This is a genomic window from Streptomyces viridosporus T7A, from assembly GCF_008704515.1.
GTDB lineage: Bacteria > Actinomycetota > Actinomycetes > Streptomycetales > Streptomycetaceae > Streptomyces > Streptomyces viridosporus.
Window position 1 is genome coordinate 2507468 of the sequence record NZ_CP023700.1, and the last position, 229325, is coordinate 2736792.

Consider the following 229325-nt stretch of genomic DNA (forward strand, 5'->3'; position numbering starts at 1 on the left):
CTCACGTGCGGTGATATCCGGTTGACGCTACGTTGCGTGAATACCCCGTCAATTCGGGCAATCGGCGGTTACGTTGCGCTTGGGGCTTACGTGCCGGTCGGGACGTACGGCCCTTTACGCCTATGCCCGGGAGAAGCGCTTCAGGAGCACCGCCGACGCGACCGGGCGGGCGCCCGCCCGGGCCACTCCGTCGGCCACCTCGCGGTCGGTGGAGACGACGATGACGGGCCGGCCCGGCGGCTCGGCGCGCACCAGTTGGCGGATCAGCTCGTCGGCGGTGACGCCCGGCTTGGAGAACAGCACCCGCACCCCGCGCGGCGGCGCCAGCAGCACCGGCGCGGCCAGTTCGGCGCCGTCGAAGACGCACGTCACCTCCGCACCGCTCTGGGCGGCGAGCCGGGCGAGCTGGCCCAGGAGCCTGAGCCGCTGCTTCTCCAGGGGCATCTGGGGATAGCCGGTCTTGGTGACGTTGTAGCCGTCGACGACGAGGTGCGCCTGCGGCAGCGCCAGCAGCTGGTCGAGGACGGCGGGGTCGTCCTCGGACAGCGCGCGGGCGGCGATGTCCTTCGGGGTCATGCGGCCGGGCTCGACGGCGTCCACGGTCTCGGCGGGCCGCACGGACACCGGAGGCAGCGCGAGCTCGCGCCGCAGCCCCTGGGCGGCGTCCAGCACGGTGTCCAGCAGCAGCCGCACCCGCATGTCCTCGACGCTGCGGCCCTCCCGGGCCGCCCGGCGGGCGGCCTCCAGCGCGGCCTCGGTCTCCCCCAGCCGCGCCCTGAGGCGCCGGCTCTCGCTCTCGGCGGCCGACACCTGGGCGCTCCCCTCGGCGCGGACCGCCTCCATCTCGCCCCGCAGCTTGCGCAGGGCCGCCTCACCGCGCTTGACGTCGCTGAGCGCGGAGCGCAGCCTGCGGTGCAGCGACTCGGATTCCTTCTTCGCCGCTTCCAGCTCGGCGCGCAGCCGCTCGGTCTCGGACCTGGTGCGCTCGCGGGTCCGGGCGAGTTCGGCGCGCAGCCGCTCCAGCTCGGCCCGGCTCTCCTCGTCGGCGCGCTCGGCGTCGGCGCGCTGCGCCTCCTCGCCGGCGGCGGCCACCAGCTTCACCCAGCCCGGCGGGCGGAGCACATAGGCCGCGGCCGCCACGTCGAGCGGGTCCGCGGCCGGGGGCGGGGAGCCGGAGTCGAGGGCGCCGGTCAGTTCCGGCTGGACCTCTCTGAGCCGTTCCCCGATGCGCTGCCGGAACAGCGGATCGCTCTCCAGCGCCGAGGCCAGGGCGTTGCCCGCGAACTTGGCGCGGCGGCTGGGGGTGAACCGGGCGTACTGCCGCAACTGGGCGGGCAGCTCGGTGACCGTCAGCCCGCCGAAGCCGTCGGCGGCGATCTGGACGACCCGGCGGCGCACCCCGTCGGGCAGTGGGCGGTCGAGCACCTCGGCGGCGCCGTCCTGCGGCCCCCCGCCCGTGGTCTCCACCATCCGTCACACCCCAATGCCTGTGCGCGACCCCGCGTACGGGGCCGCCGTCAGCGGGGCCCGCCCCCGGTCAGGAGCCGGCACCCGGCCTGTCCACGAGTTCCACCTGGTCCACGGCGTTGCACCAGCGGCACCGCACCGATTCGATCGTCTCGTCGAGCACCTCGCGCTCCTCGACCCTGGGCTCTCCCGCCAGGTCGAGGTGGACGTACTCGACGACCTTCGACGAGCGGGTCACGTCGAACCGCGTGAGGTTGCCGCAGAGGGTGCAGCGCCACCGCGTCGAGGCGGTCGGCAGGGGAACCGTCATCGTGGCTGTCCGCCTTCCTTCCAGTGTCCTTGACGCACCGGACCGCCCGGTGCGTATGGCTCGTAACCCTACGGCCTGGCGGGTGCCGGCCGCCCCGCCCGTCCACGGCGGCGAGGCGGTCCGGGCGGTTGCGTCCGGTTACGTCATGCTCTGTGTCCATGAGCCGCAACTGGAGCGCCTCGGCCGTCGGGGCGATGCGGGGCTCGCCGGCCCCGGTGACCCACACCCTCATCGTCCTGTGCTGCCTGGTCTTCCTGCTCGGGCCCGCCTCGGGCCTGAATCCGGCCCACGGTTCCGGGGAGGAGCTGCTCGCGGCGCAGCGGGCCTATTTCCGGCGCTGGGGGGTGATCCCCGCAGACCTGTTCGACGGGTCCCCCGGGGCCGCCCTCACCCCGGCCACGGCGCTGTTCGTCCACGGCGGCTGGGTGCACCTGCTCGGCAACATGCTCTTCCTCCACGTCTTCGGAGCGATGACCGAGGCGCGGATGGGCCGCGTGCGGTTCACCGTGTGCTACGCGGGCTGCGGCTACCTCGCCCTGCTGGGGTACGCCGCCGCCCACACGGACTCCGGGCAGCCCCTGGTCGGGGCCTCCGGAGCGATCTCGGCGGTCCTCGGCGCGTTCCTCTTCCTGTTCCCCCGGGCCCGGGTGACCAGTCTCCTGCCGTTCCTGTTCTTCCTGCCGGTGCGCTTCCCGGCGTGGGTGGCGCTGCCGTTCTGGGCGGCGCTGCAGTGGGCGGCGGCGGGGCAGGCGGCCGACGGGCCGGAGGTGGCGTACCTGGCGCACCTGGTGGGGTTCGCACTGGGCTTCGGCTACGCGTGGCTGCGCTTCGGACGAGCGGCCGACGTGTCCCGCCGGGGGACGGCCCCCGGTCCCCCGGCGGCACGGACGCCCCCGGCGGACCGCGAGTAGGGTGAGAGCCCCAGCAGCGGCCCCCGAGGGAGAGAACCAACCGTGATCACCGCGATCGTCCTCATCAAGACCAGCGTGGACCGGATCCCCGAGATCGCGGAGCAGATCGCCGCGCTGGACAGCGTCAGCGAGGTCTTCTCCGTCACCGGCTCCCACGACCTGATCGCCATGGTCCGGGTCAGGCAGCACGAGGACCTGGCGGAGGTCATCCCGGGCCGGATCAGCAAGATCCCCGGCGTGGAGGGCACCGACACGCACGTGGCGTTCCGCACGTACTCCCAGCACGACCTGGAGGCGGCGTTCGCCATCGGCCTGGACAGCTGAGGCGGCACCCGCCGCCGGCCCGGACAGCCGACCCGCGGGGCGGGACGGCCGGGTCCCGGGGGGCGCGGCGTTCATGAAGAGTTCTTCATCTCCGGCTCATCCGCGCCCTCCGGTTCCCCCCGCAGGATCGGGGCCATGGTCTTCACTCGCCGGATGGCGGCCCTGGCCGCCGTCGTACTGATCCCCCTGGGCGTGGCCGCCACGAGCTTCGCCCTCGCCGACAGTCCCGAGCCGCCCGAGGTCCCGCCGCAGGTGGAGCTGGACAGCGCCTCCCCCACCCCGACGGCCACGGCCCCGTCCACGCGGCCCGAGCCGAGCGACGAGGTCGTCTCCGGGCCTCCGGTGACCGACAGCCCAGCGGATGACGACGATGACGACGACGGTGACCGGGACTCCACGGACGACGGATCCGACGACGACGGACCGGGCGACGACGGCTGACCCCGCGCGCCGGCGGATCTCCGCCCGGGTCCGCATCCTGCTCTGGCTGCTGTTCGTCATGGCCGTCGCGCTCGCCTCGGTGGCCACGACCACCCGCACCTTCCTGCTGCGGGACGTCGACGACCGGATCAACGGGCTGCTCGCCCAGGAGGCCGGCGAGTTCGCCAACTTCAAGGAGCGCGGCTTCGACCCGGAGACCGGCCGGTCCTTCACCGATCCGGACCGGCTGCTGCGGGTCTTCCTGGAACGGCAGTACGCCGACCCCGACGAGGAGCTGATCGGCCTGGTGGCCCGCCCCGGCGACGGGCCGGCACAGATCATCCAGCCGCGCGACCTGCCCGTCCCCCTGCCCCTGCACCAGGACGCCGACGCCCGGCGCCGCATCTTCGGCTCGCCCGACGCCTTCGGGGTGCTGAGCCGGCCGGAGGGCGAGATCCGCTGGGCCAAGGTGTCCGTGGTCCGGCCCGGCGGCGCGCCCGAGGCCGCGTTCGTCGTCGCCTTCCACCCCGAGCACGAGGTGGCACGCGTGAACGAGGTGTTCCGCGTGCTGCTCGCCATCTCCGGGGTCGCCCTGCTGCTGATCACCGGTATCGGCTGGGTGGTCGCCGGGCGGATCCTGCAGCCCGTGCGCCTGGTGCGCACCGCCGCCGCGCAACTCACCGAGCAGGACCTCACCCGCCGCCTCCCGGTGCGCGGACGCGACGACATCGCCGCCCTCACCGAGACGTTCAACGCGATGCTCGACCGCCTCGAGCGGGCCTTCGCCACCCAGCGCCGGTTCGTCGACGACGCCGGGCACGAACTGCGCACCCCGATCACGATCGTGCGCGGCCATCTGGAGCTGATGGGCGAGGAGCCCGCCGAACGCGAGGAGACCGTCCGCCTGGTCACCGACGAACTGGACCGGATGAGCCGCATCGTGGAGGACCTGCTGCTGCTCGCCAGGGCCGAACGCCCCGACTTCGTCACCCCGGAGCCGGTGCAGCTCGCCGAACTCACCGCCGACGTCTTCGTCAAGGCCCGCACCCTGGGCGCACGCGACTGGCAGCTCGCCGGGACGGCCGACCGGGAGGTGGTGCTGGACCCCCAGCGGATCACCCAGGCGATGGTGCAGCTGGCGCAGAACGCGGTGCAGCACACCACCACCGGCCAGACCATCCGCATCGGGTCCCGCGCCGAGGGCTCGCGGATCGAGCTGTACGTCGCCGACTCCGGCTCCGGTGTCCGGCCGCAGGACCGGGAGCTGATCTTCGAACGCTTCCGGCGCGGCACCTCCCGGCGCGGCGCGCACGGCTCGGGCGCCGGGCTCGGCCTGTCGATCGTCAAGGCGATCGCCGAGGGCCACGGCGGCCGGGTCCGCCTGGACGACACCGAGGGCGGCGGCGCCACCTTCGTCCTGACGCTGGATCCCCCGTGAACACCGTGAACACCGTGAACACCGTGGAAGAGGCACAAGCGTGAACCGGATTCTGATCGTCGAGGACGAGGAGCGCATCGCCTCCTTCGTGGAGAAGGGCCTGCGCGCCAACGGCTTCACCACCACCGTCGTCCCCGACGGCGAGGCCGGCTACGAGTACGCCCTGACCGGCGGTTTCGACCTGGTCGTCCTGGACATCGGGCTGCCCGACCGGGACGGCTTCACCGTGCTGCGCGAGCTGCGCGAGTCCCGGGTGACCACCCCGGTGATCGTGCTGACCGCGCGGGACTCGGTCCGGGACACGGTGGCCGGCCTGGAGGGCGGCGCCGACGACTGGATGACCAAGCCGTTCCGCTTCGAGGAACTGCTCGCCCGGGTGCGGCTGCGGCTGCGCACGGCGGCCCGCGCGCCGGAGGTGACGGTGCTGAAGTCGGGCGACCTCTCCCTGGACCTGCGCACCCGCCGGGCACGGGCCGCGGACCGCACCGTCGACCTGACGGCCCGTGAGTTCGTGCTGCTGGAACTGTTCCTGAGGCACCCGGGGCAGGTACTCTCCCGCGAGCAGATCCTGTCCCACGTCTGGGGCTACGACTTCGACCCCGGCTCCAACATCGTGGACGTCTACGTGCGGGCGCTGCGCAAGAAGCTCGGCGCGGAGAAGGTGCAGACGGTCCGCGGGATGGGGTACCGGCTCCCCGCGTGAGGCTCCCCGGCGGCCGGTGAAGTTTCCTTCATCTTCGGCTCATCGACGGCTCACGGCCCGGACGGACCCTGGACGGCGTGACCCTGACTCCCCGACTGACCGCCGCCCTGTGCGTGGCCCTGTCGCTGTGCGCGCTGCTCGCGGTGCCCGGCACCTTCCCCGGCCTGAGCGGTGACGCACGGCTCACCCTCGCCGTGTTCGCGCTGGCGACCTGCGCCTGGGTCGGTACGCCGATCGACGACACGTACATCGCGCTGGGCGCCGGACTCGCGCTGACCGTGACCGGGGTGATCAGCAGCGACACCCTCTTCGGCACCCTGGGCGACTCGACGGTGTGGCTGCTGATCTGCGCGTTCGTGCTGGCGGCCGCGGTGACCCGGACCGGGCTCGCGGGACGGGCGGCGGCGTTCCTGGTCGGCGGGGCGCGCACGGTGCGGCAGTTGACGCACCTGACCACGACCGCCCTGGTCGTCACGGCGTTCGCGGTGCCCGCCACCTCGGGCCGGGCCGCGCTCGCCCTGCCGGTGTTCCTCGCCCTCGCGAGGGCCCTCGCCGGCCGCGGGCGGCTGGTCGTGATGCTGGCGCTGCTGTTCCCGACCGTGATCCTGCTGTCGGCGGTGGCGACCCTGATCGGCGCGGGCGCGCACCTGATCACCGTGTCGGTGCTGTGGGAGGCCACCGGGGAGCGGGTCGGCTTCACCGAGTGGCTGCTGCTCGGACTGCCGCTGGCCGTGGCCTCCTCGCACCTCGCCGCCGAGGCCGTCCTGCTGACCACCACCCGGCGCGCGGACCGCGAGGGGCCGGTGCTCATCACGGCCGAGGAGATCCAGCGGCACAGCGACCGCCCCGTCACCGGCCCGTGGACGCAGGCCGAGAAGCGCTGCGCGCTGCTGCTCGGCACGGTCGTCGCCCTGTGGTGCAGCGAGCCGCTGCACCGGGTGCCGCCGGCCGTGGTCGCGCTGATCGGCGCGGTCGTCGCCGCCTCGCCGGCCCTGGGCACCGTACGGCTGAAGGACGCCCTGAAGACGGTGCCCTGGTCGCTGCTGCTGTTCATGGCGGCGACGATGGCGATGGGGGTGGCGCTGGCCGAGTCGGGGGCGGCGCAGTGGCTGACCGGCGGGCTGCCCTCGGGGATCACCCCTGTGATGTTCCTGGCCGTCGTGATCGCGGTCAGCACGGCCGCCCACCTGGTCCTGCAGTCCCGCTCCGCCCGTTCCTCGGTGCTGGTGCCGCTGGTGGTCGCGGCGGCCGCGGGCGCCGGGGTGAACCCGGTCGCGGCGGCGCTGGCCTCCACCGCCGCCGCGGGCTTCTGCCACACGCTGCCGGCCTCCGCGAAGCCGGTGACGCTCTTCGCCGAGATACCGGGCACCCCCACCTACACCCCGCGCGACCTGCTCCGGCTGTCCGCCGTGCTGGCCCCGCTGACCGCCGCTCTGGTCCTGCTGTTCGCCGTCGTGGTGTGGCCGCTGCTCGGCGTCCCCGTGACCCGCTAGCCCCTCCGGCCCCTTCCGGCCGCCAGGTTTCCGAACCACCGAGGCCCCGGCCCGTCGGGGTTCCCGTCCCGCTAGGAGTGATCCCATGCTCACCCGTGTCGTCGTAGCCCCCAGCGGCTTCAAGGAGTCGCTGTCCGCCGAGGCCGCCGCCGACGCCATCACGGCGGGGGTCCGCCGGGTCCTGCCGGACGCGGAGGTCGACCGGATCCCGCTGGTGGACGGCGGCGAGGGCACGGCCTCGGCGCTGGCCGCCGCGACCGGCGGGCGGCTGGTCTCCCTGGCCGCCACCGGCCCGGTCGGCGAGCCGGTCGGCACGCACTTCGCGCTCCTCGGCCCCCGGGACACGGCGGTGGTGGAGATGGCGGCGGTCGCGGGCCTCTCCCTGGTCCCGCGCACCCGGCGCGACCCCGGTGCCACGACCACGTACGGCGTCGGGGAGCTGATCCGCGCGGCGCTCGACCAGGGGGTGCGGCGCGTCCTGGTCGGCTGCGGCGACTCGGGCACCTCCGACGGCGGCGCGGGCGCGCTGCAGGCCCTCGGCGCCCGGTTGCTGGACGCGGACGGGTTCGAGCTGCCGCACGGCGGTCGCGAGCTGATCCGGCTGGCGCGCATCGATCCGGCCGGTCTCGACCCCCGCCTGGACGACGTGGAACTCCTCGTCGCCTGCAACCCCTTCAACGTGCTGTGCGGCGAGCGGGGCGTGGCCCGGGTGTTCGGTCCGCAGAAGGGGGCGACCCCGGCGCAGGTCGAGGAGTTGTCGGCGGGGCTGGAGAACTGGGCGCGCGTCCTGACCCGCGACCTCCCCGCCGTGGGCACCGATCTGCGCCACGGTCCCGGCACGGGCGCCTCCGGCGGGCTCGGCGCCGGTCTCGCCGCCCTCGGCGCGCGTCTCCTGCCCCGCTTCGACGTCCTGCTGGACCACCTCGACCTGGACGCCCGGCTGGCCCGCGCCGACCTGGTCGTCACCGCCGAGGGCGCCCTGGACCACCAGACCCCGCGCGGCAAGGTGCCCGCGGAGGTGGCCCGGCGCGCCAAGCTGTACGGGCGGCCGGTGCTCGCGCTGGCGGGAACCCTGGGCGAGGGCGCCCACCAGGTACCGGGCGTGGACGCCTGCCACGGCATCCTGCCCGCCCCGATGGCCCTGGCGGAGGCCCTGGTCCGCGGCGCCGAACTGCTCACCGACGCCACCGAGCGCGCCCTGCGGATGATCGTGCTCGGGACCCGGCTGCCGGCGCCCGCGGCGGCTCAGCGGGAGGCGTCGGGGACGCACCGCCCGTCCACCGTGCGGTAGCTCCACCGCGCGCCGTCCCGCACGAGTTCCCGGACCGCCCGCACGAACCGCTCCACGTGCTCGTCCGGCGTACCCACCCCGAAGCTGACCCGGACGGCGCCGAGGGCCTTCTCCCCCGGCACCGCCCCCGGGGCGCCGCACTCGCCCCGGTCCCGCGGGTCGCCGCCGAGCAGCCTGCGCACCAGCGGGTGGGCGCAGAACAGCCCGTCGCGCACGCCGATGCCGTACTCGGCGGACAGCGCGGCGGCGAAGTGGGAGCTGTTCCAGCCCTCGACGACGAAGGAGAGCACCCCGACGCGCGGGGCGTCGTCCCCGAACAGGGACAGGAACCGCACCTCGGGCAGGTCCGCGAGCCCGTCGCGCACCGTGCGGATCAGTTGCTCCTCGCGGGCCGCGAGGGTGTCGAACCCGGCCTCGGTGAGGGCCTTGCAGGCCGAGGCGAGGGCGTGGACACCGATGACGTTGGGCGAGCCGGCCTCGTGCCGGGCGGCGCCGTCGTGCCACTCCACGTCCACGGTCCCGTCCTCGCGCCGGGTGACCCTGCGGCTGGCGCCGCCGCCCGCGAGGTAGGGCTCGGCCTGCCGCAGCCAGTCGGCGCGGCCGGCCAGGACACCGGAGCCGAAGGGCGCGTACAGCTTGTGTCCGGAGAAGGCGACCCAGTCGACGTCCAGCTCGCGCACGCTCACCGGGCGGTGCGGGGCCAGCTGGGCGGCGTCCAGGACGATCCGGGCGCCGTGCGCGTGGGCGGCGGCGGCCAGCTCGCGCACCGGCCACAGCTCGCCGGTGACGTTGGAGGCGCCGGTGACGCAGACCAGGGCGGGGCCGTGGGGGTGGCGGTCGGCGAGGGCGCGCTCCAGGGTCTCGACGGCCTGCCGCGGGCTGCTCGGGGCGTCGAGGCAGGTGACGCGCGCGTTCCTCCAGGGCAGCAGGGCGGCGTGGTGCTCGGTCTCGAAGACGAAGACCTCGCAGCCGTCGGGGAGCGCGGCGGCGAGCAGGTTGAGGGAGTCGGTGGTGGAGCGGGTGAAGACGACCTGGTCCCCCTCCCGCCGCCCACCGCCGCCCTCGCCGGGCCGGGCTTCGCCCGGGCCGCCTTCGAGGCGGCAGCCGAGGAACTCGGCGACGGTCCGGCGGGCGTCCTCGAACAGGTCGGTGGAGAGCTGGGAGAGGTGCCCGGCACCTCGGTGGACGCTGCCGTAGTGGGGCGCGTACGCGGCGACGTCGTCCCAGACGCGCTGGAGCGCCGGGGCGCTGGCGGCGTAGTCGAGCGCGGCGTGGACGACCTCCCCGCCGGTGACGAGCGGGACGGTGACGTCCCGCCCCAGAACGGGCAGGGGCGCGCGGACGGGCCGGTCGGCGGCAACGGTGGACACGGTGGACACGGACATGGCGGGGCTCCCGTGGAGGCAGGGCCGGCTCACCGCGCGAGCGGGCACGGCCCGGGCGCGGGGTGAAGGTGACGGAGGTGTGCGGAGGCGGGGCTCGCGGCCCTAGCGCATTCGCTTGCTCACGGAAGGCTCCCTCGAACGACCAGGACCCCTGGTCCCACCCTTCCCAAGGGTGCGAGGGGTCCGCGCTTGCCGTGAGCCCTGCTGCTCACGGCCCGGTCCTCACCCGGGGCACCCCGCCACGGACGGAGGGTTGCCGGACAGCCGGCCGGGGCCTCATGGCTGTCGCTCATGACCTGGAGGGGAAAGTACGGGAAACGGCGGACGTCCCGCAACCCGTTTCCGGATCGCGGGACATCTTCTGGGGGGAGTCAGGCGTTGCTGGCGGCGACCCAGCGTTCCAGGACCCGCTTGGCGGCCCCCGAGTCGAGGGACTCGGCGGCCCGGTCCATGCCGGCCCGGATCTGCTCCGTGAGGGTGCCGCCGCCCGGCTCCAGCGCCACCAGCGCCGCCGCGGAGTTCAGCAGCACCGCGTCCCGCACCGGGCCCTCCTCGCCGTCCAGCACCCTCCGGGCGACCTCGGCGTTGTACGAGGCGTCGGCGCCCCGCAGCGCCTCGACCGGCACCAGCTCGATCCCCACGTCCCGCGGGTCGAAGGTCTCCTCGGTCACCTCGCCACCCCGCACCACCCACACCCGGGAGGTGGCGGTGGTGGTCAGCTCGTCCAGGCCGTCGTCGCCGCGGAACACCAGCGAGGAGTGGCCGCGTCCGGCGAAGACGCCCGCCATGATCGGCGCCATCCGGGGGTCGGCGACCCCGATCGCCTGGGCCTTGACCCGCGCCGGGTTGGCCAGCGGGCCGAGGAAGTTGAACACCGTGCGGATGCCGAGCTGCCCGCGGGCGGCGGCCACGTGGCGCAGCGCCGGGTGGAACTTCACCGCGAAGCAGAAGGTGATCCCGGCCTCCTCGGCGACCTCGGCCACCCGCTGCGGGGACAGCTCCAGATTGACGCCCAGCTTCTCCAGGACGTCGGAGGCACCGGACGCAGAGGAGGCCGCCCGGTTGCCGTGCTTGACGACCTTCGCGCCGGTGCCGGCCACGACGATCGAGGACATCGTGGAGATGTTCACCGTCTTGGCGCCGTCCCCGCCGGTGCCGACGATGTCGACCGTCGCCCCGGGCACCTCGATCACCTTGGCGTGGTCGTACATCGCCCGCACGCAGCCGGTGATCTCCTCCACCGTCTCGCCCTTGGCCCGCAGGGACACCGCGAAGCCGGCGATCTGCGCGTCGGTCGCCTCGCCGCGCATGATGAGGTCCATCGCCCAGGCGGTGTCGTCGGCGGACAGGTCCCGGCCGTCCAGCAGACCGTTCAGCAGGGCGGGCCAGGAACGGCCCGCCGCGGTGTCGCCTCCAGCGGGGGTCACAGCGCTCATCAGCCGCTCCTGATCGTCGTAGAAGAATCCTTCGCAACCACCCTATCCAGCCCCGGACAGGGCGAAGGGCCCCGTCCGAACACCGGACGGGGCCCTTCGACCGTGGCGTGGCGAGCGCAGCGATCAGTGGTGGCCGTGGCCGCTCGTGATCTCCTTGTACTCCTCGACGGTGGGCTTCGGAATCTGGGACTCCTCGCCGTAGTACGCCTTGCTGAGCTTGGCGCGCAGCTTCTCGGTGCCCTTCACCTTGCGCTTGACGCCGTTCTCGTCGACCTCCGGGCCGATCTCGACCGGCTTGTACTGCTCGTGCGCCGTGAGGGTGTACATCTGCTCCTGGCTGAGCGGCTCGTGCACCTCGATGAACTCACCGTGCGGCAGGCGCTTGATGATGCCGGCCTCGCGGCCGTGCAGCACCTTCTCCTTGTCCCGGCGCTGCAGGCCGAGGCAGATCCGCTTGGTGATGATGAACGCGACGACCGGTCCGGCGAAGAAGCCGATGCGGACGAACCAGGTGACCGCGTTGATCGAGAGGTTGAAGTGCGTGGCGACGATGTCGTTGCCACCGCCGATCAGCATGATCAGGTACGCCGTGACCCAGGCGACGCCGAAGCCCGTACGGGTCGGGGCGTTGCGCGGCCGGTCCAGGATGTGGTGCTCGCGCTTGTCCCCGGTGATCCAGGACTCGATGAACGGGTAGAGCGCGATGACCGCGAGGAAGAGGCCGAACAGCACCAGCGGGATGAAGACGCCCAGGACCAGGGTGTGGCCCCAGAAGTTGATCTCCCAGCCGGGCATGGCGCGGACCAGGCCCTCGGCGAAGCCCATGTACCAGTCGGGCTGGGCGCCCGTGGAGACCCAGTCCGGGCGGTACGGGCCCAGGTTCCAGATCGGGTTGATGGTCACCAGGCCGGCGATCAGCGCGGTGAAGCCGAAGACCAGGAAGAAGAAGCCTCCCGCCTTGGCCATGTAGACCGGCAGCAGCGGCATGCCGACGACGTTCTTGTTGGTCCGTCCGGCACCCGCGAACTGCGTGTGCTTGTGGTAGAAGACCAGGATCAGGTGGGCGACCACCAGACCCAGCATGATGCCCGGCAGCAGCAGGATGTGGATCGAGTAGAACCGCGCCACGAAGTCGGTGCCGGGGAACTCCCCGCCGAACAGGAACATCGAGATGTACGTGCCGACGATCGGCACGGACAGGATCGCGCCCTGGGTGAAGCGGACACCGGTTCCGGAGAGCAGGTCGTCCGGCAGCGAGTAACCGGTGAAACCGGTGAACATGCCGAGCACGAACAGCAGGAAGCCGAACAGCCAGTTGATCTCGCGTGGCTTGCGGAACGCGCCGGTGAAGAAGACGCGCATCATGTGCACGAACATGCCGGCCAGGAAGATGACCGCCGCCCAGTGGTGGATCTGCCGGATGAGCAGACCGCCGCGCACGTCGAAGCTGATGTCCAGGGTGGAGGCGTACGCCTGCGACATCAGCTGCCCCTGCATCGGGACGTAGCTGCCGTGGTACACCACCTCGTTCATCGAGGGGTGGAAGAACAGCGTCAGGTACACACCCGTGAGGATGATGATGATGAAGCTGTAGAGGCAGATCTCACCCAGCATGAAGGACCAGTGGTCCGGGAAGATCTTCCGCATGTTGGCCTTGGCCAGGGAGTAGATCCCGAGCCGGCCGTCGGCCCAGTCGGCGATGCGTTCGCCGGCCGGGGCCTTCCCGCGAGAGCGGGAGTCGGTGCTGGTGTTGGTACTCATCCGCGCTCCCAGAAAGCAGGACCGACGGGCTCGTCGAAGTCACCGAGCGCTTCGAGGTAGCCCTCGTCGTTCACGCCGATGCGCAGCTGCGGCAGGGCGTGGCCGGCGGGACCGAAGATGACCTTGGCCCCGTCGGAAAGGTCGAAGGTGGACTGGTGGCAAGGGCACAGGGCGTGGTGCGTCTGCTGCTCGTACAGGGAGATCGGGCAACCGACGTGGGTGCAGATCTTCGAGTACGCGAGGATGCCCTCGTGCGACCACTCGAGCGAGCGCTTGTCCTTGATGTCGTCCGGCTGGATGCGGACGATCATCAGAGCGGCCTTGGCGATCTCGTTGTTGAAACCGTGGTCGTGCGGGTCCAGCCCCTCGGGCTGCGCGAACGTGAGCGAGCCGGTGATGATGTCGGAGGGACGCATCGGCTCGTTGGTGTTCTGGTTGATGAGCAGCTTGCCCCTCGACCAGGCGGTGTGGCGCAGCTTGTCCTCGGGCAGCGGGCCGAGGTCGCGCAGCAGCACGACGCCGGACAGCGGCACCAGGGTGAGCGCGCCGAACATGGTGTTGCGGATCAGCTTGCGACGGCCGATCGCCGACTCCTTGGCGCCCTGCCGGAAGTCGTCCATGACCTTGGTCCGGACCTCCGGCGGCGCCTCGATCGGGTGCCGCTCGTCGGTCAGTTCCTCGTCGGACATCAGGGTGCGGGCCCAGTGGACCGCGCCCGCGCCGATGGCGAACAGCGCGATGCCGAGCGTCACGCCGAGCGCGAGGTTCAGCGCGCCGATGTGACCCAGCGGGAAGATGTAGACGATCTTGTCGACCGGGATCGCCACGAACGAGGCGATGAAGCCGATGGTGGCCAGCATCGACACCGTGAACAGCAGGGCGACCGTGCGCTCGGAGCGCTTGGCGGCCCGCTCGTCGATGTCCTGGACCCGGTGCTCGTGGGGCGGCAGCCCCGGGTCGGCGAACGGGTTCTTCTCGTCCGCGACGCCCAGCGCACCGTGGGCGGTGTCCTGCACTGCGGGCAGGTTCTCTTCGGGAATGTCTTGGCTACTCATGACTTCTTGGCCTTTGCGGTCCGAGCGGCGACCCACACAGCGACGAGGATCATCCCGCCGAGACCGAAGATCCAACCGAACAGGCCTTCACTGACCGGACCCAGCCCGCCCAGCGACAGGCCACCCGGGCTCTCGGTCTGATCGCTGTTGACCTCGCCCAGGTACGCGATGATGTCCTTCTTGTTCTGCTCCGACAGCACGCTGTCGGGGAAGGAGGGCATGTTCTGCGGGCCGGTGAGCATGGCCTCGTAGATGTGCTTCGGGTCGACGTCCTCGAGGTTCGGCGCGTACTTGCCGTGCGTCAGCGCGCCACCCTTACCGGTGAAGTTGTGGCACTGGGCGCAGTTGTTGCGGAAGAGCTCACCGCCCTTGGCGATGTCGGCGCCCTCGGGACCGTACTGCTCCTCGGTCGGGATCGCCGGACCGGCACCCAGCGAGGCGACGTAGGCCGCCAGCTGGTCGATCTCGGCCTGGGTGTAGACGGCCCTCTTGTCCGGGAGCTGGGCGGCCTGCGAGGTGGCGGCCGGCATACGGCCGGTGCCCACCTGGAAGTCCACGGCTGCGGCGCCCACGCCCACCAGGCTCGGACCGTCGGAGGTGCCCTGACCACCGGTGCCGTGGCAGCTGGCGCAGCCGACGGTGTAGAGCTTCTTGCCCTCCTCGATGGTGAGGGACTGGGCGGTGGCGTCGGCCTGCGCCTTGTCCGCGGGTGCGAACACGGCGTACAGCCCCCCGGTGCATGCCAGCGCGAGGAGTAGGACGACGAGCGCCGCCAGCGGGTGGCGTCGTCGTGCGGAGAGCTTTTTCACGGATTACCCCGGTGTCAGGATCTTCTGCGTCGATGCTTCTGGTTGGTGCGGCGCTTCGGCGCGCGCGGATGTGGGCCCGGCTACTTGATCATGTAGATCGTGGCGAAGAGGCCGATCCAGACGACGTCGACGAAGTGCCAGTAATAGGACACGACGATGGCCGCGGTCGCCTGTTCGTGGGTGAACCTCCGGGCTGCGTAGGTCCGGCCCAGGACCAGCAGGAAGGCGATGAGACCGCCCAGCACATGCAGGCCGTGGAAGCCGGTGGTCAGGTAGAACACCGAGCCGTACGGGTCGGAGGAGATGGACAGGCCGTAGTGCTTGACCAACTCGGTGTATTCGAGGACCTGGCCGCCGATGAAGACCGAACCCATGATGAAGGTGACGATGAACCACATCCGGAGCTTCTTCACGTCACCGCGCTCGGCGGCGAAGACGCCGAGCTGGCAGGTGAGGGAGGAGAGCACCAGGATCGTGGTGTTCGTCGCCGAGAACGGGAAGTTCAGGGAGTCGGCCTTCTCCGACCAGAAGTCGGGTCCGGTCACCGATCGCAGGGTGAAGTACATCGCGAAGAGGGCCGCGAAGAACATCAGCTCGGAACTCAGCCAGATGATGGTTCCGACGCTGGTGAGGTTCGGTCGGTTGACCGACGGGTGCGCGTGCCCGGTATCTACTGTCGTTGCTGTCGCCACGCCGACATTATGTCGGTCGCTTATCCCGCCCTCACCCCGGGGGGTGCCGTTCGGTGTGTTCGCCCCTCCTGTACTGCCCGGATGGCCCATCGGGCGACGGGCCGAAGGCGTGTCCGAACCAGTGTTGACAGGCGCCCGGAAGGGGTAGCATCCGCGCCATCGGGGCCCGAAGCCCCGACGATGCCGTGCCCTCTCTCGACGCGTGGAGGAACAATGCAGGCGACCGCCACGGTGCTGGTCTACAGCGACAACGCAGGCACCCGGGAGCAGGTGCGGCTCGCCACCGGCCGGCGGCCGGCCCCGGACGTCCCCGTCGTGGAGTTCGTGGAGTGCGCGACCGTCCCCGCCGTCCTCAAGGAGCTGGACAGGGGCGGCATCGACGTCTGCGTCCTGGACGGCGAGGCCGTGCCCATGGGCGGCATGGGGGTGTGCCGCCAGATCAAGGACGAGATCTTCGACTGCCCGCCGGTGCTGCTGCTGATCGGGCGTCCCCAGGACGCCTGGCTGGCCACCTGGAGCCGTGCGGAGGCGGCGGTGACCCTGCCGGTGGAGCCGGTGGAGTTCGCCTCGGCCCTCGCCTCCCTGCTGCGGCGCAAGAGCGTCCTGAACGCCTGAGGCACCGCCCTGCGGGGAACGGGCCGGGACACGCCCCGGGCCGCCCTCACACCGGCTGGGGACGCAGCCGCGCCCTCTCCTCGGTGCGGGGGTCGTCCTGGGCGCCGTCCGCCAGCGCGCTGCCCTCGCGCCACTTCTGCCAGGTGAGGTTCCAGTCGCCGAAGCCGTTGCCGAAGGGCTCCATGGTGCCGCCGTCCGAGTTCACCGTCTCTATGAGGTCGCCCTCGCGGACGGTCCCGAAGAACCACTCGGCGTTCTCGGTGCTCATGCCGACGCAGCCGTGGCTGACGTTGGCGTAGCCCTGGGAGCCGACGGACCACGGGGCGGCGTGCACGTACTCGCCGCTCCAGGTCACCCGGGTGGCGAACTCGACGTTCAGGTCGTACGACTCGGCCGATCCCTCCGCTATCCCGACGGTGCTGCTGCGCATGCGTACGAAGCGTTCCTTGCCGAGCACGACCTTGACGCCGTTGCGGGTCTCGAAGCCGGGTTTGCCGGTGGTGACGGGTATCTGCTTGATCTCCTCCCCGTTCTTGTGGACCGTCAGCCGATGCGCGGCGGCATCGGCGACGGCTATGAGCCGGTCGCCGATGCTGAGCGTCAGGGGGTCGGACGGGGCACCCCGGAGCCGCTCGTTGACCTTGACGCCCTCCAGGGTGCTGCGCACCCGGACGGTGGCGTGGGCCGGCCAGTAGTCCTTCGGGCGGTAGTGCAGCTTCTGGTCGTCCACCCAGTGCCAGGAGCCGGTCACCGCGGGCGTGGAGTCCACCTTCAGGGCGCGTTCCACCACGGCGCGCTGGGCCCGGTCCTCGATCGGCGCGCTCAGCTCGGCGGTGACGGGCTGCCCGACGCCGTAGGTGCCGGCCGCCGGCCCGAAGGCGACGGTCAGGCCCTGGGTGGTGGGCTTCCCGGTGGTGAAGGCGAGGACCTTGCGGCCCGGCCGGCCGTCCCCGTCCTCGGTGCTCACCCGGATCGTGTACCGGGCGTCGGCCGCGAGCGGCGAGGTGCTGTGCCAGCGGCTGCCGTCGGCGGCCAGCTCGCCGGTCACGTGGCGGCCCGAGGCGTCCACGGTGGTGACGTCCGTGATGCGCCCGTCGGAGCCTTCGGCGACGACCTCCAGGGGCTGGTCGGGGTCGACCGTCTTCCCCTCTCCGACGGATCCGTCGAAGGAGATCTGCTGCCCCGCGTCGTACGGTTCGGCGGACAGCGGGTTGTCGTCGCCGCAGCTCGTGAGGCTCGCGCCGAGGGCGAGCGCCAGCAGTGTGCAGCCTGCGACGGTGCGGCTCCGGCCGGTTCCCCCGCCGTGGAAGGACTCTGTCTGTCTCATGTCCTCACGCTAGGAAACCGCGTCGGCTCCGGCGCACCGAGCGGCCCGAACGGGTGATTTCCGGTGAAGCGGAAGAGGGCCCGGACGCTCCTGACGGAGTGTCCGGGCCCTCACATGCCGTGCCTCGTGCTACTGGGTGCGGTTCTCACCGCGGTAGTACTCGAAGACCCAGCCCCAGATGCTGGCCAGGATCACCGGCAGCGCGAAGTACACCAGCCACCAGCCGACGGCGACGCCCAGGAAGACGAAGGCACCGCCGATGCCCAGGAAGAGCGGCTGCCAGCTGTGCGGGCTGAAGAACCCGACCTCGCCGGCGTCGTCCGCGACGTCCGCCTCCTTGTTGTCCTGCGCTCCGACGTCCACCCGCTTGGCCGTGAAGCCCAGGTAGAAGCCGATCATGATCGCCAGGCCGAAGGCCAGGAAGAGAGCGGTGGTGCCGACCGGCTCCTTCGACCACACGCCGTAGACCACGGCGACGATGAGGAGGAAGAGGCTCAGCCACATGAACATCTTGCCCTGGATCTTCACTTGCCCGCCTCCTTTCCACCGGCGAGGGCCTTCTCACCGTGACCGGCGTTCTCGAGCTGGTCGAGCGCGGCGATCTCCGGGTGGTGCAGGTCGAACGCCGGGGATTCACTGCGGATCCGCGGCAGGCTGAGGAAGTTGTGCCGCGGGGGCGGGCAGGAGGTCGCCCACTCCAGCGAACGGCCGTAGCCCCAGGGGTCGTCGACCTCGACCTTCTTGCCGTACTTGGCCGTCTTCCAGACGTTGTAGAAGAACGGCAGGAGCGACAGGCCGAGCAGGAACGAGGCGATCGTGGAGACCGTGTTCAGCGCGGTGAAGCCGTCGGCGGCCAGGTAGTCCGAGTACCGGCGCGGCATGCCCTCGGCGCCCAGCCAGTGCTGGACCAGGAACGTGCCGTGGAAGCCGATGAAGAGCGTCCAGAAGGTGATCTTGCCCAGGCGCTCGTCGAGCATCTTGCCGGTGAACTTCGGCCACCAGAAGTGGAAGCCGGCGAACATCGCGAAGACGACGGTGCCGAACACCACGTAGTGGAAGTGCGCCACCACGAAGTACGAGTCGGTGACGTGGAAGTCCAGCGGCGGCGAGGCCAGGATGACACCGGTCAGACCACCGAAGGTGAAGGTGATCAGGAAGCCCAGCGCCCACAGCATCGGCGTCTCGAAGGACAGCGAGCCCTTCCACATGGTGCCGATCCAGTTGAAGAACTTCACCCCGGTCGGGACCGCGATCAGGAAGGTCATGAAGGAGAAGAACGGCAGCAGCACGCCGCCGGTGGCGTACATGTGGTGCGCCCACACCGTCACCGAGAGGCCGGCGATCGCGATGGTCGCGGCGATCAGACCCGTGTAGCCGAACATCGGCTTGCGGGAGAAGACCGGGATGACCTCGCTGATGATGCCGAAGAACGGCAGGGCGATGACGTACACCTCGGGGTGACCGAAGAACCAGAACAGGTGCTGCCACAGCAGCGCCCCGCCGTTGGTGGGGTCGAAGATGTGACCCCCGAACTTGCGGTCGTACTCGAGCGCGAGCAGCGCGGCGGCCAGCACCGGGAAGGCCAGCAGGACCAGCACACCGGTCAGCAGCACGTTCCAGGTGAAGATCGGCATCCGGAACATCGTCATGCCGGGAGCGCGCATGCAGATGATCGTGGTGATGAAGTTGACCGAGCCGAGGATGGTGCCGAAGCCCTGGAAGGCCAGGCCCATGATCCACAGGTCGGAACCCGAGCCCGGCGAACGGATCGCGTCCGACAGCGGGGCGTAGCCGGTCCAGCCGAAGCTGGCCGCGCCGTCCGGGGTGAGGAACCCGGCGAGCGCGATCAGCGAGCCGAAGAGGTACAGCCAGTAGGCGAACATGTTCAGCCGCGGGAAGGCCACGTCGGGCGCGCCGATCTGCAGCGGCATGAGCCAGTTCGCGAAGCCGGCGAACAGCGGCGTCGCGAACATCAGCAGCATCACGGTGCCGTGCATCGTGAACGCCTGGTTGAACTGCTCGTTCGACATGATCTGCAGGCCCGGACGGGCCAGCTCGGCGCGCATGACGAGCGCCATCACGCCACCGATGCAGAAGAACAGGAACGACGACACGAGGTAGAGCGTGCCGATCGTCTTGTGGTCCGTGGTCGTCAGCCACTTGACCACGACGCTGCCGCGATTGCGGCGCCGGACCGGCAGTTCGTCCGCGTAGTGGGACCCTGCCGCGGCACCCTGGGATTGGTTGAGGATGCTCACAGGATGTTCGACTCCCGGTTCTTCTCGTGCTCGGTCTGCGAGATACCCGCAGGCACGTAACCGGTCTGCCCCTTCTTCACGAGGTCCTTCAGGTGCTGCTCGTAACGCTCGGGGGAGACGACCTTGACGTTGAACAGCATCCGGGAGTGGTCCACGCCGCAGAGCTCGGCGCACTTGCCGAGGAAGGTGCCCTCCCTGCTGGGAGTGACCTCGAAGGCGTTGGTGTGACCCGGGATGACGTCCTGCTTCATCAGGAACGGCACCACCCAGAAGGAGTGGATGACATCGCGCGAGGTCAGCACGAAGCGGACCCGCTTGCCCTCGGGCAGCCACAGGGTGGGGCCCGGGTTGTTGGTCTGCGGGTTCCGGGTGCCGGGGACACCGCAGTCGTAGACACCGCCGGCGTCGGCCGGGAAGGCGTCCTTGTAACGGGCCGGAATCGCGTCGAGCTCCTTGGACGTCTTGGCGTCGCCCGTGGAACCGTCGACGTTCTCGACGTAGTTGAAGCACCAGCTCCACTGGAACCCGACCACGTTGACCGTGACATCGGGCTTCTCGAGCTTCATCAGCTCGGATTCGTCGCGGGCGGTGAAGTAGAAGAGCACCGAGACGATGAGGAGGGGGACGATCGTGTACAGCGCCTCGATGGGCATGTTGTACCGGGTCTGCGGAGGGACCTCCACCTTGGTGCGGCTGCGCCGGTGGAAGAAAGCACTCCACAGGATCAGGCCCCACACCAGCACGCCGACGGCGAGCGCGGCAGCCCAGGACCCCTGCCACAGGGAGAGGATCCGCGGAGCCTCTTCCGTGGTGGGGGTGGGCATGCCAAGGCGGGGGAAGTCCTCCCATGTGCAACCGGTGGCGGTCGCCAGGACCAGGCCCGCGGTCAGTGCCTGCAGCAGCTTCCGCCGCATCGGGCGCCGCGGCGAGCGGTCGGAGCCGTTGGGACTCACGTAGCGCCTTCCCGAGAGTCTCGCCCGCGCTGTACGGCTGCGGCCTGGCCTTCTCGCTGGTCGGTCGCCGCCCTGCGTCGGGCAGGGGTTTGGATGTTTATGCGGACCAAACCCTAGCCGACGCCCTTCGGGGGGTCGCGGGGAGGGTGGCATACGCGCCGCGGGTCACTCTTGCGAGAGGGGACGGGGCGTCCAATGGCCCGGGGATGTCCGTCGTGTGGCGAATGTGGACGGTTTGGGAGCTGTCGCGCGGTTCCCGCGCTCCCGGCCGACCGGGGCACGCCTTAACGTTGCCGTATGGCCTACTTCGACGCCGCCTCCGCCGCTCCCCTTCATCCCGTCGCCCGCCAGGCCCTGTTGGCTTCGTTGGACGAGGGGTGGGCCGATCCCGCGCGGCTGTACCGGGAGGGGCGGCGCGCCCGGATGCTGCTGGACGCGGCGCGCGAGGCGGCGGCGGAGGCGGTGGGGTGCCGTCCGGACGAGTTGGTGTTCGCCCCGTCCGGCACCCGGGCGGTGCACTCCGGGATCGCGGGGGCGCTGGCCGGGCGGCGGCGCGTCGGACGCCACCTGATCGTGTCAGCGGTCGAACACTCTTCGGTGCTCCACTCGGCGGAAGTTCACCGGGCCGACGGCGGGCCGGTCACCGAGGTGGCGGTGGACCGCGCGGGAGCCGTGTCCCCCTCCTCCTACGCCGAGGCCCTGCGGCCGGACACCGCGCTCGCCTGCCTGCAGTCGGCCAACCACGAGGTGGGGACCGCGCAGCCGGTGGCCGAGGTGGCCGGGATCTGCCGGGCGGCGGGGGTGCCGCTGCTGGTGGACGCGGCCCAGTCGCTGGCCTGGGCACCGGTGGAGGGCGACTGGTCGCTGCTGACGGCGAGCGCCCACAAGTGGGGCGGGCCGTCGGGGGTCGGGCTGCTCGTCGTGCGCAAGGGGGTGCGGTTCGCGCCCCAGGGTCCGGCGGACGAACGGGAGTCGGGGCGGGCGGCCGGGTTCGAGAACCTTCCGGCGATCGTGGCCGCGGCGGCGTCGCTGCGGGCGGTGCGGGCCCGGGCGGCCGAGGACGCGGCGCGGCTGCGGGAACTGACGGAGCGGATCCGGGCGCGGGTGCCCCGGCTGGTGCCGGAGGTGGAGGTGGTCGGCGATCCGGAGCGGCGGCTTCCGGGCATCGTCACCTTCTCCTGTCTCTATGTCGACGGGGAGACCCTGCTGCACGAGCTGGACCGTGCCGGCTTCTCGGTCTCCTCCGGGTCGTCCTGCACCAGCAGCACGCTGACGCCCAGCCACGTGCTGCGGGCGATGGGAGTGCTGAGCGAGGGCAACATCCGCGTCTCGCTGCCGCCGGAGACGGCCGAGGAGGACGTCGAGCGGTTCCTGTCCGTCCTGCCCGGTGTGGTGGCGGGGGTGCGGGAGAAGCTGGGCGCGCCGGTGTCCGCCGCCGGGGCGGCCGCGGTGGAGGACCGGGGCGACGCCCTGGTCGTGGACGCGGTGGGGCGGCGCTGCCCGATCCCGGTGATCGAGCTGGCCAAGGTGATCGGGGACGTGCCGGTGGGCGGCACGGTGCGGGTGCTCGCGGACGACGAGGCGGCCCGGCTGGACATCCCGGCGTGGTGCGAGATGCGCGGGCAGGAGTACGTGGGTGAGGAGCCGGCGGACCGCGGCTCGGCCTACGTGGTCCGCCGGGTCTCCTGAACCCTCCGGTCAGGCCAGGTGCTTCTGCACCTCGGCCGCGGCCTCGTCGCCGTAGGCCTTGGTGAAGCGCTCCATGAAGTGGGCGCGGCGCAGCTGGTACTCCTGGGTGCCGACGGTCTCGATGACCAGCGTGGCGAGCATGCAGCCGACCTGCGCGGCGCGCTCCAGGCAGACGCCCCAGGCGAGGCCCGACAGGAAGCCGGCGCGGAAGGCGTCGCCGACGCCGGTCGGGTCGGCCTTGATCTCCTCCTCGGGGCAGCCGACCTCGATCGGGTCCTGGCCGGCGCGTTCGATGCGCACGCCGCGCGAGCCGAGGGTGGTGACGCGGTGGCCGACCCGGTCGAGGATCTCGGCGTCGGTCCAGCCGGTCTTGGTCTCGATGAGCCCCTTCTCGTACTCGTTGGAGAAGAGGTAGGTCGCCCCGTCCAGCAGTATCCGGATCTCCTCGCCGCTCATCCGGGCGATCTGCTGGGAGAAGTCGGCGGCGAACGGGATGTCCCGGGAGCGGCACTCCTCGGTGTGCCGGAGCATCGCCTCCGGGTCGTCGGCGCCGATGGAGACCAGGTCGAGGCCGCCCACGCGGTCGGCGACGGTCTTCAGCTCGATCAGCCGGGCCTCGCTCATCGCGCCCGTGTAGAAGGAGCCGATCTGGTTGTGGTCGGCGTCCGTGGTGCACACGAAGCGGGCGGTGTGCAGGGTCTCGGAGATGCGGACGGATTCGGTGTCGACGCCGTGCCGGTCCAGCCAGGCCCGGTACTCGTCGAAGTCGGCTCCGGCGGCGCCGACCAGGATCGGCCGGGTGCCGAGCTGGCCCATCCCGAAGGCGATGTTCGCGCCGACCCCTCCCCGGCGCACGTCGAGGTTGTCGACCAGGAAGGACAGCGAGACCGTGTGCAGCTGGTCCGCGACGAACTGGTCGGCGAAGCGCCCGGGGAAGGTCATGAGGTGGTCGGTGGCGATGGAGCCGGTGACTGCGATGCGCACGGCGTGGACTCTCCTGGGGGAGGCGGATTGACACTTCACGCTACCGGGTGGGGACCACCCGCAGAAGCGGGGGAAACTACCCGATAGTAGATCTTTCTTCGCGACCTTCGGCGTGCGTACGGTGCCCACATGACGAACCCCAAGGTCCACGCCCCCTCCCCGGCCGACCTCGAAGGCGACCTGGCGTCGCTGCGCGGCGACTGCGCCCGGATGGCTCCCCACTGGACGGCTCCGGACCGGGCCGCCGCCCGGCCCGTCCCCCCGTCCCTGATCCACGGCGTGAGTGTGCCGCCGGCGTCGGCCCGGCTCCTGGACGCGATGTCGGAGTACGGCGACTGAGCATACGGGGCCGAGCCGCAGGAGCCGGCGCCGACCGGATCGGCGCTCCCGGGGAACCGTGCGCTCCCCCGCTGCGTCCCATCGCTGTCCCCCATGAGGGGGATGCGGGATACGACCCACCAGCGGTCCCGGTACGACCGGGCAGGGTCTTCCGGGACAGCTGTGCAGCCGAAGGAGCGATGCGGTGAACACCGAGCGACCCGACCACGACGGCGCCGAGGCGCGGACCTCCCCCGGCAGCGCGCGCGACACCGGGAGCGCTCCGGGCGGCGACGGGGAGACGAGCGCCCCGGAGCGGCGACCCCACCGGGAACGGCAGGCCCCCGCATCCCCTGACGCCGGCACCACGGAGCCCCCGGAGGCAGCGGAGGTCGCGGCCGGAGAGGTCCCGGAGGCGGAGACCACGGCCGGCGAGACCCCGGCCGACGAGACCCCGGACACGAAGACCACGACCGGCGAGGCCCCGAAGACGAAGACCACGACCGGCGAGGCCCCGGAGGCGGAGACCGGCGGTGACCCCACCGGCGCCCGGAGCGTCGAGGCGGACACCGGTGTCGCGGGAGCCCCGGACGGCGAGGCGGACACCGGGGCCGACGGAGCGGCCCGGGGCGCCGGGGCCGACGGCGCCGGGGACCGGTCCGCCGAGGGGCCCGGCGGTCCCGGGGCGCCCGAGGCGGCGGCCCCCGCCGGCGCGGAGGGGCGCGCCGGCGGAGGGCCGGTGCGCGGTGCGGGCGAGCCCGCGGCCGGCGCCCGGGCCGCCGCGGACGACCCGGCACCGCCCCGGCGGAGGTCGCCCGCGCTGATCGCCGCCGTCGCCGCCGTCCTGCTCGTCGGCGGGGGCGGGGCCTACCTCGCCTCGGGCGCCTCCGGCGGTTCCGGCGGCGGTACGGCGCCGGGGACCAACGGGGACGCCACTCCCCCGCCCCTCGCGCTCGACGGTTTCTCCGAGGGCTCCGGCCCCGGGATCGCCCCCGGCGAGCCCAACCCCTACGGCGCCACCTACCGCGCCGACGGCGCGCTCCCGGACGGCCCCGACTCGGCGCCGGTGTACCGCACCCGCGGTGAGGTCACCCGGGAACAGGTCACCGGACTGGCCAAGGCGCTCGGGATCGAAGGGAAGCCGGTGGCGGAGGGGGAGGGCTGGCGGATCGGCGGAAAGGACGGTTCCGGGCCCACCCTGCGGGTGGACCGGGCCGCGCCCGGCGCCTGGAGCTTCCACCGGTACGCCCCGGGCCCCGACACCTGCAAGGGAAAGGTGTGCGAGGCGCCTTCCACCGGCGGTCCGGTGGTGAGCGAGGAGGTCGCGCGGAAGGCCGTCGCGCCGGTGCTGAAGGCGGTGGGCCAGGACGACGCGAAGCTCGACGCGAGCCAGGTCATGGGCGGCTCCCGGGTGGTCAACGCCGACCCCGAGATCGGCGGGCTGCCGACGTACGGCTGGACGACCGGGGTGGTCGTCGGCGCCCGGGGCGAGGTCGTCGGCGGCAGCGGACGGCTCGCGGCGCCGGTGAAGGGCGACACGTACCCGGTGGTGGGCGCCGAGGAGGCGCTGCAGTCGTTGAACGCGGCGCCGGGTGCCGGTCGGCACCCGGGCATCGGCGGCTGCGCCAGTCCCGTCCCGCTGGAGGAGGAGGGACGGCAGGAGCCGTGCGGTGACGCGACCACCCTGCCGAAGAAGGACACGCTGACCGTGGAAGGGGCGGTGTTCGGACTGGCCGCGCACTCCGTGGACGGACGGCAGGGCCTCGTGCCGTCCTGGCTGTTCGAGGTGCGGTCGGCGGGCGCGGAGGACGCCCTGACCGTGACCTACCCGGCGGTGGACCCGGAGTACCTGGTCCCGCGGTCCGGGGAGGCCAGTCCGCGGCCGACCGGGCCGGGGGACGAGCCGACGTCGGCGCCGTCCGCCCGGGACGTCGAGGTGCAGGGCTACACCGCCGAGGGCAGTGAGCTGACCGTGCGCTTCACGGGCGGGGTGTGCGCCGACTACGAGGCGAAGGCGGGCGAGAGCGGCGACCGGGTGACGGTCACCGTGACGGAGACGCCCTGGCCGGACAAGGTGTGCATCCTGATCGCCAAGGAGTACCAGCTGACGGTGCAACTCGACCGACCGCTCGGTGACCGCCGGGTCGTCGGCACGGACGGCGAGCCGGTCCCGCTGCAGAAGGACGGCGCCCGGCTGCCGGCGCCGCCGTCGCGCTAGGTCCCCTGCCCGGTGGACCGCGCCGGGGACGCGGGACCCGGCACCCGCCGGTTTCCTCCGGCTCCGTCCGCCGAACAGGTCCCGGAGCCCGGGAACGTCCGAAGGCGGCGACCCCCCGGAAGGGGGCCGCCGCCTTCGTCGTGCGCCGTCGGGCAGGGCCGGGAAGGAGCTCCGGCTCAGCTGAAGGAGTCGCCGCAGGCGCAGGAGCCGGTGGCGTTCGGGTTGTCGATCGTGAAGCCCTGCTTCTCGATGGTGTCGACGAAGTCGACGGTCGCGCCGCCCAGGTACGGGGCGCTCATGCGGTCGGTGACGACCTTCACGCCGCCGAAGTCCTTCACCACGTCGCCGTCGAGGGAGCGCTCGTCGAAGAAGAGCTGGTAGCGCAGGCCGGAGCAGCCGCCGGGCTGGACGGCGACACGCAGCGAGAGGTCGTCACGGCCTTCCTGGTCGAGCAGGGCCTTGACCTTGGCCGCGGCGGCGTCGGTCAGGATGATGCCGTCGGTGACGGTGGTGGTCTCGTCCGATACGGACATCTACATCTCTCCCGGGTTGTACGGAGACTGCTTGCCGACGGTTGCAACCGACGGGGCCGCGGATTCATTCCGGGCCGGGCGCCCGTTCCCTTCGGCCTCTCCTCATGCTCGCACACACGGCACGGAGCGGAAACGGCATCAGTGGGCCCTTCCGGGAATGAAGGGCCGCCCATCGGGATTCACGTCACATGGACGCTATGACCCGTCGTCAAAGTGACGCGAACCGGTTATGATAGATAGCGTCAATTCGACGAAAAGTCGAAACGGTGTCCCGCATGTCCCGCCGGGCCGGTCCAGCCGGACCCGGCGAGCCGCAGAACAGAAAGGGTGCGTGTCGTGACCACCGCCCAGACCCAGGAGCTCGACGTACAGCCGACGCCCCTCGCCCTGCTGCTTCTCGGCCGAGAGGCCGACCCCAGGAGCGAGCGCGGTGTGGAGTGTCCCGGCGACCTGCCCTCGCCGTCCGACCCGGACCTGGTCGAACGCGCACGCGCGGCCAAGGAGAAGCTCGGGGACAAGGTCTTCGTGCTCGGTCATCACTACCAGCGCGACGAGGTCATCCAGTTCGCCGACGTCACGGGAGACTCCTTCAAGCTGGCCCGGGAGGCCGCCGCGCGGCCGGAGGCCGAGTACATCGTGTTCTGCGGCGTCCACTTCATGGCGGAGTCCGCGGACATCCTGACCTCCGACGACCAGAAGGTGGTCCTGCCGGACCTCGCGGCCGGCTGCTCCATGGCCGACATGGCCACCGCCGAGCAGGTCGCCGAGTGCTGGGACGTGCTGACCGAGGCCGGGGTGGCCGAGCAGGTCGTGCCGGTGTCGTACATGAACTCCTCCGCCGACATCAAGGCCTTCACCGGCAAGCACGGCGGCACCATCTGCACCTCCTCCAACGCCAAGCGCGCCCTCGACTGGGCCTTCGAGCAGGGCGAGAAGGTCCTCTTCCTCCCCGACCAGCACCTGGGCCGCAACACGGCGGTGCGGGACATGGGGATGTCGCTGGAGGACTGCGTCGTCTACAACCCGCACAGGCCGAACGGCGGGCTGACCGCGGACGAGCTGCGGGCCGCGAAGATGATCCTGTGGCGGGGCCACTGCTCGGTGCACGGCCGCTTCAGCCTGGACTCGGTCAACGACGTGCGCGAGCGGATCCCGGGCGTGAACGTCCTGGTCCACCCCGAGTGCAAGCACGAGGTCGTGGCCGCCGCGGACTACGTCGGGTCGACCGAGTACATCATCAAGGCGCTGGAGGCGGCCCCGGCCGGCTCCAAGTGGGCCATCGGCACGGAGCTGAACCTGGTGCGCCGACTGGCGAACCGTTTCGCCCCCGAGGGCAAGGAGGTCGTCTTCCTCGACAAGACGGTCTGCTTCTGCTCCACCATGAACCGCATCGACCTCCCCCACCTGGTCTGGGCACTGGAGTCGCTCGCCGAGGGCAAGCTGGTCAACCGCATCGAGGTCGACCGGGAGACCGAGGCGTTCGCGAAGCTGGCGCTGGAGCGGATGCTGGCGCTGCCCTGACCGGCCCGCTGCCGTGACCGTCCGGTTTCCCGGCCGCCCATGACGAAGGCCCACCCGCAACCCTCGTTGCGGGTGGGCCTTCGCCCGTGTGCGGGACCGGTCAGACCCGCGCCGGTTCCGGGCCGTCCGAGGTGGTCTCCGGAGCGGCCTCCCCCTTCTTCAGCGCCTTCTTGCGCGCGCGCCGTTCCTTGCGCAGCTCCAGCATCGTGTAGAGCGTCGGGACCAGGAGCAGGGTGAGCAGGGTCGACGTGATCAGGCCGCCGATCACCACCACCGCGAGCGGCTGGGCGATGAAGCCGCCCTCGCCGGTGACGCCGAGCGCCATCGGGAGCAGGGCGAAGATCGTCGCCAGGGCCGTCATCAGGATCGGCCGCAGACGGTGGCGGCCGCCCTCCAGTACGGCCTCGACGACGCCGTAGCCCCGGTCGCGGTACTGGTTGATCAGGTCGATCAGCACGATCGCGTTGGTCACCACGATGCCGATCAGCATCAGCATGCCGATCATCGCCGGGACGCCCATCGGGGTGCCGGTGACGAGCAGCAGGCCGAGCGCGCCCGTCGCCGCGAACGGGATGGACACCAGCAGGATCAGCGGCTGGGCGAGCGAGCGGAAGGTGCCGACCAGCAGCATGAAGACGATCGCGATCGCGGCCAGCATGGCCAGGATCAGGTTGCCGAAGGCCTCGTCCTGGTCGGCGGTCACGCCGCCGATCTCGGCCGTCGCGCCCGCCGGGAGCGTCAGCGCGTTGATCTCGGTCTGCAGTTCCGCGCTGACCGCGCCGGTGTTGTCGCCGATCGGCCGGGCGGTGACGGTGGCCGAGCGCTGGCCGTCGATCCGGGTCATGGACACCGGGCCGTCCACCAGCTCGACGGTGGCGATGTCCCCCAGCTTCACCGGGCCGAGCGGCAGCTTCTTCAACTCGGCCAGGGTCGTGGCCGTCCGCTCCGAGCGGACGACGACGTCCCGTTCGGTGTCGTCCAGCACGACCTTGGCGACCGGGGTGCCCCGTACCGCCTGGGCGACGGCCGCGCCGAGCGTCTGGTCGTCGAAACCGGCCGCGGCGGCACGGGAGTCGGCCTTGACCGAGATGCGCGGCACGCTCTGCGCCAGGTCGCTGGTGACGTCGGTGACGTCGTCCAGGGAGGCCACGGCCTTCTGCACCTGGTCGGCCGCCTCGCGCAGCACCTGCGGGTCGGCCGCCTTGACGACGACGCTCAGGTCCTGGTTGCCGAAGCCGTCGCCGGCCGCGACGGTGGTGGTGCCGATGCCGTCGAGGGCGGCGAGGCCCTTCTCGAGGCTGTCCCGCACCTCCTCGTGGGAGGCGGAGTCCTCCAGCATCACCTGGTACGTCGCCTGGTTGGTGTCCGTACCGCCGCCGAAGGCCGCCATGAAGCCGGACGAGCCGATCGTGACCTGGTGGTCCTTGACGCCCTCGGTCCCGGCGAGCAGCTTCTCGACCTTCTTGGCCTGGGCGTCGGTCGCCGCGAGGCTGGTGCCCGGCTCCAGCTCCTGGCGGAGGGTGAGGACCTTCTGCTCGCCCTGGTCGAAGAAGTTGGTCTTGAGCAGCGGTGCCATGGCGAACGTGGCGATCAGGACGACGACCGCGATGGCCACGCTGGCCAGCCTGCGCCGGGTGGCGAAGCGCAGCACGGAGAGGTAGCCACGCTGAAGGCGGCTCTTCGCCTCCTTCTCCTCGGCCAGTCGGCGGGCCTCCTCGGCGTCCTCGGGGGTGCCCTTCGGGGGCCGCAGGAACCAGTACGACAGGACCGGGACGACCGTCAGCGACACCAGCAGGGACGCCAGCAGCGCGGCGGTGACGGTGAGGCTGAAGGAGCCGAACAGCTCGCCCACCATGCCGCCGACCAGGCCGATCGGCAGGAAGACGGCGACCGTGGTGAGCGTCGCGGAGGTCACCGCGCCGGCCACCTCGCGCACCGCCTTCATGATCGCCTCGTGGCGCTCCTCGCCGTAGCCGAGGTGCCGCTTGATGTTCTCCAGGACGACGATGGAGTCGTCCACGACCCGGCCGATCGCGATGGTCAGCGCGCCCAGGGTCAGCATGTTCAGCGACAGGTCGCGCGTCCACAGCACGATCAGGGCGAGGACCACGGAGAGCGGGATGGAGACCGCCGTGACCAGCGTCGAGCGGATCGACGTGAGGAAGACCAGGATCACCAGGACCGCGAAGACGAGGCCGAGCGCGCCCTCGGTGGTCAGGCCCTCGATGGCCTGGGACACCGCCGGGCCCTGGTCGCTGACGACGGTGAGCTCGGCGCCCGAGCCGAGGTCCTCGCGCAGGTCGGGCAGCAGGTCGGCGACGGCGTTCGAGATCGTGACCGCGCTGCCGTCGTGGTCCATGGTGACCACCACGGCGAGGCTGGGGCTGCCGTTGGTGCGGGTGAGGGAGTCGGCCGTGGCCTCCCGCTGTTCCACGTCGGCCACCGAGCCGAGGCGGACCGGCTTGCCCTTGCCGGGCCCGCCGGTGACCATCAGGTCCTCGATCTGCCGGATCGAGGTGTAGCCGCCGCCCACCTGGACGGTGCGGTTGGCGCCGCCCTCGTCGAAGGAGCCGGCCGGGACGGTCGCACCGCCCGCCTGCAGGGCCTGGGTCAGCGCCTGCGGCGTGAGACCGGCCTCGGCCAGCTTCGCGTCGTCGGGGGTGACGGTGACCTGGAGCTCCCGTACGCCGTCCACCATGACCTGGCCGACGCCGTCGATGTCCTTCAGCGCGGGCACCACGGTCCGGTCGAGCTGGTCGGCGAGGGCCTGCTGGTCCTTGTCGGAGGTGACGGCGAGGACCACGGTCGGGATGTCGTCGGTGGAACCGGCGACGACCTGCGGGTCCACGGCGTCGGGCAGCATCGCGCGGGCCCGGTTGACGGCCTGCTGGACGTCGGCGACGAGCTGCTCGGTGTCGTTGCCGAAGTCGAAGGACGCCATGATCACGGCGTTGCCCTCGCCGGCCTTCGAGGTGATGCCGGAGATGCCGTCGACGGCCTCCAGGTTGGCCTCGATGGGCTCGACGACCTGCTTCTCCACCACGTCGGGGGACGCGCCCTGGTACGGGGCGATCACGGAGACCATGGGCAGTTCGATGGTGGGCAGCAACTGCTGCTTGAGCTGAGGTATCGCGATCGCCCCGAACACGAGCGCGATGATCGACATCAGTCCGATCAGCGCCCGTTGCGCGAGGCTGAATCTGGCCAGCCAGGACATGGGTGACGGGTCTCTCTTCCGTGAGCGGTCGGGGTACGGGACGTACCTGGAGGGACAGGGGCGGGCGCGCAGGGGCGTCCGTTGTCCACACTGGGGCATCGGTGAGGGCCGATCCGTAGGCCCGAGGTCCTGTTCGTCGGGCGGCGCCTACTCCCTGCGCAGTACGCCCGCCGGTGCTCAGTCCGCCCTCGGACGGACCAGCCCCGATTCGTAGGCGGTCACCACCAGCTGGGCCCTGTCCCGGGCGCCCAGCTTGGCCATGGCCCGGTTGACGTGCGTCTTCACCGTCAGCGGGCTGACCTCGAGGCGTTCGGCGATCTCGTCGTTGGAGTGCCCGCCGGCCACCTGGACCAGCACCTCGCGCTCGCGGACGGTGAGCGACTCCAGGCGTTCGGCGCGGGCGGGGTCGCGGTCGGCCTCGCCGGCCGCGACCTCCTGGGCGAGGAAGCGGGCGATCAGGCCCTTGGTGGCGGCCGGGGAGAGCAGGGCCTCGCCCTCGGCGGCGATCCGGATGGCGTTCAGCAGCTCGTCCGGTTCGGAGCCCTTGCCGAGGAAGCCGGAGGCGCCGGCGCGCAGCGACTGCACCACGTAGTCGTCGACCTCGAAGGTGGTCAGGATCACCACCCGGACCGCGGCGAGCGCGGGGTCCGCGCTGATCATGCGGGTGGCGGCGAGACCGTCGGTGCCGGGCATCCGGATGTCCATCAGGACGACGTCGGCCCGCTGCTCGCGGGTCAGCCGGACCGCCTCCGCGCCGTCGGACGCCTCGCCCACCACCTCCATGTCCGGCTCGGAGTCGACCAGCACCCTGAAGGCACTGCGCAGCAGTGCCTGGTCGTCGGCGAGCAGGACGCGGATCGTCATACGGGCTCCCCCGGTGCGCTGGTCACAGGCCGTCCTGGGCGGACGTGCGGGTCTCGACGGGCAGGATCGCATGGACGCGGAAACCGCCGCCGTAGCGGGGACCGGTGGTGAGGGTGCCGCGCAGGGCGGCGACGCGTTCGCGCATGCCGAGCAGTCCGTGTCCGCCGCCGGGGGCGCCGTCCTGGTCGTCGCCGGTGCCGTCGTCGAGGACGGTGATCTCGATGTGGGGTCCCACCCGGACGACGCTGACCTCGGCCTTCGCCGCGTCGCCGGCGTGCTTGCGCACGTTGGTGAGGGCCTCCTGGACGATCCGGTAGGCGGCCAGGTCGACGGCGGCGGGAAGGACGGTGCCTTGGTCGGCCCGGGCGACCTCGACCCGCAGTCCGGCGCTGCGGAAGGTGCCGGCGAGTTCGTCGAGGCGGTCCAGGCCGGGTGCCGGTTCGGTGGGCGCCTCGGGGTCGCCGGACTGGCGCAGCAGGCCGACGGTGGCCCGCAGTTCGCCCAGCGCGGAGCGGCTGGCCTCGCGGACGTGGGCCAGCGCCTCCTTGGCCTGGTCGGGCCGTCTGTCCATGACGTGGGCGGCGACCCCGGCCTGGACGTTGATCAGGGCGATGTGGTGGGCGACCACGTCGTGCAGGTCGCGGGCGATGCGCAGCCGCTCCTCGGCGACGCGGCGGCGGGCCTCCTCCTCCCGGGTGCGTTCGGCCCGTTCGGCGCGTTCGCGGATGGCCCGGACGAAGGCGCGGCGGCTGCGGACGGCGTCCCCGGCGGTGGCGCCGATGCCGGTCCAGGCGAAGATCGCCAGGTTCTCCTGGGCGTACCAGGGCAGCGGTCCGGCGATCATGGCGGTGCCGGTGAGCACCGTCGTGGTGAGCAGGCCGATGCGCCAGGTGGTGGGCCGGTCGGTGGTGGAGGCGACGGTGTAGAGCGCGACCACGGCGCACATGGCGACGGGGGCGCGGGGATCGCCGGTGACGGACTCCACCACGCAGGCGCCGCCGGCCAGGGCGAGGACCCGGCGCGGGGCACGCCGGCGGAAGGCGAGCGCGGCGGCGCCCAGGGTCATGAGGACCAGGCTGAGCGGGTCGGGGGCGCGCAGCTCCCAGGTGATGCCGTCCGGGCCGTGCGGGTCCACGAAGGATCCGGCCAGCATGCACACCAGGACCCCCGCGGCCAGGGCCGCGTCCAGGGCGAAGGGGTGGGCCCGCAGCCGGCACCGGGCGCGCGTCAGGGTGCTCACGGCTGTTCACCGTAGCCGGGGCGGGCGTCCCCGCGTACGGCAGCGGTGTCCGGACGTGCGGGAGACGTAGGGGACCGGTGTCCGGGCGGCCCGTCCCGGGGGCCGCGCCCCGGCCCCCGCCCGGACGCCCTCGCCCTGGACCGCCGGACGGGCCGGCGGTCTGCGGGCACCCGTCAGGGGCCCGGGATGAGGCCGTCGTCGCTGAGCAGTTCCCGGACCTCCTCCAGGGTGGCGTCCGGGGACGGGAGGATGAGGTCGGAGGGCTCCAGGGAGTCGTCCGGCAGCGGCTCGCCGAGGTCGTGCACCTTGGCCAGCAGCGCGTGGAGGGTGGCGCGGAAGCCCGGCCCGTCGCCGTTCTCCATCTCGGCGAGCAGCTCCTCGTCCAGCTTGTTCAGCTCGGCGAGCCGGCTCTCCGCCAGCATCACCTGTCCCTCCCCCATGATCCGTACGATCATGTCACCCTCCTAGGCGTGGGCCCGTGCCCCGTCGGTGGTGCCGGTGACTACTGCTTGTCGAAGCGCGGGGTGTCCTGCGGTTGCTGCTGGGACTGCGCCTGGTCCTGGGTCCGGTCGGTGCCGCCCTCGATGGCCTGCTGCCCGCCGGTGGTGCCCCCGGCCAGCTCGGCCTTCATGCGCTGCAGTTCCAGCTCTACATCCGTACCACCGGAGAGCCGGTCCAGCTCGGCCTGGATGTCGTCCTTGTGCATGCCGGAGGGGTCGTCCAGGGCGCCGGAGGCGAGCAGTTCGTCGATCGCGCCGGCCCGCGCCTGGAGCTGGGCCGTCTTGTCCTCGGCCCGCTGGATCGCCAGCCCGACGTCGCCCATCTCCTCGGAGATGCCGGAGAAGGCCTCCCCGATCCGGGTCTGCGCCTGCGCGGCGGTGTACGTGGCCTTGATGGTCTCCTTCTTCGTCCGGAAGGCGTCCACCTTGGCCTGGAGCCGCTGGGCCGCGAGGGTGAGCTTCTCCTCCTCGCCCTGGAGCGTCGCGTGCTGCGTCTCCAGGTCGGTCACCTGCTGCTGGAGGGCGGCGCGGCGGGAGAGCGCCTCGCGGGCCAGGTCCTCGCGGCCCAGCGCGAGCGCCTTGCGCCCCTGGTCCTCCAGCTTGGAGGACTGCGACTGGAGCTGGTTGAGCTGGAGTTCCAGGCGCTTGCGGCTGGTCGCCACGTCGGCGACACCGCGGCGGACCTTCTGGAGCAGCTCCAACTGCTTCTGGTACGAGTAATCGAGGGTCTCGCGCGGGTCCTCGGCCCGGTCAAGGGCCTTGTTCGCCTTCGCGCGGAAGATCATCCCCATACGCTTCATGACACCGCTCATGGGCTTCGCGCGCCCCCTTCTGACGGACTCCGGCTCACAGATCTGCGACAGAACCCACAGTACGGGCCCTGCTTCCATTACCGCACTGTTCGGGGACGGATGCGCTCATCCCCAAGAACGAATGACCGCCCTCCCGATCCGGCGTAAGGAGTAGGTGATCCCCGGGGGCGGGGCGGCCGACCGCCCCGGGATCGCCGTGTCCCCTCCGCGTCTTCCTGTCCTTCTGGAGACGAGTGGTGTTGCCGGATCGTTCCCCCCGGGGCTGGGGTCCAACCCCGGTCACCCCGTACCCTTGGGTTTTGTGTTCCGTAGCCGTGCCAAGGAAGAGAAGGCATCGGTCGCCGCCAAGGCGACGGTGACCGACTCCAAGCAGCCCCGTCATCCGGAGGCCCCCAAGGGCCGCCCCACGCCCAAGCGCAGCGTGGCCCAGTCCCAGCGTCGCAGCGTGGCCAACACGTCCATGACGCGCAAGGAGGCCGCCAAGCGGCAGCGCGAGGAGCGCCGTGCCGCGCTGGAACGTCAGCGCCAGGCCCTGGCCAGCGGCGACGAGCGCTACCTGCCCGCCCGCGACAAGGGCCCGGTGCGCCGGTTCGCCCGTGACTTCGTCGACTCGCGGTTCAACATCGCCGAGTACTTCCTGCCGATGGCCGTGGTCATCCTCGTGATGAGCATGATCCAGGTGCCCGCCCTGCAGAACGCCTCGCTGCTGCTGTGGCTCGTGGTGATCGTGATGATCGTGCTCGACTCGATCGTCACCGGCTTCCGGCTCAGGAAGCAGCTCACCGAGCGCTTCCCCGACGACAACCGTCGCGGCGCGGTCGCCTACGCGCTGATGCGTTCGCTCCAGATGCGCCGGCTGCGCCTGCCCAAGCCCCAGGTCAAGCGCGGGGAGCGGCCCTGAGCGCCACCCCGTTCGCCGGCGGCGCGGCGCGGGCCTGGCTGGACAAGCTCGGTGGCCTGCGCGACGTCGTCCGGCAGGAGCTGGTGGCCCGCCAGCTGGAGGAGCAGATAGTCGGGCGCTTCCCGGTCGGCCGGCGGCTGCGCGTGCTCGACGTGGGCATGGGCCAGGGCACGCAGGCGCTGCGGCTGGCCCGGGCCGGTCACGAGGTGACCGGCCTGGAACGGGAGGCGACGATGATCGCCGCCGCGCGGAAGGCCCTGGCCGGGGAACCGGAGGGCATCCGGGAGCGGATGCGGATCATCGAGGGCGACGGCCGGGACACCGGGGTGCACTTCCTGCCGGGCAGCTTCGACGTGGTGCTGTGCCACGGCGTGCTGATGTACGTCGAGGAGCCGGACGCGCTGCTCGCGGGCCTGGCCCGGATGCTCGCGCCCGGCGGACTGCTGTCGCTGCTGGTGCGCAACGGTGACGCGCTGGCGATGCGGCCGGGGCTGTCCGGCGACTGGGCCGGGGCGCTGGCCGGCTTCGACTCGGTGACGTACCGGAACCGGCTGGGACTGGACGCCCGCGCCGACCGGCTGAAGACGCTGACGGCGACGCTCGCGGGGATCGGAGCGCCCCTGCACACCTGGTACGGCGTGCGGGTCTTCACGGACACCGCGGCCGACGGCGCGCAGGTCCCGGACGACCTGGAGGCCCTCCTCGCGGTCGAGGAACGGGCCGGCCGCACGGACCCCTACCGCGCGGTGGCGGCGCTGCTGCACCTGTGCGGGGTACGGGGCTGAGTCCTCCGGACCGCGGTGGGCGAGGGCCCGGCCGGCCCCCGCCCGGGGCTCACGCCTCCTCGGCCTGCAGGCTCATCGGCCCGTAGATCTCCGTGGTGTCCTCCAGCAGCCGCACCTGGTCGGCGCCGCCCTCCAGCAGGGCCTTCCAGTTCTCCCCGATCCAGGACTCGGCGTCCCCCTGCGTGGGGAACTCCTCCGGCGGCACCGCGGGCTCGACCTGCGTCCCGTCGGCCTTCTCGAACCGCCACGTCCATGCCGCCATGTACGCCTCCCATGGGTGTGAGCACACTGCACAGCGGGAGCCGGATCCCGGTCCGGCTCCCGTCCAAGAGCCTAGGCCCTTTCGCCGATCTTCCGCCTGCCCCGTGACGAAAGGGTCCACTCGGGCGCGCAGCGGCCGCGGGGACGGGCGAAAATCGAGCCCGTGGAACTGACTCTGCTCGGCACCGGTGCCCCCGCGGGACTGCCCCGCCCCGACTGTCCCTGCGCCGCGTGCGCGTCCGCGCTCGGCCCCCACGCGCGGGCGGCGACCTCGCTGCTCGTGGACGGGGAACTGCTGCTGGACCTCACGCCCGGCGTGGCGTTCGCGGCGGCCCGCGCGGGGCATGCGCTGGGCGGCGTGCGCCAGGTGCTGCTGTCGCACCCGCACGACGGCCCCGCGGTCGAGGTGCCGGCCGGGCTGCCGCAGCCCGGCCGGGTGCCGGACGGGCGGGAGTTGGCGCTGCTGACGGGGCATCGGGTGCGCGCGGTGGCGCTGGACGCGCCCGGCACCGGGTACGCGGTGACCGGTCCGGACGGGCAGCGGCTGCTGTACCTCCCGCCGGGCGGCGCGCCGGCCGGTCTGGAGGAGCCGGCCGAGTCGTACGCCATGGTGCTGCTGGACGTCCTGGGGCGCCCGGACGCGCTGGCGCGGCTGCGGGCGGTCGGCTCGGTGGGACCGACCACGGACGTCGTCGCGGTCCATCTGGACCACGACGTGCCGCCGGGCGCGGAGCTGCGGCGGCGGCTCGCGGCGGCCGGGGCGCGCGCCGTGCCGGACGGGACCACGCTGGTGGTGGGCGCCTACGAGGACGTGCCCGACGTGCCGCGGCGGACCCTGGTGCTGGGCGGGGCCCGCTCGGGCAAGTCGGTGGAGGCCGAGCGGCGGCTGGAGTCCTTCCCCCGGGTGCTGTACGTGGCGACCGGCGGGTCGCGGGGCGGCGACACCGAGTGGGCGGCGCGGGTGTCGGCGCACCGGGAGCGGCGGCCGGGGTCGTGGCGGACCGTGGAGACCTGCGACCTGGTGCCGCTGCTGAAGGACGACGGGCCGCCGCTGCTCGTGGACTGCCTGTCGCTGTGGCTGACGGACGCGATGGACGCGGTGGGGGCCTGGGACGACGCGGAGTGGGCGGACGGCGGGGAACGGGCCCTGCGGGAGCGGGTGCGGGAGCTGACCGACGCGGTGCGCGCGACCCGGCGGACGGTGGTCGCCGTCTCCAACGAGGTGGGCTCGGGCATCGTGCCCGCCACCGCGTCCGGCCGCCGGTACCGGGACGAACTCGGGCGGCTGAACGCGGCGTTCGCGCAGGAGTGCGAGCAGGTGCTGCTGGTGGTGGCGGGACAGGCGGTCGTCCTGCGGGGATGAGACGCGGGGGCCGGCCGGGCCGGGTCAGCGTCTCGCCGGCTTCGGCTTGCGCGCGATGATCCGGTGGGCGTTGGCGAACGGGGTGTGGCGCGCCACGGGCGCGAGGGCGAGGTCCGCCAGCGCCGCGGCGACCACCAGCGGGGTGCCCGCGCGCAGCAGGACCGTGCGCAGGTACCGCCGGAACGGGGTCGACGGGACGGCCCGCCAGGGGGCGTCCGGGGCGGGCAGGGCGTGGGAGAGGGCCAGCGCGGTCGCGCCGGCGAGGTCGTACGGGACGTGCGCGGCGCGGTGTCCCGCGGCGACGATCTCGCAGCCGTGGGCCCGGAGTTCCGCGTGGAGGTTGCGCGGGGGCAGCAGGTGCAGCCGGCGGGGCTGGTCGTAGGGCAGCCACCAGCGGCCGAACAGGGTGGCGAACGCGCAGCGCGGGTCCAGGGTCTCGACGAGCAGATGACCGCCGGGGCGCAGGGCGTCGAGGGCCGCGTGGAGCTCCGCGCGGGGGTCGGTGGTGTGCTCCAGGTGGTGCAGCAGGCTGACCACGTCGTAGCGGGCGGCCACCCGGGCCGCGACCCACGGGTCCGTCAGCGCCCCGACGTGGGCCTCCTCGACGCGGCCGAGCGTGCGGGCCCGCTCGACGCGCGCGGTGAGGTCGGTGCCGTCGAAGGAGGTGTACGGGAAGAACTCCCGCGCGGCCTGCGGGAAGCGGGCGAGTCCGGTGCCGACGTCCAGCCAGCTCTCCGGTTCGCCGAAGCGCAGCATCGCGCGGGCGGTGCCGCGGTGGCGCTGCGGGGTGGTGCGCAGGGCGAGGACGCGCTCGGTGGCGGGGTCCCGGGGGGCTCCGCGCACGGCCTGCCGGTGGAAGGCGAGGCCCTCGGCGGTGAGGCGGGGGTTCTGGAAGGTGTGGCCGCAGTCCCGGCACGCGTCGACGGTGAACAGGCCCGGCCGGTGCCGGCGCAGATCGCCGGTGCGCAACCGGTTGCGCAGCCGCGTGGAGCCGCACCAGGGGCAGTCCTCGCGACGCGGCTCGTGCACCCGGGCGGAGCCGTGGGGGGCGGGGCCCGCCGCGGCCGAGGCGTGCGCGGTGGGTGGGGTGGGCGCGGACATGGGCGGCTCCCGGCAAGAGGGCGTACGGCACGGCAATCCACTGCAAAACGTTACGTAGGGGACGACTCCTCGGGCCGCATCGACGCGGTGCGGGCGTGGTGCGGACGGGGCCCTCGGCGCGGTGGTGACCGGTGCTCCGTCGTGTTCGACCGGGGCCGGTACTGTTCGGCGAATGAGCTCGCTTAATCTCGACGACTTCACCGATCTGATCGAGCGCCCGGACGGTGGGGTGCGCCGCGACGCGGAGGCGCGCCGGGAGCGCCTGGCCGTGCCGCCCGGATCGCTGGGCCGTCTCGACGACCTGGGTGAGTGGCTGGCCGCGGCGCAGGCCGCGGTGCCGGTGCGGCCGATCGAACGGCCCCGGGTGGTGCTCTTCGCCGGGGATCACAAGATCGCCGAGCTGGGTGTCTCGGCGCGGGCCGCGGGCAGCGCCGTGGAGCTGGTGCGGGAGGTGCTGGAGGGCGGCCGTCCGGTGTCCGTGCTGGCCCGGCGGCTCGGGGTGCCGGTGCGGGTGGTCGACATGGCCCTGGACTGCGACCCCGCGTCGCTGCCCGAGGGCGTCGTACGGCACCGGGTGCGGCGCGGCAGCGGGCGCATCGACGTCGAGGACGCGCTGAGCCCCGAGGAGGCCGAGGCGGCGTTCCGGGCCGGGACGGCCGTGGCCGACGAGGAGGCCGACTCCGGTACGGACCTGGTGGTGCTCGGCGATCTGAGCGTGGGCGGGACCACCGCGGCGGGCGTGCTGGTGGCCGCCCTGTGCGGGACGGACGCGTCAGTGGTGACCGGGCGCGGCGGGCTGGCGATCGACGACCTGGCGTGGATGCGCAAGTGCGCGGCGATCCGTGACGCGCTGCGCCGGGCGCGGCCCGTGCTGGGCGACCAGTTGCAGTTGCTGGCGACGGTGGGCGGCGCCGATCTCACCGCGATGACGGGCTTCCTGCTCCAGGCCGCGGTGCGCAAGCTGCCGGTCGTGCTCGACGGGGTGGTGGCGTCGGCGTGCGCGCTGGTGGGCCAGCGGGTCGCCTTCCGGGCACCGGACTGGTGGCTGGCCGCGCACGACAGCGGTGAGCCGGCCCAGGCGAAGGCACTGGACCGGATGGCCCTCGAACCCCTCCTCGCCCACGGCGTCACCGTGGGCGAGGGCACCGGCGGCCTGCTGGCCCTGCCCCTGGTCCAGGCGGCCGCCGCCCTGGCGGCGGAACTCCCGGAGCGCCCGGAGCGCCCGGAGAGCGCGGAGGACGCTGAGGACGCTGAGGACGCGGAGCGACAGCCGGAGACCGGACCGGGAACGGAACCGGAGCAGGAAGCAGCGCAGGAGCGGTAGGGGCCGCGGCCCGGTTCAGCGGCCCGGTTCAGCGGTGTTCGAGGGGGCGCGGCGGGGTCGGGTCCGGTTTGCCGCCGATCCAGTCCTGGACGGCGCGGCGGGGACCGGACCAGCGGCGGTCGTGGTGGTAGGCGCGCAGGACGGCCTTGGCCCGCGCCCGGGGCCGGTTCCGGTAGAAGCGCCTGGCCCACAGGGAGTCGGGACGGGCCAGGCGCAGGGCGCCGATGAGGGCGACGGCGGGCACGATCACGCCGAACAGCGCGATCCGCGCCTTGCCCTTGCTCAGCGCGATCAGCGCGAAGAGGAAGTTCACGCCGACGCTCCCCGCGACGCCCGCGCGGTTGTGGAGCTCCTCCGGGGAGAGGTCGTTGACGCCGAACGGCACGAAGCCGGCCAGCAGCAGGCCGACCAGGGCCGCGGTGAGGACGACCATCTCGACGCTCTTGCGGCCGGCCTCGGTCCAGTAGACGTCGTCGAGGTGCAGGATCAGGGCGAACTCGTCCAGGACGAGGCCCGCGCCCACGCCGAAGACGACCGCGCTGAGCGCCGCGCCGAGGCCGCGCCCCTCGCCCGCCAGCGCGCCGAAGCCCCCGGCCACCACGAGGATGACGCCGGGCACCACGTGGTGGACGTGCACGTCGCCGGCCTTGATGTTGCCGAAGGGCCCCTTGCCGGCCCGGATCAGGCGGGTGATGACCCGGGTGACCACGAAGGTGAGGACGAAGGCGGCGAGGGCGAGGAGCAGCGGCAGCTTGCCCGGCTCGACGATGTTCCGCTCCAGCCAATGTCCCATATGGGCACTTTATCCGCGGTCGCCGGAGGTACCCCGGTGACCGCCGGGTAATCTGCGCCGGTGTCCGCACCCTCCCCGACCTCCCCGACCTCCCCGGCCGACGGCCTCCGCTTCGCCTTCGGCACCCTCACCGTGCTCCCGGTCCGGGTGACCCGCTGGGACCGCCCGGCCGCGCGCGCCGGGATGCTGTGCGCCCCGCTGGCCGGGCTGGTGGTCGGGGGCACGGCCGCCGCCGTCGGACTGCTGCTGCTGTTCCTCGGCGCGGGCGCGCCGCTCGCCGCCGTCGCCACGGTCGCCGTACCGGCCGCCCTGACCCGGGGGCTGCACCTCGACGGCCTCGCCGACACCGCGGACGGGCTCGGCAGCGCCAAGCCCGCCGAGGACGCGCTGCGGATCATGAAGCAGTCGGACATCGGGCCGTTCGGGGTGCTCACGCTCGTCCTGGTGCTGCTGGCCCAGGTGGCCGCGCTGGCGCAGGCGTACGGCGGGTCCTGGGCCCGGGGCGCGCTCGCCGCCGTCGTCTCGGCGGTCGCGGCCCGGCTGGCCCTCACGCTGGCCGCCCGCACGGGGGTGCCGCCCGCCCGTCCGGAGGGGCTGGGCGCGGCGGTCGCGGGCGCGGTGCCGGGGGCGGGCGCGCTGGCGGTCGCCCTCGCGGTGACCGGGGCGGCCGCGGCCGGGGGCGCGTTCCTCGGGGCGTACGACGCGGTGCGCACCGTCCTCGCGGTGGTGCTGGCCGTCGTCGCCGCCGAACTGCTGCTGCGGCGCTGCGTCCGCCGCTTCGGCGGGATCACCGGTGATGTGTTCGGCGGGCTCGCGGAGACGGCGGCGACGACCGCGCTGGTCGTCGTGTCACTGGGCTGAAACGCCCCCCTCCCCTCACCCCCGCGGGCCGCGCCCCGCCCCGCCGAACGCACCGGGGGCCGGGGGACGTTGCTCTCGAAGTTCCGCCGGGCCGCGGCCCGGTCCGGACGGCGCGGGGGCGACGGCCGGCACGGCGGTGGCGGGCGACGCGCTCAGCAGGCCCGGCGCCACGCCCCCAGTTCGTACTTCTTGAGCAGCGAACTCAGCCCCAGTCGCCGGGACTCGGCGCAGAAACGGTCGGTGGGCAGCTCGTACTCGGCGTGGAAGACGGCCTTGCCCGCCTCGACGAACGGCGTCAGCCGCGCGCACTCGCCGTACTGGGCGCACTGTTCGTTGACCGCGAAGTCGAAGTCGCCGACCAGCTGCGGGATCTGGTCGAGGTCGTTCTTCAGGCCGACCGCCAGTCCGCGCTCGTGGGCGAGCCGGGCGACGAGGCGGTTGTAGCGGAGCTGGTCGCGCGCGGTGAGCGGGAAGCCGGTGCGGTTGCGGTAGCCGTCCATGTTGTCCGGCTCGACCGCGTCGAAGCCCTTGTCGCGGCACATGTCGAGGCGTTCCGCCATGATCGGCTCCAGGACGTCGGTGCGGCGGATGTCGAGCCACCGCTCGCCCTCCCAGCCGTTGCCGCGGCCGATCACCGCCTCGGGGAAGGCGTCCGCGTCCGGCCGGAAGTCCTCCCAGGCACCGGTGGAGAGGTAGCAGATGACCCTGCGGCCGTCGCGGTGCAGCTTCGCGACCGTCTCCCGGGAGTGCTCGAAGCCGTCGATGTCGTAGACCGGCACGTCGACGGAGGTGTCGAGCCGCCCGCTGAGCTGCCACTGCCAGTCGGTGCCGGGACCGGGCCGCCAGCGGGAGCCGTCCGTCCCCGGGTCGGGCGCGGTCGTGCAGGCCGCGAGCAGCAGGGCGAGCAACAGGGCGAGCGGGAGCGGTCTTCTCACCGGCGGTCTCCGAACGGGCGGCAGGGGGCCTCCAGGATGCCCCCCGTGGTAGCGCGGCCCAACAGCGGGCACCCGGCACGCGGCCGCCGCATCGCCGAAAGGTGAACGCCCGCAGGAATGAGCGCGCGCACATACGCGCGTAGTCTCGTCCCGAGTGTTCGCCGCACCGGGGATGGACCCGCCGAAACCGCACCCTTGCGTCGCCATTAGGGTCGGCTGCCGGGCCCGGTCGACCCACACCGCTCGGCCACAGCAACTTCACATCGGAAGCGAGAATCCACCACCGTGACTGCTCTCACTCTCAGCACCGCCGCGGTGCCCGGCCTGCGGGCCGACGCGATCGTGATCGGTGTCGCCAAGGGCGCCGCGTCCAGGTCCGGGAGCCTGGTCGTCGCACCGGGTGCCGAAGACCTGGACAAGGCGTACGACGGCAGGCTCGCCGGCGTCCTGGAGACCCTCGGCGCGTCCGGCGCCGAGGGCGAGGTGACGAAGCTCCCCGCGCCGGCCGGCTTCAAGGCACCGCTCGTGGTGGCGGTGGGCCTGGGCGACCGGCCCGAGAAGGACGCCGCCTACGACACCGAGGCGCTGCGCGCGGCCGCCGGCGTGGCCGCCCGCGCCCTCGCCGGGTCGAAGAAGGCCGCCTTCGCCCTGCCGCTGGCGGACGCCGACGCCGTCGGCGCGGTCGCCGAGGGCGTGCTGCTCGGCGCCTACTCCTTCGACGCCTACAAGGGCAACGGCAACGGCTCCGAGGCCCGGAAGAACGGCAAGGCGCCGCTGGCCGAGGCCGCGCTGCTCGGCGGCAAGCCCCGCGACAAGGCGTACAAGGCCGCCGTCGAGCGGGCCGTCGCCGTCTCCGAGGAGCTCAACCGCGCCCGCGACCTGATCAACACCCCGCCGAACGACCTCAACCCCGAGGCGTTCGCGGCCATCGCCCAGGCGGCGGCCAAGGAGCACGGCATCAAGGTGCAGGTGCTCGACGAGAAGGCCCTGGCCAAGGGCGGCTACGGCGGCATCCTCGGCGTCGGTGCCGGCTCGGCGTCGGGCCCGCGCCTGGTGAAGCTGTCGTACACCTCCTCCAAGGCGAAGCGGCACCTCGCCTTCGTCGGCAAGGGCATCACCTACGACTCGGGCGGCATCTCGCTGAAGCCGGCCGGGCACAACGAGACGATGAAGTGCGACATGAGCGGTGCCGCCGCCGTGTTCGCCGCGGTCGTCGCCGCCGCCCGCCTCGGCCTGGAGGTCAACGTCACCGGCTGGCTGGCACTGGCCGAGAACATGCCCTCCGGCTCCGCCACCCGTCCGGGTGACGTGCTGCGCATGTACAGCGGCAAGACCGTGGAGGTGCTCAACACCGACGCCGAGGGCCGTCTCGTCCTCGCCGACGCGCTGTGGGCCGCCTCCCAGGAGAAGCCGGACGCGATCGTGGACGTCGCGACCCTGACCGGCGCGATGATGCTGGCGCTGGGCAACCGCACCTTCGGGATCATGGCGAACGACGACGCGTTCCGCTCCGCGGTGCACGAGGCCGCCGAGCAGGTCGGCGAGCCGGCGTGGCCGATGCCGCTGCCGGACCACCTGCGCAAGGGGATGGATTCGGCCACGGCCGACATCGCCAACATGGGCGAGCGGATGGGCGGCGGACTCGTCGCCGGCCTGTTCCTGCGCGAGTTCGTCGGCGAGGGCATCACCTGGGCGCACCTGGACATCGCCGGCCCGGCCTTCAACGAGGGCGGCCCCTTCGGTTACACGCCCAAGGGCGGCACGGGGTCGGCGGTACGGACGCTGGTCCGCCTCGCCGAGCTGGCCTCGGACGGCGAGCTGGGCTGAGTCCCCGGTGACGGGGCCTCGCACGCGGGCAGGGCGAGGCCCCGCCGCCCCCCCCACGGCCGCGTTCCCGACCGGACGTGGGGTGTCTCACACCCCGGCCCCGCGTCTCGTACGGAGCCGACAAGTGCGAAGATGGGGCTCGGCAGGACAGGGCCCCCACCGAAGGGCCGAAGGCAACAAGCGGCCGCACACCAGCCGCCGACCGGTCACTGGAGACCGGCGTGGCGCACATGCATGGAGGACGTGACGTGGCGAACGACGCCAGCACCGTTTTCGACCTAGTGATCCTCGGCGGTGGCAGCGGTGGTTACGCCGCGGCCCTGCGCGGGGCGCAGCTGGGCCTGGACGTCGCCCTGATCGAGAAGGACAAGGTCGGCGGCACCTGCCTGCACCGGGGATGCATCCCCACCAAGGCCCTGCTGCACGCGGGCGAGATCGCCGACCAGGCCCGCGAGAGCGAGCAGTTCGGTGTGAAGGCCAGCTTCGAGGGCATCGACGTCCCCGCCGTCCACAAGTACAAGGACGACGTCGTCTCCGGTCTCTACAAGGGCCTGCAGGGGCTCATCGCCTCCCGCAAGGTGACCTACGTCGAGGGCGCGGGCCGGCTGTCCTCCCCCACCTCCGTCGACGTGAACGGTCAGCGGATCCAGGGCCGTCACGTCCTGCTGGCGACCGGCTCCGTGCCGAAGTCGCTGCCGGGCCTGGAGATCGACGGCGACCGCATCATCTCCTCCGACCACGCCCTCGTCCTGGACCGCGTGCCGAAGTCCGCGATCGTCCTGGGCGGCGGTGTCATCGGCGTCGAGTTCGCCTCCGCCTGGAAGTCCTTCGGCACCGACGTCACGATCATCGAGGGCATGAAGCACCTCGTCCCGGTCGAGGACGAGAACTCCTCCAAGCTGCTGGAGCGCGCCTTCCGCAAGCGCGGCATCAAGTTCAACCTGGGCACCTTCTTCCAGAAGGCCGAGTACACCCAGGACGGCGTGAAGGTCACCCTGGCGGACGGCAAGGAGTTCGAGGCCGAGGTCCTGCTGGTCGCCGTCGGCCGCGGCCCGGTCTCCCAGGGCCTGGGCTACGAGGAGGCCGGGGTCGCCATGGACCGCGGCTACGTCCTCGTCGACGAGTACATGCGCACCAACGTCCCGACCATCTCCGCCGTCGGTGACCTGGTCCCGACCCTCCAGCTCGCGCACGTCGGCTTCGCCGAGGGCATCCTGGTGGCGGAGCGCCTGGCGGGTCTGAAGACCGTCCCGATCGACTACGACGGTGTCCCGCGGGTGACCTACTGCCACCCGGAGGTCGCCTCCGTCGGCATCACCGAGGCCAAGGCCAAGGAGATCTACGGCGCGGACAAGGTCGTCGCTCTGAAGTACAACCTCGCGGGCAACGGCAGGAGCAAGATCCTCAAGACCGCGGGCGAGATCAAGCTCGTCCAGGTCAAGGACGGTGCCGTGGTCGGCGTCCACATGGTCGGCGACCGCATGGGCGAGCAGGTCGGCGAGGCCCAGCTGATCTACAACTGGGAGGCGCTGCCGGCCGAGGTGGCCCAGCTCATCCACGCCCACCCGACGCAGAACGAGGCGCTCGGCGAGGCCCACCTGGCCCTGGCCGGCAAGCCCCTCCACGCCCACGACTGACGCCCTCGGTCACCGGGCGCGACGACACAGACTTCCGCACTTCCAAAGGAGCAACCGAAACCATGGCGGTTTCCGTAACCCTTCCGGCGCTCGGCGAGAGCGTCACCGAGGGCACTGTCACCCGCTGGCTGAAGGCCGAGGGCGAGCGCGTCGAGGCCGACGAGCCGCTGCTCGAGGTCTCCACCGACAAGGTCGACACCGAGATCCCCGCACCCGCCTCCGGCGTGCTGTCCTCCATCAAGGTCGCCGAGGACGAGACGGTCGAGGTCGGCGCCGAGCTGGCCCTGATCGACGACGGCAGCGGCGCCCCGGCCGCCGAGCAGGCCCCGGCCGCCGAGCAGGCCGCCCCGCCGGCTCCCGAGCCGCAGCCGCAGGCCCAGCCGTCCACCGAGCAGCCCGCCCCGGCTCCGGCGCCCACCGCCGAGGCCGCGGCCGGCGCCGGCTCCGCCCAGGGCACGGACGTGGTCCTGCCCGCGCTCGGCGAGTCCGTCACCGAGGGCACCGTCACCCGCTGGCTGAAGTCGGTCGGTGACACCGTCGAGGCCGACGAGCCGCTGCTGGAGGTGTCGACGGACAAGGTCGACACCGAGATCCCCGCCCCCGCCTCCGGCACGCTGCTGGAGATCGTGGTCGGCGAGGACGAGACCGCCGAGGTCGGCGCCAAGCTCGCCGTCATCGGCGAGGCCGGTGCCGCTCCGGCCGCCGCCCCGGCCCCGGCCGCCCCCGAGGCCCCGGCGCAGCCCGCGCCCGCCCCGGCCGCCGAGCAGGCCGCTCCGGCTCCCGCTCCGGCCGCCCCGGCCCCGGCCCCGGCGCCCACCCCGGCTCCGGCTCCGGCGCCCACCCCGGCTCCGGCTCCGCAGGCGCCGTCGGCCCCGGCCCCGCAGCAGCAGGTCACCCCGGCTCCCGAGCCGGCTCCGGCCGCTCCGGCGCCCGCCCCGGCTGCCGCCCCGGCCGTCCCGGCCGCCGCCCAGCCGAAGGACGAGGGCGCCTACGTGACCCCGCTGGTGCGCAAGCTCGCCGCCGAGAACGGCGTCGACCTGTCCACCGTCAAGGGCACCGGCGTCGGCGGCCGCATCCGCAAGCAGGACGTCCTCGCCGCCGCCGAGGCCGCGAAGGCCGCCGCCCCGGCCCCGGCTCCGGCCGCCGCCGCGCCCGCCGCGCGGAAGACCCCCGTCCTGGAGGCCTCCCCGCTGCGCGGCCAGACCGTGAAGATGCCGCGGATCCGCAAGGTCATCGGCGACAACATGGTCAAGGCCCTGCACGAGCAGGCCCAGCTGTCCTCGGTCGTCGAGGTCGACGTCACCCGCCTGATGAAGCTGCGCGCCCAGGCGAAGGACTCGTTCGCGGCGCGCGAGGGCGTCAAGCTCTCCCCGATGCCGTTCTTCGTCAAGGCCGCGGCCCAGGCGCTGAAGGCCCACCCGGTCATCAACGCCAAGATCAACGAGGCCGAGGGGACCATCACCTACTTCGACACCGAGAACATCGGTATCGCGGTGGACTCCGAGAAGGGCCTGATGACCCCGGTCATCAAGAACGCCGGTGACCTCAACATCGCTGGCATCGCCAAGGCCACGGCCGAGCTGGCGGGCAAGGTCCGGGGCAACAAGATCACTCCGGACGAGCTGTCCGGCGCGACCTTCACCATCAGCAACACCGGTTCGCGCGGCGCGCTGTTCGACACGATCATCGTGCCTCCGGGCCAGGTCGCGATCCTCGGCATCGGTGCCACGGTGAAGCGTCCGGCCGTCATCGAGACGGAGGAGGGCACGGTCATCGGCGTCCGCGACATGACCTACCTGACCCTCTCCTACGACCACCGCCTGGTGGACGGTGCCGACGCGGCCCGTTACCTGACGGCGGTCAAGGCGATCCTGGAGGCGGGCGAGTTCGAGGTCGAGCTCGGCCTGTGACCCTCGGTCGCTGAACGGCCCCCGTGCCCCCGTCCGGAAACTTCCGGACGGGGGCACCGTCGTATGACGGCCGGCTTCGACCGTGGCGGGCCATCTCCGGTCGCGTCCGGTCGTGTTCGGTCACACGGCGCGTGTAAGTCTCGTCTCACCTGGGCGCGAGCGCCCCTGTGCGCCCCTCCCGCGCGGCGCGGCGGCCGTATTGTTTCTCAACGTCAAACGCCCTCAGGGGTCCCGTGGGTCCCCGTCTAAGGAGCCCTCATGACCGCGCCCGTCGTCCACTCGCTGCGCGAGCAGATCCGCGAGCACATCCTGGAGGGGATCATCAGCGGACGCTGGCAGCCGGGCGAGCGGATCGTGGAGCGGCGGATCGCGACCGAGCTGGAGGTCAGCCAGACGCCGGTGCGGGAGGCGCTGCGCGAGCTGGAGTCGCTGCGGCTGATCGAGTCGGCGCCGAACAAGGGCGTGCGGGTGCGGAACCTGACGGCCGCCGACCTGGAGGAGAGCTACCCGGTCCGGGCCGGCCTGGAGGCGATCGCCGCGGAACTGGCGGCGGAGCGGCTGGCACGGGACTGCTCGGCGCTGGAACCGCACGTCGCCGCCCTGTACGAGGCCGACCGCCTGTCCGACGGCACGGGACAGGTGCGGCACACCGTCGCCTTCCACCGCGAACTGGTCCGCGCGGCCGGCAACTCGGTGCTGCTGCACACCTGGGAGGGCCTGGGCATCGAGGTCTTCACCGCGCTGTCCATCCGCTGGCTGGGCACGGTCCAGCAGTCGTACGCCGAGGAGCACGAGGAACTGGTCGCCGCGTTCCGCCGGCGCGATCCCCGTATCGCGGAGCTCGTGAAGGCGCACGTCCTCGGATGTGCGCCCCGAGCGTAGCACCCGAGCAAAGGTCCGCTCATACGCGGTTTCACCTGCGAAAACATGGCAGAAACCCGTCACTCGGTGCCACTTTCGCAGGCACCGCGTGCCTACTTTCTTGTTATCGAGAGGTTTTACCCTTCAACCCTTTGATCGATCATCGATCAGGGGGTTACAGTCGCCAGCGGGCTTCCACCCGAGCCCCGCGCCCTGTCCTGCCAAAGACCAAGGGCACCCCCGAACCCTTACCGATGAGGGAACCCCCTTCGACTGAGGAAGGCGGCGACATGACCGACCCCAACGCCATCCGGCCGAGCGAGCTCGACCAGCTCCCGGACCGCGACCCCGAGGAGACCGCCGAGTGGCAGGCCTCCCTGGACGCCGTCACCGAGGCGGCCGGGCCGCACCGTGCCGCGTACCTGATGCGCCGCACGCTGGAGCACGCCGAGGGTGCCGGCATCGCGCTGCCGAAGCTTCTCGAGACCGACTACATCAACACCATCCCCACCGCCGCCGAGCCCACCGTGGACGGCGACGAGGAGATGGAGGCCCGCATCACCGCGTGGAACCGCTGGAACGCGGCCGCCATGGTGACCCGCGGCAGCAAGTACGGCGTCGGCGGCCACATCGCCACCTTCGCCTCCGCCGCCTGGCTGTACGAGACCGGCTTCAACCACTTCTTCCGGGGCAAGGAGGGTGACGGCTCCGGCGACCAGCTCTACATCCAGGGCCACGCCTCCCCCGGCATCTACGCCCGCGCCTTCCTCGACGGCCGGATCGGCGAGCAGCACCTGGACAACTTCCGCCGCGAGGCCGGCGGCAACGGCCTGCCGTCGTACCCGCACCCGCGCCGCCTGCCCTGGCTGTGGGAGTTCCCGACGGTGTCGATGGGCCTCGGCCCGATCTCCGCGATCTACCAGGCGCGCTTCAACCGCTACCTGACCAACCGCGGCATCAAGGACGTCTCCGACTCCCACGTCTGGGCGTTCCTCGGCGACGGCGAGATGGACGAGCCCGAGTCGACGACCGCGCTCACCCTGGCCGCCCGCGAGCAGCTGGACAACCTCACCTTCGTCGTCAACTGCAACCTGCAGCGCCTGGACGGCCCGGTCCGCGCCAACTTCAAGATCGTGCAGGAGCTGGAGGCCCAGTTCCGCGGCGCCGGCTGGAACGTGGTCAAGACGCTGTGGGGCACCGCCTGGGACGAGCTGTTCCGGCTCGACACCACGGGCGCGCTGGTCCGCCGGCTGCGCGAGGTGCCGGACGCGCAGGTGCAGACGTACCAGACGCGCGACGCCGCCTACATCCGCGAGGACTTCTTCGGCAAGGACCCGGCGCTCGTCGAGATGGCGAAGCTGCTGAGCGACGACAAGATCCTCGAGTGCTTCCACTTCTCCCGCGGCGGCCACGAGCCCCGCAAGGTCTACGCCGCCTACAAGGCCGCGCTCGCCCACAAGGGCGCGCCGACCGTGATCCTGGCGCAGACGGTCAAGGGCCACACCCTCGGTGAGGGCTTCGCCTCGAAGAACGCCAACCACCAGATGAAGAAGCTGTCGGTGGACGAGTTCAAGGCGATGCGCGACCGCCTCGGCCTGCCGATCAGCGACAGCGCCTTCGCCGACGGCGAGGTCCCCTACGCCCACCCGGGCGCCGACTCCCCCGAGGTCCGCTACCTCCAGGAGCGCCGCGCCGCCCTCGGCGGCCCGGCCCCGGCCCGCCGCGTCCACCCGGTCGCGCCGCTGCCCCAGCCGGCCGACAAGGCGTTCACCGCCTTCGACAAGGGCTCCGGCTCGCAGAACGTGGCCACCACCATGGCCTTCGTCCGCCTGGTCAAGGACCTGGTCCGCGACAAGGAGACCGGCAGGCGCTGGGTGCCGATCGTCCCCGACGAGGCGCGCACCTTCGGCATGGAGAGCCTCTTCCCCTCCCTCGGCATCTACTCGCCGATGGGCCAGACGTACGAGCCGGTCGACCGCGACCAGCTGATGTACTACAAGGAGGCGAAGAACGGGCAGATCTTCAACGAGGGGATCACCGAGGCCGGTGCCATGGCCGAGTTCATCGCCGCCTCGACGTCGTACTCGACGCACGGCGAGACGATGATCCCGTTCTACATCTACTACTCGATGTTCGGCTGGCAGCGCACCGGCGACCAGATGTGGCAGCTCGGCGACCAGCTCGGCCGCGGCTTCCTGGTCGGCGCCACGGCCGGCCGCACCACGCTGACGGGCGAGGGCCTGCAGCACGCCGACGGCCACTCGCCGGTCATCGCGGCGACCAACCCGGCGGCGCTGACGTACGACCCGGCGTTCGCGTACGAGATCGCGGTCATCGTCAAGGAGGGCCTGCGCCGGATGTTCGGCGAGGCCCGGCCCGGCGAGGACCAGGACGTCTTCTACTACCTGACGGTCTACAACGAGCCGCTGCCGCAGCCCGCCAAGCCGGCCGCCCCCGGCGTCGACGAGGGCATCGTCAAGGGCCTGTACCGCTTCAACACGGCGGAGACGGCGGGTCTGACCCCGGCCGCGAACGCCCCGCGGATCCAGCTCCTGGGCTCCGGTACGGCGATCCACTGGGCGCTGCGGGCGCAGCGGCTGCTCGCCGAGGAGTGGGGCGTGGCCGCCGACGTCTGGTCCGCCACCTCCTGGACCGAGCTGCGCCGGGACGCCATGGAGGCGGACGAGGCGCTGCTGCGCGGCGAGGAGCGGGTGCCGTTCGTCCGGCAGGCGCTCCAGGGCGCCGAGGGCCCGGTGCTGGCGGTCTCCGACTACATGCGCCAGGTCCCGGACCAGATCGCGCAGTGGGTCGAGCAGGACTACACCTCGCTGGGCGCCGACGGCTTCGGCCTCTCGGACACCCGTGAGGCGGCCCGCCGCCACTTCGGCGTCGACGCCGAGTCCATCGTCGTCGCGGCCCTGGCCCAGCTCGCCCGGCGCGGCGAGGTGCAGGCGACGGCCGTGAAGGAGGCGCGCGAGCGCTACGGCCTGTAGGAACCGGCCGGTCCTTCGGGAGGCCCCCCGCCACGGCGGGGGGCCTCCTGCATGATGGGGCCCATGCGTGCTGCCCGGCTGATCAAGATGGTGCTGCTGCTGCAGTCCCGGCCCTCCATGACCGCCGCCGAGCTGGCCCGGGAGCTGGAGGTGTCGGAGCGGACGGTCACCCGGGACGCGCAGGCGCTGTCGGAGGCCGGGGTGCCGGTGTACGCGGACCGGGGCCGCATCGGGGGGTACCGGCTGGTCGGCGGGTACCGCACGCGGCTGACGGGGCTGGCGCGCAGCGAGGCGGAGGCGCTGTTCCTGTCCGGGGTGCCGGGGGCGCTGCGCGAGATGGGGCTCGAGGACGCCGCCTCGGCGGCCCGGCTGAAGGTGTCGGCGGCGCTGCTGCCGTCCCTGCGGGACGCGTCGCGGACGGCGGCGCAGCGGTTCCACCTGGACGCGCCGAACTGGTTCCGCGAGCCGCAGACCCCCGAGCTGCTGCCGGCGGTCGCGGACGCGGTGTGGGACGACCGGCGGATCACCGCGCGCTACCGGCGCGGCGCGGGCGAACACCGGCGGGAGGTCGCGCGGGAGCTGGAGCCCTACGGGCTCGTGCTCAAGGCGGGCGTCTGGTACCTGTGCGCGCGGGTGGCCGGGCACGGGGCCTTCCGGGTCTACCGGATCGACCGGTTCACGGCGGTGGACGCGGGCGAGGAGCGCTTCGAGCGCGAGGAGGAGTTCGACCTGCCCGCGTTCTGGGAGGAGCGGGCCGAGCAGTTCGCGCGCTCGCTCCTGCGCGACCGGGTCGTGGTGCGGCTGTCGCCCGAGGGCGCACGCCGGCTGCCGCACGCCGTGGATCCGCTGTCCGCCCGGGAGGCGCTGGCCGGGGCGGGCGAGCCGGACGGCGACGGGTGGGTGACGCTGACCCTGCCGGTGGAGTCCGAGGAGGTCGCGCACACGCAGCTGACGGCGCTGGGGCCGGAGGTGGAGGTGCTGGAGCCCGGGACTCTGCGGGAGCGGTTCGCCGCTCAGGCGGCCCGCGCGGCGGAGCTGTACCGGCCGCGGCGGACCGCGCCCACTCCGGGTGCGCCCCCGGACCCCAGGGCCGATGCTTGACGCGTGATGGACGAGACGGAGTTCTGGGAGCTGGTGGACACCGCCCGGGAGGAAGCCGGGGGCGATCCGGAGGAGCAGGCCGACCTGCTCGTGGAGCAGCTCGTGCGCAGGGACCCGGAGGCGGTCCTGGACTTCGCCCGTCACTTCGAGTCCCGCTACCACCGCGCCTACCGCTGGGACCTGTGGGGCGCCGCCTGGGTGCTGCTGGACGGGGCGAGCGACGACGCCTTCGACTTCTTCCGGTGCTGGCTGATCGGCCAGGGCCGCGAGGTCTTCGAGGGCGCCCTGCACGACCCGGACGCGCTCGCCGGCCTGCTGGGCGAGTTCGACGAGGAGATCGACGGCGACGGCGAGGACCTCGGCTACGCGGCGGACGAGGCGTACGAGCGGCTCACCGGCACGGTGGCCCCCGACCTGGACCTGCCCCCGGCGCCCGCGGAGCCCGAGGGCACCCCGCTCGACTTCGAGCAGGAGAGCCTGCTCGCCGCGCGCTACCCCCGGCTCTGGGAACGCTTCCGGGGCTGATCCCGCCGGCCGGGCCGCTCAGCGGACCGGGCCGCGGTCCCGGTCCGGCGCGTGGCGCAGCGGTGCCGCGTTCGCCTGGACGAGGGTGGAGGCGGTGTGGGTCGCCGGGCCCAGGACGACGGCCGCGGCGGCGCACAGGGCCGTCCAGGAGCCGCGCAGGGCGTTCATCCAGGCGGGTCTCGGACGGTGGATGTCACGGTCGGTGCTCATCGGACCCCCTCCGGTCGGCCGTGGTGCGGTACGGCGGGGCGGCGGGCCCCGGGTCGGCGGCCCCGCCGTCCTCCCGCGGCGCGCCCCGCCCCTGGAGGCGGGCCGCGCGCTCCCGGATCTCCGGGAGGCGGGCGTGCAGGGCGGCGCCCGGGCAACTGGTCATGTAGCCGTCGCTGTGGCCCGCCACGGCGGGCAGCACGGCGACGGTGCCCGCCGCGTACCGGCTGCCGCCGTTGCTGGAGACCAGCCGGACGTCGGCGCGCGGATCGGTTCCGGACGTGCCGAGCTTCCAGGCGGCCAGCGCGGCGATCGCGTGCAGCATCTCGGGTGACACGGAGACGCCCTCGGTGAAGGTGCCGAGCGCGGCGATGCCCGTGGTGCGGTGGTTGAAGCCCTGGGTGTGGGCGCCGGTGACGGGGCGGTCGACGCCGCCCGCGCGGCCCTCGTAGACGGTGCCGCAGCGGTCGACGACGAAGTTGTAGCCGAGGTCGTCCCAGTCGCGGCCGCGGGTCTGGCCCTCGTACAGGTGCCGGATGATGCCGGGCGCGTCGGCGCAGTCGTAGCCGTTGGGCGAGTCGGTGTGGTGGACGAAGACGGCGACGACCTCGTCGTCGTAGCGCGAGGGCGGCTGCTCGCGGGCGGCGTCGCCGAGCCAGGCCGAGCGCGGCACGACCGGCGGCCGGGGTGCGGTGTGGGCGGGCGGCGTGGTGCGCGCGACGGTGCCGGCGGTGGACTCGGCGGCGTGCTCGACACCATGGGCGCACAGCACCAGGGCGACGGCCGCGGCGAGGCCCGGCAGACAGCCGAGCGGCACCGCGACGGCCCTGGGCAGTCCCGGAGTGCGGGACCCGCCTCCGGGTAGCCGGGAGGGACGGCGCACCCGCGCCCCCCTCGGTCTTCTGGGGACACGCATGGTCCCACTGTGTGCGCGCACCGCCCCGTCCGCGATATGTGGTGTGCCACCCGGTGGAACCATCGTCCGGGTGCGCCGCGTTTTCCCTGGTGCACGCGCGCGTGGCCGTTCTCCGGCGGCCGTCCGCGCGCGTGGCTGATCACCGGGCCCCCTCCCCCACGTATGAGGGGGCCCGAGAGAAAGGCGGCGTGCGTGGACCTGCTCGACATCCTGCTGTTGCTGGTCGTCCTGGCCTACGCGGCGTCCGGTTACCGGCGCGGACTGCTGGCGGGCTGTGTGTCGCTGGCCGGTTTCGTGGGCGGCGCGGTCGTCGGCGTGTGGCTCCTGCCCTGGGTGATGGACCTGGTGACGCCGGGGACGACCCGGGCGACGGTGGCGGCCGTGTTCACGGTGCTGCTGCCGGCGGTGGTGGGCCACGAGCTGGCGGGGAGGCTGGCGCTCAGGCTGCGGCGCGAGCTGGACCGGGGGCCGCTGCGGGTGGCGGACGGGATCGGCGGGGCGCTGGCCAACTCGGTGGCCGTGCTGATCGTGGCGTGGGTGGCCGCGAGCGTGCTGGGCGCCTCCTCCTCCCCGCTGGTCACCTCGGCGATCCGGGACTCGCGGCTGCTCGGCGCGGTGCAGGACGTGATGCCGCAGACCACTCCGCAATGGTTCTCGCGGGCCACCTCGGCGCTGACGGAGGCGGGTTTCCCGCAGGTCTTCAACCCGTTCGAGAACGAGTCGACCGCCGAGGTCGCCGAGCCCTCCGGCGACAGCGTCACGGCGGCCGCGACCCGGGCCGCCCAGCGCAGCACGGTGAAGGTGGAGGGCGTCGCGGGCCTCCAGGGCCGCGAGGGCAGCGGCTTCGTGTACGCACGCGAGCGCGTGATGACCAACGCCCACGTGGTGGCCGGGATCGACGAGCCGACGGTGCGGGTCGGCGGGGTCGGGCGGGCGTACGAGGCGCGGGTGGTGCTGTTCGACCCGCAGAAGGACGTGGCCGTGCTGTACGTGCCCGACCTGCGGGCGCCGGTGCTGCGGTTCGACGACGAGGCCGGGCGCGGCGACTCGGCGGTCGTCGCGGGCTATCCGCAGGACGGCGACCTGAACCTGCAGGCGGCCACGGTGGCGAGCCGGGTGCAGGCCCGGGGGCAGAACATCTACAACGACCGGACGGTCGTCCGGGAGATCTACTCGATCCGCTCGACCGTCCGCCCCGGCAACTCCGGCGGGCCGCTGCTGACCACCGACGGCCGGGTGTACGGCGTGGTGTTCGCCCGTTCCACCTCGGACGCCGAGACCGGCTACGTGCTGACGGCGGACGAGGTGGCGGCCGACGCCGCGCGCGCGGCGAACGCGACGGCGCCGGTGGACACCGGGGACCTGGTCACCTCGTAGGGCGGTCGTCCCGTGGGGCGCCGCCGGGGTCGGCCCCGAGCAGGGAACGCCCCATCAGGACGTCGTCGACGTACGCCCCGTCGAGGTGGAACTCCTCCGGCTGCACGCCCTCCACGACGAAGCCCTCGGACGCGTACAGCGCGCGGGCGGGGGTGTTGTGGCCGAGGACGCGCAGGGTGAGGCGGCGGGCGCCCCGTCGGCGGGCCTCCGCCACGGCGGCCCGCACCAGGGCCCGGCCGACGCCCCTGCCGCGCGCCTCCTCGGCGACGGCGAGGCCGTGGATCTGCCGGACGTGCGCGTTGGAGGCGAGCCGTGTGGGGAAGCCGAGCCGGACGTAGCCGACGGGGCGGCCCTCGTGCTCGGCGACGAGGTGGTCGTCCGGCCCGCAGTGCTCGCGGAAGAAGGGGTCGTGCGGCCCCGGCGGCGGTGTGACCGCGTGCAGGGGGGACCAGGTCGCGCGGTCGAGGCGGGCCAGTTCCGCCTCGTCGTCGGGGCGGGCGGTGCGTATGAAGGGCTCGGGCATGGGCGTCACTGTACGTCCGGCGGGCCGCGTGGCCGACCGTGATTCACGGGTGGCCGGGGGCAGGATGGGCCCCATGGAACGTTCCCGAATCGCGGTGGCCGGCGCGTCCGGCCTCATCGGTGGCGCGCTGGTCCGGTCCCTGACCTCCGACGGGCACGAGGTCCGCCGTCTGGTGCGGCGTGCGCCCCGGGCGGCGGACGAGGTCCGGTGGGACCCGGAGCGGGGGTCCGTGGACGCCGCCGGGCTCGCCGGGTGCGACGCCGTGGTCAACCTCGCGGGGGCCGGGGTGGGCGACCGGCGCTGGACGGCGCAGTACAAGGAGCTGATCCGCACCAGTCGGGTGCGGGGCACGGCCGCGCTCGCCGGGGCCGTCGCGGAGCTGGCCGAGGACGTGCGGCCCCGGGTGTTCGTGAACGGCAGCGCGATCGGCTACTACGGCGACACCGGTGACCGGGCGGTCGACGAGAGCGCGCCGCCCGGGGAGGGCTTCCTGCCGTCCCTGTGCGTGGAGTGGGAGGCCGCCGCGGCACCGGCGCGGGAGGCGGGCGTGCGGACGGTGTTCGCGCGGACCGGGCTGGTGGTGGCCCGCGGGGGCGGCGCGTGGGGCAGGCTCTTCCCGCTGTTCCGGGCCGGGTTGGGCGGGCGGCTGGGCGACGGGCGCCAGTACTGGTCGTTCATCGCGCTGCACGACGAGGTGGCCGCGCTGCGCCACCTGCTGGACACCGACGGGCTGTCCGGGCCGTTCAACCTGACCGCCCCGCACCCGCTGACCAACCGTGAGATCACGGAGGCGATGGCCCGGGTGCTGCGCCGGCCGACGGTGTTCGCGGTGCCCGCGCCCGTACTGCGGGCGGTGCTCGGCGAGATGGCCGGGGACGTGCTGGGCAGTGCCCGGGTGCTGCCGGCCCGTCTGCTGGAGTCCGGCTTCCGGTTCGCCTTCCCGGAGATCGAGGGGGCGGTCAGGGCGGCCCTGTGAGCGCGTACGAGCGCGCACGAGCACGTGCGACCGCGGTCCGTACGGAACCGACCCCTCTGCGACCGCACCGTGCCCGTCCGGCGTGCCCGTGCGACCGCCGTGCGCCCGTGCTCTGTCGATGCGCGACTGACCGCGACCGATCACGGCCTTAGCCTCGAGCCGAACTCGGGTATTCCTGGGGCCTGTTGAGGGCATGACGTTTCCAGCGCCCGCGCAACCTCGAGGAGGGGCACGTGCTTGAGCCCACGTACCAGGCGGACGTCGTCGTCGTGGGAGCCGGGGTCGCCGGACTCTCCGCGGCGCGACGACTGACCAGCGCAGGAGTCACCACCATGGTCCTGGAGGCCGCCCCCGAGGTGGGCGGCCGCATGACGACCGAGAAGGTCGACGGCTTCCGGCTCGACCGGACCGGGCCGTTGCTGTCCACCGCGTATCCCGAACTACGCCTGGCCCCGGGCCTCGACGGGCTCGTCCTGCGTCCCTTCGCGCCCGGCGTCCTGCTGCACAGCGACGGACGGCACCACCGCGCGGGCGTGCCGTCCGGCACGTGGGGCGGGAGTGCCCGAGGCGCGCGGGGCGCACTCCACGCGGTGCGCGCTCTGGCGAGCGCCCCACGGCCGGCTCCCGGTCCGCGGCGGCCGGTGGCCGTGCCCGGGCGGCAGGTGTCCGTACCGCGCAGCCGCACCGGCGCCCCGCTGGGCACGGCGGTCGACCAGGCGCGGCTGGGCGCCGCGTTCACGAAGCTGGCGGACACGCCCGTGGAACGGCTGCTGGCCCGGCCCGAGCTGCCCGTCGCCGAGGCGCTGGTGGCCCGGGGCCTGCCCGCCCGCACCATCGACGGCTTCCTGCGTCCGCTGCTCGCCGCCCTGCTGTGCGACCCGGAGCTCACCACCTCCAGCCGGTGCGCGGACCTCGCGCTGCGGGCCTTCGCGCGCGGGCGGCTGTGCCTGCCGGAGGGCGGCGCCGAGGCGCTGCCGGAGCGGCTGGCCCGGACGCTGCCGCCGGGCACGGTGCACACGGGGGTGCGGGTCACCGCCGTGTCGACGACCTCGGTGACCACCGCCGAGCACGGCGAGTTCCGCTGCCGCGCGGTGCTGATCGCCACCGGCGCGCGGTCCGCCGCCGAGCTGCTGCCCGGTCTGCGCGTACCGGGCTTCCACCCGGTGACGGTGGTGCACCACACGGCCGACGAGCCGCCGGCGACCGGCACCTCGCTGCTGCTCGACGCCGACCGGGGCGGCCCGGTCGCCCACACGGCGGTGATCGGCCGGGTCGATCCGTCGAGGGCGCCGGCCGGCCGCACGCTGGTGTCCTCGACGGTCCTGGGCCCGCCCCCGGCCCAGGTGGACACGGCCGTCCGCATGCATCTGGCCCGGCTGTACGGGACGTCGACCGCCCGCTGGGAGACGCTCGCCGTGCACCACACCGCCGAGGCGGTGCCCGCCATGCGGCCCCCGCACGATCTGCGCCGTCCGGTGCGGCTGCTGGCGGGCCTGTACGTGTGCGGCGACCACCGGGACGCCGGCACGGTCCAGGGCGCCCTGCACTCGGCCCACCGCGCCTCGGCCGCGATCCTCGCGGACCTGGGCGCGGACCGCCCCCTGCACACGGCGGACCCCCTGCCCACGGCACGGGCGGCCTGACCGCGGACGCCCCCACCACGGGCGGCCCGGCCACGGGCGGCCGTACGCCCGCCGCGGCCCCGCCGGCCGGATCCTCTCCGGCCCGGCGGTCGGCGGCGGGCCGCGCACCGCGCGGGCGGGTCAGCCGTAGGCCGCGACCCGGTCGCGGTAGGCGCGCACGGCGGCCGCGTCGCGGTAGGGCTCCAGTCGGCGCTCGAAGTCCCGGACGTACTCCACCGCCCGCACCGAGCGCATCTCCGTCGCCTGCCCGGCCGCCTCGGCGGCGAGCTGGCAGGCCTGGTCGAGTTCGCCGAGGCCCAGGCGGGCGGTGGCCAGGACCACCCGGCACAGCAGACGGTTGCGGGCGTGACCCGGGGCGCGCAGTTGCAGGGAGCGCTCCGCGTGCTGGGCGGCGGCGCGGAACTGCTGGAGGTCCCGGTGGCAGTGGCCGAACTCGTCGGCGAGCTGCGCCTCGTCGAAGCAGCGCGCCCAGTGCGGCGCCTCGTCGCCGGTCCGGGCGCCCTCCAGCGCGCGTTCGGCGCGCACCAGCGCGGCGGTGCAGGCCCGCACCTCGCCGAGCACCGCGTGCCCGCGCGCCTCGGCGGCGTGCAGCAGGGCCTGGACCACGGGCGGCGCGGAGCCCCCCGCGCCCTGCTGGGCGACCCGCGCGAGCTGGACGGCCTCCCGCCCGTGGGCGAGGTAGACGGCCTGCCGGCTCATGGTGACGAGCACGTACGCGCCGTAGGCCCGGTCCCCGGCCGCCTGCGCGAGCCGGAGCGCCTGCACGAAGTAGCGCTGGGCGAGTCCGTGCGCGGCGATGTCGTACGACGTCCAGCCGGCCAGCCGGGTCAGCTCGGCGGCGGCCGCGAACAGGCGCCGGCCGGTCTGCTCGCCGTAGGTGCCGCGCAGCATCGGCTCGCACTCGTGCTCCAGGTAGCGCACCAGGGCCTGGCGGGCGTGGCCGCCGCCGTAGGCGTCGTCGAGGGTGCGGAACAGCTCGCCGACCGAGCGCAGCGCGGCGATGTCGCCGCCGGTGACCCGCTGGCCGGGGCCGCGTTCGGCCGTGCCGCGCCGGCGGGCGGCGGAGTCGGACGGGCCCGGGGGGCGGAGGGCGGGCGGGCGGCCCTGGGCGGGGACGCGCACCGGCTGCTCGGCCCGGGCCACCTTCTCGTCCGCGCGACCGATGAGCCAGTCCCGGCTGGGGACGACGAGTCCGGCGGAGGTGAAGGCGATCTTGCGCAGTTCGGCGTGGCTCCCGGAGTCCTTGCGCCACAGCCCGCTGACGATGTCGACGGCCTCCTCGGGAGTGGCGGCGAACTCCAGGCCCGCGTACACGGGGGCGCAGGCGTCCAGGCCGAGGTCCTGTGCGGTCAGGCGCCGGCCGAGACGCCGGGTGAAGACCTCGGCGATGAGCGCCGGGGTGGTGCCCCGCGGCTGTTGTCCGCGCAGCCAGCGGGTGACGGACGTCTTGTCGTATCTCAGGTCGAGCCCGTGTTCGAGACCGAGCTGGTCCACGCGACGGGCGAGTCCCGCGTTGGAGAACCCCGCTTCTGCGATGAGCGCGGCGAGCTGTCGGTTGGGGGTGCGCTGCGCGGGTCGTTCCGTCATCTGTGGTGCGGTCTCCTGCCTTCCGGTCAGCGATGCGCCCGGATTGCTGTGAGCGGTCCTCACGGCCTCATGGTCGGCGCGAATGTAGCGGAGAGTGAGCAGTCGATCGCACTTCTCGATACACATTCATCCGATCGTGTGAGGAATGATCCGAAAGCTGACGGGTAGGAACCGTCGCCGCCCCGCTCCGGCACCCCCGTCGGCCGCTCCTCCCGGACCGGTCGTACGGTCGTACAGTGGCGTGGGTGCGTTGTGTGCCTGACGACTTCCAGGGAGGCACTTGCCGTGAGTGAGTTGCGGTTCGTCCGGATGGGCTTCGGGACCGAGGCCGTGGACTACCGGGTGGCCTGGGACGAGCAGCGCCGGGTGCACGCGGCGCGGTTCGCCGACGAGATCCCCGACACCGTGCTCCTCCTGGAGCACCCCCCGGTCTACACCGCCGGCCGGCGCACCGAGGACGGCGAGCGGCCCCTGGACGGCACCCCGGTCATCGACGTGGACCGCGGCGGGAAGATCACCTGGCACGGCCCCGGCCAGCTCGTGGGCTACCCGATCCAGAAGCTGCCCCGACCGGTGGACGTGGTCGCGCACGTCCGGCGCCTGGAGGAGGCGCTGCTGCGCACCTGTGCGGAGTTCGGCCTGGAGACCACCCGGATCGAGGGCCGCAGCGGGGTGTGGGTGCTGGGCGACCCGGTCGAACGGCGCCCGGCGCTCGGCGGCCTCTCCCTGGACTTCGACCCCCGGCTGCACGACGAGGAGTTCGACCCCCGGCTCAACGGCCCGGAGTACGCGCCCTCCAACGCCGGCCAGCGCCGCGAGGACCGCAAGATCGCCGCGATCGGCATCCGCGTGGCCAAGGGCGTCACCATGCACGGCTTCTCGCTGAACGTGAACCCCGACAACCAGTGGTTCGACCGGATCATCCCGTGCGGCATCCGCGACGCGGGCGTCACCTCGCTGGCGCACGAGCTGGGCCGCGACATCACCGTCGACGAGGTGCTGCCGGTCGTGGAGCGGCACCTGCGGGACATCCTGGAGAACGCGGAGCTCAAGCCGCGGGAGATCGAGCGGGCGACCGCCTGACCGACGGGAAGGAAACCCGTCGGTCGGAGGTCGGCCCTCGGGGCAGGCCCCACAAACACGGGCGTACCCTGGTGTACGCCGAAGAATCGAAGCTAGGGAGCCGACGTGTCCGCAGTCGCACCCGACGGACGCAAGTTGCTGCGCCTGGAGGTCCGCAACAGTCAGACCCCCATCGAGCGCAAGCCCGAGTGGATCAAGACCCGGGCGAAAATGGGTCCCGAGTACTCCAAGATGCAGAGCCTCGTCAAGAGCGAGGGCCTGCACACGGTCTGCCAGGAAGCCGGCTGTCCGAACATCTACGAGTGCTGGGAGGACCGCGAGGCGACCTTCCTCATCGGCGGCGACCAGTGCACCCGGCGCTGCGACTTCTGCCAGATCGACACCGGCCGCCCCGAGGCCCTCGACCGCGACGAGCCGCGCCGCGTGGGCGAGTCCGTGGTCACCATGGACCTGAACTACGCCACCATCACCGGCGTCGCCCGCGACGACCTGGAGGACGGCGGCGCCTGGCTGTACGCCGAGACCGTGCGCCAGATCCACACGCAGACCGCGGACCGCGAGGACGGCCGCACCAAGGTCGAGCTGCTCGCCCCCGACTTCAACGCGGTCCCCGAACAGCTCGAGGAGGTCTTCTCCTCGCGCCCCGAGGTCTTCGCGCACAACGTCGAGACGGTGCCGAGGATCTTCAAGCGGATCCGCCCCGGCTTCCGTTACGACCGCTCCCTGAAGGTCATCACCGCCGCCCGGGACTACGGCCTGGTCACCAAGTCGAACCTGATCCTCGGCATGGGCGAGACCCGCGAGGAGGTCGGCGAGGCGCTGCGGCAGCTGCACGACGCCGGCTGCGAGCTGGTCACCATCACGCAGTACCTGCGCCCCTCGGTGCGCCACCACCCCGTCGAGCGCTGGGTGAAGCCGGCCGAGTTCGTGGAGCTGAAGGAGGAGGCCGAGCAGATCGGCTTCTCCGGCGTGATGTCCGGCCCGCTGGTCCGCTCCTCGTACCGCGCCGGCCGCCTGTACCGGATGGCGGTCGAGAAGCGGGGCGCGTACGTGGCCTCCCAGGCCGTCTGACGCGGTGTCACCGGTCGCGCCCCGCACCGGGCGGCACGGCGTGTGAAGTCACGCACAAGGAGCTACCCGCCGGTCACGGCCGAGAGCACGCGGCCCCGACCGTCCTCGCAGATGAGGGCGGCACTCGGGGCCGCTTCGGCGTTCCGGACCGGCCCACCGGGGCTTCATCCCTGTTTGACCGGTCGGTCACGCCCTGGTAACACCAATCAGTGACCCTGGAATCACACCACGTACCCGTACCCGGAGTACCGAAGGGGACCTCCGCCATGCAGGCCGCTCCCGTCCGCGCCACCGCCATCCCGTCCTTCACCACCGCACTGCGCGCCGTCGAGGCGCTCCTCATGAGCGGCGGCCAGCGCACCGCCCGCCGCAACGCCTGGACGTCGGTGCTGGAGGACCGCCGCCGGGCCAGGGACCGGGTCGAGGCGCAGCGCGTCCTCGAGCAGACGCCCCCGGTCCCGCCCCTGACCGTCCGTCCCTGACCGTCCGTCCCTCCCGCCCGCGCGCTCCTCGGGCACTGCCGTCGTCGGCGCTCCCGGGGGCACGTAGACTTCGTGGCATGGCGAGGAAGGAAACCGCAGCGGACGCTGCGAACCCCGGGCGACTGAAGCAGATCGCCCTGACCTACAAGATGACCCGCAAGGCCGACAAGAAGATCGGCCTTGTACTCGCGGCTGTCGGAATCGTCACCTTCGGTGTCTTCCTCGCGATCGGTTTCTTGATCGGCCACCCCATCTATCTCGGCATCCTGGGCTTCCTGCTCGCCTTCCTCGCGACGGCGATCGTGTTCGGGCGCCGGGCCGAGCGAGCGGCCTTCGGGCAGATGGAGGGACAGCCGGGCGCCGCCGCGGCGGTGCTCGACAACATCGGCCGGGGCTGGACGACCACCCCCGCGGTGGCCATGAACCGCAACCAGGACGTGGTGCACCGCGCGGTCGGCAAGGCCGGCATCGTGCTGGTCGCCGAGGGCAACCCGAACCGGGTGAAGAGCCTGCTCGCCGCCGAGAAGAAGCGGATGAACCGCATCGTCGCGGACGTCCCGGTGCACGACCTGATCGTGGGCACCGGCGAGGGCCGGGTCGAGCTGAAGAAGCTGCGCACCACCATGCTCAAGCTGCCCCGCGTCCTCAACGGCCCGCAGGTCACCGCGACCAACGACCGGCTGCGCGCCCTGGGCGACCTGATGAGCAACATGCCGCTGCCCAAGGGCCCGATGCCCAAGGGCATGAAGCTGCCGAAGGGCGGCCCGAGGGGCCGCTGAGCCACCGTGTGCCACGGCATGCGTCGAGGGGGCGCCCGGAGTGATCCGGGCGCCCCCTCGACGCATGCCGTGGCGGTGGAGGTCAGATCCGCACCTCGACCGTGCGGGCGAGCCGGTCGTGCAGGCCGCGGCCGTCGCGGTCCCAGATCAGGGCGGGGAGGGCGAGGCAGAGCAGGGCCGAGCGCAGCAGGCCCCGGCCCGGATGGACCTGCCCGGTGTCGAGGGCGACCACGCGCAGGCCGAACAGCCGCTTGCCGGGGGTGAAGCCGACCGTCCCGACGGTGAGGACGCTCATCACGAAGAACACCAGCAGCGCCCAGTTGCCCGTCGCCTGTCCGTAGCCGTCGGTGATGAGACCGTATGCGATCAGCATGCACAGGGACCAGTCCACGGCGAGGGCCCCGAGCCTGCGGCCCGGCCGGGCGATCGAGCCCGGTCCCTCCTCCGGCAGTCCCAGCTGCTCGCCCCGGTAGCCGAACTCGGCACCGGCGTCCTCCATGGCCGCGCGCGGCCCGGACAGCCATGATCCGATTGCTTGCCTGTTGTCCACCCGTCCACGGTACTGCGCCCGGATATGACCGGAGGACGGAGGGGTACCCGGGGCTACCGTGGAAAGACGTCGGTTAACGCGTGCGAAACAAACGGGTCACGCCCGAGAAATGACCCGTCCCTAGGGTCGAGTGCAACGTGTGCCACCCGCACTGGCCGCACGAACGATCTACCACCCCGGCGGGACGGTCGGGAGTAGGAGGAGCTGGATGTTCCAGAACGCCGACGAGGCCAAGAAGTTCATCGCGGACGAGGACGTCAAGTTCGTCGATGTCCGCTTCTGCGACCTCCCGGGTGTGATGCAGCACTTCACCGTGCCTGCCGACACGTTCGACCCGGCCGAGGAGCTGGCCTTCGACGGATCCTCGATCCGTGGTTTCCAGGCCATCCACGAGTCCGACATGGCGCTGCTCCCGGACCTGTCGACCGCCCGCGTCGACCCGTTCCGCCGTGACAAGACGCTGAACATCAACTTCTTCATCCACGACCCGATCACGGGTGAGCAGTACTCCCGCGACCCGCGCAACGTGGCCAAGAAGGCCGAGACCTACCTCGCCTCCACCGGCATCGCGGACACCGCGTTCTTCGGCCCCGAGGCCGAGTTCTACGTCTTCGACAGCGTGCGCTTCAAGACCTCCGAGAACGAGTCCTTCTACCACATCGACTCCGAGGCGGGCGCCTGGAACACCGGGGCGCTGGAGGACAACCGCGGTTACAAGGTCCGCTACAAGGGCGGCTACTTCCCGGTCCCGCCGGTCGACCACTTCGCCGACCTGCGCGCCGAGATCTCCCTGGAGCTGGACCGGGCCGGCCTGAAGGTCGAGCGCCAGCACCACGAGGTGGGCACCGCCGGCCAGGCCGAGATCAACTACAAGTTCAACACCCTGCTCGCGGCCGCCGACGACCTGCAGCTCTTCAAGTACATCGTGAAGAACGTCGCCTGGCGCAACGGCAAGACCGCGACCTTCATGCCGAAGCCGATCTTCGGTGACAACGGTTCGGGCATGCACGTCCACCAGTCGCTGTGGGCGGGCGGCGAGCCGCTCTTCTACGACGAGCAGGGCTACGCCGGCCTGTCGGACATGGCCCGCTACTACATCGGCGGCATCCTCAGGCACGCCCCGTCGCTGCTGGCCTTCACCAACCCGACGGTGAACTCCTACCACCGCCTGGTGCCGGGCTTCGAGGCCCCGGTGAACCTGGTGTACTCGCAGCGCAACCGCTCCGCCGCGATGCGCATCCCGATCACCGGGTCGAACCCGAAGGCCAAGCGCGTCGAGTTCCGCGCCCCGGACGCCTCCGGCAACCCGTACCTGGCCTTCTCGGCCCTGCTCCTGGCCGGCCTGGACGGCATCAAGAACAAGATCGAGCCGGCCGAGCCGATCGACAAGGACCTCTACGAGCTGGCGCCCGAGGAGCACGCCAACGTCGCGCAGGTCCCGACCTCCCTCGGCGCCGTGCTGGACCACCTCGAGGCCGACCACGAGTTCCTCCTCCAGGGCGACGTGTTCACGCCGGACCTGATCGAGACGTGGATCGACTACAAGCGCGCGAACGAGATCGCCCCGCTGCAGCTGCGTCCGCACCCGCACGAGTTCGAGCTCTACTTCGACGTGTGACGGACACCGGGCCTCCCGGCCCGGGGCTTCCCTTCCGGGGGCCCGCCGCCCTTCACGGGGCGGCGGGCCCTCGTCGCGTTCAGGAACGGGACGGTCCGTCGGACGTGCCCTCGGGGAACGGTGCGCCCGGCGCCGGTGCGGGCGGCGCCCGTCGTCGCCGACGCTTCCCCGTACGGTCGCCGTGCGCCCCTGTGCCCCGCCCGTCCTCGCTCGCCCGGGAACCGTCCCGTCCCCGGAGGCGTCCCCGGTACCGTCCCGCCGCCCAACCTGCCTCGCTCCAGCAGTGGTTGCCGACGCGCCCGGTCGGCGCTTCACAGAGGGGGGCCGGTGGGAGGATCCTGGTTCCAGACGGATGTTCGAGAGGGGAAACGGGGATGACCGAGAAGGACGGCGGGCGCGGCAGGGACGAGCAGGACGACGCCGAGCAGCGCGAGTTCGACCTGCGGTGGGCCGACGGCGCGGAGTACAAGGAGCCGTCCGCCCGCGCCCGGATGCTCGCCGCGCGTTGGAAGGACAACCCGCCCGGACCGGTCCCGTTCCGCCCCGACCCGGAGCACACGCGGTCGTCCGGCCGGTCGTCCTGGGTGTCGACGGCCGTGGTGCTCGGTTGCGTGGTGGCGGTGATCCTGTTCCTCGGGTACATCGACTTCCGCCCGCACTGATTCACCCGCACCAAATCGTGCGACCGCCCGCTCCACCGGTTCCTGCGATCGCCGGGACGGCAGGTCGACGGAGGGCGGGCAGGCACGGACGACGACATCCGGAGCGGGAGGACGGCGTGGGAGGCCGGGGTGCGCGGTCGACGCGGCTCCGGCGGTGACGCGGAGACGGTGCGGCGCCGGGCGCCCCGCGGTTTCGGGGGCGTCCGGCGCCGCGGCGCGGCTCAGCGGTTGTAGCGCATGAACGCCCGCACCATGTGGCACGTGGTGTCCGACGGCGGGTGCACGCCGATCAGCTCCGCCGTCCTCCGGATCGTCTCGTTGCGCGCCTGGGCGGGCAGGTAGACGCCGGAGTCCAGCAGGGCGATGGCGAGCCGCATCGCCTTGAGCCGGCGGTTGTGCGTGAGGTACCACTCCCGCGGGCGGCCCGCGGGCAGCGGTCGCTTCTCGACCGGCGCGCAGGGCGTCTCCAGCGGGACGGGACGCTTCGCGGTGGACTGGGTGGGCAGGGGCTTCGGCTTGAGGGCGGCAGCGGGCACGGACATCCTCCTGTCGCGTCAGGGCGGCCCCCGGGATCCACGACGACCCCGGCGACTCCCTCGAACACTGCTTCCAGTTTACCGCCCGGCACTGACATCCGGAGGTGTGCGGAGCCGAGCAAACGCCCAGGTGAGCAAGGGAATTACCAGCGCGTCACCCCAGGTTCGGGAGGGGTGCGTGAGGCGGTGGAAATTCGAACAGAGGCGGTGCGGCAGGCACCCCCTCCGCACCGGGGCGGCCCGTTTCGCGCAGGACATGACGGGTGCGGTTCCCCGCGGTCGACGCCGTCGGGCGAGCCGCTCCGGCACCCCGGGCCGCCAGGGCTTCCGAGCGTGCGGGGGCACAGGTGACGGAGGGGGTGCGCCGCCACGGCGTACCGTGTGCGGTATGGAGATCTGGATCAACCCGGCCTGTTCCAAGTGCCGCAGCGCCCTCGGTCTGCTCGACGCCGAGGGCGCCGACTACACCGTCCGCCGCTACCTGGAGGACGTGCCGAGCGAGGACGAGATCCGCGAGGTGCTGGACCGTCTCGGCCTGGAGCCGTGGGACATCACCCGTACCCAGGAGGCCGCCGCGAAGGAGCTCGGGCTCAAGGAGTGGGCACGGGACGCCGGTACCCGGGACCGCTGGATCACGGCGCTCGCCGAGCACCCCAAGCTGATCCAACGTCCGATCATCACCGCGGACGACGGCACGGCGGTCGTGGCCCGCACGGAGGAGGCGGTACGGGAGGCCCTGTCCCGTTAGCCCCCCGCCAGTCGCCCGTTCCCTCGCCCGCCCGTTCGCCCGTTCACCCTTCTCGTCCGCGTGGCGGGATGCGGGACGGCCCTGCTGTTACCCTCCGCCGCCATGACCTTCGACGATCATGACAGCCGCGGACCGCGGTCCACGGCCGGCGGCGCGGCGGCGGTCGCACTGCTCGGGGCGATCGCGGTCGGCACGGTGCTGTACACGAACGGGGACGGCGGCGGGGAGCGGACCGCGCCGCCACCGGTCTCCCCCTCCCCTTCTCCCTTCCCCTCCCCCACCCCCGCCACCTCCACCGCGGCCAAGTCGGCGCCCTCCGGCACCGCCTCCCTGTCCGCCGGCGCCCCGGACGCCCTCCCCTCCCCGCTCGTGCGGCCCGCGGTCCGGCCGGAGCAGGCGTTCCCGGAGAAGCACGTGCGCCTGAAGGACGGTTCCCGGTACCAGCGGGTCGGCCTGGCGACCACCACCGACTGCGCCGGAGGCCTGTCCGCGGAGTCGGCGGCGCTCGTCGACCGGGGCGAGGGCTGTGCACGGCTGACCTCGGCGCTGTTCACGGACGTCGAGCGGCGCTCCCGGACGACCGTCACCGTGGCGAGCTTCCGGCGGGCCGAGGACGCCTCGGCGGTGTTCGCGAGGGTCTCGACGGATCCGGTGGCCCACCGGGTCGTCCCGCTCGTTCCGCAGCCGGAGACGGGACTGCCGGCCGTGCCGCCGGGGTCGGAGGGATCGGCGGGGTCGGCGGGGCTCTTCGCGCAGCTGATGACCGTGCGGTCCGTGGTCTTCGCCCACGGGCAGTGGACGGACGGCGCCGGGCCGGAGGAGGCCGCGCTCGCGCGGCGGACGCAGGGGCTGCTCCGGTACGTCCACGATCACGTGAGGGCGTACGAACAGGGCGGGCACGGCTGACACACGGCAGCTCAACTGCTCTGTGACGCAGGTTACTTCGACCATTCGGCCCAACCGCTGAGTAACCCCGTTCGGCATCTCGTACATAGCGGCGTACGCTCCCCTACCTCTTCAGGAGGCGCGCATGTCGCGCAGGAGAACTCTCGGCCCCAAGAAGAAGATCGCTCTGCTGGTGAGCGCCGCGACGGTGGCGGGAGGCGGTGCCTTCGTCATGGCGAACACCTCGAACGCCGCGCCGACGCCCACCACCAAGTCGGCGGCGGACTCGACCGTCTGCCAGGGGCTCGCCACCGCACTCGGCAACAACCAGAAGTTCATCGCGGACCAGCGGGCCAATCCCGACGCCCAGTCCGAGGCACGGATCGCCAACCGCGAGGCGGTCGTCGAGGAGATCAAGCGCAAGCAGGAGGCGTCCGGGTGCACGGTGGGGGAGTCGGCTCAGGGCTCCCAGGCCGCGCAGCCCCAGCAGCCCGCCCCCTCGCAGCCCGCCCAGGGCGAACAGGCCGGCGGCGGCGACGCCGCGCAGGACCCCGGCGGCGGGGGCGCGGCGGCCTCCGGTGAGCAGGTGTGCAACGGGTCCACCGTCACCCTCTCCGGTGAGGCCGGCGCGCCGGCCGCGTCCAGCAACCAGTTCCCGGCCGGCACGAAGCTGAAGGTCACCAACCTGGACAACAACAAGTCCACGACGGTGGAAGTCACCTCGGTGTCCGGCAGCTGCGTCCTGCTCAACGACGCGGCCTTCGAACAGGTCCGGGAGCCCGGCAAGTTCCTGATCCGCCGGGCCGTGATCGAGAAGGTGGGGTGACGCCCGGGTCCTCGGGCTCGACAGGTTCGTCAGGGATTCCGGGGCGGCGGCCCGGTCCGGCGGGCGGGGCGTGCGACGAGCGGGCCCCGGCTCCGGCCGCCGCCCGGGAGGGGCCCGCCGCTCCCGGACGGGAGCGGCGGGCCCCTCCGCATACACCCACGCGCACGATCACGCCGTGGAGTGGAACAGGGCGACATCAGGTAACACGAGGTTCACATCCGGGCAATGGTCGGGAAATCGCCCGTTGACAGGCTGCCTGTCGACGAGAACGGCGCCCCGGTGCCGCGGCAACACCCACACCGGCGCCCAGACCCACCCCGAAGGATGTGGACCGTGAGCTTCAAGGCCGAGTACATCTGGATCGACGGCACCGCACCGACCGCCAAGCTGCGCTCCAAGACGAAGGTCCTCACGTCCTCCCGGGAAGCGGCCGAGGGCGCCGAACTGCCGATCTGGGGCTTCGACGGGTCCTCCACCAACCAGGCCGAGGGCCACGCCTCGGACTGCGTGCTCAAGCCGGTCTTCGTCTGTCCCGACCCGGTCCGCGGCGGTGACGACGTCCTGGTGCTGTGCGAGGTCCTCAACACGGACATGACGCCGCACGCCTCCAACACCCGTGCCGCGCTGGCCGAGGTCGCCGAGAAGTTCGCCGCCCAGGAGCCGGTCTTCGGCATCGAGCAGGAGTACACCTTCTTCCGGGAGGGTCACCCCCTCGGCTTCCCCAAGGGCGGCTTCCCGGCCCCGCAGGGCGGCTACTACTGCGGTGTCGGCTCCGACGAGATCTTCGGCCGTGACGTCGTCGAGGCGCACCTGGACAACTGCCTGAAGGCGGGTCTGGGCATCTCCGGCATCAACGCCGAGGTCATGCCGGGCCAGTGGGAGTTCCAGGTCGGTCCGCTGCCGCCGCTGGAGGTCGCCGACCAGCTGTGGGTGGCCCGCTGGCTGCTCTACCGCACCGCCGAGGACTTCGACGTCGCCGCCACCCTGGACCCGAAGCCGGTCAAGGGCGACTGGAACGGCGCCGGCGCGCACACCAACTTCTCCACCAGGGCGATGCGCGAGTCCTACGACGCGGTCATCACCGCCTGCGAGGCGCTGGGCGAGGGCTCCAAGCCGCTCGACCACGTCAAGAACTACGGCGCCGGCATCGACGACCGCCTCACCGGCCTGCACGAGACCGCCCCGTGGGACACGTACTCCTACGGCGTCTCCGACCGGGGCGCCTCGGTCCGTATCCCGTGGCAGGTCGAGAAGGACGGCAAGGGGTACATCGAGGACCGCCGTCCGAACGCCAACGTCGACCCGTACGTGGTGACCCGTCTGCTGGTCGACACCTGCTGCGCCGCCCTGGAGAAGGCCGGCCAGGTCTGATCGTCCGGTCGGCCGTCCCGCGGTCGCGCGGGACGGCCGACCGCCGTCGGGGCGGGTCTCCCCCCTCGCGCCGTCCGGCCGCCGCGCCGTGGGTGCGGTGTCCGCACCGTGGGCGCGGGCTCCTGCCGGCCGCCGGGGTCTGCTTCAATGGGGGCATGGTCGGCATCCAGAAGTACCCCGTGACGGGTCGCCATGACCTCGAGCCCTTCTGGCCCTCCCGTCAGCACCACGACTTCGACCGGGTGTGTTGTCGCGCGACGAACGCGCCGGCTCTCTGACGCCGTACCTCCCGGCCTTCCGCCGGCGCGAACCGCGTACGTCCCTCGACGACCCCTTCGCGCGAAAGAGCTGACCTCTCATGGCGACCACCCGTTCCCTGTCCTCCGCCCCCTCCGCCCCGCTCGCCGCCCCCGCGCCCGAGCGTCCCCGGTACCGGCTGCGTGCCGTCGACCGGGACGACGTGGCCACCGTCGCGGACCTGCTGCCGCCGGGGGCCACCTGGCTGCCCGCGCCGCAGCACAGCCTGCCCGCCCTGCCCGGCCGTCCCCCGATGGTCGGCTACCTCGTGCTGGTCCCGGCCGACCAGCAGCCGCCGTTCCCGGTGGCGGCTCCGGAGCCGGCCGGGTCCGCCGGCGCCGGGCCCGACGACGACCCGCTGATCCGCGTCGACACCGACCGGCGCACCGCCGAGGTGGACGGGCGGCAACTGGACCTCACCTACCTGGAGTTCGAACTGCTGGCCCATCTCGTGGCGCACCCGGGCCGGGTGCACACCCGCGAGCACCTGGTCGGCACGGTGTGGGGCTACGGCCATGTGGGCGACGGCCGCACCGTCGACGTCCACATCGCCCGGCTCCGCCGCAAGCTGGGCCCGCGGTACCGGGACACCATCCGCACGGTGCGCCGGGTCGGCTACAAGTACCTGCCGCCGACCGGGCGCTGAGGCCGGCGGCCGTCTGCCGTCAGCAGATTCCCGTTCCCCCGCACCACCGGAGCGGGCAGAGTCACCGGCATGAGACTTCTGATGCTGGGTGGTACGGATTTCGCGGGCCGGGCCGTCGTCGAGGCGGCCCTCGGCCGGGACTGGGACGTGACCGTCTTCCACCGGGGGCGGCACGAGGCACCGCCGGGCGCGCGGACGCTGCGGGGCGACCGCACCGCGCCCGACGGCCTGGCCGCGCTCGACGAGGACCCCGGGGAGTGGGACGTCGTCGTCGACACCTGGTCGGACGCCCCGCGCGCGGTGCGGGACTCGGCGCGGCTGCTGCGGGGCCGCGCCGGACGGTACGTGTACGTGTCGAGCTGCTCGGTGTACGCGTGGGCCCCGCCCGCCGGGTACACCGAGCAAGCTCCCCTGGTGGAGGGCGCCTCGGCCGACGCCGACCGCACGGAGTACGCGCGGGACAAGCGGGGCGGGGAGCTCGCGGTCCTCGGTTCCTTCGGCGCGGACCGGTCGGTGCTGGTGCGGGCCGGGCTGATCCTCGGACCGTACGAGAACGTGGGCCGGCTGCCCTGGTGGCTGACCCGGATGGCGCGCGGCGGCCCGGTGCTCGCCCCGGGGCCGCGTGACCTGCCGCTCCAGTACGTCGACGCCCGCGACCTCGCCGAGTGGATCCTCGACGCGGCCGGGCAGGAGCTGAGCGGGCCGTACAACCTGATGTCCCCGCAGGGGCACACCACCATGGGCGGGTTGCTGGAGGCGTGCGCCGAGGTGACCGGTGGCACGGCCGAGCTGCGGTGGACCGATCCGGAGGTGGTCCTCGAGGCGGGCATCGAGCCGTGGACGGAGCTGCCGGTGTGGGTGCCGCCGGGCAGCGACCTGTACGGCGCGGTGCACAGCGCGGACGTCTCCCGGGCGGTCGCGGCCGGTCTGCGCTGCCGTCCGGTCGGTGAGACCGTGGCCGACACCTGGCGCTGGCTTCGGGACATCGGCGGCACCGCGCCCCAGCGCCCGGACCGGACGCTCAAGGGGCTGGACCCGGAGGTGGAGGCGAAGGTGCTGGCGCGCGCCGGTGGCACCGCGGACACCGGGAGCGCCGGAGGGGTGTAGGTGGCACCACCTCCCGGCCGGGGGGCTCGGCCCAGTGACCCGTCCCCCGCGCTCGGCCAGACTTGCGCCATGACCATCGACACGAAGAGCGGTGACGGGCGGACCGGGGGGCGGGGCGTCGCGCTCGCCGCGCTGCGGGGGCTGGCGCTGGCCCTGGTGGGACTGCCGGGATCGGTGCTGTGCCTCTCGCTGGCCCTGCTCTCCCTCGGGCTGATCCCGATCGGGGCCGGCATCGTCACCACCCCGTACGTGCTGGCGTGGGTGCGGACGTACGCGAACCGGCGGCGGGTGCTGGCGGCCGAGTGGGGCGGGGTGCGGATCCCGCCCGCGTACCGGCCGCTGCCCCAAGGCGCCAACCCGTGGACGCGCACCTTCGGGATGCTGGGCGACCCGGCGACCTGGCGGGACCTGAGGTGGCTGGTGGTCGACATGACCGCGGGCTTCGTCACCGCGCTGCTGCCGGCGATGCTGCTGCTCTACCCGCTGCAGGGGTTCGCGCTGGCGCTCGGGCTGTGGCGGGTGATGGGCGACGGGTACTGGTACGGCTTCGTGCCCGTCGACGACCAGACGTCCGCGCTCGGCGCGGGGGTGCTCGCCCTCGTCCTGCTGTTCTTCGCGCACTTCTTCGCCCGGCGCCTGCTGGACGCCCACTTCCGGCTCACCCGGGCCGTCCTCGGCTCGAACCAGGCCGAACTGGCCGAGCGGGTACGGGTGCTGACCGAGACGCGGCGGGACGCGGTGGACACCTCCGCGGCCGAACTGCGGCGCATCGAGCGGGACCTGCACGACGGGGCGCAGGCCCGGCTGGTCGCGGTGGGCATGGACCTGGGCACCATCGAGGCGCTGCTCGACAAGGACCCGGCGAAGGCGAAGGAGCTGATCGCCCGGACCCGCCGGTCCTCCGTGGAGGCCCTGTCGGAGCTGCGCGAGCTGGTGCGCGGCATCCATCCGCCGGTGCTGGCCGAGCGCGGGCTGGGCGACGCGGTGCGGGCGCTGGCGCTGCGGCTGCCGGTGGCCACCGAGGTGAACGTGGAGCTGCCCGGGCGGGCGGACGCCCCCGTGGAGTCGGCCGCGTACTTCGCCGTGAGCGAGGTGCTCGCCAACGCGGTCAAGCACTCCGGCGCCGACCGCGTCTGGGTCGACGTGCACCACGCGGACGGGCACCTGCGGGTGACCGTCACCGACAACGGCAGGGGCGGCGCGGTGGTCGGGGCCGGCTCGGGACTGGCCGGGGTCGAGCGGCGGCTGGGTACATTCGACGGCGTCCTGGCCGTCAGCAGCCCCGCGGGCGGTCCCACCATGGTCACCATGGAGATCCCTTGCGCGTCGTCCTAGCCGAAGACCTGTTCCTGCTGCGCGACGGACTCGTCCGGCTCCTCCAAGCGCACGACTTCGAGATCGCCGCGGCCGTGGAGTCCGGGCCCGAACTGGCCCGGGCCCTGGCCGAACTGGAGCCGGACGTCGCCGTCGTCGACGTGCGCCTGCCGCCGACGCACACCGACGAGGGGCTGCAGTGCGCGCTGCACGCCCGCCGCGAGCGCCCCGGGCTGCCGGTGCTGGTGCTCTCGCAGCACGTGGAGCAGTTGTACGCACGGGAGTTGCTGGCCGACGGCAGCGGCGGCGTGGGGTACCTGCTGAAGGACCGGGTGTTCGACGCGGAGCAGTTCGTGGACGCCGTGCGGCGGGTGGCGGCGGGCGGTACGGCGATGGACCCGCAGGTGATCCAGCAGTTGCTGGCGCGGCGGTCGGGCGACGACCGGCCGCTGGCGCGGCTGACGCCCCGGGAGCGGGAGGTGCTGGAGCTGATGGCGCAGGGGCGGTCCAACACGGCGATCGCGGCCAGGCTGGTGGTGACGGAACGGGCGATCGCGAAGCACACCGCGAACATCTTCGCCAAACTGGGGCTGGAGGTCTCGGACGACGACAACCGGCGCGTGCTGGCGGTTCTCGCGTATCTCGACCACGGCCGGTGAAACCGGACCCGGCCGTGCACCTCGTGTGGGGGATCAGCAACTCCCGGTATGGCAGGGGCTGTTGAAACCACCGCGCCGCACGAATTTCTCATCGATTTCCGGGACGGGTGAACACCCGCGGGACGGCTCCCGTACTCAAGGGAGCCGCTTCACTCCTGTCGGGCCGCTCGATGCCCCGCAATGGGATGCCCCGCAAGGAAGTCAGAGGAGTTCCATGGGACGCAACACAAGAAAACGCCGTATGCCGCTGGCCACCAAGGCCATAGCCGGGGTGGCGGCCCTAGCGCTCGGTGGGGGCGGGCTGGTCTGGGCGAACTTCTACGCTTCGGCGCACGAGGAGAACTCGCCCGACAACCGGACGAAGTCGAACGCGGCACGGCAGATCGCCACGATCGACTGCCCGGACGTCGGCCAGCAGCTCTCCGACGTACCGGAGCGGGCCCGCGGTGAGGTCGACGGTGAGCTGGCCTCGATGGACCAGCAGATCACCGACGCCTACCAGCGCCTGGTCACCACGCGCCAGGCGCAGGCCGGGGACGCGCAGTACGTGCAGAACGCCATCCTGGGCCCGCTCAAGGACCGGCGCAAGGTGCTGATCGACCGGATCAAGCTGGAGATCGACCGGGCGGGCGGCAAGGCCCCCGGGAACCTGGACGAACTCGCCCCCTGCTCCGGCCGCCCCGCCGACCAGCCGCAGCCGACCGACGGCCAGAACGGCGACGGCCAGAACGGTGACGGCCAAGGTCAGGACAACGGCCAGGGACAAGGCGACGGGCAGGGTCAGGACAACGGCCAGGGCGACGGCCAGGGCCAGGGCGAGGGACAGACCCCGAACGACAACGGCAACGGTGCCGCGGGGCCGTTCGCCGAGGACTTCATCGACATCAACGACGTCCCGCCGAACGCGCGCGACCTCCCGAACGGTCTGGCCGCCAACGGCAGGTCCGGCTCCCGGGGCAGCTTCACCACGAAGTGCGGTGTCAACGAGAACAAGCTGTACAACAGCGACAACATCATCGTGGCCCCCGGTGTCGCGAACGGCGCGCACCACATGCACGACTACGTCGGCAACCAGAGCAACAGCTCGCTCTCCAGCGACGACGACCTGGTCGTCGCCGAGACCAGCTGCCAGAACCAGGGTGACAAGTCCTCGTACTTCTGGCCGGTGCTGCGCGTGCAGGACGGCACCCAGGAGTTCGACGCGGCCGACCAGGGCGGCGGCGCCGAGGGCAACGTCGGCAGGATCCTGCAGGCCGAGGAGGCCCAGCTCCGGTTCGTCGGCAACAAGCGGAGCAAGGTCGTCGCGATCCCGAAGCTCATGCGGATCATCACCGGTGACGCCAAGGCGTTCACCAACGGTCTGAAGAACGCCAACACCTCGTACAGCTGCACCGGCTTCGAGGACCGGCAGTCCACGGACAAGTACGTGCTGTGCCCCGAGGGCAGCCGGCTCGTGCGCACGTCCAACTTCCAGAGCTGCTGGGACGGCCAGAACACCGACAGCGCCAACCACCGTGACCACGTGGCGTTCGTCCAGGCGGACGGCAGCTGCCCGAACGGCTTCAAGGCCATCCCGCAGCTCCAGGTCCGCCTGGTGTACGACGTTCCCACCCCGACCATCGAGAACGGTCAGGTGAAGAACCCGTACGCCGTGGACAGCTTCCCGGAGCAGCTGCACAAGCCGATCACCGACCACAACGACTTCATCAACGTCATGGACGAGAGCCTGATGAACAAGGTGGTCAGGTGCATCAACCAGGGCAAGAAGTGTACGTAGTCCCCCCGGTCGCCCACTGAGGGGAGGAGGGCCGGTGGCGGGATTCCCGCCACCGGCCCTCCTCCTCTCGTGTGCCCGGCGTGCCGGGTGCGCCTGTTCAGCCTCCGTGTCCGGCGTGGCCGGACGCGTGCGCACCGCCGCCGTGGTCCATGCCGCCGTGGTCGATGCCCTCCTCCACGTCGCCGCCGAGCCGGCCGCGCAGGTCGTCGAGCACGTTCTCCTCACCGACGGCGACCCACTTGCGGCCGACGAGGTAGAGACCGCCGTAGTCCTTGGCCATGTCGATCCACTCGCGCTGGCCCCGGTCGGTGGCGAAGGTGGCGAGGATGTACTTCTCCTCGCCCTTCTCGCAGATGGCCTGGCGGATGGTGTCGGCGTCGGTCTGCATGTCCGGCTCGCACTGCACCTCGGCGGCCAGGTGCTCCAGGCTGCCGGTCGCGGTGGCCGGCACCGCGTCGTCCTTCTCCCCGCCGCCGGACCCGCAGCCCGCCAGCGCCAGTGCCACCACCGCGCCGGTCAGCGCGAGCATCGGTCGGGTCACCCTCATCTGTTCCTCCGGTCCTCGACGGCGACGTGCCGCACGGAGCCCCGGCACGGGGCCCTCTCGCCCTCGATACGGCCGCCGCGCCCGAAGCGCTCAATGCTCGGTGCGGTGAGGACCCGGCGGGTTCGCCGCGCCGCCGGGGAGTGACGGTGCGCCGTCAAGTAACCATCCGTCGATTCGCTCGTTCAGCCGAACGTGCCGTCACAGGATGCCGCCCACCACCCCGCGCCCTCCTCCCCGGCCGGGCCGGTCGTGGACGTCGAGCGGGCCGAGGCCGCGCTCACCGAGCACTATCCGCGGCTCGTCCGGATCGCCTACCTGGTGCTGCCGGCCGGGACGGGCCGCGGCCGGCGGGTGCTGACCGCGCACTCCCTCACCCAGCGCGCCCTGCCCCGCACCCGCGTCCCGGCCCCGGCGCCCCTCTCCCGGTCGGCCGGCCGCGACGGCGACCCCGGGTACGCGCTGGTCCGCCTGCGGGTGGTGCGTACGGCGCTGGAGGCGGGCCTGCCGCTGCGGCGCAGGGCGTGGCCCAAGCGGGCGCAGCTGCCGCCGCTGCTGCCCCAGGTGTGGGGCCTGAAGCTGTTCCCGCACCCGGGCGGCGCCGACGGACTCGCCCTCGACCAGCGGCTGGCCGCGCTCTCCGGCCCGGCGCGCGCCGCCTGTGTGCTGCGCGGTCTGGAGCGGCTCCCGGACGGGGACGTGCGCGCGGTGCTCGCGGCCGCGGGGGTCGCCGACCCGGACGCCGCGCTGGCCGAGGCCGACCGGGCCCCCGCCGCGTACCACCTGCTCGACTCCCCCGAGTTCGACCCCTGCGCGCTCCAGGCCCGGCCGACCGACCTGCTGCGCCGCCGCCGTCATCTGAACGCCGTGCTGGTGGCCGGGGCCGCGCTCGCCGTCTGCGGGGCGCTGCTGGGTCCGGCGGGCGACGGCCGGGGCCCCGACGCCGCCGCCGCACCCCCGTACGCCCGGAACCCGGCCGCGCGGGCGGCGCTGGACCCGGGGAAGCTGACCCGGGTCTCCCCCACCGCCTGGAAGACCTCCGCACGCGTCGACTTCTCGGTGTGGCCCGCACGCGGCGGCCTCACCGGTGACACGGCCCTGCTGCGCCGCGCCCTCGCCGTCTGGGCCCGGCCGGGCGGGAGCGTCCAGGTGTCGGCGACCCCCGGCACCCCCTCCGGCGGCCCGGCCGGTCCGCCCCAACTGCTGTACGCCGGGGCGGTCGACGGCGCGCGCGTGGTGATCCTCCACGACGGTCTGCGCATCGCCCGGTACGCCGAGCCGGCGGACGGCACACGGGGTGCGGTGCTCGACCTCGCCCGGGTCGACGGGGCCGACCGGGCCGGGGCGAGCGCGGTGGTGCTGAGCCGGACCGACGGCGACGTCCGCTATCTGACGGCGCCCTGGGTGCGCGGGGCGGGCGCGCGGGACCTGCGCGCACCGGGCTCCGGCGCGACGGACCTGACCCTGACCGACGGGGTGACCCCGCCCCTGGCCGGCCCGGCCCTGGAACCCGGGCCCTGCGCCTCGTGGAACGTGCTGCAGCTGACCGACGGCACCGGCACCCGGCTGGTGACCGACCTCGGCGAGCTGGTCCCGGCCCGCCTGACCGCGGGGCGGCCCGGCGCGACCGGTACGGGCGGTGCGGGCAGCGCGACCGGTGCCGCCTCCGGCGCCGAGGTGCTGCGCACCTGGGCGCCGTTCGCGTGCTCGCTGAGCGCGGTGCGCTCCGCGGGCGTGCGGAGTGTGAACGCCTGGGCGTTCGCCGAACAGCCGCTGCCCGACGCGAGCGGTTCGGCGGCGTGGGTGTGCACCCGCGCCGAGACCTGGCGGGGCGGCGGGGCCCGGGTGCTGACGCAGTTCCACACGCCGGGCGGGCGGTTCGGGGCGGTGACGGCGGAGGCCGAGGACGTACCGGCGTGCGGGGCGCGCAGGCCGCAGGTGCTCGCCGGGGTGCTGTGGAAGTCCGCGGCGGGCGCCTGGTACCTGCTGGCCGCCGGCAGCCCCGACGTGGCGTCCGTCGGGGCGACGGGCGGGGCCGAGGGGACGGCCCGGGGGCATCTGCTGACCGTCCGCGCCGAGCGGGGTGCCCGGGCGGACCTCAAGGGCACACTGGAGGACGGACGGTCGATCAGCGGGCTGCGGTGACCGGGTGCACCGCCGACAGGTCCGGATCGTTCAAGGCCGAACCAGATCGGTAAAGTGGGCACATGACTACCGGGGTACGCCGCAGAATGGGAGTCGAGGAGCGGCGGCAGCAGTTGATCGGCGTCGCCCTCGAACTGTTCAGCCGTCGTTCGCCCGACGAGGTCTCCATCGACGAGATAGCGTCGGCGGCGGGCATCTCCCGCCCGCTGGTCTACCACTACTTCCCCGGCAAACTCAGCCTGTACGAAGCGGCGTTGAAGCGCGCCGCGGAGGATCTGGCCTCCCGGTTCGCCGAGCCGCACGAGGGCCCGTTGGGGACGCGGCTGCGGCGGGTGATGGCGCGGTTCTTCGACTTCGTCGACGAGCACGGCCCCGGCTTCTCCGCCCTGATGCGCGGCGGCCCGGCGGTCGGCTCCTCGGCCACCAACGCGCTGATCGACTCCGTGCGGCAGGCCGCGTACGACCAGATGCTGGCGCACATGGGCGTGGGGGACCCGGTGCCGGCCCGGCTGGAACTGGTCGTCCGCTCCTGGATCTCGCTCGTGGAGTCCACGGCGCTGATCTGGCTGGACGGGCGGCGCATCCCGCGCGCCGAACTGGAGACCCAGCTCGTGCAGGACTTCGCCGCGCTCGCCGCCGTCGCCGCCGCCCACGACGAGGAACTGGCCGCGCTGCTGCGCGACCTGCTCAAGGGCGAGCCGGGCGACGGGCCGTTCACCGACCTCGCCGCCCGGCTGATCTCCCTGGCGTCCTGACGCGGAGCCCCCGCTCCCCCGCTCCTCCCGCTCCTCGGCCTACTCCTCGTACTTGCGGTACGAGGCGTCCAGTTCGCGCACCTCGGCGGAGGCGTGCAGCATCAGCCCCTCGGCCGGCTTCACGTACTGCCGCAGCAGCTCCAGCACCGCCTCGGTGAGCCGGGCCTTGGTCTCCTCGGTGCGGCCCGCGAGCAGCCCCAGGGTGACGTGCACGACGGCGTGCCCCTCGGTGTCGGGGCCGACCACGGTCTCCTCGGTCCTGCGGAACTGCGTCTTGCACGCCGACGGTCTGGCGGCCGCGATCTCGACGACGGCGGTGTGCAGGTCCCGCGCGAAGGCGGACCGGTCGAAACCGTCCGCCAGTCGCTCGGAGTAGTCGACGGTGATCTGCGGCATGAGCCCTCCTGTTCCAGGTCAGAAGGGCTCACCCTAACCGCAGCCCCGGCCGGGTCAGCCGGCCGCGGTGAACACGGCGACCGTGCGCGCCGGCACGGTGAACGTGCCGGTCCCCTTGGCGTAGGACGAGGTCTTCACCACCGCGTCCCCGCCCGCGGCCTGCACCGGGTGCAGGCGGTGGTCCGTCCCGGCGAGGCCGGCGACGCGCTGTTCCTGCTGCTCGGGCGTGGCGTTGAAGACCACCACGAGGTCACCGAGCTTCATGGTGATCACGCCGGGTGTCTCGTCCTTCCCCGACAGCGGGAAGGAGAGCCGGGACTGCACCTGCGCGGCCGTGTCGAGGGAGAAGGCCTTCTCCGTCGTACGGATCCTCAGCAGGTCCCGGTACGCGGCCGAGGCGCCCTCGATCTGCGGGCAGCCGACCTGCACCGCGCCCAGCAGCGGCTTGGCGTAGGGCCACTTGTCCTCGTTGTCGGCGGCCGGCGGCAGTCCGCGGCCGAAGCCGTTGCCGTCCGCGCAGTTCCAGTGGATGGCGTTGAACCAGTCGCCGCTGTCGTAGGAGTTGCGGTCCAGGGACTTGGAGCGCAGCAGGTCGGTGCCCGCCTGGGAGAGGGCCGGTCCCTGCGAGAGGGTGGCCGTCGCCATGGCGAGGACCTGCATCCGCGCGCGGTCCGCGGCCGAGGTGTCCTTCGGCAGCTTGAAGGCGAGCGCGTCGAACAGCGACTCGTTGTCGTGCGCGTCGGCGTAGGCGAGGGCGTCGCCGGGGGCGTCCGCGTAACCGGCGGGCGAGCCGTTGTAGTCGACCTGGGAGCCCTTGACCTCCTTGCCGCTGGTGTCGGTGAAGCGGTAGTCGGCGAGATTGCCGCTCAGGCCCACCTTGATGAGGTCCTGGTAGTGCAGGAGGCGGGCCTTCTGCTCGGCCTCGGTGCCGTTGCTCTTCGAGGAGTTGGGGTCGGTGAACAGGCCCGAGGCGAAGCCCTGGACGCCGGGGTCCTCGTCGAAGGGTCCGCCGCCGCGCACGGCGTCACGGGCCCGGTCGGAGAAGGTGGCGATGCCGGTGCCGGCCATGTTCCGCTGCGTGGCCTGCTCGAAGCGGGCGTCGTCGGCGATCTCGCCGAAGTTCCAGCCCTCGCCGTACAGGATGATCCTCTTGCCGTCGACGCCGTCCTTCTTCAGGGTCAGCGCGTCGAGGGCCTCGCGCACGGCGAGGATGTTGTCCTTCGGGTGGTGGCCCATGAGGTCGAAGCGGAAGCCGTCGACCTTGTACTCCTTGGCCCAGGTGACGACGGAGTCGACGACCAGCTTGCCCATCATGGCGTTCTCGGGGGCCGTGTTGGCGCAGCAGGTGCTGTTCGCGACCGAGCCGTCGGCCAGCAGCCGCTGGTAGTAGCCGGGCACGATCCGGTCGAGGACGCTCGTCCTGTCCTGCCCGCTCGCCGCGGTGTGGTTGTAGACGACGTCCAGCACGACGCGCAGGCCGTCCTCGTTGAGCGCCTTGACCATCTCGCGGAACTCGACCGTGCGGGCGGTGCCGTTCGGGTCGGTGGCGTAGGAGCCCTCGGGGACCGTGTAGTGGTACGGGTCGTAGCCCCAGTTGTAGGCGTCCTCGGCGGCCGCCTTCGCCACGCACTTCTGCTGCTCGGCGGAGTCGGCCGGGTGGGAGGCGAGGTCGCAGTCGACGGTGGCCTGGTCGGACTTCCTCTCGGGGATGGTGGCGATGTCGAAGGCGGGCAGCAGGTGCACGTAGGAGGTGCCGGCCTCCGCCAGCTCGCGCAGGTGCTTCGAGCCGTCGCTGTCCCGGTCGGTGAAGGCCCGGTAGGTGCCGGGGTGCTTCGCCGTCCGGTCCTCCACGGAGAAGTCCCGGATGTGCAGCTCCTGGATCTGGGCGTCCTTCAGCGGCACGGCCTTCGGCTTCTCGAGCGACGCCCAGCCCTTGGGGGCGAGGCTCCGGTCGCCGAGGTCGACGACGAGGCTGCGCTCGGAGTCCGTGGTCAGGGCCACCGAGTAGGGGTCGGTGACCTTGTTGGTGACGATCTGCCGGGCGGTGGGCGCCCACACCTTCACCGCGTACCGGTAGGGCTTGCCCTTCCAGGAGGCCGGGCCGGTGGCGGACCAGACGCCGGTGGCGTCGTCGCGCCGCATGCGGACCGTGGAGCCGCCGATCTCCAGGGAGACCTGCTGCGCGGTCGGCGCCCACACGGAGAGGGTGGGACGGCCGTGGCGGAACACCGGGCCGAGTTCCGCCTTCGTGGCGCGGCCGGCGTAGAGGTCGTCCAGGACGCCGGCGATCTGCACGCCGGTCGCCGCGAGCACGGCGCCGTTCGCGGCCCGCTGGGAGGCGACGACCTGGCCGCGCAGGGCCTCGCGCACCCGGTCCCGGTCGCGCGGGTCGACGGTCCAGGCGGTGCCGTCCTCCAGGTGCGGGAACTTCTTCTTCTGGGCGTCGGTGAGGGACGTCCGCGACAGCCGGAGCCAGCGCTGGTCCGCACCGGTGAGCGTGCCGTCCTGCACCTTGATGGAGCCGGTGCGGGAGGCGAGGAGCTGGGTGGAGGCGGCGGCGTCGGAGCCGTCCCAGACGAGGGTGTCCCGGTCGATCCAGACCGCCTTGGAGGTGGCCAGGTCGAGGGCGGCCGCGGAGCCGGCGGGCTGCGGCAGCAGGTACTTCTCCTGGCCGCTCACCAGCCACACCTCGTGGCCGTTCGCCCTGAGGTCGAGCGACTGGTCGGACGGCAGGTCCTTCTCGTCGCCCTTGTGGACGATGTAGCTGAGGCTGGTGGCACCCTCGGTGAGCGGCACCTCGAAGACCGCGCCATACGGGTCAGTCTTCACCGGCTTCAGGGGGTTCGACCAGTCGGTGGGGTGCGCGGCGCCGGTCCACACGTGCAGGCCCCAGCCGTCGTAGTCGCCGTCGGCGCGGTGGTAGTGCAGCACCGCCTTGCTCTTGTCCTGCGCCGGGTACTCGGGGCGCTCGGTGGTGACGGTCTCCTCGCCCTGCTCGATCCAGATCTCGCCGGTCCTGGTGAGGTCGATGGTGCGGTCGGTGGGGACGTCCTTGGTGCCGTCCTTGTCGATCACCAGGAAGCCGAGGTCCGAGGCGCCCGGCCTGAGCTTGACGTAGGCGAAGGCGCCGTAGGCGTCGCGGCCGGTGAAGGGGTGGCTCTCGGGCCACTCGGTGGCCTCGCCCTCCGCCAGGTCGCCCCAGGCGTACAGGCCCCAGTCGTCGTAGTCGCCGTCCGCGCGCCGGTAGTGGACGATCGCGTAGTCGCGGGAGGCGGCGGTGGGCGGTTCCGCCACGGGCGGGGTGCCGGTGGCGGAGGCGGCCAGGGCGCTCGCGGTGCGGCCGGCCGAGTCGATCACGACGGCCTTGTAGCGCAGGGCGGTGCCGGCGGGCACGTCCTCGCCGATGGTGTGGGTGACCTTGTAGGGGGCGTGGTCGGCGGAGCCGAGGGTCCGCCACGGCCCGTTGCCGGTCTGGGCGGCGAAGACGACCCGGTTGAGCTGTCCGCCCCCGACCTCGGCGGTGAGCTCGACGGTGCCGGTGGCGCCCGCCTCCGGGGCCTTCAGGGCGATCGTGGGCCCGGCGGCCGGCTCGGCGAGCGGGCCGGACGCCTTGAGGACGATCGCCGAGCCCGCCGGGACGGTCACGGTGATCTTCTTGTCGGCGTCGCTGGTCACGGAGGCGCCGGTGCCGTGGATGCCGCGGAAGGTCATCCGGGCGGAGCCGGTGGCGAAGGTGGCCTTCTTCGCCTCGTCGGCGTTGTTGAAGGCGACCACGTACTCGGTGGTGTCCTTGCCGGTGCCGGTGCGGGAGAAGGCGTAGACGCCCGGGCCGTCGGCCGCGTGGCGCTCCTGCTGGATGCCGTCGGTGAGGGCCGGGTGGGCCTTGCGCAGCTTCGCGAGGGCGCTGATCTGCCGGTAGAACGGCGACCGGGTGTCGTAGGCGTCCTCGGCGTGGGTGCGGTCGGTGCCGATCAGGTCGTCGTCGAGGTAGTCGGCCGTACGGGAGGCGAACAGGGTCTGGCGGGCGTCCTTGTCGCCGCCGGCGCCGGTGAAGCCCTGCTCGTCGCCGTAGTAGACGACCGGGTTGCCGCGGCTGAGGAACATCAGCTCGTTGGCGAGCTTGCCCTTCTTCAGCAGTTCGGCGTCGGACGCCCCGGGGTTGTCCTGCTTCAGGAACGTCCCGATGCGGCCCATGTCGTGGTTGCCGAGGAAGGTGACCTGCTCGTAGGCGTTGGCCTTGTCGGTCGTGTACTTGTAGTCGTCGCCGAAGACGGCCGCGAGCTTCCCGGCGCTGCCGCCCTGGGAGGCGTACTGGCGGGCCGCCTCCTGGAACGGGAAGTCGAGGGTGGCGTCGAGGCGGCCCCGGGTGACGTACGGGGCGGTGACGTCCGTGTCGGCGGAGTAGACCTCGCCGAACATGAAGAAGTCCTCCCGGCCCCGCTTGGCCGCGTAGGCGTCCAGGGCGGTGGCCCACTGGGTCCAGAACTCCATGTTCACGTGCTTCACGGTGTCGATCCGGAAGCCGTCGATGTCGAAGTCCTTGACCCACCGCTGGTAGATCTTCTCCATGCCGCTGACGACCTCGGGACGCTCGGTCCACAGGTCGTCGAGGCCGGAGAAGTCGCCGTACTCGCTGGACTCCCCGGCGAAGGTGGAGTCGCCCCGGTTGTGGTACATCGCCGGGTCGTTGAGCCACGCCGGAACCTTGACGTTCTTCTTCGCGGCGGGGACGACCGGGGTGCGCGGGAAGGAGCCGGCGCCCAGGCGCGGGAACTTCTTCGAGCCGTCGGCGTAGTCGGCGTCGTCGAAGGGCTCGCCGTCCTCGGTCAGGTAGGGGAAGGCGCCCTTGGAGAGGTAGTCGTAGGACTTCTCCTCGTAGTCGACGACGTCGGCGGTGTGGTTGGTGATGACGTCGAAGAAGACCTTCATGCCCTTGGCGTGGGCCTTGTCGATGAGGGTCTCGAGGTCCTTGTTGGTGCCGAAGTGCGGGTCGACCTGGGTGAAGTCGGTGATCCAGTACCCGTGGTAGCCGGCGGAGGCGTCCTTGCCGGTGCCCTGCACGGGCTGGTTCTTGAAGATCGGCGCCAGCCAGATGGCGGTGGTGCCGAGCCCCTTGATGTAGTCGAGCTTCCGGGCGAGGCCCTTGAGGTCGCCGCCCTGGTAGAAGCCCTTGTCGGTGGGGTCGTACCCGGTGGTGAGGCGTGAACCGGTCAGTCCGCCGCGGTCGTTCTTCGCGTCGCCGTTGGCGAAACGGTCCGGCAGGACGAAGTAGAACTGCTCGCGGGTCAGGTCGTGCCGCGCGGGGGACTTCGCCAGCTTCGCGTCCGAGGGCGGCGCGGGCGGCGTGGCCGCCTCGGCGGCGAGGGGCTGTACGAGGGCGGCGGCGAGCGCGGCCGCGGTGACGGCGGCGACGCGTCTGCCTCGCGCGGTGCGGCGCCCCGGGGGCGCGGGCCATCTGGGTGTCACAGGCGTGAACTCCTTGCGATTACGGCTCATGGGGGTCCGGCCCCGCGCCACGGCACGGCCTGTTCCGGCCATGTCACCGGGGCGCCGGGCGCGACCGTACCGCTGTTGAAAGCTTTACAGCAAGGGTTGTGAAAGTAACGGTAAGGACTTGCGGGTGCGGGACGCCGGCCGCACCGCCCCGCGAAGGGCGGTGCGGCCGGCGCGCGTTCAGCAGGACGACTTGCCCGCGTACACCGCGAGGGCCGTGTTCGAGCCCAGCGTGGCCGTCAGCTGCCCCGAACCGTTCACCGTCACCGTCGTGTTGTTCTGCACGTTGCAGTACGTGCCCGCCGGGAGGGAGGTCTGGTAGGTGCGGGTCAGGGAGCCGGACTCGTGGTTGATGGCCACGAAGCCCTTGGTGCCCCGGCCGAAGGCGATCGCGTCGCCGCCGTTGTCCCACCAGTTGGTCACCGCCTGGCCCCGGGTGGCGTTGCGGAAGGCGACCATGGACTTGATCTCCGGCCAGGCGTGCTGGCACTTCCAGCCGTTCTGCCAGCACGCGTTCACCTGGCCGCCGTTCGGCGGTCCGGCGTCGTGGTCGGAGAACTCGTAGCCGGAGTTGATGTCCGGGGCGCCGTACGGCCAGGCCAGCATGAAGACGTTGGCCAGGGTGTAGTTGGCGTTGTCCTTGTAGCTGAGGGTGGAGCCGTTGCGCTCGGTGTCGTGGTTGTCGACGAAGACGCCGGAGACGGAGCCGTTCATGTAGCCCCAGCCCTCGCCGTAGTTCTTCAGGTAGGCGAGGTTCTCGTTGTTGAAGACCCGCTTGAGGTCGTAGGCGTAGCGGAACTCCTGCACGTCGCCGTTGCCCGTGTACTCGGTGGGCTGGACGGCCTCGCCGGCACCGTAGATGACCTCCTGCTTCCAGTACGCGCCGGGGTTGGTCAGGCGGGACTTGATGTTCGCCAGGTCGGCGGCCGGCATGTGCTTGGCCGCGTCGATGCGGAAGCCGTCCACGCCGAGGGAGAGCAGGTCGTTCATGTACCCGGCGATGGTCCTGCGGACGTACTCCTCGCCGGTGTCGAGGTCGGCGAGGCCGACCAGCTCGCAGTTCTGGACGTTCCAGCGGTCCCGGTAGTTGTTGATCTCCGAGCGGCAGGTGTCGAAGTCGTACGACGAGTACAGGCCGGGGTAGTCGTACTTCGTGTACGACGAGCCGCCGGTGCCGGTGCCGTTGCCCGCGGACATGTGGTTGATGACGGTGTCGACGACGACCTTCACCCCGGCCGCGTGGCAGGTGTTCACCATGTTCCGGAAGGCGGTGCGGTCGCCGAGGCGCCCGGCGATCTTGTAGCTCACCGGCTGGTACGACGTCCACCACTGCGCGCCCTGTATGTGCTCGGCGGGCGGTGAGACCTGGACGTACCCGTACCCGGCGGGGCCGAGGGTGGTGGTGCACTCGCGGGCGACCGAGGCGAAGTTCCACTCGAAGAGGACGGCGGTGACGTCCTTGGTGCCCGGAGGCGAGGCCTCCGCCGCAGTCGGGGTCATGACAACCGAGGCGGCCGCGAGGGCGACGGCTCCGGCGAGGGTTCTGCGTGCCATGTGGGGTTCCTTCTTCATCGAAGGGTGTGGGGATCGCCGAAGGGGGCCTGAAGCTTCTTGCAGCAAACTTCGGCAACCTTGCGGCAACGCAGATGTTAAAGGCCCGCCACCCGAAAGGGCAGCGGGCCGCAGCGACTTGTAGGAAAAAGTTGTGGGCCGGGCGGCCTCAGCCGGTGGTCCACCACACGGTGGTGTCGGCCGGGACCCGCGCCTCGCCGTCCGCCACGGCCACCTCACCGCTGGCGATCAGCACCCGCCCGTGCGCCGGGACCGTCACTGCCTCCCTCGTGGTGTTCGCGACGCACACGAACTCCCCGCGCCGGAAGGCGAGGACGCCCTCGGGGGCCCGCAGCCACTCCACCGCGTCGCCCGCGCCCAGGTCGGGGTGGGCCCGGCGCACGGCCAGCGCCGCCCGGTACAGCTCCAGTGTCGAGCCGGGCACGCCGGTCTGCGCCTGAACGCTCAGCTCGCCCCAGCCCTCCGGCTGCGGCAGCCAGCTGCCGCCGTCGCCGAAGCCGTACGACGAGCCCTCGCGCGTCCACGGGATCGGGACCCGGCAGCCGTCGCGGTAGCCGTCCTGGCCCGCGCCCCGGAAGTACGCCGGGTCCTGGCGCACCTCGTCCGGCAGGTCCACGACGTCCGGCAGGCCGAGTTCCTCGCCCTGGTAGACGTACGCCGAACCGGGCAGCGCCAGCATCAGCAGCGTCGCCGCGCGGGCCCGGCGCAGCCCCAGCTCGCGGTCGCCGGCCAGGCGGATCTGGGTGCCGAGGCCGGGCGGGTTGGCGAAGCGGGTGGCGTGCCGGGTGACGTCGTGGTTGGACAGCACCCAGGTGGCGGGGGCGCCGACCGGGCGCATCGCCTCCAGGGTGCGGTCGATGACCTCGCGCAGTTCCGCGGCGTCCCAGTGGGTGCCCAGGTACTGGAAGTTGAACGCCTGGTGCAGCTCGTCGGGGCGCACGTAGTTGGCGGTGCGCTCGACGGTCGGGGTCCACGCCTCGGCGACGAAGATGCGCTCGCCCGAGTACTCATCGAGGATCAGGCGCCACTGCCGGTAGATGTCGTGCACGCCGTCCTGGTCGAAGAACGGCGTGACATCGTTGCCCAGCAGCTTCAGCTCGTCGTGGGAGCCCAGGTCCGGCAGGCCCTCGGCCTTCACCATGCCGTGGGCGACGTCGATGCGGAAGCCGTCCACGCCCATGTCCAGCCAGAAGCGGAGGATCGAGCGGAACTCGTCGCCGACCGCCGGGTGCTCCCAGTTGAAGTCGGGCTGCTCGGGGGCGAAGAGGTGGAGGTACCACTCGCCGGGCGTGCCGTCGGGCTCGGTGACCCGGGTCCAGGCCGGGCCGCCGAAGATCGACTCCCAGTCGTTGGGCGGCAGCTCGCCGTTCTCGCCCTTGCCGGGCCGGAAGTGGTAGCGGTCCCGCAGCGGCGATCCGGGGCCCTCGGCGAGGGCCCGCTTGAACCACTCGTGCTGGTCGGAGGAGTGGTTGGGGACGAGGTCGACGATGATCCTCAGGCCCAGTTCGTGGGCGTCCCGGATCAGCGCGTCCGCGTCCAGCAGGGTGCCGAACATGGGGTCGACGGCGCGGTAGTCGGCGACGTCGTAGCCGGCGTCGGCCTGCGGGGAGGCGTAGAAGGGGCTGAGCCACACGGCGTCCACGCCGAGGTCGCGCAGGTACGGCAGGCGGGAGCGGATGCCTTCCAGGTCGCCCATGCCGTCGCCGTTGCTGTCGGCGAAGCTGCGCGGGTACACCTGGTAGATCACCGCGTCCCGCCACCAGTCGCGGCGCCTGTCGACGGTGGCGAGGGCCGCGTCGGTCGTGGGGGTCGGGGCCGGGGCGGTGGAGTGCTGCTGGCTCATGTCGTCCTTGGTACGAGTGCGGACAGGGAGGCGGGTGGGGGCCGGAGACGGGGCGGCCGCGGTGTCAGCGGGGTCTGGAGGTCCCTCCTCGCCCGGATGGGCGAGGAGGGGGCACCGCGGCCGCCCACCCGCGCGGTCAGGCGCGCGGGAGTCGCCGTGCGAAGGGGGTCATCCCTTCGTGCCGCCGGCGGTGAGGCCGGCCACCAGGTTCTTCTGCACCAGGTAGAAGAACGCGGAGACGGGTATCGCGATCAGGACCGCGGTGGCGGCCATGAGATTGCGCTGCGCGTCGTGCTCGCTGACGAAGCTCTGCAGGCCGACGGCGAGCGTGTACTTCTTGTCGTCGAGCATGAACGTCGTGGCGAAGGCGACCTCGCCGAACGCGGTGATGAAGCTGTAGAACGCGGCGACCGCCAGCCCGGGCTTGGCGAGCGGCAGGATCAGCCGCAGGAACGTGCCGATGGGGGTCAGCCCGTCGACCCGTCCCGCCTCGTCGATCTCGAACGGGATGGTGTCGAAGTAGCCCTTCATCAGCCAGGCGCAGTACGGCACCGCCGTCGAGCAGTAGACGAGGATGAGTCCAAGATAGGTGTCGATGAGCTGCAGGTCCGAGAGGATCTGGTACATCGGGACCATCAGGACGGCCACCGGGAACATCTGGGTGAGCAGGAGCACCCACATGAACCTCTTGTACCCCGGGAACCGCATGCGCGAGACGGCGTAGCCGGTGGTGGCGGCGACCAGGACGCCGATGACCGTGGTGCCGAGCGAGACGATCAGCGAGCTCTTCAGCCAGTCGAAGAAGTTCGTGTTCTGCAGGACGAACGCGTAGTTGTCGAGCGTCATCTTGCCCCAGATGGCGCCGGGGCGCAGATAGTCGTCCTTGTCCGGGCCGAGGGACAGGAAGACCAGCCAGGCGACCGGGAAGAGCGCGATCAGGCTGGCGACGGTCAGGACGCCGTGCGAGGTGAGCCTCGCCAGGGGGCTGCTCTCGCCGCGCCGGCGGACCTTGGGGCGCCGGGGGGTGGTCGCCTCAGCCGACGCGCCCTTCACTTCGGCGGACAGGGGGCGGTCGAGGGTGCTCATGGGGACTCCTGCCTCAGATCGCGAGCTGCTGCTCATTGCGGTTCAGCCAGCGGCGGTAGAAGGAGGTGAAGACGACGAGGATGGCCAGCAGCAGCATGCCGTAGGCCGCGGACTCGGCGAACTCGCGCGGCTGCTGTCCGAAGCCCAGCTGGTAGGCCCAGGTCACGAGGATCTGGGCGTCCGGGGCGGTGTTGCCGAACAGCAGGAAGATGATGGCGAACTGGTTGAAGGTCCAGATGACGCCGAGCAGCACCACGGTGGAGCTGACCGAGCGCAGCCCGGGCAGGGTGACGTGGCGGAACCGCTGCCAGGCGTTCGCGCCGTCCATCTCGGCCGCCTCGTAGAGGCTGGCGTCGATGGACTGCAGCCCGCCGAGCAGGGAGACCATCATGAACGGCACGCCGCACCAGGTGTTGACCATGATCGCGGCGAACCGCTGCCAGAAGGTGTCCTCCAGCCACAGCGGCGTCGGCAGGCCGAGGGCGTCCAGGCCGGAGTTGATGATGCCGGCGTCGGCCAGCATGAAGCGCCAGCCGAAGACGGTGACGAAGGTCGGCACGGCCCACGGCAGGATGAGGACCAGCCGGTAGAGGGTGCGGCCGCGCAGCTTCTGGTTGAGCAGCAGGGCGAGGCCCAGGCCGATGCCGTAGTGCAGGGCGACACAGGCCGCCGTCCACACGATCGTCCAGAGGAACTTGGACCAGAACCGGTCGTAGGCCGTCTCGCCCCACAGGATGTCGGCGTAGTTGTCCAGGCCGATGAACTTGTAGGTGGCCGCGATCTCGTTGACACCGATGGTGCGGGCCGAGTTGAGGCTGTCCGCGTCGGTGAGCGTGAGGTAGAAGCCGTACGCCAGGGGATACAGCACGATGACGCCGAGCACGACGATCACCGGCGCGATCATGGCGTAGGCGTACCAGTGCTTCTGGTACGCGTGCTTCAGGCGGCGGCCCAGCCCGGGGCGGGGCGCACGGTCACCGCGGCGCTTGCCGGTCGCGCGGTCGATGGCGACTGTCATGGTTCGGCACCTTCTGGATGATCAAGGAGTACGGCACACGGCCGGTGGCCGCCGGACCCTCCCCTCCGGGAAGCGGGTCCGGCGGCCACGCGGGCATTACTTGCTGAAGTCCGGCACCAGCTTGGCGATCGCGGTCTCCGCGTCGCTCAGCCCCTTGTCCAGGGACTTCTTGCCACCGGCGATCTGGGGCAGCTCGTCGTCGAGCGGACCCCACAGCGAGCTGTACTCGGGCAGGGCCGGGCGCGGCTGGGCGGCCTCGAGGACCGTCTGGTAGCCGGCGATGCCCGGGTCGGCCTTGACCTGGTCGGTGTAGGCGTCGTCACGCGTGGGCAGCGTGGCGTTCTTCAGGGCGATGGTCTCCTGCGCCTTGGCCGAGGTCATGAAGTTCACGAACTTCAGCGCGGCCTTCTGCTTCGCCTCGCTGGACCCGGCGTAGACGGACAGGTTGTGGCCGCCGGTCGGGGTGCCCGCCTTGCCGGTGGAGCCGGCCGGGACGGTGGCGATGCCGAGGTTGTTCTTGTCCTTGAAGGCGGAGCCCTTGTAGAAGTTGGTGATCTCCCACGGGCCCTGGATGATCGAGGCGACCTTGCCGTTGACGAACGCGTCCTGGATGTGGGCGTAGGCGTCGGCGGTGGTGTCGGCCTTGTGCAGGCCCTTGCCCTTGAACAGGCTCAGCCAGGTGTCGTAGGCCTTCTTGCCCTCGGCCGACTTCACGGTGATCTTCTTGGCGTCGGCGTCGACCGTGTCGGTGCCCTCGCCGTAGAGGAACGGCTGGGCGTAGTAGGACTGGGTGGAGCCCCAGTAGCCGTCGACGCCGGTCTTGTCCTTGATGGTGGCGGCGGCCTTCTTCAGGTCGTCCCAGGTCTCCGGGACCTCGACGCCGGCCTTCTCGAAGAGTTCCTTGTTGTAGACGAAGGCCAGGGTGTCCGTGGTGAACGGCACGCCGTAGGTCTTGCCCTCGTACTTGGCCTGCTCGATCAGGTTGGACTTGAACTTGTCCTGGTCGGCGAGGGCCTCGGTGCCGTCCAGCGGCAGGAAGAAGCCCTTCTTGGCGAAGGCGGGGGTCCAGCCGACCTCGGAGCGCAGCACGTCGGGGGCGCCCTTGGAACCGGCGGCGGTGTCGAACTTGTTCTGCGCCTGGTCGAAGGGGACGTTGACGAAGTTGACCTTGATGTCCTTGTTGGCGGCCTCGAACTCCTTGACCAGGGCCTGGTACGTCGGCGCCTCGTTGGTCGCGTTGGAGGTGTCCCACCAGGTGATGGTGACCGGGCCGTCGGCCTTGTCGCCGCTGTCGCTGTCTCCGCCGCAGGCCGTCGCCGCGAGGGCGAGGGACGCCACCAGCGCGGTGGCCGCTATGCCACGCCGCATGAGTTCTCCTTGAGGGTTAAGCCCGTGTGGTGCAGGAAGCGGCCCCGTCTGCCGTCCCCGCCGACTTGCCGACTGCGCCATTGCGGCCGCCGGGCGACGTGAACGTAACAGCCATGCAATCGTTCCGAAAGACCTTGCTGAAAAATTTTGCAAGCAGCTCGGAGAGTTATGCCGTCGTGACCTCTCCTCAACCGCCGCGCGACCCGCTTTTCCAGGCGTACTACGGGGATTCGGACGGGTGTGCAAGACTCTGCAAGCACTTGCCATCCCTTTCCGCCGGGGGAATCATCCGTTGCGGAACGGGCGCCGACCACGACGTGAGGACCGCGATGACCCAGCAGCCCACAGCGGGCCGTCCGCCGGCGCGCAGCAGGCGTGCGTTCGGTGGGCAAGGCCGGGCACGGCCGCTACAGTCCGGTGCTGTGACCACACGACTTGCCGACATCGCCGCTCAGGCGGGGGTGAGTGAGGCGACCGTCAGCCGCGTCCTCAACGGCAAGCCGGGCGTCGCCGCCACCACCCGCCAGTCCGTGCTCGCCGCCCTCGACGTCCTGGGCTACGAGCGTCCGGTGCGGCTGCGGCAGCGCAGCGAGGGTCTGGTGGGCCTGATCACCCCCGAGCTGGAGAACCCGATCTTCCCGGCCCTGGCCCAGGTCATCGGGCAGGCGCTGACCCGCCAGGGCTACACCCCGGTGCTCGCCACCCAGACCCCCGGCGGGTCGACGGAGGACGAGCTGACCGAGATGCTCGTGGACCGCGGGGTCGCCGGCATCATCTACGTCTCCGGACTGCACGCGGACACCACCGCCGACATGCAGCGCTACGAGCGGCTGCGCGCCCGGGGCGTGCCGTTCGTGCTCGTGGACGGCTTCTCGCCGAAGGTGCAGGCGCCGTTCATCTCCCCCGACGACCGGGCGGCGATGGCGCTCGCGGTCACCCACCTCGTCTCCCTCGGCCACACCCGCATCGGCCTGGCGCTCGGGCCGAAGCGGTTCGTGCCGGTGCAGCGCAAGATCGAGGGGTTCGTGCGCACCGTGCAGGACCAACTCGGACTGAGCGCCGAGACGGTGGAGAACGAGCTGGTCCAGCACTCCCTCTACACCCTGGAGGGCGGTCAGGCGGCCGCCGCGGCGCTCATGGACCGCCACTGCACGGCGGTGGTGTGTGCGAGCGACATGATGGCGCTGGGCGCGATACGGGCGGCCCGGCAGCGCGGCCTGGACGTGCCGAAGGACATCTCGGTGGTCGGCTTCGACGACTCCCCGCTGATCGCCTTCACCGACCCGCCGCTCACCACCGTCCGCAAGCCGGTCCCGGCGATGGGCCAGGCCGCGGTGCGCACGCTGCTGGAGGAGATCGGCGGGACGCCCGCGCCGCACAGCGAGTTCGTGTTCATGCCGGAGCTGGTGGTGCGCGGTTCGACCGCTTCGGCCCCTGGGGAACGAAACCGTCCCTAGGGTGGAGGAAACGGCCTTCCGGGCCCTCCCGCAGGAGGAGTTCGCCGCCCCGGACCCGTACGCGGACATGCGGGACGGACCCGACCGGGGGATGATCTACGGGAGGAAAGCTGTCTGGCAGACTCTTTGCCCATGGGTGACACGACGGTGAGCACGTCGGAAGGCCACGACCAGGCCGTTCCGCACCCCGTCGCGGACTCGGCGGACGGGACGGCCCGGGGGCGCCTGCGCCGCCCGCGCACCCCCCGCAGGCCCCGACTGTGGTTCGAGATCCTGCTGATCGCGGTGAGTTACTGGACGTACTCGCTCATCCGCAACGCCGTGCCCGAGCAGAAGGCCGAGGCACTGCGCAACGCCGACTGGATCTGGCAACTGGAGCAGCGGCTCGGCATCGCCGTCGAGCAGTCCGTCAACCATGCCGTGAACTCGGTGACCTGGCTCATCGTCGGCATGAACTACTACTACGCCACCCTGCACTTCGTGGTGACGCTGGGTGTCCTGGTGTGGCTCTACCGTAGTCACCCCGGCCGTTACGCGGCCACCCGGCTGGTCCTGTTCACGACCACGGGCATCGCCCTGGTCGGCTACTACCTGTATCCGCTCGCCCCGCCGCGCCTGATGGACGGCCAGGACTTCGTCGACACCGTCGTGGTGCACCAGACCTGGGGCTCGATGGCCTCCGGCGACCTGAAGAACATGTCCAACCAGTACGCCGCGATGCCGTCGATGCACATCGGCTGGTCGGTGTGGAGCGGCCTGACGATCTTCGCGCTGGCCACCGTCCCGTGGGTGCGCGTCCTGGGCCTGGTGTACCCGGCGGCCACGCTCGTGGTGATCGTCGCGACCGCCAACCACTTCTGGCTGGACGCGGTGGGCGGCGTGCTCTGCCTCGCCTTCGGCTACGGGGTGGCCCTGCTCTGGTACGGGAGCCTGCCGCACACCCTGCCGAGGCGGGTGCCGGAGCGGGCGCCGGGCGGCGGCAGGGGCCCGCTGCCGGTGCGCCTCCCCCTGCTGCCCCGCAGCCGCTCCGGGTCGGCCCCGGCCGACCGCCGCGCCGAGCCGGTTCCGGCCGACCGCCGTTCCGAGCCCGCCCCGGCCGATCCGGCGGGTCAGGCACCGCCCCCGTAGAACAGCTCCTCCATCACGCCCCGCGCCCTGCGTGCCGTACGCCGGTACGCGTCGAGCATGTCGCCGGCGTGGCCGGGGCCGTAGCCCAGGTAGCGGCCGACGGCGGCCAGCTCGCGCGGCTGGGTGGGGAAGGTGTCCCCGGCCCTGCCCCGTACGAGCATCACCGCGTTGCGCACCCGGGTGGCCAGCACCCACGCCTCGTCGAGGATCGCGGCGTCCTCCTCGCGGACCAGTCCGGCCGCGCGGGCGGCGGCCAGGGCCTGCCGGGTGCGGGTGGTGCGCAGCCCCGGCTCCTCGGCGCCGTGGCGCAGCTGCAGCAGCTGCACCGTCCACTCCACGTCGGACAGCCCGCCCGGGCCGAGCTTGGCGTGCAGCTTGGGGTCGGTGCCGCGCGGCAGCCGTTCGGACTCCATCCGGGCCTTCAGCCGCCGGATCTCCCGGACCGCCTCCTCGTCGAGCCCGCCGGCCGGGTAACGCAGCGGGTCGATCAGCTCGGTGAAGCGGCGGCCGAGGTCCTCGTCCCCGGCGACGGGCTCGGCGCGCAGCAGCGCGTGCCGCTCCCACACCAGCGACCAGCGCCGGTAGTACGCCTCGTACGACTTCAGGGTGCGCACCAGCGGACCGGACTTGCCCTCCGGGCGCAGGTCCGCGTCGACGAGCAGGGGCGGGTCGGCGCTCGGGATCTGGAGCAGGCGGCGCATCTCGGCGACGACCTTGTGCGCCGCCCGGGACGCCTCCTGCTCGTCCGCGCCCTCGCGCGGTTCGTGCACGAACAGGACGTCCGCGTCGGAGCCGTATCCCAGCTCGTGCCCGCCGAAGCGGCCCATGCCGATGATCGTGAACCGGGTGGGGAGCGTGTCCCCCCAGCCCTCCCGGACCACCGCGCGCAGCGTGCCCGCGAGGGTGGCGGCGGTCAGGTCGGACACCGCGTCGCCCACCAGGTCCACCAGGGCGCCCCGGTCGGCCTCGGCGGGCTGGGACTCGGTGCCGTAGGAGCCGATGATGTCGGCGGCGGCCGTGCGGAACAGCTCCCGGCGGCGCACGCCGCGGGCGGCCGTGACGCCCTGGGCGGCGTTGTCCGCGCGGCGGACGGCGGCGAGGACCTCCTGCTCCAGGTGGGCGCGCGAGCGCGGCCTGAGCCCCGCGCCGTCCCCGTCGCCGAGCAGGGCCACCGCCTCGGGGGCCCGCATCAGCAGGTCGGGGGCGAGCCGCCCGGCGGACAGCACCCGGGCCAGGTTCTCCGCGGCGGCCCCCTCGTCGCGCAGCAGCCTCAGGTACCAGGGGGTCTTGCCGAGCGCGTCGGAGACCTTGCGGAAGTTCAGCAGTCCGGCGTCCGGGTCGGCGGAGTCCGCGAACCAGCCGAGCAGCACGGGCAGCAGGGTGCGCTGGATGGCCGCCTTGCGGGTCACCCCGGAGGCCAGTGCCTCCAGGTGGCGCAGCGCGGCGGCCGGGTCGGCGTACCCGAGGGCGACCAGCCGCTCCCGGGCCGCCTCCGCGCTGAGCCGGGTCTCGCCGGGGGCGAGCTGGGCGACGGCGTCGAGCAGCGGCCGGTAGAACAGCTTCTCGTGCAGCCGCCGGACGACCGCGGTGTGCCGCCGCCACTCCCGGGTCAGGGTCGTCACCGGGTCGGTGCGCAGGCCGAGGGAGCGGCCCAGGCGGCGCAGGTCGGCCTCGTCCTCGGGGACGAGGTGGGTGCGGCGCAGCCGGTACAGCTGGATGCGGTGCTCCAGGGAGCGCAGGAAGCGGTATGCGTCGTCGAGCTGGGCGGCGTCCGCGCGGCCCACGTAGCCGCCGGCGGCGAGGGCCTTCAGCGCGTCGAGGGTGGTGCCGCTGCGCAGGGAGGTGTCGGCGCGGCCGTGCACCAGTTGGAGGAGCTGCACGGCGAACTCGACGTCCCGCAGCCCGCCGGGGCCGAGCTTGAGCTGGCGGTCGACCTCGGCGGCGGGGATGTTCTCCACGACCCGGCGGCGCATCTTCTGCACGTCGGCGACGAAGTTCTCCCGCTCGGCGGCCTGCCACACCAGCGGCTGGAGCGCGGCGACGTACTCCTCGCCGAGCGCGAGGTCGCCGGCCACCGGGCGGGCCTTGAGCAGCGCCTGGAACTCCCAGGTCTTGGCCCAGCGCTGGTAGTAGGCGAGGTGGGAGGCGAGGGTGCGCACGAGCGGCCCGTTGCGGCCCTCGGGGCGCAGATTGGCGTCCACGGGCCAGATGGAGCCCTCGACGGTGGTCTCGGAGCAGATCCGCATCATGTGCGAGGCCAGGCGGGTGGCGGCGCGCAGCGCCTTGCCCTCGTCGGCCCCGTTCGCGGCCTCGCCGACGAAGACGACGTCGACGTCGGAGACGTAGTTCAGCTCGTGTCCGCCGCACTTGCCCATCGCGATCACCGCCAGCCGGCACAGCGCGGCGTCCTCGGGCGCGGCGGCGCCGGCCAGGGCGAGGGCGGCGCGCAGGGTGGCGGTGGCGAGGTCGGCGAGCTCGGCGGCGGTCTCGGCGATCTCGGTGGTGCCGCACACGTCGCGGGCGGCGATGGACAGCAGGCAGCGCCGGTAGGCGACGCGCAGCGCGACCGGATCGGTGGCACCGGCGAGGCCGCGCTCGAACTCCTCGACGCCCGGGTGCAGGTCGCGGGGCTCGTAGGTGACGAGCGCCTGCCAGTCCTTCGGGTGCCGGGCGAGGTGGTCGGCGAGGGCGTCGGAGGCGCCGAGCACACCGAGGAGCCGGTCCCGCAGCGGCTTGGCGGAGATCAGCGTGTCCAGCAGTTCCTGGCGGGCGGTGGCACCGGGCTGCGCCTCCAGCAGCCGCACGAGTCCGAGCAGCGCGAGGTCGGGGTCGGCGGTGGCGCCGAGGGCTTCGAGCAGCACCGGGTCGTTGCGCACGGCCGCCAGTTCGGGGCCGTCCAGCAGGCGCTCGGCGGCGGAGGGGTCGGTGAAGCCGTGCCGCAGCAGCCGTGTGAAGGTACTGCTCCTGCGCCCCGGCGCCGACGTCATCCCCGGCCTCCCTCGTGCCTCGGATCAGGCTCGTACGGCCATGAGCCTAGCCGGAGTACCGGTCCGCGGCCCCGGGGCGGCCCGCGACCGCTTCGGGGGCCGGGGCGGGCACCTCCCCTCACGGCCCGGGGGACGCGTCGACGTTCCCTCGGTGGCGCCGCGGGCCGTTTTCGGTTTCGGTGAGGGGGAGCCGTCCGGCCGGACCCGGTGGCGGCTCGCCCGATGCCGGTGCGTGCCGACGACGTCGACCAAGGAGTCGAGTTCATGGACATGACCCTCGAAGTGATCCCGCTGCCGGTGAGCGACATCGACCGGGCCAGGGACTTCTACCGGGACAAGGTCGGTTTCCACGTCGACATCGACCAGGAGGTCATGCCGGGCCTGCGCATCGTCCAGCTCACCCCGCCCGGCTCCGGCTGCTCGATCGCCCTCGGCGACACCCTCTGGAACACCCTGCCCGGCCCCCGCCCCGCTCCCGGTTCCTACCAGGGCCTCCAGCTCTGCGTCACCGACATCGAGGCGGCCCGTGCGGAACTGACCGCGCGCGGCCTGGAGGTCTCCGAGCCGGTCCGCTACTCCCCGGACGACGGCGCCGCGTTCCTGTACTTCAAGGACCCGGACGGCAACGGCTGGGCGGTCCAGGAGTACCGGCGGCGGGCGGCGGAGCCGCTGCACCGGCTGCTGGCGAAGCAGGCGGGGGCGTAGACCCGCCGTACGGTACGGGTGCCGCACGCCCGTGGGGCCGGAGCGCACGACGGTCCCTCCCAGCGGCCGGACCGGGTGCCCCGGTCCGGCCGCTGAGGAGAAGTCGCCGAAGAAGAACCTGACGCCCGGGACCCGGCCCCGGGCGTCAGCGCAGCGCGTCGAGCAGCATCGCCCCGGCGACCAGGGCGAGCGCGCACCCCAGGAGGTCCACCGCCCGCGCGATCATCCGGTACTTGCGTGTCACCAGGACCGACAGCTCGACGAGTTGGGCGCACCGGTCCAGGTCGTGGTCCCCCGGCGCGGACAGGTGGGCGGCCAGATCGCCCGGACGGCCCGCGTACTGGGCGTAGAACAGGAAGTAGGCGCTGCCCGCGAGACGGGAGACACCGCCCGGCCTGACGCAGACGAGCAGTTGGACGAGGCTGCCGGCCAGGCAGACCAGCCCGCCCCAGGCCATCCACTCCACGCCGTTCCAGAGCGCGAAGACACCGGCCCTGCGCACACCGAAGGCGGCGACGATCCCGGCCGTGATCGCCGAGAACAGCGCCAGGAGGGTCGCCGCCTTCTGGTCCGCCCGGCTCAGTTCCGCGCGGACCTCGGCCAGGGCCGGCCGAAGGTGCCGATCAGGCGAGGTCACTGCCGGCACCGCCGTCGTCACCGCCGTCGGTCCCGTTCACACCGACGAGCTGCCCCGAGATCCCCTTGTGGTTCCGGCGCACCTCCAGGGTCGCCGGGTCCCCGAACCTGTGCCCGGCCGCCGCGTCTCCGAGGAACACGAAGAGGTTCTGCTGGTTGCCGCGCGTGTCGCGCACCTCGACGAAGCCGTAGCCCTTGTCGGTCCGGACGTTCTGGAAGGTGCCCCGGATCTCGTGCCCCTCCTGGACCGTGCAGCCGGCCACCGGGCGCTGCCCCTCCTTGAGCGGCGGCAGCGGGACGAACCGCACGGCGCCCCCCTCGGTGAGGTTCTGCTCGTTGACGAGGAACCGGCGGTCGACGTAGTGGTCGCCGTGCCCGGCCGTCGCGATGAAGCCCCGGCCCTGCTCCGGGTCCCAGCGGGTCACCGTGCCGTCGAGCGTCTCGATGACGGGCCGCGCGGACGGGCCCGCCTGCGGGGGCACCGTCGCCCGGGCCCGGAGCCGGTTCTGCTGCACCTGGACGTGAGCCTGCGTCTGGGCCCGGTCGATGGCTTCGGTCAGCACGGTGTTCTTCACACCGAACGCCTTCTTGTGCCAGATCACCTCGCGGTACTTGATCGGCTTCGCGAACCCCTTGAGGTCGACCTTCTCCTCGTCCGACAGGTAGTCGTCCGGGGAGTACTCCAGCGCCCGGCCCATCCCGGAGCTGACCTTGCTCATGTTGGCCGAGGCGACGGTCACGCTGTCGACCCAGATCGCCTGGGGCGCTCCGGCGCCGCACAGCCGGGCGGCCAGGTCGACCACGGAGCCGATGTAGTCCAGGCCGCCGCCCGGGGCCTGGTACTCGACGACCCGGCCCGTCGCGATCCCGACCGTGGCGAGGCAGTCGTTGACGCTGCCCCGGCTGTTCTCCTCCTTCAGCAGCTCCTGGATGGTGATGGCCGCGCAAATCGCCTCGGCCGCGCGCTCTCCGTCGAACACGGCCAGGGTGCCGTCCCCCAGGTACTTGACCACGGTCCCGCCGTGCTCGGTGACCGCCCGGGTGGTGATGTCCAGGAACTTTCCGATGGTGGGGAGCCAGCCGACCTCCCCCGTCTTCCCCTTCATCTCCGTGGAGCCCGCGAGGTCCGCGAAGAGGATCACCCGGTGGGGGCGGTCCTGGTGGTTGAGCGCTTCCTGGAAGAGCGAGAAGTGGTCCGTGGCCATGAGCTACCCCCATTGCATGTGCTGTTCTCCGTGCCCCCGGCACCCGGCCCCGTCGACCGGTGCCCGGGGGCCGCCCACCCTCGGCTGTTCCCGGACCGTCCGGGCGACCCGGCAGACCCTTCGACAACAACAGAGTGACGACCCATCACTTCGTTAATACCATTAACCACGCGAACACCCTTCACCGCAAGCCCGGGAATGCCCCCACGTGTGATGTAGTGACATGAACTCCATGTCGAATGTCGAACGTCGATGCGATCGGAGAGGGAGAGGCATGCAGACCGGGCCGTCGCGCCGCGCACGCATGCGCGCGGCGCTGGAGCGCGAGGCCAGGGACGAGGCGCGCAGGCTCACGGCCGCGCACGGCGTCGAGGGCCTGAGCCTGTCGGCGGTGGCCCGCGCCGTCGGTGTCTCCCCGCCGGCCCTCTACCGGTACTTCGACGGCAAGAAGGGCCTGGTCCTCGCCGTCTACGAAGACCTGACCGACGAGTTCGTGTCGACCGTCTCGGCGGCCGTCCGGCGCGAGGACCCCGAGGACCTGGGCGCCCAGTTGTACGCCGCCACCCGCGCCGTGCTGGACTGGTCCCTCGGCCACCCCGCCGAGTTCGACCTCCTCATGGGCGCCGGATACGCCCGCCTGGCCACCGAGAGCGCGGTGGACCAGGTCCTCGCGAGGGAGCTGGGCGGCCTCTTCGGGGACCTGTTCACCCGGCTCTGGCAGCGCGGCGGGCTCGACCACCCGGCCGACGACGAGATCGACCCCGCGCTGCGCGCCCAACTGCTCACCTACCGCCGCCTGATCGGCCAGGAGTTCCCGGTCGGCGTCGTCCTGCTCATGGTCACGTGCTGGCGCCAGATCTACGGCCTGCTCTGCATGTCCGTCCACCACCACCTCGCCGCGGCCTTCGGCGACTGCGTCCCGCTCTTCGAGCACATGATCGACGACCTGCTCGCCCTGCTCGGCGTGGAACGCTCACCGGCCCAACGGACGGGTGCCGCCGTCGAGCGGTGAGGCCGGGGCCCGCGTCACCCGTTGGCGTGCCGCGGCGTCCGTTCCCGTCACTCGCCGTCGCCGCCCTGCCTAGCGTGAGCCGCATCGCGAGACGACGCGTACGGCGAAGGGGTGCGGATGTCGGTGGACGGCGGGGCCGTGCGGCCCGCGGGCGAGACGGGGACGGGGACGGACGAACCGGGGTGGGAGGTCGACCCGGACGACGAGTGGGGCGTGGCGGTCGTCGCCACGGTGGGGCGGCAGTTGAGGCTGCGGCGGGAGGCCGTGGGGATGCGGGTCGCCGAGTTCGCGGCGGTGATGAAGTACGGGGAGGACCTCGTCTACAAGATCGAGAGCGGGAAGCGGATCCCCCGGCCCGAGTACCTGGAGAAGGCGGACGAGGTGCTGGGGGCGGGCGGGCTGCTCGCCGCGATGCGGGAGGACGTGGCGAAGATCCGGTACCCGAAGAAGGTGCGGGATCTGGCGCGGCTGGAGGCCCAGGCGGTGGAACTCCTTTCGTACGGCAGCCACAACCTGCACGGTCTCCTTCAGACCGAGGAGTACGCCCGGGCGCTCCTGAGCACGCGGCGGCCGGCGCTGTCGGAGGACGAACTGGAGAGGGCGGTCGCCGCTCGGATGGCACGCAGGGCCGTTTTCGAACGGCGGCCCGCCCCGGAATTGAGCTTCGTGCAGGAGGAAGTGACCCTCCGACGCCCCGTCGGAGGCATGATGGTTCTCCGCAGACAACTCGAACACCTGCTGGAAATGGCGAAGTTGCGGCACGTCGAGATCCAGGTCATGCCGACGGCCCGCGGGGACCATCCTGGAACGGGAGGGCGCATCCAAGTGCTCAAGTTCGCGGACGGCACAGCGGTCGGCCGGGCCGACGACGAGTTCGGCAGCCGTCCCGTCACCGATCCCCGGCACCTGCGGATCCTCGAACTGCGCTATGGCATCATCCGGGCCGAGGCGCTGACCGCACGAGAGTCACTGACCTTCATCGAACAAGCGCTGGGGGAAACATGAACCGCAAGGGCTCGGGCGGAGACGACGTCGATCTGATCTGGTTCAGGAGCAGTTACAGCGACAGCAGCAACCCCAATGACTGCGTCGAGGTCGCCGTGATCCCCGGCTCGGTCCACGTCCGGGACTCCAAGGCTCCCGACGGTCCCCGCCTCACCCTCACCCGGGCCGCGTGGAGCCGCTTCGTGGCGGGTGCGGGTGGGACGGGCGCCGTCTGAGGCCGGGGGCCGTCGTGGGGACGGCCCCCGGTCGGGTCACTGGGCGTAGGTCTCGAACTCGGCCACCCGCGGCGTGCCGTTGGAGCTGGTGATCTCGAAGGTGACCTTCTTCAGCGAGGTCTTGGGGAAGCTGATGACGCCCGCCCCGCTGCCGGAGGTCAGCACGGCACCGGTGTCGCCGTTGAGGACCCGCCAGGAGCCGATGGCGCCCGCGGAGCCCGACGCCTCCCGGATGTTGATCTTGGAGACGCCGGTCGCGGAGCCCCACTTGACCGAGACGGAACCGGTCGAGCCGGACGGCGACCAGTAGGTGCTCATGTTCCCGTCCCGCACGTTGCCGTAGCTCGTGCCGCTCGCCTTGGAGGAACCGTCGGCGCCGGCGCCGGAGCTGAGGCTGAGGTTCGTCCCGCTGGGCGGGGTCGGGTCGGTCGGGGTCGGCGTGGGGTCGGTCGGGGTCGGCGTCGGGGTCGGACCCGGGTTTTGCGGCGTGCAGCTGCCGTCCGAGACCTTCAGGCCCTTGTTGGCGCCCGCCGTCTGGCTCACCACGTTCGGCACGCAGCTCGCCCCGTCGAGGCTGTAGGAGTACGGGATGCTGACGGTGGTGTTGGACTGCGGGTCGGGACCGGCCGGGTTGGTGTCCCCGCTGCGGCCGGACCAGGTCACGTTGTCGAAGATGTTGCCGCTGACCTGCCAGTAGCCGGCCGCGTCGGTGTAGAAGGTGCCGAGGACGTCCTTGGAGTCCTCGAAGTAGTTGTTGTCCACCTTGGCGCGGGCTCCGGCCCGGGAGTTGATGCCGGACTCGTTGAGGTTCTTGTAGTGGTTGTTGTAGATGTGGGCGATGCCGCCGCGCAGCAGGGGTGCGCGGGAGTCGATGTTCTCGTACAGGTTGTGGTGGAACGTCACGTACCCGTTCGAGGTGTCGCTCTCGCTGGAGCCGATGAGGCCGCCGCGACCGGAGTTGCGCAGGATGCTGTAGGACAGGGTCACGTACTGGGTGTTGTCCTTCATGTCGAAGAGGCCGTCGAAGCCCTCCGACTCCCCGCCCGACGCCTCCAGGGTGACGTGGTCGACCCAGACGTTGCGGACGTCGCTCTCCATGCCGATGGCGTCGCCGCCGTTGGACGTGGGTGAGCCGGACTTCTTGACGTTCCGCACGGTCACGTTCTGGATGATGATGTTCCTGGACTCCCGGATGTGGATGCCCAGCTGGTCGAAGACGGCTCCGTTGCCGACCCCGACGATGGTGACGTTGCTGATCTGCTTGAGCTCGATCACACCGGCCGCGGTGTTGCAGCTGCTGCCCGACACCTTGCTGGTGTTGCCGTGGTTGATGGTCCCCTCGACCTGGATGGTGAGGGGGGTGCTGCTGCTGGCCCGGCTGCACAGGGCCTGGTGGATGGCGGTTCCCGTGGTGGCCCGCACCGTCTGGCCGCCCGCGCCGCCGGTGGTTCCGCCGTTCTGGGTCGCGTAACCGGTGGCGCCGGTGGCCGCGGCCGACGCCTGGGACGTCGACAGCGCCACGGTGCCCGCGGCCGCGAGGGCCCCGGTGGCCAGCGCCGCGGAGAGTCGCAGTGCGACTGATCGCCTCATCCTCGCCTCGCCTTTCGTCTTCGCGTGCCGGGCACGCCCCATTTATGGCATGGGCATGTCAGTAGAACGGCCGGAGGGTGGCCGTGCGACCCGGCTCATGGATTGGGAAAGCGCTTTCTGTCTGGTGACAGTAGAGCGACGCGCAAGGGACTGGCAAGGCTCCGCACAGTTACGGAACGTTTCCTTCCGTATTGGGTGGGAGCGCGCCCACGCACCGCCGGCCGCTCACCCCCGTTCCTCGTGCCGTTCGGCCTTTCGCACGGATGTTTCTGGGCACCCGATCGGTATGAGCAGCCCCAGTCCACCCGGGGCACCGTCGCGACGTCTGCCTCCGGCGCCGGAGAGTGCCGCTGCGGCCCGGCGCTTCGTGCGGTCGGTGCTGGACGGGGTTCCCCCCGACACGGTGGACACCGCCGAGCTGCTGGTCGGCGAACTGGTGACCAACGCGGTGATCCACGCGCGCACGGAGACCGAGGTGCGGGCCTGGACCGTCGGGGATCAGGCCCATGTGCGGGTCAGCGACCACCGGCCGGAGCGTGGTCTGGTGCCGCACGACCGCCATCCCTACGCCTGCACCGGGAGGGGTCTGGCCCTGGTGGAGGAACTGGCCACCCACCACGGTGTCCACAGCGGTCAGGGCCGCAAGACCGTCTGGTTCGAAGTGTGGCCCGAGGCACCGGCGCCGCCGGCGTCCGTGTGGGAGATCGTGAAGCCGTCCTCCGGCCGGACCCTGAGCGTGACGCTGAACGACGTTCCGTACGCCCTGTACTGGGCAGCACAGCAGCAGTGGGAGGGGCTGCTGCGCGAGCTGCTCCTCGCCGCGTCCACCATCGACCGGACCGGTGTGCGGCCGGAGGACCTCCTCGTCGCCCAGGACACGAGCAACATGATCTGCGCGTGCATGGCGGCAGCGGTGGAGCAGGAGACCCCCGACACCTCGACGCTCTCCCTGCTGGTGGCGTTCGCGGCGGACGCCGCTCCGGGCGTGGCGGCCCTGCGCCGGGTCCTCGACGAGGCCGACGCGGCGGCCCAGCAGGGGGCCCTGCTCGCCCTCCCGGCCCTTCCGCAGATCCGGGCCTTCCGTCACTGGCTGCTCGACCAGATCGCCGGCCAGCTCGCCGGGGGAGAACCCACCGCGTGGACCCAGGTCCCCCAGGCGCCGAGCACCACCCCCACGGACATGGCCCCCTGGGACGCGAGCGAGGTGGAGGCCTCCGACGTACCGACCGTCGCGGCCGACGACCGCAACCGGATCATCGCGGTGAACAACTCCGCGGCGAACCTGCTGGGCTGGCACCCGCAGGACCTCGTCGGCCGGCGCCTGACCGCGCTGATCCCCGAGCATCTGCGCACACGCCACGTGGCGGCCTTCAGCTCGCTGCTGCTCACCGGCGAGTCCCGCATCCTGGGCCGCTCCATACCGGTTCCCGCACTGCACCGCGACGGCCGGACGATCCCCGTCCGCCTGTCCGTCCAGACCCAGGAGGCGGTCGACGGGCGCACCGTGTTCGTCGCCCACCTCACCACGACGACGGTTCCCCCCGTCCCGCCGCGGGCTCCGCAGGACGACCGGTACGCGACACGGCCGTCACCGAACCCGGCGCAGTTGCCGACCACGCTCAGAAAAGCGAAGGCGGTGATCCCCGAGAAGACGGCGCCGGAGTGGCTGTCCTTGTTCGCCGACACCGGCAGGGCGCTGACCAGCACCCTCGATCTGGACGAGAGGCTGCGGCGGGTGTGCCACGTCCTGACCCGGCGCCTGGCCGACTGGTGCACGGTGGGGCTTCTCGACGAGCACGGACAGGTGGAGTGGCTCCACATCGTCCACCGCGATCCCCGGGTGCGGATCTCCGATGTGCACCTCGACCGGCTCTCCCTCGCGTCCAGGTCGGCGCGGGGGCCCCTCCCCCGGGTGCTGCGCGGCGCGGGTCCCCTGCTGATCACCGACATCCCCTCGGTCGGCCAGGCCCGGAGCCCTCTGGACGCCCGGCTGCTGGAGCTGACGGAGCAGTTGGGGGGAAGCAGTGCCGTCATCGCTCCGCTGCGCGCCCAGCGGAAGGTCTTCGGCGTCCTGTCCCTGGTCCGCGCCCAGGACGAGCACCCGTTCGTCAAGGAGGACGTCCCCCTGATCGCGGACCTGGTCCGCGGCATCGCCCTCGGGGTCGACAACGCCCTCCTGCACCAGTACACCCACTCCAACGCCGAACACCTCCAGCGTGCCCTGCTGCCCGAACTCCCCCGGGTCGAGCACCTGGAGCTGACCGCCCGCTACATCCCCTCCAGCACCACCGCCGAGATCGGCGGGGACTGGTACGACGCCTTCGTCCTGCCCAACGGCGACACCGTGCTGGTCATCGGCGACGTGACAGGCCACGACCTGCAGGCCGCCGTCTCCATGAGCACCCCGCGCAGCATGCTGCGCGGTATCGCCGTCGACCGCCAGGAACCTCCCGGCGACGTCCTGCGCCGTCTGGACCTCGCGAGCCACACGCTCTCCCCGCAGTCCACCGCCACCTGCGCCTACGCCCTGCTCAGGAGCAGCAGCGACCCGGGGGACCTGCACCACTCCTCCGCCGGTCACCTGCCGCCCCTCCTGACCACCCGGGAGGGCGACACCCGCTATCTGGACGCGGGCAGGGGCCTGCTGATCGGCATGGACCCCGACCTGCCCCGCCCCTCCGCCCACGACCGGCTGCCACCCGGCTCCACCCTGCTGTTCTTCACCGACGGCCTCATCGAACGCCGCGGAGAGTCCCTCGACGACGCCATGGCCCGGCTGCGCCGGTACACCGCCGGCCAGGCACGCAAACCCCTCGACGTCTTCTGCGACGAGCTGATCATCGAGTTCGGCACCGACAACACCGACGACATCGCCCTGCTCGCCCTGCGCCCCACCCCACCCACCTGACCCGCGCCGGGCGGGCCCCGCCCCTCCTCGGCCCGGTGAGACACGGCGAGGGGCCGGCGGTCCACGACCACCGGCCCCTCGCTCCGCCGCACCGGCGGGAACCCGCTCCGACCGGCGCCTACCGCACCGGCAGGTTCTTGCGCAGTTCGAAGGCGGTGACCTCGGAGCGGTACTCCTCCCCCTCCTGCTTCTTGTTGCGCAGGAAGTGGTGCAGCCCGGGAGCCGGGGCTTCGGCGCGGTCGGCGGGCGTCCGTTTCGTGACCCCTTGCGGTGAGGGGAGCGCGAGCGGACGATTCCCGCCTCACGTCCATTGCGCCTCGGCGGCCTGCGCCTCCGCGCACCGGCCGTCGTCCTCGATCTGGCCCCGTGCGCGGTGGCGGACCGGCAGCGCACCCCGCGCCACGGCGACCTGGCGCAACCTCGCGGTCGGCGCCCTGCGACTGAACGGCGCGAAGAGCATCGCCTCCGGCCGTCGCCGCAGGCGCGTGACGCCCGCCGACCCCTCACGCTCCCCGACCTCGCCCGAGCGCGAGGTGGACGTCACTCGACCACTCCGAAGCCCTGAGGGCTGTCGCGGAACAACCTCAGGATTTGATCTCGGTCAGGCGGGCTGTCTCGCGAGGTCATCGAGTGGAACGGCGCTTCGGCGTTCGTGAGTTGTTTTCCGACGGCTCCCCGAGCCGCTCAGGGGTCGACCGGGTCCGGCGCATGCGTTCTCGGCGTTCTCGGCGTTCTCTCAGGCCGAGACGAGAGGTGACGCCGCCTCAGATGGTCGGGGTGTCGTCAACGATCGGCCGGTGAATCTCAACGACCGGCTTCCACCCCGCGGAGAACTCGATGAAGTCCGCACGGGTGGGGTAGGTGTCGATCGCGCGACGGTCACGCTTGGGGCTGTCGCTCCCCTTGCGCCCCCGGGGAATCTGCTCCTCGAAGATGTCGACCTTCACGTCGGGAACCTCCTTGAGGCCCTGGCGCCAGATCTGCACGATGTCGGCGCCGAACGCCTGCCGGACCGCAGCGTAAAGGGCCGTGAGGGACCCCTTGTCCCCACCAGGGACGAAAAGCGCCAGGTCCAGCACGACACCGGCGGACTGGAGGACCTCGATGGTCACCGAGCCGTTCTCGTCGGCCAAGTAGATTCCGGCTTCATTCTCGTCGTCGGGAAGGCAGGAGACCTCTTCCTGGAATACGGTTCTCGCCGTGATCGAGCCGCCCTCGAAATCCTCACCGGGCTTGGTCAGAAAAGCAGGGACATAGCAGTCGGGAAGTTTGAGTTCTGCCGTGTCGGCGGAAACGAAGACCCTGTCCTGCACGCCGAGCTTCGTCACCTCTTCCAGCGAGAGGCGGCGAGCGGCGATCTTCTCCGTGTTCACGATTTCCCTTTCAGGTCGCACTGTCCCTCCGAGTATGGACGCTACCACGAAACCCTGAGGTCAACTGCCCAGTAATCTTTGGGTAGATGACCTCCGATGACCTGCACGGGAGGATATTGAAGCGAGTGCCACTCGGTCGGGAACACGCATCCGCCAGGCAGTATCCCTCGCCATGGTGTTGGGGATCAACTGACGATTGCATTTCGGTGCGTTGGGTAGCATGGAGGAACTAAAAGAGAGTTTACGACAGATATCACCCATATCACCTTCGGGGAGGTGGCGGCGAGGTGAGGCGATCCATTCGTCGTGCATCTCGAAGAGCGCAGCGGAAACCAACCGGATGGTCGTCCGACAACGCACCAACGGAGACCCCCGCCGGCAACATCCGGATGGAGCGCGAACCGGCAGTCGCGTACTACCGCGCCCTCTTCGGTCAGGACTTCGGCGCAGTCGGCTGACGCCCGGCTGCTGACGCCTCGCCATGTCGGGCGGGGTTCGGTACACCGCCGAGCAGGCCGGCCCGGCTCAGCTCGCCCGGCTGGTCCGAGGGCACTGGACCGTCGAGGCCCCGCACCACGCCAGGGACGTCACCTTCGCCGAGGACGCCTCCCGGCTGCGGACCGGAAACACCCCCAGAGCGATGGCCACCCGCAGGAACCTCGCGATCGGAGCCCTCCGTCTGACCGGCGCCCGCACCATCGCCTCCGGCCTCCGAAGGGCAGCCCGAGACCGGACCCGGCCCCTTGCCCTTCTCGGCCTCACATGATCAAAACGGACGGCATCGCACCACGCCGAAGCCCGGAGAGCGTCACCAGGCTGCCCGGGAACACGGCACGCACGCCCTCAGGTACTTCTACGCGTCCGTCCTGCCGGACGCCGGCGAGGACGTCAAAGCGTTGAGCGCCCACCTCGGTCACGGCGATCCGGGGTTCACGCTCCGGGTCTGCACGCACCTCGTGCCGAGCGGCGACGCCCCGGGCCCGGAAGGCCGTGGACGGCCTGTACGAGGGCGCCGATCCGGCGCCGGACGGCCCAGGGGCGGCCCAGGACCAGTGAGACGCCACGGGGCCGACGGTCCGCGACCGTCGGCCCCGTCCGCTGAACCAGCGGGATGCCTGTTCTGACCTGCCCTTACAGCACCGGCAGGTTCTTGCGCAGCTCGAAGGCGGTGACCTCGGAGCGGTACTCCTCCCACTCCTGCTTCTTGTTGCGCAGGAAGAAGTCGAAGACGTGCTCGCCGAGGGTCTCGGCGACCAGGTCGCTGCGCTCCATCAGGGTCAGGGACTCGCCCAGGTTCTGGGGCAGGGGCTCGATGCCCAGGGCGCGGCGCTCGGCGTCCGAGAGGGCCCAGACGTCGTCCTCGGCGCCCGGCGGGAGTTCGTAGCCCTCCTCGACGCCCTTGAGGCCGGCGGCCAGCAGGACGGCGTAGGTCAGGTAGGGGTTGGCGCCGGAGTCGATGGAGCGGACCTCCACGCGCGCGGAGCCGGTCTTGCCGGGCTTGTACATCGGGACGCGGACCAGGGCCGAGCGGTTGTTGTGGCCCCAGCAGATGTACGAGGGGGCCTCGCCGCCGGCGCCGGCGGTGCGCTCGGAGCCGCCCCAGATGCGCTTGTAGGAGTTGACCCACTGGTTGGTGACCGCGGAGATCTCCGCCGCGTGCCGCAGCAGGCCCGCGATGAAGGAGCGGCCGACCTTGGAGAGCTGGTACTCGGCGCCGGACTCGTAGAAGGCGTTCCGGTCGCCCTCGAAGAGCGAGAGGTGCGTGTGCATGCCGGAGCCGGGGTGCTCGGAGAAGGGCTTGGGCATGAAGGTCGCCTGGACGCCCTGCTCCAGCGCCACCTGCTTCATCACCAGGCGGAACGTCATGATGTTGTCGGCCGTGGAGAGGGCGTCGGCGTAGCGGAGGTCGATCTCCTGCTGGCCGGGGGCGCCCTCGTGGTGGGAGAACTCCACCGAGATGCCCATGGACTCCAGCATGGTGATCGCCTGGCGGCGGAAGTCCATGCCGACGTTCTGCGGGGTGTGGTCGAAGTACCCGGAGTTGTCCGCGGGGGTCGGGCGGCTGCCGTCGACCGGCTTGTCCTTCAGCAGGAAGAACTCGATCTCCGGGTGGGTGTAGAAGGTGAAGCCCTGGTCGGAGGCGCGGGCCAGCGCGCGCTTGAGGACGTAGCGCGGGTCGGCGAAGGACGGGGAGCCGTCCGGCATGAGGATGTCGCAGAACATGCGGGCCGTGCCGGGGGCCTCCGCGCGCCAGGGCAGGATCTGGAAGGTCGACGGGTCCGGCTTGGCGATCATGTCGGACTCGTACACCCGCGCGAAGCCCTCGATGGCGGAGCCGTCGAAGCCGATGCCCTCGTCGAACGCCTGCTCCAGCTCGGCCGGGGCGACGGCCACGGACTTCAGGAAGCCCAGCACGTCGGTGAACCACAGGCGCACGAACCGGATGTCGCGCTCCTCCAACGTCCGGAGCACGAACTCCTGCTGCTTGTCCATCTTCCGCTTCCCCATCCTTGCCGGTCGGGCCACCCGTCCCTCCCGGACCACGGGAGACGGCCGGGCACTCGAGCATCCCACCACACCAGCGTTTCACACGCGTTGCCGACCTCGGGCGGCCGACCGGCCGCGGCCCGAACGCCCGCCCGCGGCGGTGTGCCGCTCCGCCGCCCATCCTGCCCGTTCGGACCGGCATCCGTAACACCCGGCCCGCCGCCCCGCCGCCCTCCGGCCCCCTCGAGACCCACCCCCCTTTAATTGGTATTCCAGATGCAAGTTTTAATGGGGGCGCTGGCATCCGAGCAACGAGGAGACCCGATGCTGTCCGAGCAGTCCGCCGCCACCGTCCGCGCCACCCTCCCCGCCGTCGGCGCGTCCCTCGGCGAGATCACCGAGCGCTTCTACTCCGGGATGTTCGCCGCCCACCCCGAACTGCTGCGCGACCTGTTCAACCGCGGCAACCAGGCCGTCGGCACCCAGCGCCAGGCCCTGGCGGGGTCCATCGCGGCCTTCGCCACGCACCTGCTGGACCACCCGGACCGGCGGCCCGACGCGATGCTGGGGCGCATCGCCCACAAGCACGCCTCCCTCGGCATCACCCCGGACCAGTACGCGATCGTCCACGAGCACCTGTTCGCCGCCATCGCCGGCGTGCTGGGCGAGGCCGTCACCCCCGAGGTCGCCGCCGCCTGGGACGAGGTCTACTGGCTGATGGCGAACGCCCTGATCGCCCTCGAGAAGCGGCTCCACGAGGAGCGCGGCGGACACCGGTGGCGGGCCTGGGAGGTGGTCGAGCGGATCACCGAGACCGCCGACGTCGCGACCTTCCGGCTGCGCCCGGTCGACGGCGGCCCGGTGCGCGCCTTCCGCGCGGGGCAGTACGTCTCCGTCCGCGTCGCCCTCGCGGACGGCGCCCGGCAGATACGGCAGTACAGCCTCTCCGGGGCGCCCGGCCCCGACGAGCGGCAGTTCAGCGTCAAGCGCGTGCGCGAGGAGTCGGCGCCCGACGGCGAGGTGTCCCACCACCTGCACGCGCAGGTGCGGGCCGGTGACGTCCTGGAGCTGTCCGAGGCCTACGGCGACCTGGTGATCGACGCCGACACGGACACCCCCCTGCTGCTGGCCTCCGCCGGGATCGGCGTGACCCCGATCACCGCGATGCTGGCGCACCTCGCCGAGAGCGGGCACCGCGCCCCGGTCACCGTCGTGCACGGCGACCGCTCCCCCGCCGACCACGCCCTGCGCACGGACCACGAGGCGTTCGCGGCCAAGCTGGCGGACGCGACCGTGCACCTCTGGTACGAGCAGGACGCCCCCGCGGGCACCCGCACCGGCTACGTCGACCTGACCCCCGTGCCGGTCGTCCCGGGCACCCGCGCCTACCTGTGCGGCCCGCTGCCGTTCATGCGGGCGGTGCGTGAGCAGCTGATCGCCAAGGGCGTGGCGCCGGCCGACATCCACTACGAGGTGTTCGGTCCCGACCTGTGGCTGGCCAAGCAGGACTGAGCCGAGGACGGCGGGACCCCCGCGGCCGTCCCGGAGGGTGTCAGGCGCTCCCCTGGCGGACCCGCGGGACGCCGAGCAGGAGCGGACCCGTCGGGTCCGCGGCGAGGTCCGCCACCGTGATCGGGTCCAGCGAGGCGAAGAACGCCTCCTGGGCCCGGCGCAGCGCGCCGCGCAGGCGGCAGTCCGAGCGCAGCGGGCAGGGGGCGGTGGCGGAGCCGCCCTCGCAGTCGACGACGTCGCCCTCGCCCTCGAAGGCGCGGACCAGGGCGCCCACGGAGGCCCCGCGCCCCTTCTCCGTGAGGGTCAGGCCACCGCCGCGGCCGCGCCGGGCGGTGAGCAGCCCCCGGTGCCGGAGGTCGGCGACGACCTTCGCGGCGTGGGTGTAGGGCACGTCCATGGCCGCCGCGACGTCCCGCGTCGTCGGCTGGGAGCCGCCGGCCACGGCGAGGCGCATGAGGACCCGCAGGGCCAGGTCGGTGGAGCGCAGCAGCCGCATACCGGGCAGGGTAGGTAATCGGCATCCCGGCTTCAAATATGAGGTCGCGCGGACGGGCGCGGTGGAGGACCTCGGCCGCGGAGCGCGGTCCGGGCGCCCGGGCGGCCGGTGGTTCCACCCGGACGATCCGCTCGTCCGCCGCGGGCGGGCACCGCCGGCCGCCCCCGTCGTCCCGCAGGGGCGGCCGGGGTCCAGCGGTCGCCGGGGTCCACATCCGGTCATTCCCGTCGCCCTCTACGACTCGCCCGGTTTCCCCATTACGATCAGCTCACCCGTTCGTCCCACCATCCTCCGGAGGGCACTCCCCCATGGGTTCCGCCAAGAAGAGCAGTGCGGCACGTACGGCACGGATAGAGGAGATGCGGCGCGCGGAGCAGACCCGTGAGCGCCGCAACCGGATCCTCGCCATCACCGCCGGGGTGGTGGCGGTCACCGGGCTCGTGGTCGGCAGCGTGGTCCTGATCCAGTCGCAGTCGGACGACGGCGACAGCGCGGCGGCCGACACGAAGGCCGCCGACGGCCGCTTCGTCACCGGTGCGGACGGGGTGCGCAAGTGGGAGGGGACGCTGGGCCGCGACCACGTCACCAAGTCGGTGACGTACCCGGTCTCGCCCCCGGTCGGCGGGGACCACAACCCGGTCTGGATGAACTGCGACGGGAACGTCTACACCGACGAGATCGACAACACCAACGCCGTCCACTCGCTGGAGCACGGCGCGGTGTGGGTGACCTACGACGACCGGGCCGACGAGGCGGACGTCGAGGCGCTCGCGGCGAAGGTGAAGAAGACGCCGTACACCCTGATGAGCCCGGTCGACGGCCAGAAGGACCCGATCATGCTCACGGCCTGGGGTCACCAGCGCACGGTGACCGGGGCGGACGACCCCGCCGTCGACGCGTTCCTCCAGAAGTTCGTCCAGGGCGAGCAGACGCCCGAGCCGGGTGCCGCCTGCACCGGCGGGCTGAACGGATGAGGCAGGCCGGGCTGGTCGCGGGGGCCGCGGTGCTCGCGCTCCTCGCGGCCGGTGCGATCAGCTACGCGGTCGCCGGGGACGAGGGAACGGACCGGACCCCTTCCGCCGACTCCGCGGACGCCGGGTTCGCCCGGGACATGGCCGTGCACCACCAGCAGGCCGTCGAGATGTCGTACCTCGTGCGGGACCGGACGGACGACGAGGAGGTCCGGCGGCTCGCCTACGACATCGCCCAGACGCAGGCCAACCAGCGGGGCATGATGCTGGGCTGGCTCGACCTGTGGGAACTGCCGAAGGTGTCCGCCGATCCTCCGATGACGTGGATGGGCATGGGGGACGCGGCCTCCGGCGAGGACGGCGCGTTGATGCCGGGGATGGCGACCGACGCCGAGATGGAGCGGCTGGGGACGCTGGAGGGGAAGCAGGCGGAGGTCTTCTACCTCCAGCTCATGACGGACCACCACAAGGGCGGGGTCCACATGGCGCAGGGGTGTGTCCACGCGTGCGAGGTCCGGGTGGAGAAGCGGCTCGCCCGGGGCATGGTGGAGGCGCAGGAGTCGGAGATCGGGCTGATGACGGAGATGCTGCGGGAGCGGGGGGCGGCGCCCCGGCCGTAGGGGGCCGGAGCGGCGTGGTCCGGTGCGGCGTGGTTCGGCCCGGTGTGGTTCGGCGCGGTTCGGCCCGGCCCGGTTCGGTCCGTACGGTGCCCGTCCCTCTCCGTACGGCGCCCGTCCTTCACATCGTGTCGCTTTGACGATTACGGTGATTACACTGGGTCCGTGCCTCAACTACGTCTCGCCCTGAATCAGATCGACTCGCGCGTCGGTGACCTCGACGGCAACACCGAAACGATCCTCCGCTGGACCCGGCACTCCGCCGAGCGGGGAGCCCATCTGGTGGCGTTCCCGGAGATGGTGCTGACCGGGTATCCCGTCGAGGACCTCGCCCTCAGGTCGTCCTTCGTGGAGGCCTCCCGCGCGGCCCTGCGCTCGCTCGCCGCGCGGCTCGCCGAGGAGGGCTTCGGGGAGCTCCCGGTGGTCGTCGGCTACCTCGACCGCAGTGCGGCCGCCCAGCCGAAGTACGGACAGCCGGCGGGCGCGCCGCAGAACGCCGGCGCCGTGCTGTACGGCGGCGAGGTGGTGCTGGCCTTCGCCAAGCACCACCTGCCGAACTACGGGGTCTTCGACGAGTTCCGGTACTTCGTGCCGGGCGACACCATGCCGGTGGTGCGGGTGCACGGCGTCGACGTCGCCCTCGCCATCTGCGAGGACCTGTGGCAGGACGGGGGGCGGGTGCCCGCGGCCCGGTCCGCCGGGGCCGGACTGCTCCTGTCGATCAACGCCTCGCCGTACGAGCGCGAGAAGGACGACACCCGGCTGGAGCTCGTGCGCAAGCGGGCGCAGGAGGCCGGGTGCACGACCGCCTACCTCGCGATGACGGGCGGGCAGGACGAGCTCGTCTTCGACGGGGACTCGATCGTCGTCGACCGCGACGGTGCGGTCGTGACGCGTGCGCCGCAGTTCACCGAGGGGTGTTTCGTGGTCGACCTCGACCTGCCCGCCGCCGCGGCCGACGCGCCGACGGGCACCGTCGACGACGGGCTGCGGATCGACCGGGTCGTGCTGTCCGAGGCGCCGCTGCCCGCGTACGAGCCGGAGCAGGCCGGCGAGTGCGCGGAGCGGCTCGACGACGACGAGGAGGTGTACTCCGCGCTGGTCGTCGGGCTTCGGGCGTACGTCGAGAAGAACGGCTTCGAGTCCGTGCTGATCGGGTTGTCCGGGGGCATCGACTCGGCGCTCGTCGCCGCGATCGCCTGCGACGCGGTGGGGGCGGAGAACGTGTACGGCGTGTCGATGCCGTCGAAGTACTCGTCCGGGCACTCGAGGGACGACGCGGCGGAGCTGGCGCGGCGGACCGGGCTGAACTACCGGACGGTGGCCATCGAGCCGATGTTCGACGCGTACATGGGGGCGCTGGGGCTGACGGGGCTCGCGGAGGAGAACCTGCAGTCCCGGCTGCGGGGGACGCTGCTGATGGCGCTCTCCAACCAGGAGGGGCACATCGTGCTGGCTCCGGGGAACAAGTCGGAGCTGGCCGTGGGGTACTCGACGCTCTACGGGGACTCCGTGGGGGCGTACGGGCCCATCAAGGACGTCTACAAGACGTCGGTGTTCCGGCTGGCGCGGTGGCGGAACCGGGCGGCGCAGGAGCGGGGGGAGACGCCGCCGATCCCGGAGAACTCGATCAGCAAGCCGCCGAGCGCCGAGCTGCGGCCGGGGCAGGTCGACACGGACTCGCTGCCGGACTACCCGGTGCTGGACGCGATCCTGGAGCTGTACGTGGACCGGGACCGGGGGGCGGACGAGATCGTCGCGGCCGGGTTCGACCGGGAGCTGGTGGCGAAGACGCTGCGGATGGTGGACCGGGCGGAGTACAAGCGGCGGCAGTACCCGCCGGGGACGAAGATCTCGCCGAAGGGGTTCGGGAAGGACCGGCGACTGCCGATCACCAACGGGTGGCGGGAGCAGGCGCCTGCGGCGGGCTGAGCAGAGGGGGCGTGTGCCTGCTGTCTGCGGCTCGTTCTCGGGCGCGGGTGCGTGGGGGTGCGCGTGGTGATGCCTGCGGCGCACCTTTCGGCCGGGTGGGGGCGGGCGTAGCGCCCCCGGTCGTGGTGGGGTCGGGGCCGCGTCGGGGGTGTCCGTCCTCGGTCCGGCGCGAGAACGGTGACGTGTCGGCGCGCGGTGGGAAACGCGCCGGCCGCTGCGGGCGGACACCCCCGCCCCGTCCCCTTCCCGCCGCGGGCGGGTGCCGGCGCCCACCGCCGTTCCCGGTTCCCGCCGTACGCGGGTGCCGGATGCCCGTCGTCCCCGGGGCCCGCCGTCGACGGCCGTCGTCGTTCCCGGGGCCCGGCGGGGCGGCCGTGGGTCAGTCGTCCGGTGCGGTGATCTTCACGCGGGCCGCGATGGGCAGGTGGTCGCTGGCCGTCGCCGGGAGGGTCCACGAGCTCTCCGGCTCGGCGCCCTTGACCATGATCTGGTCGATCCGCGCCATCGGGAACGAGGCCGGCCAGCTGAAGCCGAAGCCGCTGCCCACGGCGCCCTGCGTGGAGCGCATCTGGGAGGTGACGGCGTGCAGGGCGCGGTCGTTCATCGTGCCGTTCAGGTCGCCGAGCAGGACGATGTTCTTCAGGGGCTCCGCGGCGATGGCCTCGCCCAGGGCGTTCGCGCTCTTGTCGCGCTGGCGGGCCGTGAAGCCGGCCGCCAGCTTCACCCGGACCGAGGGGAGGTGGGCGACGTAGACCGCGACCTGTCCGGCGGGGGCGGTCACCGTGGCGCGCATCGCGCGCTTCCAGCCGAGGCGGATGTCGACGGCCTGCACGTCGCTCAGCGGGTACTTGCTCCACAGGCCGACCGTGCCGACCACCGCGTGGTGCGGGTAGGTCGCCGCCAGCGCCTTCTCGTAGGTGGGGACCTCCGAGGCCCTCAGCTCCTCCAGGGCCAGGACGTCCGCGCCCGCGGCGGCCACGTCGCGGGCGGTGCCGGCCGGGTCCGGGTTCTGGGCGTTGACGTTGTGCGTGGCCACCGTGAGGTCGCCGCCGGGGGCGGTCTTGTCGGTGAGCAGCCCGCCGAAGAGGTTCAGCCAGACCATCGCGGGCAGGACCGTCGCGACCAGCGCCGTCGCCGACTTGCGGAACAGGGCCAGCAGCAGCAGGAGCGGGACGAACAGGCCCAGCCAGGGCAGGAAGGTCTCCAGGAGGCTGCCCAGGTTGCCCACCCGGTTCGGGATGTGGGCGTGGGCCAGCATGACCAGGGACAGCAGGGCCGCGCACGCGGCCAGGACCAGGCCCCGGCGCCAGATGCGGCGGTCGCCGCGCCAGCCCCTGGTCAGGCGGTCGAGCAGACGCCGAAGCCGGGATGTCCGGCGCTCGGGACCCGAGCCGCCGGTGTCCGTCTCCGTCATGTACGCCTGTTGCGCCATACCGTTGCCTCACAACTTGCTGTGCATACCGTCTCCCCGTGTCCGTACGACCCTAGGGGATGATCGGTTGCTTTCCTGCCGTACGGGGGCGAGGACGTGCGGTGCCGCTCGAGGAGTTCCGGACGGGGGCACGGAAAGCGTCCTCTGTGACGAAACGCGCACATCGGGACGGCCGCCGGTTTCCCTCCTACGGGTGCGGCCTGACGGGGCGTAGGCCCTGGAGCAGGGTATCGACGACGCGTTCGGCGAGGTCGTCCGGCAGGTCGGCCTCGGGGCGCAGGACGGTGCGGACGAGGAGGGGGCCGACGACGATGTCGTTGAGCAGTTCCAGGTCGACGTCGGCGCGCAGTTCACCGTTCTCCCGGCCCCGGCGCAGTACCTCCAGGCCGAGTCTGCGGCGCGGCAGGATGACGGTGTCGTGGTAGGCGGCCCAGAGCTTCGGGCTGCTCTTCATCTGGGCGTGCACGTTGTGCAGGAGCGCCGACGTCCTGTTGGCCAGGCCGCGCCGGCGCAGGGATTCCAGCAGGACGACGAGGTCGTCGCGCAGGGAGGTGCCGGGGAGTTCGGGGTCCGGGGGTTCGACGGCGCGCACGATGTCGACGAAGAGTTCCTCCTTGCCGCTCCAGCGGCGGTAGATGGTGGCCTTGCCGACGCCGGCGGTGCGGGCGATGCGCTCGATGGAGAGTTCCGCGAGGGGCACGCCGTCCTCCAGGAGCTTCATCACGCCTTCGACGATGGCGCGCTCGGCTGCCTCGCTGCGGGGCCGGCCCCGCACGGGACCGTCCTGCCGGGGGCCGGTGACGACCGGGCTCACGTCGCCGCCTCCTTTCGTGGGCTGGGGTGATTCTCCCCGGTGCGCGGGGGCGGCGGTCCACCGGGCGGGGGTTATCGGTCCGCCGCCGCCACCAGTTGCTGGTTCCGGTCCCCCCGTTCGGACTTCGGGGGGCGGCCGGGCAGGAACAGGGCGGTGACGATCGCGCCGAGGATCGCGACGCCCGCTCCCCACAGGGCCGTGACGTGCATCGCGTGCAGGAAGGCGTCGTCGGCCGCGGCGACCAGGGTCTCGCCGCGTGCGCCCAGCCGGTCCGCCACGGCCAGGGTGGCCTCGATGGACTCGCCGGCGGCGTGGCGTACCGCGGGCGGCAGCAGGACGAGCTCGTCCTCGATGTCGGTGCGGTAGGCGGCGGACAGCAGCGAGCCGAGGACGGCGATGCCGAGGGCGCCGCCGAGCTGGCGGAAGGTGTTGCTGAGCGCGGAGGCCGAGCCGGCCTTCTCGCGGGGCAGGGCCTGCATGACGACGACGCTGACCGGCGTCATGACGTGGGTCATGCCGATGCCCATCAGGAAGAAGACGAGCTCGAGGAACCACAGCGGCGTGTCCGTGTCGAGCAGGGCGAACGCGGCCAGGGTCGCCGCGAGCAGCACCAGGCCGCCGGTGGTGGTGGCGCGGTGGCCGAAGCGGTCCACCACCAGCCGGGCCCGCGGCGCGAAGACCGTCTGGGTGACGGCCAGCGGCAGCAGCAGCAGACCGGTCTGCAACGGTGTGTAGCCGCGCACGCTCTGGATGTAGAAGACGGAGAAGAACGTCACGCCCATCAGGGCGAAGAAGACCAGGGCGATCGCGGCGATGGCGGCGGAGAAGACCTTGTTCTTGAAGTACCCGACGTCGACGGACGGGTGGTCGCTGCGTTTCTCGACCACGACGAAGACGGCGAGGACGGCGAGACCGGCGCCGATGGTCGACAGCACCGTGGGGTCGGTGAAGTCGGCGAGCTGGCCGCCCTTGATGATGCCGTAGACCAGCAGGACCAGGCCGGTCACGGACAGGACGACGCCGAGGGGGTCGATCCGGCCGGGGTTCGGGTCGCGGGAGTCGGGCACCAGCCACAGCATCAGGGCGACGGCGAGCAGCACGATGGGCACGTTGACGAGGAAGACCGAGCCCCACCAGAAGTGCTCCAGCAGCACACCGCCGGTGATCGGGCCGATGGCGATGGCGAGCCCCACGCCGCCGGTCCAGACGCCGATGGCCTTGGGCTGTTCGTCGCGCTCGAAGACGTTCATCAGGACGGCCAGGGTGGCCGGCATGACGAACGCGGCGCCCAGCCCCATCACCGCGCGGTAGCCGATCAGCTCGGCCGGGGAGCCGGAGAACGCGGCGAGCGCCGAGCCGATGCCGAACACGGCGATACCGCCGAGCAGCACCTTCTTGCGGCCGAGCCGGTCGCCCAGCAGTCCCGCGGTGAACAGCAGGCCCGCGAAGACGAGCGTGTAGGCGTTGATCGCCCACTCCAGCTCGCTCTGTGTGGCCCCCAGGCCGGTGGGGGCGGGGGTGGAGATCGTCTTGATGGCGACGTTCAGGATCGAGTTGTCCAGGACGACGATCAGCAGGCTCATCATCAGGACGCCGAGGATCGCCCAACGGCGCCGGTGCACGGTTTCCGGGACCCGGCGGACGGGGGCGGCAGGAGTGGTCATACGGCCCAGCCTAGTGATTTTCGATACGGACCCGTCTCGTATTGATACTCCTTTGTCGAGACCTTGCCCCTATATTGTGACCGTTTGGCCTATTTCGCCGACGGGGGCGGTGGGGACGTCCGGTCGCCCTGCGGGGGCCGCGCGGGGAGAACGCGCGGGGTTCCTCTGGTCCTCGCCGGGCCGAGGTGCCACCATGGACGTGATCCGGGGACGCCGTCAGGGCGCCTCGAGATGACGTGTTAGGAGCCGTGGCAATGACGCAGCTTTCCGCTGCCCAGAGCGCGAAGCCGACTCCCCCCGACGGCAGCAGGGCGCTGTACGGGGGCAAGGGCACCCGCCGCATCACCGTCCGCGACATCGCCGCCGCCAAGGAGCGCGGCGAGAAGTGGCCCATGCTCACCGCCTACGACGCGATGACCGCGTCCGTCTTCGACGAGGCCGGCATCCCGGTGATGCTCGTCGGCGACTCGGCGGGCAACTGCCACCTCGGGTACGACACCACCGTGCCCGTCACCCTCGACGAGATGACCATGCTGTCCGCCGCGGTGGTCCGCGGCACCGGCCGCGCCCTGATCGTGGCCGACCTGCCCTTCGGTTCGTACCAGGAGGGCCCGGTGCAGGCGCTGCGCTCGGCGACCCGGCTGGTGAAGGAGGCCGGGGTCGGCGCCGTCAAGCTGGAGGGCGGCGAGCGCTCGCACCGGCAGATCGAGCTGCTGGTGGAGTCCGGGATCCCGGTGATGGCGCACATCGGGCTGACCCCGCAGTCGGTGAACGCCATGGGCTACCGGGTGCAGGGACGCGGCGAGGAGGCGGCCCAGCAGCTGCTGCGCGACGCCAAGGCCGTCCAGGACGCGGGCGCCTTCGCCGTGGTCCTGGAGCTGGTGCCGGCCGAGCTGGCCGCCGAGGTGACCCGGACCCTGCACATCCCGACGGTCGGGATCGGCGCGGGGCCGGAGACGGACGCGCAGGTGCTGGTGTGGACCGACATGCTCGGGCTGACCGGCGGCCGGGTGCCGAAGTTCGTCAAGAAGTACGCGGACCTGCGTGAGGTCATGAGCGGCGCGGCGAAGGCCTTCGCCGAGGACGTCGTCGGCGGAGCGTTCCCGCAGGAGGAGCACTCCGTCCACTGAGCCATCGCGGTACGACAGCCGGCCCCGCCGATCTTCCCCCGTCGGCGGGGCCGGCGCCGTTCCCGGCGGGAGGCATCGGTGTGCTGTCGGTGGCCCGGCGGGAGGCGTCGGCGGACTGTCGGTGGTTTGTCGGTGGCCTCTGACAGCCTCGGTGCCATGACGCGAACAGACGAACAAGCCGGCGGCCCGGGCAGCGCCGTCACCGTACGGGGGCTGGTCAAGCACTACGGCGAGACCAAGGCGCTGGACGGCGTCGACCTGGACGTGCGCGAGGGCACCGTGATGGGGGTCCTCGGGCCGAACGGGGCCGGCAAGACCACCCTGGTGCGGATCCTGTCCACCCTGCTCGCCCCGACCGCGGGACGGGCCACCGTCGCCGGGTACGACGTGGTCCGCCAGCCGCGGCAGCTGCGCCGGGTGATCGGGCTGACCGGGCAGTACGCCTCCGTGGACGAGAAGCTCTCCGGCCGGGAGAACCTGTATCTCATCGGCCGGCTGCTCGACCTGTCCCGCAAGGAGGCCCGGGCCCGCGCCGACGGGCTCCTCGAGCGGTTCTCGCTCACCGAGGCGGCCCGGCGCCCCGCGGCCACCTACTCCGGCGGCATGCGGCGCCGGCTCGACCTGGCCGCCTCGATGATCGGCCGGCCGTCCGTGCTGTACCTGGACGAGCCGACCACCGGGCTGGACCCGCGCACCCGCAACGAGGTGTGGGACGAGGTCAAGCGGCTGGTCGGGGACGGTGTCACCGTGCTGCTGACCACCCAGTACATGGAGGAGGCCGAGCAGCTCGCCTCCGAACTGACCGTCGTGGACCGCGGCAGGGTCATCGCGAGCGGCGGCATCGAGGAACTGAAGGCCAAGGTGGGCGGCCGTACGCTGCGGATCCGCCCGGCCGACCCGCTGCACCTGCGCCCGCTGGCCGACGCCCTCGACGCACTGGGCATCACCGGGCTCGCCGGCACCACCGTGGACACCGAGCGGGACGCCGTCCTCGTCCCGATCCTCAGCGACGAGCAACTGACCGCCGTGGTCGGCGCGGTGACCGCGCGCGGAATCACCCTCAGCTCCCTCACCACCGAACTGCCCAGCCTGGACGAGGTGTTCCTGTCCCTCACCGGCCACCGCGCCGGCGCCCCGCAGGACACCGTGCCCGCCGACACCCGCGAAGAGGTCGCCGCATGAGCGCCGCCACCCCCCTCACCGGCACGGGCGCGGACGCGCGCATCCCGCTGCGCGGCCACCTGCGCCACACCGGGGCGCTGGTGCGCCGCAACCTGCTGTGGATCCGGCAGGACCCGGAGTCGATGTTCGACGCCGTGCTGTTCCCGATCGTGTTCACCCTGCTGTTCGTGTACGTCTTCGGCGGCTCGATCGGGCAGGCGCTGGGCGGCGGGCAGGAGGCGTACGTGCAGTACATCGTGCCCGGCCTGATGGCCATGATGGGCATGAACATGGCCATGGGGGTGGGTACCGGCTTCAACCAGGACTTCAACACGGGGGTCATGGACCGTTTCCGGTCGCTGCCCATAGGCCGCGGCTCGGTGCTGTTCGCCAAGATCTCGGTCGAGGTGCTGCGCATGCTGATCGCCACCACGATCCTCATGGTGGTGGGCGTCCTGGTCGGCTTCGACATCACCCACTGGCCGGGGCTGTTCGCCGCCGTGGGGCTGTCCGTGGTGTTTGGCTCGGCCCTGATGTGGGTCTTCCTCACGCTGGGCGTGGTGATGAAGAACGCGCAGTCGGTGCAGGCCATGGGCTTCCTGGTGCTGATGCCGCTGCAGTTCGGCTCGTCGATCTTCGCGCCGACCCAGTCGATGCCGGGCTGGCTGGAGAACTTCACCGAGTACAACCCGCTGTCCTCGCTGGCGGACGCGGCGCGCGGGCTGATGGTGGGCGGACCGGTGGCGCACGACCTGTGGATGACACTGGCCTGGTCGGTGGGGATCACGGCGGTGATGGCACCGGTGGCCATCCACAAGTTCCGCACGAAGACCTGACGGTTGCGGACAGGCGCCTGCCCGGCCGGCGGACACCTGCGCCCGGTGAGGGGCGTGGCCGCCGGCCGGGCGGCTCCCACCGGCCGGGCGGCGCACGGACCTCCGGGTGTGCGGGACCCGGCCGCACGCACCCGGTCCGCCCCGGCGCGCGGCCCCGGCTGGGCGCGTCCGCTCCGCCCGGGCGCGTGTCAGAGCAGGGCGGCGGCCTCCTCCTGGGAGAGGGCGGTGCCCTCCGCGTACGCGGACTCGTACGCCGCGTCGCCGAGTGCCGCCCGGATCCGCCGCTCGGCCTGTTCGCGCACCTCGCGCTCCATGCCCGCGGCGACGTGCCCGGGCGGCAGCCCGGCGTCGGCGGCGCCGAGGCAGCGGGCCGCGTCACGGGCGCGGTGCCCGCCGTCGAGTCCGGCGAGGGCGGCGGCGCCCATGGTGAGACACCCCGCGCGCATGTGGGGAGCGATGGCCGTGGACAGCGGGTCACCGGCCCGCTCGAGCGCCTGGCGGATCAGGACCAGCGCCTGCTCGTCGCGGCCGTCGACCACCTCCAGCCAGCCCTCGGCACCGAGGATGAACGCATCGAAGACCACATAGTGCGCGATGCGGAACTCCTCGCGCAGCAGGCGCAGTTGCTCCCGCGCCTCGTCGGTCCGCCCGGTCGTGCCGAGCAAGCCGGCCAGGAAGAGCCGGGCGGCGGGCATGGCCTCGCCGTGCCCGCCGTGCTCCTGGTCGATGACGTCGCGCAGCAGGCGCTCGCCGCGCTCGGCGTCCCCCGCCTCCAGCAGCGCGCTGCCCAGCCGGGCGGAGAGCACGGCCACCTGGGCGCGGGCGCCGAGGCGTTCGGCGTGCTCGATCGCCGCCTCGTAGTCGGCGGCGGCCGCCGCGTACTTACCTTCGCGTTCGCGGGCCTCACCGCGCGCGGAGAGGGCCTCGGCGGTGCCCCAGACGTCGCCGAGGCGCCGGTAGATCTCCAGGGACTCGTCCGCGTCCCGCCGCGCGTCACCGGCCCAGTCGCTGCGGTTCGCGAGCAGGTTGGCGCGCATCTGGAGGTTGGAGGCCAGCTCCCACTCGAATCCGGGGGTGTCCCGGCAGGTGCGGACGGCGGCGTCGACGGCGGTGCGCAGCCCGTCCATGTCGCCGGTCAGCATCAGGGCGAACGCCCAGAGCGCGCCGGGCTGGCGGCAGACCTGCGGCAGACCGGGCGCGTAGCTCGCGGCGATGACGCGCAGCCTCTGCTGCGCCTGCGGGGTCTGCCAGTCGTCCAGCTCGGTGTCCATGCAGGCCATGTGCACCAGGTGCACACCGCGCCGGGCCTCGGCGAGGACCTCCCCGGCCATCGGGGGCGGGGCGTCGGTGCAGCGCTGCCGCACCGGCGCGGCGGGCCGGACCGGTGCGGTGAAGGGGTCCGGCCCGAGGGCCATGACCTCGCGGCACCAGTTGCGGGCCTCGATGCGCAGATCGCGCATCTGCCAGTACCAGGCCAGCGACAGCGTGAGGCAGAGCGCCTCCTGCTCGTCGCGCAGGACGAGGGCGTGGCGCAGGGCGGTGCGCAGGTTCTCGTACTCCCGCTCCAGGCGCCCGATGGCGGCGAGCTGGTCCGGGCCGCGCAGCAACGGGTCGGTGGTGCGGGCGAGTTCGCGGTAGTACGTCAGGTGCGCCCGCTCGGCCCCGGCGCGTCCTCCCGCCTCGTCGAGCCGCTCGCCCGCGTACTCGGCGACGGTCTCCAGGAGCCGGTAGCGCATCTCGCCGTCGCCCGAAGGCGCGGCCACCACCAGGGACTTGTCCACGAGGGAGCCGAGCGCGTCGAGCGCGACCGGCCCGCACACGGCCTCGGCGGCGGCGAGGTCGCAGCCGCCGGCGAAGACCGACAGCCTGCCCAGCACCTCGCGTTCGTCCGCGTCGAGCAGTTCCCAGGACCAGTCGACGACGGCCCGCAGCGTCTGCTGGCGGGGCCGGACGGTGCGGCTGCCGGTGGTCAGCAGCCGGAAGCGGTCGTCGAGCCGGTCGGCGATCTGGCGCGGGGTGAGCATCCGCAGCCGGGCGGCGGCGAGTTCGAGGGCGAGCGGCAGTCCGTCGAGGCGGCGGCAGATCTCGGCGCAGGCCTCGGGATCGTCCTCGGTGCGGAAGCCGGGGCGGGCGGCGGCGCCGCGGTCGGCGAGCAGCCGCAGCGCGACCGGCTCGGGCAGCGGCTCCACCGGACGCAGCAACTCCCCCGGAACGCCGAGGGGTTCGCGGCTGGTGGCGAGCACGGTGAGGTGGGGGCAGCGCTGCAGCAGGGTCTCGACGAGCCGGGCGGCGGCGTCGACGACGTGCTCGCAGTTGTCCAGGATCAGCAGCATGCGGCGGCGGCCGCAGTGCTCGGCGAGCCGGTCCACGGGGTCGTCGTGCCGGTCGGCGACGGCCCGCATGCCCTCGGCTCCGGCCCCGTACAGGACGGTCTCCCGGGCGCCGACGGCGGTGAGGACGGCCTCGGGAACGGCCTCGGGGTCGTCGACCGGGGCGAGTTCGGCCAGCCACACGCCGTCCGGGGTGGCCTGCCGGACGGTCTCGGCGGCCTCCTGCGACAGCCGGGTCTTCCCGGCCCCGCCCGGCCCGAGCAGGGTGACCAGCCGGGCGGCGGCCAGGTCCCGGCGGATGGCCTCGATGTCGGCCTCCCGGCCGACGAAGGAGGTCAGCCGGGCCCGCAGGTTCCCGGGGAGCGGGGCCCGGGGCGGCGGGTCGGCGGGGGCGGCCGTGTCGCTCAGCAGTTCGGCGTGCAGGGCGCGGAGTTCACCGCCGGGGTCGGAGCCGAGGCGGTCCGCGAGCAGGCGCCGTACGTCCGCGTAGGCGGCCAGCGCCTCGGCGGTGCGGCCGGTGTCGCGCAGGGCGCGCAGCCGCAGGGCCTGGAGGGGCTCGTCGAGGGGGTGGGCGTCGCACAGGGCGGTCAGCTCGGGCAGGGACTGCTCGGCCCGGCCGAGGGCGAGGGCGGCGGTGTGGCGGGCGCGCAGCGCGTCCAGGCGCCGGGTCCCGGCGCGGGCCGCCTCGGCGGTGCGGTCGGGGAGGTCGGCGAGGGCGGGCCCGTGCCACAGGGCGAGGGCGTCGTCCAGCAGCGCGCCCGCCTTGGCCGGGTCCCCGTCGGCCAGGGCGCGCAGCCCCTCCCCAGCCAGCCGCTCGAAGCGGTGCAGGTCGACGTCGTCGGGCGCGGCGGTGAGCCGGTAGCCGCCGTCGACGGAGGCCACGGCGTCCGCGCCGAGCACCCGGCGCAGCCGCCCGACCAGGGCCTGCAGCGCTCCGGTAGCGTCGGCCGGCGGTTCGCCGCCCCAGACCTCGTCGACCAGCAGGGGCACGGGGACGGTACGGCCGGCCCGCAGGGCGAGCACGGTCAGCAGCGCACGCAGCCGCGCCCCGCCGACGGGGACGGCACCGCCGTCGGGGCCGAGTGCCTGCGTGGTGCCGAGGATGCGGTAGCGCACGGGGTCCATTGTCACCGGTGGCCCGAGACCGGCCGGAGGCCGGGGCGGGCCACCGGCCGTCCGGGACGCGCCGGGCGGGCCGGCCGGCGGGCCGGGCGCCCGGCCCGCCCGCGGCCCGGTGCCGGGGCCGGTCCGGTCCTGCCGGACGGTCACCGGCCCGCGCCCGGTGACCGGCCGGCGGCCCGCCGCGGGTCCGCCGGCACCGCGCCCGCGCCGTCCGGGACGCGCCCCACCGGACGGGTGAGCCCGGTGAGCCGATCGCCCCGGCCGCCGGGAGCGCCGCCGGCGCCGGCGAGGAGCGGCGGCCGGCCCACCCCGTCGTCCCCCGCGGACGGTCCGCCGTGGCGTTCCGTCCGCCGGTCCTCGTAGAACACGTGCCGGGGCTCCATGGCCTCCACCCTCCTAGGAACCGCCGGTCGGCGCGAGACGTTTTCCCGGTGCGCCCGGTACGGTCGGGCAGCCCCCGCGTGTGCCCACCGCGTGTCCGACAGCCAAGGGAGTCCTGTTGACCACCGCCACCCTCCGCCCGCGCGACCGGCGGATCAGCCCGGTCTTCCTGGGCATCCTGGCCGTGACCGCGGTCACCGGATGGGCCACCTGGACCGGGTTCGCGGCACAGCCCGGCGTGGCCGTGTTCCTGTTCGTGACGGCCGCCTGGATCGTCTCCCTGTGCCTGCACGAGTACGCGCACGCGCGCACCGCGCTGCACAGCGGCGACATCTCGGTCGGCGCGAAGGGCTACCTCACGCTGAACCCGATGAAGTACACGCACGCCCTGCTGAGCATCGTGCTCCCCGTGCTGTTCGTGATCATGGGCGGGATCGGTCTGCCCGGCGGGGCCGTCTTCATCGAGCGCGGCCGGATCCGGGGGCGGTGGCGGCACAGCCTGATCTCGGCGGCCGGGCCGCTGACGAACGTCCTGTTCGCCGTCGTGTGCACGGCGCCGTTCTGGCTGGGCGCGCTGGACGGCGTACCGGCCGACTTCCGGTTCGCGCTGGCCTTCCTGGCGCTGCTGCAGGTGACGGCGGCGATCCTGAACTTCCTGCCGGTGCCGGGCCTGGACGGCTACGGCGTGATCGAGCCCTGGCTGTCGTACGGCGTCCGGCGGCAGGTGGAGCCGTTCGCGCCGTTCGGGCTGCTGTTCGTGTTCGCGCTGCTGTGGCTGCCCGCGGTGAACGGGGCGTTCTTCGGCGTGGTCGACTCGCTGCTGAACGCCCTGGGCATCCACGAGTTCGACACGTACTGCGGTTACGACCTGTTCCGCTTCTGGCAGGAGACGAACGGGCTCTGCTCGGTCAGCCGGTGACGGAGCCGTCCCGCGCCCCCCGGCCGCGCTTGAGGTAGTACCAGGTCATGTTGGACGACAGGCCCGCCAGCAGCACCCAGACGACACCCAGCCAGCTGCCCTCGACGAAGGAGACGACGGCCGCGGCGACGGCGAGGAGGCAGACGACGAGGGCGTAGAGGGCGAGTCGCCGGGCCTGGGCGGGAGGAGGCGTGGGGGACATGACTGCTGGCTCCTGTCGGGGGACACTGCTACGCCGTCCAGTGTCCCCCATCGCCTCATACGTCCGTGACCCGGAGCCCGGCGTGCGCCTTGTAGCGGCGGTTGACCGAGATCAGGTTGGCCACCAGCGCCTCCACCTGGTGGGCGCCGCGCAGCCGCCCGGCGAAGACGCCGCGCATGCCGGGGATGCGGCCGGCCAGCGCCTGGACGATCTCCACGTCGGCGCGGTCCTCGCCGAGCACCATCACGTCGGTGTCGATCTCGTCGATCTCCGGGTCCTGGAGCAGCACGGCCGACAGGTGGTGGAAGGCGGCGGTGACCCGGGAGTCCGGCAGCAGCGCCGCGGCCTGCTCGGCGGCGCTGCCCTCCTCGGGCTTGAGCGCGTAGGCGCCCTTCTTGTCGAAGCCGAGCGGGTTGACGCAGTCGACGACGAGCTTGCCGGCCAGTTCCCCGCGCAGGGACTCCAGCGTCTTGGCGTGGCCGTCCCAGGGCACGGCGACGATCACCACGTCGCTGCGGCGGGCGGTCTCGGCGTTGTCGGCGCCCTCGACACCGTGCCCGATCTCCTCGGCCGCGGCCCGGGCGCGCTCGGCCGCGCGGGAACCGATGATCACCTTCTGGCCGGCCCGGGCGAACCGGAGGGCCAGGCCCTTGCCCTGCGGCCCGGTGCCGCCGAGCACGCCGACGACGAGGCCGGAGACGTCGGGCAGGTCCCAGGGGTCCTTGGCGGGGGCCTTCGCGGGGGTCGCGGCGGACTGCTGTGCGCTGTCGGTAGAGGTCATGGGCCGACTCTACGTCCGCCGCCGCGCCGTTTCCGGCCCGCGTGAGCCCCGTCACGGCAGTGCCCGCCGTTGTCCCCGGGTCGGGCGAATCCGGGGCGAACGCCGGTGGGGGGAGGCACGATTGGGGCAGGATGCGGCTCCATGGACGCGGTACGGGTCGCACTGCTGCGGGAAGTGCTCGCCGGGACGGAGTGGCTGGGTGCCACCCGGCACTTCGCGGGGACGCTGCGCGGGTCGGTGGTGTCGCACGGCGGCGGGCTGCTGCTGGTGGGCACCCGGGAGTACGAGCCGTGGCACCTGGCGGCGCACCTGGTGGACGAGGCCGCCTGGTCGGGCACGCCGGAGCTGGCCCCGACGCTGGTGCGGCACGACGCGCGCCCCTCGGATCCGGCCCACCTGGCGGTGGGCCTGGGGCGGCTGGAGGCGGTGCGGCGGGGCGAGACCCTGCTGGTGGTGGCGCCCGGGGAACCGGCCGCCCCACTGCTCGAACGGGTCTTCGACGCCCGCCGGGCCGGGGCGACACTGCTGTCCCTCGGCCCCGGCGACGGCGAGCTCCCGGCGATGGTCCACGAGACGCTCTCCGTCCCGGACGGCTGCGAGCTGGACCTGGACACCGTGCAGCACCTGGTGAGCGCGGCGGTCGGCGAGAACGCCCTGCCGCCCCGCAGGGGGCCCCGCCGCTTCCGGGACCGCCTGTCCAGGCTGGCCGACCTGCTGACGGCACCCCCGCCGACGCGCTGGTAGCCCTCGGGCGTCCCGGTCGCGCCGGCGCGGGGATCAGTCGCCGTCCCGTTCGCGCCGGCGCGAGGTCAGCCGTCGTCCCGCTCGCCCGCGGGGGCGTCGTGCCACCTGGGGTCGTTCTCCCACTGGAGGTTGCGCTCGCGGGCCGTCTCCATGGCCTGCTCGGCCTCGGGGCGGCTCGCGTACGGGCCGAAGCGGTCCTTGTTGGGGCAGTCCGGGCCCTCCTCGACCTTCTTGTGCTCCAGGCAGTAGTACCACTCGCCCGGCTTTCCGACCGTCCGCTTCTTGAACAGGGGCATGTCCGGCTCCTCTCACCACGGAAGATGGTCCCCCGTCGTCGCTGAATTAGACTCGCCGACATGTCTGGCCAGTCGCTGCTCGTCCCGGGGGAACTGTCCCCCACCCGTTCCGTGCCCGGGAACATCCGCCGTCCCGAGTACGTCGGCAAGCCCGCCCCGACGCCGTACACCGGTCCGGAGGTGCAGACGCCCGAGACGATCGAGGCGATGCGGACCGCCGGGCGGATCGCGGCGCAGGCGATGGCCCAGGCCGCGAAGCTCATCGCCCCCGGCGTGACCACCGACGAGCTGGACCGGGTGGCGCACGAGTTCATGTGCGACCACGGCGCCTACCCCTCGACGCTCGGCTACCGCGGTTTCCCCAAGTCGCTGTGCACCTCCGTGAACGAGGTGATCTGCCACGGCATCCCGGACTCGACGGTGCTGCGCGACGGCGACATCGTCAACCTGGACGTGACGGCGTACATCGGCGGGGTGCACGGCGACAACAACGCCACGTACCTGGTGGGCGACGTGGACGAGGAGAGCCGGCTGCTGGTGGAGCGCACCCGCGAGGCGCTGAACCGGGCGATCAAGGCGGTCAGGCCGGGCCGGCAGATCAACGTCATCGGCCGGGTCATCGAGTCGTACGCGAAGCGCTTCGGCTACGGCGTGGTGCGGGACTTCACCGGCCACGGCATCAACAGCGCGTTCCACTCGGGCCTGATCGTCCCGCACTACGACAGCCCGCACGCGACGACGGTCATGCAGCCGGGGATGACGTTCACCATCGAGCCGATGCTGACGCTCGGGACCCACGAGTACGACATGTGGGACGACGGGTGGACGGTCGTGACCAAGGACCGCAGGCGCACGGCCCAGTTCGAGCACACGCTGGTGGTGACGGACACGGGCGCGGACATCCTGACCCTGCCCTGACGCTCCCCCGCCCCCTCGGCCCGCCCTCTTCGGATCTCCTCCGCAGGGCGGGCTTTCTTCTGCTCCGGAAGGGGTAGGCGGTCCCTCGGGTTTTCCCGACAGCCTGTCGGCAAGGTATTGACTTAGGTAAGCCTAACCATAGAAGATCTGGCCCCATGGACTCCTTCTCGACCCTCATCCGCACCGCCTCGCACGAGCAGCACGTGGAAGCGGAGACCTCGACCTTCATGAGCGACCTGCTGGGCGGCCGACTGGGCGTGGACGCGTACGCGCGCTACACCGAGCAGCTGTGGTTCGTCTACGAGGCACTGGAGTCCGGCACCCAGCGGCTGGCGTCGGACCCGGTGGCCGGGCCCTTCGTCCGGCCGGAGCTGTTCCGGCTGGCCGCGCTGGAGCGGGACCTGGCGCACCTGCGCGGACCCGACTGGCGCTCGACCCTCGCCGCCCTGCCCGCCACGCGGGCCTACGCCGAGCGGATCGCCGCGTGCGCGCGGGACTGGCCGGCCGGTTACATAGCCCACCACTACACCCGCTACCTGGGCGACCTGTCCGGCGGGCAGATCATCCGCGACAAGGCGGAGAAGACCTGGGGCTTCACCAAGAAGGGCGACGGGGTCCGCTTCTACGTCTTCGAGGAGATCCCCAACCCGGCCGCCTTCAAGCGCGGCTACCGGGAGTTGCTGGACGCGGTCGCGGTGGACGACCTGGAGAAGCAGCGGATCGTGGCCGAGTGCAAGCGGGCGTTCGCCCTGAACACGAGCGTCTTCCGGGGGCTGGGCGAGGAGTTCCCGCTGTCGGCGTAGCCCCTCCCGGAAGCGGCCCGCCTCCTCGGCGACCGGGGCGTCCCCCGCCGACGACGCACCACCGGGCCGAGGAAGCCGGCACCGGCACCGCCGCCGCCCGGAGGGCCTCCGGCGCGTCACGCGGAGGGCCGGGCCCCTGAGGACTCGGTCTCCACCTCGTCCCAGCTTCCACCGGCGGTCACGGCGGGCGACCGGGTCAGGCCCACGATGCCCGCGGCCATGAGCGCGACGCCCGCGGCTTCGGGCAGCAGCCGCCAGCCCAGCGCGATGCTCTCCCCGAAGAGCAGGACGCCGAGCGCGACACTGATCAGGGCGTCGCCCAGGGTCAGGGCCGGCTGGGAGGCGGACAGGGTGCCGGCCCGCAACGTCCACTGCAGGAGCAGGACGGCCAGCAGGCCGCTGGCGGCACCGGCATAGGTCTGCCAGGTGGTGAGGATCCCGGGGACCCCCTCCGGAAAACGCCCGGTCACCTCCTTGACGAGCGCGGCGGTGAGGGCGAAGCAGGCGGCGGTCGCGGTGCCCAGCGTGGCGGCCTGCAGGGGACCGCGCAGCCGCGGGGCGACGGACAGCAGGACGGCGACACAGCACGCCAGCCCGCCGCCGACGGCGAGCCAGCGCCAGTCGCCGGCCCGGTCACCGCCCTGCGAGGGGGACGCGCTGAGCAGGAACAGCGCCAGGCCGCCGGCGAGCATCGCGAAGGACCCCCACATCCCGGCGCCGGGCCGGCGGCGGAACACCACCGCGCCGATGAGCAGGGTGAACAGCAGTTCGCTCGCCAGCAGGGGCTGCACCACCGCCAACTGCCCGGTGCCCAGGGCGACGACCTGGAAGACCGCGGACAGCAGCATGGCCGTCGCTCCGGCCCACCAGTACGGATGGCTCATGAGTCCCGCGAGGCGGGCCGCGACCGCTCTGGCGCCGCGGCCGGGAACCTCGGCCGGTTCGACGGCGGCGCGGCGCTGCAGCACCGACGCCGCCGCGTTGAACAGCGCGGACAACAGGGCCATCACGACGGTGAGTGCGTTCATGCGGATGCCTGTCGTTCACGGATCCCGGCGGACGCCCCCGCGGACGCGGCGGTCGCGCGGTGGGGCGGTGGGGCGAACACAGACGTATCCGCCGTGCCCGGGGATAAACATCCGCTTGGCGGCTGTGCGGACGGGGAGGACCGGCCGATGCCTGGGGGTGACCGGGACCGCGGACACCCGTTTCCCACCGTTCGATGCGAGGTACTCATGGCGCACATGTGCCGTTGCCGGTGCCCCCGCCTTCTGGCCCGTCCCCTCTGGCCCTCCGTCCCCGTACCCGGGCGGCGCACTGCCGCCGGGCTGCTGCGACGCCTGCCGTGAGCCGCCTGCTGGTGGTCTCCGCGAGCATGGGGTCGGGTCATGACGCGGCGGCCGACGAGCTGGCCCGGCGCCTGCGGGCGGCCGGGCACGAGGCGGTGCGCAGGGACGTGCTGGAGCTGCTGCCCGCCGGCGTCGGGGCCGGGCTGCGCGGCTTCTACCGTTCGGCGGTGCGGCACGCGCCCCTGGTGTACGCGGGCATCTACGCCGCTTTCTTCCGTGCCGACGGCGGCGGGCGGCCGGGCACCGCGCCGCTCGCGGTGCTCGCCGAGAACCGGCTGCGCGCGGAGGTGGCGGACGGACGCGCCGACGCGGTCGTCGCCGTCTTCCACCTCGCCGCCCAGCTGACCGGGCGGATGCGGGTCCGCGGGCGGCTCGGGGTGCCCAGCGCGGTGGTCGTCACCGACTTCGCCGTGCACCGGCAGTGGCTGCACCGGGGCAACGACCTCTACCTGTGCCTCACCCCGGAGATCGCCCGGGACGTGGCGCACCGCCTGGGCCGGCCGGCCACCGCGTGCGGTCCGCTGCTGCCGGACCGCTTCCGTCCGCACCCGGCGGGCGAGCGGCACTGGCGGCAGCGGCTCACGGCCGGCGACGGGGGCCGGCCCGTGTTGTTGTCCACGGGTGCGTGGGGGGTCGGAAGCCACCTCGACGCGACGGCCCGCCTGCTGTCCGGCGCCGGCTACCTGCCGGTCGTCCCGTGCGGGCGGAACGAGCGGTTGCGCCGGCTGCTGTCGAAGGCGCCGGGCACGCTCGCCCTGGGCTGGGTGGACGACATGGCGGGTCTGCTCGCGGCCTGCTGCGCGGTGGTCGACAACGCCGCGGGGCAGACGGCGCTCGAAGCGCTCGCCGTCGGCGTCCCGGTCGTCGGCTACCGTCCGATCCCCGGCCACGGTGTGGAGGGGGTGCACCGGATGGCGGAGCTCGGCCTGACCGAGTACGCGGCCGACCCGTCGCAGCTGGTGCGGTTCCTGGACCGCGTCGCTCCGGGCGCCCCGGCACCCGGGGGCCGGCCCGCCGCCGACCGCCGCCTCTTCCGGGGCGACGCCGTGGCCCCGCTGGAGTCGCTGGCCGCCCGAGGAAGGATCTGAGGGCCCCGGTGGCGCCCGGAGCCGAGGCCCCCGGTGGTGCCCGGAGCGGACGCCCGGCCGCGTCGCCCCCGGACCGCCACCGCTCAACGGACGACGCCGCCGTCACCCGGCCACGGGTCCGCGACGGCCGCCCCGCCGCCACCGGGCGCCGGGCGCGCGATGCCGTGCTCGCGGAGCGGCCCGACCGTCAGGCCCGCCGCGCGGCAGGCGCCCACCAGGAGGGGGAGCGCCGCCAGGGCGGCCTGCCAGCAGCCCGGCTGCGCGTGGCGGTCGGTGTCGTGCAGGACCACCGTGCCGCCGCCGCGCAGGTCCGGCAGGACGGTGGCGGCCACGGACCCGGCCGTGGCCCGCGCGGTCCAGTCGCGGCCCCAGGCCGTCCACAGGACGGGGCGCAGCCCGGTGCGGCGTGCGGCCAGCAGCCGGTCGCCGGTCAGGATGCCGTACGGGGGCCTGTACCAGTCGGGGGCGGTGCCGGACACCTCCGCCACCGCGTGCGCGGCTCGCGCCAGTCGCCGGACCTCCCTGGCCGGCGCCGGCCGCCAGGGCCGGTCGTGCGTCCAGCCGTGGACGGCCAGCTCGTGGCCGCGCCGGACGATCTCGCGACTCAGCTCCCGGTGGCACAGCGCCTGCTCCCCCAGGACGAAGAACGTGGAACGGACCCCCAGCTCGTCGAGCGCGGCCAGGAAGGCGGGCGTGGAACGGGGATCGGGCCCGTCGTCGAACGTGAGCGCCACGTGATCGGGTCTCCCCGCACCGGCCAGGGCCGGCAGCCAGGTGCGCCGCGGGCCGGCGAGCCAGGTCGCGGCCGGGACGACATGGGCCGCGGCGACGAACGCCGACACGGCGGCGACAGCCGTGCCGATCGACCGTCCCCGCATGTCCGTCTCCCGTCACGTGCTGAAACGCCGGCCTCGGGCGCGGCGTACGGCAGCTCCCGGTGCTCCTTTCAGCCGAAGCGGGCCGCCAGGCTCCGGTACACGGAGGGCGCGAGGGCGCGCACGCCGACCGGCACACGGAGGCAGGCGGGCACGAAGACCTCCTGGCGTTCCCGGCGGAGGGCCTCGACGACCTCGGCGGCCACGCGTTCGGGCGGGATCGGGCGCGGGTGGGTGCGCGTGTAGGGCACCCCGCGGCGGGCGAAGAAGGGGGTCTCCACCGCGCCGGGCACGATGTGCGTCAGCCGCACCCCCGTGCCGTCCAGTTCGTACCGCAGCGCGTCGGCGAAGGCGCCGAGACCGGCCTTCGCCGCGGAGTACACCGCCTCCTCCCGCACACCGACGCTGCCCGCGACGGAGCCGATCAGCACCAGCCGGCCCCGGCGCCGCGCCACCATGGAGGGCAGCACCTGCCGCACCAGGTGCACGACCGAGACCAGGTCGACGGTGAGCACGTGGTCCACGTCCCCGCGGGACATGGAGGTGAACGGTCCGGCCCAGCCCACTCCGGCCGCGGCCACGAGCAGGTCGATGCCCCGCGCCCGCCCGAGGGCCCGGTCGACCAGGTGCCGGGCGCCGTCGGCGGACGCCAGGTCGCAGGCAAGCGCGACGCCGGACGTCTCGCGGGCCACCGCGTCCAGCCGGGCGCGGTCCCGTCCGGAGACCAGCAGTGACCACCCTTCCTCCGCCAGGGACCGGGCCACAGCCGCGCCGATCCCGGAGGAGGCCCCCGTCACGAGAGCCACCCCCGGCGCTGATGCGGCGCCCGGTGGGAGAGGGCGCGGAGCCGCCGTGCGTCCCAAGCCGGCCTCCTCGCGTGGTGTGCTTCGGCACGGCTCGGGCTCCTGCCGGCCGACGGCGGGCCGTGCTCTCTGCGGCCCGGCCCCCTCGCCGCGCACCCGTGTGTTCCACCATGCCGGTGACGAACGAGGGGTAGCCGGAACCCCCCTTTTCAAACCTTCCACGGAAACCGGCGGTTTTCGGACGTCCGAGGGTGCTGCCGCCGGGCCGTCGTCGACCGCGTCCCGCTGCCGGTGGGGGGCGGCGGACGCCGCGCACGGCTTCGGCACGGGCCGACGGCGCTCAGCGCTCCAGGTACACCCGTCCGCCGATCTCCGTCCACCCCTCCGGCTGGGGGGCCGTCAGGATCTGGGAGCCCGTGCCCTGGGTGATGTTCAGGGCGCGCCCCAGGCGGTCGGTGAGCAGCAGGGCCGCGGCGCCCGTCGCCTCGTCCTCCTCGATGCCGTCGTCGCGGCCGGGGAAGGCGCGGGCGCGGATCCGGCCCGCCGGCTCGTCCAGCCAGGCCCACGCGTAGATCCACTCCCCCTTCGGCGGCACGGGCAGGTCGTCCACCTCGGCGGCGGTGGCGTACTGGCGCAGGGTGCGCGGCGGCGCCCACTCCGCCCGTGCCTCGATCCAGCAGAACTCCCCGTCCTGCCGGGCGCCCATCACCCCCGCGGGGACGACCAGTTCGGGCACGTCGAGCAGCCAGGCCGTGCCGACGCAGGGGTGGCCGGCGAAGGGCAGGCGCAGGGTGGGGGTGTAGATGTCGATCACCCCGCGCTCGGGGTCGTCGACGAACACGGTCTCGCTGAAGCCGAGTTTCGCGGCGAACTCCTGCCGCTCGTCCCGCTCGGGCATCACGGAGCCGTTGCGGACGACGCCGAGTTCGTTGCCGTACCCGCCACGGGGGCCGCAGAAGACGCGCAGCACGTCGTAGTCAGTCACGGAGGCATTCAAGCACCGCGCGGCCGGCGGCCCGTCCCGGGCCGCCGGCCCTCCGTGCCCGCCCCGGGCTCCGGATTCCCGCCTCTCGGGGTAACCCCTGGGGGGTGCCCCCGAGAGGCGGGTCCCGGACATAAGGGGCGCTCTCCTCTGCGGGCAGGATCCCGGCGGCGTGCGCGATCACCAGGATGGAGCCCGTCCGAAGCACTCCCCCGGGAAACAGGAGCACCGGCCCATGAACGCCCGTACCCGTACGCGTATCCGCATCGCCGTCGCCTCCGCACTGCTGGCCTCTCTGGCCCTCGGCCCCCTCGCCGGAGCGGCGGCCGCCCACCCCGTCGCCGCGGCGACCGGGGCCGGATCCGCCCCGGTCGCCGACGGCCCCGACACCGCCGCTCTGGAGAAGGCGCTCGCCGGACTCCCCGACGGGGACGTCTCGGCGGCTCTCGTCCGGGTCGGCGGCAAGGGAACCTGGACGGGGACCGCCGGGGTCCGGGACCTGCGCACGGGGGCCCCGGCCCTGGAGAACGCCCGGTTCCGGGCCGGGTCGACGACCAAGACGGTCACCGCGGCGATCGTGCTCCAGCTCGTCGCGGAGGGCCGTGTCGAGCTGGACGCGCCCGTCACCCGCTACCTGCCCGGCCTGCTGCCGGCCTCCTTCGCCGAGTCACCGACCGTACGGCACCTGCTCACCTACACCAGTGGCCTGCAGCCCGGCGCGAGCCTCGGTGCGACCACCGAGGAGATGTACGTCAACCGGTTCAGGACCCTCACGCCGGAACGGGTGGTGGCCACGGCCGTCGCCAAGGGGCCGGCGTCCGACCCGGGAGAGCGGCAGGTGTACCAGAACATCGACTACACGGTGCTCGGCCTGCTGATCGAGAAGGTGACCGGCGACCGCTACGAGCACCAGGCCGACGTACGGATCTTCCGCCCGCTGGGCATGCGGCACACCGGCTTCCCCGCCGGGGCGGACCCGCGCGTCCGCGGCCCGCACCACCGGGCCTACGCGGACATCGGCGGCCGGACCACCGACGTCACGGAGTGGAACATGTCCGACCGCTGGGCGGCCGGGAACATGATCTCCACCACTGCCGATCTGGAACGCTTCCTGATGGCCCTGTTCCGGGGCCGGGTGGTGCCGCGGCCGCTCCTGGACCAGATGCTCACCGTCCCCGACGTCGACGGCGCGACCTACGGCATGGCGTGGGAGCGCTACGTCCACAACGGGAGGGAGATATGGGGCAAGACGGGGTCCCGGCCCGGCTACCACACGGTGCTGGCCGCGACCCGGGACCTGTCCCGGACGGTGGTGTACTCGGTGAACGCCAGGAGCGCCCGGGAGGACGGCTTCCCGCTCGTCGCCCGGTTCGCCCTGCCCGCCTTCAACCGCTAGCCCGCGAAGGCGCCGGGACGCACGGCAACGCTTGCGCGTTCCCGCGACTCACCCGACCGCCGGTGCGCTGCGGGCGGTCGAGGCCCCGCTGCCCGGCGACGCGTCCTTCCTGGACATCGACGACAACCCCCTGGTCTCGTACGGGAACGTCAGCCGCGACAAGGCCGAGGAGTACAGGTCCAAAGCCGGCGGCGGCACCTGACCCCCGGTCGGGAACGAGACGGGGCAGGGAAGTCCACCCTGTTGAGCGCCCTCGCCGCCGATCTGCCGCCCACCGCCGGGACGGTGCGGATCCACGGGCGCCCGGCGCCGTCCTGGTCCGCGCCCGAACTCGCGCTGCGCCGCGCCGTGCTGCCCCAGTCGGCCTCCCTCTCCTTCCCGTTCACGGTCGAGGAGGTGGTCCGCATGGGCCGGGCGCCCTGGGCCGCCGCCCGCCTCGAGGACGACGACGCGGTCGTGGCCGAGGCGATGGCCGCCACCGAGGTCACCGGTTTCGCCGCGCGCCCCTTCTCCGCGCTCAGCGGCGGCGAGCGGGCCCGGGTCGCGCTCGCCCGGGTGCTCGCCCAGCGCGCTCCCCTGCTGATGCTCGACGAGCCGACCGCCGCGCTGGACCTCCGGCACCAGGAACTGGTGCTGCGGCTGTGCCGGGCGAGGGCGCGCGCCGGGGACGCGGTGGTCGGGTGGTGCACGACCTCGGTCTCGCGGCGGCGCACGCGCACCGGGTGGCGGTCCTGCGCGGCGGCCGGGTCGCCGCCGACGGACCGCCGGAGGAGGTCTTCACCGAACGGCTGCTGTCGGAGGTGTACGACCAGCCCGTCGAGGTGTTCCCGCACCCGCGGACCGGAGCGGTGCTGGTGCTCCCGGACCGGGGCGGGCCGACCTCCGCCTGACCGGCGGCCCGGCCGTTCCGTGGCCTGCGTCCGGCCGTTCCGCGGCCGTCACCCGGCCGGCGAGCGGCCGGTGGACGGGGCCGGGCGCGCCTGCGTGTCACGTCACGGTGCGGCCGCGGTATCCGGTCCCGGCGCTCGCGCCGTTTCCCTCCCCGGTAGGGTTCGCCCCCGGGAAGGGGAAGGTGAAGGAACCGAATGAGCAGGGATCTCGGCCTTCGAAGGCTCCGCGGGCTCGACCGGGGCGTCCTGATCGCGGCCTGTGTGACCGCTTTGTCGTTGACGGCGAGCGGCTGCGTGGTGGTGCACGGCGAACGAGAGGTGCTCCCGGCCACCACGCGCGCCGAAGCCGCCGAGGCGCTCCGGGAGTTCACGGCCGCGTACAACGCGGCCGACAAGGCGTACGACAGTTCCCTGGACGCCGACCACACCACCGGCGCGCTCGCCGCCATCGACGCGGCGCGGCTGAAGGCCGGGCGGGTCAACAACCCGCGGGGCAACCCGGGGCACGCGCCGCTGAAGCTGACGGACGCGCGGTTCACCATCCCCAAGAAGGCCGGCTGGCCCCGCTGGTTCCTCGCCGACGCGGCCGGCAACAAGGGCGGCGACGTGCGCTGGTTGCTGGTGTTCACCCGGGACGGCCTGGACGAGACCTGGGAAGCGGCCTATCTGACCCTGGTGGCCCCGGACGACCTACCGGAGTTCAGGACGGACCGGGACGGCTGGGCCGAGGCCGTTCCCGCCGACGCCGGCGACCTGGCCGTGCCGCCGGGCGAGTTGAGCGAGGAGTACACGGCGTACCTGAAGGACGGCGGGGACGCGTTCGCCGAGGGTCCGCACACCAGCGCGTGGCGGACGCTGCGCGAGAAGAAGTCGACGCGGCCGGGCCTGGCCACGCAGTACATCGACGAGCCGGTGACCAACGGCGACTACGCGCCGCTGGCGCTGCGCACGGAGGACGGCGGGGCGCTGGTGTTCTTCACCACGCGCCACTTCGAGAAGCAGACCGCCGCGGCCGGGGCGTCGGTGCCGACGCCGAACAAGAGCGTGCTGGCGCTGACCACCGGTGAGATCCGGCAGTCCCTGACGATGGAGTTCGTCTCCAACGAGGTCGCCCTGGCTCCGGCCGAGGGCGAGGTGGAGATCCTGGGGCGGATCCAGGGGCTGACGTCCGCGAAGGGCGAGTAGGCGCGCGGGCGGACGGCGGGTGCGCGGCGGCGGTGCTCCGGGCACCGGTGGCGCGGGGGTGCGGCGCGGTGGGATCAGCGGTGCAGCGGCCAGGCCGTGCCCGCGTGGTCGGACTGCTCGCCGACGTGGCGGGCGCAGGAGTCGGTGAGGACCTCCAGCAGGCTCAGCGGGTCCGGCAGCGGGTGCTCCGGGCCGCGGACCCAGTGCACCGACCGGTCGTCGTCGCCGGGCAGACGGGCCGGGGGTACGAGGACGTAGGAGCCGCGGCAGTGCCAGCGCAGGCCGGGGTGCTCGTCCATGGTCTCCGGGTGGCAGTCCAGCTCGCACGGCCACCACTCGTCCTCGTCCTCGGGGGTGCCGCGGGTGAGGGTGAAGAACAGCATCCGGCCGTCGTCGCTCTCGGCGACGGGGCCGACCTCGACCCCGGCCTCGAGCAGGCGCTCGAGCGCCTCGCGGCCGGCGTCCAGGGGGACGTCGAGGACGTCGTGCACCATGCCGGTCGCGGTGATGAAGTTCGCCTGCGGCTGGTGGCGGGCCCAGCGCTCGATCTGGGCGCGGTCGGTGGTCGACTGGGTCTGCCAGGCGAACGACACCGGGTGCCGGGCGGGGGTGGGACAGCCGACCCGGTCGCAGGAGCACTGGTAGCCGGCGGGGTGGGCGGCGGGTGCCAGCGGCAGTCCCGCGTCGGCGGCGGCGAGCAGCAGGGCCTCGCGGCCGCCTTCGTCGGCGGCCTGCTTCGGGCGGCGTTTCTGCAGCCACTGGGAGAGTTTGCCCTGTCGGCCGGTTCGGCCGCCGAACGCCGCGCTCATCTATCTCCTCGCCTCGCCGTCGTGCGGAACAGCATGCCCTATGGTCCCACGATCGTGCGCATCGGGGGGCCGGAGCCCACAATCGGCGCAGGTGGGATGAGGGCGCCCGGACAGGACGTGGGGTACCACGCAAGGCGAAGGGGACACATGCCGCACGACGTGACGGACCGGGTGTCCTTGCACGCCGTGCCAGGACGTGCGCACCTACCGTGGTCGCCATGGTCACAAGGATCGCGACGACGGGTCTGGCGGCCGCGGCCTCCGCGGTCTCGCTGGTCCTCACGGGCCACGGCGGCGGCCCGGCGGAGCCGCTGGAGTGGGGCCGCGGCCCGCTGACGGTGGACGCGCTGCCCCGCGTCACCTACGTCGCGCACCGCGGCGGGGCCCGCGAGGTCCCCGAGAACAGCATGTCGGGGCTGATGGCGGCGTACCGGCGCGGGACGGCGCAGGTGCTGGACTTCGACACCCGGCTGCTGCGCGACGGCACACCGGTCGTCCTCCACGACGCGACCCTGAACCGCACCACCTACCTGGGCGGCGAGGTGAGCGCCCTGGACGCCCGGGAGTGGCGGGGCGTCCGGCTGCGGCCGCGCGCCTCGCTGCCGGGGAGCTGGCGCTCGGAGCGGCCGCCGACGGTCGCCGAGGTGCTGGACCGCCTCGGCGGACGGATCGTGCTGATGCTGGAGGCGAAGGACCCGCGCGGCCTGGACCGGCTGGCCGCGCTGATCCGCGCCCGCGGCCTGACCCGCTCGGTCCTCGTGAACACCAACGACCCCGAGGTCGCCCGCCGCATCCACCGCCTGGGCCTGCTGACGCAGCTGTGGCGCTCGGCCCGCCAGTTGCGCACGGACCGCCCCGAGCGCTGGCGTGCCCACGTCGACGTGCTCGACGTCGACATCAAGGCCCGGGACGTGGACCTGATGCGCGCGGTGCGCTCCGGCATCCCCCGGGTGTGGGCCCACACGGTCGTCTCCCCCGGCCAGCGGGACCGGGCGCTGGCCCTCGGCTGCAACGGGATCATCACGGACACCCCGGGGCGGCTGGCCCGGCACCCGGTGCGCCCGATCGGGACGGTGAGCCGCGCGCTGGGGCGGTGAGGCGCCCCACGGAGACCGGGCCGGCGGGTCGGCTCCCCGAGGGGTGCGGTCAGCGGGGCGCGATGCCGCCCAGGGCGTAGTCGACGAGGGTGTCGGTGTACTCGTAGGAGATCGGCCCCGTGTACTGGAGCCAGCGCTGGGCGAGCGGGGAGACGAAGAGCTCCAGGGCGATGCGCGGGTCGACGTCGGCACGGACGTCGCCCGCCGCCTGCGCGGAGCGCAGCCGGTCGACGTACAGCCGGAGCTGCGGTTCCAGCAGCTTGGCCACGAACCTGCGGCCGAGTTCCTCGTTGACGACGCCCTCGGCGGCCAGTGCGCGCGACGGCGCCTCGAAGGCCGGGTCGTGCAGCTCGTCGACCGTGGCGCGCAGGACGAGCTTGAGGTCGGCGGCGAGGTCGCCGGTGTCCGGCAGGGCGTGGGCCTCCTGCCCGGCGGCCTGAGCGGCCTGCTCGCTCAGATCGAGGAACGCCTCCAGGACGACGTCGGCCTTCGACGGCCACCACCGGTAGATCGTCTGCTTGCCGACACCGGCGCGGGCGGCGATGCCCTCGATCGTCGTCCTGGGGTAGCCGACCTCCGCGACCAGGGCGAGGGCGGCGTCGTAGATGGCCCGCCGGGAGCGCTCGCTGCGGCGGGTGGCGTCGGGGGTGTGCTTGTCCCGGGTGGACCGGGCGGATTCGTTCGGGGCCATGGGTCGAATTTATCAGGTTGACAAGACGGTCCGTCTCGTCTGACAGTGGGGAGCGTCAAAAGCGAGACGATACGTCTCGTCAAGGGTGTCTTACGTGGCACGCACCGAAGGAGATCACCATGGCCCGAGGCGGAGCCGGAAACATGCTGGGCGTCGGCGGCAGCCGGCGGCACCTCGGCCGCGAGGCCCTGCGCGGCGGCGGACGCGGCGGACGCGTCGGCGGCGGACACGATCCGCAGGCGCAGAAACGGGAACTGCTGCGCGCGCTCCAGGAGAAGCGGCAGGAGCAGCAGCGGCGGCGGCAGGAGGAGGAAGGGAAAGAGGGGTCGGAGGAATAGGAGAGGTGGCAGAGACGGGAGGAGCGGGACAGTCGGGCTCCGCTCGGCCGGTGCTGTGACCGCGCAGGTCCACCGGGTCGGTGAGGAGAACGGCCGGCGGGCTAGCCCGCCGGCGGCCAGGCGTCGCCCCAGTCGGTGTCCCGGGCCGCCCGGTACAGGTCGCCGTGGCGTTTGGTGACGGTGGTCCGGCGCAGGGACGGGTCCGTCTCGCACAGGTCGAGCAGGACCTGCCCCTTGCGGATCTGCGGCTTGCGGACGACGCGGGCGGCGGCGGGGGTCGCCGGGAGCCGGGTGGCGGCGACGTAGCTGAACTTCTCGTCCTCGTAGGCGAGGGAGCCGCCCTTGACCTGGCGGTGCAGCGAGGAACGGCTGACCCGGGCCGAGAAGTGGCACCAGTCGGTGCCGGGGGCGATGGGGCAGGCGGCGCTGTGCGGGCAGGGGGCGGCGATGCGGAACCCGGCGGAGACCAGGCGGTCGCGGGCCTCGATGACGCGGGCGTAGCCGTCGGGGGTGCCGGGCTCGACGATCACGACGGCCCGCGCGGCCCCGGCGGCGGCGTCGACGAGGGCGGCGCGGTCGGGGGCGGTCAGTTCGTTGAGGACGTAGGAGACGGTGACGAGGTCCGTGCTCGCGAGGGTGAGTTCCGCCGTGATGCGGGCGCGCTGCCACCGGGCGTCCTTCAGCGCGGGGTGCGCGGCGGCGAGTTCCCGGCCGAGGGCGAGGGCGGGCTCGGCCCAGTCCAGGACCGTCACGGGCCGCCCGCCGTCCCAGGTCGCGCTCACCGCCCAGGCCGCCGCACCGGTGCCGCCGCCCACGTCCACGTGGTCGCCGGGCGCCCATCCGGGCACCGCGCGGGCGAACGCCTCCAGCGCCGACCGCACCGCCTCGAACGTCGCGGGCATGCGGTACGCGGCGTACGCGGCCACGTCGGCGCGGTCCCGCAGGATGGGGGCCCCGGTCGGGGTGGCGCCCCGGTAGGTGGCGATCAGCCGCTCGACGGCCTGGGCGGCCTGCCGCGGCGGAAGCCCGTCGAGCAGCCCGGCGAGGGCGGCGCGCAGGGTTTCGGCGGGGGTGAGGGAGGCGGCGGGGGCGTTCACCCCACGATTCTCTCAGCTCCGCCGGACCGCCCGGTCACCGTGCCGCCCCGGCGCCCCGCACCGCCCGGGCCACCCGGGTCCCCGCGTCCGCCCGGGGCGCGTTGTCGGGGGCCGGCCGGCGGCGGGGGTGGACGGTGTTGGCGAGGAGCACCAGATAGGTGTCCGTGGCCCGGTCCAGGACCAGCGACGTCCCCGTGAAACCGGTGTGCCCCGCCGCCCCGCGCCCCGCCAGTTCGCCCATGAACCAGGGCTGGTCCAGGGCGAAGCCCAGCCCCGGCGGGGTGAACAGCAGGTCCACGAAGTCGGGGCCGAGGATGCGGGCGGGGCCGTACGAACCGCCCGCCAGCAGCGCGCGGCAGAACACCGCCAGGTCCCGTCCCGTGGAGAACAGCCCGGCGTGGCCCGCGACCCCGCCCAGCGCCCAGGCGTTCTCGTCGTGCACCTCGCCCCGCAGCATCCCCCGGTCCGCCTTGGCCCACGGCCGCCGCTGGTCCTCGGTGGCCGCCGCGCCCGGGCACGGCCCGAAGCCGGTCGCCGTCATGCCGAGCGGGCGGGTGATGCCGTCCCGGACCAGCGTGTCGAGCGTGCGGCCGGTGAGGCGTTCCAGGACGTGCTGGAGCAGCAGCATGTTGAGGTCGGAGTAGCAGTACGTGCCGGGCACGCCGACGGGCGGCTCGGCGCGCAGCAGCGCCAGGCGCTGCGCGTCGTCGGCGCAGGCGTACAGCGGGAGTTCGGGGCGCAGCCCGGAGGTGTGGGTGAGCAGTTGCCGGACGGTGACGCCGTGGCGCGCCGCCGCCGTGAAGTCCGGCAGGTACGCGCCCACGCGCGCGTCGATGCCGAGCGTGCCCCGCTCGATCTGCTGCACGGCGGCCACCGAGGTGAACAGCTTGGTGAGGGAGGCCAGGTCGAAGGGCGTGTCCACGGTCATCGGCACACGGGCGCCCGGCGGCAGCTCCACCGCGGTGTCCGTCCTCTCGTCGTACGCCGCGTACCGCACGGCCCAGCCCGCCGCCTCCTGCACGGCGAGCACCGGGCCCCGGCCGACGACCACGACGGCCCCGGCCGCCCAGGGGCGCTCGCCGGCGGTGCGGGCGCGGACCTCACGGACCAGCAGGCGCAGTTCCCCGGGGTCGAGTCCGGCCCGTTCCGGTGTGCCGTGACGCAGCCTCGGGGCGCTCAGAAGCCCTCACCCTCCGCGCTCGCCCGCCCCTCCCAGGGACGGCACAGGCCGGTGAAGCAGGCCAGCGCCGCCAGCGCGGCGACCAGTTGGACGACGGCCATCGGGACGGCGGTGTCCTCCCCGGCGATCCCGACCAGCGGGGAGGCGATCGCGCCGACGAGGAAGGACGCCGTGCCGAGCAGGGCCGAGGCGGCACCGGCGGCCTGCCGGGTGCGCATCAGGGCGAGGGTCTGGGTGTTGGGCATGGTGATGCCCATCGCGGACATCAGCACGAACAGCGCGGCGGCCACGGGCACCAGCCCGACCTCGCCGAACACGCCCAGCGACATCAGCAGCAGCGCGACCGCGGCGACGACCACGACGCAGAGCCCGAATCCGAGCACCCGGTCCAGCCGGACCCGGCCGACCAGCACCTTGCCGTTGATCTGCCCCATGATCATCAGGCCGATCGAGTTGAGCCCGAACAGCAGGCTGAACGTCTGCGGGGAGGCCCCGTAGATCTCCTGGACGACGAACGGGGAGGCCGCGACGTAGGCGAAGAGGGAGGCGAAGGCGAATCCGCCGGTGAGCATGTAGCCGGCGAAGACCCGGTCGGCGAGCAGCCGGCGCATCGAGCCGAGGGCCGCGCCGAAGCCGCCGCCGTGGCGGTCGGCGGGGGCCAGCGTCTCCGGCAGCTTCGCCCAGACCAGGGCCGCCAGCAGCACCCCGAGGACGGCGAGGACGACGAACACGCCCCGCCAGTCCGTCACCCGCAGGACCTGCCCGCCGATGAGCGGTGCCATGATCGGCGCCAGGCCGGAGATCAGCATGAGGTTCGAGAAGAAGCGGGCCATGGCCACACCGTCGTACAGGTCGCGGACCACCGCCCGCGCGATGACGATGGCGGCCGCGCCCGCCAGGCCCTGCAGCAGCCGGAAGGCGACGAGGAGTTCGACGGTCGGCGCGAACGCGCACAGCACGGTGGCGACGACGTAGACCGCGAGGCCGACGAGCAGCGGGCGGCGGCGTCCCCACCGGTCGCTCATCGGGCCGACCACCAGCTGCCCGAGCGCCATGCCGGCCAGACAGGTGGTGAGCGTGAGCTGGACGGTGGCGGCGGACGTGTGCAGGGACCGGGTGACCTCCGGGAGGGCGGGGAGGTACATGTCCATCGCCAGCGGGGGTACGGCGGTCAGGCCGCCCAGGAGGAAGGTCACCAGCAGACCGGTGCGGCCGGCGGTCGCGCGGAGCGCCGGTGTGACACCCGTCACCGGGTTCGCCGCCGGACGCGCCGCCGGATTCGTCGCCGTTTCCTCCGTTGAGTCCGTTCGCGCCGTCGAGTTCGCCGTCGGATTCGATATGGACGCCCCGCCCTCGGGCATGTGACCCCTCCCTTTCCGCGTCGTCGGCTCCCTATGCTCTCAGCTCGTACGGGGTGCTCGGCGTCGACGACGATGCCGTGGGAGCGCTTCCATGGACGTTCGCGGCCGAGGTGCCGACGACACGAGCAGGGGTGGGACGGATGACGGGGCGGAACGTGCGTTGGGGGATCCTGGCGACCGGCGGGATGGCCGCGACGTTCACGGCGGACCTGGTGGACCTGCCGGACGCGGAGGTGGTGGCGGTGGCGTCGCGGTCGCCGGAACCGGCGAAGGCGTTCGCCGAACGGTTCGGGATACCGCGGGCGTACGGCGACTGGGAGTCGCTGGCGCGGGACGAGGAGGTCGACGTCGTCTACGTCGCCACGCCGCACTCGGCGCACCGCGCGGCGGCCGGACTGTGCCTGGAGGCCGGGCGGAACGTGCTGTGCGAGAAGCCGTTCACGCTGAACGCGCGCGAGGCGGCGGAACTGGTCGCCTCGGCGCGGGAGAACGGGCGCTTCCTGATGGAGGCGATGTGGATGTACTGCAACCCCGTGGTGCGGCGGCTCAAGGCGCTGGTCGACGACGGCGCGATCGGCGAGGTGCGCAGCGTGCAGGCGGACTTCGGACTGGCGGAGCCGCTGCCGGCCTCGCACCGGCTGCTGGACCCGGCGCTGGGCGGGGGCGCGCTGCTGGACCTCGGGGTGTACCCGGTGTCGTTCGCGCAACTGCTGCTCGGGGAGCCGGCGGACGTGGTGGCGCGGGCGACGCTCTCGGAGAGGGGCGTCGACCTCCAGACGGGGGCGCTGCTCTCCTGGGACGACGGCGCCCTCGCCTCGGTGCACTGCTCCCTCGTCGGCGGCACGGCGACCTCCGCCTCGGTCACCGGGTCGAAGGGCCGGATCGACGTCCCGTACGGCTTCTTCTTCCCGGACCGGTTCGTGCTGCACCGGGACGGCCGGGACGCCGAGGAGTTCACGGCCGACCCGGCGGACGGCCCCCGCAACACCCTCAAGCACGAGGCCGCGGAGGTGATGCGGGCCCTGCGGGCCGGTGAGACCGAGTCCCCGCTCGTCCCGCTCGACGGCACCCTCGCCGTGATGCGGACGCTCGACGCGATCCGGGACCGCGTCGGCGTCCGCTACCCGGGGGAGCGCCGCTGAGCGAGGACCGCCGATCGGCTCCGGGGCTCAGGCGGGTTCGAGCCCCGGTTCTCCCGCCGCGGTGACGAAGGACGCCGCCGTCGCGATCGGCGCCCCGGGCCGGGTCACGTACGGCACCGTCCGGAAGTCGGCGCGCGCGGCCTCGCGGCCCAGCTCGACGGTCACGTAACCGCGCCGGCCGTCGTAGAACCGCAGGTGCGGGTTGGCCGCCAGGTAGGTGTCCCGGTTCGCGGGCTTCTCGGTGCCGTCCTTGCCGCTGGCGATCGAGGTGGCCACGATCTCGGTGCCCACGGTCCTGGAGTCCGGGTCGTCGAAGTCGTCCTTGATGTCGAAGGCGTAACCGACGTGCACGTCGCCGGTGAGCACCATCAGGTTCTCGATCCCGGCCGCCTTCGCCCCGTCGAGGAGGCGGCGGCGGGAGGCGCGGTAGCCGTCCCAGGCGTCCATGGACAGCCGCGAGGGCGTGGCGAGGTCGAACTTCCGCTGGGAGAAGACGACTTGCTGCGGCACGACGTTCCACAGCGCCCGCGAGGAGCGCCAGCCGTCGAGCAGCCAGCGTTCCTGGGAGGCGCCGGTCATGGTGCGCGACGGGTCGTCGATGTCCGGGCCGGGCAGCCGGGCGCCGTCGCCGTAGGCCTGGTCGGAGCGGTACTGGCGGGTGTCGAGCACGTCGAACTGGGCGAGTCGGCCCCACTGCAGGCGCCGGTACAGCCGCATGTCGGGGCCGTCGGGGAGTTGGGGGCGGCGCAGGGGCTGGTTCTCCCAGTAGGCGCGGTAGGCGGAGGCGCGGCGCAGCAGGAACTCCTCCGGCGGGACGTTGTTCTCCGGGATGTCGTCGGCGTAGTTGTTCTCGGTCTCGTGGTCGTCCCAGGTGACGACGAAGGGGTGGGCGGCGTGCGCGGCGCGCAGGTCGGGGTCGGTGCGGTAGAGGGCGTAGCGCAGCCGGTAGTCCTCCAGGGTCACGGTCTCCCGGTCGAACAGGGCGGGCAGGGTCCGGTCGGTGTAATTGCGGGCACCGCCCGCGGAGTTGACCGCGTACTCGTACAGGTAGTCCCCGAGGTGGAAGACCACGTCGACGTCGTCGGCGGCGAGGTGGGCGTACGGGGTGAAGTAACCGTCGTGGTAGGCCTGGCAGGAGACGGCGGCCAGCGTGAGCGAGCGGGGCCGGGCCCCGGGTTCGGGGGCGGTGCGGGTCCGGCCGGTGGGGCTGATCCAGCGGCCCGTGCGGAAGCGGTAGTACAGGACGCGGTCGGCGCCGAGGTGGCCGACCTCGACGTGCACCGTGTGGTGGAACTCGGGGTGGGCGGTCGCGGTGCCGCGTCTGGCGATGCGGCGGAACCTCTCGTCGTACGCCACCTCCCAGTGCACGGTGACGCGTTGGGCGGGAAGACCGCTGTCGGCCTCGAACGGGGCGGGGGCGAGCCGGGTCCACAGGAGCACGGAGTCCGGGCGGGGGTCGCCGGAGGCGACACCCAGCGTGAAGGGGTCCTCGGTGAGGCGCGCGGCGTCGAGCTCGGCGGCCGCCGCGGTGCCCGCGGTGGGCAGGTTCACCGCGAAGGCGAGCGCGGCGGCGGCGCCGGTGGCGGTCAGGAAGCGGCGGCGGCCGATGTGCCGGGCAGCCGTGCGGAGTTCGGGAGCGTGCTGTGACTGACGGGCCTCGGATGTCATCCGGTCCTCCCCTGGTCTACGGATACGGGAGGAATGGGAGCGGCCGGGGACGACACCGCATTGACGCGTACACAGCATTCGGATGACGATCGCATGAGGTCCGCACGACGGAGCCGCCGACGGAGGCGGACGCGCGGCGCGCGCCCTTCCCGACGACGACGGTGCCGTGCGCGGGCCGCGCTCGGGTGAGGACGCGCCGTCCGGGCCGCCCGCGTCACCCGATGGTTCGTCAGGTTCCCTAGTGCGCCGGAGTTTCAGAGGTGGGCGGAGGGATGTCACAGGCCACGTCCGAGGGGGAAGCGGCAGTTGACCCACGCCATCGGGACGGGGTGGGCCCGCGGGAGGCCGCGGGTACGCACCGCGCGGGGAACGGCTGCCTTGTCCGGCGGACCGATCCGCGTCCGGGGGCACCGCCCCCACCGGACCGTCGGGCCATCAGGCCGTTGGGCTACCGGGCTACCGGACGAGGATCCGCTCGACCTCGGCCATCCGCTCGCCGGTGAGCAGGCCCCTGGCGAGCGGGCTGCGGTTGACGGAGGCGAGGCCCGCCTCCTCGCACAGCCGGAGCATCTCGGGCGTGTCCGTGAGCACGTTGAGCGCGTGCTGCACGGCGCAGTGCGGCCCCTTCGCGAACACGGTGGCCGCGAACACGGCGGCACGGGCCGGGTCGTCGGTGCTCCAGGCGTAGGCCCGGATCAGTCCCTGCGCCACCTGTTCCTCGCACGCGTCGCGGAGCCCGGCGGCCCGCTCGGGGTCGGCGTCGGCGAGGTGGAGCCGGTACAGGTCGATCCGGTCGGTGCCGAGGCGGCGCAGCGAGGCGGTCAGGGCCCGGCGGAGGTGCTCCGGCGAGTCGTCGCCGCCGGTGAGGGTGCGGGTGTCCGCGTCGAAGGCGTTGCCCCCTTGGTGGCGACGACGACCTCGTCCCGGCGGCGGCCGAGGGCCCGGCCGAGGACGCGTTCGCTGTGCCCGGTGCCTCCCCCAAGCTCTCAGCTTCGTTCGAGCAGGGAGGTACCCCCTCGTCGGCGGTGTCGAAGAAGGTGACGCCTAGGCGGTGTCTTCAAATGATCTTGAGTGGTGGATCATGGTCGGGTGATACGTCGCCATGAACTGTCGGATACCGAGTGGGAGTTCGTCCGGCCATTGCTGCCCGCCTCGTTGCGGGGCAGGAAGCGGCTGGACGACCGCACGGTCCTCAACGGGATCGTGTGGAAGTTCCGCACCGGAACCGCCTGGCGGGACGTGCCCGAGCGGTACGGCCCGTGGGCCACGCTGCACACCCGTTTTCGCCGGTGGGCCCTGGACGGCACCTTCGAGCGGATGCTCCGGGCCGCCCAGGCGCAGGCGGACGCGGCCGGGGACATCGACTGGCTGGTGTCGGTCGACTCCACCGTTGTCCGCGCCCACCAGCACGCCGCCGGCGCCCGAAAAGGGGGATCCACAACCCCGCCCTCGGACGCTCCCGAGGCGGCCTGACCAGCAAAATCCACCTCGCCTGCGATGCCCTGGGGCGCCCGCTCGCCTTCACCGTCACCGGCGGCAACACCAACGACTGCACCCAGTTCACCGCCGTGATGGAGGCGATCCGGGTGCCCCGCCTCGGACCGGGACGGCCCCGCGTCCGGCCCGATCACGTGCTCGGCGACAAGGGCTACAGCTCCAAGGCGATCCGGGCCTGGCTCAGGCGACGGGGCATCGGCCACACCATCCCGGAGCGGGCCGACCAGATCCGCAACCGGCTCCGCCGCGGCCGCCGCGGCGGGCGGCCGCCGGCCTTCGACAGGCAGCTCTACAAACGGCGCAACGTGGTCGAACGCTGCTTTAGCCGCCTGAAGCAGTGGCGCGGCATCGCCACCCGCTACGACAAGACCGCCGAGTCCTACCAAGCAGCCGTCACCCTCGCATCGCTCCTGATGTGGGCGTGACATTTGAAGACACCGCCTAGGCCGAGGGCGCGCCGGACCACCCGTACGGACTCCTCGTCGTCGACCCTGCCCCAGCCCAGCGGCTGCCCCGCGGAGTCCTGTCACTCACCGCCGATCGCCCAGCAGCCGAACCCGACGGCGCCGACCTCGATACCGCTGCGTCCCAGCGTCCGTGTGCTCTCCGTGGCCGGGGACGCCAGGACTTCGAGCGCGCGCGAGGGCAAGCCCCCGCACGAGCGTGGAGAGGATCAGGCCTGACCGGTCTCGAAGCGGGAGATCCGGCCGTCGTCGTCCACGGTGAAGGTCCAGCGGGTGCGCATCTCGCCCCAGGTGTCGTTGCGGTAACGGGCGACGAGAGTGCGGCCCCCGTCGGACTCGTTGTCGACCTCCATGTGGCCGTTGGCGGAGAAGATCTCGCGGTCGATCCAGTCGGCGAGGTCGCGGTCGCTGCCGTCGTCCGCCATGGTCGCGCCGGGGGCGAGAAGGGCCATGAAGCCCTCGCGGTCGTGGTTGTTGACGGCGGTGACGAAGGCCCGGACGGCCGGGTCGCTGAGACGGGCGGTCTGAATCGTCATGCCTGCCAGCGTCGTCCCGGCCCCGGGGCCCCGCCACCCGTGCCACCCGAACGGCGTCCGGCGGCGGGCCGGGCCGACAGCGGACTGCGACGGTGGTCACGGCGAAGCGACTGCTCCGGGAGACGACGTGACCTGTTACGAACGACGCGATCTGGGCCTGCTGCTGCTCCGGCTGGGAACCGGCGGGGTGCTGGCGGCGCACGGCGCGCAGAAGCTGTTCGGCTGGTTCGGCGGGGGCGGCATCGAGGGCACCGGCCAGTTCATGGAGACCATCGGCTACGCGCCCGGCAAGGCCAGCGCACGGGCCGCGGGCCTCGCGGAGACCGGCGGCGGCGTCCTGCTGGCGCTCGGCCTCGCCACCCCCGCGGCGGGCGCGGCGGCGGCCGGGGCGATGGCGGGCGCGGCGGCCGTGCACGCGCCCAGCGGCTTCTTCAACCAGGAGGGCGGCTACGAGTACGCGGCGAGCCTGGGCCTGACCGCCGCCGGCCTCGCCGTCGCGGGCCCCGGCCGGTTGTCCCTGGACCACGCCCTCGGCCACACGGTCAACCGGGGCTGGATGGTCCCGGTGGCCTTCGCCGCGACCGCGGCGGCCACGGCGGTGACCGTGGGGGCGCGCAGCCGCCGGCTGCGGAAGGCACGGGAGGGCGCACAGGAGACGCTGTTCGAGTAGGGCACCGGACGCCGGGGGCTGTCGGTGCCCTGTGCCAGGCTCTGTCCCATGAGCGACCACCTGCCTCCTCCCCCGGTCACGGCTCCGCCTCCGGCTCCGGCCGTCGATCTGTGGGACGCCGTCGACGACCTGTGCGCGTGGCTGGACGCGAACCGTCCGGTCGAGGGCCGGGAGGGCCTGCTGCTGCGGATCCTCAAGCTGTCCGAGGAGGTCGGCGAGGTCGCCGAGGCCGTGATCGGCGCGACCGGCCAGAACCCGCGCAAGGGCACCACGCACACCTGGGACGACGTCCGGTCCGAGCTGTGCGACGTCGCCGTCACGGCCCTGGTGGCCCTGCGCACGCTCACCCCCGACGCCCGCGAGGTCTTCGCCCGCCACCTGGCCCGGGTCACGCACCGCTCGCTCGGAGCTCCCCGACCGGACCCGTCCGACGGTTGATCCCGTGGCGGGCCGTGGGAGCCGGCGTCCGCGGGACGTGCCGGTGGGGCGCTGCCCCGATGGAAGGGGGGAGTCCGGCGCCTTCGGCCGGAGGAGGCGCCGTCCGCTGTTCCCGTGGCGCCGACGCCGAGGACCGGCGGGCCGCCCCTTCGGCGCTCGGCGCCGATCACGCGAGAGGGCGGGGCCTGACACCGATGCGAACCGTCCGCAACGACGGACGGTTCGCATCGGTGGCCGACCCCGCCGAACCGGTGCGGCGGGCGCCGCGTGGGGCTGGCGTGCCGCACCGGTCTCGCTCAGCGGATCCGAGCGGGTCTAGCAGGCGCCCAGGTCTTCCCAGACGTCGGCGGAGCCGGGCCGCTCGTTCGTCGTCCACCACTTGGCGCGGTAGGTGCGACCGTCGTGGGTGACGGTGTCGCCGCCGTGGTAGACGGTGCCGGTGCTCCAGACCGGCGCGGCGCAGGAGTCCGACCCGCCGCCACCGTTGTTGCCACCGCCGTTGCCGCCGCCGTTGTCGCCACCGCCGTTGCCGCCGCCGGCGATGTCGACGTCGATGCAGGCGTAGAAGGCGTTGTTGGTGTCGGCCACGTTCCAGACGGCCAGGACCTTCTGGCGGCCCTTCAGGTCACCGAAGTCGACCTGGTGGCTGACCTGGGCGGGAGGCTGCGCACCCCGGTCGTTGAACTCGGCGATCTTCCGGTCGCCGACGAAGTACTGCCAGGTGTCGGTGGCGTGCCGTGCCGTGAGCTTCCAGGTGAAGGTGTGCGATCCGCCGACCGGCGTGACCCGCCAGGCCTTGCGGTCGTCGTCGAGGTCGGCGAACTGGGCATTGCCGCCGCTGCAGCTGCGCAGGCCCTTCGGGCCCTCGACGCTCTGCGGCTCGTACTTGATCTGGCCGCAGTCGACGACGCCCTGGGCGCACTGGTCCTGGCGGCTGCCCGGGTCGGTCACCCAGCCGTGGGCGTTGGCCGTACCGGCCGGAAGGGTGATGGCGAGGAGGGGGGCGACCATGGCTCCGACAGCCAGGGACGCTCGCCTTTTCATGTCCATGTAATGACTCTTTCTTCGGTGTACATGAGAACCGGCCACGGAGCACGACATCGCCGACGCACACGGTGTGCACCGCATGTGTCCTGCGCGCCTCGCCGACGAGGCGAGGGCGGAGCGCGCGGTCGCGCCGCCGCGGCGGACACCACACGTCGCCCCGGCCCGTGAAGGCACCGGGACGCGGGCGGGCACTGGCCTAGACCTGTGCTCGCCGGTCTAGACCATAGCGGGGAACCGTGAACCGTCAAGAGGTCTTCACCCAAGGGAAGTTGACAACGACCGCGTCGACGGACCCCCCGAACACCGCTCCAGTGACGGCGGGAACGACATACGGGCAGGTGGGGAGGGAGCAGAGGGGCACCGACACCCGGTGGTGACCTCCGCGTCCCCGTTGACGGGGTGGTGATGTTCACGCCCGACGGGACCGGGTCGTCGGACCGGGCCGTCGGACGCCGCGGGTCGAGCCACACCCGCAGCGGCTTCACGGGCCTGTTCGGCAGCCCCACCCAGCCAGCCGGCGCCGCTCGGCGGCCTCCCAGCGGGGGGTCAGCAGGCGGTGCGTTCGACAGCCCTCGGCCGGCGGTACGGCTTCACGGCATACGGATTCAGTGGTCCGTCCCCCTCCACCACAGCACTGGGCGCACCGGCTCGGGAGGACCCGGAAGACGGCGCACGAGGAGGTCGTGGACCTCGGCACCGTCCCGGAGCACCACGGGAGACGAACCACCGGTCGCCGGGCGCGTCCGTACGGTCGACTAGGCCGTCCGGAGGCATCCGGATGGTGAACCGAGGGATCGACCCGGACGATGGTGCTCGAGTCCCGGCGCAGCACCGGGTCTCCTGGTCCGCTGCGGGGACCGGATGCTCCGCAACGCCACCGCGAGGTACGTGCCGCGGGAAGCCGGCAGGGGCTCGCCGGACGGCGCTCCACCCGTGCGGTGCCGCAGGGCCGCAGTGACGGTCGAAGTCGAAGGAGAACTCCGTGGGTCCAGTTGGCATAGGCCGGTGCCTGTCGGCGGGACTCTTCGCCGACGGCTCGAGCGTGTGCTCCGGTCGCGGCCACCGTCAGCGCCCGACGGACGGCCTGCGGCGTCAGGGGGTGATCACGTGAGGACTCCCTCCTGGACCGGCGCCGGCTCGCGCCTGCGGGCGCTGCTGCGCACGACGAACACCGGGAAGTCACCGGCTGCCCTGGCGTTGATCCTGCTGGTCCTCCTCCCGACGGCGCTGCTGCTGGGTTGGTGGGGCCTCGAAGACCTCAGCGGGGCCCTGACCTACACGGGGCGCATCACCGGTGCCATCCTCATCCTGGTCTCGGCCCTCTCATTGTTGGGCGCTGCCGCGGTCGTGGACCACTGGGGACGGAACGTCTTCCCCTATTCCGGAATGGTCGCGCTGATCGGCACGGTCGCGGCATTGGTGGCCAACACCATGCTTCTGCTCGAGGCATTCAGGGACGGCGATTCCACGCTTTACCGGACGCTGTTCAGCCTGCTCACGGCGGGTTCCGCGTGGGCCGTCTTCACGGTGTGGCGGACATCGGTCGTGATCCCCTCTCCGAAGCGGGTGGCCGCGGCACTGATCATCTCCTCGGCTCTCGCGGTGGCCAATTTCGGCTACCAGCACCTCTACCAGCCGTCCCAGCGCGGCGCCAAGCCCCTCGTCAGCATCACCGTGGGAGAGCCCGTACTGAGCAAGGACCGCAAGGAATTCGCCGTACCGGTCGAGATCAGGATCGACAACCGCAGCGACATGGGCTTTTACGTGCTCGGCACCGAATTCCACGCCATGGGCGAGCAGGTGTCGCTCAGCCGGACGGACCGGCCCCGCGAACAATGGCGTGCGGATGCCGAGACGTTCCGTGACTTCTACGTGCAACACCCACTCTCCCGGAGGGAGATCTACCAGCCCGGTCAGTTGGTGTTGGCGCAGCCATGGATGTCTGCCGGGAGTTGGATCGAGGCGAACGACGCGTTCGTCACCCGAACGGTCGTGCAACTGCCCATCGACACACCGTATGACCAGTTGGCGCTCTACGCCTCCGCGCAATTGGCACGCAAGGACCGGGCCGGTCTGGACCAGATCCAGTTGAAGGGATACTCCTGGAGTGGCGGCAAGATGCCCCAGTGGGTCACGAGGGACAAGAGCCGCGACTCCGTCGCCTACCGCGGCCGGGTGTACGAAAACAATGCGATCGACCAGCACACGAGGGACCCCCGCTACGTGGCTGTCTATTGGCAGTTCGGCGCGCATGGCGCGGGCCTGTCGGTGTCCATCACGCGAAAAGGTGAGGAAAACCGCATCCTGTCCAGAGCGGAGATACGCGAGACGTTGAACCGGTACGGCTTGATCGCCGCCGAAACGGGTCCGATCAAACGGACCCTCTGGGACATCAAGGACCAGGTGTGACCGGCATGGCCGCACGGGGCGCGCGGGAGCGCCGGTCCAGTCGCTCCAGCCACGCCACGAGGGCGAGCGAACTGTTCACACGGTCCCAGGAATAAGAGTCCCCCATGCCGAACTGTGCCTCCCTCACCGCCCGGCACAGCGTCTCGACGTCGAACATCTCCGCGACCAGCGGATGCCTCGCGGAGCGGCAGAGGTCGATGAGTTCGTCACCGTGGGTCCGCAGGCCGCGGGCGTAGAGCTGGTTGAAGGGGACCTTGGCGACCCGGCCGCCGATCCGGGGCGGAAGCAGATCCGCCATCGCCTCGCGCAGTACCGCCTTCGGACGGCCCGGCTGGAGCGCAGTCTCGGCGGGGAGGCGGCGCATCGTGGCGATGACCTCCGGGTCGAGGAAGGGGTGCGAGAGGAAGAACCCGTCCTGCCGAGCGCGGCGCCAGGACAGCGGGTCGGGAGCGGCGAGGTAGTTGGCGGCCTCGTAGAGGGACAGTTCGGGCCTGCGCCCGAACACGAAGCGGCTCTCCGCGATGCCGGCCCCACGGTAGCCGTGGGCCCGCGCGAATCCGGGACGCAGCCATGGGGGGCGGGCGAAGCCGCCGAGGCCGCCGAGCACCGTTCCGCGGCGGCGGACGAGCGCCGTGACCCGTTCGGCGGTCAGCGGAAGAGCCGGCCGCACCACGTAGGCGGAGACGACGTCCCACAAGCCCCGCTCGCTGCCCGCGGCCCAGTCGCGTGCCTGCCCCGTCATCTGCCGGAGCCGTCCCGTGCGGGCCAGCCGGTGCAGGTGGAACGGGTTGGCGTCCACGATCGGATCGGCCCCGCAGCCGGTCAGGAGGGTGTCACAGCCCAGATCCGCCGCAGCGGCGTGGAGCCTGCTCCAGAACGGGGCGCGGAAGGCGTGCGCATGCGGCTCGTCCGGGTCTCCCGCGTGGTGCTGGAAGTCGTCGAAGTCGGCCACGTCGTCGGCGTCGACGATCACCGGGCGGGCGGCGGGCGCGTGCCGGCGGATCTCCGCCATCGCCTCGTCCAGGTAAGGCTGTTCGGCAGCGAGCTCTCCCCGTCCGAAGCGCCCGGCGAGCAGGACGAGGTCCCCGGGGCAGCCCTGTCCCGCGGCCGACAGGCGTGCCGCGAGCAGCGCGACGCTGGTGGAGTCGGTGCCGCCGGAGACATGGCACGCCGTCACCCTGCCCATACGGCGCCCGACGGCGTTCTCCAAGGCGAGGCGCAGCTCCTTCGCGGCCCCGGCGAGGCCGGGTCCGTCCGCCGCCGGTACCGACGGGTCGTGGGCCTGACGGACGCGTCGCAGCACCCGACCGCGCATCCGCCCCGTGAGCGAGAGTTCCACCACCTCGCCCCCGAGTACGCGGTGCACCCCGGTGAAGGGGGTGAGTTCCGTGTGGGGTTGCGCCATGTTCCCGGTCAGGTACCGGCAGAAGTAGCGCCGGTCCAGCTCCGCTCCGCCGCCCAGGTGGCGCGCCGAGGTGCTCACCGCGGTGACACGACCACCGGTCTCCCCGAAGAACAGGGGGATGCGGGCCTGCTCGTCCCGCACCAGCAGGATGCGGTCGCGGCACACCAGGACGGCCGCGTAGTCGCCGGTCGGCAGGGGCGGTGCCGCCTGCGGCCGGCCCCAGTCGTCGAGGAGGCCGCGCGCTCCCGCCACGCGCTCGCGGACGGAGCGGACCCAGCCGACGACCACCGCGGTCCCGGCCCGTGAGGAGACCGCCGTCACGAGCCCCTGCCGCGCCATGGTTTCGGCCGCCCAGAGCTTCGGGACGTCCCCGTCCCACTCGAGGCGGAGTGCTTCCACGTCACTGCCCTCCGCCGCCGACCGAGAGGACCGGCGCGAAGGCGTGTCCGCGCGGATCGGCGTCGGGGATGCACAGGCCGGCCGAAGACGTCCAGGCGTGCAGGGCGAACGGGTGCTCGCGCACACCGACGTGGAGCACGGCCTTCAGGCCGCGCCGCCGTAACAGGACGAAGGCCGTCATGGCCTCGGCCTTGCAGTCGCCGTTGACGAACCAGCTCCTGTGACCGTGTGACTGCACCGCCCGTTTCAGCCGTTCGACGTCCTCCGTGGCGGCGGGGTCCGCACGGACGTAGGCCGGGGCCGCCAAGGACAGGAGCCGAAGGGCGCGCCCGAATCCCACGGTGCGGATCAGCAGGTGCACTCCGCGCAGCCAGAGCCCGACCGCGGCGTCCGACTGCCGCCTCGGGCGGGCCGTCGCACACCCGGCGCGGAGGAGACCGGTGACGATTTCGGCGCGCTCCCCGGAGGCTCCCCCGGCGAACTTCCGGATGTCCGCCGTCGTCACCCCGAGAAAACGCGTCCGCCGCCAGTCCGCGATCAGCACTCCGTCGGACATCCTGGTGACACGGCAGTGCGGTGACAGGATCCGCACCATGGCCACCAGGGCATCGGTGTCCTCTGCCGCGTCCTCTGCCACCACACATCCTCCAAGGTCGGTCTGACACCTTCCCTGCGGCGGACCCGGTCCGACGTGGGGGCAGTGTCAGTACTGGTATCCGTGACCGTCGTAGTAGGCGCCGCTGTAGCCCCGGATCAGACGGCCGTTGCCGAGCAGGACGAGCCCATGCGGCATGCGACGCCGCAGCAGTCGGAGGAACATCGCCTACCTCCATAAATCAGGTAGTATCGATAAAATTTAGGTTACTCTTTCCTGGGTGCCCCGCAACCGGGCTGCCGGCGCCCACGCGCCCGCACGCCCGCGCTCAGTCGGCGGCGGCGCCGAACCACCGGGGCAGGTGGCCGAGCAGATCCGCCTGGTCCTCGCCGGCCCACGCCACGTGGCCGTCCGGCCGCAGCAGTACCGCGGGCACGTCCAGTTCCTCGCTGACGTCGACGACGTGGTCGACGCGGTCCGCCCAGCCCGCCGCCGAGAGCCGGCCGGTCTGGTCGAGCAGCAGCCCGCGGCCGCCGCGCATCAGCTCGTAGAGGCGGCCCCGCTTCAGCCTCACGTCCCGCATCCGCCGGCCGAGCAGTTCGTGGCCCTCGCCGAAGTCGTAGCGGACCTCGACCGCGGTGATCATCCCGGTCACGTACCGGTTCACCTCCTCGAAGTCCATCAGCCTCGAGAACAGCTCCCGCAGCGCGGTCGCCCCCGGATCGGTCCCCAGCAGCGTGATCTGCGCGCGGGTGTTCTCCAGCACGCGGGCGCCCACCGGGTGCCGTTCGGCGTGGTAGCTGTCCAACAGCCCTTCCGGGGCCCAGCCGTTGACCACGGCGGCCAGCTTCCAGCCGAGGTTGAACGCGTCCTGCACACCGAGGTTGAGCCCCTGCCCGCCGGTCGGCGGGTGGATGTGCGCCGCGTCGCCGGCCAGCAGCACCCGGCCGACCCGGTAACGCTCGGCCTGCCGGGTGGCGTCGCCGAACCGGGAGAGCCAACGCGGCGCGCACGCACCGAAGTCGGTGCCCGCGACGGCCCGCAGCCGCTGCCGGAACTCCTCGAGGGTCGGCGCGCTGGCACGGTCCTCGGCCACACCGTCGGCGGGCACGACGACGCGGTACACCCCGTCCCCGAGAGGGGCGGCGCCGAACCGCAGCTGGGTCCTGCGGACCTCCTCGACGACGGCGGCGACGGCCGCCGGGTCCTCGGTCAGCTCCATCTCACCGAGCAGCGTCTCGACCTTGGCGGGTTCACCGGGGAAACCGACGCCGATCTCCTTGCGCACCAGGCTGCGGCCGCCGTCGCACCCGACGAGGTGGCGCGAGCGCAGCCGCGTGCCGTCCGCCAGCTCGACGGTCACCCCGTCCTCGTCCTGGCTCAGCCCGATCACCTCGCAGCCGCGCCGGATCTCGGTACCGAGCTCCAGGGCACGCTCCTCGAGCAGCCGCTCGGTGACCGGCTGCGGGGTGGCGACGCCGTACGGGTGGGCCGTGTCCAGCCGGTCCGGCCACGGCTTGACGATGCCGCCGAAGAGACCGCCGACCTGGAACTTCTCACTGACCGCGAGGAACCGGTCCAGCAGACCGCGCTGGTCCATCAGCTCGACGCTGCGCGTGTGCAGGCCCTGCCCGCGGGACTGCCCGGTCGGCTCGGTCAGCCTCTCCAGCACGACCACGCGCACGCCGTGCAGCCGCAGCTCGCAGGAGAGCATCAGCCCGGTCGGCCCGCCGCCGACGACGATCACGTCGATCATCACCACACCCCGTTTCCACAGATTCCGGTCACGGCCGGTGATTCTCCGGCACGACCGGGGCCTTGCCGCAAGGCCCCCGGTGCGCTATACGTTGAGAGTGGCAAGGAGTGAGTGACCTCCTTGCCTTTCTCATTTGCCGCGTCTTCCCGCGCCTCTTCCCTCGCCCTTTTCTTTTTTCTTTCGCCGTCCGCCGCGCAGGCGCCCGGCCGTGCCACGATCGGCCCGGACGGCGCGATCGGCCCGGACATGGCGGAGCCCGGGAGGCGTATCCAGCTCCCGGGCCCCTGGGGATGCCACCCCATTGCGCACGCCGGCGGCGTTTAAGAGGACGGATCAGTCATCATGCCGTCGTGTTCTTCCGTTGAACTACCGCACCAGGCAAGAGGTGCAGACGAGAGTCGAACTCGCATCCGACGGCGTTCGTCCGTCCCCGGTCGATCCGGCGATCGGTGGCGATGCTGAGACTGGAGCGAGAGTCTGAGATTGACCGCGGCTGCCTCTGCCGTGTTGGGCCACCCCGGCCCGGTGTCGGGCTGTTGTGCCGGGGGAAGGACTCGAACCTTCACTGTCACCGCTTCTTCAGGCTGAACTTCAGTGTCAGCTTGCGCTCATCGCGCGAACCGGTCCTCAATCCGGTCCGCGCCTGTCGCGCACCCCCGCGCTCGCACGCGGGGGCGATCGTGGATGTTGCTCGCGGCCGGTGTCAGCCGAACAGGTAGCCGAACACCGCCTCGCCGACCCGCTGGTCGGTGACCTCGGTGCCGTTGGCCTCCTCGCGGGCGAACTTCACCGCCTGCTGGAGCTTCTCGACCCGCTCCACCAGTTCGTTCACCCGACGCGCCGGGAGCGCCCCGGAGAACTTCACGGTCGTCCAGTACCCGATGGGCACGTCCTCGTAGTACACCTCGACCTGCGCCGGGTGCTTGTCGGTCGCCTCCGCCTTGACGTGGTTGCGCGGGACCTTCTTGGTGCGGATCGTGCGCACCGGGTCCGTCTTCCACCAGTCCGTGGACGGGTCGCGGGACCAGGACTCGGCGGTGTCGAGCGTGGGGAGCTTCCTGACGAAGGTGTGGAGGTCGGTGAGCTGCTTCTCCAGGAACAGCAGGTGGCTCACCGGGACGTCGGCGAGGATCGTCCGCCCGTCGACCGTGACGTCCGCGCGGGCCGTGCAGTTCGCCCAGTCCTTGGTGGCGGTCACGTCGAACAGCCGGGTCAGCGACGCGGACATCTCCCGCAGCACGTCCTCGGCCTGCACCTGCACCCGCGTGGACTCGGGAGGCAGTTGCTCGCCCTCCTCGTCCTTCGGCTGGTACGTGCGCGAGATGCCGGACAGCAGCGCCGGCTTCTGCACCTTGTGGTGCGCCGCGGTGACGTCCTGGAGCGACTTGCTCTTGACGCCCTTCTCGACAGCGATGATCTGGTTGAGCTTCGCCACGTGGTCCCCCCTTCGAACAGCGGCAACACTGTCACGAGACAAGGGCGACCGCACCCGGTTTTTCCAGGTCGTGGGCGGCAAACGAGTCGGGTGCGGCTCCGTTCCCAGCAGTTCGGCGGTGGTCCGAGAAGGTGTAAAGAAAACACCGGGCCGAGTCGAAAGTCTCATCATGGACGTACTACGAAGCGCACGGGTTCGGAGAACACCCGTGCTGCTCCCTCCAGATCCGCCAGTCGTCTCGCCAGCGTCGATTCCGCGAGCCGCGGCGGCAACGCGTCCACAAACTTCAGTCCTTTGACCGCACGCTCATCCACCTCAGGTAGACACAGATTGCCTGGTGCGGTGGCTGACATGTGTTTCCATACGTCGGAGCTGACGTCATCACGCAGGCGGACCCAGCAGTCGTTGACTTGCTGAGCGGGTACGGCGACCTCGCCGAGCGTGGACGCGAGCGTGGCGTTCGCCCGGTGGCCGGCCCACGTCCACCACTTCACGTACCCGCCCGGGCTACGGATGATCACAGTGCCGCCGGGGTGCACCTCCTCCAGGAAGTGCTCTCGTGCCTGGGCCAAATACTTCTCTGCGCGTGGTGTGATATCCACCGGCGGGTTCACACCGAGAAGAACTTCTCGTACCGCCCGTGTCAGCTCGAAGGAGACACCGAAGTTGGATCCTGCTCCGCTCCACTTCGCTCTGCCTCCGCTGTCGACGGGCTCGACAAAGCATCGTTTGCGCTTCCAGTCGATGTACGTGACCTGCCAGCTTCGACCGGCAAGGAGCAGCCTCCGAGGTCCGTTGATCTTTTCCGTGAGGAGACTCGGGTCCGTCTTGCCGATTTCTCTACGGCCTTGCAGGACGGTGAACTGAGGCGGAGAGGTGAAGACCGCCGTCAGGTTCATGAAGTGCCGGTGACCGAAGCGTCGTTCGGCCTCCGGACCGATGGACAGCAGTCCGCCGTCCTGGTCCAAATACCCGTTGTCGACCAGGTACCGGACGATCGGCTCGGCCGATCGGTCGAAGGGGCCGAGATTGTTCCACCGTTCCTGCCACAGTTCGTCGCCGACCTGGGGTTCCTGCAGGCACAGCGCCAGTAGCTGTTGAGCCACGATGTGCCGTGGCTCCGGTGGAGCGACCACAGGCTCCACCCACCCGCGCGACCACTGGAGGAGCAGGGCTGCCGCTCCCAGCAGGCCGCTTTCGTCCAGTGCCAGAAACAGGCAGTTACGCAAGCTCCCGGGCCGGCGGCCGGTTCGGCCGAGCCTTTGCAAGAAGGACGCGACAGTGGTCGGCGCATCGATCTGGATCACCCGGTCCAGGTCACCGACGTCGATGCCGAGTTCCAGCGTGCTGGTGGAGACGATGACGCAGTCCCTCGCCTCAGCGAAGGCCTGCTCGGCTCTTCGGCGTTCATCGACGGAGAGGGAGGCGTGGGACAGAAACGTGGTCACACCTTTGGCGCGCAGCTTCTCACCCAGCTCCTCGACGAGCCTGCGGGATTCACAGAAGACGAGTCTCTTCTCTCCGCGGTGCAGTGCGGCGATCACGGTGGCGGCGTTGTCCACCGAGCCGACGTAGTCGAGCTGGATGTCCACGAGCGATGCGGAAGAGCTCACTGCCGTCCCGGGCTTCGGGGCGGAAAGATGCGGTGCCACGACCGTCGACGGCTGTTTTCCCGCTCCCGATCCCTGCAGCCACAGCAGCAGTTCGTCCGGGTTGCCGACCGTGGCGGACAGCCCGACCCGTTGGACGGGCCGTCCGACGACGTGCTGGAGCCGCTCCAGGACGGCCAGGAGGTGCCAGCCCCGGTCGTCCCCGGCGAAGGCGTGGACCTCGTCGACCACCACGGCGCGCAGCCCCGAGAAGAAGGACATGTGGTCGACGTTGGCGCTCACCAGCATCGCCTCCAGCGACTCCGGCGTGGTGAGCAGGACGTCGGGGCGCGCGGCGAGGATGCGCTTGCGGACGCCCGCCGTGACGTCCCCGTGCCACAGGGCCGCCGTGCGTCCCAGCCAGGACGTGTAGGTCTCCAGCCTGGGCAGCAGGTTGTTCAGGAGCGCCTTGAGCGGACACACGTACAGGACGGACGTCCCGGACCACCTGCCCTGCACCATCTTGGACAGCAGGGGGAAGGCGGCGGCCTCGGTCTTGCCGCCCGCGGTGGGTGCCAGCAGGATCGCGTCGTCGCCCGCGATCAGCGGTGCAATGGCCTCCTCCTGCAGCGGGCGCAGCCCGGACCACCCGAGGGTGTTGACGATGTGGTGGACGAGCGCCGGTTCCAGGTCGTCGATGCCGCTCACGGCATCTCCAGGTCGACGTCCTCGGCGCGTGCGACGGCCGCGTTGCGTTCCACCTCGGTCAGCTCGCCGTCGGAGAGGGTGAGCGCATAGTGCTTACGGGGGTCGAAGTCGTCGAACTCGTCGACCCGGTCGAGCACGTCGGCGACGAGCTTGCGCAGGAAGACGCGGGGTGCGACACCGACCTTGCCGCCGAGCCCGCCGGTGACGGCCGTCGCGAGTTCCATGAGGTAGGCGTCGTCCACCCGCTGCTCCACTCGCTGCGGATGCCGCGCCGCCCCCGCGTACAGGTCGCGCACGTGCCTGCCCAGCTCGCCGAGACGCGGCAGGTCGAAGCCGGGCAGCCGCAGCTGCACCGCGCGCGGGGAGTCGAAGCGCGGATCCGTGGAGAAGTCGGTGGCCAGGCGCTGGGCGAGCGGGGGAAGCCGCTGCACGCCCTGCTGCCCGTCGAAGAACGCCGGGGTGCCGGTGATGACGAGGAACAGTCCGGGGAAGCGTCCGGCGTCGATCTCGTCGAGCAGTTGCCGCAGCGCGTTGAGCCCCTTCTCGCGCACGTCGCCGCGCACCCGCTGGAGCGTCTCGATCTCGTCGAGCACGACCAGCAGGCCGGGGTGGCCGCAGTCCCGGAGCACGGTGAGCAGTCCCTGGAGGAAGCCGAGCGCGGCGAAGTGGTCCAGGTCGCCGCGGACGCCGGCGGCCCGCCGGGCCGAGGCGGCGACGGACTTCTGCCCTCCGAGCCAGGCGACCAGGGCTTCCGCGGTCACGGCGTCGCCGGCCGTGACCGCGCGCCGGTAACCGCGCAGGGCGGCGGCGAACGCGGGGGTGGTGCGGGCGACGTCCGCGAGCCGGCGCTCCATCAGCACGTCGACGGCGTCCGAGAGCGCCGCCTCGTCCTCCTCTTCGATCTCCCCGCCGTCGAGCACCTCCTCCTCCAGCGTGTAGAACCACGAGTCGACGACCGCGCGCAGCGCACTGGGACGGTGGGTCGCCGTGGACAGCCGCTCGGTGAGCCTGCGGTACACCGTCTCCAGCCGGTGCAGCGGCGTCTCCGTCTCGGAGATCTGCACCTCGGCGGTGGCAAGCCCGGCGCGTTTGGCCCGCTCGGCGAGCCAGCGCGCGAAGAACGTCTTGCCGGACCCGTACTCGCCCCGGACGGCGTGGAAGGCGGCGCCGCCCCGCGCCACCGTGGACAGGTCCTCGTCGAGGGCCCCGGTGAACCGGTCGAGGCCCACCGCGAACAGGTCCAGGCCGGAGTGGGGCACGGTGCCCCGGCGCAGCGCGTCGACGACCTCGCGGCGCCGGACGGCGCTCACCTCGGGTGCGGAGCTCACTTGCTCTCCTCGGGGAAGAACTGGTCCCGCAGCAGCTTCACGTCGAGGCGCACGGTGTGCCCGGCGTCGATGAATCCGAGCACGGGGTATCCCTCGACGTTCAGCAGCCGCTGCAGGGTCGCGATGAAGCCGTCGATGTTGCGGCGGACCCGGCCCGTCGCGGAGACGGCCGCGGCGAGCGCCGCCGGTGACATCGTCTCGCCGGCGTCGGCGAGCGCGTCGACGACGGCGGCGACCACCTTCGCCTCGGGCGCCTTGCGGACGTACTCCTTCTGGGCCTCGTACACCTCACTGGTCACGACGCGGGCACCGAGCGAGGCGGGGGCCGCGGGTGCGGCCTTCCCGTCCTCGGCGGGTGGGGCGACGTCGGTCTCGGCGAAGAGTCCCTCGCCCTCCGGCGCCGGCCGGCGGCTGCCGGTACGCGCCTTGCCGGCGGGTTTCCGCTGTTCCTGCGTCGCGTCCGCGGCCGGGGCGGTGACGGGCTCGGGGTGCTGTGCCTGCCACCACGCCGGGACGGCCCGCTCGCGGGGCAGGGCCTCCCATCCCTTGGGCATCAGTGCCTTGTCGGGGAGGAGGACGAGCACCGGCACCGTCACCTCCGCCAGGGACGCCCCGCCGTGGTAGCCGGCCCTGCGGCCGGTGTAGCGGATGTCCTCCCGCCAGGGGGCGACGATGGTCCCTTCGCCTTCCGCCACCCGTGGACCGGTCAGCAGCACTTCCCCTTCGCCCGCCGCACCGGTGCGCCACCTGGCCGCGGTCGGTCCGGTTCCCGCGGCGGCGGACGCCGCGCCGGTGCCGCGTTCCAGTACGTGGCCGTGGTCCGCGACGAGCACGACCGGGCGCCCGTACCCCTTGGCGGTGGCGAGGAGTTCCCGCAGATAGGTGATGTCGTCGAGGCTCCAGCGGGTGCGCTGCCCCTGCTGGCCCTTGTCCAGCGCGTCGTCGATGGTGTTCAGCACGACGCCGACCACCGCGTCCGTGGCGAGTGCTGCCATGACCTCCTCGGAGAGGTACCGTCCGGCGTCCCCTCCGATCCCCGCCTTGTGGAAGAGGACGGCCTCCTTGCGGTGCGCCTTCCAGAAGGCCGTGAAGCCGGTGGTCTCCGCGACCTGACCGCCCCGGGTGGCCGAACCGGTGAGCAGTGAGGCGCGGCTGACCTCGGTGACCGAGGGCAGCATCGACACGGCCGCCTGCCGCATCGGCGGCTGTCCCTCGGCGGGCGTGGGCACGGCCTCGGTCCATCCCTCGCGCTCCGCCTCCTCGCCGAGCTGGACGGCGACGGCGCTACTCATGCCGTCCAGGACGAGGAGGAGGGGTGCCGCGCCCGTGGCGGCGACCGGCCGGACCGCTTCGGCCAGCACGTTCTCGACGAGCAGGCACCCGCCGGGGAACGGGGCCGTGGCGTGTTCGGCCCATGCGGCCAGCCGCCCGGCGAACTCCTCGTCCAGCCGCTCCCTGCGAGCCTTCACCGCTTCGTACAGGGCGCGGAAGTCGCCGGCGGCGACCGGGTCGCCGCCGGGGTCTCCGGCCCAGAGCACGGCGGTCGCCCGGTCCGCCCAGCCCCAGTCCGCCAGGTGCGAGCGGACGCCGGCCGCGACCGAGCGGACCTCGGGCCGCGGAAGGGCGAGCCAGCGTGCCGCACGCACGGCCATGGACGCCGCCAGGTGGCGGTCCGCGTGGAGCCTGACCAGCGTGTGCTCGTTCAGTTCGTCGAGTGCGGCCCGGGCCGCCGCCGGGTCCTGCCGTGCCGCGGCGGCGGTCACCCGGCGCAGCTGGGCGGTGAAGCTCGACGGCAGGAAACGGTTGGCGGTGAGGCTCCGCGTCAGGCCCGCGTCCGCGGCCAGCTGGTCGGCGCGGTCGAGGACCGCGAAGACGCGCCGGCGTGCGTGGGCGTTGCCGTGGGCCTCACCGATCCAGCGGACGAGGGTTCCCTCGACCGCTTCGGTGAAGACGCGCAGTTCGCTGCGGCGCGGCATGACCTGCCCGAACAGCCCGCCGACGGCGAGCACCGTGTCCGGGTCGGCGGCCGGGTCGCGCAGGACGGCGCCCAGGAGTCCCAGGGCCATCGCGTCGTGTCCGCGGCCGGCTTCCACCAGCGACAGGAGGACGGGCACTGCGGGGCCGGCGGTCTCGCCGAGCCACTTCTTGAGCTCGGCGCGTTCGGTGTCGTTCAGTTCGGCGAAGCGCATCGGTCCGGCGGGCGTGCGGGACCAGGCGAGCAGGGTGTCCGCGTCGACGGCGACGTCCTGGGCGGGTGTGGCGTCGCCGTCGCCGTCCCCGCCGAGCCCCAGTCGGGCCACCACGAGCGCACGCACCGCCGCGTCCCGGGTCAGGACGCCGGCGCAGCGTTCCCACCCCTGTCCGGGCTCGGCCTCGAGCAGGGCTTCCAGCAGCCACGCCTCCTCGCGTGCGTGCATGCGCGGGTCGAGACTCGACGCGCCGAAGCGCTGCATGACGATCTCGGCGTTGTCCACGGTGAGGGTGCGCCGCCTGACCGCGTGTCCGCGCAGGTCCCAGCCCAGCTGGTCGTCGCCGAGGCCGGTGGTCACCACCAGGACGTCGCCGTCGGCCGCCTTGTCCTGGTGCCGGGCCCACTCGCCGAGGATGCCGAGGACGGAGGACTGGTGGCTCACCCGCACCCGCCGGGTCTCCTCCCCCAGCGTGGTGGTGAACTCCGCCGGGGCGCCCGCCGTGTACCGGCCGTGCACCAGGACGAGCCGTCGGTCCTTCAGGCCCTTGGCGTAGGAGGAGAGCAGCGCTTCCACCGTGCGCCGGCCCACGGGGGGCAGCGTGGCGGCCATCAGCGCCCGTACTCCTCGGCGTCGACGGGCACGGGCCGCCAGGAGACCTGGACCCGGGTGCCGGGGTGGGCCTCCAGGTAGGCCTTGATCTCGTCCTGGACGTCGGCGAGTGCGGCGGAGAGGCTCGCTTCGAGCCGCGTCGGCTCCACCACGTGGGCGGCGCGAGGGTTCACCGGGCGGGCCGTGCCGCCGGAGTCGTCCTCCCCGGCCGGCGTCGGCACCGCGGTGGGTCCGGAGGAGGAGACCGCCGGCTGCCCGTGCCGGGTGAGGCTGACGTCCTCGGCGGTCGGCTGCGGCTGCGGTTCCGGCACCGGCTGGGCGATCTGCGCCAGGCGCGCCACCTCGTTGACGAGGGCCAAGGCCTGTTCCTGCAGCCGGCCGAGCACGGGAACGAGCGAGCGGGCCTGTTCGTGGTCGTGCGCGGTGTCGCGGACCAGCTCCACCAGATGTGCCGCCCGCTCGCCCACACCGTCGTCGCGCTGCGCGAAGGCGGCGACACTCGCCAGCAGCTTCCAGTTGGTGTCGTCGAGTGCGCGCAGCACCTCGGGGGCCTGCTTGATCGCGGTTCCGATCTCCTGGTCGGTCACGTCATAGGAGGCGGCGGCCAGTTCCCGCACGAGCGCGGTGGAGTCGGCCGGGCGCACCAGCCGGGCCAGGAGGTCGGCGGCCGCGTCGGTGGACTTCATGCGCGGGGAGTCGGCCCCGTGCGGTCCGCTCAGGCCGAGGGCTTCGGCGTGCCTGCGCAGCGAGCTGCGCATGCCGTCCACGGCCTCGCGGTAGGTGCTTGCCTCCTTCAGGACCCCGTCGGCGAGCTTGGCCACGTTCCGTGCGAAGAGCACCGGCGGCACGGGCACGCCGAAGATCCGCCCGGCCCGCTCGCGTGCGGTCGCGAACTCCTCCTCGCTCGGCAGCCGCACGGCCCGCAGGCCGTAGCCGGGACCGATCCGTTCGAGCTCGGGGGGCTGCGGGACTGGGGAGGTCTGGTAGACCCAGGTGCGGTCGTCCAGCAGGGCGTACGTCGCGATGATCAGGTTGCTGACGTTCTTGTCGAGGCCGGTGTAGCCGAGTTCGCCGATCCAGGTCCGGATGTCCTCGACGGACAGGTCGGACCCGGCCTTGGCGTCGGCGGCCTTCTGGTTGATGCGCAGCCGCCAGTCGCCGGTGAGGTTGAGGGGGCCGTCGTGGACCTCCCCGAGGCCCAGGGCGTGCACGATCCTCTTGACGACGGGCAGCTGGTGCTTGTCGACGACGACCCGGCGGGACCCGTCCTCCATCGCGCGCCCGATCCACTCCAGGGCGGTCCTCAGCTCGCGCGGGGTGACGGCTTTGCGCGTCAGCCCGGGGTCGAAGTCGGGGTGCTTCGGGTGCAGCACGCCGAACAGCTCGTCCGCGAGGGTGAGCAGGTTCTGCTCGAAACCGGCGCCCGCCTCCGGACGGGTGCGGGAGTACCCGGACTTGAGGCACCACAGGTGCTGCTGCTCGGGCACGTCCGCGCCCAGGTTGGCCGCCTCCGGCTTGGCGATGCCGTACAACTGCTGCAGCACGGCGGTGAGCTGCGAGGTCAGGTTGTCGCTCTGCGCCTTGAGCTGGTGGCGGATCTGGACGCGCTCGTCGGCGGAGCGGGTGGCGGTCGCCTCGTCCAGCCGGTCGCGCTCCAGCAGGTAGTTGATCTTCAGCAGCCGGCCGAGCTGGGTCAGCTTCTGCTCGGAGAAGAAGTGGGGCAGCCACACGATCGTCGGGGCGTCCCTGCCGGCCCGCCGCAGGGCCTCGACGCGCTGCACGTCGTCCATCGGCGAGCGGCCCGGCTCGTCGAAGGGGTAGTCCATGACGAAGCGGATGTTGCCGTCGGTCTGCGGCTGGAACTGCTCGTCCGGCAGGTGGGGGTCGCGCACGTTGCCGAAGACGAACTCGGCGGTCCGCCTGGTGCCCCGCCACACGATCTCGCGCTCGCACACGAACGCCTGGGTGTCCTTGATGCCCAGCTCGGCCCACAGCCGGTCCTTGACCCACTGGCGCCTGAGGCCGGGCTGGTCGGCGCTTCCCTGCACCTCTTCGAGCAGCGGCTCGACGTCCACGTCGGACAGGTGCAGGTGGAAGACGGGGTCGCCGGTGCCGTCGCCCTCGCTGCGCAGCTCGCCGAACTCGGCGGCCTGGAGCTCCTTCAGGGCCTTCGCAGCGTGCGATCCGGCCGATCCGATGCGGGTCCTGATGGTGCCGTGGTTGAGCGCCGCCAGCCGCCCGCCCGTCAGGCGCGTCAGGGCGGGCACGTTGGGCGCGAGGGCGGCGAGCAGCAGCGTCTTGATGAGCAGGTCGTCGCGCCGGTAGTGCGGGTGGTCGGCGGATCCGTACTTCTGCAGCAGGTGGGCCCTGACCCGGGAGTGGAACCGCTCCGCGATCTCCGACTCCTTGCGGAGCTTGGCGGTGAACGCCTCGCCCCTGCCCTCGGAGATGACGTCCCACAGGTCGCCTATGGGGATCAGGTCGCCCATCCTCAGGTCGTCGCGCCGCCGCTTCAGCAGCTCCTGCACCAGCTTCAGACCGGTCCGCTCCCGCTGCAGCGCGCCCGCCAGGTCGACCAGCACGTTGAGCAGCGCGGGCGAGAGCGGGTACAGCGTGCGGAAGGATTCCCAGTCGGCGTCGGTGCGCCCGTGCGCGTCGAGCAGGACCTGGCGCACCTCGTCCTTCGACGACTCGACGATCCTGAAGGCCTCGTCCCGGGCCTGCTCCATCCCCGGCTTGGGCGCGAGCACGCGGTGCTTGATGATCTCGACGAGGTTGCTGTCCTCGAGGTCGACGACGTCCAGGCGCCCTGCGAGGTACGTGATCTGCTGCTCGAGGTTCTGCACGTCGGCGCCGGCCACGTCCGAGCCGATGAGCTGGGACAGGTCGCGCTGCCGGGAGATGAACGACACGATCGGCACCGGCCGGTCGCTGTCCCCGGACTCGATCAGCTTCACCAGCCGCTGCACCTGGTCGCGGACGAAGTCCTGCTCGCCCATGTGCGCCTGCAGCCACAGGATCAGCTCGTCGAGGAAGAGCACGATGCCGTCGTAGCCGAGCGACTTGGCGTGCCGGGAGATCACGGACAGTCCGTTCTCCAGCGGCAGGAACGCGTCCTTGTCACCGCGGGCGCCCTCCGCGTAGGAGGCCATCGGCCCGGACAGCAGGGCGGACACGAGCGCGTCGCGGTAGGGGTCGCCGGCGGGGGCGGCGAAGGCGCGGTCGAGGTCGGCGGAGGTCCAGCTGCCGCGGTCCGGGACGTCCCCGGCGTCGAGGATGTCGAGGTCGTCCTCCTCGTCCTCGTGCGTGCCGGTCACGGCGCCGCCGGGGGCCACGGCGAGGGCGCCCTCCCCCAGCCACTGCACGAACTTGGCGTCGTCGGCGAGGAACGCGCGCTGCCGCTGCGCGTCCGCCAGCACGGCGTCGGCCCGGTAGACGGCGGGCGTCGGCCTGTCCGGGTGCCGGGTGCGCACGGCCTGCACGTATCCGCCGAGCAGCGCGGAGTCGAGGTCCGTCGCCCCGACGAGGTGGTACGGCACCATCATGAACCGCCGGTCGCGCAGCCAGTCGTCGTGCTCGGCGATGACCTCCTGCAGGCGCGGCTTGGCGCGGGCGGCCGGGTTGTTGTTCAGGACGGCGTGCAGCACAGTCAGGAAGTGGCTCTTACCGGCGCCGAAGGAACCGTGCAGGTAGGCGGCGTGCGAGTTGCCCGACCGGACGGCCGTCCCGACGAGCCCGAGCGCCTTGCGGAACGCCCCCTGGAGCTGGTCGGTGACCACGTACTCGGCGACCCGGGCGTCGGTCTCCGTGAACCCGCCGGAGAGTTCGATCTTGAAGTCGCCGGCATGGACGTCTTCCTTGATGTCGATGACATCCCGCAGGAAGAGCTCGCTGGTGGGCATTCGGCTCTCGTTCCCTCTCTCGACGGGCACCCGGATCACACGGCGTCGCGCGCGACCTCCCATCTTGCCAGTCTTGGCCTGCCTTGCGCCCGGGCCAGGGGCAACTTCCGTGATCTTGCGGTCACCTTGCGCGACGGCCTCGGACCCGCCTGTGATTCAACTCGTCCGGACGGTCAACCGGGCGGGGCGTTAATGATCTTGCGGTGGGACCTGCCCCACCGGGACTTCACGCTCACCCGCGAACGGGTCCGACCCGCTCACACCGGGAGCAATTCATGACCTTTCGCCCCGAATACCTCACCGAGAGGAGGCCATCGACCAAAAAGATCTAGAATCGCTCGCTTCCCTGCAGGCTGTCCAACTCGTCGTCCTCGCCCTGACTCCTGAGCTCCCTGAAGAGCCTCCTCAGCTTTTCCGCATCGTCCTTACGGCCACGGCCGATCCAGCCCATCAGCTCATCCACCTCCTGAGGCGTGCGCCTGCGGGCGATGGCCGTCAGGAGAACGTGTACGCGCCATCTCTGCTTGTAGAAAAGCAGTACGAGGTCCACGAGATCGAAGAAGGGGAGGTTCTCCACCGCCAGATCGATCAGCCACTCGGCCATCTCGTGCAGACTTGCCATGCGCAGTTGCGCGATGAGGTCGACGACGCTCATGACATCGGTCATCTGGACGAAGGACTTCAGGAAGCCCTCGACGTCGTCGTCCGCCTGGCGATAACACAGACGGGTGGCGATGTCCCTGGCAGACCGGTGAGCGAAGTGCTCGAACCGCAAGGCCAGAGCCACGGAGCCGAGAGCTGGGGTGATGTCCGGCCTGGCACCGATGTCCCGGCGTCCCGTGGGGGCGGGCTCGGCGGCGCCGGGCGGGCGCACGTCCCCCGTCATGGCGTGCCACAGCAGCAAGAACCGCTCCCGCTCCTCGCCCGGGTCGGGGCGGGGGTGAACCATGTCGATCAGCGCCATGACCAGAGCAATGACGACGTCGCGGCTGGCGCTCTCGGCTCCCCCGACGAGGAGTTGGCGCACCCGCTCGTGGCTGACGGTCGTGGGAGCGTCGTCGTTTTCCTTCACGCGCTCGCTGATCTTGCGCAAGCTGGGTCGTCCGGCGGAGACGTAGAGCCGATGGAGCTCCACGGTGAGGTCCCTCAACGGGCCCGGCGGAAGGTCCTCCTCGGAGGGGGGATTGATCATCGGCCTCGCCATGGGCCCTCCTGTGTCAACCAGTGTCAACTGTGCTGGTCAATCGTGCCGGTTGGCGTGCAGGCGTGTAAACGGATGTCAGCGTTTGTCCCCCTCGGCGCGGTGGTCTCCAAGCATGGAGGACGAGGGCGAGCGGCCGCCCCACGAGGATCCAGGAGGCCACGGAGATGGTGTTCAAGCACGCTGGAGCGAGTTCATGCGGCGGGGGAGATGCGGGTACTGGGCGCGAGGGCGACCGGTCCGAGGCGACCGGCTCGGCACCCCCTTCGGCAGCCGTGCCGACGGAGCCCGCGTCCGGATCTCGCCTATTCGTCCGTCTGCGCCGAGTCACCGAATCGCTGACGAAGCGCTTTGCGCTCGGGGTCGCCTACGGGGCCGGCACCGGTGTGGGCGGCTTCGCTATCGGCTGTGCGATCGTCTGGGCCCAATCCCGATAGGAACCAACGGGCACCGGGGGCGTATCCCCTATGGACGCGCCCCGCACCTGTCCGCACCTCCTCGGACCTGACCACCGGTCGCGGCGAGCACCCTTGCAGTACCGGCGGGCACGTCCGCCCGGTCGCCGTCCGCCCTCATATGCGTGCCTCGTCAGGCGGCCGGGCGGACGGCTTCCGGAGTCGGTTGGGGCTCGTCGTTCGCGACGGCTGCGAGCGGGGTCGAGGGCTCCGCGAAGGAGTCCAGCACGGTCACGCCGAAGCGGCGCGCGACGGGCACGGCGGCCATGGCCAGCGCGATGACGATCGGTCCGGTGAACTCGGCTGCGGCCCCGGTGACGCCGAGTCCGACGGCGATGGCCACGAGGGCGCACAGGAAGAGCAACGGCACGAGTACGCGGGCCTTCGGGGAAGGCACCGCGGTCGTGTCGGGGACGGTCTCCGGCACACCGGCGAGCCGGTCGGCGTCCACCACGCGGAAGTCCACGACGTCGGCGCGCGGGCGACTGCTGTACGTGAGGACACTGCAGACGAGCAGCCACAGGTCACGCTCGTGAGTCGCCCGCTCCTCGCCGGTGGCGCTGCCGTGGACGAGTGCGGTGCGGTGGCGCAGGGCGCGGACGACGGCCGCGGTGCTCTGCGCCATGGCCAGGCGGCTCCCCGGTACGGCGCCGGCGGACTCCCGATGAGCACGACGTACCAGGGCCGTGCACAGCTGCTCGACCATCCGGCTCTGCCAGACCGCCGGCGTCGAACTGGCGGAAGGCTGGCCGGCACGGGTGGTGAAGCTCTCCAGGACGCCCACGGCCGTCGCGGTGACCGTGCCCGACGAGTCGGCGTTGCGGACGGCCCGGATGTCGATGCAGCACAGCAAGACCGACACGAGAACGAAGCCGAGGTAGACACCGAGGGCCCACAGCTGTCCGGTGCGCCAGGTCAAGGGCGTGACGACGACGGCGAGCGCGACGCAGGCGAGCATGCCGGGCGCGGAGAGAAAGATCCGGCTGAGCTGCGCCCAGGTGGCGTGCGCGTGCACCTGGTCCACGAGCGGTTTGCTCGTCAGCACCTCGAACTCCGCGGAAGGTCCCAGTCGTTCGGCCAGGTGGTCCTTGAGGGCGCCGAGGCGGTTCTCTGCCCTGCGCCGCCCGAGTCGTTTCAGCAGTGGCACACGGCCGAGGCGGCGCCCTGGCACGCGGGTGCCGCTCACCCAGGGGAAGTAGTAGGCGACGAGCGTGCCCGGTGTCACGAGGAACCAGAAGTAGAAGACGAACCACAGGAAAGTCTGTCGCGTGCCCATGGGAGCAGAGTGGCAGGAGGCACCGACACGACTCAGCGAGGGGCACCCGGGGTGTGGGAGCACGCGATGTGATCGATCTCCGCCCAGACCCTCTTGCCGGGGCCCGGCTCGGTGTCGACGCCCCAGCGGGAGGCCAGGGCCTCGACCAGGAGGAGACCGCGGCCGGTCTCCTCGTCGAGGGCCGGAGAAGGCGGGGGTTGGGGGAGGGATTCCCCACGGGCGTCGGCGACCTCGATGCGGAGCGTGTCCGGGTTGTGTGTGAGGCGCAGGGCGATGTCCCGTCCGGGCACACGGCCGTGGAGTACGGCGTTGGCGGCGAGCTCGGCGACGATCAGGGCGGCGGTCTCGGAGAGGCCGGAGCCGTACGGGACTCCCCAGTCGTCGAGTTGGTGGACGGCGAGCCGGCGGGCGAGCCGGGCGCCGCGACGGGTGGCGCTGAGACGCTGACTGAACACACGTACGGTGACCGGTGCTTGGGGGTGGGGCGCTGTCATGGAGGCCAGCGTTCCGGTGGGGCGGGCGGTCCGGCCAGGCACGACGCTGGTACAGCCGCGTTGTACTGGTTCACTCGCTGGACAGGGTGCGTCACACTCCGTGACCATGGGTGAGTTGGACGCGGGGTGCGGAACGAGAGGTGGCCGGGCGTGGTGGACGTCGAGGACGCGGGGGCCGGGGCTGTTGGCAGTGAACCAGAGGTGTCGGACGGGCTCAAGACCTTCGGGGCCGTACACAAGGCGCTGCGGGAGGAGGCCGGCTTCACGCAGGAGGCGTACGCGGAGGTCGTCGGCTACTCGGTCCACGCCATCGCCAAGCTGGAGCAGGGCAGGCGGTTCCCGCAGCCACGGTTCATCGAACGGGCCGGGGAGGTGCTGGAGGCGCCACGGGTGCTGCGGGCGGCGGCGCGAAACCTGGCAAGGAAGCAGGGCTTGGCGTCGTGGTTCCAGCAGTGGGCGGGGATCGAGGAGGAGGCGATCTCGCTCTACGCGTATGAGTGCAGGGCGATTCCGGGGTTGTTGCAGCCGGAGGCGTACATCAGGGCGATCTTCGAGAGGCGGTTGCCGCCGCTGACGGAGGAGCAGATCGAGCGGCAGGTTGAGGCGCGGCTGGAGAGGCAGCGGTTGCTGACGGAGAGGCCGAACACAGCTTTCAGCTTCGTCGTTGAGCAGGCACTCGTCGAAAGAGGGGTAGGCGGTACTCAGGTCACCCAGAGCGTGATTGACCACCTGCTGCAGACCGGGCGGCTGCGTAACGTCGAGATCCAAATCATGCCGCTCCGGCAAGCGGATCACGTCGGCGTCGACGGGCAGATGTACTTGGCGGAGACCCCTGATCACCAGTGGATCGGATACACCGAAGGGCAGCAGTCGAGTGTCCTGATCACTCAGCTCGAAGATGTGAGCGCGATGCTCCAGCGTTATGGCAAGCTGCGTCAGCAGGCTCTCGGCCGGGAAGCCAGCATGAGCCTGCTGGAGCAGATGCGAGGAGCATTATGAGCAGTACAGAACTGGACTGGTTCAAGAGCAGCTACAGCGGAAGTTCCGGAGACAACTGCATCGAGGTCGCCGTGGACGAGTCCATCCACGTGCGCGACTCGAAGCAGCGGGAGAGCGGGCAGCTCGCCCTCTCCCCCGCAGCTTGGGCAACGTTCATCGCCCACGCAGCCAGCGCCCAGGTCTGAGATCAATCAACCTCAGTGGGCCAGGACTCACAGGTCTTGGCCCACCAAGGCGCCTCTGGGCTACTCGGCGTCGAGTGCGGTCTCCTCTGGCGCCGTCGTCGGCTTCTTCGAAGCTGCTGCCTTCCGCCCCCGTGTCTTCTTCACAGGCCGCCATGCCTTCAGATCCGCAGCACTGAGCTGGTGCTTGGCCATCTGCTCTTCAAGGTAGGTCTCACAGTCCTCGGCCGGCACGCCCTCCCACTCGGCGTCGTACTCACCGTGCCACTGCTTGACCCACGGCATGATCTCTTGAAGCCCAGCCACGAAGGGGAGGATCCGCTCAGTACCCCAGCCACCCTGCGTGGTCCGGCCCTCAATGAGGTTGACCAGTGCCTGAGCCTGCTCTTTGTGATTCCAACCGGCCCACCCAAGAAGCAGAGTGGAGTCACCATCAGGACTGGCCTCAGGGTATGAAATGAACCGTTCCTTGGATACGTCCAACTTGCCGCGGTTAGACCAGTAGGAACCCTTAAGGAAGTCGGCCGATGTGTACTTGGGCGGCGCAGCAATGCCGAGTCGCTGCCCGACACGGTCCTCCTCCCGCTGTAGCTCCCACACCTCCTCCCACTGATCCCGCTTACGCAAACCAGAATCCTTGAATCGCATGACGGCAAGGTAGGGCACATGCTCATCGGCAACCACATCAGCCAGCACCTGAGCAAGAGGAAGGTCAGGCTTCCCTAGGTGATCAGCAGCGTAAAGGGCTGCAACCGACATGACGTCGGAGTCTGAATTCAGGACATCAGCAAGCTGATTCACAGTAAGTGTACGTGGCTGATTAATCCCGTCCCGAAGGCTGAACCAGAGCGCGTGATCCTCGCACCGGTCGAGAAGCCAGTTACGAAAAGCTCGCTTCTCTTTATCCGACCATAGTTCAGTAGACCATCGCCGCTTATACTCAGGTTTTTCGATAAGCCTGACATCTTTGCGGCTTTCGATAATGGAGATGCGACCCTTCACGATGTTCCGGTACCAATCAGGCCAGCGATCAGGAACTTCGGTTACAGGGGCCGACTTATGCCGTTCAAACCAAGCGGTCTTAACCTCGCCCCGCGCTACCCTCCGCGCAAGCACGATCTCGAAAGCTCGTTCCCCAAGGCGCACTTCAGGCACGCCATCTATGTCGCTCGCCTGAACGGTAGTCCGAGCTACCTCACTGTCAGACAGGAGTCCATACATGCCGTACACCTGCCAGTCCAGTTCTTCTTGCAAGGCGATCATACGTTGACGGGTGCACACGAACTCGGCTTTCAGATCGTCGAGGGCGCCGCGCGTGGGAGTACCGGCGCCACATAGGACCGCAGGGTCCGCTTTTACCAAATTCCGGGAAAGACCGTCAAGCAAACGACTCACTTCAAGCGGGAACTGGTCAGGGAGGGGCAATTCCTCAAGTCGAGTCGCATTGAAAGCATATCGCGCTTCCCAAAGTTCATCCTGCACCCCCCGACCAATCCCACTCCCCCCCTTAACGTGACAGTTCTGCTTCATCCAGAATGAAGCAGCAGACGAGTTAAGGATGCCGAGCAGTGAAAGATATTCCTCTTCCGACGCCTCTCGCGGCAGCTTGATAACCGGTGCAGTTTGTTTGAATACTTTCTCGCCACGATCAAGCACAAAGTTATTATGAGTAGAAACCTCAGCATAGGAGATACCAAGTGGAATCTGAAACCTTTCGGGATGCCACCTGCTCCATTCGAACCAAGTAAGCCCGATTTCTTCATGGGTCCCACCAGGCTCCCGCCGCTCTCGTAGCAAACTACGTTGGCGCCACAAGATGCGCATAGAAGCTAGATCTGAAAGATCTGCACTCAGATTTTCATTATAAGGAAAAATGGCCTCGACACCTGGAGTGAGTACCCAGTCCCGAACCACCGTGCCTTCTACGATAGGCACAATACGCGAGGGCTTCACTCCCGCCCTTTTCCAGGTGCCCACTGGGGCGAAGTAGGCGTCGTCCGCCCCCGTGTGAGCCGTGCGGCCAATAAGCTTGACCCTGTCGCCGAGCGACACGCTACATTGCCGCATGAGGCGCGCAGCCACCTCCGAAACGCCGCCGCCACTTAGTGACCACGGTGCCGTCGCAAATCCATGGCGACTTAGATCATCGACGGAAATCCACTCCGACTCACTCCCCGGTTTCCCAACCTGTGCAACAATGGCGCGCCACACAAATCCATCTGCCGCTGCCAGTGGTTGAGAAGGCTCACCCCGGACGCCAAGCACGGCCCGGACTTTCCGGTTATCGCTCGGCACACGGTTTCGCCCAATCAGAATCACGGTCGGAGTACCGTGCCCAGGAATGTAAGCACCGCCCGTGTCAATGACGTGCGACAGCTCCACTCTCTCACGGAAGTATCGCTCGATAAGGCTCCTACCAAACTCCCTCTTCATGAACGAGTTCGCAGTAATCTGCCCAACGAATCCACCACCACCGACAGCGCCACCTGATCCTCTCACCGCCAGTTCGAACAACCTCTGGGCAAAAGGAACCGACAATGCATACTGGCCAACGCACGCATCGTAAGCTGCCTTGTAGTTCTTCTTCTCCTGGTCGTCCTTGACGGTGATATACGGGGGATTTCCCACTACCACGTGATAAGAACCCCGCCCCAGCAAATCCACCCGCCGGGCGAACTCCCAGACATCCTCCGTGCCATAGGCGAACGCCTCCCCAGAGCCGTCCCCCTCCCCCTCCATCGAGAACAGGTCCAGCTCCCCCTGGATGCCCGCCGCCCCCCGCCCATGCAGCAGCGAGTCCCCCACCGCCACGTTGATGGGAAACACCGGCGCCTCGGCCAGCGTCCGCGCCCCCGCCTCCTTCATCGCCGCGACCAGCAGCCGGAACCGGGCGACGCTCACCGCGAACGGGTTCTTGTCGCACCCGTGGACGGACTCCAGTGCCCGCCGTACCACCGTCCAGTCGTCCGCGGCCGGCGTGGCGGCCCGCCACTTCTCGACCAGGCGCCGGAAGATGCCCAGCAGGAAGTGTCCGGAGCCGCACGCGGGGTCGATGGTCCGCAGCCCGCGCCGTTCCTCGCCGTCCGGGCCGACCCACACCGGGTCGAGCCCGAACTCCTCCTCGCTCACGGCGGGTTCGAGCGTCAGGTCGAGGATGAACTCCTCGACGAACTCCGGCGTCTGCAGCAGCGCGTACGTCTTCCGCGCGTGCTCGCTCAGGTCCTGGTACAGGTCGCCCAGGAACCGCGTGTCCCACTCCGGGTCGGTGAAGTCGTGGCGGATCCGCCCGTCCGCGCCCCACCGCCGCCAGAAGCCCAGCAGCTCGGTCGCGGCCTCGTAGCTCGGGGTCAGCCCCCACAGCGGGTTGTGCGCCTCGTCGAACAGCCCGGCCGCCGTCTCGTTGGCCGCCGCCACATGACGGAACGCGGCGATCAGCCAGTCCCGGTTGTTGAGGTGCGGGTGCTCCCGGAAGAACGCCTCGTGCCGCTCCTCCGCCTCCACCAGCCGCTCGCCGGGCCCCGCGATGAAGGGCTCCTCGATCAGCCCGTTGTCCTCGCAGAACCGCACGAAGACACAGGCCAGCACCCACGCCGCCGCGGCCTGCGTGACCCGCTCGTCACGCCAGGCGCCGTAAGTTCCCCGCGCCCTTCGCGACGCCTCGACGGCCTGGTCGTACTCCGCCCGCAGCCGGACGCGGAACTCCTCCACGGACTCGCTGCGCTCCCGCAGGTCGTCCTCGAGCGCGACCACCTGCCGCTTCAGGTCCTTCAGCAGCGCTTCCTTGTTCAACCCGGAACCGGACTCCGACCCCGCGCCCTCAACCGCATCCGTGACCGTCACTTCTCGCATCCCTCTGACCGCATCGCGTCGTCTTCCGCGTGACCGGGGTCCATCCCCCGAGGTCCTCGACCGGAAACCTCCCCCCATCCTGCCAGCCCTGCCGCCCGCACCACCCGGAACGGGCGACCGCACCCGCCGACGGGTGACGGCCCCGCGCGCGCCGGAAACCGCGCAAACCACTCCCGTGCCGCAAAAGCGTGAAGTTAAAGTGATCGCGTGACGGCTCCGAAGACTCCCGCCATACCGCCTCCGCCGGACTTCTGGGCAGCGGGCCAGAACCACTACCACGCGGCGAAGCTCGCCGCCGACAGGCGGTTACCCGTCTCCGCCGACCACCTCGCCGGCCTGGCCGCCGAGTGCGCGATCAAGGCGATCCTGCTGGCCTGCCTCGGCTCGCAGCTCAACCCCAAGAACAAGCCGTTCCACCCGGCCCTCAAGCAGCCGCCGCAGCAGCAGCCGCAGGCGGGCCAGAAGGCCAAGCAGCAGCACTGGAGCGAGTACGAGCACGGCCACCTGCCCGATCTGTGGGCGCAGCTCGCCGAGGTCGTCAAGCTGAGCGCGGGCCGGCAGGTCGGGCCGATGTTCCAGCAGATGCTGCTGCAGAACCCGTTCCACAGCTGGCACGTCGCGGCGCGGTACTGCAACGGCACGTCGATATCGACCGCCGACCTGCAACGGCATCTCAGGGCCGCCTACGACCTCATCGCCGCCTTCGAATACGCACGCCAGACGGGAAACGGCACGCTCCGATGAATCCGACCCCCCGCTTCGACACGACCTGGGAGGCGGCGCTCGGCCAGGCCGACACGGCCGCCGCCACCCTGGGTCGGGACGTCGTCCTCGTCCGCGACCTGCTGGGCCGGGCCTCCCTCCTCGTCGACGACCGCGACGAGCCACTGGACCCGGACGCACCGGAACTGGTCAAGCTGCGCGAGGAGTTCCCGGACGTCACCCACCCCTTCACCGGCGCCGAGCCCGTCCAGACCGCCTCCTCCCTCTTCGCCCCCGAGATGTTCTTCGACTCCGCCGAGGTCATCGTGCGCCGGGAGCGCGAGCCGGGCGGCGCCGGGCAGGTCGCCGTGCTGGAGCGGACCGTCGTCGGCGCCGACTGGTCCCGCGACACCGAGCCCGACGACGTGACGTCCGCCGACCGGCGCGAGCGGCGCATCGCGCTCTACGGGTTCAAGGGCGGCGTGGGCCGCTCCACCGCCACCGCGATACTCGCCCGCCACCTCGCGAGCCGCGGCCACTGCGTCCTCGTCGTCGACCTGGACCTTGAATCGCCGGGCGTCTCGTCCCTGCTGGAGGACCCGGCCGGCCTGCCCGCCCACGGCATCGTCGACCACCTCGTCGAGGCCGCCGTCGGCAACGAGGCCAGCCTTGACCTCGTCACCCGCAGCAGCGTCCTGCCCGGCATCGAGGGCAACGGCGAGGTGTGGCTCGCACCGGCCAGCGGCAAGCCGCGCGAGGGGGAGCCGTACGACTACCTCGCCAAGCTCAACCGCATCTACAGCGACCTGCCCGCCACCGAGCCGGGCGGCCGGCCACGCCCCTTCTGCGCGCGGCTGGAGGACACGATCACGGCGTGCGAGGACCTGGTGGCCGAGCGGTCCCGGCGGCCGGACGTCGTGCTGCTGGACAGCCGGGCCGGGATCCACGACATCGCCGCGATCACCCTGACCCAGCTCAGCGGGCTCGCCCTGCTCTTCGCGGTCAACAACCCCTCCACCTGGGAGGGCTACCGGATGATGTTCCGGCAGTGGGCGCAGCGACCGGACCGGGCGAGCGAACTGCGCGGCCGGCTCCGCATCGTGGCCGCCATGTTCCACTCGGCGGGCGACGCCAAGCGGCTCGGCGCCCTGCGCGACCAGGCGTACGAGACGTTCTCCGCGCTCCTCTACGACGACGTGGAACCGGACGCCGTGGACGACCTGCTCGACCCGGACGCCCCACCGGTCTTCCACCCGGCACCGCTGGACAGCGACGCCCCGCACGCCCCGATCCCCATCCTCTTCGGCAACGACCTGGTCGGCCTGGACCCCTACCGCGGCCGCGACTGGCTCGAAATGCCCTTCATCGAGGCCGCCTACGCCCGGTTCCTCACCGCACTCGACCGGCTGGTCCCCAAGCCCCGCACGGGAGCGTCATGACGCACGAACCCACCCCCGACGAGTACCGCACGCTCCTGCTGCAGGCGCCGGGCAGCGCCTTCGACGCCGACACCGAACAGCCCGACCTGCTGCGGATGTTCACCCCGTCCAGCCACCGGCGGGCCCTGGACCCGGACGTGACCGTGGTGCTGGGCGCGCGCGGCACCGGCAAGACGTACTGGACGAAGGCCCTGGCGAGCGAGGAGCTGCGCAGGGTCGCCGCGGACTCCTACATGATCCCGCGCCTGCGCGGCCTGACCGTCGCCACGGGGCACGGCCGGGGCGGCGGCGCCGACGCCGCGTACCCGGGCCGGCGGGTCATCCGCAAGCTGGTCCAGCGGGCGCCGGAGGGCGAGGGGTTCCGGGAGTTCTGCGAGAACTTCTGGTGCGCGGTGATCCTGACCGCGCTCAGGGACCCGGCCACGCTGCGGCACACCGACTGGCAGGAGCGCATCGACTGGGTGGCCGACCACCCCGAGGCCTACGACAGCGCCCTGGCGGCCAAGGACGACGAGGCCCGCCGCGACGGCCGCCCCCAGTTGCTGATCTTCGACGCGCTGGAGCACCTGCACCAGGACCGTTCGGTCATCGACAAGATGGTGTCGGCGCTGTTCGCGGCGGCGCTGGACCTCCGGCTGGGCTACAGCAGTCTCCGGGCGAAGATCTTCGTCCGCCCCGACATGTACGACAGCGCCCCGAAGGACTTCGCCGACGCCTCCAAGCTCGGCGCCAACCGCGCCGAACTCACCTGGACCACCGAGAACCTGTACGGCATGCTCTTCCACCGGCTCGGCAACCAGCCGGGGCCGGAGGCCGAGAAGTTCCGGGCCCGGACCGGGCAGTGGCACTCCCAGGGCGACGGCCGCTACACCGCGCCCGTCGACGTCATCGCCGACCCGGACCGGCAGGAGCAGGTCTTCGGCGCCATGGCGGGCCCGTACATGGGCGCCAACCACCGCAAGGGCTACACGTACACCTGGCTGCCCAACCACCTCCAGGACGGCAACGGGCAGATCAGTCCCCGCACCATGCTCCGCGCGGTGTCGAAGGCCGCGGAGGTGACGCGGGACCGGCACCCGGGACACGAGTACGCGCTCCACCACGACGCAATCCGGCAGGCCGTGCTGGACGCCTCCCAGATCCGGGTGGACGAGATCAAGGAGGACATCCGCTGGGCGGCCACCGCCGTGGAGAAGCTGAGCGACCTCCAGGTGCCGATGGAGCAGTCGGTCGTCATCCACATCTGGTCCACCGCCTCCCTCGCCTCCGAGCTGCGCAAGCTGCTGGAGGACAGCGAGAACGGCAGCGGACCGGCGAAGGTGGACGACTACTTCAGCCTGATCGAGGAGCTGACGAAGGTGGGCGTCATGACCAGGCGCGCCAGCGGCGCCGTGGACCTGCCCGACGTCTACCGGCTGGCCTTCAACATCGGCCGCAAGGGCGGCGTCTCCCGGCCCAAGCGAACCGCCGGGTGAGCGATCGGCGCGCCCGGCACGGTCGCCGGACCGTGCGGCGCGTCCCCGGTCCAGCACGCTGTCGGTACCGCGGGGAAGAATGGGCGCATGACGACCGACCTCGCTGATCTCCTCGGCACCCAGGAGACCTCGGCCCTGGAGTTCAAGCGCAGTGCCAAACGCCCCGAGGCCATCCGCCGGGCCATCTGCGCGCTGGCCAACGATCTCGGTGGGCACGGCGGCGGCGACCTGCTGATCGGTGTCGCGGACAGCGGCGACCCCGTGGAGGACGTCGACACGAGCGACCGCGCCCTGCTGGCGCTCACCGACATGCGCGAGGACGGGCTGATCCTCGACCGGCCGTCCATGACCGTGTCCGTCGTCCCCTTCAAGGGCAAACCGGTGATTCGGATCAGGGTCGAGGCGTCCGCCGCGCCTCCGGTCCGGTTCGACGGCGTGGTCTGGGTGCGGCCGGGACCCACCACGCGTCGGGCGACACGGGACGACGAGCGCGTGCTGACCGAGCGCCGCAGGGCGGCCGACGGACCGTACGACAGCCGCCCGGTGGCCGGGACGGGAGTCGACGACCTCGATCTCGGGCTGTTCCGCACGACCTACCTGCCCACGGCCGTCGATCCCGAGGTCCTGGAGGAGAACGGCCGCCCCGAGGCGCAACAGCTCGCCTCCCTGCGCTTCGCGACCCTGGACGGCACGGCCACGACGGTCGGCCTGCTGGTCACCGGCTACGACCCGAGCGCCTTCGTTCCCGGTGCCTATGTCCAGTTCGTCCGCTACCAGGGCGACGACCTGGACGCGGCCATCGCGGACGAGCAGGAGCTGCGGCACAACGTGGTGACCACCGCCGACCGGCTCGAGACGATACTACGAGGCCACCTGCACACCCGGGTGGTCCAGTCCTCCGGCTTCAAGGAGGAGTCACGCCCCGACTACCCCCTGGCAGCCCTTCGCGAGCTCTGCATGAACGCGATCATGCACCGCAACTACGAGACGTCCTACGCACCCGTCAGGATCGTGTGGTTCAACGACCGGATCGAGGTGACCAACCCCGGCGGACCCTACGGCCAGGTCCGCAGCGACAACTTCGACCGGGTCAACGACTACCGCAACCCCTCCCTCGCCGCCGCGATGAAGTCCCTGGGCTACGTCAACCGCTTCGGCCGGGGCATCGGACGGGTGCGTGCGGCCCTCGACCGCAACGGCAACCCGCCGGCCGAGTTTTCCGTGGACGACTCATCGTGGTCCGTGACCGTGAGGAGAGCGCAGTGATCTCTGTCGCCCTGTTCAACAACAAGGGGGGCGTCGGCAAGACGACACTCGCCTACCACCTGGCCCACATGCTGCACCGCCAGGGAGCACGCGTCCTGGCCGTGGACCTCGACCCCCAGTCCAACCTGACGGCGGCGATCCTGGACGAGGACGAGCTGGAGGAGCTCTGGGACAAGGGCTCCGAACTGTTCGCCCAGAACGACTACCCCGAGCAGCGCAAACTCTTCACCCGCACCGAGGGGCAGCACACCGTCGCGGACGCGGTGCGTCCCATCCTGGAGGGAACCGGTGACATCGCACCGGTCAGCCCGGTGACGGTCACCTCGGGCCTGTGGCTCCTGCCGGGCAACCTGGAGCTGAGCAAGTTCGAGGACAAGCTGTCGGCGGCCTGGCTCAACGGTTACGGGGGCGACCCCGCGGCCATCCGTACCACGACCGCCTTCCACCGCATCATCGAGCGGGCGGCGCGCGAGGTCGACGCGGACCTGGTGCTCATCGACGTGGGGCCGAACCTCGGCGCCATCAACCGGGCCGCGCTGATCGCCGCCGACACGGTCCTCATGCCCATGGCCGCCGACCTGTTCTCCCTCAAGGGACTGCTCAACCTGGGTCCCACGCTGCGCGAGTGGCGCAGCCAGTGGCAGGACCTGGTGAAGCCCAAGATCCCGCCGTCCATCTCCTCCCCCAGCGCGGCCATGCAGCCGCTCGGTTACGTGATCATGCAACCGGAGATGCGCCTCGACCGGCCCGTGCGGGCTTACGAGCGCTGGCTCACCCGGATCCCCTGGGTCTACGGCACGGCGGTTCTGGGGCACGCGGACTGGCCGACCGACGACCGCTCGTACGAAATCGCCACCCTGCGCAACTACCGCAGTCTGATGCCGCTCGCGCACGACGCCCGCAAGCCGATGTTCGACCTCAGAGCCGCAGACGGTGCCCTGGGCAGCACGCAGAAGTACGTGCAGACCTGCTACCAGGAGTTCAAGGCGCTCGCCGAGGCGGTCATGGACCGTCTCAGCGTGACCACTGAGGACGACCCGGCTTAGCAGAAGCCGGCTGTGGGACATGCTCGCCCGCCGAGCCGTCCGCGCCCTGCGGCTCGGCGGGCTCTCACGACGCCTGCGCCTGCGTGCCCTCCGCCAGCGAGTCGAGGAACCTGCTGTTCAGGGAGGCCCGCTCGCCGTCCTCGCCGATCACCTCGACCGTCCGGCCGTCCAGCTGCGGCGTCCGCGACCGCACCTCCATCGGGCACAGCAGCCACAGGCCGTGCGGGTCGTCGGCGGGGCGGCGGGCCGCCTCCTGGAGACGGACCAGGGTGTCGTGGCCGCCCTCGTCCCAGTAGCGGGCGAACAGACCCGCGTTGTGCAGGAGGAGCACCGTGCGCGGGGCCGCGGCGCGGGCCAGCAGGCGGGCCTCGACTCGCGGCCAGACGACACGGACGAAGGAGGCCAGTCCCCGCTTGACGCGGCCCGGGGCGGACGCGGCGTCGGCGCGCAGGACCTTCTCCCAGTCCTGCCCCTTCTCGGCCGCCAGGGCGCGGAACTCCGCCAGGAACTCGCGCCCCAGGTCGACGCTCTCGACCGGATGGGCGGAGGTGATCGCCTCGACCGCCCCGGGCAGCCGGGAGGCCCGGACGATCAGGGCGAGGAAACCGCCGCGCTCGACGCCGGCAGCTAGCTTGGCCCGGATCAGCTCGTGGGGGTCCGCGTCCTCGTCGGCCGGGGCGGCTGCCCGGGCGGGAGGCAGGTGGCTGGTGCGGCTCCCGGTCGACGTCCAGGACACGGCCGGTTCCAGCACTGACGGGAAGAAGCTCGACGTCCTGCCGTCGTAGGTCAGGTCGAAGCGCGCCTCGGTGAGCGCCTGCTCCAGCTCGACGTACGTCGGCTCCCGCTCGCCCGACAGCACGTCGAGGTCCGGGAAGCGGGCGCGCAGCCTCGCCACCAGTTCGGCGACCGCGATGCCCCGGTCCCTGCGCACGCCGGCACCGGCCTGGGAGATGCGCAGGGCACGGTCCAGGGTGAGGTCGCGCGGATACAGCTCCAGGCGCGGGGTGACCTCGACCCCCGGCGCCATGGCGGCGGCGAGCGCCACCAGCCGGGTGTCCGCGAGCGGGGCGAATCCCTCCGGGGCGGGGACGGCGCGCAGCTCGCGCACGACGGCCGCCCGGCCAGGCAGCGGCTCCCGACGCGCCAGACGCTCGGCCGTGACCCCCAGCTCGGCGGCGTAGTCGGCCAGTTCGCGCGGACTGGGGTCGTCGGTCCCGGGCAGGGACTCGGCGGCGATCAGTACGGTGTCACCGCGCCGGTGGACCGCGAGCCGGGGCTCGTGCAGGCCGGCGCCCTCGCCCTCCCACATCTCGGCCTCGGCGGCGGCCCGGACCACCGCCAGCGCCTTGGCCAGGGTGCGTGCGGGGGTGTCGTCGCCGGCGCCGTGCCTGACCCGCAGCTCGACGGCGGCCTCCCGCGCCGTCATGACACGGCCGGCCGCCTCGACGATCTCGACGAGCTCCCTGCGCACCTCGCCGAGCCACTCCAGCTCGGCCCATTGCCGGATCTCGAGGCGGTGGTGGCGTGAGACGGGTGGCTGCTTGATGCCGAGGTGGTCCGCGATCCGGGCCTGCACCGGCCAGGGGCCGAGGGGGGACAGCGGGCCTGCCGCCGACGGCAGGCCGAGGGTGAGCAGCACGACGTCCGCGCGGTGCGAGCCCTTGCGCCCCGGGGCGGGGGTGAGGCGGTCCGCCATGTCGTCTATCGACAGGACGGCAGAGCCGGCCGGTCCGGCCTCGTCCCCGGCGCCGTCACGGGCCGGGACGGTGGAACGGGGCCCGGACGCGGCCGTCGCGCGCAGCGCGCTCGCCCACTGCTTGCGGCGGCGGTTGAGTTCCTTGCGGACCAGCGCCCCGGCGCCCCGTGCCTTGGAGATGGCGTACGGCGGGACCTGCAGCAGTTCCCCGACCGTCGTCGCCCCCAGGGTGCTGGCCACGGAGACGGCCCGCGGGGACAGGCCCGCGGCCTCCAGCAGCGTCGAGGTCTCCGCGGCCTCCGCCGCGGCGTCGCGTGCCTCCTCGGTGCCCTCCGCCAGCTGGCCGACCGTCGCCGGGGTCGTGGCGGGCCGGGCCGAGTCGGCCGCCCGGAACACCTCCCGCCACGCGTCGTGCATCTGCCGAAGGTTGTCGAAGCGCTGCTCGATGTCCCGGTGCAGCGCGCGCCGGAAGAAGGCGGTGAGGCCGTCGGCGAGCGCCGACTCGAACAGCTCCCCGGCGACGTACAGCTCCGCCGACTCGTTGGTGAGCGGGTCCACCAGGCCGTCGCCCCACATGGGGCGCTCCCCGCTCGCCATCTCGTGCAGGGTGACGGCCGCCGCGTACCGCTCCGCGTGGTCGTCGTAGTAGGGGCGCCGCAGGGAGCCGAGGAACGGGTCGAGGTAGCCGCGGGTGCCCGCCCTGACGTCCCGCTCGGAGGCGTCGGCGAGGGAGAAGTCGAACAGCTTCAGGCGCCAGATCCGGTCCTTGCTCTGGTGGATGCCGAAATTGTCGGGCTTGATGTCGCGGTGCCGCACGCCGCCCGCGGCCAGCTGGTCCAGCGCCTTGAACAGGTCGTCGCCGAAGCGCTCCAGCTCGTGGTAGGTCAGCCGTCCCTTGCCGCGCAGCCGGGCGCCCAGGGACTGCTCCCCGGCGTACTCCAGTTGCAGGACCGTGCGTCCGCCGATCTCGTCCAGGCCCTTGCCGCGCAGCTGGACGATCGCGCCGCCGCCGACCTCCTTGAGGACACGGGCCTCGACGCGCAGCCGCTCGGCCTTCTCCTCGTCCAGGGCGACCTTGAAGACCCTCTCCTCGACGTCCGTGCGGCCCTCCTCGTCCTCGACCACCCGCTCGACGAGCAGGGCGCGGGCCGTGGCGCCCGTGCCGAGCACCCGGCGCACGGTCCACTCGGAGTCGAGGGACTGGCCGGGAAGGGCCTCCAGGGGGTCGGTGCCGACGGTGGTGTGCGTCTCGGGGAGCACGCTGACGCGTTCGGCCTCGTCGAGCAGGTCGAGGAACTCCTCGGCCGAGCCGAGGCGCTCGTTCACGTCGGAGCGGGTCGCCCGATGGACGAGTTCGTCGAGCGCGTCCGAGAACCCGTCCGCCACGGCGAACAGGTGCAGGCCACCGTCCGTGCGGAGCCGCTCGCTGAGGACGCTGCGCTGCGGGGCGGGGGGCTGCCCGGTGAGGATCAGGTACGAGACGGCGCCGAGACCGAAGATGTCCAGGTCCGCGGGGTCGGCGTACGGCTGGTCGGTCTCCGGGGCGAGGTAGACGCGGGCCGCGTCCTCGATCAGCGCGGCGTCGAGCGCGGACCCGCCGACGGAGCGGAAGAAGGTGGCGTTGCTGTCGAAGTCACGGGCCGCGGTCTGCCAGTCGGTGATGCGCAGTTCGGGCCGCAGTCCGTCCGGGCGGAAGGAGACGTACACCGACCTGGCCGCCAGCGCCCGGTGGTAGAGCGACCGGTTGTGCGCGTAGCGGACGGCCTCGGCGAGCTGCCGTACGAGATCGAGCCGGACCTCGAGGGTGAGCTTGCCGCCGTAGGTCGCCAGGTACTGGTCGAGGCGCAGGTCGGTGTGGCGGTGGCGGAACAGGATGGCGGGGCCGCCCTGGTGCTCGCGCATCTCCACCGCCTCGACGATGCCGCGGTGCGTGACGCCCTGGAGGACCTGGTACTCGCGGCGGGCCGCGCGTTCGGTGGACTTCTTGTCGGCCTCCGTCGCCATCTGGCTGACGAGGTAGATGCGGACCCGGCCCTCCTCCGGGACCAGGCCGTCGTCACGGGTGGCGAGACGGTCCTCCCAGGTGGCCCCGGCGTCCAGCGGATGCGGCTGCAGCTTCCAGACGTCGCCGAAGCGGAGGTGGGCGGTGGACTGCCGGACGCCGATGGCCTTCAGGAGCCGCGGCAGGGTGTTCCGGGAGAAGTCGGGTGTGATGCGGCGCTCGGGGCGGTCGGGCGGCAGGCCGAGGAAGTCCTGCCAGATGCGCTTCAGGCCGGTGTCCCGGTCGTCGCGGCCGTAGACCCTGACGCGCTGCACGTCGTCGAGGTGGCTCTCCAGGTCGGGTGCGGACAGGAAGACCGCCGCCTCCACACGCGGCACCGAACGCTCGGGGATGTCGAGCTTGCGCGCGGCCCACAGCAGCCGGCTCTTGAGGTCCTTGGCCTTGGCGTCGTTGAAGTGCAGCGGGTTGTTGATGGTCCGCGTGCGGTCGGTCCCGTGGAAGTTCCATGTCGAGCCGGAGTTCTCCAGGCGCCCCGGGTGGCTCTTGATCTCGACGAGGTAGAGGCCGGCGGGCACCGCGATCAGCAGGTCGCACTCGTTGATGCGGCCCGACTGTGCGGTGAACGAGAACGTGGCCCAGGCCCGGTACGGCTCGACGGACGGCATCAGACGGCGCACGTGGTCGAGTGCGTCCTGCTCCCAGGGGAAGGGGGAAGGACGCTCCTGGAACCATTGCTGAGCCGGCCGCGGTGGTCCGGGCTTGGGCACCGGACGCGAACCTGCTGCCGTCACCGTCCGACCTCCCCTGTCCGCCCCACGCCTTCCTGTGGGAAAACCCCTGGCCGACCTTATCGTCCTCGGCCGACGGGCCGGATCCCGCTTTCACGAATCGTTCGGGGCGGGGGCGGCGGGCTGCTGCTGGGCGGGAATGAAAGCCGTCGACACGGGGGCCGGTACGGCAACGCGGAACAACTCCGCCGCCGACCGTCCTCGCCGACGGTCCGACACCACGACCCCACCCGTCCACTTGCCCGTCGCCGTCCGGTACCGGTGCTGCAGCTCACCCACACGAGGGCAGTGGCGTTCCCTTATGGCCGCGTAGGCGGGATGGCAGTGGGTGTTCCAGGTCAGGTCCTCCGCGTAGGTGGCGCAGGCTGCCGGGAAGAGCACGGCGGAGATGAGCAGATCGGCGATCTGCAGTCCGATGTGCGAGTCGCTGTGGCCGAAGACGGGGGATTCGGCGACGTGCGGCATCAGATCACCGCCCGCCCGGAACTTCCGGGTCGTCACACAGTGGACATTGTCGACGTTCTTGCTCTTCGTGCGACTATCGAGGATCACCACGCCGCGATCCTCACGCCCGGCGAGGAAGTGTTCGAAGTGGGCGCAGAGGGAGGCGACCGACGCGCCGTACATCGCGTCCTCCGCGTTGGTGACGCCGTCCTGCTTGACGCAGATCTTGGCCAGCACCCGGCAGTCGTGGCGTTCCAGCATGATCAGCAGCTTGTCGATCAGGCCGTGCGCCAACCGGACCTGGTTGCGGTTGCCGTTGCGGAGGTGGGCTCTGATGTTCGAGCCCTTGATCTCGGTACGGATGACCTCGCTCAGCTTGACGGCATTCCGCAACGTGGGGCGGAACTGCTTCTTCAGTGCGATGAAGTCCCAGGTGAGGGTGCGCAGTGCGGACTCCTCGACGACGATGCCGCCGATCACCATGACCGGCGGTGCTTCCGGCGCGGAGGGGTCGACCGTCTGGCCGTCACCGGACTCGTCGACGTAGCACAGGTACAAGCGCTCCTCCGGCGGAAACAACTATGGCCACCCCGGATTCCTGAGGGGCAGCCATAGGGGTTGCTGCGCAGGGCGCAGCCTTGTTTTGGTTCTTCCCCCAGTCTACGACGCCTCTCCGTACGCATGCAACTACAAGTCGTTACACCGTCGTCGGCGCAGTGCCGTCAGCCACGCCCCAAGGGCTGCCGACCCTGGAACCGAAACGCCGCCCCCTCTGTCGGGCATGAATCCCCGGTCGTCACGGACGGGTGTCACTGGTTCAGCTTAGAGTGACGGTCGACTGTCAGGAGTGAGGGAGGGGACACAGTGGTGTACGTGCAGCATCTTTCGGTCCGGGTTCCCTGGCACGACAGGGGCTGGGACGGCCGGATCTGCGACGATCCGCTCGGTAACGCCTCCTGCGTGCTCTTGGAGAACATCGGACGCCGACGGGACGACGAACTCGAAGTGCAGTACGCCGGGAAGTCGTTCGAAACGCTCCCGGAAAAACTGCCCCCGTGCGCCGGGGAGCGCGGCGGATTCCTGAGCGGCCGGGACCAAGTGCTGCACACGACCCACCCCTACGGCCACAGTCCGGCGCTCAGGACGCTCCGGAGCGCATCCGTGCCCCTGCCCGCGTGGTCGGTTCACAGCATCCCGTTCCGTTGGCTCAACCGGGAACTCCTCGACGACGTCATGGACCAGCAGCCGGTGGACGGCTACAGCTCGGAGGCGGAGGAACGCGCCATCGCGGAACTGGGCTTCGATCCCCCCTGGGTGGTCCACGGGGACAACCAGAAGGCGGTCATCGACACGTTCTTCCGCGATGTCGTCGACGGACAGTCGCTGATCTTCTTCTATCTCAAGCACGCTCCGTTCGAGAACCATCCCCGTCGCATGCTCGTCGGGGCAGCTCTGACGGCCTCGGTCACGCTGCCCGGGCGGTGGCCGTCCGACGGTCCCACCCCGTTCGCCAACCACATGTGGGAGACGGTGGTGCGGCACACGCTGCGACCGGACGGCAGCGGAGGCATCCTGCTGCCGATGCAGGCCCTGGCCCGGCTCGCGGCCGACGGCACCGATGTCTCGGAGGCTTTGGCCGAAGCGCCTGAGAAACGCTGGGAGTTCTCGTACGGTACTGAGCATGTTCCGGCGGACACGGCGGTGGCCGCGCTCCTGGAGCTGAAGCGTGCTGCCGAGGCGGCCGTCTCCCTCGACTGCGGCCTGCCGGAGCGCTCCTTCGACTGGCTCGACGAGCAGTTGCGTCATGCCTGGCGACGACGTGGCACCGCCCCCGGCCTCCCTGCGGTGCTGAGTCTTCTCCAGGTGCCACATCCCACGTTCGCGGCACGCGAGGTGGTGGGTGCCGTCGATGAAGGAGAGGATCCCTGGCCGGTCCTGGAACAGGCATTGGGCGGACACGGTGGTCCACCCGCGGTCACCTCGCTGGCCACGCCGACGCGCCGGAAGGTGTGGGCGGCGCTCGGGCAGCAGGACCGCCAGGCCATGCGGCTGTTGGCCCGTTTCGACCTGACACCTGACCAGGTACGCAGCGTGTATCACGAGGAAACCCGCATCCGCTTGACGATCCCGGAGCTGCTCTCGGACCCCTACGCGCTGGTGACCTGCACGATCGACGACGCGGATCCCATCCCCTTCGAAGCCGTCGACCGGGGGTGTTTCCCCGACCGGCAGCTGACGGAACGACATCCGCTTCCTGTCTCGGAACCGCTCACGGAACCCGACGACCGCCGGCGTCTCGAGGCCGCTATGGCGACCGTGCTGCTGCGTGCCCAACGCCAAGGGCACACGCTGCTGCCGCTCGAGGAGATGCTGGAGGGACTGGAGGGACTCAGCTCCGTCAAACCGATGCGGCCGAGCGACGTGGTCCTGACAGCTCACAAGCTGCGCGCCGAGGACCTCGACGACAATCTCGACTACAACTGGCCGCAGTTGTGCAGGACGCGGGTCGCCGACGGCACTGCCGCTTACAAACTGCGCTCTGCTCTGTGGCGCAAGCACACCATCCGGGAGGTCGTCGACCAGCTGCGCTCCGCAGCACGGCACACAGCGCCCAAGGATCTCGAAGCCACCCTGGACGCCGTACTCGGCGCGCGGGGTGAGGCGCTCGACGCCGACGAGGATGAGTCGCGGGCCCGGCAGGAGAAGGCCGCGGCGTTGCGGGAGATGTACGAGAGCCGGTTCACCGTGCTCAACGGCCCGGCGGGCACCGGCAAGACCACACTGGTCAAGGCGTTGGTGCAGCGACCCGAAGTGATGGCAGACGGTGTGCTGCTGCTTGCTCCGACGGGCAAGGCACGAGTCCAGTTGCAGAACAAGGTGGATCACCCGGCACAGACTCTCGCCCAGTTCCTGAGCAAGTCGGACCGCTATGAAGCCGACAGTGCCCGGTACCTGATCACCGGTCGGCAACCACGCGAACGGCAGTACGGCACCGTGGTCGTCGACGAGGCCTCGATGCTCACTGAGGACATGCTCGCCGCGCTCCTGGACGCCCTCGAACCGCGGCAGCGGCTGATCCTCGTGGGCGATCCCCGTCAGCTTCCGCCCATCGGCGCGGGCCGGCCCTTCGTCGACCTGGAACGTGCGGCCAGGCAGCACCACAGCGGCTCGTGGCCACGGGTCGCCATGGGCTGGGCGGAGCTGACGGTACTGCGTCGCCAACGGGAACTGGGGCACGCACGTCATGACCTGATGCTGGCCCGTTGGTACAGCGGTGACGAGCGCGGACCCGACAGTGACGAAATCTGGCAGCGGCTGCGCCAGGGCCAGGACATGCCCACGCTCCGCGCAGTCGCCTGGAACGGCCGAACGGCGGCACAGGTGGTCGACGACGTATTACAGGAAGAGTTCGGAGTCGTGGAGGACGCCTACGGTCTGAGTTTCGCCACCTCGTACGGCGCCGGAACGACTCGACGCGGGACGGCTGTTTATCCGACCTTCTTCGACGCGCCCACACGCTGCGGGGCCTGGCAGATCCTCAGCCCTGTGCGCGGCACGGCACACGGAACCGTGGAGCTCAATCGTCACCTCAAGCGGCGTTACCGAGGCGGCTCCCTGGAGAACGCACTCAAAGCACCCCGGTACCGCAAGGTGCCCAAGCCTCTGGGTGCTGAACAGATCGTGCTCGGTGACAAGGTCGTCCACACGCGCAACGGGACGCTGCGCGCGTGGTCCCGGACCGAGGGCCGGGTCGTGAAGGGCTACGTCGCCAACGGCGAGCTCGGCGTGGTCACCGGTGAGCTGAAGACCCAGCACATGAAGAGAGCACCTCGCAGCACCGAAGTGGAGTTCTCCTCCCAGCCCGGACGGCGCTACAAGTACCAGAGCGTGGGCGGTGAGGACGACGTGACCCTGGAACTGGCGTGGGCCCTCACCGTGCACAAAAGCCAGGGCAGCGAGTTCGACACCGTGATCGTGGTCCTGCCGGCCGGAGTCCGCGGCACTTCGCGTGAGCTTCTGTACACCGCGCTGACCCGGCAGACGAAGCGGGTGGTTCTCTGCCATGAAGGCCCGCTCGACGACCTCCTCGAACTGACCCGTGCCACCGGATCGGACACCGCCCGGCGGTTCACCGACCTCGTGGTGACCCCGGACCCACGCACGGTGAAGACGCCCAGCGGCGCAAGCAGCGGGCGGGTCGACGCGCGGCTCGTCCATGTAGCGGTCAACGGGGTGATGGTGCGCAGCAAGAACGAGGTCATCGTCGCCGGCATCCTCGAACAGCTCGCCCCCGACGCATGGTCGTACGAGGAACCGTTCAAGGGAAAGGACGGCCGCACGGTGCTGCCGGACTTCACCATCACCCCCCTTTCCGGGCCCCCCGTCTTCTGGGAGCACCTCGGCATGCTCGATAACCCGGAGTACGCCGCCAGGTGGCAGCAGCGCCTGAAGTGGTACGCCGAGCAGGGAGTACTGCCCGAGAAGGACGGTGGTGGTCCCAACGGCATCCTGGTCTGGACAAGTGACGAGCACGGGGTGAACGAACCGGAGTGGCGGACGCTTGCCCAACGTGTCGTCGCTGCTGCGGCCATCCGCCGTCCCAGGCCTGGAGCCGCGAAGAAGACGGCCGCGCGTCCCGATGCTTCCGGGCAGCCGTAGCTCGAAGTACCGACACCGCCGGACCGCTTGTCCGCCCTGCGTCACAGCGGGCCCCTTCTCGCAGGGCACGAAGATGTCGGTAGACGAGTCGGGTTGTACGCCGGGGTCTGTTCCGGCGGGCCCTCGCGGGCCCGCCGGTGACGGCCACCCGTCCAGGACCGGTGTCGCCACCGGCCTCGTGCGGCCCACCCGCGGACTCCTGCGGGTAGCCCTCGAACGTCCGCGCAGAGCGCTTTTCACGGCGCTCCCCTTGACCTTGCTCCGGACGGGGTTCACCTGGGTCGCCTGAGTCACCTCAGGCGCTGGCGGTCTCTCACACCACCGTTTCTCCCCTCAGCCGAGGGCATACCGGATACGGTCCCCGGCGGGGCGCCTCCGACAGCCAGGCAGCCGCCGCAGAGGTGCACATCGGCACCGCACACGCAAGACAGGCGGCGCTGGGCTGGAGAAACGGGACCTGCCGTAGGTGGCGGGCGGCGATCACATTCGACAGTGACCATCTGGCCGAGCTTCGCCACTCAGTCCTCCTTCGGGCAAGCGGGAACGTACCTCCAACGGACGCGACCGCCGGGGAAGTCCTGTGGTCGACCGCGGACGCGGCCCGAACTTCGGAAGGCCGGGGGTCGTTCGGGGCCCTGGGCAGGTGCGGCGCAGTGCGGGCAGGTTCGTTCCAGGCTGTTCCGTCCAGGGCACCCACCCCCTCTCCTGAGCGCCGCGCCACTCGCCCGGGCGGAAACCTCCAAAAACCATTCCCGCACCTCCTCGACCGGCCATCCTTTTCCGTGCTCACACGGTCGGCTTTCCTGTCAAGGGCGACTTTCCCCACACTCAGAGGCTCTTGATCAGCTCCCCTGACCAGTGATGTTGCGGTGTTATCGTGAATATAGGTCAATTCTCAACGCCTGAGGTCGGAGAAATGAGTAATCGGCTTCTCGTCCATCACACTCACCGGCACCATTCCCCTGACGCTCCCTCCGTCCCGCCCCAGGAATCACCGATCGCGTTCATGTGTGTATCCGGATCCGAAAACCCGACGGAAACCCGATGAACGCCACGGACGTGCCGGCCCCCGAGGACCTCCTGCTCGCCGAGGACGACGAGACCGACGCGCCCGCGCCCCGGCTCTCCTCCGACCTCGGCACGGCCGACCAGGTCAAGGACTACCTCCGGCTCATCTCCCGGGTCCGACTGCTCACCGCCGAGCAGGAGGTGGAGCTGGCCAAGCGCATCGAGGCCGGGCTGTACGCCGAGCGGCTGCTCGCCGAGGAACCGGTCCTCGAGCCGCGGTACCGCCGGGAACTCGGTCTCCTCGCCGAGGACGGAAGCCGCGCCAAGAACCACCTCACCGAGGCCAACCTCCGCCTCGTGGTGTCCGTCGCCAAGCGCTACACGGGGCGCGGACTGCAGTTCATGGACCTCATCCAGGAGGGCAATGCCGGACTCATCAGGGTCGTGGAGAAGTTCGACTACACCAAGGGCTTCAAGTTCTCGACCTACGCCACCTGGTGGATCAAGCAGGGGATCACCCGGGCCATGGCCGACCAGAGCCGCACCATCCGCATCCCGGTGCACGCGGTGGAGGTCATCAACCGCGTGGCGCGGGTCCGCCGCGAACTGATCCGCGCCACCGGCACCGAGCCCGCACCGGAGGATGTGGCCGAGCGGGCGTCGATCTCCGTGGAGAAGCTGGCCGAACTCGACGCGTACGCCAGGGAGCCCGTGTCCCTGGACCTTCCCCTGTCCGAGGAGGGCGGCGGCGAGTTCGGCGACCTCATCGTGGACAGCGACTCGCCCTCCCCCTGGGAGGTGGTCGCCTTCGGGCACCTCCAGCGCGCCGTCCGGAGCGTCCTGGCGGACCTGAGCCCGCGCGAGGCCGGCATCATCTCCCTGCGGTACGGCCTCTTCGGCGAGCGGCCGCGGACCCTGGAGGAGATCGGGCAGGTCTACGGCGTGACCCGGGAGCGCATACGCCAGATCGAGTCCAAGACGATGAGCAAGCTCCGGCACCCCGCCCGCTCGCACGCACTGCGGGACTACCTCACCGACGCGTGACGCGGCCCGGCTCCTTCGGACTCCTTCGACGCGTGGCCGGGGGCGGTCGAACGGGGGATTGACCACGGGTCCGCCTGGGCACATCCCCCGTGACGAGCCGCCCACCGGCGGTGAAGGAACCACCACGAGGGGGGCAGGGGGCCGTGGAGGGGCGTGGGGAGCCGTCGTTGAGGACCCATGGATTCGAGCAGTTCCGGTTGTCGGAGGAGTTCGAACCCACCCTCATCGACACGTGGTACGAGGATCTGAAGGCCGAGTTCGCCGACCTGCCGCCGGACCCGTACGGCGATCCCCGGCTGAACCGCTACCGCCGGCACTCCGCCGCGGTGCTGCTCCCCTGGGAGGGCAGGCTGCACTGGATTCCGAAGACGCACGACGCGCGCCACGGCACGGTCACGCGCTACTTCCAGGGCGGGTACAACCCGGAGCACCGCGATCTGGACCGGTGGTTTCCCGCCGTCTCGCAGCGGACGGAGAGCAATCCCCTGCTGGAACGGATCGTCCTCTTCGACTTCGCCCAGACGTGGTGGAGCGAACGGGAACGTGCCGCTCCCCTTCACGTGGGCGTGCACCTCATCAAACTCTCCGTCGCGGAAGGGGACGGTTCGGCCGTGTCGTCGCCGAACTTCCTGCACCAGGACGGTGAGCCCTTTCACTTCGCCCATCTCGTCTACAAGGAGAACGCGGTGGGCGGCACCAACTACGTCGCCGACCCGGCCTGCGCGGGCGCGCAGCCGGGCGACGTGCCCGCGCACCGGCTCCGGGCCACCTTCGACCTGGAGCGGCCCCTCGACTCGTACGGAATCCACGACGAACGCGTCAGTCACCACGTCGATCCCATCCGCCGGGGCGACGGGCAAGGACCGGGGGAACGCGCCGTGGTCCTCGTGGACATCACACCCATGACAAAAGTGGTGTGACTGTCTGACTAATCGTCAGCTCCTATGCTTGAAATGGGAGTTGGCACGATCGACGGCTCGCTGAAGGAATGGCACGGCCCGATACAATCGCGCCCGCCACCGCCCGGCCCGGACGGTGGCGCGTTGTCGCGCCCACGTCCTCTCCTGGGCTGTCCGGAGGTGAGAGCCATGTCCATCTCGTACCTGTTCAGCACCTACCACGTGCCACCGGACGGCTTCGTCGACCGCACCAGGGAGGTCAGCAGACTCCTCAACTTCATGGAGTCGGGCTGTCGGGTCTGCACGGTGTACGGACTGGGCGGCGTCGGGAAGAGCGCACTCGCCTACCGGCTGGCGCAGGCCGGGGGCACCTCGTCGCGCCGCACGATCTGGGTCTCCCTCACCAACGCGCCCCCGGCCGACGCATTCCTGCACGGGCTGCTGTCGCTGTTCACCGACCGGGACACCGCGTCCCCGGGGACACCGCTGGAACAGCTCATCACCTGCCTCGACGACGAGCCGTCCCTCATCGTGCTGGACAACCTGGAGGTCCTCCTCGACTCGGAGCGGTTCTCCGGGGAGTTCCGGCCCGGGTACGAGGAGTACGGCACCCTGCTGCGCTGCCTGGCGTCCGAACCCCACCGCTCGACGGTACTGATCACCTCGCGTGAGAACCCGTCGTTCCTGCGGGAGACGAGCGCCAGCGTGCGCGCCATGCACCTGCAGGGCCTGCCCAAGGTGCCGGCCCGGACGCTCCTGGCCCGGCGCGGCCTGCGCGGCGACGTACGGCTGCGCCGGGACCTCGTCAGCAGGTACGACGGCAACCCGCTGGCCATACAGCTCGTCTCCGACCTGATCCTCGACATACACGACGGGAGCATCGCCCGCTTCGTGGAGTCCGGCGAATTCCTCTTCGGGGAACTGGAAGGGCTGTTCCACCAGCACTTCGAGCGCCTGACGCACGCCGAGCGGCTGGTGCTGTTCCGGCTCGCCGCGGCCCGCCGTCCCCTCACGGTCCGCGAGATCTCGGCCGAGCCGCGGATCGGCACCCCGTCGTCCGCGGCGACGCTGCTGCAGCGTCTGCGGCGCAGGTCCCTGGTCCAGGAGAGCAACGGCTCCTTCTACCTCCAGTACATGATCCAGGAGTTCGTGACGGCACGGCTCAACCTGGCCTGCGTCGAGGAGGTCCGCACCGGCGAACCGGACGTGCTCACCCGGTTCGCGCTCGTGGACGCCGCCATGCCGGAGCACGTACGGGAGGCCCAGCGCCGCTTCCTGTCCCAGCCGATCATGAACATGCTGCAGGACCGGCTGGGCTCCGCCAGCCAGGTCGCCCCGCGGCTGCTCTCCCTGCTGGACGCCTCCCGCGTCGGCTCGGAGGCGTACGGCACGTTCCTCGCGGCGAACGCCCTCTCGATCCACCACGCGTGGACCAGCGACCTCTCCGGCCTCGACCTCTCCCATCTGGTGCTGCGCCAGGTGGACCTGTCCGGCATCCGGCTCTCGCACGCCACGGCCCGGATGACGGAGTTCTCCGGATGCCGCTTCCCCGGCGTCTACCACTACGTCTTCGGCATGGACTTCTCACCGGAGGGCAAGGCCGCGGCGATCGGGCAGAGCGGCGGTTCGGTCCTGCTGGTCAACGTGCCGGACGGCACGCCGCTGCGCACCCTCCCGTGGGAGGCGGACTGGATCAGGGCCGTGGCCTTCTCCCCCGACGGCGGACGGCTCGCCTGCTCCGACGAGAAGGGCCGGCTGCGCGTGTGGGACCTGGCCACCAACCTCCCCACCGACTATCCCGGCCACGACCGGCAGACCCGCAGCCTGGTCTTCTCGGCCGACGGGCGCGTCCTGTTCAGCGCGGGCGAGGACCGGCGCATCCTCGCCTGGTCCGTCGAGCCCCGGGCGAGCGAACCACGGGTGCTGTGCGCGATCGACGCGGAGATCTGGGGACTGCACGGCGCGCCGGCCTCGACCCTGATCGCCGCCGCCTGCGACGAGGTGTGCGTCCGCATGTGGGACACCGCCACCGGTGAGGAGGTCTCCCTGGAGGGGCGCGCGCCGGTGGCCGGCCGGTGCCTGCGCTTCTCCACCGACGGCAGGCACGTGTTCGTCGGGTGCGACGACGGCGCGATCCGGGTCTGGAACACCGAGAGCCGCAAGCTCGTCGGCACCCTTCTCGGGCACACCTCGTCGGTGTGGGCCGTCGCGGTGACCCGGAACGCCTCCGGAGAAGTGCTCATCACCGGCAGCCACGACGAGACGATCCGGGTGTGGAACATCGCCGACCCGTCGGCCGCGCGCTGCGAGCGGGTGATCAACAGCCTCGACGGCCCGGTGTGGCCGGTCTCCGCCGACAGCGAGGGGCAGTACTTCGCCACCGTCGGCCGCAACTCCACCATCCGTTTCTGGGACACGGCCGACGCCGAATGCCTGGAGGTGCTGGCCGGCAGCTCGGGGACGGTGCTGAGCGTGGCGTCGTCACCGGACGGCCGCTTACTGGCCTCGGGGGGCCACGACCGACTCGTGCGCCTCTGGAACGCCGCGACCGGCGACTGCCTGGCCGAACTGCGCGGCCACACGGCGGGGGTGCGGGCGGTCGCCTTCCGGCCGCAGGGCAACGTCCTGGCGACGGCGAGCGAGGACTGGGACGTACGCCTGTGGGACCTGCGGACGAACCAGCCGTCCGCGGTGCTCACCGGTTCGCGCAACTGGCTGTGGACGGTCGCCTTCGAACCGAACGGGCACAGTCTGGCGGCCGCCGGCGCCGACGCCGTCATCAGGATCTGGGACATCCAGGGGCGGGGCGGCGTACGGGCGTTCACCGGGCACGAGGCACGGGTACGGGCCGTCCAGTACACCCGGGACGGACAGCGTCTGGTGTCGGTCGGGGAGGACGGGCAGACCCGCCTGTGGCAGGTCGCGAGCGGCGGCTCCGAACTCCTCGGCACCGTCGAGGGCCACGTCACCTGTGTGTGCGTGCTCGCCGACGACCTGTGCGTGACCGGAAGCAGTGACGGGGCGCTGCGCCTGTGGGACCTGACCTCCCGGACGCTGCTCCGCCAGGCCCGGGCGCACGAGGGCGCGGTGCTGGCCCTGCTGGCCGCGCCCGACGGGAACACCTTCCTGAGCGCGGGCCAGGACGGCCACCTGCGGGTGTGGGGGCGGGACGGACTGCGCCTGCACGGGGTGTCCCGAACGGCCGCCGGAACGGTCCGCTCCCTCGCCTGGCACTCCGACGGCGCGTACGTGGCGGCCGCGGGCGGCGACGAGGCGATCCGCCGCTACACCTACCCGGACCTCGAAGAGGTCGAGCCCTTCCGGGTGCCCAGGCAGTTCGAGGGCCTCGACATCAGCGGCTGCCAGGGCATCACCCCCGCCGAACACCACTCGCTCGTCGCCCTCGGAGCGGTCGACTCGCCGTCCGTCACGAGGCCGGCCGTCCACCACCGCACCACGCGTCCCGCACCGCGGCACGAGGAGCCCCGGGCCCCGAGGGCGCTCACCAGGCCGGCCCGGATGTTCATCTCCTACTCGCACCGTGACGACGAGTTCCGCTCCCAACTGGAGAAGCACCTGAGCACCCTGCGCTACCGCGGGCTGCTCGACTCCTGGTCCGACCGGCAGATCCGGCCGGGCGACGACTGGGCGGGTTCGATAGACGAGAACCTGGAATCGGCCGACATCATCCTCCTGCTCGTCAGTGCCGACTTCCTGGCCTCCGAGTACTGCCGGGACGTGGAGATGCGCAGGGCCCTGGAGCGGCACCGGGAAGGGACCGCGCGCGTCGTCCCCGTGGTGCTCCGCGCGTGCGACTGGAACGGCTTCCCCTTCGGCTCGTTCCAGGCCCTGCCGCGGGACGGCCGGCCGGTCACCGCCTGGCCGAACCCCGACGAGGCCTTCACCGACATCGCCGTGTGGCTGCGCACGACGCTGGAGGACATCGCCCAGTCCCACCGACCCGGCGGGACCCCCACGGAACGGAGCCAGTCTTGACCCTCGCCTTCTCCGCCACCCGGGCCCCGAGCGCGCTGCTCCTGATCGATCCGGAGGAGGTGCCCGAGGACCTGCGTCCCCGCCTGGAGTCCCTGGTCCGCGCGGTCCGGCACACCGACGGCCTGCCGGACCGCGCGGACGGCGTGGAGATCCTCGTCACCGCCAACCGCGACCTGAGCGGGCCGGTCCTGGAGAAGCTCCCGGACCTGCGGCTGATCGTCACCACGGGCACGGCCTACGACTACGTGGACCTCGCCCACTGCGAGGCGAACGGCATCGCCGTCTGCAACACGCCCGGCTACACCGGCTCCTCGGTGGCCGAGCACGCCATCGCGCTGTATCTGGCCGCGAACCGTCACATCGTCGCGCTGGACCGGGAACTGCGCACCGGTGCGGACACCGGCGGCCATCTCGCGCTGGAACTGGAAGGCAGGACCGCGGGAGTCATCGGTGCCGGCGACATCGGTGCGCGCATCCTCGCCATCGCCCGGGGATTCGGGATGCGGGCACGGTTCACCAACCGCAGCCCCAGGACCGTGCGGGGCGCGGAGCAGGTCGGCCTCGAGGAACTGCTGCGCACGTCCGACGTGGTCTTCCTGTGCCTGCCGCTGACGCAGGAGAGCCACCACCTGCTGAATCGCGACACCTTCGCCCTGATGAAGCCCCACGCCTTCGTCGTCAACATCTCCTCCGACGAACTCATCGATCCCGACGCGCTGGCCGAGGCGCTGCGCGACGGCACCGTGGCCGGGGCGGGCCTCGACGTCATCGGTTCGGCCGCCCCGTACACAGGGCTGCCGAACACCGTCCTGACGCCGGCCCGCGGCTGGTACACGGCGGAGGGAGTGCACCGGCGGGCAGCCACGTGGATCGACACGATCGCGAGCGCGCTCGCGGGCCGGCCGGCCCACCGCATCGTCTGACCGGGGGAACCAGAATGATCATTCCGCCTGCCCAGATACTGGGACTGCACCGCGGCCTCGACTCCACCTCACGCACCAACCGGACCGGACGCTTCCTGTCCGGCTGGCAGACGACGCACCCCTTCTCGGGCCGCTACCTCGACGGAACGCAGAGCCTGCCCCAGGAGCTCTCCACGCTGGAGAACTACAGCTTCCTCTCCGACTCGGCCGCGCTCACCGACTCGATCACGGCGTTCCACACCGAAACCGACGGCGTGGCCTACCCGGGTGACGGCGTGTACGTGTCCAGCGGATCGAGCCCCCTGCTCCTCGGCTTCTTCCTCGCCCTGCGCGAGATGGGCGTCGAGGAGGTCTGCTACGTGCCTCCGGTCTACTACACCTGTTACTACTTCTGCGGCGCACTGGGCATTCCGATGCATCGCGTCGGCGACGGCCTGTTGCACGGCGAGCACACCGAACTCGAGCTTCCGGAACGGCGTTCGGCGCTCATCCTCTGCGATCCGATCTGGGTGTTCGGCACCACGGTGCACCCGCGGCAGATCGAGCGGATCGCCGAGTGGCAGCGCCGCACCGGGTCGTTCGTCCTGGTCGACGGGACGTTCCAGTACGCACGCTGGGACCGATCCTCGCGGGCCGAGCCCACCGCGCGGCTGGAGCAGGACCTGACCTTCCGCATCGTCTGCCCGACCAAGAGCCTGGCCGTGCACGGTACCCGGTTCGCCTATCTCCTCCTGCCCCCGGAGTTCCGCGAGTCGATCCGCTACGCGTGCGCCAACTCCACCGGTGCCACCGGTGCGGCGAACGAGCACTTCGCCCTGCGGATCATGGAGGTGATGCGCTCCGAGGAGTCCAACGACGCGCTGGTGGAGCACATCCAGCGGGAGCGGGAACGGCTGCTGGCGACCGGGGTGATCCGCTCGGAGGCCGCGCTCCCGGAAGCCGGTTACTACACCTTCGCGGTCCTGGACCAGGCGGCGCTGAAGGACGCGATCGTCATGGACCAGCGCTTCTTCGGCATCGAGGGCTTCGCCGACCACGTCCGGGTGAACCTCCTCCACCCCGGCTGGACACAGCCGTAGGGCCGGGCCGCCGGACGGGCCCGGGTCCGCCGGGGCCGGCCCGGGGGCCCTCCTGCCCGAGGGTCCCTCCCGCCCGGGGCCCGAGGTGCCGCGCGGGGCGGCTCCCGGGGCTCAGGCGATCCGCGACGCCTGCCACATCGTGTGCTCGCGGCTGATGGCGTCCTCCGCGTCCTTGACCGCGTCGCCCCAGGACTCCTCGGAGTGCGGCGCGGCCAACCGGACCCGCACCACGGCGAGTTCCTGGGCGGTCACCGTGTAGGCACGGCTCAGGGTGGAGTGCTGGCGGGTCTCCAGCCAGGCCGCGGCGGCGGCGACCACGGTCGCGGCCAGACCCGCGAGATCGACCTCCAGCACCTCCGTCGCCCGCAGGGTGGCGAACAGCAGCCCGACCGCCTCGCCGGACAGCATCACGACCCGCCAGACCGTGGCGCGGCGCCGGTGGTAGTGCGCCTTGGCCAGGTACCACGCGTGCTGGCCCTCGAGCCGGCCCCGCACGTACGCGTGCTGCCGCTCGTCGAGGGGGGAGGACCGCAGCGCCCGCATGCGCTCGCCCACCTGGACGCCCCCGTCCGGGAGCAGTCCCGCCTCCGGGCGGGCGGTCGTGAGCAGCTCCTCCAGCCGGGAGGAGAGAAGCTCGTCGGCCCGCCCGTCGGTGTCCGTCCCGGCGCCGATCCGGAACGGCGCGCCCCCGACCGCGTACTTCCACGCCAGGGTCTTCGCGGACTCGGCCAGGGCCCGTCCGTCGTACCAGGCGCGTTCCGGGCCGGTCTGGATCAGGACGACCTCGGTGATGATGCTCCCGCACAGGGCGACGGCGGCCAGCAGGGCGGCCCAGTCGATCCGGACGTCGCCGAAGTGGACGGACGTCAACGAGCCCAGGGCCGCGACGAGCACCAGCGCGAGCCGGAGGCGGGTGCCTCCGAGGTAGTGGCGCTGGCCGGCCAGCGACCCCCGGTCGGCCGCCTGGAACAGGCTCGGCAGATCCTCCTCGCGCAAGCCTGCGTCCGCATGATCGGACACGTCCCGCCCCCTCCCCCGTCGCCACGCACCGACGCTCCGTCCGTCCACAGCGTGGTCGGCGAAGGCCCCGCTGTCCAGCGGGAGTTGATCCGGAAAGGCCGCGGGCCGACGCGGGGTCCCGGGAGCGACGCCACCGCGCGAGGTGCGGTCCCCGCCCGTGGCAGGGGGCAGACGAGTCGGGCTGTACGCCGGGTTCTGTTCCCCGGGGTCCTCGCGGGCCCCGGGGCGACGGCCATCCATCTAGGACCGGTGTCGCCACCGGCCTCGTGCGGTCTACCCGCGGACTCGGGCGGGCAGCCCTCGAACGTCCGCGCAGAGCGCTTTTCACGGCGCTCCTCTTGACCTTGCTCCGGGTGGGGTTTACCTAGCCGCCTGAGTCACCCCAGGCGCTGGTGGTCTCTTACACCACCGTTTCACCCTTACCGGGGACCGAGGTCCCCGGCGGTCTGCTTTCTGTGGCACTGTCCCGCGGGTCACCCCGGGTGGCCGTTAGCCACCACCCTGCCCTGTGGAGCCCGGACGTTCCTCGGGAAGCCCCTGGGGGCTCCACGCGGCCGTCCGCCCGGCTCGTCTGCCGTGCCGACCATGCTACCCGGCGTGGGAGCCGCCTCCGCTCCGCGGCCGTGGCGGGGGCCGGGGCATCGGCCGATCACCTGTCCGTGGGACCGGGAGCCGTTCCCCCGGTCGCGGCGCAGGCCCGCGGGCCCCGTGGGACGCCGCGGCCGTCCGCTTGACCCTGCCGCGACGTCAACGTCTCTACTGATCCCATGCGGATCGGAGAACTCGCCGCCGCCGTCGGCGTCACCACGCGGACCGTGCGGCACTACCACCATCTGGGGCTGCTGCCGGAACCGGAGCGGCGGGCCAACGGCTATCGGGACTACACCCTGCGGCACGCCGTCGTGCTGGCGCGGATCAGGCGGCTGACCGAGCTGGGGCTGGGGCTCGCCGAGGTGCGGGACGTCCTCGCGGACGACGCCGGGAAGGACCTCGTGGAGGTGCTGACGGAGCTGGACGAGGACCTGGCACGGCAGGAGGCGGCGCTGCGGGACCGCCGGGAGCGGCTGCGGGCGCTGCTGGAGTCGGAGGGCGGGGCGGTCCCCGAGGGGCCGGTCTCGCCGGAGCTGGCCGCGCTGTTCCAGGACATGGGGCACATGACGGACTCCCCCACGGCCGCCAAGGACCGGGAGGTGCTCGCGCTCATCGAGACGGCGATGCCGCCGCAGGAGCGGGAGCGGCTGATGGGCCTGCTCGGCGGGGTCGTGGCCGCGCCGGGCGGGGCGGAGCGGGCGCTCTCCCTGTACGGCCTGCTCGACGCGCTCGCCGACGCCGCACCGGACGACCCGCGCGTGGACGAGGCCGCCCGCGCGCTCGCCGCGTGCGTACCCGCCGAGCTGATCCCGGAGGGGACGCGGATCGACCAGGGGCACGGCTTCCTGCGCGCGCTCTACGCCGACTTCGCCCCGGCCCAGGCGGAGGCGGTCCGCCGGGCGCTGCGGATCGCCGCGGAGGGACGGCCGTGAGGGGGACGGTCGTGCGCGGGGCGGTCGTGAAGGGCCCGCGGATCGCCTGGATCCTCGCCCGGCACGAGCTGCGGCTGCTGGTGAGCCTGGTGCTGTGGGGGGCGCGGCGCACCCACGGGGTCCGCGGCGGGAGGGCGTTCGGGTACGCGCAGGGGCAGGCGGCCGTGATGTTCGGGCTCGCGTTCGTGTGCGTGGTCGAGACGGTGGTGATGTCCGTGCTGCTGAGGGGTCGGCCGACCGTGCACGCGGTGGTGCTCCTGCTGGACGTGTACACGGTCGTCATCGTCGTCGCCCTGCACGCCGCCTCCGTCGTACGCCCCCACGTGCTGGACGCCGGCGCGCTGCGGATCCGCCGGGCGACCCACGTCGACCTGCGGATACCGCGGGAGCGGATCGCCTCCGTCCGGCGGGAGACGCGCATGACCCACGAGCAGGCCGACGGCGAGCTGCACGTCGACGTCGGCTCCCGGACGAGCGTCACCGTGCACCTCACCGAGCCGGTCACCCACGTCACCTTCTTCGGCCGCCGCCGTGAGGTCCGCGTGGTCCGCTTCCACGCCGACGACCCCGACGGGCTCATCCGGGCCCTGGCGACCGGGGAGCGGGCCGGTGGGCGGCCCGGGGAGCACACCGCGCAGGCGTAGGGCGCGGGCGTCGTACTCTGGCGGCCGGGTCCCACCGAAGGAGTACGTGTGCTTGTCCTGCTGCCGCCGTCCGAAGGCAAGGCCGCTTCCGGCCGCGGTGCCGCGCTGGAGCTCGGGTCGCTGTCGCTGCCCGGGCTGACGGCCGCCCGGGAGGCCGTCCTCACCGAGCTGGTGGACCTGTGCGCCGGCGACGAGGACAAGGCGCGCGAGGTGCTCGGGCTGAGCGAGGGGCTGCGGGGCGAGGTCGCGAAGAACGCGGAGCTGCGGACGGCCGGCGCGCGGCCCGCCGGGGAGATCTACACCGGGGTGCTGTACGACGCCCTGGGCCTGGCCTCCCTCGACGCGGCGGCGAAGGAGCGGGCCGCGGCCTCCCTGCTGGTCTTCTCCGGGTTGTGGGGGGCGGTCCGGGTCACCGACCGGATCCCCTCCTACCGCTGCTCGATGGGGGTGCGGCTGCCCGGGCTCGGCGCGCTGGGCGCGCACTGGCGCGCGGCGACGGCCTCCGTGCTGCCCGAGGCGGCCGGGAGCGGGCTGGTGCTGGACCTGCGGTCGGCGGCGTACGCGGCGGCCTGGAAGCCGAAGGGCGAGACGGCCGCGCGGACGGCGACGGTGCGGGTGCTGTACGCGCCGACCCGGAAGGTGGTCAGCCACTTCAACAAGGCGACCAAGGGGCGGATCGTCCGGAGTCTGCTGACCGCCGGGGCCGCCCCGGGGGATCCCGCCGAGCTGGTGGAGGCGCTGCGGGACCTCGGGTACGAGGTGGAGGCGGCGGCGCCGGCCAGGGCGGGGGCGGCCTGGACGCTGGACGTGCTGGTGAACGAGGTGCACTGACACCCACCCCCCTCTCTTTGCACCATGTGCAACGCCCTTTGCGGAGGGTGCTTCGATGCGGGCAGGATGCCGCCATGACCTCTCCCCTGCCCTCCCCCGCCCCCCTCCCCTCCTCCGTCCTCGACCTCGCTCCCGTCCTGCCGGTCGTCGTCCTCGAGGACGCCGCCGACGCCGTACCGCTGGCCCGTGCGCTGGTGGCCGGCGGGCTGCCCGCGATCGAGGTGACCCTGCGCACGCCCGCCGCTCCCGACGCGATCCGGGCGATCGCCGACGGGGTGCCGGACGCGGTGGTCGGGGCCGGGACCGTGATCACCCCGGCGCAGGTGGACGAGGCGGTGGAGGCCGGGGCGCGGTTCCTGGTCAGCCCGGGGTGGACGGAGGCGCTGCTGGCGGCGATGCGGGCGTCCGGGGTGCCGTTCCTGCCGGGGGTGTCGACCGTCTCGGAGGTGGTGGCGCTGCTGGAGCGCGGGGTGCGGGAGATGAAGTTCTTCCCGGCGCGGGCCGCGGGCGGGACGGCGTATCTGAAGGCGCTGGCCGGACCGCTCCCCCGGGCCCGTTTCTGCCCGACCGGGGGGATCGGGGCGGACTCCGCGCCGGACTACCTCGCGCTGCCCAACGTCGGCTGCGTGGGCGGGAGCTGGATGCTCCCGGCGGACGCGGTGGCGGCCCGGGACTGGGACCGGATCGAGCGGCTGGCCCGCGAGGCGGCGGGGCTCAGCGCAGGTGCGAGGTGTCGTTGAACAGGCGGACGCTGGCGTTGCCGTCGGCGTAGTAGGCCACCGCCGAGAGCGAGGCCGCCGACAGTTCCATGCGGAACAGGGCCTCGGGCGGGGCGCCCAGGGCGAGCCGTACCAGCGTCTTGATCGGCGTCACGTGGGTGACGAGCAGGACCGTGCGGCCCGCGTACGCCGCGACCAGCTCGTCCCGGGCGGCGGCGACCCGGGCGGCGGTGGCCGCGAAGCTCTCGCCGCCGCCGGTGGGCTCGGCATCGGGAGAGGTCAGCCAGGCGTTCAGGTCGTCCGGGTGGCGTTCGCGGACCTCGGCGAAGGTGAGGCCCTCCCAGGCGCCGAAGTCGGTCTCGCGCAGCCCCTCGTCCACGGCCACCTCGAGGCCGAGGCGGGCGGCGACGATGCCGGCGGTCTCGCGGGTGCGGGCGAGGGGGGAGGCGACGACGGCCTGGACGGTGCCGCGCCGGGCCAGGAGGGCGGCGACCCGCTCGGCCTGCTCCCGGCCGGTGTCGGAGAGGGAGGGGTCGCTGCCGCCGCTGCCGGAGAAGCGCTTCTGCGGGGTCAGCGGGGTCTCGCCGTGCCGGAGCAGGACGAAGGTGGCGGGCGGTCCCATGTCGGCGGGCGCCCATCCGGCACTGGGCGTGGCCACGGCGCGCGCGGCACGGGCATCGGCGTCGGCGGCCCCGGCGGCGGTGTCCTCCTCGCGGCCGGCGGCGGGGGAGGTCCCGGTCGCCCCGCCGGCCTGCTCCGCCGTGGAGGCCGAGGCCTTCCACGGCTCCCCCCGCAGCCCCGCGTCCATCGCCTCGTTGGCCAGACGGTCGGCGTGCTTGTTCCGCTCGCGGGGGATCCACTCGTACGTCACCCGCTCCGGCGGGAAGACCCGCGCCGCCTGGGCGGCGAGCGGTTTCATGTCGGGGTGCTTGATCTTCCAGCGGCCGGTCATCTGCTCGATGACGAGCTTGGAGTCCATCCGGACGTGGACCGTGGCCCGGGGGTCCAGTGCGTGGGCGGCGCGCAGGCCGGCCAGCAGGCCCCGGTACTCGGCGACGTTGTTGGTGGCGACGCCGAGGTACTCGGCCGTCTCCACGAGGGTCTCCCCCGTCGCCGCGTCGCTCACCACGGCCCCGTAGCCCGCGGGCCCCGGGTTGCCCCGTGACCCGCCGTCCGCCTCGACGATGAACTCCCCCACCGAAGCAGCCCCCTACAGCCCCGACTCGGACGTGCGCACCAGGATGCGGCGGCAGTTCTCGCAGCGCACCACCGTGTCGGGGGCGGCCTGGCGGATCTCGTTCAGCTCGGTGATGGCGAGCTCCTGGCGGCAGCCCTGGCAGGTACGGGCGTAGAGCTTCGCGGCACCGACGCCGCCCTGCTGCTCGCGCAGCTTCTCGTACAGCTTGAGCAGGTCGGCGGGGACGGATCCGGCGACGACCTCGCGCTCCCTGGTGACCGAGGCGGTCTCGCCGTCGATCTCCCCGAGGGCCGCGTCCCGGCGCGCGACGGCGTCGTCGATCTTCGCCTGGACGGAGGCGACGCGGTCGGTCAGTTCGGCGACCCGCCCCTGCGCGGACTCACGGCGTTCCATGATCTCCAGGACGATGTCCTCGAGGTCGCCCTGCCGCCTGGCGAGGGAGACGATCTCGTGCTGGAGGTTCTCCAGGTCCTTGGGCGAGGAGACGGCGCCGGAGTCGAGGCGCTTCTGGTCACGGGCGGCGCGCTGGCGCACCTGGTCCACGTCCTGCTCGGCCTTGGTCTGCTCGCGGGCGCAGTCGCTCTCCTCGGTCTGCGCGGCGACGAGCAGGTCGCGCAGCTGGGTGTGGTCCTTCGTCAGCGACTCGATCTCGGCGTGCTCGGGGAGCGACTTCCGCTTGTGCGCGAGCTGCTGGAGGCGGACGTCGAGGTTCTGGACGTCGAGGAGTCGGATCTGATCGGCGGGCGCGGCGTTCAGTTGGGGGCTCCAGAGGTGTCGGAGGGAGCGGGGGCGCGCGAGGCGCTCCTCGAAGGGGCGGTGGCGGGCGACGGGTCGGCGGAGGACGCCGCGTGGGCGGTCCAGGGGTCGGTGACCGTCTTCGAGACGTGGACCCGGAGGTTCCATCCATGGCGGTCGGAGATCTCGTCGAGCTGGGCTGCGGCCAGCTCGCACCAGGGCCACTCGGTGGCCCAGTGCGCCGCGTCGAGCAGCGCGAGGGGGCCGTGGGCGCGGTCCGCCATGAACTCGGAGGCCGGGTGGTGGCGCAGGTCCGCGGTGAGGAAGGCGTCCACGCCGGCGGCGCGGACGTGGTCGAAGAGGCTGTCGCCGGAGCCGCCGCTGACGGCGACCGTGCGGACGAGCGCCTCGGGGTCGCCGGCGACGCGGATGCCCTGCGCGGTGGCGGGGAGGCGTTCGGCGGCGCGGGCGGCGAGCTCGCGGACGGTCAGCGGGTGGTCGAGTGCGCAGACGCGGCCCAGGCCCCGGCGGCCCTCGGGGTCGGTGGGGTCCGGCACGAGGGGCCGTACGACCCTGAGGTCCAGGGCGCCGGCCAGGGCGTCGGAGACACCCGGGTCGGCGGTGTCGGCGTTGGTGTGGGCGACGTGCAGCGCGACGTCGTTCTTGATGAGCGTGTGCACCACCCGGCCCTTGAAGGTGGAGGCCGCGACGGTGGTCGTCCCGCGCAGGTAGAGCGGGTGGTGGGTGACGAGCAGGTCGGCGCCCAGCCGCACCGCCTCGTCGACGGTCTCCTGGACCGGGTCCACGGCGAACAGGACCCGTACGACCTCCTGGTCGGGCTCGCCCACCACGGTGCCGACCGCGTCCCAGGACTCGGCCCGTTCGGCGGGCCACAGGCTCTCCAGCACGGCGATGACTTCAGACAGACGGGGCACGTGTGCAAGGCTACCTGGCCGTTTCGTGCCGCAGTACCGGCGCGGGCCCGCGGTACGGCGTTCGGCCCGGCCAGCACATCCGTCCCCCTCTGCTCGGGAGAATCGTTCCTGGAGCACCCTTATGTGTGAAGTGCGGCGCCGTCGGCCCCCGCCCGTGCGTGCGATAACTACGGTCGTCGCCGGAGGTGACCGAACCATGACGGTCTGTGCCTTTCCCGGGCTCGGGACTTCGCTCGAGCACGGGGGAACCCCGTCACCCGCGACGGGACACGAGGACGGAGCCGGGCGGCCGGGCTGCGCCATCACCGCGGACGGCTCCTACGCCGCGCGCCTCGCCCCGGCCGGCGACTCCCTCTTCCCCGAGCTCTTCCCCGAGCGCTGGACCCTGGACGGTCCCGAGCCCTACGCGGTGCCGCTGCCCGGCGACCAGCCCGAGGAACCCGGCACCGAGGTGCAGCCCCTGAGCGACGGACGGGTCCTCATCCACCGGCCGGTGGACGGGCGGCACGCCTTCTGCCTGCTGTACCCGACCGGACCCGGCACCGGCGAGCTTCCGCTGGGCACGGTCGAGTGCCCCGAGGAGGGCACCCGGCTGCGGCTGCTGCCGCCCGCCCCGGGCGGGGAGCGGGCGTACGCCCTGGCCGTGGGCCGGCGGTCGACGGCGGTGTGGCGGGTCGCGGGCGGCGCGTCCGGGCCCGAGCAGCTCGCCGAGGTCCCCGGCCGCTGCTCGGGCGGGGTGTGGCTGGACCACGAGGGACGGATGCTGGCCCTGGACCGGGAGACCGGCGGGCCCACCAAGGCGGTGGTGGTGGACCTGGAGCGCGGCGGCGAGACGTCCCCGCTGCTCCAGATCGCCGCCGAGAGCGACGACCGGGTCCTGCTGGCCGACCCGGACAGCGGGCTGCTGCTGGTCCGCTCGGACGCGCCCTCACCGGGGCGGAGCCGGCTGGGCTGGGGCGTGCTGGGCAGCACGCTGCCGGTGCGCTTCCCGGAGTGCCTGCGGGTGACGGACTGCTCCGTCACCCCGTTCGCGATCCAACCGGGGCAGATGCTGACGCCGGAGGGCTGCGCGGTGGCGCTGCGCATCGACGGCGCGTTCGGCAGCTGGGTCGGGGTGTGGCGGCCGGTGGAGCGGCGGGTGCACCATCTCCCGGCACCCGACGGCTGGTTGGCCGGCAGCGGGCTGTGGACGGCGGACGGGGTGCTGCGGCTGCCGTACGCCACCCGCGCGGTGCCGTGCGGAGTGGCCCGGCTGACCGTGCCGGGGCAGCGGGAGCAGCCGGAGAGCCTGGGCCTCCGCCCGTCGACGGCACCGGAGCCCACGGCTCCCGGCGCGTTCGGCGCCCCCGGCGGGCATCCGGCCCACGGCGCGCTCCCCCCGGCCGCCGACGGGTCCCCGGACCCCCTCGCCCCCGCCGTCCCTCACCTCCCCGGCGCCCTTCCCGCTCCCCGCCCCGTACCCCTCCAACAGGCGCCCCTGGGAGGGCTTGTAACGAAGTAGCAGCGGTCGGCGTGGCCGCCTGGATCCGGGGCGTGGTCGGCCGGTTACACTCGCCCGGCTGTAGGAAAGACCATGTCTACGGGGTGAATTCCTTCCGATGAACGACGTCATCATGAACCAGCCGCAGACCGCCGAGGGCGGGCAGGCCGCCGCCGGGCACGGCAGGCACCGGGGGCCGGTCTCCACGCAGGACGCCGAGACGGCCCCGCGGGGCCGTCACCGCAGGCCGGTGGAGGAGAACGAGAGCCCGGAGGCCGCTGCCTGACGGTACGTCAGGCACGGTCCGGCACACGGGAGCACGACCGGCCCCGCCCGTCGCACGACGGGCGGGGCCGCACCGTGTCCGGCCCGGTCTCCGGCGGGGCGGCCCGGTGCACCGGCACGATCCCTGGGTCTTTCAGGTCGGTTCAGGAGTGCGCGACGGCGGTGTCGGCGAGCACGGGCGCGTCGCCCCGCTCCACGGCGCCCACGGCCACGCGCACCTCGCCGTCCCCGTGCCACATCCGGATCCGCAGCGTCTCGCCCGGGTACACGACCCCGGCGAACCGGGCGGCGTAGGCGCGCACCCGGGTGACGTCGCCGCCGAGCAGGGTGTCGACGACCGCCTTGAGCGTCATGCCGTAGGTGCACAGCCCGTGCAGGACGGGCCGCTCGAACCCGGCGCGCGCGGCGAACCCGGGGTCGGCGTGCAGCGGGTTGCGGTCGCCGGAGAGGCGGTAGAGGAGGGCCTGGTCCTCCCGGACGGTCCGCTCGACGGTCCGGTCCGGCTCCCCGGCGGGGGCCCCGCGCCGCGCGGACGGACCGCGGTCGCCGCCCCAGCCGCCCTCGCCGCGCACGTGGACCCGCGCCTCGTCGGTCCACAGCGGGCCGTCGGCGTCGGCGGCCTCGGTGCGCATCACCAGGACGGCCGCCCGGCCCTTGTCGTACACGGCGGTGATGCGGCCGGTGGTGGTGGCGGTGCCCTCGGCCGGGAGGGGGCGGTGCAGGGTGAGCGACTGGCCGCCGTGCAGGACGTTCGCCAGGTCGACCTCGACGCCGGGCACGGACAGGGCGCCGATCACCCCCGGCACCCCGGCGCCAGCGACGGTGGCGAAGCTCGGCAGGACGTGCAGCCGGGTCTCCAGGGTGTAGCGCAGCTCGCCGGGGTCGGTGGCGGGGATCCCCGCGCCGATGCCGAGGTGGTAGAGCAGGACGTCCTTGGCGGTCCAGGAGACCTCACCGGTCCGGGGTGCGGCGGCGAGCGCCCTGGCTGCGTCGATGGGCATGGGTCTCCTGATCGCCGGAAGCGTCGCCGGGGCCGTCGTCGGCACCCCTTGTACAGCCCTGTCCCCGGCGCTGAGGGAAATACCCCTCCGTCCCCGCCGGAGTCCGTCAGGAGGCCTCCTCGCCCACCGCGTCCCCCGCCTCCCCGCGCCCCGGACCGGTGGCCGCGGCCGTCCGCCCCGGCAGCCACACCCACATCAGCACCACTCCGGCGGCCAGGACGACCGCCCCCGTGCGGAACACCAGCGCGTACCCCTCCGTCAGCGCCTCGGGGGTCCGGTCGCCCGCCGTGCGGGCCGCCGCGATCGTCGACATGACCGCGAGCCCCAGGGAACCGCCCATCGTGCGGGAGGTGTTGACCAGTCCGGAGACGACACCGGCCTCCCGCGGCGGCGCCCCGGACGTGGCGAGCGCGGCGAGCGGCGTCCCGGCGAGGCCCGCGCCCAGCATCATGAGGACGCCGGGGAACATGATCGTGGTCAGGTACGCCCCGTCGGCGGTCATCGCCGACTGCCAGCCGAAGCCGGCCACCGCGACCAGCGTGCCGAGCACGGCCACGGCGCGCGGGCCCGCGGAGTGCATCAGCCGGGGCGCGATCTTGGAGCCGAGGACCACCGCGAGCGAGCTGGGCACCAGGGCGAGCCCGGCCTCCAGCGGGGTGTAGCCGAGCACGTTCTGCGCGTACAGGGTCATGAAGAACCACATGCAGAACATCGCGGAGCCGCTGAGGAACATCGCCGCGTTCGCCGACGCCACCGACCGCAGCCGCAGCAGCCCGAGCGGCATCAGCGGCGCCTTCGCCCGTGCCTCGACCAGGAGGAAGAGCACGACGAGGGCGAGCCCGGCGCACAGCGGCACCAGGGTGGCCGCCGCCGCCCACCCCTCGGCCTCGGTCTGCGAGATGCCGTACGCCAGCGTGGCGAGACCGGCCGTCACCAGCAGTGCGCCGGGCAGGTCGAGGCGCCGCCCGCCCCCGTCCCGGCTCTCCACCAGCCACCACGCGGCGCCGGCCAGCACCACCGCGCCGACCGGCACGTTGATCAGCAGCACCCAGCGCCACGACAGCGCGTCCACCAGCACCCCGCCGACGAATCCGCCGGCCGCGCCGCCGCCCGCGCCGACGGCCGTCCAGGTCGCTATGGCCCGGGCGCGGGCCGCCCCCTCCGGCACCGCGGAGGTGACGAGGGTGAGCGTGGAGGGCGCCAGGACGGCCGCCCCGAGCCCCTGCGCGGCCCGCGCCAGCAGCAGTTGCCAGCCCTCCTGGGCCAGCCCGCCGGCCAGCGAGGCCAGCGTGAACAGCCCGAGGCCGACGAGGAACATGCGCTTGCGCCCGTAGAGGTCGCCGGCCCGGCCGCCGAGCAGCATGAAGCCGGCGAAGGCGATGGAGTACGCGTTGACCACCCACTGGAGGCCCTGCTCGCCGAGGTCCAGCCCGGTGCGCAGGGACGGCAGGGCCACGTTCACCACGGAGATGTCGAGCACGACGAGGAACTGCCCGGCACACGCGAGCGCCACCACCACCCACACGGGGGGAGCGCCGCGGCCGGACAGACGGGTGGTATCGGTGGTCTCGAGCATGTGCGCCATGGTCTCAACCGTCCCGCACCCGCCGCATCGGCATTTCGCCCTACGCCCCTCCCCCCTCTCCCCCGTCCCTTCCTGCGCCCTTCCTCCGTCTCTCCTACGCCAAAGGAACGGTCAGGATGCGCCGACGTGCCGCATCATCGGAATAGTTGCCTCGGTGTACGGGGTTCGGTGTGCACGTATCCCCGCACGAGCACGCGTCCGTGCAAGGGCGCGCATCCGTGTACGACTCCCCCCGCACGACTTCGTGCACGACCGGTTCCGGCCTGGAGGCCCCCGCCCATGACGCAGACGACGACCGCCCGCCCCACCGACCGGGCGAGCGGGGCCGTGGTCCCGGTACTCGCCTTCGCGGGCATCGTCGTCGCGGTGATGCAGACCCTGCTGGTCCCGGTCGTCAAGGACCTGCCCCGCCTGCTGGACACCTCGCCCTCCGACGCCACCTGGGTGCTGACCTCGACCCTGCTCTCCGGCGCCGTGGCCACCCCGATCATGGGCCGCCTCGGCGACCTGTACGGCAAGCGGCGCATGCTGGTCACCAGCCTCGCGGTGATGGTGGCCGGGGCACTGGTCAGCGCCTCCACCAGCGATCTGCTGCTGATGATCGCCGGCCGTACGCTCCAGGGCTTCGCGATGGGCGCGATCCCGCTCGGCATCGGCCTGATGCGCGACCTGCTGCCCCACGAGCGGCTGGGCTCCGCGATGGCCCTGATGAGCTCCTCCATAGGCGTCGGCGGCGGTCTGGCCCTGCCCGCCGCCGCGCTGGTCGCCCAGCACGCCGACTGGCACACCCTCTACCTCGGCGCGGCCGGCCTCGGCGCCCTCGCCATCGCCCTCACCCTGCTCGTCGTGCCGGAGTCCCCGGTGCGGGCGAAGGGCGCCTTCGACCTGCCGGGCGCGCTGGGCCTGTCCGCCGGACTGGTCCTGTTCCTGCTCCCCGTCTCCAAGGGCGGCGACTGGGGCTGGACCACCGGCACCACGCTGGGCCTGTTCGGGGCGGCGGCCGCGGTCCTGCTGCTGTGGGGCCTGATGGAACTGCGCGTGCCCGCGCCCCTGGTGGACCTGCGCACCACCGCCCGGCGCGAGGTCCTCCTCACCAACCTCGCGTCGATCATGGTCGGCGTCTCCTTCTTCGTCGTCTCCCTCGTCCTCCCGCAACTGCTCCAGCTGCCCGCCGAGACCGGCCACGGCCTGGGCCAGTCGATGGTCGTCGCGGGCCTGTGCGTGGCCCCGCTGGGCCTGACCATGATGTTCACCGCCCCCGTCTACGCCCGCCTGTCCGCCCGCTACGGCCCGAAGGCCACCCTCGTGCTCGGCCTGCTGATCATCGCGGCCGGCTACGGCGGCGGCCTCGGCCTGATGGACGCCGCCTGGCAGACCGTCGTCACCTCGGTCGTCCTCGGCACGGGCATCGGCCTCGCCTACTCCTCCCTGCCCGCCCTGATCACCGGCGCGGTCCCGGCCTCGGAGACCGGCGCCGCGAACGGCCTGAACACGCTGATGCGCTCCATCGGCACGTCGGTGTCGAGCGCCGTGGTCGGCATGGTGCTGGCCGACACGGCGGACACCGTGGGCGGTACGGAGATCCCGACCCTGCACGGCTTCCGCGTCTCCTTCCTGATCGCGACGGCGGCGGTGGCCGTGGGCCTGCTCCTGGCCCTGTTCCTCCCCGGCGGGCGCCCGTCGTCACGGCTGCGGCTGCGGGCGAGCAGCGAGGAGGAGGCGCACCCGGAACGCGCGGAGACGGCACTGCGCGGCCTCCCGGGACGGGGCCGGGACACGGCCGGTGCCCCCGTCCCCGCCGACGGCGGCTGAGGGGTGTCCTGCGGGTCGTGCCGCGGGCGCGCGGGGCCGGTGGGGCGCCGCCGGCCCCCTGCCCGCGTGACCGGGCGGAAGGTACGGCAGCATGGGCCCGTGCACACACGGACGACCTCGGGAAAGGCCCCCTCCATGCCGATGGCTCCCCCGCCGGAGATCCTGGCCGCGTTCGAGGCGGCGAAGGGCTTCATGCCCGCGGACGAGGGCCTGGCCCTGTACGCGGCGGCGACCGGGGCCGGCCGCCTGGGTCTGCCCCTGCTGGAGGTCGGCACCTACTGCGGCCGTTCCACGGTCCTGCTCGCCGACGCCGCCCGCGCGGCGGGCGTCACCGCGCTCACCGTGGACCACCACCGCGGCAGCGAGGAGCAGCAGCCCGGCTGGGACTACCACGACCCGGAGACGGTCGACCCGGAACTCGGCCTGATGGACACCCTCCCCACCTTCCGCCGCACCCTGCACCGGGCGGGCCTGGAGGACCACGTGGTGGCCCTGGTGGGCCGCTCCCCGCAGATCGCCGCCCTCTGGAACTCCCCCCTCGCCCTGGTCTTCGTCGACGGCGGCCACACCGACGAGCACGCCACGGCCGACTACGAGGGCTGGGCCCCCCACGTCGCCGAGGGCGGTCTCCTCGTCATCCACGACGTCTTCCCCGACCCGGCGGACGAGTTCACCGGCCAGGCGCCGTACCGCGTCTACCTCCGGGCCCTGGAGTCCGGCGCCTTCACGGAGGTCTCGGCCACCGGATCCCTGCGGGTGCTGCGCCGCACGGGGCCGGGAATCTGAGTCCGTCGGGCCGTCGGTGGACCGGGCGGGCCGCTAGGGTGGCTGCGTGTCGTACACAGGTCCCGGCTTCGATCCCCCACAGCCCCGGCGGTCCCTGCGCGGACCGCTGACCGTGGCGCTCGCCGCGCTCGTGCCGGGGGCGTTGCTCGGGTGGGCGGTGTACGCGGCCGTGGACGGGCCGGGGAACGGAGGGAGTTCCGCGGGCGCGTCCGCGACGGCGTCCGCGTCCGCCCCGTCCGGGGCGCCGTCCTCGACCACCCCCTCGCCGTCCGGCGACCGGAAGCCCTCCGCCTCCCCCACGGCCGAGGAGTCCCCCTCCCCCTCCGCATCCACCTCCGCGCCCGCCGCGTCCGGGCCGCTCAAGGGGAAGGTCGTCGTCATCGACCCGGGGCACAACCCGGGCAACTTCCGGCACACCGCCGAGATCAACCGCCAGGTGGACATCGGAACGAACCGCAAGGAGTGCGACACCACCGGCACCTCCACCGACGACGGTTACGCCGAGGCCCGGTTCACCCTCGACGTCGCCCACCGCATGCGCGCGCTCCTCGAGGAGCAGGGCGCCACCGTGAAGCTGACGCAGGACGCCGACCGGCCGTTCGGACCGTGCGTGGACGAGCGGGCCCGGATCGGCAACGCGGCGAAGGCCGACGCCGTCGTCTCCCTGCACGCCGACGGCTCCGGCGCCGGCAACCGCGGCTTCCACGTCATCCTTCCCGGCGCCGTCGACGCCGGCGCCGCCGACACCCGGGCCATCGTCGGGCCCTCCCGCGACCTCGGTGAGCGCATCGCCGGCAACTTCGTCCGCGTCACCGGCAGCGCGCCCTCCAACTACGTCGGCGGCGGGACCGGCCTCGTCACGCGAAAGGACCTGGGCGGTCTCAATCTGTCAACGGTTCCCAAGGTGTTCGTCGAGTGCGGCAACATGCGCGACAGCAAGGACGCGGCGCTGCTGACCAGCGGTGCCTGGCGGCAGAAAGCGGCCCGAGGGATTTCCGACGGAATCGTGAGCTTCCTGCGCGGGTAGGGATCAGCCCGCTGATCCTGGCGGACAGCCCGATCGCCCGGACGATAGTGTCGTCCGGACGATGAGGGGCGCCACCCCCGCGCTTCCCACCGGAGCCTTCGGGCAACTTGGTGACAGCGACGCCTCTTCCGACGACGAGACGACCTACGAAGGACCTGAAGTGAATATCCGCTCCCTCACTCGAGGCGACGGCGTGGTGATCGGAGCAGCGGTGTTGCTGTTCATCGCGTCGTTCCTCGCCACGTTCGACGGCGACGGCGACGAGATCCCCAACGCCTGGGACAACCTCGGCCTGGTGATGAGCATGTACATCGCCGGTATCGCCGGTGCGGCCCTCATCGTCGTGGCCCGCGCGCTCCCCCAGCCGCCCAAGGTCGCCGGTCTCGACCTCGGTCAGTTCGGAGTGGCGCTGACGATCTTCTCCGCGTGGACGGCGTTCTGGACGATCATCGACCCGATGGGGGCGTTCGACGACATCTTCTCCGCTTTCGGCGGCAACGAGCCCGACACGGGTGCCGGTCTCATCCTCGGTCTGATCGCCGCGCTGGTCCTGGCCGCTGCGGCCGTCGCCACCCCCCTGGTCCCCGCCCTCAAGGGCCCCCTCGTCCCGGCCGCCCGCCCCGCCGCCCCGCAGCCCTACGGCGCCCAGCCGCCCGGCGGTTACGGCTACCCGGGCGCGCAGCAGGCCTCCTTCGGCGGTCAGCCGCAGCAGGGCCAGCCCGGTCAGCCCTTCCCGGGCCAGCCGCAGCAGGGGCAGCCCGCCGCGGCGCCGGCTGGCGACTTCTCGCCGTTCTGGTTCGCCGTGCCGGTGCCCCGGCCGCTGTTCCCGGAGGACGGCTCGCCCACGCCGATCGCCGAACTGGCCCCCGGCACCTGGTACCTGGCGGTGGAGCAGCGCGGTCAGGCCCTCGTCGCCCAGACGCAGGACGGCCGTCGCGGTGTCCTCCAGGACACCTCGGGGATCCAGCGCGGCTGACCCCGGCCTTCTCTCCCCACGGCCCCTCGCCCCTGCGGGCGGGGGGCCGTTGACGTACCGCCGGGGTGCGGTGCCGCCCGCGCGGACGGTGGACGCCCCGGGAACGGAAACCGGGTCGAGACCCGTCGCCGTCGCGGGTTTCAACCGGGGTTCCGGGGCCAGACGGAAAGCATGTCCCCTCGATATCGCACTGGCTCCAACTCCGCGGGGACGGTCGTCGCGGTGATCGCGGACATCATGGCCGTCATCCTCGGACTGTGGATCCTGATGTACCTGCTGGACGCCAACCGGGGCAACGACCTGGTGCAGTTCGTCCATGACGCGGCCAACTGGCTCGCCGGCTGGTCGCGTGACCTGTTCACCTTCGACGAGGAGTGGGCCCGGGTGGTCGCGGGTTACGGACTCGCCGCGGTCGTCTACCTGTTCATCGGCCACGCCATCGCGGGCCGCCTCCGCCGCCCCTGACCCCACACACCCCCGGACCCGGCCGACCGGACAGCCGATCGCGTGACCCGGGGGTCCGGGGCCGGGGTCGGGACTCGGAGACCCGGAGGCCCGGGGGCCCTCCTCCTCAGGTCAGGGCGCAGCAGTCCGGGTCGAGGCCCCGGGGCAGGTGGTCGCCGCCGAACACCGCGCAGGTGGCCTCGTGGCCGCCGAGTGCGGCGACGGCCAGCAGCAGGGCGCCGGCCGTCCAGGTGGTCAGCTCCCGCGGCCAGATCGCCCCGTCGTCGAAGACGTAGCCCGTCCAGTACAGGCCGGTCTCCGGATCGCGCAGGTGCTGGATCGACTGGAGCACCTCCAGCGCGCGGTCGGACTCGCCCATCGCCCACAGGGCCAGGGCGAGTTCGGCCGACTCGCCGCCGGTCACCCACGGGTTGGGCACCACGCAGCGCACCCCGAGTCCGGGCACGACGAAGCGGTCCCAGCCCTCCTCGATGCGGGCCTTGGCCTCGGCGCCGGTGAGCGCGCCGCCGAGCACCGGGTAGTACCAGTCCATCGAGTAGCGGTCCTTGTCCAGGAACCGCTCCGGGTGGTGCCGGATCGCGTGCCGGAGCGCGCCCGCCGCCAACTCCCAGTCGGGCTGCGGCTCTTCGCGCTGCTCGGCGATGGCCAGCGCGCAGCGCAGCGCGTGGTGGATGGACGAGGAGCCGGTGAGCAGCGCGTCCGCGACGGCCGTGCCGTCGTCGTCGCGCCGCCAGCCGATCTGCCCGCCGGGCTGCTGCAGCCGCAGCACGAACTCCACCGCCGCGCACACGGAGGGCCACATGCGGTCCAGGAACGTGTCGTCGCCGGTGGAGAGGTAGTGGTGCCAGACGCCGACCGCGATGTAGGCGACGAAGTTGGTCTCGCGGCTGCGGTCGGTGACGTCGTGCGGGTCGCCGTCGGCGTAGGCGGCGTACCAGGAGCCGTCCTCCAACTGGTGCCGGGCCAGCCACAGGTAGGCCCGCTCGGCGGCCTCGTGCTCGCCGGCCGTGTCCAGCGCCATCGCGGCCTCGACGTGGTCCCAGGGGTCCAGGTGGTGTCCGCGGAACCACGGGATCGCGCCGTCCTCCCGCTGCACGGCGAGGATGCCGGCGACGGTCGCGGCGGCCTGCCCGTCGGTGAGGACCCCGGGCAGGACGAGGTGCTCCGTCCGAGGAGTCCGGGGGGTGGTCACGTGGCGTCCGCCTCGACTTCGGCGCGCGGCAGGTGCGGCTTGGTCGCGTACGCCACGAAGCTCTTGCCGATCACCGGGTTCAGCGCCCGTTCGGCGACCCGGGTGGCCAGCGGCTTCTTCATGATGTCCCAGACCAGCAGCTTGTGGTACGCCCGCACCGGCAGCGCCTTGTCGTTGTCCACGCCGAACGCGCACTTCAGCCACCAGTACGGCGAGTGCAGCGCGTGCGCGTGGTGGGTGCCGTAGGGGCGCAGGCCGGCCTCGCGGATCTTCGCCAGCAGCTCGTCCGCCCGGTAGATGCGGATGTGACCGCCCTCGACCTCGTGGTAGGCGTCGGACAGCGTCCAGCACACCTTCTCCGGGCCGTAGCGCGGGACGGTGATCGCGATCCGGCCGCCGGGCCTGAGCACCCGCACCATCTCCGCGAGGACGCCCTTGTCGTCCGGGATGTGCTCCATCACCTCGGAGATGATCACGACGTCGAAGGACTCGTCGGGGAAGGGCAGGGCGAGGGCGTCGCCCTCCATGGCGGTCGCGGTGGCCCCGGCGGGGGCCTCCCCGGCCTCCTTCATCGCCGCGAACCACTGGGCGACCTCGCGGATCTCCTCGCCGTTCCGGTCCAGCGCCACGACCTGCGCGCCGCGCCGGTAGCACTCGAACGCGTGCCGGCCGGCCCCGCAGCCGAGGTCCAGGACACGGTCGCCCGGGGCGAGCGGGAACCGGGAGAAGTCGACGGTCAGCACGTGGCCCTGCTTTCGCGGTCTGAGGTTTCTGCTGTGGTCACGGACACGGCGCCCGGGTCCGCGGGGAAGCCGGGCGCGGCGCCCCTGTCCGCGGGGGCCGCGGGGCGGCCGGGCGGCGTGGTCGCGGAGCGGTCGGCGGGCTGCGGCGCGGAGCCGCGCCGGACCGTGCCCGCGGTCCGGGCGTCCGCGGTGTCACGGCCGCCCGCACGGGCCATCGCCTCGCGGTAGCGGGCCACCGTGCCCTCGGCCGCCCGCGCCCAGGTGAAGTGCCGCAGCACCCGCTCGCGTCCGGCCGCCCCGAGCCGCGCCCGCAGGTCCGCGTCGCCCAGCAGCCTGGTGAGCCCGGCGGCCAGCGCCCCCGCGTCACCGGGCGGCACGGCGAGGCACGTCTCCCCGTCGCGGCCGGCGACCTCGGGGATCGCGCCACCGGTCGTGGCGAGCAGCGGGGTGCCCGTGGCCATCGCCTCGGCGGCCGGGAGCGAGAAGCCCTCGTAGAGCGACGGCACGCACGCGACCTGCGCCGAGCGCACGAGGTCGACGAGTTCGGCGTCCGAGATGCCCTTGACGAACTCGACGGCGCCCTCGAGCCCGTACCGCTCCATCGCCCGGGCGACGGGCCCCTCCGCGGGCCGCTTGCCGACCACGACGAGATGGGCCTCCGGGTGCTCGGTGCGGACCTTCGCCAGCGCCTCGACGAGGAAGACCAGGCCCTTGAGCGGCACGTCCGCGCTGGAGGTGGTCACGATCCGGCCCGGTACCACCGACACCGACGGATCCGGTGCGAACAGGTCGGTGTCGGCGCCGATGTGGACGACGTGGATCCGGTCCTGCCGTACGCCGAGGTGGTCGATGATCTCCTGGCGGGAGGTGCCGGAGACGGTGAGCACGGACGGCAGGCGGCGCGCCACCCGCTTCTGCATCCGGGTGAAGGCGTACCAGCGGCGCACCGCGTACCGGCGCTGCCAGCTCCCGGCGGCGTCGAGCTCCAGCCGCCGGTCGACGGTGATGGGGTGGTGGATGGTGGTCACCAGGGGGGCGCCGACGTCGCCGAGCAGGCCGTAGCCGAGCGTCTGGTTGTCGTGGACGACGTCGAAGTCGCCGCGCCGGGAGCGCAGGTGGCGGCGGGCGCGCAGGGAGAACGTCAGCGGCTCGGGGAAGCCGCCGGTCCACATCGTGCCGACCTCGAGCGCGTCGATCCAGTCGCGGTACTCGTCGCGCTTCGGGGTGCGGAAGGGGTCCGGCTGGCGGTAGAGGTCGAGGCTGGGCAGCTCGGTGAGGCGCAGTCCGTCGTACCCCTCGTCGAGGACGGGGTAGGGCTGGGCGCCGATGACCTCGACGCGGTGCCCGAGGCGGGCGAGCTCGCGCGAGAGATGGCGTACGTAGACGCCCTGCCCGCCGCAGAACGGGTTTCCCTTGTAGGTGAGGAGTGCGATGCGGAGCGGTCGCAAGCCGTCGGATGCGGGTCCTTCCGAGGGCCCGGCCTGACTGGCCTCAGCGGTCACTCTGGGCCCCCTTCTCCCTGCACTGTCCCGCGAGACTACGTCGGGACGCTCATCTAGAACAAGTTTCAGAGTTGATCGTTCAGAGGCTTCGAATCTACCGGCAGGTAAGGGCGCTGTGAGCAGTGGATCAGGTGATTCACGCCACGACGGACGGCGTGCCATGCTGTCTGATCATCCATCCTCACCGACTGTCACGGACGGGACCCATGCCCGCGGAAGCCAACAGGGACAAGGCGGCCAAGGCGGCCAAGGCGGCCGAGACGGCCACAGCAGACAAGGCGGCCACGGCAGGCGGGGCGGACCGGGCGGCGAGCACGGAGGCGCGCGCACCGCGCGCCACCCCGGCCTCACCGCTCACCGAGCGGCAGGAGGCGCGGCGGCGGCGCATCCTGCGCGCGAGCGCCCAGCTGGCCGGCCGGGGCGGCTTCGACGCGGTGCAGATGCGCGAGGTCGCGGAGTCCTCCCAGGTGGCGCTCGGCACGCTGTACCGCTACTTCCCGTCCAAGGTCCACCTGCTGGTCGCCACGATGCAGGACCAGTTGGAGCACCTGCACGCCACCCTGCGGAAGAAGCCGCCGGCCGGCGAGACCGCGGCCGAACGGGCCGCCGAGACCCTGATGCGGGCCTTCCGCGCGCTCCAGCGCGAGCCGCACCTGGCCGACGCCATGGTGCGCGCCCTGACCTTCGCGGACCGCAGCGTGAGCCCGGAGGTCGACCAGGTCTCCCGGCAGACCACGGCGATCATCCTGGACGCCGTGGGCCTCACCGACCCCACGCCCGACCAGCTCGCCGCGGTCCGCGTCATCGAGCACACCTGGCACTCGACGCTGATCACCTGGCTCTCGGGCCGCGCCTCCATCGCCCAGGTGAAGAGCGACATCGAGACGGCGTGCCGCCTGATGGACCTGGCGGCTCCGAAGGGAACCGAGTCCCCCTGACGAAACTTTCGCCGACCGCCCGCCGGTGAACCCCCTTCCCCGTACCGGTGTCGCTTCGGCCATACCGGAATCGGTCGCGCGCGAACGGTTGACCACCCCTCCCTCCCTCCGTATCGTCTCCGCAGCCATTCGGAACCGAGTCCGAAATTTTCGAAACACCAGCACGGCAGACGATCCCCGCCATCCGCACCACGGGACCCCACCGGAAAAGGGATGACATGCCCATGATCGAAAACAGAGCCGGAGCCGTACCCGGAACCGGATCCAGGGCCGCCGGAGGCAGAGGCCGCCTGCGCGCCGCCCTGAGCGTCGCCACCACCGCCCTGCTCACCGCCACCGCGCTCGCGGCACTCCCCCAGACCGCCCACGCCGCCGACACCCTGGGCGCGGCGGCCGCCGAGAAGGGCCGCTACTTCGGCGCCGCGGTCGCCGCGAACCGCTTGGGCGAGGCGCAGTACGTCGCCACGCTGAACACCGAGTTCACCTCGGTGACGCCGGAGAACGAGATGAAGTGGGACGCCCTCGAACCGAGCCGCGGCTCCTTCAGCTTCGGCTCGGCCGACCGGATCGTGAACCACGCCCAGAGCCGGGGCATGGACGTCCGCGGGCACACCCTGGTGTGGCACTCCCAGCTGCCGGGCTGGGTCTCCGGGCTCGGCGCGAGCGACCTCCGGTCGGCCATGAACCACCACATCACCCAGGTCATGACCCACTACAAGGGCAAG

187 protein-coding genes, 1 other RNA gene, 5 pseudogenes and 1 riboswitch (1 of these 194 cut by a window edge) are annotated in these 229325 nt (G+C 72.3%); of the genes and pseudogenes, 101 read left to right on the forward strand and 92 right to left on the reverse strand.

Going from position 1 to position 229325, the window contains the following annotated elements; all coding sequences use genetic code 11:
- Positions 1–120: 120 nt before the first annotated feature.
- Both CP969_RS11770 and CP969_RS11775 read right to left on the reverse strand, forming a co-directional pair.
- Complete coding sequence (locus CP969_RS11770; protein WP_016826643.1) at positions 121–1470, reverse strand: NYN domain-containing protein; 1350 nt, start codon at positions 1468–1470, stop codon at positions 121–123.
- A 67-nt stretch (positions 1471–1537) separates the two neighbouring features.
- Complete coding sequence (locus CP969_RS11775) at positions 1538–1777, reverse strand: hypothetical protein (protein WP_004989130.1); 240 nt, start codon at positions 1775–1777, stop codon at positions 1538–1540.
- A gap of 158 nt (positions 1778–1935) precedes the next feature.
- Here CP969_RS11775 and CP969_RS11780 point away from each other — a divergent pair, with 158 nt between their 5' ends.
- The 7 genes from CP969_RS11780 (at position 1936) to CP969_RS11810 (ending at position 8357) form a co-directional block, all read left to right on the forward strand.
- Complete coding sequence (locus tag CP969_RS11780) at positions 1936–2688, forward strand: rhomboid family intramembrane serine protease (RefSeq protein WP_039831228.1); 753 nt, start codon at positions 1936–1938, stop codon at positions 2686–2688.
- 42 nt (positions 2689–2730) lie between these two features.
- Positions 2731–3012, forward strand: coding sequence for an Lrp/AsnC family transcriptional regulator (locus CP969_RS11785; protein WP_004989125.1), 282 nt, complete (start codon positions 2731–2733; stop codon positions 3010–3012).
- 135 nt (positions 3013–3147) lie between these two features.
- Positions 3148–3453, forward strand: a complete 306-nt coding sequence (locus CP969_RS11790) for a hypothetical protein (protein ID WP_016826641.1) — start codon at positions 3148–3150, stop codon at positions 3451–3453.
- Positions 3383–4870 (forward strand): sensor histidine kinase, encoded by a 1488-nt coding sequence (locus CP969_RS11795; RefSeq protein ID WP_078495431.1) that lies wholly within the window; start codon positions 3383–3385, stop codon positions 4868–4870. The genes CP969_RS11790 and CP969_RS11795 overlap by 71 nt, the downstream gene beginning before the upstream one ends.
- Before the next feature lie 40 nt (positions 4871–4910).
- On the forward strand, positions 4911–5573 hold the full coding sequence (locus CP969_RS11800) for a response regulator transcription factor (protein WP_004989114.1): 663 nt from the start codon (positions 4911–4913) through the stop codon (positions 5571–5573).
- A 77-nt stretch (positions 5574–5650) separates the two neighbouring features.
- Positions 5651–7066 (forward strand): SLC13 family permease, encoded by a 1416-nt coding sequence (locus CP969_RS11805; RefSeq protein ID WP_016826639.1) that lies wholly within the window; start codon positions 5651–5653, stop codon positions 7064–7066.
- An 85-nt stretch (positions 7067–7151) separates the two neighbouring features.
- A complete protein-coding gene (locus CP969_RS11810; protein WP_016826638.1) occupies positions 7152–8357 on the forward strand; it encodes a glycerate kinase in 1206 nt (401 codons plus the stop codon).
- Here CP969_RS11810 and CP969_RS11815 read toward each other — a convergent pair.
- The 6 genes from CP969_RS11815 to ctaE form a co-directional block, all read right to left on the reverse strand.
- Positions 8312–9742, reverse strand: a complete 1431-nt coding sequence (locus tag CP969_RS11815; protein WP_016826637.1) for an aminotransferase class V-fold PLP-dependent enzyme — start codon at positions 9740–9742, stop codon at positions 8312–8314. The genes CP969_RS11810 and CP969_RS11815 overlap by 46 nt on opposite strands.
- A gap of 180 nt (positions 9743–9922) precedes the next feature.
- A riboswitch (SAM riboswitch) is annotated at positions 9923–10039 on the reverse strand.
- Between the two features lie 74 nt (positions 10040–10113).
- A complete protein-coding gene (trpD, locus tag CP969_RS11820; RefSeq protein ID WP_004989106.1) occupies positions 10114–11178 on the reverse strand; it encodes an anthranilate phosphoribosyltransferase in 1065 nt (354 codons plus the stop codon).
- 123 nt (positions 11179–11301) lie between these two features.
- Positions 11302–12939, reverse strand: a complete 1638-nt coding sequence (qcrB, locus tag CP969_RS11825) for a cytochrome bc1 complex cytochrome b subunit (protein ID WP_004989104.1) — start codon at positions 12937–12939, stop codon at positions 11302–11304.
- Positions 12936–13994, reverse strand: coding sequence for a cytochrome bc1 complex Rieske iron-sulfur subunit (gene qcrA, locus CP969_RS11830; protein WP_004989101.1), 1059 nt, complete (start codon positions 13992–13994; stop codon positions 12936–12938). Before qcrA ends, qcrB begins: the two co-directional genes overlap by 4 nt.
- Complete coding sequence (gene qcrC / locus CP969_RS11835; RefSeq protein WP_004989098.1) at positions 13991–14803, reverse strand: cytochrome bc1 complex diheme cytochrome c subunit; 813 nt, start codon at positions 14801–14803, stop codon at positions 13991–13993. Before qcrC ends, qcrA begins: the two co-directional genes overlap by 4 nt.
- An 80-nt stretch (positions 14804–14883) precedes the next feature.
- Positions 14884–15495, reverse strand: coding sequence for an aa3-type cytochrome oxidase subunit III (gene ctaE / locus CP969_RS11840; protein WP_004989096.1), 612 nt, complete (start codon positions 15493–15495; stop codon positions 14884–14886).
- Between the two features lie 213 nt (positions 15496–15708).
- On the opposite strand from ctaE, the gene CP969_RS11845 reads away from it, so the two are divergent.
- Entirely contained in the window at positions 15709–16110 is a 402-nt protein-coding gene (locus CP969_RS11845) for a response regulator (RefSeq protein WP_004989095.1), read from the forward strand.
- Positions 16111–16156: 46 nt separating this feature from the next.
- Here the strand turns inward: CP969_RS11845 and CP969_RS11850 are convergent, their stop codons facing one another.
- The 4 genes from CP969_RS11850 to ctaC all read right to left on the reverse strand — a co-directional run bounded on the left by CP969_RS11850 (position 16157) and on the right by ctaC (position 20648).
- Entirely contained in the window at positions 16157–17437 is a 1281-nt protein-coding gene (locus CP969_RS11850) for a L,D-transpeptidase (protein WP_016826632.1), read from the reverse strand.
- Between the two features lie 129 nt (positions 17438–17566).
- Positions 17567–17965: a cytochrome c oxidase subunit 4 gene (locus tag CP969_RS11855; RefSeq protein WP_004989089.1), complete on the reverse strand. Its 399-nt coding sequence runs from the start codon at positions 17963–17965 to the stop codon at positions 17567–17569.
- Positions 17962–19695, reverse strand: coding sequence for an aa3-type cytochrome oxidase subunit I (gene ctaD, locus CP969_RS11860; protein ID WP_004989088.1), 1734 nt, complete (start codon positions 19693–19695; stop codon positions 17962–17964). Before ctaD ends, CP969_RS11855 begins: the two co-directional genes overlap by 4 nt.
- Positions 19692–20648 carry an aa3-type cytochrome oxidase subunit II gene (gene ctaC / locus CP969_RS11865; protein ID WP_004989087.1) on the reverse strand — a complete coding sequence of 319 codons (957 nt, stop codon included), beginning with the start codon at positions 20646–20648 and terminating at the stop codon, positions 19692–19694. The genes ctaD and ctaC overlap by 4 nt, the downstream gene beginning before the upstream one ends.
- Before the next feature lie 297 nt (positions 20649–20945).
- On the opposite strand from ctaC, the gene CP969_RS11870 reads away from it, so the two are divergent.
- Positions 20946–22337, forward strand: a complete 1392-nt coding sequence (locus CP969_RS11870) for a cysteine desulfurase/sulfurtransferase TusA family protein (RefSeq protein WP_016826631.1) — start codon at positions 20946–20948, stop codon at positions 22335–22337.
- Positions 22338–22346: 9 nt separating this feature from the next.
- Here CP969_RS11870 and CP969_RS11875 read toward each other — a convergent pair whose 3' ends face one another.
- The gene (locus tag CP969_RS11875; protein WP_016826630.1) at positions 22347–23321 is read right to left on the reverse strand and encodes a carbohydrate kinase family protein; all 975 of its coding nucleotides are present in this window, start codon (positions 23319–23321) and stop codon (positions 22347–22349) included.
- A gap of 129 nt (positions 23322–23450) precedes the next feature.
- Between CP969_RS11875 and CP969_RS11880 the strand changes: the two genes are divergently transcribed.
- Entirely contained in the window at positions 23451–23660 is a 210-nt protein-coding gene (locus tag CP969_RS11880) for a hypothetical protein (protein ID WP_004989084.1), read from the forward strand.
- 718 nt (positions 23661–24378) lie between these two features.
- Positions 24379–25857, forward strand: a complete 1479-nt coding sequence (locus CP969_RS11885) for a hypothetical protein (protein ID WP_223887156.1) — start codon at positions 24379–24381, stop codon at positions 25855–25857.
- Between the two features lie 176 nt (positions 25858–26033).
- Here CP969_RS11885 and CP969_RS11890 read toward each other — a convergent pair whose 3' ends face one another.
- Positions 26034–26390: an iron-sulfur cluster assembly accessory protein gene (locus tag CP969_RS11890; protein WP_004989079.1), complete on the reverse strand. Its 357-nt coding sequence runs from the start codon at positions 26388–26390 to the stop codon at positions 26034–26036.
- Positions 26391–26726: 336 nt separating this feature from the next.
- On the opposite strand from CP969_RS11890, the gene nadA reads away from it, so the two are divergent.
- Positions 26727–27911, forward strand: coding sequence for a quinolinate synthase NadA (nadA, locus tag CP969_RS11900; protein WP_026085254.1), 1185 nt, complete (start codon positions 26727–26729; stop codon positions 27909–27911).
- 100 nt (positions 27912–28011) lie between these two features.
- On the opposite strand, the gene CP969_RS11905 is transcribed toward nadA, so the two are convergent.
- The 5 genes from CP969_RS11905 to CP969_RS11925 all read right to left on the reverse strand — a co-directional run bounded on the left by CP969_RS11905 (position 28012) and on the right by CP969_RS11925 (position 34544).
- Positions 28012–31128, reverse strand: a complete 3117-nt coding sequence (locus tag CP969_RS11905; RefSeq protein WP_016826628.1) for an efflux RND transporter permease subunit — start codon at positions 31126–31128, stop codon at positions 28012–28014.
- Between the two features lie 177 nt (positions 31129–31305).
- Positions 31306–31992 carry a response regulator gene (locus tag CP969_RS11910; RefSeq protein ID WP_016826627.1) on the reverse strand — a complete coding sequence of 229 codons (687 nt, stop codon included), beginning with the start codon at positions 31990–31992 and terminating at the stop codon, positions 31306–31308.
- Positions 31993–32014: 22 nt separating this feature from the next.
- Complete coding sequence (locus CP969_RS11915; protein WP_016826626.1) at positions 32015–33232, reverse strand: sensor histidine kinase; 1218 nt, start codon at positions 33230–33232, stop codon at positions 32015–32017.
- A 173-nt stretch (positions 33233–33405) separates the two neighbouring features.
- Positions 33406–33687, reverse strand: coding sequence for a PspA-associated protein PspAA (pspAA, locus tag CP969_RS11920; RefSeq protein WP_004989064.1), 282 nt, complete (start codon positions 33685–33687; stop codon positions 33406–33408).
- A gap of 47 nt (positions 33688–33734) precedes the next feature.
- Complete coding sequence (locus tag CP969_RS11925; RefSeq protein ID WP_078495430.1) at positions 33735–34544, reverse strand: PspA/IM30 family protein; 810 nt, start codon at positions 34542–34544, stop codon at positions 33735–33737.
- 223 nt (positions 34545–34767) lie between these two features.
- On the opposite strand from CP969_RS11925, the gene CP969_RS11930 reads away from it, so the two are divergent.
- Together CP969_RS11930 and CP969_RS11935 are read left to right on the forward strand one after the other, a co-directional pair.
- Positions 34768–35445 carry a DUF3043 domain-containing protein gene (locus tag CP969_RS11930; RefSeq protein WP_078495531.1) on the forward strand — a complete coding sequence of 226 codons (678 nt, stop codon included), beginning with the start codon at positions 34768–34770 and terminating at the stop codon, positions 35443–35445.
- Positions 35446–35528: 83 nt separating this feature from the next.
- The gene (locus CP969_RS11935; protein WP_004989053.1) at positions 35529–36230 is read left to right on the forward strand and encodes a methyltransferase domain-containing protein; all 702 of its coding nucleotides are present in this window, start codon (positions 35529–35531) and stop codon (positions 36228–36230) included.
- Positions 36231–36279: 49 nt separating this feature from the next.
- On the opposite strand, the gene CP969_RS11940 is transcribed toward CP969_RS11935, so the two are convergent.
- Complete coding sequence (locus CP969_RS11940) at positions 36280–36492, reverse strand: hypothetical protein (RefSeq protein WP_016826623.1); 213 nt, start codon at positions 36490–36492, stop codon at positions 36280–36282.
- A 162-nt stretch (positions 36493–36654) separates the two neighbouring features.
- Here CP969_RS11940 and CP969_RS11945 point away from each other — a divergent pair, with 162 nt between their 5' ends.
- Positions 36655–37854 (forward strand): bifunctional adenosylcobinamide kinase/adenosylcobinamide-phosphate guanylyltransferase, encoded by a 1200-nt coding sequence (locus CP969_RS11945; protein WP_016826622.1) that lies wholly within the window; start codon positions 36655–36657, stop codon positions 37852–37854.
- Positions 37855–37878: 24 nt separating this feature from the next.
- Here the strand turns inward: CP969_RS11945 and CP969_RS11950 are convergent, their stop codons facing one another.
- Positions 37879–38955: a class I SAM-dependent methyltransferase gene (locus CP969_RS11950; protein WP_016826621.1), complete on the reverse strand. Its 1077-nt coding sequence runs from the start codon at positions 38953–38955 to the stop codon at positions 37879–37881.
- Positions 38956–39127: 172 nt separating this feature from the next.
- Between CP969_RS11950 and cobT the strand changes: the two genes are divergently transcribed.
- A complete protein-coding gene (gene cobT / locus CP969_RS11955) occupies positions 39128–40279 on the forward strand; it encodes a nicotinate-nucleotide--dimethylbenzimidazole phosphoribosyltransferase (protein ID WP_016826620.1) in 1152 nt (383 codons plus the stop codon).
- A 28-nt stretch (positions 40280–40307) separates the two neighbouring features.
- Here cobT and CP969_RS11960 read toward each other — a convergent pair whose 3' ends face one another.
- Positions 40308–41072: a hypothetical protein gene (locus CP969_RS11960; RefSeq protein WP_004989042.1), complete on the reverse strand. Its 765-nt coding sequence runs from the start codon at positions 41070–41072 to the stop codon at positions 40308–40310.
- A 60-nt stretch (positions 41073–41132) separates the two neighbouring features.
- Here CP969_RS11960 and CP969_RS11965 point away from each other — a divergent pair, with 60 nt between their 5' ends.
- Positions 41133–41933: an adenosylcobinamide-GDP ribazoletransferase gene (locus CP969_RS11965; RefSeq protein ID WP_150474919.1), complete on the forward strand. Its 801-nt coding sequence runs from the start codon at positions 41133–41135 to the stop codon at positions 41931–41933.
- Between the two features lie 152 nt (positions 41934–42085).
- On the opposite strand, the gene CP969_RS11970 is transcribed toward CP969_RS11965, so the two are convergent.
- Positions 42086–42868 carry an endo alpha-1,4 polygalactosaminidase gene (locus tag CP969_RS11970; protein ID WP_026085253.1) on the reverse strand — a complete coding sequence of 261 codons (783 nt, stop codon included), beginning with the start codon at positions 42866–42868 and terminating at the stop codon, positions 42086–42088.
- Positions 42869–43153: 285 nt separating this feature from the next.
- Between CP969_RS11970 and CP969_RS11975 the strand changes: the two genes are divergently transcribed.
- From CP969_RS11975 to CP969_RS12005, 7 genes are all read left to right on the forward strand, one after another.
- Positions 43154–44695, forward strand: coding sequence for a leucyl aminopeptidase (locus CP969_RS11975; protein WP_026085252.1), 1542 nt, complete (start codon positions 43154–43156; stop codon positions 44693–44695).
- Between the two features lie 248 nt (positions 44696–44943).
- The gene (gene lpdA / locus CP969_RS11980; RefSeq protein ID WP_016826616.1) at positions 44944–46332 is read left to right on the forward strand and encodes a dihydrolipoyl dehydrogenase; all 1389 of its coding nucleotides are present in this window, start codon (positions 44944–44946) and stop codon (positions 46330–46332) included.
- A 62-nt stretch (positions 46333–46394) separates the two neighbouring features.
- A complete protein-coding gene (gene sucB, locus CP969_RS11985; RefSeq protein WP_150474920.1) occupies positions 46395–48242 on the forward strand; it encodes a 2-oxoglutarate dehydrogenase, E2 component, dihydrolipoamide succinyltransferase in 1848 nt (615 codons plus the stop codon).
- Between the two features lie 258 nt (positions 48243–48500).
- Complete coding sequence (locus CP969_RS11990; protein WP_004989028.1) at positions 48501–49124, forward strand: GntR family transcriptional regulator; 624 nt, start codon at positions 48501–48503, stop codon at positions 49122–49124.
- 269 nt (positions 49125–49393) lie between these two features.
- Positions 49394–52096 (forward strand): pyruvate dehydrogenase (acetyl-transferring), homodimeric type, encoded by a 2703-nt coding sequence (aceE, locus tag CP969_RS11995; RefSeq protein ID WP_016826615.1) that lies wholly within the window; start codon positions 49394–49396, stop codon positions 52094–52096.
- A gap of 63 nt (positions 52097–52159) precedes the next feature.
- Positions 52160–53197, forward strand: a complete 1038-nt coding sequence (locus CP969_RS12000; protein ID WP_016826614.1) for a helix-turn-helix transcriptional regulator — start codon at positions 52160–52162, stop codon at positions 53195–53197.
- A 6-nt stretch (positions 53198–53203) separates the two neighbouring features.
- Positions 53204–53722: a DUF4240 domain-containing protein gene (locus CP969_RS12005; RefSeq protein ID WP_016826613.1), complete on the forward strand. Its 519-nt coding sequence runs from the start codon at positions 53204–53206 to the stop codon at positions 53720–53722.
- 18 nt (positions 53723–53740) lie between these two features.
- Here CP969_RS12005 and CP969_RS12010 read toward each other — a convergent pair whose 3' ends face one another.
- Together CP969_RS12010 and CP969_RS12015 are read right to left on the reverse strand one after the other, a co-directional pair.
- Positions 53741–53932 carry a hypothetical protein gene (locus tag CP969_RS12010; protein WP_016826612.1) on the reverse strand — a complete coding sequence of 64 codons (192 nt, stop codon included), beginning with the start codon at positions 53930–53932 and terminating at the stop codon, positions 53741–53743.
- Positions 53916–54746 carry a peptidoglycan recognition protein family protein gene (locus CP969_RS12015; protein WP_016826611.1) on the reverse strand — a complete coding sequence of 277 codons (831 nt, stop codon included), beginning with the start codon at positions 54744–54746 and terminating at the stop codon, positions 53916–53918. The genes CP969_RS12010 and CP969_RS12015 overlap by 17 nt, the downstream gene beginning before the upstream one ends.
- A 291-nt stretch (positions 54747–55037) precedes the next feature.
- Between CP969_RS12015 and CP969_RS12020 the strand changes: the two genes are divergently transcribed.
- Entirely contained in the window at positions 55038–56222 is a 1185-nt protein-coding gene (locus tag CP969_RS12020; RefSeq protein WP_016826610.1) for a MarP family serine protease, read from the forward strand.
- Here CP969_RS12020 and CP969_RS12025 read toward each other — a convergent pair.
- Complete coding sequence (locus tag CP969_RS12025; RefSeq protein WP_016826609.1) at positions 56212–56745, reverse strand: GNAT family N-acetyltransferase; 534 nt, start codon at positions 56743–56745, stop codon at positions 56212–56214. The two genes, CP969_RS12020 and CP969_RS12025, sit on opposite strands and share 11 nt — an antisense overlap.
- Before the next feature lie 73 nt (positions 56746–56818).
- Here CP969_RS12025 and CP969_RS12030 point away from each other — a divergent pair, with 73 nt between their 5' ends.
- Entirely contained in the window at positions 56819–57721 is a 903-nt protein-coding gene (locus CP969_RS12030; protein WP_016826608.1) for a TIGR01777 family oxidoreductase, read from the forward strand.
- Between the two features lie 233 nt (positions 57722–57954).
- Positions 57955–59364, forward strand: coding sequence for an NAD(P)/FAD-dependent oxidoreductase (locus CP969_RS12035; RefSeq protein ID WP_016826607.1), 1410 nt, complete (start codon positions 57955–57957; stop codon positions 59362–59364).
- 120 nt (positions 59365–59484) lie between these two features.
- On the opposite strand, the gene CP969_RS12040 is transcribed toward CP969_RS12035, so the two are convergent.
- Positions 59485–60951, reverse strand: coding sequence for a hypothetical protein (locus CP969_RS12040; RefSeq protein WP_004989011.1), 1467 nt, complete (start codon positions 60949–60951; stop codon positions 59485–59487).
- 285 nt (positions 60952–61236) lie between these two features.
- Here CP969_RS12040 and lipB point away from each other — a divergent pair, with 285 nt between their 5' ends.
- The 4 genes from lipB (at position 61237) to CP969_RS12060 (ending at position 64366) form a co-directional block, all read left to right on the forward strand.
- Positions 61237–62034 carry a lipoyl(octanoyl) transferase LipB gene (gene lipB / locus CP969_RS12045; protein WP_004989010.1) on the forward strand — a complete coding sequence of 266 codons (798 nt, stop codon included), beginning with the start codon at positions 61237–61239 and terminating at the stop codon, positions 62032–62034.
- Positions 62035–62139: 105 nt separating this feature from the next.
- A complete protein-coding gene (lipA, locus tag CP969_RS12050) occupies positions 62140–63105 on the forward strand; it encodes a lipoyl synthase (protein ID WP_004989007.1) in 966 nt (321 codons plus the stop codon).
- A gap of 266 nt (positions 63106–63371) precedes the next feature.
- Positions 63372–63587 (forward strand): SCO2195 family GlnR-regulated protein, encoded by a 216-nt coding sequence (locus tag CP969_RS12055; protein WP_004989006.1) that lies wholly within the window; start codon positions 63372–63374, stop codon positions 63585–63587.
- 77 nt (positions 63588–63664) lie between these two features.
- Positions 63665–64366 carry a DUF4191 domain-containing protein gene (locus CP969_RS12060; protein ID WP_004989004.1) on the forward strand — a complete coding sequence of 234 codons (702 nt, stop codon included), beginning with the start codon at positions 63665–63667 and terminating at the stop codon, positions 64364–64366.
- An 82-nt stretch (positions 64367–64448) separates the two neighbouring features.
- Here CP969_RS12060 and CP969_RS12065 read toward each other — a convergent pair whose 3' ends face one another.
- A complete protein-coding gene (locus CP969_RS12065; protein ID WP_004989002.1) occupies positions 64449–64916 on the reverse strand; it encodes an RDD family protein in 468 nt (155 codons plus the stop codon).
- A gap of 208 nt (positions 64917–65124) precedes the next feature.
- Between CP969_RS12065 and glnA (CP969_RS12070) the strand changes: the two genes are divergently transcribed.
- Entirely contained in the window at positions 65125–66534 is a 1410-nt protein-coding gene (glnA, locus tag CP969_RS12070; protein WP_016826604.1) for a type I glutamate--ammonia ligase, read from the forward strand.
- Between the two features lie 374 nt (positions 66535–66908).
- Entirely contained in the window at positions 66909–67196 is a 288-nt protein-coding gene (locus CP969_RS12075) for an SCO2583/SCO2584 N-terminal domain-containing protein (protein WP_004988998.1), read from the forward strand.
- A gap of 221 nt (positions 67197–67417) precedes the next feature.
- Here CP969_RS12075 and CP969_RS12080 read toward each other — a convergent pair whose 3' ends face one another.
- A complete protein-coding gene (locus CP969_RS12080; RefSeq protein WP_004988994.1) occupies positions 67418–67732 on the reverse strand; it encodes a hypothetical protein in 315 nt (104 codons plus the stop codon).
- A 388-nt stretch (positions 67733–68120) separates the two neighbouring features.
- Between CP969_RS12080 and CP969_RS12085 the strand changes: the two genes are divergently transcribed.
- From CP969_RS12085 to CP969_RS12130, 9 genes are all read left to right on the forward strand, one after another.
- Positions 68121–68480 carry an arsenate reductase family protein gene (locus CP969_RS12085; RefSeq protein WP_016826602.1) on the forward strand — a complete coding sequence of 120 codons (360 nt, stop codon included), beginning with the start codon at positions 68121–68123 and terminating at the stop codon, positions 68478–68480.
- 102 nt (positions 68481–68582) lie between these two features.
- On the forward strand, positions 68583–69386 hold the full coding sequence (locus tag CP969_RS33200) for a hypothetical protein (RefSeq protein WP_223887181.1): 804 nt from the start codon (positions 68583–68585) through the stop codon (positions 69384–69386).
- Between the two features lie 124 nt (positions 69387–69510).
- Positions 69511–70191, forward strand: a complete 681-nt coding sequence (locus tag CP969_RS12100) for an RlpA-like double-psi beta-barrel domain-containing protein (RefSeq protein ID WP_016826601.1) — start codon at positions 69511–69513, stop codon at positions 70189–70191.
- A gap of 333 nt (positions 70192–70524) precedes the next feature.
- Positions 70525–71562 carry a glutamine synthetase gene (gene glnII, locus CP969_RS12105; RefSeq protein ID WP_016826600.1) on the forward strand — a complete coding sequence of 346 codons (1038 nt, stop codon included), beginning with the start codon at positions 70525–70527 and terminating at the stop codon, positions 71560–71562.
- A 358-nt stretch (positions 71563–71920) separates the two neighbouring features.
- Complete coding sequence (locus tag CP969_RS12110; RefSeq protein WP_004988974.1) at positions 71921–72505, forward strand: winged helix-turn-helix domain-containing protein; 585 nt, start codon at positions 71921–71923, stop codon at positions 72503–72505.
- Positions 72506–72574: 69 nt separating this feature from the next.
- Complete coding sequence (locus CP969_RS12115) at positions 72575–73612, forward strand: SDR family oxidoreductase (protein WP_004988973.1); 1038 nt, start codon at positions 72575–72577, stop codon at positions 73610–73612.
- A 69-nt stretch (positions 73613–73681) separates the two neighbouring features.
- A complete protein-coding gene (locus CP969_RS12120) occupies positions 73682–74947 on the forward strand; it encodes a sensor histidine kinase (RefSeq protein WP_016826598.1) in 1266 nt (421 codons plus the stop codon).
- Complete coding sequence (locus CP969_RS12125; RefSeq protein ID WP_004988969.1) at positions 74932–75585, forward strand: LuxR C-terminal-related transcriptional regulator; 654 nt, start codon at positions 74932–74934, stop codon at positions 75583–75585. The genes CP969_RS12120 and CP969_RS12125 overlap by 16 nt, the downstream gene beginning before the upstream one ends.
- Positions 75586–75799: 214 nt before the next feature.
- Positions 75800–77362, forward strand: a complete 1563-nt coding sequence (locus CP969_RS12130; protein ID WP_026085250.1) for a DUF1996 domain-containing protein — start codon at positions 75800–75802, stop codon at positions 77360–77362.
- Positions 77363–77459: 97 nt separating this feature from the next.
- Here CP969_RS12130 and CP969_RS12135 read toward each other — a convergent pair whose 3' ends face one another.
- Positions 77460–77909: a hypothetical protein gene (locus tag CP969_RS12135; RefSeq protein ID WP_004988965.1), complete on the reverse strand. Its 450-nt coding sequence runs from the start codon at positions 77907–77909 to the stop codon at positions 77460–77462.
- A gap of 192 nt (positions 77910–78101) precedes the next feature.
- Here CP969_RS12135 and CP969_RS12140 point away from each other — a divergent pair, with 192 nt between their 5' ends.
- Together CP969_RS12140 and CP969_RS12145 are read left to right on the forward strand one after the other, a co-directional pair.
- Positions 78102–80051 carry a hypothetical protein gene (locus tag CP969_RS12140; RefSeq protein ID WP_150474921.1) on the forward strand — a complete coding sequence of 650 codons (1950 nt, stop codon included), beginning with the start codon at positions 78102–78104 and terminating at the stop codon, positions 80049–80051.
- A 62-nt stretch (positions 80052–80113) separates the two neighbouring features.
- The gene (locus CP969_RS12145) at positions 80114–80806 is read left to right on the forward strand and encodes a TetR/AcrR family transcriptional regulator (protein ID WP_078495426.1); all 693 of its coding nucleotides are present in this window, start codon (positions 80114–80116) and stop codon (positions 80804–80806) included.
- 39 nt (positions 80807–80845) lie between these two features.
- Here the strand turns inward: CP969_RS12145 and CP969_RS12150 are convergent, their stop codons facing one another.
- The 7 genes from CP969_RS12150 to CP969_RS12180 all read right to left on the reverse strand — a co-directional run bounded on the left by CP969_RS12150 (position 80846) and on the right by CP969_RS12180 (position 93582).
- On the reverse strand, positions 80846–81202 hold the full coding sequence (locus CP969_RS12150) for a 5-carboxymethyl-2-hydroxymuconate Delta-isomerase (protein WP_016826593.1): 357 nt from the start codon (positions 81200–81202) through the stop codon (positions 80846–80848).
- 54 nt (positions 81203–81256) lie between these two features.
- Positions 81257–86668 carry a pullulanase-type alpha-1,6-glucosidase gene (pulA, locus tag CP969_RS12155; RefSeq protein ID WP_016826592.1) on the reverse strand — a complete coding sequence of 1804 codons (5412 nt, stop codon included), beginning with the start codon at positions 86666–86668 and terminating at the stop codon, positions 81257–81259.
- A gap of 207 nt (positions 86669–86875) precedes the next feature.
- A complete protein-coding gene (locus tag CP969_RS12160) occupies positions 86876–88249 on the reverse strand; it encodes an alpha-amylase (protein WP_004988960.1) in 1374 nt (457 codons plus the stop codon).
- Between the two features lie 166 nt (positions 88250–88415).
- A complete protein-coding gene (locus tag CP969_RS12165) occupies positions 88416–90110 on the reverse strand; it encodes a glycoside hydrolase family 13 protein (protein WP_016826591.1) in 1695 nt (564 codons plus the stop codon).
- 168 nt (positions 90111–90278) lie between these two features.
- Positions 90279–91196, reverse strand: a complete 918-nt coding sequence (locus CP969_RS12170) for a sugar ABC transporter permease (RefSeq protein ID WP_004988958.1) — start codon at positions 91194–91196, stop codon at positions 90279–90281.
- A 13-nt stretch (positions 91197–91209) separates the two neighbouring features.
- On the reverse strand, positions 91210–92214 hold the full coding sequence (locus CP969_RS12175) for a carbohydrate ABC transporter permease (RefSeq protein WP_004988957.1): 1005 nt from the start codon (positions 92212–92214) through the stop codon (positions 91210–91212).
- 96 nt (positions 92215–92310) lie between these two features.
- Positions 92311–93582, reverse strand: a complete 1272-nt coding sequence (locus tag CP969_RS12180; protein ID WP_016826590.1) for an extracellular solute-binding protein — start codon at positions 93580–93582, stop codon at positions 92311–92313.
- A 422-nt stretch (positions 93583–94004) separates the two neighbouring features.
- Here CP969_RS12180 and CP969_RS12185 point away from each other — a divergent pair, with 422 nt between their 5' ends.
- Positions 94005–95039: a LacI family DNA-binding transcriptional regulator gene (locus tag CP969_RS12185; protein WP_004988955.1), complete on the forward strand. Its 1035-nt coding sequence runs from the start codon at positions 94005–94007 to the stop codon at positions 95037–95039.
- Positions 95040–95171: 132 nt separating this feature from the next.
- Positions 95172–96167 (forward strand): phosphatase PAP2 family protein, encoded by a 996-nt coding sequence (locus CP969_RS12190; protein ID WP_016826588.1) that lies wholly within the window; start codon positions 95172–95174, stop codon positions 96165–96167.
- Here the strand turns inward: CP969_RS12190 and CP969_RS12195 are convergent.
- Positions 96149–99154 carry a bifunctional [glutamine synthetase] adenylyltransferase/[glutamine synthetase]-adenylyl-L-tyrosine phosphorylase gene (locus tag CP969_RS12195; protein ID WP_016826587.1) on the reverse strand — a complete coding sequence of 1002 codons (3006 nt, stop codon included), beginning with the start codon at positions 99152–99154 and terminating at the stop codon, positions 96149–96151. The genes CP969_RS12190 and CP969_RS12195 overlap by 19 nt on opposite strands.
- A 264-nt stretch (positions 99155–99418) precedes the next feature.
- On the opposite strand from CP969_RS12195, the gene CP969_RS12205 reads away from it, so the two are divergent.
- Positions 99419–99859 carry a VOC family protein gene (locus tag CP969_RS12205; RefSeq protein ID WP_026085249.1) on the forward strand — a complete coding sequence of 147 codons (441 nt, stop codon included), beginning with the start codon at positions 99419–99421 and terminating at the stop codon, positions 99857–99859.
- 145 nt (positions 99860–100004) lie between these two features.
- Here CP969_RS12205 and CP969_RS12210 read toward each other — a convergent pair whose 3' ends face one another.
- Together CP969_RS12210 and CP969_RS12215 are read right to left on the reverse strand one after the other, a co-directional pair.
- Positions 100005–100496, reverse strand: coding sequence for a Pycsar system effector family protein (locus CP969_RS12210; protein WP_016826585.1), 492 nt, complete (start codon positions 100494–100496; stop codon positions 100005–100007).
- The gene (locus CP969_RS12215; RefSeq protein ID WP_016826584.1) at positions 100483–101700 is read right to left on the reverse strand and encodes an adenylate/guanylate cyclase domain-containing protein; all 1218 of its coding nucleotides are present in this window, start codon (positions 101698–101700) and stop codon (positions 100483–100485) included. The genes CP969_RS12210 and CP969_RS12215 overlap by 14 nt, the downstream gene beginning before the upstream one ends.
- Before the next feature lie 274 nt (positions 101701–101974).
- Here CP969_RS12215 and CP969_RS12220 point away from each other — a divergent pair, with 274 nt between their 5' ends.
- The 3 genes from CP969_RS12220 to CP969_RS12230 all read left to right on the forward strand — a co-directional run bounded on the left by CP969_RS12220 (position 101975) and on the right by CP969_RS12230 (position 103932).
- Positions 101975–102712: a TetR/AcrR family transcriptional regulator gene (locus CP969_RS12220; RefSeq protein ID WP_016826583.1), complete on the forward strand. Its 738-nt coding sequence runs from the start codon at positions 101975–101977 to the stop codon at positions 102710–102712.
- 117 nt (positions 102713–102829) lie between these two features.
- Positions 102830–103717 carry a helix-turn-helix domain-containing protein gene (locus CP969_RS12225; protein WP_016826582.1) on the forward strand — a complete coding sequence of 296 codons (888 nt, stop codon included), beginning with the start codon at positions 102830–102832 and terminating at the stop codon, positions 103715–103717.
- A complete protein-coding gene (locus tag CP969_RS12230; RefSeq protein ID WP_016826581.1) occupies positions 103714–103932 on the forward strand; it encodes a DUF397 domain-containing protein in 219 nt (72 codons plus the stop codon). Before CP969_RS12225 ends, CP969_RS12230 begins: the two co-directional genes overlap by 4 nt.
- A 36-nt stretch (positions 103933–103968) precedes the next feature.
- Here CP969_RS12230 and CP969_RS12235 read toward each other — a convergent pair whose 3' ends face one another.
- A complete protein-coding gene (locus CP969_RS12235; RefSeq protein ID WP_016826580.1) occupies positions 103969–105522 on the reverse strand; it encodes a pectate lyase family protein in 1554 nt (517 codons plus the stop codon).
- 286 nt (positions 105523–105808) lie between these two features.
- Here CP969_RS12235 and CP969_RS12240 point away from each other — a divergent pair, with 286 nt between their 5' ends.
- Positions 105809–108430 (forward strand): SpoIIE family protein phosphatase, encoded by a 2622-nt coding sequence (locus CP969_RS12240; RefSeq protein WP_223887071.1) that lies wholly within the window; start codon positions 105809–105811, stop codon positions 108428–108430.
- A 118-nt stretch (positions 108431–108548) separates the two neighbouring features.
- On the opposite strand, the pseudogene CP969_RS34610 reads toward CP969_RS12240, so the two are convergent.
- The 3 genes and pseudogenes from CP969_RS34610 to CP969_RS12255 form a co-directional block, all read right to left on the reverse strand.
- Positions 108549–108635, reverse strand: a pseudogene (locus CP969_RS34610) (glutamine synthetase); the annotation flags it as partial.
- A 96-nt stretch (positions 108636–108731) separates the two neighbouring features.
- Positions 108732–108974 carry a hypothetical protein gene (locus tag CP969_RS12250; protein ID WP_016826578.1) on the reverse strand — a complete coding sequence of 81 codons (243 nt, stop codon included), beginning with the start codon at positions 108972–108974 and terminating at the stop codon, positions 108732–108734.
- Positions 108975–109194: 220 nt separating this feature from the next.
- The gene (locus CP969_RS12255; RefSeq protein WP_016826577.1) at positions 109195–109803 is read right to left on the reverse strand and encodes a hypothetical protein; all 609 of its coding nucleotides are present in this window, start codon (positions 109801–109803) and stop codon (positions 109195–109197) included.
- Between the two features lie 481 nt (positions 109804–110284).
- On the opposite strand from CP969_RS12255, the gene CP969_RS12265 reads away from it, so the two are divergent.
- A complete protein-coding gene (locus tag CP969_RS12265) occupies positions 110285–110569 on the forward strand; it encodes a transposase (RefSeq protein WP_016826576.1) in 285 nt (94 codons plus the stop codon).
- 365 nt (positions 110570–110934) lie between these two features.
- Here the strand turns inward: CP969_RS12265 and glnA (CP969_RS12275) are convergent, their stop codons facing one another.
- Positions 110935–112296 carry a type I glutamate--ammonia ligase gene (gene glnA, locus CP969_RS12275; protein WP_004988941.1) on the reverse strand — a complete coding sequence of 454 codons (1362 nt, stop codon included), beginning with the start codon at positions 112294–112296 and terminating at the stop codon, positions 110935–110937.
- A gap of 318 nt (positions 112297–112614) precedes the next feature.
- Between glnA (CP969_RS12275) and CP969_RS12285 the strand changes: the two genes are divergently transcribed.
- A complete protein-coding gene (locus tag CP969_RS12285; RefSeq protein ID WP_016826575.1) occupies positions 112615–113802 on the forward strand; it encodes a globin domain-containing protein in 1188 nt (395 codons plus the stop codon).
- Between the two features lie 40 nt (positions 113803–113842).
- Here CP969_RS12285 and CP969_RS12290 read toward each other — a convergent pair whose 3' ends face one another.
- Positions 113843–114298: an RrF2 family transcriptional regulator gene (locus CP969_RS12290; RefSeq protein ID WP_004988939.1), complete on the reverse strand. Its 456-nt coding sequence runs from the start codon at positions 114296–114298 to the stop codon at positions 113843–113845.
- A 308-nt stretch (positions 114299–114606) separates the two neighbouring features.
- Here CP969_RS12290 and CP969_RS12295 point away from each other — a divergent pair, with 308 nt between their 5' ends.
- From CP969_RS12295 to CP969_RS12305, 3 genes are all read left to right on the forward strand, one after another.
- Positions 114607–115272 (forward strand): DUF3105 domain-containing protein, encoded by a 666-nt coding sequence (locus tag CP969_RS12295; RefSeq protein ID WP_004988938.1) that lies wholly within the window; start codon positions 114607–114609, stop codon positions 115270–115272.
- On the forward strand, positions 115269–115889 hold the full coding sequence (locus CP969_RS12300) for a DUF305 domain-containing protein (protein ID WP_016826573.1): 621 nt from the start codon (positions 115269–115271) through the stop codon (positions 115887–115889). Before CP969_RS12295 ends, CP969_RS12300 begins: the two co-directional genes overlap by 4 nt.
- A gap of 162 nt (positions 115890–116051) precedes the next feature.
- On the forward strand, positions 116052–117818 hold the full coding sequence (locus CP969_RS12305) for an NAD+ synthase (RefSeq protein WP_016826572.1): 1767 nt from the start codon (positions 116052–116054) through the stop codon (positions 117816–117818).
- A gap of 379 nt (positions 117819–118197) precedes the next feature.
- On the opposite strand, the gene CP969_RS12310 is transcribed toward CP969_RS12305, so the two are convergent.
- From CP969_RS12310 to CP969_RS12320, 3 genes are all read right to left on the reverse strand, one after another.
- The gene (locus CP969_RS12310) at positions 118198–119250 is read right to left on the reverse strand and encodes an endonuclease/exonuclease/phosphatase family protein (protein ID WP_004988935.1); all 1053 of its coding nucleotides are present in this window, start codon (positions 119248–119250) and stop codon (positions 118198–118200) included.
- A gap of 187 nt (positions 119251–119437) precedes the next feature.
- On the reverse strand, positions 119438–120064 hold the full coding sequence (locus CP969_RS12315) for a TetR/AcrR family transcriptional regulator (RefSeq protein WP_004988933.1): 627 nt from the start codon (positions 120062–120064) through the stop codon (positions 119438–119440).
- Between the two features lie 71 nt (positions 120065–120135).
- Complete coding sequence (locus tag CP969_RS12320) at positions 120136–121728, reverse strand: MFS transporter (RefSeq protein WP_026085247.1); 1593 nt, start codon at positions 121726–121728, stop codon at positions 120136–120138.
- Positions 121729–121982: 254 nt separating this feature from the next.
- On the opposite strand from CP969_RS12320, the gene panB reads away from it, so the two are divergent.
- The 3 genes from panB to CP969_RS12335 all read left to right on the forward strand — a co-directional run bounded on the left by panB (position 121983) and on the right by CP969_RS12335 (position 124855).
- Positions 121983–122858 (forward strand): 3-methyl-2-oxobutanoate hydroxymethyltransferase, encoded by an 876-nt coding sequence (gene panB, locus CP969_RS12325; RefSeq protein ID WP_004988930.1) that lies wholly within the window; start codon positions 121983–121985, stop codon positions 122856–122858.
- Between the two features lie 156 nt (positions 122859–123014).
- The gene (locus CP969_RS12330; protein ID WP_016826570.1) at positions 123015–124040 is read left to right on the forward strand and encodes an ATP-binding cassette domain-containing protein; all 1026 of its coding nucleotides are present in this window, start codon (positions 123015–123017) and stop codon (positions 124038–124040) included.
- Entirely contained in the window at positions 124037–124855 is an 819-nt protein-coding gene (locus tag CP969_RS12335) for an ABC transporter permease (protein WP_004988926.1), read from the forward strand. The genes CP969_RS12330 and CP969_RS12335 overlap by 4 nt, the downstream gene beginning before the upstream one ends.
- Before the next feature lie 188 nt (positions 124856–125043).
- Here the strand turns inward: CP969_RS12335 and CP969_RS12340 are convergent, their stop codons facing one another.
- Both CP969_RS12340 and CP969_RS12345 read right to left on the reverse strand, forming a co-directional pair.
- Positions 125044–128310 (reverse strand): AfsR/SARP family transcriptional regulator, encoded by a 3267-nt coding sequence (locus CP969_RS12340; RefSeq protein WP_150475010.1) that lies wholly within the window; start codon positions 128308–128310, stop codon positions 125044–125046.
- Positions 128311–128450: 140 nt separating this feature from the next.
- The gene (locus CP969_RS12345) at positions 128451–128690 is read right to left on the reverse strand and encodes a hypothetical protein (protein ID WP_016826567.1); all 240 of its coding nucleotides are present in this window, start codon (positions 128688–128690) and stop codon (positions 128451–128453) included.
- A gap of 116 nt (positions 128691–128806) precedes the next feature.
- Between CP969_RS12345 and CP969_RS12350 the strand changes: the two genes are divergently transcribed.
- A complete protein-coding gene (locus CP969_RS12350; protein WP_004988923.1) occupies positions 128807–129607 on the forward strand; it encodes a site-2 protease family protein in 801 nt (266 codons plus the stop codon).
- On the opposite strand, the gene CP969_RS12355 is transcribed toward CP969_RS12350, so the two are convergent.
- Both CP969_RS12355 and npdG read right to left on the reverse strand, forming a co-directional pair.
- Positions 129597–129860: a hypothetical protein gene (locus CP969_RS12355; RefSeq protein WP_004988922.1), complete on the reverse strand. Its 264-nt coding sequence runs from the start codon at positions 129858–129860 to the stop codon at positions 129597–129599. The two genes, CP969_RS12350 and CP969_RS12355, sit on opposite strands and share 11 nt — an antisense overlap.
- A gap of 4 nt (positions 129861–129864) precedes the next feature.
- Positions 129865–130590, reverse strand: a complete 726-nt coding sequence (gene npdG / locus CP969_RS12360; protein WP_016826565.1) for an NADPH-dependent F420 reductase — start codon at positions 130588–130590, stop codon at positions 129865–129867.
- Between the two features lie 141 nt (positions 130591–130731).
- Here npdG and CP969_RS12365 point away from each other — a divergent pair, with 141 nt between their 5' ends.
- Positions 130732–131334, forward strand: coding sequence for a hypothetical protein (locus CP969_RS12365; RefSeq protein WP_016826564.1), 603 nt, complete (start codon positions 130732–130734; stop codon positions 131332–131334).
- A gap of 65 nt (positions 131335–131399) precedes the next feature.
- Here CP969_RS12365 and CP969_RS12370 read toward each other — a convergent pair whose 3' ends face one another.
- Positions 131400–131630 carry a hypothetical protein gene (locus CP969_RS12370; RefSeq protein ID WP_004988918.1) on the reverse strand — a complete coding sequence of 77 codons (231 nt, stop codon included), beginning with the start codon at positions 131628–131630 and terminating at the stop codon, positions 131400–131402.
- Positions 131631–131690: 60 nt separating this feature from the next.
- On the opposite strand from CP969_RS12370, the gene map reads away from it, so the two are divergent.
- Both map and CP969_RS12380 read left to right on the forward strand, forming a co-directional pair.
- Positions 131691–132548 (forward strand): type I methionyl aminopeptidase, encoded by an 858-nt coding sequence (gene map / locus CP969_RS12375; RefSeq protein ID WP_004988917.1) that lies wholly within the window; start codon positions 131691–131693, stop codon positions 132546–132548.
- 155 nt (positions 132549–132703) lie between these two features.
- Positions 132704–133351: a biliverdin-producing heme oxygenase gene (locus CP969_RS12380; RefSeq protein ID WP_004988916.1), complete on the forward strand. Its 648-nt coding sequence runs from the start codon at positions 132704–132706 to the stop codon at positions 133349–133351.
- A gap of 116 nt (positions 133352–133467) precedes the next feature.
- Here CP969_RS12380 and CP969_RS12385 read toward each other — a convergent pair whose 3' ends face one another.
- Positions 133468–134379: a DMT family transporter gene (locus CP969_RS12385; protein WP_016826563.1), complete on the reverse strand. Its 912-nt coding sequence runs from the start codon at positions 134377–134379 to the stop codon at positions 133468–133470.
- Between the two features lie 257 nt (positions 134380–134636).
- Here CP969_RS12385 and CP969_RS12390 point away from each other — a divergent pair, with 257 nt between their 5' ends.
- Positions 134637–135788: an MGDG synthase family glycosyltransferase gene (locus CP969_RS12390; protein ID WP_150475011.1), complete on the forward strand. Its 1152-nt coding sequence runs from the start codon at positions 134637–134639 to the stop codon at positions 135786–135788.
- 83 nt (positions 135789–135871) lie between these two features.
- On the opposite strand, the gene CP969_RS12395 is transcribed toward CP969_RS12390, so the two are convergent.
- The 3 genes from CP969_RS12395 to CP969_RS12405 all read right to left on the reverse strand — a co-directional run bounded on the left by CP969_RS12395 (position 135872) and on the right by CP969_RS12405 (position 138451).
- The gene (locus CP969_RS12395) at positions 135872–136666 is read right to left on the reverse strand and encodes a polysaccharide deacetylase family protein (RefSeq protein WP_016826562.1); all 795 of its coding nucleotides are present in this window, start codon (positions 136664–136666) and stop codon (positions 135872–135874) included.
- Between the two features lie 68 nt (positions 136667–136734).
- Positions 136735–137469, reverse strand: a complete 735-nt coding sequence (locus tag CP969_RS12400) for an SDR family NAD(P)-dependent oxidoreductase (protein WP_399474452.1) — start codon at positions 137467–137469, stop codon at positions 136735–136737.
- Positions 137470–137806: 337 nt separating this feature from the next.
- Positions 137807–138451, reverse strand: a complete 645-nt coding sequence (locus CP969_RS12405) for a PhzF family phenazine biosynthesis protein (RefSeq protein ID WP_004988912.1) — start codon at positions 138449–138451, stop codon at positions 137807–137809.
- Positions 138452–138683: 232 nt separating this feature from the next.
- On the opposite strand from CP969_RS12405, the gene CP969_RS12410 reads away from it, so the two are divergent.
- From CP969_RS12410 to CP969_RS12420, 4 genes and pseudogenes are all read left to right on the forward strand, one after another.
- Positions 138684–139844 (forward strand): serine hydrolase domain-containing protein, encoded by a 1161-nt coding sequence (locus tag CP969_RS12410; RefSeq protein ID WP_016826560.1) that lies wholly within the window; start codon positions 138684–138686, stop codon positions 139842–139844.
- A 31-nt stretch (positions 139845–139875) separates the two neighbouring features.
- Positions 139876–140046, forward strand: a complete 171-nt coding sequence (locus CP969_RS33205; protein WP_004988910.1) for a hypothetical protein — start codon at positions 139876–139878, stop codon at positions 140044–140046.
- Between the two features lie 17 nt (positions 140047–140063).
- A pseudogene (locus tag CP969_RS12415) lies at positions 140064–140734 on the forward strand (heme ABC transporter ATP-binding protein); the annotation flags it as partial.
- A 195-nt stretch (positions 140735–140929) separates the two neighbouring features.
- Positions 140930–141919 carry an SCO2278 family lipoprotein gene (locus tag CP969_RS12420; protein ID WP_004988907.1) on the forward strand — a complete coding sequence of 330 codons (990 nt, stop codon included), beginning with the start codon at positions 140930–140932 and terminating at the stop codon, positions 141917–141919.
- A gap of 74 nt (positions 141920–141993) precedes the next feature.
- On the opposite strand, the gene CP969_RS12425 is transcribed toward CP969_RS12420, so the two are convergent.
- Entirely contained in the window at positions 141994–142728 is a 735-nt protein-coding gene (locus CP969_RS12425; protein WP_004988905.1) for a bifunctional DNA primase/polymerase, read from the reverse strand.
- A 218-nt stretch (positions 142729–142946) separates the two neighbouring features.
- Here CP969_RS12425 and CP969_RS12430 point away from each other — a divergent pair, with 218 nt between their 5' ends.
- Positions 142947–143825 (forward strand): glycerophosphodiester phosphodiesterase, encoded by an 879-nt coding sequence (locus CP969_RS12430; RefSeq protein WP_026085245.1) that lies wholly within the window; start codon positions 142947–142949, stop codon positions 143823–143825.
- Positions 143826–143874: 49 nt separating this feature from the next.
- Here the strand turns inward: CP969_RS12430 and CP969_RS12435 are convergent, their stop codons facing one another.
- Entirely contained in the window at positions 143875–144516 is a 642-nt protein-coding gene (locus CP969_RS12435) for a TetR/AcrR family transcriptional regulator (RefSeq protein WP_004988903.1), read from the reverse strand.
- Between the two features lie 119 nt (positions 144517–144635).
- Here CP969_RS12435 and CP969_RS12440 point away from each other — a divergent pair, with 119 nt between their 5' ends.
- Positions 144636–144854, forward strand: a complete 219-nt coding sequence (locus CP969_RS12440) for a DUF6243 family protein (protein ID WP_026085244.1) — start codon at positions 144636–144638, stop codon at positions 144852–144854.
- 101 nt (positions 144855–144955) lie between these two features.
- Here CP969_RS12440 and CP969_RS12445 read toward each other — a convergent pair whose 3' ends face one another.
- From CP969_RS12445 to CP969_RS12455, 3 genes are read right to left on the reverse strand one after another with little or no spacing between them, the layout of a single operon-like run.
- On the reverse strand, positions 144956–145951 hold the full coding sequence (locus CP969_RS12445; RefSeq protein ID WP_004988900.1) for a small ribosomal subunit Rsm22 family protein: 996 nt from the start codon (positions 145949–145951) through the stop codon (positions 144956–144958).
- A 34-nt stretch (positions 145952–145985) separates the two neighbouring features.
- Positions 145986–147131, reverse strand: coding sequence for a serine hydrolase domain-containing protein (locus CP969_RS12450; RefSeq protein ID WP_026085243.1), 1146 nt, complete (start codon positions 147129–147131; stop codon positions 145986–145988).
- Positions 147128–148492: a multidrug effflux MFS transporter gene (locus tag CP969_RS12455; RefSeq protein ID WP_026085242.1), complete on the reverse strand. Its 1365-nt coding sequence runs from the start codon at positions 148490–148492 to the stop codon at positions 147128–147130. The genes CP969_RS12450 and CP969_RS12455 overlap by 4 nt, the downstream gene beginning before the upstream one ends.
- A gap of 140 nt (positions 148493–148632) precedes the next feature.
- Between CP969_RS12455 and CP969_RS12460 the strand changes: the two genes are divergently transcribed.
- Complete coding sequence (locus tag CP969_RS12460; protein ID WP_016826553.1) at positions 148633–149634, forward strand: Gfo/Idh/MocA family protein; 1002 nt, start codon at positions 148633–148635, stop codon at positions 149632–149634.
- Positions 149635–149661: 27 nt separating this feature from the next.
- Here CP969_RS12460 and CP969_RS12465 read toward each other — a convergent pair whose 3' ends face one another.
- On the reverse strand, positions 149662–151302 hold the full coding sequence (locus CP969_RS12465) for an alkaline phosphatase D family protein (RefSeq protein WP_016826552.1): 1641 nt from the start codon (positions 151300–151302) through the stop codon (positions 149662–149664).
- A 489-nt stretch (positions 151303–151791) separates the two neighbouring features.
- Positions 151792–152350, reverse strand: a pseudogene (locus tag CP969_RS12470) (aldo/keto reductase); the annotation flags it as partial.
- A gap of 44 nt (positions 152351–152394) precedes the next feature.
- Between CP969_RS12470 and CP969_RS12475 the strand changes: the two are divergent.
- Positions 152395–153224: pseudogene (locus CP969_RS12475) on the forward strand (IS5 family transposase).
- A 5-nt stretch (positions 153225–153229) separates the two neighbouring features.
- Here CP969_RS12475 and CP969_RS33795 read toward each other — a convergent pair.
- Together CP969_RS33795 and CP969_RS12485 are read right to left on the reverse strand one after the other, a co-directional pair.
- A pseudogene (locus CP969_RS33795) lies at positions 153230–153424 on the reverse strand (aldo/keto reductase); the annotation flags it as partial.
- 48 nt (positions 153425–153472) lie between these two features.
- Positions 153473–153799, reverse strand: coding sequence for a hypothetical protein (locus CP969_RS12485; RefSeq protein ID WP_004988894.1), 327 nt, complete (start codon positions 153797–153799; stop codon positions 153473–153475).
- Positions 153800–153926: 127 nt separating this feature from the next.
- Between CP969_RS12485 and CP969_RS12490 the strand changes: the two genes are divergently transcribed.
- Both CP969_RS12490 and CP969_RS12495 read left to right on the forward strand, forming a co-directional pair.
- Positions 153927–154469, forward strand: a complete 543-nt coding sequence (locus tag CP969_RS12490; protein WP_016826551.1) for a DoxX family protein — start codon at positions 153927–153929, stop codon at positions 154467–154469.
- 48 nt (positions 154470–154517) lie between these two features.
- Positions 154518–154907 carry a MazG-like family protein gene (locus tag CP969_RS12495; protein ID WP_016826550.1) on the forward strand — a complete coding sequence of 130 codons (390 nt, stop codon included), beginning with the start codon at positions 154518–154520 and terminating at the stop codon, positions 154905–154907.
- Between the two features lie 315 nt (positions 154908–155222).
- On the opposite strand, the gene CP969_RS12500 is transcribed toward CP969_RS12495, so the two are convergent.
- Positions 155223–155957, reverse strand: a complete 735-nt coding sequence (locus tag CP969_RS12500) for a lytic polysaccharide monooxygenase (RefSeq protein WP_026085240.1) — start codon at positions 155955–155957, stop codon at positions 155223–155225.
- A 1104-nt stretch (positions 155958–157061) separates the two neighbouring features.
- Between CP969_RS12500 and CP969_RS12505 the strand changes: the two genes are divergently transcribed.
- Positions 157062–158363, forward strand: a complete 1302-nt coding sequence (locus CP969_RS12505; protein WP_004988890.1) for a hypothetical protein — start codon at positions 157062–157064, stop codon at positions 158361–158363.
- On the opposite strand, the gene CP969_RS12510 is transcribed toward CP969_RS12505, so the two are convergent.
- From CP969_RS12510 to CP969_RS12560, 11 genes are all read right to left on the reverse strand, one after another.
- Positions 158347–160167: an asparagine synthase-related protein gene (locus CP969_RS12510; protein ID WP_016826548.1), complete on the reverse strand. Its 1821-nt coding sequence runs from the start codon at positions 160165–160167 to the stop codon at positions 158347–158349. The genes CP969_RS12505 and CP969_RS12510 overlap by 17 nt on opposite strands.
- Position 160168: 1 nt before the next feature.
- Complete coding sequence (locus tag CP969_RS12515) at positions 160169–160804, reverse strand: lasso peptide biosynthesis B2 protein (protein ID WP_004988888.1); 636 nt, start codon at positions 160802–160804, stop codon at positions 160169–160171.
- 286 nt (positions 160805–161090) lie between these two features.
- Complete coding sequence (gene rox, locus CP969_RS12520) at positions 161091–162518, reverse strand: rifampin monooxygenase (RefSeq protein WP_026085239.1); 1428 nt, start codon at positions 162516–162518, stop codon at positions 161091–161093.
- A gap of 703 nt (positions 162519–163221) precedes the next feature.
- Positions 163222–163953: a DUF7873 family protein gene (locus CP969_RS12525; protein WP_016826545.1), complete on the reverse strand. Its 732-nt coding sequence runs from the start codon at positions 163951–163953 to the stop codon at positions 163222–163224.
- A gap of 167 nt (positions 163954–164120) precedes the next feature.
- On the reverse strand, positions 164121–166250 hold the full coding sequence (locus CP969_RS12530) for a DEAD/DEAH box helicase (protein WP_016826544.1): 2130 nt from the start codon (positions 166248–166250) through the stop codon (positions 164121–164123).
- Positions 166247–167578, reverse strand: coding sequence for a BREX system ATP-binding protein BrxD (gene brxD, locus CP969_RS12535; protein WP_016826543.1), 1332 nt, complete (start codon positions 167576–167578; stop codon positions 166247–166249). Before brxD ends, CP969_RS12530 begins: the two co-directional genes overlap by 4 nt.
- Positions 167575–170379 (reverse strand): BREX-2 system phosphatase PglZ, encoded by a 2805-nt coding sequence (pglZ, locus tag CP969_RS12540; RefSeq protein ID WP_016826542.1) that lies wholly within the window; start codon positions 170377–170379, stop codon positions 167575–167577. The genes brxD and pglZ overlap by 4 nt, the downstream gene beginning before the upstream one ends.
- On the reverse strand, positions 170379–174281 hold the full coding sequence (locus CP969_RS12545; RefSeq protein WP_016826541.1) for a BREX-2 system ATPase PglY family protein: 3903 nt from the start codon (positions 174279–174281) through the stop codon (positions 170379–170381). The genes pglZ and CP969_RS12545 overlap by 1 nt, the downstream gene beginning before the upstream one ends.
- A 328-nt stretch (positions 174282–174609) precedes the next feature.
- Positions 174610–175485 (reverse strand): hypothetical protein, encoded by an 876-nt coding sequence (locus tag CP969_RS12550; protein WP_016826540.1) that lies wholly within the window; start codon positions 175483–175485, stop codon positions 174610–174612.
- Between the two features lie 585 nt (positions 175486–176070).
- Positions 176071–177213 (reverse strand): hypothetical protein, encoded by a 1143-nt coding sequence (locus CP969_RS12555; protein ID WP_016826539.1) that lies wholly within the window; start codon positions 177211–177213, stop codon positions 176071–176073.
- Between the two features lie 32 nt (positions 177214–177245).
- On the reverse strand, positions 177246–177707 hold the full coding sequence (locus tag CP969_RS12560; protein WP_051044427.1) for an ATP-binding protein: 462 nt from the start codon (positions 177705–177707) through the stop codon (positions 177246–177248).
- 150 nt (positions 177708–177857) lie between these two features.
- Here CP969_RS12560 and CP969_RS12565 point away from each other — a divergent pair, with 150 nt between their 5' ends.
- Positions 177858–178706: a helix-turn-helix domain-containing protein gene (locus CP969_RS12565; RefSeq protein ID WP_016826537.1), complete on the forward strand. Its 849-nt coding sequence runs from the start codon at positions 177858–177860 to the stop codon at positions 178704–178706.
- On the forward strand, positions 178703–178891 hold the full coding sequence (locus CP969_RS12570; RefSeq protein WP_016826536.1) for a DUF397 domain-containing protein: 189 nt from the start codon (positions 178703–178705) through the stop codon (positions 178889–178891). Before CP969_RS12565 ends, CP969_RS12570 begins: the two co-directional genes overlap by 4 nt.
- 60 nt (positions 178892–178951) lie before the next feature.
- Here the strand turns inward: CP969_RS12570 and pglX are convergent, their stop codons facing one another.
- Positions 178952–182728 carry a BREX-2 system adenine-specific DNA-methyltransferase PglX gene (gene pglX / locus CP969_RS12575; protein ID WP_016826520.1) on the reverse strand — a complete coding sequence of 1259 codons (3777 nt, stop codon included), beginning with the start codon at positions 182726–182728 and terminating at the stop codon, positions 178952–178954.
- Positions 182729–182944: 216 nt separating this feature from the next.
- Between pglX and CP969_RS12580 the strand changes: the two genes are divergently transcribed.
- From CP969_RS12580 to CP969_RS12600, 5 genes are all read left to right on the forward strand, one after another.
- The gene (locus CP969_RS12580) at positions 182945–183481 is read left to right on the forward strand and encodes a hypothetical protein (protein WP_016826519.1); all 537 of its coding nucleotides are present in this window, start codon (positions 182945–182947) and stop codon (positions 183479–183481) included.
- Positions 183478–184878: a KGGVGR-motif variant AAA ATPase gene (locus CP969_RS12585; RefSeq protein ID WP_016826518.1), complete on the forward strand. Its 1401-nt coding sequence runs from the start codon at positions 183478–183480 to the stop codon at positions 184876–184878. The genes CP969_RS12580 and CP969_RS12585 overlap by 4 nt, the downstream gene beginning before the upstream one ends.
- On the forward strand, positions 184875–186353 hold the full coding sequence (locus CP969_RS12590) for an ATP-binding protein (protein WP_016826517.1): 1479 nt from the start codon (positions 184875–184877) through the stop codon (positions 186351–186353). The genes CP969_RS12585 and CP969_RS12590 overlap by 4 nt, the downstream gene beginning before the upstream one ends.
- Before the next feature lie 87 nt (positions 186354–186440).
- Entirely contained in the window at positions 186441–187619 is a 1179-nt protein-coding gene (locus CP969_RS12595) for an ATP-binding protein (RefSeq protein ID WP_016826515.1), read from the forward strand.
- Positions 187616–188665, forward strand: a complete 1050-nt coding sequence (locus CP969_RS12600) for a ParA family protein (RefSeq protein WP_016826514.1) — start codon at positions 187616–187618, stop codon at positions 188663–188665. Before CP969_RS12595 ends, CP969_RS12600 begins: the two co-directional genes overlap by 4 nt.
- A gap of 64 nt (positions 188666–188729) precedes the next feature.
- Here CP969_RS12600 and pglW read toward each other — a convergent pair whose 3' ends face one another.
- Both pglW and CP969_RS12610 read right to left on the reverse strand, forming a co-directional pair.
- Complete coding sequence (gene pglW, locus CP969_RS12605; protein ID WP_026085236.1) at positions 188730–193154, reverse strand: BREX system serine/threonine kinase PglW; 4425 nt, start codon at positions 193152–193154, stop codon at positions 188730–188732.
- Positions 193155–193244: 90 nt separating this feature from the next.
- A complete protein-coding gene (locus CP969_RS12610; protein ID WP_016826512.1) occupies positions 193245–194153 on the reverse strand; it encodes a DUF3800 domain-containing protein in 909 nt (302 codons plus the stop codon).
- A gap of 306 nt (positions 194154–194459) precedes the next feature.
- Here CP969_RS12610 and CP969_RS12615 point away from each other — a divergent pair, with 306 nt between their 5' ends.
- The 6 genes from CP969_RS12615 to CP969_RS12640 all read left to right on the forward strand — a co-directional run bounded on the left by CP969_RS12615 (position 194460) and on the right by CP969_RS12640 (position 207203).
- Entirely contained in the window at positions 194460–198254 is a 3795-nt protein-coding gene (locus CP969_RS12615) for an AAA family ATPase (RefSeq protein ID WP_016826511.1), read from the forward strand.
- Between the two features lie 1044 nt (positions 198255–199298).
- Positions 199299–200306 carry an RNA polymerase sigma factor gene (locus CP969_RS12620; protein WP_016826510.1) on the forward strand — a complete coding sequence of 336 codons (1008 nt, stop codon included), beginning with the start codon at positions 199299–199301 and terminating at the stop codon, positions 200304–200306.
- 167 nt (positions 200307–200473) lie between these two features.
- Positions 200474–201226, forward strand: a complete 753-nt coding sequence (locus CP969_RS12625; protein ID WP_171817503.1) for a 2OG-Fe dioxygenase family protein — start codon at positions 200474–200476, stop codon at positions 201224–201226.
- A 168-nt stretch (positions 201227–201394) separates the two neighbouring features.
- Entirely contained in the window at positions 201395–205201 is a 3807-nt protein-coding gene (locus tag CP969_RS12630; RefSeq protein ID WP_016826508.1) for a TIR domain-containing protein, read from the forward strand.
- Complete coding sequence (locus CP969_RS12635) at positions 205198–206124, forward strand: 2-hydroxyacid dehydrogenase (protein WP_016826507.1); 927 nt, start codon at positions 205198–205200, stop codon at positions 206122–206124. The genes CP969_RS12630 and CP969_RS12635 overlap by 4 nt, the downstream gene beginning before the upstream one ends.
- A 14-nt stretch (positions 206125–206138) precedes the next feature.
- Entirely contained in the window at positions 206139–207203 is a 1065-nt protein-coding gene (locus CP969_RS12640) for a pyridoxal phosphate-dependent aminotransferase (RefSeq protein ID WP_016826506.1), read from the forward strand.
- A gap of 111 nt (positions 207204–207314) precedes the next feature.
- Here CP969_RS12640 and CP969_RS12645 read toward each other — a convergent pair whose 3' ends face one another.
- On the reverse strand, positions 207315–208199 hold the full coding sequence (locus CP969_RS12645) for a DUF4231 domain-containing protein (RefSeq protein ID WP_004988818.1): 885 nt from the start codon (positions 208197–208199) through the stop codon (positions 207315–207317).
- A 192-nt stretch (positions 208200–208391) separates the two neighbouring features.
- Positions 208392–208793: RNase P RNA component class A (gene rnpB, locus CP969_RS12650), an RNA gene on the reverse strand.
- Positions 208794–208990: 197 nt separating this feature from the next.
- On the opposite strand from rnpB, the gene CP969_RS12655 reads away from it, so the two are divergent.
- The 4 genes from CP969_RS12655 to CP969_RS12670 all read left to right on the forward strand — a co-directional run bounded on the left by CP969_RS12655 (position 208991) and on the right by CP969_RS12670 (position 211961).
- Positions 208991–209746, forward strand: a complete 756-nt coding sequence (locus CP969_RS12655) for a MerR family transcriptional regulator (RefSeq protein WP_004988817.1) — start codon at positions 208991–208993, stop codon at positions 209744–209746.
- Positions 209743–210390 carry a hypothetical protein gene (locus tag CP969_RS12660; RefSeq protein ID WP_016826505.1) on the forward strand — a complete coding sequence of 216 codons (648 nt, stop codon included), beginning with the start codon at positions 209743–209745 and terminating at the stop codon, positions 210388–210390. Before CP969_RS12655 ends, CP969_RS12660 begins: the two co-directional genes overlap by 4 nt.
- A 48-nt stretch (positions 210391–210438) precedes the next feature.
- Positions 210439–211221, forward strand: coding sequence for a peroxide stress protein YaaA (yaaA, locus tag CP969_RS12665; protein WP_016826504.1), 783 nt, complete (start codon positions 210439–210441; stop codon positions 211219–211221).
- A gap of 74 nt (positions 211222–211295) precedes the next feature.
- Complete coding sequence (locus tag CP969_RS12670; protein ID WP_016826503.1) at positions 211296–211961, forward strand: bifunctional 4-hydroxy-2-oxoglutarate aldolase/2-dehydro-3-deoxy-phosphogluconate aldolase; 666 nt, start codon at positions 211296–211298, stop codon at positions 211959–211961.
- On the opposite strand, the gene CP969_RS12675 is transcribed toward CP969_RS12670, so the two are convergent.
- Genes CP969_RS12675 through CP969_RS12685 form a run of 3 tightly spaced genes read right to left on the reverse strand, consistent with a single transcriptional unit; the run spans position 211936 to position 214808 of the window.
- Complete coding sequence (locus tag CP969_RS12675) at positions 211936–213138, reverse strand: bifunctional RNase H/acid phosphatase (protein ID WP_016826502.1); 1203 nt, start codon at positions 213136–213138, stop codon at positions 211936–211938. The two genes, CP969_RS12670 and CP969_RS12675, sit on opposite strands and share 26 nt — an antisense overlap.
- Before the next feature lie 12 nt (positions 213139–213150).
- Positions 213151–213894 (reverse strand): zinc ribbon domain-containing protein, encoded by a 744-nt coding sequence (locus CP969_RS12680; RefSeq protein ID WP_026085233.1) that lies wholly within the window; start codon positions 213892–213894, stop codon positions 213151–213153.
- On the reverse strand, positions 213891–214808 hold the full coding sequence (locus CP969_RS12685; protein WP_016826500.1) for a Nif3-like dinuclear metal center hexameric protein: 918 nt from the start codon (positions 214806–214808) through the stop codon (positions 213891–213893). Before CP969_RS12685 ends, CP969_RS12680 begins: the two co-directional genes overlap by 4 nt.
- Before the next feature lie 196 nt (positions 214809–215004).
- Between CP969_RS12685 and CP969_RS12690 the strand changes: the two genes are divergently transcribed.
- Both CP969_RS12690 and CP969_RS33210 read left to right on the forward strand, forming a co-directional pair.
- Positions 215005–216309, forward strand: coding sequence for a hypothetical protein (locus tag CP969_RS12690; RefSeq protein ID WP_016826499.1), 1305 nt, complete (start codon positions 215005–215007; stop codon positions 216307–216309).
- A 97-nt stretch (positions 216310–216406) separates the two neighbouring features.
- Entirely contained in the window at positions 216407–216574 is a 168-nt protein-coding gene (locus CP969_RS33210) for a hypothetical protein (protein ID WP_004988805.1), read from the forward strand.
- Positions 216575–216716: 142 nt separating this feature from the next.
- Here CP969_RS33210 and CP969_RS12695 read toward each other — a convergent pair whose 3' ends face one another.
- Both CP969_RS12695 and CP969_RS12700 read right to left on the reverse strand, forming a co-directional pair.
- Positions 216717–217574: a MaoC/PaaZ C-terminal domain-containing protein gene (locus CP969_RS12695; RefSeq protein WP_016826498.1), complete on the reverse strand. Its 858-nt coding sequence runs from the start codon at positions 217572–217574 to the stop codon at positions 216717–216719.
- 106 nt (positions 217575–217680) lie between these two features.
- On the reverse strand, positions 217681–219159 hold the full coding sequence (locus CP969_RS12700; RefSeq protein WP_016826497.1) for an MFS transporter: 1479 nt from the start codon (positions 219157–219159) through the stop codon (positions 217681–217683).
- A 279-nt stretch (positions 219160–219438) separates the two neighbouring features.
- Between CP969_RS12700 and CP969_RS12705 the strand changes: the two genes are divergently transcribed.
- The 5 genes from CP969_RS12705 (at position 219439) to CP969_RS12725 (ending at position 224225) form a co-directional block, all read left to right on the forward strand.
- The gene (locus tag CP969_RS12705) at positions 219439–220971 is read left to right on the forward strand and encodes an MFS transporter (protein WP_016826496.1); all 1533 of its coding nucleotides are present in this window, start codon (positions 219439–219441) and stop codon (positions 220969–220971) included.
- A 135-nt stretch (positions 220972–221106) separates the two neighbouring features.
- Positions 221107–221757, forward strand: a complete 651-nt coding sequence (locus CP969_RS12710) for a class I SAM-dependent methyltransferase (RefSeq protein WP_004988798.1) — start codon at positions 221107–221109, stop codon at positions 221755–221757.
- Positions 221758–221803: 46 nt separating this feature from the next.
- The gene (locus CP969_RS12715) at positions 221804–222784 is read left to right on the forward strand and encodes an N-acetylmuramoyl-L-alanine amidase (protein ID WP_026085231.1); all 981 of its coding nucleotides are present in this window, start codon (positions 221804–221806) and stop codon (positions 222782–222784) included.
- Between the two features lie 160 nt (positions 222785–222944).
- Positions 222945–223760 carry a DUF5336 domain-containing protein gene (locus tag CP969_RS12720; RefSeq protein ID WP_026085230.1) on the forward strand — a complete coding sequence of 272 codons (816 nt, stop codon included), beginning with the start codon at positions 222945–222947 and terminating at the stop codon, positions 223758–223760.
- Positions 223761–223931: 171 nt separating this feature from the next.
- Positions 223932–224225 (forward strand): hypothetical protein, encoded by a 294-nt coding sequence (locus CP969_RS12725; RefSeq protein WP_004988791.1) that lies wholly within the window; start codon positions 223932–223934, stop codon positions 224223–224225.
- Positions 224226–224331: 106 nt separating this feature from the next.
- Here CP969_RS12725 and CP969_RS12730 read toward each other — a convergent pair whose 3' ends face one another.
- The 3 genes from CP969_RS12730 to CP969_RS12740 are packed head-to-tail and all read right to left on the reverse strand — an operon-like array spanning position 224332 to position 227662.
- On the reverse strand, positions 224332–225417 hold the full coding sequence (locus tag CP969_RS12730) for a prenyltransferase/squalene oxidase repeat-containing protein (protein WP_004988788.1): 1086 nt from the start codon (positions 225415–225417) through the stop codon (positions 224332–224334).
- Positions 225414–226160: a class I SAM-dependent methyltransferase gene (locus CP969_RS12735; RefSeq protein WP_004988786.1), complete on the reverse strand. Its 747-nt coding sequence runs from the start codon at positions 226158–226160 to the stop codon at positions 225414–225416. Before CP969_RS12735 ends, CP969_RS12730 begins: the two co-directional genes overlap by 4 nt.
- A complete protein-coding gene (locus CP969_RS12740) occupies positions 226154–227662 on the reverse strand; it encodes a glycosyltransferase family 4 protein (RefSeq protein ID WP_026085229.1) in 1509 nt (502 codons plus the stop codon). The genes CP969_RS12735 and CP969_RS12740 overlap by 7 nt, the downstream gene beginning before the upstream one ends.
- Positions 227663–227868: 206 nt before the next feature.
- Between CP969_RS12740 and CP969_RS12745 the strand changes: the two genes are divergently transcribed.
- Both CP969_RS12745 and CP969_RS12750 read left to right on the forward strand, forming a co-directional pair.
- Positions 227869–228600, forward strand: coding sequence for a TetR family transcriptional regulator (locus CP969_RS12745; RefSeq protein WP_016826491.1), 732 nt, complete (start codon positions 227869–227871; stop codon positions 228598–228600).
- 218 nt (positions 228601–228818) lie between these two features.
- Positions 228819–229325 carry the beginning of a glycoside hydrolase family 10 protein gene (locus CP969_RS12750; protein WP_016826490.1) on the forward strand. The gene runs 903 nt beyond the window's last position, so only the first 507 of its 1410 coding nucleotides appear in the window; its start codon is at positions 228819–228821; its stop codon lies beyond the right edge, outside the window.

What these genes read in the sequence shown, in the direction of transcription:
- CP969_RS11770 (WP_016826643.1), bottom strand. Translation starts at nt 1,470, where the DNA reads ATGGTGGAGACCACGGGCGGGGGGCCGCAGGACGGCGCCGCCGAGGTG.
- CP969_RS11775 (WP_004989130.1), bottom strand. Translation starts at nt 1,777, where the DNA reads ATGACGGTTCCCCTGCCGACCGCCTCGACGCGGTGGCGCTGCACCCTC.
- CP969_RS11780 (WP_039831228.1), top strand. Translation starts at nt 1,936, where the DNA reads ATGAGCCGCAACTGGAGCGCCTCGGCCGTCGGGGCGATGCGGGGCTCG.
- CP969_RS11790 (WP_016826641.1), top strand. Translation starts at nt 3,148, where the DNA reads ATGGTCTTCACTCGCCGGATGGCGGCCCTGGCCGCCGTCGTACTGATC.
- CP969_RS11795 (WP_078495431.1), top strand. Translation starts at nt 3,383, where the DNA reads ATGACGACGACGGTGACCGGGACTCCACGGACGACGGATCCGACGACG.
- CP969_RS11810 (WP_016826638.1), top strand. Translation starts at nt 7,152, where the DNA reads ATGCTCACCCGTGTCGTCGTAGCCCCCAGCGGCTTCAAGGAGTCGCTG.
- CP969_RS11815 (WP_016826637.1), bottom strand. Translation starts at nt 9,742, where the DNA reads ATGTCCGTGTCCACCGTGTCCACCGTTGCCGCCGACCGGCCCGTCCGC.
- trpD (WP_004989106.1), bottom strand. Translation starts at nt 11,178, where the DNA reads ATGAGCGCTGTGACCCCCGCTGGAGGCGACACCGCGGCGGGCCGTTCC.
- qcrB (WP_004989104.1), bottom strand. Translation starts at nt 12,939, where the DNA reads ATGAGTACCAACACCAGCACCGACTCCCGCTCTCGCGGGAAGGCCCCG.
- qcrA (WP_004989101.1), bottom strand. Translation starts at nt 13,994, where the DNA reads ATGAGTAGCCAAGACATTCCCGAAGAGAACCTGCCCGCAGTGCAGGAC.
- CP969_RS11845 (WP_004989095.1), top strand. Translation starts at nt 15,709, where the DNA reads ATGCAGGCGACCGCCACGGTGCTGGTCTACAGCGACAACGCAGGCACC.
- CP969_RS11850 (WP_016826632.1), bottom strand. Translation starts at nt 17,437, where the DNA reads ATGAGACAGACAGAGTCCTTCCACGGCGGGGGAACCGGCCGGAGCCGC.
- CP969_RS11870 (WP_016826631.1), top strand. Translation starts at nt 20,946, where the DNA reads ATGGCCTACTTCGACGCCGCCTCCGCCGCTCCCCTTCATCCCGTCGCC.
- CP969_RS11880 (WP_004989084.1), top strand. Translation starts at nt 23,451, where the DNA reads ATGACGAACCCCAAGGTCCACGCCCCCTCCCCGGCCGACCTCGAAGGC.
- CP969_RS11890 (WP_004989079.1), bottom strand. Translation starts at nt 26,390, where the DNA reads ATGTCCGTATCGGACGAGACCACCACCGTCACCGACGGCATCATCCTG.
- CP969_RS11905 (WP_016826628.1), bottom strand. Translation starts at nt 31,128, where the DNA reads ATGTCCTGGCTGGCCAGATTCAGCCTCGCGCAACGGGCGCTGATCGGA.
- CP969_RS11910 (WP_016826627.1), bottom strand. Translation starts at nt 31,992, where the DNA reads ATGACGATCCGCGTCCTGCTCGCCGACGACCAGGCACTGCTGCGCAGT.
- pspAA (WP_004989064.1), bottom strand. Translation starts at nt 33,687, where the DNA reads ATGATCGTACGGATCATGGGGGAGGGACAGGTGATGCTGGCGGAGAGC.
- CP969_RS11925 (WP_078495430.1), bottom strand. Translation starts at nt 34,544, where the DNA reads ATGAGCGGTGTCATGAAGCGTATGGGGATGATCTTCCGCGCGAAGGCG.
- CP969_RS11940 (WP_016826623.1), bottom strand. Translation starts at nt 36,492, where the DNA reads ATGGCGGCATGGACGTGGCGGTTCGAGAAGGCCGACGGGACGCAGGTC.
- CP969_RS11950 (WP_016826621.1), bottom strand. Translation starts at nt 38,955, where the DNA reads ATGTCCGCGCCCACCCCACCCACCGCGCACGCCTCGGCCGCGGCGGGC.
- cobT (WP_016826620.1), top strand. Translation starts at nt 39,128, where the DNA reads ATGAGCTCGCTTAATCTCGACGACTTCACCGATCTGATCGAGCGCCCG.
- CP969_RS11960 (WP_004989042.1), bottom strand. Translation starts at nt 41,072, where the DNA reads ATGGGACATTGGCTGGAGCGGAACATCGTCGAGCCGGGCAAGCTGCCG.
- sucB (WP_150474920.1), top strand. Translation starts at nt 46,395, where the DNA reads ATGGCGGTTTCCGTAACCCTTCCGGCGCTCGGCGAGAGCGTCACCGAG.
- CP969_RS11990 (WP_004989028.1), top strand. Translation starts at nt 48,501, where the DNA reads ATGACCGCGCCCGTCGTCCACTCGCTGCGCGAGCAGATCCGCGAGCAC.
- aceE (WP_016826615.1), top strand. Translation starts at nt 49,394, where the DNA reads ATGACCGACCCCAACGCCATCCGGCCGAGCGAGCTCGACCAGCTCCCG.
- CP969_RS12000 (WP_016826614.1), top strand. Translation starts at nt 52,160, where the DNA reads ATGCGTGCTGCCCGGCTGATCAAGATGGTGCTGCTGCTGCAGTCCCGG.
- CP969_RS12005 (WP_016826613.1), top strand. Translation starts at nt 53,204, where the DNA reads ATGGACGAGACGGAGTTCTGGGAGCTGGTGGACACCGCCCGGGAGGAA.
- CP969_RS12010 (WP_016826612.1), bottom strand. Translation starts at nt 53,932, where the DNA reads ATGAGCACCGACCGTGACATCCACCGTCCGAGACCCGCCTGGATGAAC.
- CP969_RS12025 (WP_016826609.1), bottom strand. Translation starts at nt 56,745, where the DNA reads ATGCCCGAGCCCTTCATACGCACCGCCCGCCCCGACGACGAGGCGGAA.
- CP969_RS12030 (WP_016826608.1), top strand. Translation starts at nt 56,819, where the DNA reads ATGGAACGTTCCCGAATCGCGGTGGCCGGCGCGTCCGGCCTCATCGGT.
- CP969_RS12040 (WP_004989011.1), bottom strand. Translation starts at nt 60,951, where the DNA reads ATGACGGAACGACCCGCGCAGCGCACCCCCAACCGACAGCTCGCCGCG.
- CP969_RS12055 (WP_004989006.1), top strand. Translation starts at nt 63,372, where the DNA reads ATGCAGGCCGCTCCCGTCCGCGCCACCGCCATCCCGTCCTTCACCACC.
- CP969_RS12060 (WP_004989004.1), top strand. Translation starts at nt 63,665, where the DNA reads ATGGCGAGGAAGGAAACCGCAGCGGACGCTGCGAACCCCGGGCGACTG.
- glnA (WP_016826604.1), top strand. Translation starts at nt 65,125, where the DNA reads ATGTTCCAGAACGCCGACGAGGCCAAGAAGTTCATCGCGGACGAGGAC.
- CP969_RS12075 (WP_004988998.1), top strand. Translation starts at nt 66,909, where the DNA reads ATGACCGAGAAGGACGGCGGGCGCGGCAGGGACGAGCAGGACGACGCC.
- CP969_RS12085 (WP_016826602.1), top strand. Translation starts at nt 68,121, where the DNA reads ATGGAGATCTGGATCAACCCGGCCTGTTCCAAGTGCCGCAGCGCCCTC.
- CP969_RS33200 (WP_223887181.1), top strand. Translation starts at nt 68,583, where the DNA reads ATGACCTTCGACGATCATGACAGCCGCGGACCGCGGTCCACGGCCGGC.
- CP969_RS12100 (WP_016826601.1), top strand. Translation starts at nt 69,511, where the DNA reads ATGTCGCGCAGGAGAACTCTCGGCCCCAAGAAGAAGATCGCTCTGCTG.
- CP969_RS12110 (WP_004988974.1), top strand. Translation starts at nt 71,921, where the DNA reads ATGGCGACCACCCGTTCCCTGTCCTCCGCCCCCTCCGCCCCGCTCGCC.
- CP969_RS12115 (WP_004988973.1), top strand. Translation starts at nt 72,575, where the DNA reads ATGAGACTTCTGATGCTGGGTGGTACGGATTTCGCGGGCCGGGCCGTC.
- CP969_RS12120 (WP_016826598.1), top strand. Translation starts at nt 73,682, where the DNA reads ATGACCATCGACACGAAGAGCGGTGACGGGCGGACCGGGGGGCGGGGC.
- CP969_RS12130 (WP_026085250.1), top strand. Translation starts at nt 75,800, where the DNA reads ATGGGACGCAACACAAGAAAACGCCGTATGCCGCTGGCCACCAAGGCC.
- CP969_RS12135 (WP_004988965.1), bottom strand. Translation starts at nt 77,909, where the DNA reads ATGAGGGTGACCCGACCGATGCTCGCGCTGACCGGCGCGGTGGTGGCA.
- CP969_RS12145 (WP_078495426.1), top strand. Translation starts at nt 80,114, where the DNA reads ATGACTACCGGGGTACGCCGCAGAATGGGAGTCGAGGAGCGGCGGCAG.
- CP969_RS12150 (WP_016826593.1), bottom strand. Translation starts at nt 81,202, where the DNA reads ATGCCGCAGATCACCGTCGACTACTCCGAGCGACTGGCGGACGGTTTC.
- CP969_RS12160 (WP_004988960.1), bottom strand. Translation starts at nt 88,249, where the DNA reads ATGGCACGCAGAACCCTCGCCGGAGCCGTCGCCCTCGCGGCCGCCTCG.
- CP969_RS12165 (WP_016826591.1), bottom strand. Translation starts at nt 90,110, where the DNA reads ATGAGCCAGCAGCACTCCACCGCCCCGGCCCCGACCCCCACGACCGAC.
- CP969_RS12170 (WP_004988958.1), bottom strand. Translation starts at nt 91,196, where the DNA reads ATGAGCACCCTCGACCGCCCCCTGTCCGCCGAAGTGAAGGGCGCGTCG.
- CP969_RS12175 (WP_004988957.1), bottom strand. Translation starts at nt 92,214, where the DNA reads ATGACAGTCGCCATCGACCGCGCGACCGGCAAGCGCCGCGGTGACCGT.
- CP969_RS12180 (WP_016826590.1), bottom strand. Translation starts at nt 93,582, where the DNA reads ATGCGGCGTGGCATAGCGGCCACCGCGCTGGTGGCGTCCCTCGCCCTC.
- CP969_RS12190 (WP_016826588.1), top strand. Translation starts at nt 95,172, where the DNA reads ATGGGTGACACGACGGTGAGCACGTCGGAAGGCCACGACCAGGCCGTT.
- CP969_RS12195 (WP_016826587.1), bottom strand. Translation starts at nt 99,154, where the DNA reads ATGACGTCGGCGCCGGGGCGCAGGAGCAGTACCTTCACACGGCTGCTG.
- CP969_RS12205 (WP_026085249.1), top strand. Translation starts at nt 99,419, where the DNA reads ATGGACATGACCCTCGAAGTGATCCCGCTGCCGGTGAGCGACATCGAC.
- CP969_RS12215 (WP_016826584.1), bottom strand. Translation starts at nt 101,700, where the DNA reads ATGGCCACGGACCACTTCTCGCTCTTCCAGGAAGCGCTCAACCACCAG.
- CP969_RS12220 (WP_016826583.1), top strand. Translation starts at nt 101,975, where the DNA reads ATGCAGACCGGGCCGTCGCGCCGCGCACGCATGCGCGCGGCGCTGGAG.
- CP969_RS12225 (WP_016826582.1), top strand. Translation starts at nt 102,830, where the DNA reads ATGTCGGTGGACGGCGGGGCCGTGCGGCCCGCGGGCGAGACGGGGACG.
- CP969_RS12230 (WP_016826581.1), top strand. Translation starts at nt 103,714, where the DNA reads ATGAACCGCAAGGGCTCGGGCGGAGACGACGTCGATCTGATCTGGTTC.
- CP969_RS12235 (WP_016826580.1), bottom strand. Translation starts at nt 105,522, where the DNA reads ATGAGGCGATCAGTCGCACTGCGACTCTCCGCGGCGCTGGCCACCGGG.
- CP969_RS12240 (WP_223887071.1), top strand. Translation starts at nt 105,809, where the DNA reads ATGAGCAGCCCCAGTCCACCCGGGGCACCGTCGCGACGTCTGCCTCCG.
- CP969_RS12265 (WP_016826576.1), top strand. Translation starts at nt 110,285, where the DNA reads ATGTCGGGCGGGGTTCGGTACACCGCCGAGCAGGCCGGCCCGGCTCAG.
- glnA (WP_004988941.1), bottom strand. Translation starts at nt 112,296, where the DNA reads ATGGACAAGCAGCAGGAGTTCGTGCTCCGGACGTTGGAGGAGCGCGAC.
- CP969_RS12285 (WP_016826575.1), top strand. Translation starts at nt 112,615, where the DNA reads ATGCTGTCCGAGCAGTCCGCCGCCACCGTCCGCGCCACCCTCCCCGCC.
- CP969_RS12290 (WP_004988939.1), bottom strand. Translation starts at nt 114,298, where the DNA reads ATGCGGCTGCTGCGCTCCACCGACCTGGCCCTGCGGGTCCTCATGCGC.
- CP969_RS12295 (WP_004988938.1), top strand. Translation starts at nt 114,607, where the DNA reads ATGGGTTCCGCCAAGAAGAGCAGTGCGGCACGTACGGCACGGATAGAG.
- CP969_RS12300 (WP_016826573.1), top strand. Translation starts at nt 115,269, where the DNA reads ATGAGGCAGGCCGGGCTGGTCGCGGGGGCCGCGGTGCTCGCGCTCCTC.
- CP969_RS12310 (WP_004988935.1), bottom strand. Translation starts at nt 119,250, where the DNA reads ATGGCGCAACAGGCGTACATGACGGAGACGGACACCGGCGGCTCGGGT.
- CP969_RS12320 (WP_026085247.1), bottom strand. Translation starts at nt 121,728, where the DNA reads ATGACCACTCCTGCCGCCCCCGTCCGCCGGGTCCCGGAAACCGTGCAC.
- panB (WP_004988930.1), top strand. Translation starts at nt 121,983, where the DNA reads ATGACGCAGCTTTCCGCTGCCCAGAGCGCGAAGCCGACTCCCCCCGAC.
- CP969_RS12330 (WP_016826570.1), top strand. Translation starts at nt 123,015, where the DNA reads ATGACGCGAACAGACGAACAAGCCGGCGGCCCGGGCAGCGCCGTCACC.
- CP969_RS12335 (WP_004988926.1), top strand. Translation starts at nt 124,037, where the DNA reads ATGAGCGCCGCCACCCCCCTCACCGGCACGGGCGCGGACGCGCGCATC.
- CP969_RS12340 (WP_150475010.1), bottom strand. Translation starts at nt 128,310, where the DNA reads ATGGACCCCGTGCGCTACCGCATCCTCGGCACCACGCAGGCACTCGGC.
- CP969_RS12345 (WP_016826567.1), bottom strand. Translation starts at nt 128,690, where the DNA reads ATGGAGCCCCGGCACGTGTTCTACGAGGACCGGCGGACGGAACGCCAC.
- CP969_RS12355 (WP_004988922.1), bottom strand. Translation starts at nt 129,860, where the DNA reads ATGGGGGACACTGGACGGCGTAGCAGTGTCCCCCGACAGGAGCCAGCA.
- npdG (WP_016826565.1), bottom strand. Translation starts at nt 130,590, where the DNA reads ATGACCTCTACCGACAGCGCACAGCAGTCCGCCGCGACCCCCGCGAAG.
- CP969_RS12365 (WP_016826564.1), top strand. Translation starts at nt 130,732, where the DNA reads ATGGACGCGGTACGGGTCGCACTGCTGCGGGAAGTGCTCGCCGGGACG.
- CP969_RS12370 (WP_004988918.1), bottom strand. Translation starts at nt 131,630, where the DNA reads ATGCCCCTGTTCAAGAAGCGGACGGTCGGAAAGCCGGGCGAGTGGTAC.
- map (WP_004988917.1), top strand. Translation starts at nt 131,691, where the DNA reads ATGTCTGGCCAGTCGCTGCTCGTCCCGGGGGAACTGTCCCCCACCCGT.
- CP969_RS12380 (WP_004988916.1), top strand. Translation starts at nt 132,704, where the DNA reads ATGGACTCCTTCTCGACCCTCATCCGCACCGCCTCGCACGAGCAGCAC.
- CP969_RS12385 (WP_016826563.1), bottom strand. Translation starts at nt 134,379, where the DNA reads ATGAACGCACTCACCGTCGTGATGGCCCTGTTGTCCGCGCTGTTCAAC.
- CP969_RS12395 (WP_016826562.1), bottom strand. Translation starts at nt 136,666, where the DNA reads ATGCGGGGACGGTCGATCGGCACGGCTGTCGCCGCCGTGTCGGCGTTC.
- CP969_RS12410 (WP_016826560.1), top strand. Translation starts at nt 138,684, where the DNA reads ATGAACGCCCGTACCCGTACGCGTATCCGCATCGCCGTCGCCTCCGCA.
- CP969_RS12420 (WP_004988907.1), top strand. Translation starts at nt 140,930, where the DNA reads ATGAGCAGGGATCTCGGCCTTCGAAGGCTCCGCGGGCTCGACCGGGGC.
- CP969_RS12425 (WP_004988905.1), bottom strand. Translation starts at nt 142,728, where the DNA reads ATGAGCGCGGCGTTCGGCGGCCGAACCGGCCGACAGGGCAAACTCTCC.
- CP969_RS12430 (WP_026085245.1), top strand. Translation starts at nt 142,947, where the DNA reads ATGGTCACAAGGATCGCGACGACGGGTCTGGCGGCCGCGGCCTCCGCG.
- CP969_RS12435 (WP_004988903.1), bottom strand. Translation starts at nt 144,516, where the DNA reads ATGGCCCCGAACGAATCCGCCCGGTCCACCCGGGACAAGCACACCCCC.
- CP969_RS12440 (WP_026085244.1), top strand. Translation starts at nt 144,636, where the DNA reads ATGGCCCGAGGCGGAGCCGGAAACATGCTGGGCGTCGGCGGCAGCCGG.
- CP969_RS12455 (WP_026085242.1), bottom strand. Translation starts at nt 148,492, where the DNA reads ATGCCCGAGGGCGGGGCGTCCATATCGAATCCGACGGCGAACTCGACG.
- CP969_RS12460 (WP_016826553.1), top strand. Translation starts at nt 148,633, where the DNA reads ATGACGGGGCGGAACGTGCGTTGGGGGATCCTGGCGACCGGCGGGATG.
- CP969_RS12465 (WP_016826552.1), bottom strand. Translation starts at nt 151,302, where the DNA reads ATGACATCCGAGGCCCGTCAGTCACAGCACGCTCCCGAACTCCGCACG.
- CP969_RS12485 (WP_004988894.1), bottom strand. Translation starts at nt 153,799, where the DNA reads ATGACGATTCAGACCGCCCGTCTCAGCGACCCGGCCGTCCGGGCCTTC.
- CP969_RS12495 (WP_016826550.1), top strand. Translation starts at nt 154,518, where the DNA reads ATGAGCGACCACCTGCCTCCTCCCCCGGTCACGGCTCCGCCTCCGGCT.
- CP969_RS12500 (WP_026085240.1), bottom strand. Translation starts at nt 155,957, where the DNA reads ATGGACATGAAAAGGCGAGCGTCCCTGGCTGTCGGAGCCATGGTCGCC.
- rox (WP_026085239.1), bottom strand. Translation starts at nt 162,518, where the DNA reads ATGATCGACGTGATCGTCGTCGGCGGCGGGCCGACCGGGCTGATGCTC.
- pglZ (WP_016826542.1), bottom strand. Translation starts at nt 170,379, where the DNA reads ATGGCCGCCACGCTGCCCCCCGTGGGCCGGCGCACGGTGGAAGCGCTG.
- CP969_RS12545 (WP_016826541.1), bottom strand. Translation starts at nt 174,281, where the DNA reads ATGCCCACCAGCGAGCTCTTCCTGCGGGATGTCATCGACATCAAGGAA.
- CP969_RS12550 (WP_016826540.1), bottom strand. Translation starts at nt 175,485, where the DNA reads ATGGCGAGGCCGATGATCAATCCCCCCTCCGAGGAGGACCTTCCGCCG.
- CP969_RS12555 (WP_016826539.1), bottom strand. Translation starts at nt 177,213, where the DNA reads ATGGGCACGCGACAGACTTTCCTGTGGTTCGTCTTCTACTTCTGGTTC.
- CP969_RS12560 (WP_051044427.1), bottom strand. Translation starts at nt 177,707, where the DNA reads ATGACAGCGCCCCACCCCCAAGCACCGGTCACCGTACGTGTGTTCAGT.
- CP969_RS12570 (WP_016826536.1), top strand. Translation starts at nt 178,703, where the DNA reads ATGAGCAGTACAGAACTGGACTGGTTCAAGAGCAGCTACAGCGGAAGT.
- CP969_RS12585 (WP_016826518.1), top strand. Translation starts at nt 183,478, where the DNA reads ATGAATCCGACCCCCCGCTTCGACACGACCTGGGAGGCGGCGCTCGGC.
- CP969_RS12590 (WP_016826517.1), top strand. Translation starts at nt 184,875, where the DNA reads ATGACGCACGAACCCACCCCCGACGAGTACCGCACGCTCCTGCTGCAG.
- CP969_RS12595 (WP_016826515.1), top strand. Translation starts at nt 186,441, where the DNA reads ATGACGACCGACCTCGCTGATCTCCTCGGCACCCAGGAGACCTCGGCC.
- CP969_RS12620 (WP_016826510.1), top strand. Translation starts at nt 199,299, where the DNA reads ATGAACGCCACGGACGTGCCGGCCCCCGAGGACCTCCTGCTCGCCGAG.
- CP969_RS12630 (WP_016826508.1), top strand. Translation starts at nt 201,395, where the DNA reads ATGTCCATCTCGTACCTGTTCAGCACCTACCACGTGCCACCGGACGGC.
- CP969_RS12640 (WP_016826506.1), top strand. Translation starts at nt 206,139, where the DNA reads ATGATCATTCCGCCTGCCCAGATACTGGGACTGCACCGCGGCCTCGAC.
- CP969_RS12655 (WP_004988817.1), top strand. Translation starts at nt 208,991, where the DNA reads ATGCGGATCGGAGAACTCGCCGCCGCCGTCGGCGTCACCACGCGGACC.
- CP969_RS12670 (WP_016826503.1), top strand. Translation starts at nt 211,296, where the DNA reads ATGACCTCTCCCCTGCCCTCCCCCGCCCCCCTCCCCTCCTCCGTCCTC.
- CP969_RS12690 (WP_016826499.1), top strand. Translation starts at nt 215,005, where the DNA reads ATGACGGTCTGTGCCTTTCCCGGGCTCGGGACTTCGCTCGAGCACGGG.
- CP969_RS33210 (WP_004988805.1), top strand. Translation starts at nt 216,407, where the DNA reads ATGAACGACGTCATCATGAACCAGCCGCAGACCGCCGAGGGCGGGCAG.
- CP969_RS12695 (WP_016826498.1), bottom strand. Translation starts at nt 217,574, where the DNA reads ATGCCCATCGACGCAGCCAGGGCGCTCGCCGCCGCACCCCGGACCGGT.
- CP969_RS12700 (WP_016826497.1), bottom strand. Translation starts at nt 219,159, where the DNA reads ATGGCGCACATGCTCGAGACCACCGATACCACCCGTCTGTCCGGCCGC.
- CP969_RS12705 (WP_016826496.1), top strand. Translation starts at nt 219,439, where the DNA reads ATGACGCAGACGACGACCGCCCGCCCCACCGACCGGGCGAGCGGGGCC.
- CP969_RS12710 (WP_004988798.1), top strand. Translation starts at nt 221,107, where the DNA reads ATGCCGATGGCTCCCCCGCCGGAGATCCTGGCCGCGTTCGAGGCGGCG.
- CP969_RS12725 (WP_004988791.1), top strand. Translation starts at nt 223,932, where the DNA reads ATGTCCCCTCGATATCGCACTGGCTCCAACTCCGCGGGGACGGTCGTC.
- CP969_RS12745 (WP_016826491.1), top strand. Translation starts at nt 227,869, where the DNA reads ATGCCCGCGGAAGCCAACAGGGACAAGGCGGCCAAGGCGGCCAAGGCG.